Genomic DNA, 230,686 nt, shown 5'->3' with positions numbered 1-230,686 from the left:
GCTCGGCATAAATAGAAATCGCACCGCCTAACTTAGAGAACTCGCCCTGAACCGGTGTTTTGATAGGACTAAGACGCGCTGGGACTACGATAGGATTTTCAGGATCAGCAGGATTCGGAATTTCGTATGACGAATAAGTACCCGCAGTCCAGTACTGTGAGTTCGCCAGATTGCCAGGTGCAACGAATTCTGCAGTGTCTTGATGCATGCCCGCGGTATAGATGGTGGCACCGATACCGTTTTGAAAACCCAGCTCCACATTGCGCCCGGCCGCCACATCAATCCGTCCCGTGCCAGTGCGTACCAGGGCAACCGGCGTATCGGTAGCGGTACCGCTAGTACGGGCAAAGTTAATTTTGAAGTCGCCTAGCGCATCGCTAGCGATCACCGCCAGTGGGTTTGCCGCATTCAAATCAGCGCCAGCACTGAGGCGATAACTCCAGGATGCCTTATTATCCAGCACCCAGTCTGGCATACCGATTTTCTCACGCGTTTTAGTATCGGCAAGGGCTAAGGTGTTTGGTTTAACGAAGCCATCACTAATCGAGCCATTGATCAACAAATCACCACTAGCCCGCAAATTCAATATCCCGGGCTCAGCGTTAAAACGCCATGCGTTCAAATTCCAGCCTCTGTCTTCAGGATTCAGCGTTTGTGCTTTGAGTGTCACTGGCGCCTTAGTCAGCTTGCCCTTGCCCGGGTCCTTCAACACGACGGTGGCAGCGTCATACACGACCTGGCCCTTACTGTCCTTGGGCGCTAAGGGATTGATCTCATTCACAGAGACCGTCAGGTCGCCAGGTGAGCGCACTTCGATTCCGGCTCTTAGTTGTAAATCAGCGCGCTGCAGCCGGCTCACTACCGCATTATTCTCAGTGAAATTTTTCGCATCTAGATACATGAGGCCAGCCGGTGTGCCTATCATGCCCGCTGGTGTGGCAGTGGCGATCGCGATTTTTGGTCGGTTCGCTTTACTGTAATCGGTGACATAGCTAATCGCACCTATGGTCGAGGTCGCCGCTTGCAAATTGCTATACGTGCCATCCCCATTAGCCGCATCGGGCGCTTCGCTGATCTTGCTAGTGGTATAGGTTTTGTAGGCCTCAATCACGCTTGCGCCACTACCGACTATTTTGGCGTCGAGCTGGCTAATCGCGACATCCTGCCCGAAGCCATTGCCCACTTTGGGCGCACGGAAAGTGACTGAACCTGCGCCACCGAGTCCCAGACCAGAGACATTAATTACCGATCCCTGCTCCAGACTCATGCTGCTGCCGGTATAGACATCGCCAGGCATCTTGCCATCGGCGCTAGCAGTGCCAAGCACAACTCGGCCACCATCGCCGAGTGAGCCAGCGCCGCTGCTGGCAGCTACATTGGCATAGGCCAGCAATTGCGCGCTACTGCCCAAGCTGAGCTTGCCCGAATTGCCTGTGGCCAGTGCTTGCGATGCGTACAATTCTATGCTGCCGCCCTTGGCACCGGAGGCATCTATCGTGCCAGCTATCCGTATATTCCCGTTGTCAGTTGCAATCAGAGTTTGATGCGCGTTGATAGTTACGCCAGCGGCCAAATCAACATCATCATGCCTTACTCTAAAGCTGCGTGACTCGGTGAATCCTGCCGTATTTAACTTCTCATTGAGTGCCGCAAACTGCGTCGCGTCACCTAGGCTATCCACATCCATCTGCAAGCTGCCTTGGTTGGGCAAGATACCGTCCACGCCTTTCAATGCTGTCGCTTTCAGGCTGCCCTCCAAGATCGCCTTAGCATTATTATTCGCGTTGTTAGCCTTAATCGCCAAGCTACCGGCGGCGGCACCGACCGCCGACAGATCCAGCGTTGCGTTCGCGCCTAGCAGTACATTGCCGCTGCCGCCATCGAGCGTGATTTTGCCGCCTGGTGCATAGGCGCTGGTCGTTCCAAACACGATTGCGACACCCGCGGCAGAGAGCTCGCCGCCAGTGATATTGATGCCGTTTTTTGCCAGCATATTGAGCTGGCCGCCAGACGCCAAAATCCGTGCATCAGAATTGATACTATCGCCCTTAAATTGCAGGCGACCGCCCAGTAAAGGCGCATTTGCAGCCGGCTCAGCACCCGCCAATTTGCTTAAGCTCAGGGTGCGGCCTGCCTCTATGCTAGCGTCACCCGTTGCGGTTGCAAGAATACGGCCTTCATTTGCCAAGGCGCCATCGGTCTGGCCGTTAGCCAGGATACGACCTGCCGCCAGTGTCAAATCTTTCTCTGCCTTGAAACCGCCCACAGCGGTAGCGCGCGCCTCGCGGCTGGCATTCAAACTGGTCGTCTCGTAAGCCTTAACGCTAAAAACACCCTGGCCAAACTCTATATCTCTGGCCTGAACGCTAAGTTGGCCGCTGCTGTTTTCTGGCGCAACTGTACTCAGACTGAAGTTGCTACCACCTTCGAAACGCACAGTCTGCGCCAACAAGTTGACCTGGCGTTGATCATAGCCTTGTATCCCGGACGACTTGAGTGTCAACTTTTTCATGGCAGCATTACCAAGATTGACCACGCCGTAAATATCTATGGTCGAATAGCTATTTAGCTCCAGAGCCGAAAGTTGGCTTAAACTGGCTAGCCCTGCCTCATCAAAACGTAGACCATCGGCCAGCGCAGGAATATTCTGACCAAGACTGACCCGTGAGCTACCCAGACCTAAGGCTGCCCCGTTCGCCAAAGCTAACTTACCATCGAGTTTGCTGTCCTTGGTCGCATCCAGATAAACCGAACCACTGGCTGCAACTGTCGCGCCCTTGGCGATCTCCAGCACTCCGGTATTGCGCGCAGCAGCCTCGCGCTGTATCGACACTGCTGCAGCACCGCTGACACGCAGCAAGGCACCGTCAGTGCCATTTAACTGATTCGCCTGTATGAATAAATTGCGCGGAGCATGGGCTAAACTTCCTTCACCTTTGATCGCAGAGCCAACATCAAGGAACACCTTATCTTGCGCTGCCAAAATAATTTCTGGGCCTATCAAAGCCTGCGCCAGGGTATTTTGCAGACTGACTTTTTTAGCGCCTACGCTGAGGTGACTACCGTCTTTAAACGACTCGTCGCGCAAGCCACCTATGAGCAAACTGCCAGCACCGAGCGCGTTTAAGTCACTCGCCACCAATTTAAGCGCGGTACCGGTATCTTGGCTGCTATCTGCCACCACCGTAATTTCAGGCGCAGAGATATCCACACTGCCGCGCTGTCCACCGTTAGCAGCACCCAGGCGAATTTGTCCATCAAGTATTAATTTTTGGGTGGCATCAAAGGCCACCCTGCCGGCGTCGCCGGGCAGCATGGGCAAATTAAGCGCTGTCGCTAAGGCCTGATCTTTAAAGTAGCTGCTGGCATTGTAATCACGGAATTCTGATTTACTGCGTATCACCTCGCCTGAGCTGACTATCCAGCCCGAAGTACGCATATCGCTTACGCCTAAGACAGTTCTAGTACCAGCGACCGTGAGTGATTTATCCAGATTAATGCTATTGCTGCTGGACTGCATATCGCGACTATTCGGTGCTAGCGAGATACTCATGCCGCCCGGTAGTAAAGCATAATGTGCAGGTAGTAAAGTGTAAGTACCCGCCTTTAAACCGGCGATACCCGAGAGCGTAACGCTATCGCCTGGCAGTAAGCCGCCATCTTGCCCATATTGAAAATCCCGCGGGGCGACGCTGGCCGTAAAATTAGGATTAATCGCAAATACTGTGGTCTGGCTATTTACAAGATTATTTTTCAGGACGTCCTTACTACCATTCGGTCCTGGCGTAAACTCATAGGCATACAGTTCACCGCCGCCAGACAAATCTAAGCTGGCTCCCTTTTGTAAATTAATATTGGGCGCGCTCGATTTAATCGATTTCTCTGGTAGCGCCTGCTCTATCAGGTGTCCAGTCGTACCGGGATTAAGTTTGTATGAAATTGCATTGCCGCTGCCGAAGTCATACACCCATTCGCGACCATTCTCTACGCGCCCGAACGGGATCAAGCCACTAGCGGCAACCGAGCTAACGCTGGTACTGGTATAAGTAAGATCCTGGCTGGCCTCCAGATTAATTTTACCTAAGGGTGCCATTAACTGACCAGCCTGTATCACAGTGACTGCCTTAGCACTCACTTCACCCGCTGCCGACAGCACTGCCGAAGCTAGATTACCATTGCTTTCAAACTGCACCAGACTACGCTCGCCCTCGGCGTTTAAACTAAATTTACTCAAGGTCGTCGGATAAACTTGCGCGGATTTTAAACGCAACTCGCCTGTTAATTTTAATTCGCCTTTGGCGCTGACTGCCGCCAAATCAGGTGTTAGCGAGCCTGGTCGGGTGTTGGAATCAGTTCCAGTCACACCGACCAAGCGTATATCTTCTTTGGCATTCAATTGCGCATTATTAAACCCCTGTAAGCTGCTTTTCCCTATCAAATCTAAGGTGCTGGAGTTGACCGTCAGACTCACATTTCCGGTTTTGCTCAGGCCATCACGCTGATAACGGTAGTCTGCATTCCCCAGTTGTACATAGGCAGAATTAAGTTCAACACTGGCAGGCTTGCTGCTGCTCTCTACAACCTTGTTGTTAGAGATTTTTGCGCTGAAAACCGGTGCATCGAGTATCAATGCGGCGCGGGCCTCGAGCTTAAGCGCACTATCCTGGAGATTGAAGGCCAACTCATCCTGGCTCTTCAGGCTGATACGATCAAATCCGGCCTGCTCAAATGCACTAAGCGCCAGGCGTCCTTGTGGCTCGCCCTCTGGCATGAATAGCGCTTGCCCTGGCTGCAGTCCAGGCGCTATAAAACCCAGGCTATCGCCATTGCTCAAGCTGAGCGTCAGCGCTCCGTTACGGGGCGTAGTTAAAGCTTCACTTTTGGTTCTATCCAAGACTATGTTCAGCGCCCCGCCTTGTGCACCGGTTCCACCAGCCTTGGCTCGCATAGCACCGGCAAACAACAGGCCTTCATCGGCAGCGATTGCAATACTGCCGCCGGCGCTGGCCAGCTCTTGCGCTGCACTGATAGTGTAGCCTTGTTTAAAACTGACAGCTGCTGATTTAGCGCCACTGACATCAAATTGCGCACCTGCTTCGGCCACCACGTAATTTGGCGAAGTCACAGAAATACGCCCGCCTGCCAACATCTCACCGCTGCTAATGCCCTTGATATCGGTGTACAGCAAAGCGCTACTGCCTTTCGCAGAAATATCGGCTTTACTACCGAACCAGATACTGCGGGTATTATTGTAGACTGGCGAGTTTTCAGGAGTAAGCGCAAAAATAATATTACCGGCAGGCGCGGAGATTTTTCCGTCTACCGTCAATTGGCTGGATGCGGAAAATTTAAGCTCTGCACCGGGGTCAGCGACTAAACTAGCATTCGTCCCTATGAGTAAATTACGCCCGGCAGCCAATGTGACATTCGTCGCCACCCGAGAACCTAAAGGGCCACTCAAATCCAGCAGTGCTGGCGTCGCGACCGCACTCATAGCGCCGTTGGCGATCGCTTTATACGAGTTGAGATCGGCAAAGCGCCAGTTCAGGGCTTGCGGAGTGATCTGCGTACCAGGGTTTAGCTGCAAGTCTTGCAGGGCACCGATGGTATAACTAGAAAAACCACCTTGCTGAAAAAAGTTCTCAGATAAATGCAGAGTATCTTGTTTGCCTAGCTCTGTCGCGATGCCAGGCGTTCCACCTATGCTGATCCCATCGCCGCGCAGACTGAGCGCCGCACCTTTAGCGAAACTAAAGCCGGTAAGCGACAAGTTATTTCCCAAGTGCAAAAAACTACTGTAGCCCGTGAACAGGCTAGTCAGGCCAATACTACCGCCATCGGCTTTTTTCAACTTACCCTGTGCATCCAACCAGGCACCAGCCGAGACATCCAACCGCACACCGTCAGCTATCTCGATTCTTGGACTAGAGAAACTGATTTTTCCACCCTGAATGACGACATCGGCAATCGGGTTGCCCATCGCATCGCGTACTGGCTTAGCGGTTTTACTGTCATTAATCCATTGACCAGCCAGATCAAAAGCCAGACCCGGAGCGAGGCTGAGCTTGCTGATAGATTTAGCGATGACGCTGCCGCCAGGCATGCTGATGCCGGATTTAAAATCCAAATTGCCGTAAGCGCCCAGGTCCACTTCACCGCCGGCTGCCAGCACAAGCGGCGCAGAGACTTCCAGATCACCAGCAGTAATTGCCGTCACACGACTAAATCCCGCTTGCTGCAAGCTGGCACTATTGAGCACAAGACGCTTGGCGAGCAGCGCATGCTGAGGATTATTGTCGCTATCGAAAGCCTCGTCTTTTAATCGCAAACCCGCATCGCCTGCCTCACTAAAAACGATCTGAGCCTGATAGCCTGCGATTTTCTTGACATCATCAGGTCCCGCCTTTTCGCTCAATTGGCTGCTGCTTGCACCTTCCACGCTAGCACGGGCATAGTCATACAAGCTGCCGCCCAGGCTAAACTTGCTTCCAAGCGCACGGTTCTTCGCACCCACTTCACGCTGGTACAGCCCCTGTATGGTCTCGCCTTTAAACTCGCCTTGCAATACCATTACTGGTGCCGAAAGTTGCACCGTACCGCCATCCTTACCGACCGTATAGCCTTTCTCAAAATTTCTGCGGCTATTCGGAAAATTGATCAGGCCACCATACAATTTATTCGCACTGGCCGTACTTAGCTCAAACAAGGTGCCATCGGCGGTCAACTTTGTGGTGTTGACATAACCATCCAGATACGACACAGCGCCGCCCGAGACGTTCATCAGGCTGCCGCTACGTTGAATGATCTCGCCATCCGAGATGACGGTAATGCGGCCGCCAGCGGCGGTACGCTCCCCCACCGTGCCCTCGATCTTGGCGATGGCTTTACTGATGTCGGCAATATTGGTGCTCTTACGTATATCGAAGCGAAATTTTTTACCGCGCAAAGTAGACTGGCGCATCAGCACATTATCAGCCAGCTCAGACAATAACTGCACTTCCAGCACATTGTTTTCCATCGCCAGTTTGGTGTCCTTACCGCCGGACACATCGATCAAACTCCCTGCCGCAAAATCGATATGGCTATGGTTTCTTTCGGCATAGGGTTTGCTAGCATCATACAAAGGCAGGTCATGCACACTAGGGTCTTGCTTAGCTCGGATCACGACCTCAGCAGCAGGTGCGACGATCTTGGCATTTTCTTGTAAGGAAATATTTTGACCAAATAAATCGATTCTGGACTTTTTGAAGGCTGGATCATCGGGCCCCGCCGGAGCGGTCAATTTATCATCGTAGATCGCGATCTGGGTCAGACTGTTTTTACCCAGAGTCAGAATCCCGCCCACAGTGCTAACTGCGGGGGTATCTTCACCTTGTTTAGAAGCCCCGGCGCGGGCACGTAAGTAGACCGAGCCATTCAAATTAATCGAGGTGGTGGCCGAGACGCTTCCCATTTGATTGACGGCAAAACCTAGCATACTGGCGTTGCCACGCTCTACAGAAATACTACCCTGGGTACCATTCGTGGCAGCACCATTGCTGGCGACTCCGCCAATCGCCGGCAAATTACTATTATTCACCTCAACGATCAACCCGCGCATACCAGGTTCAGTGGGCGCAGCCAAATACACCTTGCCACCCGCTGCCAACACCACTTGTCCGTCCGGCGCCAACAACATGCCGTTGTTCGTCACATTTGGGGCCAGCAGCATAATCTTGCCTCCGCTGGCGGCGCTTAATTTGGCGCGCTGAGCCGCATCGCCTTCGACTTCTACCGCACCGGGCATCGCACCAGCCAAGCCGGTCACGGGGTCCTTATAATTAGGATCGGCGGCAAAAATCGCTTCCAGGTTAGGCGCGAGCAAACCGCTCAAAAAACGTTTATCGTCTATCTTTAAACTGCTAGCCAACAGGCTAGCGACGTTCACAGTCGCGCTCTTGCCAAAGATAATCCCGTTAGGATTGTAGATGTACACATGGCCCTTAGCATTGAGCATGCCTTCAATCACCGTAGGGCTAATCCCGCCTTCTATTTTATTCAATAACACCGCAGTAGCCGACGGTTGCAACACCTCTAATTTGGCATCAGCGCTGATATCAAAGCTACTCCATGCCAAAATACCCGCCGGATCTTTTTGGGTGATGGTGGCGGTATTGCCGCTCACACGATATGGATCAAAGGCACCCGCCACCACCAAGGGTGAACGCACGCTAGCGCTACCGATGGCCAGCGGCTGCGACGCAGCACCAGTTGGCAAAGTGCCGGCCGGCAAAGCCACCCGCGGCAGGCGCGGCGGCACTTGAGCCCAACTATTCGAGCAAACCAGCACACCCGCCGTCATTAACACCGAGACGCTGGCAACCAGGGGCAAACGACGATAGCGGGTGCTAGACATGATTTTTTCCTTAAAGGCAGTCAAGGTAGTGCTGCTTTGCTTATTGGGAAGCTTATTGGGCAGCTTGGTGGACAGCGTGGTGAATAGTTTGCTAGGTGATTTCTTGATTAGCGTGCGCGGTCTAGGGCAAGACGCGTTGATTAAAGTAGTCATCAATACTCCCAGAGCAAACGTGCATGCAGGCGATTACTGCCCGCCTTGGTAACATCCGCATCGTTTAAGGCATGCGCCCAATCTAGCTCCAGCGCAAAGCCACGCGGCGCCAGCAAACGCAGGCCCATGCCCACGCCACGCAATTGTTTAATGCTGCTCTGCGGTGGCAAGACATCAAGGGTGCGCAAACGCACAGCATCAAAAAAACTCAGACCAGTCAAACTCCATACTGAGGTTTCGCCTGCTGGTTTATACGATGGGGTACGCAATTCAAACGACAGTCTGAGCGCCTCATCACCAGCTAACTCGCCCTCCAGATAGCCACGTACATTGTCGGCACCACCACCGGTGTATTGCTCATTACTCACCAAGGGGCCAGAGGCAAACTGCACTTCGGCCTTGCTGGACAGCGACCAGCCGCCAAATTTCTCCACATGCAATACGCCACTACGCAGGGCGATGTAATTGGCTGACGCACCGGCGCGCTTGGCAGAAAATTCTTGATCGGTGTTGCCGAACACCCCACGTAAGCCCACCGTGGCGGTGGCATCTAAAGTGGTGGGATGATTATCACTGAGCCAGCTACCAGTATAGGTGGCGACCAGGGGCATATAGGTAATCGGGGTAGTGACTGCTCCCGCGCCATGCACCGCCACCGACTGTTTGACGTTTTTATAATCGGTACCGGCCGCCAAGGTATAGGCGTAATCATTTAAGCTTTTAGAGGGCAAGGCGTAACGCAGCCCTAAGATATCTGAATTACCCAGCACACCCAGCCCAGGTGCGTTTGCCAGCGTGGTCAGGGTACTGCGCGAATGCACCCAATACGCAGTGAGCGCAGCACCATCGTCACTGACAGGCGCAACATAGGTGCTTGCCAGTACCCGCACTTCATCCGGTTTTTGCGGCGAAGTCTGCGCTGTCACACCCAGACTATGCGCACGTTGCCACAGATTATCGTAACGCAGCGAAGCAGCCAGACGCATCGCGCTGGTATTCGGTGATTGGCGATTACTTAAATCGAGATTGCCATGCAAAGGTAATTGATCCTCTACATCTAATTGCACCTCGACCGTGCCAGGTGCTTTACCGGCCCGCAGCACTGGTGTGGCTTTTAAATCGGCGCTACGATTCACCGCAGCTAACTCTAGCTGCATCTGCGTAAAATTCGGTACATTGCCTTCTGCCAATTCTGGCACGGCCGCCTTAATCCCTGTCAGCGTATGATATTCAGAGCCCTTAACACGCAGGCGTTCCACGGTAGCCTCGAGCACAAGTAGCTCAACCACACCGGTATCGACATTCTGCTCAGGGATAGACACTAGGACCGTCAAATAACCAGCATCGTGATAGGCGCGCTCCAAGGATGCGCGGGCAGACTCAACTTCCGCCAAGGTTTTTTGCTCGCCCATATACGGCAGCACCGCACGTTCTACTTGCTGATCCGTGAGGCGGCTATTGCCATCTATCTTGTATTCAAAAATATTGAAAATTGGCAGATTATCTGCACTTTTCACCAGCGCCGCAGCAGGCTTTTCTTGCGCCTGAACCGGCAGCATGGCAAGCGCCAGCAGCGTACAAAAAAAAGTAGATTTCACAGCACGCGAGGAGCCAACATATTGCTTGCAAAAGGGGATTTTTGAATTGATTTTCATGGCAAAAGAATTATCTGTTTTCATTATTACTAGCTGATGACGCACACTCCGAAACAACAACAGTTTCAGTCCCAACAGAGCGGAATGTTGTTGTGAGCGTAGATCGCCTGCTTAGCGAGGCCAGATAGGATTGATGATGTCATCGTAAAAGAAAAAAAGAGTTTCTACGCACATCGGAATGACGCAAAAAACGGGTTCAAAAGCTAGCTTAATTCAGCTCAAATCTCTGCTCAAATTCCAGCTTAAAATTCAACTTAAAATTCGGGCAAATCAAAAAGCGATCACTCTCAAAAGAGCGATCGCTTTTTTAATACCGGAAAGCCACTAGGGCTTTTCCAATATCGCTACATCCTAGATAAATATTAGTTCACCAATGGACCGCAGTTATTACCCAAACGACTCACGCGTGATGCTTGGCCGCCGACTGAGTAAGTAGTACCGTCGAGGTAAGCGATACCAGGCAGATCATGCTTGGTAGAATCTTTCAAACCATTGACAACCGCTTTTGCCAGCGCTTGTTGCTGTGCGGTTGCTGTAGTACGATACATCGCCGTCATTTCAACCTGGAACTGATAATTGCCGGAAGCCATGGCATTTCGTACTTTTGGATCGGCAACACCGGCAGCGCTAAAGTTAGGGCTGACGCCATCGATCTTGACAAATTTAAAGTCAGAAAGTATGGCAGTAGGAACGTTTTCCAACGACATCACGCCGAGGGCATAACCATTAGTAGTCGTACCGGTCAAGGCGGCTTTTACGTCGCCAGTAGCAGATTTTTCCAAAATATCAAAAACACCTGCATTCGAATCACCCGCCCCCAACAAAGTCAAAGCACCTTTATAGCCAAATGCGCCACAAACATTATTCGCGAAAAAAATATTAGAAGCAGCTTGGGTACCTGAGCTATCGACACGACGCACCAAGGTCAAAGGAGTGTTATCGCCCGTGTTTTGCAGTAAACCGGCAGCATCTTTAATCGCACCATCCAGCGTCACCAAACTAGCATAGTCAGCACGGCGTATCGATGGCTGGCAAGCAGCGGCAACGCCAGCGCACAGACCTTGGGATGTTTGCAAAGCGGCGTACAGTGCTGGATTAACGGCGATACCAAAACCTTCCATCGCGGTCGTCACCACGGTTAGGCCTGAGATCTCGATATTGCCTGGACCTGTAGGCAAGACACCGATCACCGCTTCACCAGGATAGACATCCGACAAAGCCATATCGGCTTCAGTAGGCGCAGCCACGGTACATGCATAAGCCAGGCCAGAACCTGTGCAACCCGCACCCAAAGTAACGATATTTGCTTCTGCTTCAGCTTTAGCATCAGACAAAACTTGTGCTACACCGGCGTTAGAACCATTCGTCTTATTGTAAGCAACGAATAGACGCTTAGCCGCACCACCGGTCAAGGCTGGCTTAGACATACCATACCAACCCTGAGTCTTTTGACCCGCAGCCTGGCTGATTTTTACCACTTCACCAGGAGTTTGAAAAAGATCCAGGACAACTACTTGCACGGCTTTTTCTTGCGCTGAGGCACCGGCGATGTAGAAAGTCACTTCAGGAGCTTGAGTGACAGGATTTAAGCTGGCAGCGATGGCAGTAACTGAACACAGGGCAGCACAAGCGGCAGCGATAAGTTTAAATTTCATGATCATTTCCATCTATTAAAATTAAAAAGAAGAGTAAATTAGGCGAACAATTCGGGCACAAGCTAAGACAAATACGACAAGGCAAACACCTCGCCACAGACGACACCATCAAGACTAAGAACTCGCCCTATACAGCAGATACAGCCGATACAGGCGAGTTCTTTTGCATCAAATTACTTGTTTAAGTGACGACGACGTGCAACACCGGCGACCAGCATCAAGCCAGCCAACATCATGGCGTAGCTGCTAGGCTCAGGGATAGCCGCTACTGCGACTGTGTATTTCAGGTTATTGCCATCAAAGCTGAATTTCGAAACGCCATTGACGTTCGCATAGCTAGTGTCTGTTACTGTAGTACCCAACGCTAAACGATGGAATACTGAATCAGTACCCACAAAATTATCAGTTTTAAACTTTAACTTCGCGCCGCCGTCATGAGCGACACCATTAACGATATTCTGCGAGTTTGTACCTTGGATATCAGTAAAGTAACCATCGGATAACGATGTGCCAGAGTTTGTATTTTGAGTATTCACGGCAGCTATCCAAGTTTTAAAAAATCCTGCAACAGAACTTTGAGCGGAAGAGGACGTTTGAGCAGCAGAACTATCGCCATCACGCATCGTCGTCAAAAAACCCTTACCGCCATTATTTGCAGCGACACTATTACCTGCGAAGACACCCCAAGTCGAATGACCTAGATTGCCAGAGACTGAAGCCAGGTAAGCATTCCATGATGCTGTGTGGCTACTGATACCAAAAGTTTGATCAGCAGTTGCGGAAGCAGGCAAGAATGATGCATAAGTTTTACCTAAATCTTGGACATAAGAAGATTTAGTAACGTCATCAAACACGTAGAACAACAATGCACTACCAGTCGCAGCATCAACATTAGGAACAGCAGCGAAAGCAGAGCCAGTAGCGCCGATCAGGGCAACTGCAGCAACCAGGGTTTTTAATTGAAATTTCATTTTAAGACTCCAAGAATGAGTAAGGATGTTTCGATAGATTTAAAAAACTTCTTAATTTGCGCTAGCACCAGGCTAGCAATTTCAAGTGAAACTCGGGTCCTGTATAACTGCTGTTTGAGATCAGACTCCCTACCGCAAGACTCTGATCTCAAACCACTGGCTACCGGGTCCTAACAACTCTTCACAAGTGCAGCCAGTGTAGAGCCCTAGTTTGGCAATCTTCACCATAGCAAGCAGCTAATACATGCGCCGTTCAGCTTAGTTCCATAAGCCGTATGGACTATCAAAACCGGGTTTAACTGTCTTAATTAAAAATTATGTTTCCTTGTGGAATTTAATAGAAAAAATAGCTAGATTTTTTTATTCAAATTGACTAAAAATTGCAGACATAAAAATCAGTGATGGCAGCTAGGCCTAGTTTTGACCTCCGAACTTTGCTCGTTTTATGGGTCCAGCACTGCCTACGCTTAAGGCGTCGCAGATAAATTGCTGCCCTAGCTTAGGCCGCATTCTCTTTGGCTTTGCTGCGCCCCCGTCCACCACATGTTTAGAAAAAAATAGGCACCGGCCGCTCGCGCAATGCCCATGCGCCTGTCCAAGGCATATGCCCGCTAGCCCGCATGGGATATACGTATGCGGCTATGCAGGCAAAAAATATTCAGTTATTTATGCAGATATTTATGCAGGTATCAAGGCATCGCGGCGCAGCTCGCTAACTAACTTCAACTGTCATCCCACTGTAATAAAGACAACATAGACTGTGTCGTTCTGCGCTGTCGCCAATGCGAGCGACCGCCAGGTAAAGCCCCCCCAACCACGCAGCCTGCTTAGATGAGAGCGACTTATGTTTGAACCTGCTTTTTTACAGCGAGCCCTGCCTTTCGCGGCATATCTGCTGTTTATTTTTATCGCCGATATCTTGCTGCGAGCTGGCTGGACAGCGGATCAATTACGCTGGCTATATCCAGTCAAAATTGGCGTGGTAGCGCTACTTTTATTCAGCTTTCGGCGTGCTTATCTGGAGCTACATCGCACTAGCGATTGGCGCTTAAAACGCCACACGCTAGTGAGCCAGATCAACCAAGCCTCGCATCAGCCGCACTATCTGCTGGCCATCATCACGGGTGCGGCGGTTTTTGTGGCTTGGATCAACTTGAGTGCAGATTGGATGAAGCTGGGGGATTCGGCTGGTTTTGATCCGCGCATCGCCGGCCAACTAGACTGGCGTCTGGTACTGCCGCGTTTAGTTGGCGCCGCTCTGATCGTGCCCATCATGGAAGAATTGTTTTGGCGCTCCTTGCTGCTGCGCTGGATCACACAACAAGATTTTTTAACGCTCAAACCGGCCTTTATTGGTCTCAACGCCTTCGTCATTACCGCCCTGCTGTTCGCCTTTGAACATCATTTGTGGCTGGCCGGTTTGGTCGCCGGTATCAGCTATAACTGGCTGTATATGCGTAGCGGTAGTTTATGGACGGTGGTCATTGCACATGCGGTAACCAATGGCTTACTTGGGGTCTGGGTGATTTACAGCGGCAATTGGCATTATTGGTAGGGCTGATTGCTGCCAGCACCGAGCGAGCGTAAGCCGCATTAGCAGAGAGGAAGTCATGATCAAGAACCACAGCGAACTACCGATGGTGTCATTTTTTGAACGCCTGTTAGACCCCTTTATCATCACCATTGCCCTATATCTGATCACGATCCTGATGCATGAGACATTTAGTGGTTTGTATCTGGTGTTGACGATTATCGCCTTTTTTATTTCGTCTTTTGTGTACGAACAAGTCGATCCGGCGCGCAGTTGGCGTAGCGGCGGACTGCTCGCTTACGGGCGTGATATTTTTACCGGCTGGCTCAGCATCGTGGCAATCCTGGCATTTATTGGCTATGCCTCGGGTTTATCACGGCAATTCTCTGCAATAGTTCTGTTGCTGTGGTTTGTACTGACACCGTTTGCACTCCTTGCCAGCCATCTGAGCTTACGCAAAATCACACAAAATTTACGCAAAGAGGGAGAAATACTATCGGTGGTGATTGTCGGTGCCAGCGAAGCCGGGCTCAAATTGAGCGCACGTCTGCGCGACAACGGCAATCTGAATATGCGATTGTCCGGCTATTTTGAAGATAGAACTGAGCCGCGCAGTCAGCTAGAAATACCAGCAGCTTTATTGGGCAAAATGAACGATGTAGCAGCCTATGTACGCGAACATCAGATCAAGGTTTTATTCATCAGCCTGCCTATGTCGGCGCAAACACGCATCCATAAATTACTCGATGATTTACAAGACACCACGGCATCCATCTATTTTTTACCCGATGTGTATACCTTCGATCTGATGCAGGCACGCTTTGACAGCATAGGCGGGGTACCGGTAGTGGCCATCTGTGAATCGCCCTTTATCGGTCTCAATAGTTTGATCAAACGCGCCAGCGACATCGTGCTCGCTAGTCTCATACAAATACTCTTGACGCCACTGATGCTGGTGATTGCGCTGGCAATTAAGCTGACTTCACCTGGCCCGGTGATTTTTAAGCAGCGCCGTTATGGACTGTATGGCGAGCAAATCATCGTGTATAAATTTCGCTCTATGACGGCTAACGATGATGGCCCGAATGTGGTGCAGGCTAAAAAAAATGATTTACGCGTGACCCGCATAGGCAAGTTTTTACGCAGCAGTTCGCTCGATGAACTACCTCAGTTTATCAATGTTTTGCAAGGTCGCATGAGCATAGTCGGGCCACGCCCACATGCGGTCGCCCACAATGAAATGTATCGCAAACTGATCAAGGGTTACATGCTGCGCCACAAGGTGCGCCCCGGGATTACCGGTTGGGCGCAAGTGAATGGCCTGCGCGGAGAAACCGACACCTTGGACAAGATGAAGGCCAGGATAGAGTTTGATCTCGACTACGTCCGTAAATGGTCTCTATCACTGGACTTGTGGATCATCGTGCGCACCATCAGTGTGGTGCTGAAACGACAAAATGCGCATTGAACTCGCCCTGCTAGTTACCAGGCACAGCGAAACCGCAATAGTTACTCCGGAATCTGTAAGCAGCTGTAAATCGTCATGAGCAGGTCATAAATTTTAAGCATCATCTTGGCAATTAGCTAAGCTAACATCAGAGCGCGCAGATTCAAACAAGCCATTGCAACACAACAAAAGCACCTGCTGGTGCACGTTTTTTAACAAAGGACAGGCTACATGCAAGTAAGTATTTTAGTGGTGGAAGATGAGCCTGCGATACAAGAATTGATAGCGGTCAATCTCAGCCTTTCTGGCTATCAGGTGATGCGCGCCGATGACGCCGAAATTGCTGTCAGTCTGCTACGCGATCACTTACCTGACATGCTGCTGGTGGACTGGATGCTACCGGGCCAATCGGGGATCAATCTGATACGCAGTTTGCGTGCACAGGCGCGCACCCGCGATCTGCCAATTATTATGCTGACCGCACGCGGCGAACAACAAGACAAAATACTCGGGCTAGAGAGTGGCGCTGACGACTATATGACCAAGCCCTTTAGCCCACGTGAGATGATCGCCCGTATCCAGGCCTTATTGCGTAGACGCGCACCGCACGCCAGCTCAGAAATTATAGAAATCGCCGGGATGCGGCTCGATCCTGTGACCCAAAGAGTGATCGTCGGGGCCCGTCAACTGCCCTTGGGCCCTACCGAATTTAGGCTCTTGCAATATCTGATGAATTTCCCGGAACGGGTACACAGCCGTTCGAATTTACTCGATCAAGTATGGGGAAATAGTGTTTTTGTGGAAGAGCGCACGGTTGACACCCATGTCGGTCGCTTACGCTCGATACTGGAGGCGACCGGTCATCATCTGATGATAGAAACGGTCAGAGGCAGTGGCTATCGTTTAGTACAGCCACAACTCAAGCAGCTATCGACCAGCATTTAGGCACTCGCGAGCAAAAAAACTTTAAAGAAATTACGTAAAAAAATCCGATTTTTAGCAACATTTATTCATCCCTCGTGGCGCTACGCGGATTGCTTAGCGCCACGCTCGCCCACGCGATGTAGAACGACACAATCAAAGGACTGAGGCAAAATTACGCCAGCCAGGCACACAAGAAAGCTGGCGCAATTTTGCTGCTATCCCGAACTAGAAAAAGACCTATGGACGATCTGGTGGTACTGAGTCTGAGAGAACAGGAATACTTGCTGCGCACCATAGAGTCGGCATTGCAGGTGCGCAGGCGACGCCAGTTTTTTCTATGGACGCAGGGACAGTTTCAAAGCTTATTGCCGCATGAGATCATGGTCTGCATACAATTTGGCGGCGATGGCGAGGTGGTGCACATAGAGTGCATGCATAGCGTCATTTTGGATGAACAATCCAAAGAGCAATTATGCAATCCGCACGATGGCTTTGCTTTGCGACTAGCGCGCCACTGTCGCAATGAAGAACGCCTGCCCCTATTGATAGAGCAAGGCGAGCGTAGCGACAGCCATCCACTGAGCCGCCTGCGTGCGGAAATGGAGATACGAAAACTCGGCATCAGTGTCGTCCACAGTACCGAAAACTTACCTGGCGGCGCCTCGTTTTTCGCCTTATTTGGGCTACCCGATGCGGCGGACAGCAGGCATAGCTTCTTCCTAGAATTATTGCTGCCCTACTTACATATATCCCTACTCCGTCTAGTCGCAAACGCCGCAGAACCACTTTCGAATCCGGGCTCAGGTTCCAGCCTGGCACGCCCGGTCACAGCAAGAGAAATCGACATTTTGCGTTGGGTAAAACAAGGCAAGAGCAATTTTGAGATTGGCATCATCCTGGGCATTAGCGCGCTCACGGTCAAAAATCATCTACAAAAAATCTACAAGAAACTGAATGTACAAAACCGCACACAAGCGGTGTCGCGTTGCATGGATTTGCGCTTGCTGGGCTAATTCAGCGTAAAACCTAGCGAACACAGCAGACCAACAGCAGACTAACAGCTAACCCAATTGTATTGACTCGCTGCAAGCTAGCGCGTATTTTTATAGAACGTTTAGGATTTACGAAAAAATTGTTCCAGCTAGGCGTACCGCCGCAGACTTACGCTAGTACGGCAAGGCGGATACAAGGACGCTGGGGCATTTTTTTCGTCAGTCCTAACTCATATTAATACGGAGACTTTCTATGTCCGCATCCTTGAGTGATGACGAGATTGAGGATAGATTTTTCTTGCTTGGAAGAATGGAAATTCTCAATGCTTTGAATGATTTAATCCATAGGCGAGAAGCGGTTGCCGTGTATTTTAATGGCGGCAAAGACTTTATTTTGACGCTCTTGCTGGAAGCTAGATCCGACGCTCTGATTTTTGATTTGGGGGGAGATCCGAGAACCAATAAAATGCTAGCGCAGGCGACCGCCTGTGTTTTCATCGCCGCGCCTGATGGGATACGCGTGCAATTTTCTGGCATACAGCCGCAGCGCATTAGCTGGGGTGATACCGATGCTTTTTGGGTGCCGCTACCGAACCAAGTTATTCGCCTGCAAAGGCGCGAGTGCTATAGAAATGTGCTGCCGGTGCTGACCGCACTCAAGGTCAAATTGAGCAATGAATATGGGGTCAGTTTATGCGATTGGGTCTTGCATGATTTAAGCGTCAGCGGCTTTGGCGCGACGGTGATAGGCGCACCGCATTTCGCCAATGATGAGACCGTGGCGCACGTGGTGATCGCGCTCTCAGACAAAACCAGATTAGACTGCTCGGGCATGATACGGCACATCTCGCAAATCGATCGCAATGGCAAGGGTCGCTATCGGGTAGGGGTGAAATTTATAGATTTACCGCACGTGGTGGAAGTGGCGATACAGCGTTACATCATTAAGATAGAGTACGAAAGACGCAAGCTGTTGATGAAATAAGTGTAGTAGTAAACGCTGCGCAATCAGCGTGGCAAGATGAATACAATTTCAAGCTTACTGCCGGCGCGATTTTTAATCGATTCCATAAGCAAACTTCTAAATATGCATACGCATACCCGGCGCGGCCTGCAGCCCTATATTGGCCTGCAAGGCGCATGCAATATGCGCGCACGGTTTTAGAAATACCTTATTTACTTCATCTTTGTCAGCACTCGTAACAATGTAGCTGCGCCCTGCTCTATCTCAGCTTCCGTCACCGAGGAAAAACCCAGTAGCAGGCCGGCAGAAAAATTGGCAGCCGCTGCTAGCTCGGGCGACATCGCGTAATGCGACAAGCCGCGCAATTCCATACCGGCAGCCAAACCTGCCTGCACCACCGCTTGTTCATCACGTTGACGTTTAAAATGCACCGCCAGATCCAGGCCGCCATCGCTGGCACCGCAGACTAATTCATCTTTCAAGCTAGTGTCTAAGGCGTGCAGCAAGGCCGCTTGCCTTTGCGCATACAACTTGCGGGTGCGTTTGATATGCCGGCCAAAATGCCCTTGCGCCATAAAATCTGCCAGCACCATTTGCGGCACGATCGCCGTGTGTTTATCGATGGTGGTTTTGGCCTGCAGCATAGGCGCAACTAAGGTCTCGGGCAGCACCATATAGCCTAGCCGCAAACCGGGAAACAGCACCTTGGAGAGGGTGCCTACATAAATCACATTGCCACTCTGATCCAGACTTTGCAGCGAAGCTAAGGGCGCCCCGCTATAGCGGTATTCGCTATCATAATCATCCTCGATCACCCAGGCGCGCCGCTGTTTGGCCCAAGCCAGCAAGGCCAGCCGCCTTTGCAGACTCATGGTCATCCCCAAAGGCAGTTGATGCGAAGGCGTGACATACGCCAATTTGGCATGCGGATAATGGCTGGCGGCGTAGCCGACATCGAGTCCTTCTGCATCGACTGGCACATGGCAGATTTCGGCCTGCGCCGCCAGCAAAGGCGCGATCGCGCCGCGATAGCCGGGCGACTCTATCCATGCAGCATCACCCGGATCGAGTAAGACGGTGGGCAGTAAATACAGGGCTTGCTGCGAACCTGAAGTGATGATGATTTGCCCGGCATGGCAATTGACCCCACGCGCCGCTTTCAGATACACCGCCAATAATTCGCGTAGCGGCAGATAACCAGCCGGATCGCTATAGCCTAGCTGGTCTTCGTGATGGCGCCAGCGGCGCGCTTCCAGTCTGGCCCAGGTGTCAAACGGGAAGGCATCCAAGCCTGGCATGCTGACCCGAAATACGCGGGTTTTATCCTGATGGATACGCGACTGACCTCGCGTATCGGCATAGCGCAAGCCACGCTGCGACAGGCCTGGAGCATCCGCGCCAGAGCTGGATACACCCAAAGTGCCTGGCAACTTAGGCACCGCGCCTGCTGGCAATTGATGATGGACGTAAGTGCCCTTACCTACTTCGCCAAGTAAATAACCTTCGGCCAGTAATAAGTCGTAGGCATTCAAGACGGTTTGGCGCGATACCCCCAGCGCCAGTGAAAAATCACGGGTAGGCGGCAACTGCATGCCGGGCTGCAGCGTGCCTGCCAGAATAGCCTGCTTGATCGCCCCATACAGTTGGCGAAATAAGGCGGTCTTGGCAGCGGGATCTAATTGCACAGACTGGATAAATAAAGACATCATGAGGCTAGCTCTATCTCTAAGAGTGGAATGGATCAACAATCGGAATCAACAATTGCCATCAACAAGCGGCGCGACAAAATATCACCATTGGTATTTTAAAATTATACTTTATTGGTACTTTTAAATAGCCATTATCAAGTTTAAGATAAGCGCAATCGAAAAGATCATATTTTCAATTTCTCAGTAAGGAATAGCTATGCATCAATATCAAGCGCAAATTCACTGGCAGCGTGGCGAGCAAAATTTTGCCGACAACTTATATAGTCGTGCCCACGACTGGCAGTTTGATGGCGGCTTGACGGTGCCAGCCTCGTCCTCGCCTTTATCGGTGCCCTTGCCTATGTCGGTGGCGGCCAATGTCGATCCGGAAGAAGCGCTGGTCGCTGCGGCCTCCAGTTGCCATATGCTGGTGTTTTTATGGCTGGCCTGCAAACAAGGTTTTACTGTTGATAGTTATACAGATAAGGCCGTCGGTACTATGGCCAAAAACGAGTTTGGCAAGCTCGCCATTACCCGCATCAGCCTGCGACCTGAAATCGCATTTTCCGGAGTCAGACTTCCTACTGCTGAGGAACTGGCTAACTTGCATCATCAAGCCCATGAGGAATGCTATATCGCCAATTCCTTGCGCGCTGAAATCGTAGTCGAGGCGGCCTGATGTATATCCCTGCCCATTATTCTGAAAAGCGCCTGGAGGTACTGCATCAATTGATGCAAGAGCACCCGCTGGGCACCCTGATAACAGTGGAGGCTAGCGGACTCAATGCCAATCACTTACCGTTTGAACTGTTAGCAGCAACGCCAGAAGCGCCGTTTGGCACGCTCAGGGCGCATATCTCGCGCGCCAATCCGCTTTGGAAAAATCTACAGGCGGAGAGTGAGGCCATGCTGATTTTTCAGGGCCCTAGTGCCTACATCACGCCCAACTGGTATGAAGAAAAACGCATCAGCGGCGAAGAAGTGCCTACCTATAATTATGCGGTGGTGCATGCGCATGGAAAGCTAGAGCTGATCCACGATGCGCAATGGCTGCTAAACCATTTGCATGCCTTAAGCGACATCCATGAGGCTAGCCAGCCCTTGCCATGGAAGGTCGACGATGCACCGCCAGCTTTCATAGACAAACTGGTCCGGGGCTTAGTTGGTATCGAGATCCCGATTAAGCGTCTGGAAGGAAAATGGAAAGTCAGCCAAAAGCAGTCGGCGCAGGATAAAGTAAATATGGCAGCCGGTCTGCGCGCCACCGGTGGCGACGACGCGGTGGCAATGGCCGCCTTAGTCGAGCAATCGGGGGCTGCTTAAGCTAGACCCTTGCCTGCTGAGAAGCCGCAGCCAGAAGCGCTACACCCTGGCCTGTATCAGCTTGGCGACCGCAGCACAGTGCTCGACCTGATCGGCGATATTCGGTGGTACCGCGATATCACCGGTCAGCACCGCCTTGATCCAGGCGGCAGTGCTGGCCGCATCGATTTCTTGCGGCGTGTCTGGCAGATCGCCCGAGACACTTTGATGGGTATGCACCAGCGTCGTGCATTCGCCTTCATGAAACCAGTCTATCTGTTGCGCTCTGGCGGTATTGGCGACCGTCTCGCCCTCGGTGCCGCGCATCAGGAAGGCATCGCCACGCTCACGCGGTGCCACCTGGCTAAAATAATGCTGCAGCATGACCAGGTACTCGGGATGGGTGTAAGAAGTTAAACGCAGCGCGGCATCGGTGAACGGCTGCAAAATTTTGACCAGGGTATGGGTAGAACTGCGCACCCCTAAAATTTTTCGCATGGCTAAAATGCGCGTCATTTTTGGCGACAAGACATCGATAGCCATGAAGGCCGGCAATTGTTGCGCCATCTGCGCCTCGGCCTCTTGCTTAGATTGTGCCAGAGGATGCTCTAGTGCCTGAAAAATCTCAGCCGTGCTAACCCGTCCGGCATCCTGCAATACCCCATGCACTAACACCGGCACGCCTTTGCGTGCCAGCAGCAGCGCCAGCAAAGGTGTCAGATTGGCTTTTTTACGTGCACCATTGTATGTAGGGATAATCACCGGGGCATACAGGCTAGCAGCTGGGGCCGTCAATAAGCTGGTCGAGGCTTCTGCTGCGGCTAAAAAACCAGCAATTTCAGCCACCGATTCACCCTTGATACGCATAGACAAGAGTATCGCCCCCATCTCCAGATCAGAGACCCTTTGATCGAGCATGGCGCCATATAATAATTGCGCATCCTCTTGCGACATACTGCGCGCGCCATCCTTGCCGCGCCCGATTTCCTTAATGAAGCGGGCGGCAGCGAATGGCTCTTTGATTTCTTCAGTGTGATGTGTTTTCATAACGCTAGCTTACACCGTGCGCCCAGATCTAGCCAAGCGCTTAAGGCTTGAGTCTGATCAAACTTGATTAATGCAAGGCAAAGCAAATTAAACTGACCACCCCGCCAAGACGCATAGTCCATGCGGGTATACAAGCAATATGCCTTGGAGAACCGCATGGAATATGCGCCTTGGCGATGGCACTCAAATAAAAACCTAGAGCGCTTGCGCTGTTTTTTTCAACGGCGCAGCAGCGCTAAAAATCAGAACTCTTCCCACTCCTGGTCCGTCGCGCGTTTTTTTTCAGAACTTGCGATTAGCTTAGGCTTAACCGGGCGCGCAGCGTTTGGTTTGGCCGCACTTTGTTGATACGCTTTTTGCGGGGCTTTTTGTGGAAGTTTTTTCGGCAAGGGTTTTGCTGAAGCGATAGCCGTAGGCGCAACTGAGCTATTAATTTTAAATTGCCCCACTACCTGCAATAGACTCTCGGCTTGTTCACTCATGCTCTGCGCTGCGGCGGCTGCTTGCTCCACCAGCGCTGCATTTTGCTGGGTCATCTCATCCATTTGTGTAATCGCCAAATTCACTTGTTCTATGCCCGAACTTTGCTCCTGACTCGCCGAGCTGATTTCGCTCATGATGTCGGCGACGTGCTGTACGCTAGTGACTATTTCCTGCATAGTCTTACCAGCAGAATCGACCAAGCTGCTACCGTAATCGACCTTACTTACAGAATCATCGATCAATGCCTTAATCTCTTTAGCTGCACCAGCACTACGCTGTGCCAGATTACGCACTTCAGTGGCAACCACCGCAAAGCCACGCCCTTGCTCACCCGCTCTGGCCGCTTCCACTGCGGCGTTTAGAGCCAGAATATTGGTTTGAAACGCGATGCCATCGATGACTCCGATAATGTCGACGATCTTACTAGAACTGGTCTTAATCTCAGACATGGTGCCGACCACCTGTCCAACAATCGCCCCGCCCTTAAGCGCAACACTACTGGCTGACACCACCAATTGATTGGCCTGACGTGCATTGTCGGCGTTCTGTCGCACGGTCGAGGTGAGCTCTTCCATAGAACTGGCCGTCTCCTCCAAAGAACTGGCTTGCGATTCGGTGCGACTGGAGAGATCGGCATTCCCACTAGCGATTTCCCGGGACGCCACGTTGATGGTTTCGGTACCGATTCTGACCTCACTAATCACACTGCTCAGTCCCTTACTTATGCCATTCATAGCATGTATCAGTTGACCGATTTCATCAACGCGATCCGATTCTAAATTTGCGGTCATGTCGCCAGTGGCCATGCGCTCGGCAACCCCCACCACCTGGGCCAAAGGCTGGCTGATACTACGCTTAATCACGCTAGCGAGTATCCCGATAAACGCCAGCAATAAGACTAAGGCGATGACGCCAAATTTAATCAGTATTTCTTTCGATGCTTGATTCATTTCATCGATATAGGTGCCGCCAGCAATCACCCAATCAAAGCCATTCACATATTTAAAAACAACGAGTTTGTCACGCGCAGTGGTTTCGTTAAGTTCCTTATTGAGCCAAGGATATTCGATGACGCCATTCTTTTTTTCCAAAATTTCTTTAATGAATTCACGCCCCGAAGCATCTTTCGCATCGATGATATTGCTAGCTTCTTTGGCTGGATGCACCATCAACATACCCTGGTCTTTGCCAGCCTTCGCATTGAGCGCAAAAAAGTATCCGGTCTCACCAATCTTGATTGATTTAATTTTGTCTTTTAATTCTTTAAGAGAATCAACTACATCAATCCCCGTAAATAGAACCGCGATCAGCTGTCCTTCTTTATTTTTGACCGGTTTATACATGGTCATGAAATTTTTACCGAACAAGCTCGCCATGCCAACATACTCTTCGCCCTTGATGAGTTGTGCATACGCGGCACCATTCTTATCCAAGGCAGTACCTATGGCGCGCTCACCATTTTCTTTTTTTACGGAAGTGGTGACCCGTATAAAGTCATCGCCTTGTTTGAGAAAAATAGTCGCAAGCGCATTACTGCTGACGCTAAATTTATCGACGATTGTGGTGTTGAGATTGAGCACGGTCTCGCCGTTTTTCAGGCTATCCAGCATCTTCCCGGCGACCTCGATTTGATTCGCGCTATCGACCGAGAACTCGGGCGCAAATTGCATCTCAAACAGATGGTTGGCACGCATCGCGTCTTGACGTACCGTCTTATCGAAAATTTCCAGCATATTGCCGACGGTATCAACTAAATGGGTAAATTCCACCAGTGATCGTTTTTTCATGACGCTATAGGTCGCATTGCCTATGCCCGCCACAAAACCAAAAAATGTGAGAAAAATCAAGACAAAGGCGATGCCAGACAATTTACCGCCCAGGCCCCAGCTGCGAAAATTAAGCTTAGTCTTCATCATAGAACGTTCTTTCATTGCAAAAATATTGTTTTAAATCACAGCAAATAATTTCAGATGCCCGTGAACAGCGCGCACTTTAAAAGATTAAATTCTCAATTGCAACTTATTTCATCGCTTGTTTTTAGTCTCTTTCCTTCTTACTCACATTACTCTTTGACCCTACTCTGTTAGCTTGTTTTTTTTGCTTACTCTTTTAATTTGCTTTTTTAATTTGCTTATTTAGCTTGCAAATTCTCTACGTCGGACTTAGCTTAGCCTGAGTAACTCTGTCCTGCCCCATGTCTTCAACTCTTATGAGTTGACTTCGCAATAGAAGCAGCGGCAATCCTTACGAGTTCAGAAATTCCTTAGCCGAATTCCAAAAATGCTACAATCATTCCCATACGGAAAATACTGGCATCGCCCCTCATTGTGACTCTCGCCTCGCCTCAGATCAGCCTGTTACGGCATACATCCCGATTCGCATTATCAGCACTGCTGTCGATTCTTGTTTGCACGCACACTTACGCCGTGAGCCTGACCTACCCACGGGCGGAATCGGATAGCGATAGTCGTTATCAATACGATTGGGAAGTGTTGCGCACGGCCTTAGAAAAAACCAGCGCGCGCTACGGTGCTTTCGAGATCAAACAGTCGCAACACCAAATGCCGCCGGCCCGCGTCAGCTTTGAAATGCTACGTCCGAATAGCGAAATCAATTTATTTGTGCGCGCCACCAATGCAGAACTAGAAACCAGCTTTCTACCGATACGCATACCGGTCGACCGCGGCTTACTCGGCTACCGAATTTTTTTGATACGCCCGGCCGACCAGGAGAAATTCGCATCGGTAAAAAGTCTGGATGATTTACGCAAATTCAGCGTAGGCCAAGGACGCGGCTGGGCTGATGTCGCGATACTCACGGCGGCGCAATTTAACGTGGTCGAAGGCAGTAGTTATGACGGTTTATTCCCTATGTTGAAACTGCGGCGTTTCGATTTTTTATCGCGCTCTTTAGATGAAGCCTGGCGTGAATACGATGAGCGCCACCTAGAACATAATTTCACGGTCGAACCGACGCTGCTCTTATATTACCCCTTGCCACGCTATTTCTTTGTGCGACGCGATGCCGATGGTGAGCGCATCGCCAAGCGTATCGAAGCCGGTATGGAAATCATGATTAAAGATGGCTCTCTGATTGCTCTGTTTAATCAATATAAGTCCGATCTCATCAAACGCGCTGGTCTGGCACAACGCCGCATCTTGCGCATTCCCAACCCTAAGCTCAGCGCGCAAACGCCCTTGAACCGATCCGAACTTTGGTATGATCCGGTCAAAGGGAAATAAGGCCTACCTGATTCCCGTAAAACGCAGGGAACCCAGTCTATATTTTAAGTTTGGCAGCCTTTAACTTTCTTCCTCAGTCAGCACACCTTGATCCTATCACCCTCTCAATTTCGCCGCGCCGGTGGGTTTTTACTACTCATCCTCAGCGCAGTAGCTATCGTTTATTTCATATTTTCAGATCAAGCAAAGCACCCCGATATTGCGCCTCTCCACGCGAACTCAGCTAATGCTACCGTCTTGGCTTGGCCAGCCACGCTAGTGCGTTTGGCTGGTGCCGCTAGCGCAGGAAACATAAACGGCAGCTCTGACTTGGCCCGCTTCAGCGATCCCTACGGCATCGTCTACGATCAAGCAGGAAATCTGTATGTGGCGGATGGCGGCGACAATAATCGCATCAGGAAAATTACGCCGGCTGGCATAGTCAGCACCCTAGCGGGATCTAGCGAAGCCTATGCTGACGGTCAGGGTGAGGCTGCAGCATTCCACACACCCTCGGGTTTGGCGATCGATGCTGCAGGTAATTTATATGTGGCAGACACTGGCAATCATCGTATCCGCAAGATCAGCGCGCTAGGTGTGGTCACTACCGTCGCAGGCAATGGCCAGGCCGGGTATCGCGATGGTGCCGCCAGCCAGGCCCAATTTAACGGGCCGGTCGGGGTGGCAGTCGACGCTAGCGGCAAGGTGTATGTAGCAGATACTTATAACGACAAAATCCGTGTCATCAATGTAGATGGTGAAGTCACTACTTTGGCTGGCGGTGATCGCCCCGGCTACCGGGACGGCATAGCACTAGAGGCGCTATTTGACACCCCCAGCGCGCTGGTAGTCAGCGCCAGCGCTGAAGTCTTTGTCAGCGATACCCGCAACAATGCGATCCGTAAAATCAGCGCGCTGGGTCAGGTTACGACGCTGGCACGCAGCTTGCCCGAGGACAGCGACGCCCTGATGAAACGTCCACTAGGTCTGGCGCTGACGCACGATGGTGTGCTGTATGTAGGAGAAGCCTCGAATGGCCGTCTGCTGCAGATAGACGCGAGCGGCAAACTACATGGCTTAAGCGGCATAGACATCGATATTCAGAGCGGCGACGCATTTAGTGCGCGCCTGCAGCGCCCGGTCGCGATCGCTATCAAGGCCGACGGCACGCTGGCGGTGAGTGATGCGGCGCAATTTCAAGTTCTCAGCGTCCAACACAAACTAGCGGAATCAGAACAAGTTGCCGCAGTCCAGCCTGCACCTGCCACGACCAAGCTCGCCACCTCCAAGCTCGCCAGCGCGTCGACGCTCAGCCAATCGCCCAGCTTCCCCTGGCCGCTCAAACCACAACATCAAGCCCATGAAATCGTCGGCACTATCGGTGAAGTGCGTGGCAATTACAAGGGTGAGAGCCGTGACCATTTTCATAGCGGTGTCGATATCCAGGCCGCCATGGGAGCGCCAGTGTTGGCCGTTGCCAGTGAAAAAGTCAGTACGGTGTTGCCAGCCTGGGGCTACGGCAGTATCAATGAAGGAATGCGCATCGCAAATATGTCCTACATCCACATGCGCGTCGGACGCCAACAAGACGATAGTCCTATCGACCCTAGCCGCTTTATCGTGACTAGGGGTGAACCGATACCGGACGACAAGGACAAGCTGGCAGCCAATGATCAAATCCGGATTAAGCGCGGCACCCGTTTTCAAACTGGTGAAGTGTTAGGCACAGTCAATCGCATGTATCACGTGCATCTCAGTTATAGTCAAGCAGGTGCGGCACTCAATCCACTGACTCTGGGTTTGAGCGGCTTTAAAGATGAAGTAGCTCCGCACATAGAGCAGATACAATTACTCAGTCAAACTGGCCAGATCCTGAAAAAAAATAAGGGCGACACGCGGCTGCGGGTAGCGCGCAGCTTAGATAAGCTCAGCATCATCGTCGATGCTTACGATCAGGCCGATGGTAATGCAGCGCGCCGCCGTCTGGGCCTTTACAAACTCGGTTATCAAATTTTGCACGCCGATGGCAGTCCACTGCCAGGCTTTGAGCAGCCCCAGATCAAGCTCGAATTTAACCGTCTGCCGCCAGATGAAGAGAGCGTCAAAATTGCCTACGCCAGCGACAGTGGCATCACCGTACATGGCAACGCCAGTACCCGTTTCTTGTACAAGGTCACCAACATCGTCAGAGATGGCCACGCCAGCACGGCTTACTGGTCTATCAAAGATCTGCCTTTAGGTGATTACATCTTACGTATTCTGGCCGCAGACTACGCCGGCAATCAGGCCATGGCCGGACGCGATTTGGCGATAAGGCTAGAGTGAATAGAGTGAGACTGCGCAAAGATGCATGGACACGCTGCCTAGTGCGATTTCGCATATACTCTGCATTGGTTTTTTACACTAGTTTAAGCGCCGAGATTTTGAAACCAGGACCAAATCAATCACCGTTTCAGTGATTTTTAAGCCGCCGCGCTTTTACCATACACATCAAGCCTCACCCATCCCCCCTTGGAGCTTCCATGTACACACTATTCATCGCAAATAAAAATTATTCCTCCTGGTCCTTGCGTCCTTGGGCGCTGATGCGCGAACTCGGGATTCCTTTCGAAGAAAAAATCGCACCGTTTGGTAGTGACTCTAACTGGGATGAATTCAGAAGCTTTAATCCGGCCGGTAAAGTACCCTGCCTACACGCCAGCAAAGCCGTCGATGTGGTTTGGGATTCACTGGCCATCATAGAATATCTGGCAGAAAGACATGCTGGCGTCTGGCCAACCGATGGCAAGGCACGCACCTGGGCGCGCTGTGCGGCGGCCGAGATGCATAGCGGTTTTACTGCAATCCGCCAAACTTGCCCTATGCATGTAGGTTTCCGGATACAGATGCCTGCCACTAGCGCCGCGTTTAATCACGACATCGCCAGACTCAATGAACTTTGGAACCAAGGTTTGGATCAATTCGGTGGCCCGTTTTTAGCCGGTGCCAAATTCACTGCGATCGATGCCTTCTTCGCTCCGGTGGTATTTCGGGCGCAAAGCTATGGGCTGGCATTAAACGAAAAATCCGCTGCTTACGCCCAGCATCTATTGCAAACCAACGCCATGCAACAATGGCAGAGCGAGGCATTAACAGAATCCTGGCGCGAACCCGGCCACGAGCAAGCCGCCCTAGCAGCCGGCAACTTGCTGGCAGATCTGCGCGCTTAGATTTGCTACTTAATTTTGGTATCTATTCAGCCTGCTACTAAAATTATTAAAAAAAAGCGAAAACCTCTCAAAGGAGACACAGAGACACAGAGAAAACGGAGAACTTCCTTGCTTTCCTCTGTGAATCTCTGTGTCTCTGTGTCTCTGTGTTGAGTGGTTATGACTTTCTTCATAGCGGGCTGAACAGTAACTAATTTTGAGTACTAGCCCAACACGCATAGCCCATGCGGCTTTGCGGCTAGGCAGGCTGGACAAGCGCATAGAATATGCGCCTTGGCGGGCATGCAAAAAAAATAATGGCACGCGTACCTCAGTCAGGCTTCAGTTTGAGTTTTGGCTGAACGAATCAAACACCCGCACTGAGCCCAGCAAAGCGGCGTTTTCCTGAATAAATTTTTGATGCAAAGCATGACTTTGATATGTTTTTTCGTCTTCTATGCTATCGAAAAACAATAGCAAAGACAGGTCGTAATTCCTATCGACCACAGGATCATGGCCTGGCGCTGCTGGTAAAGAAATATGCATGCCGCGTACCACCTCGATCTGCGCCAGTGCATGCAGCGCAGCCAGCAATTGGGCGCGATCTTCCGACGAATCGGGACGCTTCAAGCAGAACAAAACATGGTGGGAAAATGCGGCGATATGCCCAAGCATAAAAATCCTTAGTGTGAATGGTATGAGTAGTCTGAGTTAGCAATGATGCGCTAACCGGCCCAGCGCTCGGGTTCTAATCAGGCTAGGTTCACCACGCACTCACCACGCATAGTCCATGCGCTCTGCAGCCGAGCATGCCCGCTAAACCGCATGGAATATGCGCGCTGGCCTGCCCACTAAAAATATCGGGGCTCGACCATCGGTTTAAGGCTAGTCTTTAGGGCGCGCTAAAGTGTGCCAGCATTTGTGCCAGATAAGCAGCGCACCCTGGCTCACCTTCGGCGGGTGCCCAACTGGCTTTCTCGGCATCGGCCACCGCCACATACGGTCCGGCCTTAGATTCAAAAAACACCGAAGCGGGTTCCAGTGCGACCATACTATGAAATACCCCGGTCGGTATCGTCACACCAAGATTGCCCTGCCCAGCCGTCATCAGGATTTTCTCGCACACCTTGCCATCGATATCAAAAATGAGTATGCCAAAACTACCGCTCAGGGCAATCATGGTTTCATCTTTCTCGGCATCAAGGTGGCAATGCGGTTGAATATAGGTGCCAGGCTCTAGCGCATTGAGCAATCTATGGCTGCGCGATTCATTACTGGCGTGCAGATTGAGGTTTTTACGCAGGCGCGGACTGGCCGCTGCCACTTGCGAGAGCTCACTCAGGGTTTCCTGGTTAATGATGTTGATCATGCTGCGTTCACTTTAAAATTAGAGTCGCTGTTAGAGTCACTATTAGAGTCACTATTACTTGCTGTCGCCTTCAAATACGGGCTCAGGTCTACACTGTCGATTTGTTCCGGACGCATGAACTTCTGCGCATAGACGAGGTACACGCCAGAACTTAAAAACAGTTCAAATAATTCGCCGTCGATGTGCTGATCTTTCTTCATAAAACCCATAATCTTGATCGCCTCGGATAATAATTTACCCTTTTTATAAGGTCTATCTACCGCGGTAAGCGCTTCAAAAATATCCGCGATCGCCATCATACGCGCCAATGGGCTCATCTCATCTTTTTTAAGCCTCTTAGGGTAACCGCTGCCATCCATTTTTTCATGGTGACCGCCGGCGATTTCGGGCACCAGACGCAAATGCCTAGGGAAAGGCAGCTTCTCCAACATGATGATCGTCTGTACGATATGTTCGTTAATTTTGTAACGTTCTTCTTCGCTCAGAGTGCCACGCGCGACCGACAGGTTATAGAGTTCACCACGGTTATACAGCAGCTCAGGAACTTTCATTTGAAATCCCCACTCATTGTCCGCCGCCATTTGATCGCGCGCCGAGCGCTGATGCAAATGCTCAGACTTATCCGCCAACAGTTTTTCGAGCACTGGCAAATCAATTTCAGAGCGCCCCTCGGGGGTAGATTTCCGCGCTTTTTCTTCGTGCGAAATACCCAGATTATCATCCAGCGTGCGCAGCCATGTACGCTGCGCAATCTGCTGAAGTCGCGCTATTTTTTCCGGAGCCATAAATTCTCCGCCCTCGTTGCAATGTGCCACAAACGCGAAATCTTCATCAAGCTCGGCAAGCGCGGCAGCCAGCTGGGGTGCCAGCGTGGCGGCATCCGCACCGTCTAATTGCGCTTGCAGGCTGGCCAACTGCGCATCTCGCTTGAGCACTTCAAAGCGCATTCTCACTTCATGAATACGGTCATACAGGGTCTCCAGTTTGGTGGCTTTGTCGACCACAAATTCGGGCGTGGTGATTTTGCCGCAATCGTGCAGCCAGCACGCGATACGCAAGGCTTCGCGCTCATCCTCGTTGAGATTAAAGTCCGCATACGGACCATTTTCGATATCACAGGCAGCCTCAGCCAACATCGTTGTGAGAACCGGGACTCGTTGACAATGACCACCGGTGTAGGCACTCTTAGCATCAATCGCCCCGGCTAATAATTCTATGAAAGCATTCATCAAGGTCTTTTGCTCCTCCACCAGACGCTGGGTGTTGAGTGCAATGGCAGCCGTGGTCGATAGGGCGCGGGCAAACGCCAGCAACTCGACACTGAGCGTCTGCCCACTCGGCAGCAACAGCGCCAACACGCCCAATAACTCACCATTTTTATTTTTCAAAGGCAGGTTCACCAGTGTCGCAGCGGCGCAAGCATGGTACCCCACTGCGCTTAAAAATCCGAAATGCCGGCTCACCTGTTCCGCACTCAGTGTCTGCAACTCTTGCTGCTGGTCTAGCATCTGTACGATGGGATGTAAATGCTCTGCCGCTCTATCCAAAGCGGACAAGCTGACGATAGGGCCGGATTGCTGCTTATCCCATTGCATGTGCACCAAATCAAGTTGCCGCTCGCTAGGGTCGGCCAGAAAAATCATCCCTCCCTGCGCCTGAGTAAGCGTACGCATGTCCGACACGATGCGCAGCAGTAAGCGTTGAAAATTAGTTTCAGCAGCCAGTGCTTGTGATAAGTCTAAAAAATGCTCTATGGTTGTCTTCATTTTATCCATAGAGCTCGCCAGTTCGACAATTTCGGTGATGCGTGCGCTCACCTTAATCGCCTGGCTGAAATCAAAACGGGCGATCCGCAAGGCTTCCTGATTAAGCTGCACCAGCGGTCGTGATGCCATACGCGCCAGCAGCATCGCCAGCGCCACGCCCAAGACCAATAAGGTGGCATTGATCAGCAGGCTTTGATTGCGTACTGCAATCGCCGGCGCCAGTAATTCAGCATGCGGCGCAGCAGCCCAAAATTGTAATTCCTCACCTCCCGGCACAGAAATAGTTCTGATCATGCCCTCCCAGATATCACCAGCGGCTTCGAAGCTAAACACACTTCCTTTGCGTTGCGCATATTGGTCACGCAGCACGCCCATCACCCGACCATCAAATTGCGACAAATTCGGTAAAATTAATTTTCCGTCTACAACATGACTCAGGTCTGGCAAACCTTTATTACTCGCCATGACCTCTTGTTGCGCGCTCAAAAGCAGAAAACGAGAATCTGGTGTTCCCTTATGCTCCATTAAACGCGAGGCGATGGTCTCTAAACGCACATCGGCACCGACCACGGCTAGTCGATTCCCCGTTTCCTGAGAAATGGAGACACCCACTTTACCCGTTGAAAAAAATACGTAAGGTTGACCGCTCTTCACTCCAGCACTCGCTTTTGCGCTTTGATACCAGGACCTTTGACGCGGATCAAAAAAGTAATCGTCTTTGCTCACCCGCTCCAGCAACTGTAAATTTTGATCGAAAAACAGATAAGTCCCACGGCTTTCACGCTGAGCCATTTCAATACTCTGCGCCACCCAGGCAGTATCTGGCGGCGCCTGAAAATGTGTTTGCAGTGCGGCCTCATTGCGCCAAGGTCTAAGCTGAAAAAAATCGCCATTTTCGTAGCCGACATAAATCGATGCCAAGCTCGCTTGCGACCGCAAGGCAGTCACAAGATAAGGCAGACTATCGAGCCTTTCTTTCAGCGTAGTGGCGCGCATCAAGCGCTGTTCCGCCAATAATTCTATGCTTCTTGCGGCATTTGAATAAATCTCGTTGACTTGGCTGGAGGCACTTCTATTAATGCTCTCGAAGCTTTCGCGCGCCTGTATGAGTAGCAAGCGTTCGGTTGCCGATTGAAAATACCAGGTGCTAATAAGCGCAAAAAAGACCATCAACCCGACGAAAAAATAGGCCAGATGCCAATGAAAGGCAATATTTCTTGGAGCTTTTTTGATAGTCATAGTCACTTTCATTCAACGCATCTAGATGAGAAAATAACAAGCATTGTAGAATGAAAAATATGAAAATATTCATACTTCGCAAACTTATATTGCATCAGTGATCTATCTGAGACCTGGGCGCCGAATCCGTTTTCAGGAATAATCTGAATATTTTCTGGGGTCGCCACGTACCTGCTCAATCGGGTACTTGAGCGCATTCAGAGCAATTTTCTCTTGTGCTGCTGTCAGTAAATCGACCTCAAGACGATCAGCCAACATCACCAGGTAATTGAGGACATCGGCCATTTCGTGGCGGATGGCCGTGCGCGTTGTGGCATTCAACTCATCCGCACTACCGCTTTGCAGCCATTGAAAGGGCTCCAATAGTTCAGCCGCTTCTACGCTCAAGGCGCAGGCCAGATTCTTGGGAGTATGGAATTGTGCCCAGTTGCGCTCGGCAACAAAAACGCGCAACTGATCGCGAATATCGTTGAGCTTAAGTACGCCCTGCTGCTCAGCTGCAATTGTTTGCGCTGATGTTTGGCCTGATAAGGCCAACTGGTCTGTCATGCGATACTCCAGCTTCATGAGAAGCCTACATTTTACGGGATATGGGATTCGATTTTGTATTTAAACCCTTAGCCGCAGGCAGCTTTTTAACCCCAGTCGGCACTAATTCACTTCTGTAATTGACTATCGCGCCTAGCTCAGGGATACTTGCATTGAGAGCTACAAATTTTACCGCAGTCCACAGTTCCACTAAAGCTGTAAGCGCTAGGCTAAATTTCTAAGTCGCATCGCCTTTGTTTCATACTTGACGGAATCGATCGATGAAACTGCTCTCCCCGTATCTTTACTGCCTACTGCTAAGCTGCCTAGGGCAAAATTGCCTGGCGCAGAACGCTGCGCCTATCCTGCTGGCGACCCACGATCAAGCCCCGTACGGCAGCTATTTAGCCAATCAGCGCTTCGATGGTATCGCCGTAAAAGTCGTCTCCTGTGTATTAACCCGCATGAAGCAGGCGTTTGTGATCAAAGTTTACCCCTGGGAGCGGGCTCAGGTAATGGCTGAAAAAGCCCAGGTGGATGGTTTTTTCCCTGCCACTCTCAAACCTGAACGGCTGCTATGGGCCGAGGCAACCGCGGTCATTGCCGAACAAAAATGGGTCTGGTATTTGCCGGCGAATACTCAACTCGATCCCACCTCTGCCGACTTTAAGGCCAAGGCCAAGGTCGGCGCACATTTTGGCTCGAATCGTTTAAAATTTTTGCAGGAACAGGGCTATCAAGTGGTACTGACACCGCAGACCGATGAGTTACTACTGAAAGCCTTCCTGCTGGGGCGCGCAGATGCAATCCTGGCTGGCAATCTGGCAATAGCTGCCGCCATGCAACAATCCAAGATCCCAGTCGATACGCTAAAAACCTTCATCCACAAAGATCAGCCCCTGCATGCGTATTTTGGTCGGCGTTTTTTAGAAACACACCCGGATTTCATATCGCAGTTTAATGCGCAACTAAGCACTTGTCGCTAACCCTCACCTATGCGCTGGCCTTCTTTCAATCTCAGACAGACCTTAATCGTCGGCACCGTCATCGGGATGTTGCTGCCGGCCTTGCTCTTGATGTTTTTTCAGTTAAATCACAAATTTGAAAAAGATGTGGATCTGCGCATTCGTGCTCCTATGAGCCAATATGCCAATGTGCTCTCGCGCGGCCTGGGCGCGAGTATCTGGAACATGGATAACAAGGTAGCGCAAGATTTGATCGATGCCGTCATGCGTAATCCCGATGTTGTCAGCATCACCGTCAGCAATGAATACGGCGATGTTTTTGCCAGCAAACACAACAGTGCTATCACTGACAAGGCCATGTTACGTGAGACCCGCGAGATTTTTTACAACGACGCTAGAGTAGGCCAATTGGTACTGGAATTGACCACAGCGCGCATAGAACGCGAATTATGGAGTGAACTATTTAGCCTGGCCGCCTCACTGGCCGCACAAGTATTATTTTCTATCGGGTTTATCTGGTTTTTATTTGAACGTCGCATGGTCCAGCCTTTGCTCGCCTTGCAAGCGGCCGCACTGCGCCTGGCGCGTGGCGATCTCAAGCAGGCGCTGCACTGGAATCGTTTAGACGAAATCGGCTCTCTGGCCTCGGGCTTAGAGAGCATGCGTAGCGATCTGGCCAAACTAATTGCCGAAGGCGAGCAAAAAACCGCCAGCCTACAAAACGAATTACTTGAACGAAAACGGGTAGAGCAAGCGCTTGGCCTCAGTCAAGAAAAATTCAGCGCCATCTTCGATGCCTCCCCGGTGGCGATGTCAGTGTCACGCTACAACGGTGAGCACGAAATACTAGAGGTGAATAATGCCTGGTGCCAGTTATTTCAAAGAGAGCGACACCATGTAATAGAGAAAAGCGGCTCGCAAATTGGGGTTTGGGCCGAAGCAAATGACAGACAGCGATTCATAGAGACACTGATACGCGATGATGCGGTGACTGGTTTTTCTGCCTGGCTGAAAACCTCGGAACTCGCCTTAAATATTTTGTGCGAAATTTCGGGAAAAGTAATCCGTTTAGGCGAGCAAAAAATGTTGATACTGGCTTTTGAAGATATCACCAGCAAGCATCAGTATGAAAGTAATATTTTAGCGCTCAATAGCAGCTTAGAGCAGCGCGTATCCGAAAGAACGCAAGAACTCAGCAAGACCCTGGAACGCCTGACTGTCACCCAAAGCGAACTGGCCAGAGCCGAAAAAATGTCCGCCTTAGGTTCTTTGGTGGCGGGCATCTCGCATGAGCTCAACACCCCGATAGGCAATAGCTTAACCGTGGCCAGCACCTTGCAAGACCACACCAAAAATATCACTGCAGAAATGGCTGGCAAAGGGCTCACTCGTAGCCGTCTCGACGCCTACATCAAAGAAAACCGCGATGGCACCGCCATTTTAACCCGCAGCCTGCATCATGCCGCCGAACTGATCACCAGCTTTAAACAAGTCGCGGTGGATCAAACCAGCGAGCATAGGCGCAGCTTCAATCTGGATGCCACCATCGCCGAAATTCTATTAACTTTAGGACCTAGCTTACGTAAAACTAGTCACACTGTGGAAACCGATATCCCTAACGATATCGTTATGGAGAGCTACCCTGGACCTTTAGGGCAAGTCATCAATAATCTGATACGCAATGCCTTGATCCATGCGTTTGAGGGCAGGCAAAATGGCCTCATTAGCATCAGCGCCAAGCGACAGGAGTTAGACCAGATAGAGTTACGCGTCTGCGATAATGGTGTGGGCATCGCCGCAGAAAATTTAGCCCGGGTGTTCGACCCTTTCTTCACCACAAAACTCGGTCAAGGCGGCAGCGGCCTAGGCTTGAATATTGTGTACAACCTGGTCACCACAGCGCTGCACGGCAGTATCAGTTTAGACAGTGAACTTGGGCATGGCTGTTGTTTTAGCCTTAGTATTCCGCGCGTCGCGCCGAATACGGCAAGCCAATCGAATGAATCTTCGCTTTAACAGCCATGCTAAACACTTAGTCTTGCTCACTTAATCTCGCTCACTTAATTTCGCTCACTTAATTTCGAGCACCTAATTTCGGACGCGATAAGCGAAAAAACAGCATGAACCTCACTCAATCTTTATGCGTTGCACGCCACCGGAAGTGCGTTTTTTCGGCAAATTGAGTGTCAAGACACCGTTATCGTATTTAGCAAAAACTTCGCTTTGCTCTATGTCTACCGGAAGTTGAAAACTGCGCGAGACCTCGCCAAAATAGCGTTCACTACGTAAGATTTTTTGATCTTTATTGCTACTATCCTGTTGTTTTATTTCAGCGCGTAGGGTCACTACGTTGCCATCGAGTGAGACATGAATATCGTCCTTACTTACCCCTGGTACCTCGGCATGCACGGTATATTCGCGCTCAGTTTCTTTCACATCTAGTTTGATCTGCGAAGGTGTTGGCAATGGATCTCCATGCAAAGGCCGAACATAAAACCCAGGTGCAACATCTCGAAAAAAATCATCGAAAATATTGCCGCGATTAATCAATGACGTCATTTTTTCCTCCTTGAAAAATTTAGAAATCTCCAAAACTTTCATCAACGGGTGTGCAAACTCGGGTTCGCTTGCGCTATAAATATAGGAATAAGAGCATATCGATGCAAGCAATTTAGATAACACCTTTGATTTGCATCAAAGTCCAATTAATCCGACAAAGCAAAGTAAAATCCTAACTAGATTTAAGACAAAAAAGCCATTTTTTAAACCCAAGTTCAGATTTTTCTTGCCTTCACAAATCCACTCCCCCATGTCCCGCTCACAACGCCTGCTCGACCTGATACAAATTTTGCGCCGTCACCGCTACCCGATTGCCGGAGCATTGCTAGCGGCTGAACTCAAAATCAGCCTGCGTACCTTGTATCGAGACATCGTCAGCTTACAAGAACAAGGCGCCCACATCGAGGGCGAGGCGGGCTTGGGTTATGTTCTGCGTTCTGGCTATATGTTGCCGCCTCTGATGTTTTCCGAAGAAGAGCTTGAAGCCCTGGTATTGGGCTCACGCTGGGTTGCCAAACGCGGTGATAGCCGGCTCGCCGCTGCCGCCAGGAATGCACTGGCAAAAATCAGCGCGGTGGTGCCCACTGAGTTACGCGATGCATCGGATCAATCAGCGCTACTGGTCGGACCGGGCACAACGATTGCGCCAGACCATCCTGAGCTGCCACTAATACGCAAGGCCATCCGCAGCGAACACAAATTAGTTCTCACCTATCGGGACCTAAAAGGGCGGAAGTCACAACGCACCATCTGGCCCTTCGCGCTGGGTTTTTTTGATCATGCGCGTGTCGTGGTGGCATGGTGCGAGCTGCGTGCCGGCTTTCGGCACTTTCGCACCGATAGGATTGTTGCAGTAGAAATACTCGAACAGCGCTATCCGCGTCGACGCCAAGTGATGCTCAAAGAGTGGCGCGAGCGGGAAGGAATTGCGGCGCAATGAAAGCGGTATTTCCGTATCCCTGCATTTTTTTAGATTGCCCGGTTTGACTACTGACAGAATCTGACAGTAGGGCCCTTTAGGATGCTGTTGAGCGCGGCGATTTCCGCCTGTGCCAGCCAGCAACGAGGAGCCCTACCATGCTTGACCCTAATTACATCCTTTGCTACGTCAATAGTCCCGAAGTGAGCGCTGCCTTCTATGCAGGTATACTGGGACATGATCCAGTCGAGGCCTCACCCGGCTTCGCCCTGTTTGTCTTGCAATCTGGCGTCAAGCTGGGCTTATGGGCCAGGGACGATGTCACGCCTGCAGCCAGTGCCCAACCCGGTTGCGCTGAACTTGCCTTTGCGGTGGCCGATCACGCTGCCGTAGAACATATGCATACCGATTGGCAGTCACGCGGCTTGCGCATCGCGCAGGCACCATGCGCTCTCGACTTCGGCTATACCTTTGTGGCACTCGATCCGGACGGCCATAGATTGCGCGTGTTTGCGCCCTCAGCAGCATGAGCGCCGTCAGCCTGCGTCGCAACTGGATCGCAGTCGCTTCGGCTGAGCATGTCGCACGTGGTCGTGCCGAGGGCTATATGCAGGTCTGCCATGGCAAGGCGGCGCCCTTGCGCCGTCTTAGTCCCGGTGACCGGGTGGTGTATTACTCGCCCACGGAGGTGTTCGGCAGTAAGCTCAAGTTGCAAGCCTTTACGGCGCTGGGCATTGTGGCGGAACGTGAAACCTATCAGTTTCAGGCACCCGCGGATAGCGCTAGCGGCTTTTGCCCGCACCGGCGCGATGTCAATTGGTTAGAGGCGCAAGCGAGCGCTATCCTACCCTTGCTCGATCAGATGGAATTTTCTGCGGGCAAGAGCAATTGGGGCTATCAATTCAGGTTTGGGATTTTTGCCATCAGCGAGCATGATATGCAATTAATCGCGCAAAGTATGCAAGCCGAGCTGTCTGCCGAGTTGTGTGCCGAGCTGCCTGACCGAGCGACACCGCACTATCACTCTGGGCTCGCTGCCCCTTCGCAAGCGGGCAGCATTCAGCTCAGCCTGGTTTAAATTAGCCGCGATTGCAGTCTCCGCTCTGGGGGCTAAGACCCTTGCAAGCCGCCCACTGACACCTGGCGTCAACGATACTGCATCGTTGACGCCTTTCTGTTTTGCCGAGATGCGTGAAAATATTTTACGCAATTTAGCAAACTAGGGACGCTAAGCCAGTAGTGACAAAGATGCTGCATTGCAAAAGAAACTATTTTCATTTTCACAATCTCAGTTTACAATGTCAGATGTTGCATTGCATCATTTTCGCCTATTCTGTACCACCAAACTTCTAAGGAGAGCTTTATGTCTACGATTCCGGAACAAGTTTCCGCAGCCGCCCAAACCCAATTGGCGACTCAACTCGCTGTCATCAACACGCTTTCGCATACGGCGTTTGGCGGCATACAGAAATTGATCGCGCTCAATTTCAGTCTGATTCAGCAGTCTATGGAGAGCTCAGTAGCGACTACCCAAAAATTAATGGCGGCCAAAGACCCGCAAGAGGTGTTGGCTGTTAGCAGCGCACAAGCACAGCCACGTATAGAAAAAATCCTGGCCTATGGTCGTGAACTGGCCAGCATCAGCAATGCAGCCCGTAGTGATTTTTTACAAGCAGTGGGCAGCGTCAGCGCAGACCAGCCAGCAGCTACTGTCAAAGTAAGCAGCGCGCCAGTCGCGAGCAAAACCAAGGCGGACAGCATAGCAGCGCCAGCAGTTGCAGCAACAACTAAGCCAGCTAAAGCGCCAAAAGCACCAGCTAAGCTAGCAGTGAAGGCAGAAGTAAAGGTGGCGGTTAAACCAGCAACTAAGCCCGCAACTAAGCCTGTCGTCAGCGCAAAAAAGCCTGGCGCTAAGCCTGCCTTAAGCAGTAATACCCAATTACCACTGTTGACAGAAAGCGTTGCTAAACCTGCCGCGGCCAAGCCCGCTGTAGCCAAGACGGCTGCTGCAAAAACTGCCGTAGCAAAAGCCAAACCTGCAACAGCTCCAGCACCAGTTGCCGCTGCGCCAGCAATCAAAGCGAGTACGCCTAAAGCCAAACCTGCCGCCAGCAAACCGGCTGCCCCGATTCAAGCTGCCACAACTGCCAGCGCTCCTGCCGCAGTGAAAGTAGAAGTAAAGCCCGCATTAAAGACAGAAGTGAAGGCCGAAGTAAAGCCGACATTGAAAGCAGAAGTGAAGGCGGAACCCGCAGCACAGCCTGAATTAGCTAAAACCGCCAGCGTCGCTACTGTTGTGCCTACTCGAGCAGTCACAACGACAGCTGCCGCAGAACCTGTGGTCAGCAAACCAGCCATCACTGGCTTGCCAACTAAAGCAGCCGCTAAACCTGGCTTCCCTGCGGTGGGCGGACGCCCTGCTTTTAAAGAAAAATCGAGCAAGGCCACAGGCGCAAAAATGCGTGTACGCCAATAAATCCTGAGTGCTTAGCAGACCGCTAAGCCCAGCATACTAAGACCCGCAGCGGCGCTTGATGCACATCAAGCGCCGCTTTCATTTGCCCAGCGTGAACTAGCGGCCTGGCAAAAACTTGATCAGCATTAAGGCAAACAAAATAGTGCCTGCTTAGAATGCGCTATCCCTTTTACGAAAGCCTCTATGTCTATTCAAACCACTCCTAATGTGTATCAATTTGATGTGCGCGGCGTCTCCAAGCGCTTGCGCCATGCCGCCATTTTCGGCGCGCTCGAATCCATGGATCAAGGCGATATCATGCGCTTTGTCAACGATCACGATCCCCTGCCCTTGCTGAGCCAAATTCAACAACGCTACGACGGTCAGGTGCAACACAACTACATACAAAATGGCCCGGATGCGGTGATTATCGATTTCAGCATCCATCCCAAACAGCAGGCACAGGATGCGACTCCAGCAGCAGCAGCTGCAGCAGAAGCACCGGCAGCTAAAAGCGGCGGCGGTTGCGGTGGTGGTGGTGGTGGTGGCGGCGGTTGTGGTTGCCAGGGCGGCTAAACCAGAGAAGTGCTATTTTCAGGGGGGAGAAAAACATATACTCCCCCTATTTATTTATAAAACCTAGGCTTTTGCCCAATAAACACGTGGGCAAGAAAAAATACCCCCGCCAGTATATAAAGCCTACACCACCACCATCGCAGACTTGCTGCAGCCCACTAGCTAAGCCAGAAAAGCCAGGCGCAAGCATTAAGGCTTAGTAGGCCAGGATCCCGCTACTAGAAAAAATCGTGTAACTCAAAGGCAGCCATAGACCTGCGCCGACAAATTGCAGGGACAGGGTATCGTACTGTCCACCCGTAATCGAGCCGGCCACACCGGGCGTGGTTTGCACCCCGACTGAAGTGTAAATTTGACCGTTACTCTCCACGGCAGCGAGCTGATTACCATTCGCCGAGGATGCAATCCCGCGCCAAAAACGATTGCTGTCACGTGCCGCCCAAGTGAGTCCAAAGTCGTTAGAAGTATAAATTTTATTTGCAAATACCGCGGCGGCCAGCTTACTGCCGTCGCTAGAGGAAGCGATGGCATACCAGTTGCGATTGCTATCACGGGCGATCCAGTTCACACCGGCATCGGTAGAAGTATAAATCTGGCCGCCATATACTCCTGCCACCAACTTACTGCCGTCACCCGATGAGGCGATAGAACGCCAATTGCGATTGCTATCACGTGCAGTCCAGTTCACGCCACTATCGCTGGATGTGTAAATTTGGCCATTTGTGACGACCGCAGCGAGCTTACTACCGTCGCTGGAACAGGCAATCGAGATCCAAGCACGATTGCTGTCGCGGGCGGTCCAGTTTACGCCAGAATCGCTGGATGTATAAATTTGGCCGCTATCTACCACTGCCACCAACTTAACCCCATCACTGGAAGAGCAAATGGCGCGCCAAGACCGACTGCTATCACGGGCGACCCAGTTCACACCGGAATCGCTGGATGTGTAGATTTGACCAAGATTGACTAGCGCTGCTAACTTACTGCCATCGCTGGAAGAGGTAATAGCATCCCAACTGCGATTAGTTTCGCGTGCGACCCAACTCACTCCGGAGTCGGTGGAGGTGTAAATTTGTCCATTCTGAACGAATGCCGCCAGTTTGCCGCCATCACCGGACGAAGTAATCCCATCCCAATCGCGCACACTGTCGCGGGCGGTCCAGCTCAAGCCAGCGGGGGCATTACTGCCTGCGATGCCCTTGCTTAAAATTGATTGCCCGGCATTCTGGGCGATCCGCCAGCCCCCCGCCCCCACGCCACTGAGCTGCAGTAAATCACCGATTTGTGGTGCGTTAGGCAAAGTGACGGTCACTTGACTGGCGTTGTTCGCCAGATAACCGGTATTTGACTGCCCCGCCACGCTGGTCGCGCTGACATCAACCCAGCTCACGCCCGGCCCTGGCGCGCCATTGCAGGTATACGCAGTCGTCGTAATTTCGCCAGCGTCCAGCACGCCGTTGCCATTCGTATCCGGCCCAGACGTGATTTTATTCCCAGCATAGGTGCAATTAGCACCCGCCGTTTCAGTCACAATCGCCATCAAACTACTGATGCCGTTCGTTCCATTGGTGCCGTTGCTGCCGTTGGCTCCGGCAATACCTTGACAAAGATACTGGCTGGAAGTGATTTCTGCTACGTCTAAAATACTGTTGCCATTTGCATCCACGCCCACACTGATTTTGTATCCACTGTTGGCACAATTGCTGCCGGCGGCCTCGGCGACCATACTCACCAGACTTGCCAAACCAGCACTGCCTGCCGCCCCCGCTACGCCAGCCAAGCCATTGCACACATATTGGGTGCTACTGACTTCTGCGGCATCGAGCTGCTTATTGGTATTGGCATCCAAACCAGCATCAATTCGCACACCGCCAACTGCGCAATGCGATCCCGGGGCCTCAGAGCTGCTTAAGCTTAAGGCGCTAAGGCCATTACTACCATTAGTGCCATTACTACCGTTAGTGCCATTTGTGCCGCTAATGCCATCCACGCCGTTCGAACCAGCACCGCAGGCCGTGACAGCAAGGCTAAGCACAAGCGCGCTGAGATGGAAAAGTCGAGTGACACTAACTGGCGGAAGAATTTGATAGGAAATCATGGCGTATCCCTGTTCTAGCTGCAAAAGTAAAAGGCAGGAAAAATCAAGATAGCGGCGCGAAAAATCTCGCGATGAACAGCGTTTAGCGGGTCTGATCCTGCACCAACAAATTCACGCGACTACTTTAGCATAAGCATGTCTAAGGCAACAAACTCAGGGTCGCGATACGCAACACAGACGCTAAGTAATTTAAAAAGTGCTCAAAAAATGGAGGCATCCGCCTGCGCTGCTGGTCGATTGCCAGTCTCTTCAAAACCAGCATGAGGGACTACGTTGCCAGCGCCTGAGGCATATTTTTTTGAGGGCAAACGAGAAAAAATCTGACAAGTGGAAATCTGTATTCTGGAACTTTAAAATAGATACTCCCCCTAATTTCTCATCAAATCCACGCATTCGCGCAATAAACACGCGGGCGAGTAAAATATACTACCGCCAGTATCTATCAGTCAGGCCGACAAAAGATGAAGCATCGCAGCCTGGACAGTTGACGGCTAGCGGCACCAGCTGCCAAAAGTGGTGGTGGCGGTTGCCAGGGCAGCTAAACCAGAAAAGTGCTAATTTTAGGGGGAGGAAAACATATACTCCCCCTAATTTTTTATCAAACCTATGCATTTGCGCAATAAACACGTGCGCGAGTAAAAAATACCCCCGGCAGTATAGTTAAGCGCCAGTCGCAAGCTTATCCTCTGCGCCGCGCTACCCGAGCGCAGATCTAGCCTCTGTCCAATCTCATAGCGCGAATAAAACGTCGCTGCGGATGATGTATTTGACGCCGCTCAGTATCGGTACTGAGCTGTGGATGCAATGCATGGGATGGCTGCCATGTGGAAAGCACAAAACGCTGCCAGCGGGTGTCCGCACATCCACTTCTAGCACAGGGTCGCCACGCTGGGCCGGCATTAACGGCTGCTCGGCATTGACTAAAAATCGGGTAGCCCCACCCTCGAAATCCTCGCTTAAAAAAATCAAAAACGTCATTTGACTATACCGGTCGGGATAGGCATTAGCATGCAATTCCCGATTGATGACGCGACTACCCGGCCAGGCACCATCCGAATGCGGTTTAAAATAATCCCCGACCTGGTAACGGTAAAATCGAAACCTGGCATTGATACCAAGCGCGAGCTTGCCATCAAAAATGCCTGTTTTATCTTGCATCAGCGCGCAGACTCTTTGCCAAATTACGCCATCAGTAGCCTCATCGACCACCCAACTAAGACTGTCGTTATGCCGGATATGACGCGGTAGCGAGACTGCCGCATCGGCTAAATAACCCAGGCCCTCACTCACGTCTATCAAGCGTTGGCACTCATCGAGCGACAACACATTGAGTAACTGAAAGGCGCCAGGCACCTGTGCTAAATCTTGCCGTATCACCTGGGCGCCGCCGGCCTCGGATAATTGCGCAGGGTTGACTCGTGTGCTGGCCCAAGTAGGCAAGGCGGGGTGCTCGGCGCCGGCTTCATAGGCGGCGACGAAAAAATCTTCTTGTTTAAATTCTGTGCGCATAAATGTCTATAAATCTCTATAAATGTCTGTATCTATCCTCGTGATGCCGGCGCGGTGATGCGTGGTGAGGCGTGGTGAGGCGTGGTGAAGTTTACTGAGCCGATCGCGCCGAGCTCTCCCGAACCAATATGGCAATTACTGGCTGAGCACGCGTACCTGAGCGAATTGGCGATGTCCGGCCGCTGAGCCATGAAAACCATAGCCACTATGTTTTGCGCCTACCCACGGTGCGCCGCCAGCGCCGCCGACGCCTTGATTAATACCTACCATTCCCGCTTCCAATTGTTGCGCCACCTCAGGTGCGCCTGCGCCCCCGAATACCACGGCACCCAAGCCATAGTCGCTCTCATTGGCACGCTGTATCGCCTCTTGGATATGCTGAAAGTGACTGATCGCCACCACTGGTCCAAAAGTTTCTTCCTGCTCTAATTGCATCTCGCGCGTTAAACCAGTCACAACGGTAGGCTGTATATACGGCAAAACATAGTCGTCACTGCCGAGTAAAAACTGTGCGCCTTTGGCTCTGGCGTCTTGCAGTTGCTGCAGCACATGCTGATGCTGACGTGGATTGACCACAGGACCAATGTTCACCCCAGGCTGATCCCATGGTCCGACCCGATATTGGCGCGCATAGGCCAGCACGCGTTCTTCAAATTGTCTGGCAATACCAGCATCGACATAGATGCGTTCAGTAGAGGTGCACATTTGCCCTGCATTTTCAAACGAACTGGCAACCGCAAAACGCGCCGCAGCATCAACATCGGCATCCGCCATAACGATCATAGGATCATTGCCACCCAACTCCATGACCAGGCGTTTGAGGCCCGCAGCGGCATTGGCCATGATGTGTTTGCCAGCGGCCATAGAACCAGTAAACGCGATCATATTAATGTCCGCCTGCACCAAAGCCTGGCCTATTTTTTCATCGCCGTGAGCAATTTGCAGCAGACCGGCAGGCAATACCGTATTGAGCGCATCCACAAACTTCTGCGCCACTAAGGGGGTTTCTTCGGACGGCTTTAAGATCACACTATTGCCCGCCATCAGGGCAGGAATGAGTAAATTATTCGCCATCGCCAGAGGATAATTCCAAGGTGAAATCAGCGCCACCACACCTAGCGGGCGATACTGTATCTGGGTGTCTGGCCCGATCAACTCTGAAGCCAGCGCCGCGCCAACCTCAGCCGTTAAATAGGCGGCACTGTGGATAGTGCCACCGACTTCATAGCCTGCGCGACGCAAGTCTTTGCCCATTTCGCGGCTAATCAGTTTGGCCAAATCGTCTTGCAAGGGAATCAGACACTGATACGCCAGGCGCAGTTGCTGTTGACGCTGCGCAAGCGTGAGAACCGCCCAGGCAGTTTGCGCCAGACGTGCCTGCCTGAGCAACTCAGGAAGCTGCGCCGCCTCAGTCAGTGCAACATCGCCGATAGCGCTGCGAGTAAGGGGATCGTAAGAGATTAGACGTGACATGATGTAATTTCTAAAAACAGCAGCTCGACTGGCTCATTTTGCAATGCGTCAGTAAGGCTCTGAAAATATAGTGTATTGAAAAAGGGAACTTCTAAAAAGCGAGGCGCAAGCCCTATGCGGCCTGCAGGCCGAAATCACGCCAGAAGGCGCGTGCAGTATGCGCAAACGCTTTGGGGATGTAGATACACTGAGCCAGCACTGGCTCAGTGTATTACCAGGGAATTAAGCCAGTAAGGCCATCAGAGCATGCGCGGCTGGCTCGGACGATGCCGGATTTTGCCCGGTAATGAGCATGCCGTCGGTGACCACGTAAGGCTGCCAGTCGGCCGCTTTTGAGTAGACGCCACCATTGGCCGCCAACATATCTTCCACCAAAAATGGCACCACGTCAGTCAGACCAACGGCCGCTTCTTCGGTATTGGTAAAACCTGTGACGCGTTTGCCTTCGACCACAGACTTGCCGTCTGCCGATTTTGGATGACGCAATACCGCTGGTGCATGGCATACCGCTGCCACTGGTTTACCGGCCGCCAGCATGCTCTCGATCAAAGCAATCGACGCGGCATCTTCTGCCAGATCCCACAGCGGGCCGTGGCCACCCGGGTAAAACACCGCATCGAAATCGGCAGCGGCGACAGCGCTCAGCTTCTGGGTGTTGGCCAATACCGCGATGGCGGCAGCGTCTGCCTTAAAGCGTACAGTTGCCGCAGTTTGCGCGCTAGGATCGTCGCTTTTCGGGTCTAGCGGTGGCTGGCCGCCTAAAGGTGAAGCCAGAGTAATCGTCACGCCTGCGTCTTTAAAAACGTAATACGGAGCGGCGAATTCTTCTAACCAGAAACCGGTTTTTTCAGCTGTGTTGCCGAGTTTATCGTGCGAGGTAAGTACCATTAATAGGTTCATGTTATATCCTTGAATAAAAAAAGTGTGAGGTCGATGTGAGGTCGATGTGAGCTAAGTTTTAACGAGCTCAGGCCGCTTGCATACTAGGGTAATCGGTGTAACCCTTAGCGCCCGGGGTGTAAAACGTTGTCTGATCCGGAGCATTGAGTGCCACGCCAGCTTTAACACGAGCAGGTAAATCTGGATTGGCCAAAAAGCCGGTACCGAAGGCGACCGCATCAAGTTTGTTATCACGTATCGCAGCCTCGGCTTCTGCACTGCTATAGCCCATATTTCCTATCAGTACACCCTTGTAATGCGCGCGCGCGATAGGCATGACGTCACCATTTTGCTGTTGGAAAAAATCAGCGCGCATCAAATGCAGATAGGCCAGTTTGTAATCATTTAAACGTGTGCTTAAAAATTCTATCCATGCCAGCGGATCGCTGTCTATCATGCTGTTGTAGCTGTTCAAAGGCGACAGACGCAGACCGACCCGCTCAGATCCTATGGCCGCACTGACTGCTGTCAAAATTTCGAATAAAAAGCGTGCGCGGTTTTCGATAGAGCCGCCGTAGTTGTCGGTACGCTGATTTGAGCCATCACGCAAAAATTGATCAATCAGATAGCCGTTGGCAGCGTGTACTTCTACCCCATCAAAGCCAGCCTCGATCGCGCTTTTGGCAGCCGCCGCAAAGGCCGCGACCAACTCAGGGATTTCTTCGCTAGTTAAGGCGCGTGGCACAGCTTGCTCCACTTTACCTATCAGTGTCTGGACCTCGCCGCTAATGGCGATGGCGCTAGGAGCCACGCTTTCCACACCGTGATTATTCGCTGGATGGGCGGCGCGCCCAGCGTGCCAGATTTGCATCACGATTTGCCCGCCTTTGGCATGCACCGCGTCGGTAACTTGTCTCCATGCCGCCACATGCTCAGGCGTGTAAATGCCTGGTTCGGTGACAAAGGCCGAGGTATTCGGGGCAATCATGGTGCATTCAGTGATGATCAGACCGGCACTGGCGCGCTGCGCATAATACTCGGCCATTAATTCATTGGGCATATGTGCCAGATCAGCGCGGGCGCGCGTCAACGGCGCCATCAGCATGCGGTTAGCTAAGGTGAATGCGCCAGCTTTTAAAGGTGTAAATAACATGGTGGTTCCTCGTGTAATTTCGGTGATTTGGATAATTTAAAAAGTAATCTTTGCGGCTTAATCAACACTTAAACAGGCTCAAGCCTTAAGCTCATCGTCGCTGGCGATCTGGACGATGAGCTTGCCAAAGTTTTTGCCCTCTAACAGTCCGATAAACGCCTGCGGTGCTTGCTCCAGACCGGCTACGATGTCTTCGCGGAATTTGATTTGGCCGGCTTGCAACCAACTACTCATCTGCGCAAAAAACTCCGGGTAACGATGTCCGTAATCGTCAAAAATAATAAAACCTTGCATCTTGATGCGCTTGGTCAGTATCGTGCGGGCCAGCAAACCCAAGCGATCCGGGCCTTCCGGCAAAGCGGTGTCGTTGTAATTGGCGATCAGGCCGCACACAGGGATGCGCGCTGCCGCATTCAGCAAAGGCAAAACGGCATCAAACACGGCGCCACCGACGTTTTCAAAATACACGTCTATGCCTTTAGGGCAAGCCGCAGCCAATTGCTGCTTGAAGTCTGCACTGCGATGATCGATACAGACATCAAAACCGAGCTCTTCCACCACCGAGCGGCACTTGTCGGCACCACCGGCAATACCGACTATATAGCAGCCCTTGAGTTTGGCAATCTGCCCCACTATCGAGCCGACCGCACCACTAGCGGCAGCCACCACCACGGTTTCGCCGGCTTTAGGTAAGCCGATATCGAGCAAACCCATGTAGGCAGTAAAGCCCGGCATGCCCAGTGCGCCTAGTGCCAGCGAAGGACGTGCCATGGAGCCAAGCTTGCTCAAGCCTACGCCATCAGAGATCGCATAGTCTTGCCAGCCGCTATAGGCCAGTACCAGCTCACCCTCGGCATAATCGGGATGCTGCGAGCTCACCACGCGCGACACGGTCGCACCCAGCATCACTTCACCTAGCGCTACCGGCGCAGCGTAAGACTTGGCGTCGCTCATACGACCACGCATGTAGGGATCAAGCGACAGATACAGGCTACGTAATAACACCTGGCCTGCGACCGGGCTGGCGACGGCACTCTGTTTTAATTCAAAGTTAGCGGCAGTGGGAGCACCGACTGGGCGTGAGTGCAAGGTAATCTGGCGATTGAGAGTTTGATTGGACATGTTAGTAACCTAAAAATATAATTATGTGAACTTAAAAAGACTGCGGCTATTTTTAAAGCGCCTGCTGCAAAATCACGCGAGTGCGCTCTAGCGTCACATCCTGATGTTCGCCTAAGGCGGTCATGCCATGCGCCTCTAACTGCGCCAGAATGGCAAGGATAGACTCTTCCCCTAGCTGGTATTCGGACAGGCGGGTCTTGATTCCTAAACTCTCAAAAAATTCACGGGTACGCACAATGGCGGCATCGATGCGCTGCTCTTCGCTGCCGTCGGTGATGTGCCAGACGCGCTCCGCGTATTGCAGCAATTTGGCGCGTTTCTGTTCACGCTGCACATTGAGTACGGATGGCAACACCAGTGCCAGCGTGCGCGCATGATCAATGCCATACAGGGCGGTAATCTCGTGCCCTATCATATGGGTAGCCCAGTCTTGTGGCACACCGGCACCGATCAAGCCGTTCAATGCCAGGGTCGCCACCCACATCAGATTGGCACGATTGTCGTAGTCTGGCTCCATAGACATCGCTTGCGGCGCGATCTCTATCAGACTCTGCAACAAGCCTTCGGCAAAGCGGTCTTGCGGTAAAGCCTGCACCGGGAAAGTCAGATACTGCTCTATCGTATGCACGAAGGCATCGGCTATCCCGTTAGCAATCTGGGTTTTCGGCAAGGTATAAGTTTTGCTCGGATCGAGGATAGAAAACTGCGGAAACACCAGGCGATTCATGAAGGAAAATTTCTCGTGGGTAGACTTGCGCATGATGACGCCGCCGCTGTTCATTTCCGAACCGGTCGCCGGCAAGGTCAGCACAGTTCCGAAAGGCAGTGCGCTCTTCACATTGCGTCCGCGCTTTTGCATGATCTCCCAAGGCTCGCCGTCAAAACCGACCGCAGCTGCGACAAATTTAGTGCCATCGATTACCGAACCACCACCGACGGCCAGCAAGAAGTCGAGCTTTTCGCGCCGCACCAGCTCGACCGCCTGCATCATGGTTTCGTAACTGGGATTAGGCTCTATGCCGGCAAACTCCATAACCACACGCGTGCCCAGAGCCGCTTTGACTTCATCCAAAGTACCGGTAGTCTTGGCGCTGTTGCCACCGTACAGTATCAATACTTTTGCAGTGGCAGGCACCAGATCAGCCAGTTTAGCGATGGTATTGGCACCAAAAACAATCTTGGTCGGATTGTAGAATTCAAAATTTCGCATAGGTTTCTCTTTCTTTTTCAATTTTACTAAGACTCAAATTAGACTGGTCGTCTAGCTCTACGGCAAAAAATTAAGCGAACTTTTCGGGTTCGCCCTCCTTAAACACTAGCGCCCATCACATTACAAACTACTTCGCTAAATTCAATAAACTCAGGGTTGCCAGCATGGCGCCATCCATGGCGCTGCGGTCGCGTCGCATCTTGCTCAACAAGGTCGCGCCCAACCACATTTCATACAAGGTCTGCGCCGTATGATGGGCGTCGATTTTGCCACTCAGCGAACCGTCCGCCATGGCGGCATCAATACAAACCGCCAGCCTATCGATAATCTGATCGGTACCCTGATGCAAGGCCAGGCGCATGGCTTCCGACAAATCAGAGACCTCACCGCCTAACTTCACCGCCAGGCACTTACCCTGCATGTCGCAACTGGCTTGTGATTCTAACCAACCGCGCCAATAGCTCATCAAACGCTCGGCAGCCGGTAGCGCCTGATTATTCAGTAACTTATCGAGGTACTCGAGATAGTCAGAAAAATAGCTTTCTAACAGCGCCTCACCAAATAATTCTTTGGATTTGAAGTAATGATAGAAAGAGCCCTTAGGCACCGCGGCAGCACTCAAGACCTCATTGAGACCAACCACAGAAAATCCTTTGCCCAGAATAATGGGCTTGGCGGTATCGAGTATGTGCTGTCTGACATTGGTGCGTGGAGTATTCATGGAGCGAACTATAAATCAAATTAGACCAGTCGTCTATGATTATTTTAGTCTCATTTTCACCCACGTCGTGACATTAAATCCCCGTTTATCAAAAAATAAACCATTTTATTTAACGCAAGGTGTAAGTTTCAGAATGCTGACGCGACTCAATCCTGTAGCAATAAGCAAGCAACACAGTCAGCGCCCCGCTACGGGCTTTTTCTTAACATTTAATTTTATTTAATTGGAGTCACACATGAAATCTACTTCCCTGAGCAAGTCCCTGAAAAACATCATTTCCGCTTCTGTCGTTGCTGCTGCAGCGATGGCGGCAGCGCCTGCCATGGCAACTTGCGCCGCCGCCGGCTGCTCGGCAAAAGTTGCTGGCTGTTCTGCTAAAAAAGGCTGTTGCGCGGCCAAAAAAGCTTGCTGTGGCGCGAAGAAAGGCTGCTGTGCGGCGAAAAAATCTTGTTCCGCCAAAAAGTCTAGTGCTAAAAAGGGTTGCTGTGCTGCGAAAAAAGCTTGTTGCGCCGCCAAAAAAGGCTGCTGCGCAGCGAAGAAGTAATCTTCTCTTAGCCTTGCTGGCGCTACCAGTGCGCCAGCAAAATTCGCCTTGCCCTTCCACCTAAACCGTTTTGCATTATGCGACTGCCCTTAGTCTTAACATCTGCGCCCGATTGGAGCACGCTGAGCGCCGCGCAGCTCAAACTGTGCTACCGCGCCGCCACCCGACTGGTGAACAGCATGCAGGATCTGGCCGAGCGAGATTGTCAGGTGGTTCAGGCTATCATCGCCAAACAAGACTTTATCGAGTGGCAGCATTATCCCGAGAATGATGTGCGCGACAATCAGCACGCCTCGCAGTATTTCTATCATGCTCATCCGGGGCTGCAACGGCCATTTGCCGAACATGGACATTTCCATTTATTTGTCCACGCAGAAGAGTTGGGCATGCGCCGCGCCAATCCGCGCTACTCAGCTGCCCCGGCCCATCTGTTGGCGGTATCGATGAATGCCCTAGGCGTACCTAGTGGTTTTTTTCTGGTGAACCGCTGGGTCACCAAGGGCCCATGGCTCAATTACGCCGACTGCGTGGCTGGCCTTGAGCAGTTTCAAATTAAAACCAGACAGAGCAATCCACAACTCAAGCGGATTAATCAGTTTTTACAAGCGCTCATCACTCTGTATCGCGCCCCGATACTGGCACTCTTGCAGCAACGTGATCAGATCATGCAAAACCTTTGCTCAACCCGCGATAGGCGCAGTGTTTTTGCCGATCAGAGCATAGAAGTCCTGTGCTATCACCCGATTAGCCTGATGGACGATATCGCAGCACTTGAACTAGCCCTTGAGCAAAGCAGTTAAAAAGATGAACGCGCCTTGGTAAGTTATACCTCAAGCGCCCGACCAAACAACACCCCACTTTTTTAGGAGCACAGCATGAAATTTTCTCTCGCCAAACGCAGCACCTTGATCAAAGCGTTCAGCACTGTATTGCTGGTCATAGCAGGCGGCAGCGCTTTTGCCGTCGCCCCGATATTTTCAACGGAAGAAGGCGCGATCCGCGGCTACGACCCGGTTGCCTACTTCAAGCAAAACAAACCCGTCAAAGGTCGCAAGGATTTAAGCACAACCTGGCAAGGTGCGCAATGGCACTTCAGCAGCCAGGCCAACCTGGATGCCTTCAAAGCCGACCCCGAGAAATATGCACCGCAATACGGCGGCTACTGCGCCTACGGTGTGGCGCAAGGCTATACGCCAGAAATCGATCCGTCGGCTTACAAGGTATTAAACGGCAAGCTGTATCTTAATCTGAGCCCGGTCGTGCTGAAAAAATGGAAGAAAGATATTCCCGGCTACGTCAAAGATGCCGACAAGAATTGGCCCGAGCTCAAGGCTGGCACTTACGTCGAAAAGTAGTGGCGAATAATCCAGTTTCGAATTGACTTGCGCAGTATCCATGCGCCTTGCAGACCAATATCCGGCTGCAAGCCGCATGGATACTGCGCAATCGTTTTTGAAAATTGAATAATGCTGGCTAAAACGTTACTGTTCAGCCGACTATGGTGAAAGTCAAAACCACTCACCGCAGAGACGCTGAGACGCTGAGACGCTGAGAACGGCAAAGTAGTTCTCCGTTTTTCCTCGGCGTCTCGGCGTCTCAGCGTTGAGAGGTCTTAGTTTTTTTGTCGTGCTCCTAGTAGGCTGAACAGTTACGCTAAAACACAGGTAAATTAGCGCTGTTCCCATTCATCGCGCAGCAAAGCATACATCTTGAGATCGGAATGCTTGCCCCGGCTAAACGCAGCACCGCGGGCGATTCCCTCCATCTTAAAACCGCATTTGATCGCCACCTTTTCTGAGGCGATATTATCGACATTCATATGGATGTTGAGACGGTTAATCAGCAAGGTATTGAACAGATAATCGCTCAGCAATTGCACCGCCTCACTCATGATGCCCTTGCCGCGTGACGCTGGTGCAAACATGCCATAGCCTATTTCCCTAGAATTAAAATATGGCACAGTCTTAAAGTGAAATACACGACCGATGATGCTACCGGCGTCATCGATCATTACAAAGATCTCCATCGTTTCTTTGGAGCGTGATTGCTCCTCGAATCGCTGTTCTACCATGCCGGGCAACATCACTTCCAAAGGAAGATAATCGCCTTTGCTATCTGGATGGTTAATTAATTCTGTGTACCGTGGCAGTTCGTCTTTTTTGAGATGGCGCAGATGAAAACAACTTCCCTTGATCATACGAAGTTCCTAGTAAAAATTGGTCGAAATGAAATTATCACTGTAACATCAAAATAATATTATGAGGAGAATCGGCCGATTTCTTTTATACTCCCGCATCTTGCGGAAAAATCGCGAAAAACCTAGGGCAGCAAGCAGGTGAGCACTCAGCTCGGTTGGCAGCGGCACCACACTGGCATTATTTTATAAGGATTTATCATGACAACACCATCCATACTCACCTGGTCTGAGGCAGACTCTGGCGCACTCACAGAGGCAGCGATACGCGCCCACCATCAGCCAGAAGAAAACTTCAAGCTGTATGTCAATGCCTATGAAGCGGCACAACAGTTCGCCGTCAAAGCCGGTCACGAGTTCTTTTTGTATGTAGTGACAGGTGCTTGCAAGACCAGCGTAGACGGTCACGAATTGCGTCTGGCTGCCGGTCAATTCGTCAGTCTGGCTGCTGGCTCTTATGCTTTCGAGGCCTTGGGCACTGAAGCTTTGCAATTGGTAAAAGTATTTGCGCGTGCCTAAGTAGTAAGGCTGTACCAGATGCAAAAAAAATACCGGCCTGGCGCCGGTATTTTTATTTGAAGACGAAAACTTGCGCGATTATTTAAAACACGCCGCATAACATACGCGCACCGCCACCACCCAATTTGGCAGGATGATCGTCGTGATTATCGCCACCGGCATGCAACATCAGAGAATGACCGCGCACATCCGCCACCTTCAGGCGCGGCGCCAATACCGGATAAATCGCAGCACCCTCGGCATTCACATACAAGGCCGGCAAATCGCCCTTATGTCCCTTGTCGGTATATGGCCCCAGATGTTTACCGGTTTTTTCAGGATCCCAATGCCCGCCTGCGGCAGCACCAGTGACCACTTTACCATCGACTTCGGCAGGTCCACATTGCGCTTTGTCGTGAATATGAAAGCCATGCAAACCGGCAGGAATTCCGCTCAGTTGTGGCGTCAGCAATAAACCATAAGGCGTATCTTCGTACTGCACCGTACCAGCCGATTTCACCACACCTTTATCGTCAATCAGATTGAGCGTCAGACTCTCGGCGCACACACTAACAGAGGCTAGCGACAAAACTAAAGCGAGGGAAAATTTCATTACGATCTCCTGTGATCCTGACAAGACCTGTTATCTCGGAAGATGCCGAGGGCAGCAAGTTCGCCACAAATATAAAAAATACAATTAGACACCGAGTGAGGTCCTGCTGTAAAGGCAAATTCCAGAGAATTTTAGTATTAAAACCATACTATCGTGCTGGCGCTGTATCAGCCTGCATCATTCCTTAATCCCTTCGACGTTAAAGTACAAAGTGATCTCGTCGCTTACGAAGGGGGCGTAACTGCCCATCTTGAAATCGCTACGCAAAATTTTTGTATTGCCATTCGCGCCGCATGCTTGCTTCATGTAAAGAAACATAAATCGACAGGCAAAATGCGTCACTTCTATCGTTACATTTTTGCTGATATCTTTGATCGTCAGCACGCCTTCGATCTGGCGCAGCTGTTCTTGATCGAAAATGAGTTTGCTGGAGTTAAACGAAATTTTAGGGTAACGCTCTGCATCAAAAAAACTATCAGAGCGCATCGCCGTGTTGAACAGTTCTGAGCCGGTACTGACCGAATTGCTCTCTATCGTGAACCCGATAGCACCACTCTTACCGGGCAGGTCCAACTCGACAAAACCAGCATTTTTATCAAAACGCCCGCGCTGCAAAGACAAGCCCCAGTGTGAATACTCAAAACTGCTGTAACTATGTTCAGGGTCAATTTTATAGCGCTCGCCAGCAGAGACTGGCGAGACACACCACAACAGAACAATCAATAAGCTAGAAAATAGCCGCATAGCGCACTCTTAGATTAAAGTAATAGACCAGAGAGCTAAGCTACACCGGCAAGTTTAAGGCTTTACAAATTTCAAAGTCATCCTATCACTTTCACCTATCGCCAGATAGGCCGCCTTATCTTTGTCCTTATTCGCCAACACCGGCGGCAAGGCCCAGACGCCGTTTTCATGCTCAGCCGTATCTTTAGGGTTGGCATTGACTTCCGATTTTGCGGCCAATTTCAAACCCACACTTTCAGCCAGTTTAATCACATAGGCCTCGTGCACATAGCCTTCGCTACTTGCGCCACCGGCAGCTTTTGTGGCCGGGAGTCGATGTTCAACCACGCCAAACACCCCACCCGGTTTTAAGGTCTCGAACACGCTTTGAAATAAAGCCTTCATACTTGGTTCGCCATTGCCCACCCAATTATGGATATTGCGGAAAGTGAGCACCATGTCGGCACTGTTTTTCGGTGCATAGCTAAGCTTACTTGGCGGCTCGAAAATACCTAATTCGACTTTATCGAAGACGGCAGGACTGGCATCAAGTTTTTGTTTAAAGCGCAGACTATTTTTACTCGCATAGTCACTACTCGATGCCGGATCAAAATTGGCAGCGATCAGCTTGCCATCCTTACGCAGATACGGTGCCAGAATTTCTGTGTACCAACCTCCGCCGGGGGACAACTCAACCACCGTCATACCTGGTTTAATACCGAAAAAACTCAGGGTTTCATAAGGGTGACGTGCCACATCACGACTGACATTGGCCGGGCTGCGTTGCGCGCCTGCAATTGCCGCCTTGAGTCCATCATCGGCCACGGCGAGCTGGCTAAAACCTGCGGCAATGGCAATCGCTACGAATATTTGTTTCATTTTTTCTCCGATTTTTTTAAATTTACGCCGAAAAAAGGCGACTCGACTTCGACCAGCTAGTACAACAAAAGTTCACCCGGAAAGCCCGCTACACTTGCATGAAAATACACGCCCCGCAGATTAACACGGAATCGCGATTTGTAAATTTCCCATTCTGAGCTAAGCCTTAGCGTAAAATCTGCGCATAGTCGCAACTCCTCTACATCGCCGCACACTGCCGCACTCAGATACAATCAAACACACTCATGCAAAAAATTAGTCACAGCCTGCCCAGCCTTTTTTCCGATCCAGCACGCCAAACCGAATTGGTACGCATGATGCGTTTAGAGGCTTTGCAGGCTAAGCATAAAGGACGCCCCTTTGTGTTTGATGAAGGTAATTTGCGCTATATGTATTTCAACCTGAAATCGGTACAAAGCGCGATGAAAATCAATGCGCCAGATGAGCTTGTTTGCGGCTACACCCGTGGCATGATGGCTTTTTTAATGGCAAACCCAGCACCGCAGCATATTTTAATGATAGGTTTAGGTGGTGGCTCGCTGCTTAAATTTTGTTATCGCCATCTACCAGATTGCCGCATCACGGTTCTGGAAATCGATGCCGATGTAATTGCCTTGCGCGATCAATTCATGGTACCGGCAGACGACGCCCGCTTACAAATTATCCACGCAGATGCGATTGAATATCTGGCAAACATTAACGCTAACAATAACGCTAACGTAAGCCAGTTCGACGTGATACTGCTCGATGGTTTCAGCATAGAAGGCTTAGTGCAGGAACTAAACAGCACTAGCTTTTACGCGTCCTGCTATGCTGCCCTAAGCGCACAGGGTTGCCTGGTAGTGAATATGTGGGGCAAGCGCAAGTTCTTGCTACCGGCCCTAACAGCTCTACGTACTCAGTTTGAGCAAAACGTCTGGTGGTGCCGCTCCCTGGATAGTTATAACCTGTTGGTATTTTGTTTTAAAAGCGACACGACTGGCTTCACTAGCGAGATGGCTGCCAAGGCACAGCAACTAGATCAGGCGTTACCGCTGCAATTAGAAAAACTCAATGCGGGTATGCATACTTTGCGCATACAAATAGAGGCACAAGATCAATCCGATGTCTGGATTACAGAAGAATACGAAGCCCGGGAGATGATAGCCTTAAGCCGCAATCTGGCCGCCATCATGGTGACCGATGCTAGCTTGCCGCGTAACGACGTCGAGTGGAGTCTGGCGCATCAATAAAGCTACGTGTATAGGCTGGATGGATAGACTAACTGTAGACATGTCTGTGCTTTTTAATTAGCATAGGCGAAACCCCTCTCTAACTTTAGATACTATGACACTCAACGAAATCGCCGCAGCCTATGTCAAACTGGTACTCGCAGTTGGTCAACATGACAGCTCCTACGTAGACGCGTATTACGGCCCGCCTGAGTGGCAAAGCGAGATTAAGAAAACAGCGCTGCCGGATCTGATCTCGCATGCAGATCAGTTGATACACGATTTACAGGCTACGCTGGCAGACGAAGATCAGCAACTAAGACAAGAATTTCTCGGTTTGCAATTAGGCGCAGTTCGCGCCTACCTCCAGCAACTCAACGGTACACAACGCTCGTTTGACGATGAGTCTGTGGCACTCTACGATGCCAAATCACCGACTTTGAACGAAGCCGATTTTGATCTGATTCTGGCTGAACTTCATCAATTATTACCAGGTAGCGGAGATTTAAATACCCGTTTAAGCCACTACAACCGCGAATTTGAAATCCCCGTCGACAAACTCGATCTGGTGTTTAGCGCCGCCATCAAGGAATCACGCACGCGCACCAAAAAATATATCAATTTGCCTGAGCAAGAAGATTTTGAGATTGAATACGTCAAAGATCAAGTCTGGAGCGCCTACAACTGGTACAAAGGAAATAGCTATAGTCTGATACAGGTAAATACCGATTTCCCCATGTTTATCAGTCGCGCCATAGATCTAGCCAGTCATGAGGGCTATCCCGGTCACCATGTATTTAACCTGTTGCTAGAGCAGCAGATGGTGAATGCCAAGGGCTGGATGGAGCATTGCGTTTATCCACTCTACTCTCCTATGTCTTTGCTGGCCGAAGGTAGTGCCAATTACGGTATAGAAGTGGCGTTTCCACCGGACGAGAGACTGGTTTTTGAAAAAGAAGTCTTGTTTCCGCTGGCAGGAATTAATCCTGAGCATGCGCAACTGTATTATCAAATCCAGGCGGTGCTGCAAAAACTTTCCTACGCGGGCAATATGGTCGCGCAACGTTATCTGGATGGTGAAATTGAACGCCCCGCTGCCATCGCCTTGCTCATGAAATACGCGCTCTCGGACCAGCAGAGATCGACCCAAAGAATCGCTTTCATAGAAAAGCACCGTTCTTATGTGATTAATTACAATCTCGGTCAGGATATGGTGCAAGACTATATACAGCAGCGCGCAGCTGCGAACGATCAGGCTAGCCGCTGGCAGGTATTTGCTGATTTACTCTCTCATCCAAAAACCGCCTCTATGATGGCGAAATAAGGAGTATTCTTAGCGTTTAGGCAGGTGCATTTTAACTTTTCGAAGAAGTCGCTGTAGAGACATAATTTTATGCCTTTAGTCAGATCGCAAGGAGACTTCCATCTTGAAACGTATTGCTCCCCTGATTTTTAGTCTCTGCTTTAGCCTCATCGGGACTCCGGCGCGCGCCGACACTGTCATCAAACTGTGCTATGAAGATAGTTCAGTTTATCCTTGGATCACAGGCGAAAACAAGGGCTTGGTAATTTCGGAATTACACATGGTTGAGAGAGATCTCAACATCACTTTCGAATTCTTACGTCTGCCATGGAAGCGCTGCCTGCAAGAGGTGCGACTAGGTAATATACAGGCCGCGATCGCCGCCAGTTTCAACAAGGAGAGAGCCAGTTGGGGCAGTTACCCGCTCAATCCAGATGCATCCTTAAATCAAGATTTGCGACTACATACCGATAGCTTCTATTTTTATAGGCGCATCGACAGCCCTATCCGATGGGCCAACAATACCTTGCAAAATCTGGGGACTCAGGTGATCGGTGCGCAACTAGGCTATAGCGTGGCCAAGTACTTAGAAGATAGTGCTTACCCTATCAAGTACCTGCCAAATAGCGAGGATTTATTCAAGCTCTTAGAAAAAGGCTTGCTACAGATAGCCCTATTGCAAAATCATGAAGCAATGAAAGTCATGCGCAACAACCCGGCACTAGAAAAAACTGTCGTAAAAGAAAGCGAGGCGGTCAAAGTTGCTGACCAATATCTACTCTTCAACACCGCCTACTATCTAAAAGAGGAGAAACTGGTCACTAGCATATGGCAAGCCATCGCCAGAGCCAGGAAAAGTAAAAAATATCAGGAAGAAGAGTCACTGATGCTCAATGAAGAACTCAAGGCAAAACCCTAAAGCCCAAAAGCCCAAGAACAGCGCTGCTGTGCTTAAGCCAAAACCTGCATCACCGCAGCGAGTTCTTGCCCGGTTTCCATCATCAGTTTTTCAGTCTTCTCCGCATCGAGCTGTAGATTTCTAAGCGACATGGGGATCTTATCCCAGTCCAGATTAGCAATCGACTGTGCCACAAAATGCGCATCTAAAAAATCAGCCGCCGACACAATATCGGTCAAATTGGCTTTTCCGGTAAATGGATGATCGTTTAATTTGTGATCCATGACAGCCGCACGTATATCCTCAGACATTTCCCAACTATCCAGAATCGCGGCGCCGATATCGGCATGCCATTGATCGACCAAATCCCATAAAGTACTCTCAGAACTAAACAAGTCCTGATACAAACAGGCGCGGTTCAAAATATAAAATTTACCGACATCGTGCAATAAGCCTGCGATCATGGCTTTGTCTGGACTCTGCTTAGTCAGGTTACGGGCGATTACAAAAGACAAGGCCGCTACCCGCATACTTCTGACCCACAGGCCTTCCATGCGTTCGGCACTCTGGCCGCTCGCCTGATGATCCTTGAGTTGCTTCATGCCGACAGAAATAGCCACATTGCGCACCACCCCAAAACCCAGCATCACCGTGGCAGCACGTAATTCTTCGACTTTTTTACCGGTGCGATTAAACATCGCAGAATTGGCCAGTTTTAAGACCTGTGCCGACAACACCGGCTCGGAGCTGACGATGCGCGCCACCTGCTCAGTCGAAATATCTGGTGTATCAAGCGCACGCCGTATCTTCATCGTGGTCTTTAAAGACGTAGGAAACACCAAGTTCTTGGACGACAACTCGGCCGTCAAGCCCTTGATAAATTCGAATTCTGATTCTTTGGCGTTCATGTTTTTACGGTCTAATTGGATTTGATCAGGCGAAAAAATATTCCAGTAGGTCTGAGTGCCAGAGACAGTAGCCAGACTGTATTTAGCCCTACTCAGCGCCCCAAGCAAACTGAGTCGCTTTGCCTAAGTTTGAAAATCAATAGGCTGGAACATCTAAACTTTCCTCATTATCCCACGCAAGCAGCAGCATGTTCAATTTACATTGCTGCGCCAGTCAATTAGCGAGATTGCTTTTGCAAAGCATGTCCGGTTTAGCAATGGATAGCACTGGAAAATGTGCGGATATTTTGAAGAGAAAATAAAAATTCTTAAATTAAATGCGAATCATTCTTATTTATGTTGTAAAATTATTTGCATAACATTACTTTTCCATTTTTTTTGAGGACAGTTTCATGAGCAAAACCTATACCCAATGCAGCCAACAACTGATCGCCACCAGCGGTCTTGGTCATATCACCACCTGCACAGACTGCGGACATGTTCATCTCAATTTAAACGCGGTAACACTACGATTTGATCTTGATGCCTTTCGTGATTTAGTCGATATGCTGGGGTTTGCTCAGCATAAACTCGATACCGATAACGCTGCCCATCAGGCATTGGCACGCTCCATCATCAGCAAAGCCCTCAGACATTGACGGAGTCGCTATGTGCGAAAAAAACCCGCGTACTGATACCACTCAAGAGCAGCAGCAAGCTGTTCAGCATGCACCACAGCGTGAGCACTCCTCAGAGGCACATGCGGGTTCGCGTCGGCGCCGCATTTGGGAATTGCCTTACCACGCACTCTGCCCTGTCATTGGTGTTTGCATACCGATTGCGGTTTTACGTCGCTTGATCGGCAAAGCACTTGGCGGGGCAGCAATCGCAGACGACTATGAAATTCATTGTGGTGCCATCGCAGAATGTAAGCAGCGCAGCGCGATCACTGATTGTCTGCAACAAGAATTGGACAGACGTTATGCAATTGCGCTGCGCCGTGTCGCCAAGATCAAGAACAGTGTCGACTTACAACAATGCTGGACTCTAGCCCAACATGGCAACGATGTGGCAGGTGCCTTATGGGCTTGTTTAACACATGCCCGTTGCGATCACGATTTGGAAGAGCGGATCTTGAGCGAAATTCATATGTTGCAGCATCAAATTGGCAGCGCCGAGCGCATCAGCGCCCAGCGTTTTCTCCAAATGCAAGCCGAGTTAGAAGCGCTAGGAAAATCACTGCTCAGCCAACGAGAGCGCAGCAGCAAAATCATCGCGGCCAAAAGCGCCAGCATAGAACTTCTGCAGACCGATCAATGGCAAATGCGTGCCACTTTGATAGGGAAAAATACACTGATCGCCAGCCTGCAGGATCAGTATAAAGAGCTACAACAGGGCATGCCAGATCTGCGGGCACGACAAGAGCAGGCCCACTATATAGAGCTGCAAATGGCGCGTAACCACGAACTCGAGCGCCACATTGTCAGCTTACAAGAACAACTGCGGCAACAAGCAAGGCTGCCAGTGAGCAACGATAGAGCAGAAAAGTCAGCGACGCTAGAGATCGATGAACCAGTTAAACTGCAACATCAATCGATTTTATGTGTGGGAGGTCGTCCGCATATCGTGCCCATGTACCGTCAATTGATAGAAGGTAGCGGCGCTAATTTCCTGCACCATGATGGCGGCGATGAAGACAATGCCGCGCTCTTGAGCACGAGTCTGGTCGCTGCTGATTTAGTCATTTGCCAGACTGGCTGTGTCAGCCATGCCGCCTATTGGCGTGTCAAGGATCATTGCAAGCGCACCGGGAAACTATGTGTCTTTGTCGATAAACCTAGCGTCAGCAGCATGGCGCGCTGCCTCAAACAACTGCAGATCGACAGTCAAGCTGAAATGGCCGCAACGCTCGCTAGCAAGGAGCGCTGAAGTGCTGATGCGCAAAACCCAGTATTTCCCCTCGCACAAAAATTCAAAATACAGCTAGCCCAGCGCGCATATTCCATGCGCCTTTCCAGCCACCCTGGCTGAAGAGCCGCATGGAATATGCGTCACTGGCTAGGTGATTTTTGATTTTCATCTGTATTTGCATTGTTTCACTCGCACCGGACTGAGAAGTAAAATATGCCAAGAATAGTCGGTGAAAAAAAATAGGCAATACTTTCTTACGTGCAAGCGCTATATTCTGCTACTCTTTTATTCTAGGTAATACGCAAGTTTGAATTCTCGATTAATCGGCACAATCTGGCAGGAACTCACAATGTATGACGAAGATGACTTTTTCGCTGTAAGCAAATTTCTCAAGCTCGGTGTCAAAATTAATGTGAAGAACCCTATGGGGCAGCACCCGTCCTTTAGCACCAGCTTCCCGACGCCGAAAGGCGAGACGGTCACCATAGAGGCTGAAAATTTATACGATGTTGAGCGCAAGATGCGCGCCTTGCTCGCCAATGCGGTGCCGGTCAAGACTAAATTAGTCCCGTTTAACTATCTGGGGACCAATTTCCAGGGCGTGCTATTTTGCACCAAGGGCATGAATGAATTTATCGTGCAAGAAACCCGCGATATGTTTGGCATGGAATCAAAAAAAATCGTGCGCAAGGCCGATCTTTTTATACAGTTGCTGAGCTAAATTATCGCATACTTAAAACTGGCAAACCGTCAGCGCCCTCAGAATTTTGTCTGACTAGCCTAAGTGCCTGGAAGTATCATACGGGAAAATAATGCGCGCCCGCAGGCCGCCATCCTTGTGATTCTCCAGCACTAATTGGCCGCCCTGAGCATGTACGATGCTTTGTGCGATCCCTAAGCCTAGGCCCATACCATTACTGTTCTGATCCCTGCCATGCTCCAGCCTGACGTAGGGTTCAAATAAGTTGAGCAAGGCGTCTTCTGGCACACCGGGGCCATGATCCCGGATCTCGATTTCTATTTCCGTTTCATTTTTCGTGACGCTAATTTCGGCTTTTTTCCCGTAGTGCAAGGCATTATCGAGTAAATTGCCGATCGCCCGTTTTAAGGCTAAAGGCTTAGCCGTCAAGCTTAATCCCGATTCTTCGAACAAGACCTCGTGGCCCGCCAACTGAGCACCCCGCACCAGTCTGGCGATAAAGGCATCGAGGCGAATTTCGGTAGGGTTTTCATGAATATCGCTATCTTTCACGCATTGCAAAGCGCCCTTGACCATCATGTCGAGATCATCCAGATCATCGTGAAATTCAGCCCGCAAGGCATCATCATCGAGTAATTCTGCGCGTAATTTCAAGCGCATGATGGGAGTGCGCAAATCGTGAGAAATCGATACAAATAAGCGCTCCCTGTCTTCGATATAGCGCTGTATCCGTTCCCGCATGGCGCTAAAGGCGCGCGCAGTTTTGACGAATTCTTTACTGCCAGTTTCGGGCAAAGCTGGCATGTGTTCGCCATTTCCAAATGCTGCAGCAGCCTCTGACAGTGCTGCCAATGGCCGGGTAGTCCAGCGCACCACCAGGATAGAAAGTAATAAGACCGCGGCCAGCGACAAGGCCTGTAGCAAAACCCGATCAGGCGCGAGCGGATTGCCACTCTCTAAAAAGTAAGGATTGGGCATCAGGGCGGCCAGGTACAACCAATGTTCCGCATCCATCTTGGCCTGTATCACCAATATCGGTGCGGGGTTGGGCTTAGTCAGCAAAATGTGTCTGACCCAATTTTCTGGCATATCCGCAATCTGCGTTCCATCATCCATAGCAACCAGATTATCCGGCCAGGCAAAGCCGATTTGAAATTGTGAGACCGCCGGTAAATCCTCTTTGATCGTGCTATCAATTTGCCGCACCGCGATGTCGGCCAACGCTTGATGACTAAATTCAGGGAGCGCAATCGCCGCACTATTGATGTGGATAAAAAACCGGGTTCCGCCCATTTCGCGAAATTGCTGAATGATTAGAGGGCGATAATTTTGCGGCAAGCTCAGTACAAACCTGACCGCGGCCGAGGCACTATGCGCTAAATGCTGGGCCGCAGTTTTCGCCTCTGCTTCAGATTCAGCACGTAATTGGGTGGCCCAGATAAAATTGCCAAGTAATTGGGTCAACATCACGCCGACCACCATCACTACCGAGAGGCGACCTAATAAAGACGATGGCAGTACTTTCGCAAGAGCGCGGCTGAGCGCCGGTCTGGCCTTGAAATCAAGCATGCGAACTACTCACCTCAGCCGAAAACACATAACCGGCACCACGTACCGTTTTGATCAGCAGTGGCTGTTTTCCGGCATCGTTCAGACGCAGACGCATACGGCTAATCTGCACATCCAGCGAGCGATCCAGCGGACCGGCATCGCGCCCACGGGTTTGTTCGCACAAGACGGTACGATCGAGTATCTCACCCGGATGCTCGACAAAATATTTCAGTAACTGAAAATCCAAACCTGTCAGAGCGACTATTTCACCGTTCGCATCGGTCACGGAGCGTTCTATGGTATCGAGGGTAAAGCCAACAAAGCGATAATAGCGGGGTGCCGCGGCACTCTCGCCACCAAAACGTCGGTGTATCGCTTTGATACGTGCCAGTAACTCGCGCGGGCTATATGGCTTGGCGATATAGTCGTCAGCGCCCAATTCCAGTCCTACCACCCTATCGGTCTCATCCGAGCTGGCGGTCAACATAAAAATCGGCAAATTTGAGCGTCTTCTGACTTCTTTACAAAGCGCAAAACCATCGGTATCGGGCAACATCACATCGAGTATCACCAAAGACAATTCATCCACATAGCGTTGAAATTCAGATAAAAAAGTTTCGCCGTTATGCGCCAGCAGCACCTCATACTGGTTTTTTTCCAGATAGGCTTTCAGCAGCGTACGGGTTTTTTGATCGTCGTCGACGATAAGTATCTTACGCATCATTTCTATTTCTTCCTTGCTATGGGACGGGTCACGGGGCGAGTCACGGTGCGGGCGATGGTGGCCAGACGACGTTGGGTTTCTAAGGTGCTCACTTTATCATCCAAAAAATATTGGTGGATCTCAGCAATCATGGCGTCCTTAGTAATTTCATCAGTGGCCATACGATGTGCCAGACTCGGCACTTGCGCCGCCACACCGCTGGCAAACAGCTTCCATGAGGCGCGCGCGCAGCTATCCATTTTCGCCATATCCGGGTTGCGCAGAACCGGCACCGAACCTTTAATCTGATTATATTCAGCCTGCACTGCATTCGACATGACCACCTTCGCTAGTTTTTCTTGCGCCGTGCGCGCCGATTTTGGGGTCGCCAGCATGGCAAACGTATCGATGTCGTACAAATGAAAATTCGCCGTCGCGGGCACTGCTGCACAGCCAAAGCTATCTTCACCAAACTGCCCCCAGAGATTAAGCTCGGCTTTGGCCCAATCGCCCATCACCATCATGGCCGCCTCGCCATCGGCCAGCTGGCGACTAACCTCTATCCAGGTGCGCTCCTGTAATGGCTTCGCCATCCATTTTTTCAAATCGCGTAAGTGTTGCAAGGCCCGCGTCAAACGCATATCGGCAAATGCGCCTGGCTTTCTAAGCACAAACAAATCGCGGTAAAATTCGGTACCACCTTCGGCCAATACCAGCGTTTCAAATAAACTGACGACCTGCCAAGGCTCACTGCTTTGCGCCAAAGCAGCAATCCCCAGGTTTTGTAATTTTAGTGCCAGCCGTTCAAATTCTAACCAGGTCTGCGGCACGGCCAAGCCATGCTGCTTAAACAGCTTGCGGTTGTAAAACAGGGTGTTGATTCTATGTATGCCTAAGGGCGCAGCGACAAAATGTCCGTGCGGCTGAACCAGCGTCAACACGGTAGGTAACAGTGCTAGCTCCCATTTAGCGCCAGCTGCTACCGTATCAACGTCGAGCAACAAACCCAGGCTATCCCACTCGCTGATCAGGACGCCATTTAATTGCGCCACTTCGGGGGCATTGCCAGCCAATATGCGACTACGCAAGACGATACTTGCGCCCACGCCAGAACCGCTAGGCACCACGGCATCGCGCCAACTGACCGACTCATCGCCCAATTTTTCCTGCAAAAATTCGACCGCCTTACGTTCGCTCGCCGATTTCCACCAATGCAAGACCTGCAGACTTTCAGCATGTGCAGCGCAAGAAAAAAGCAGCATCGTCAGGCATATGCAGAAACCCAAGCTAAAGCCTGAGGCGTGCACAGGCAACACCGCCTGGTGGCGATTTGTCTCCGTATTTTTTTGATTCAGCAAACTATTTTTTATCGCGATGGGCACTCTAAGGGACCTCCTGATTGCGAAGCAGACTATACCGCAAGTGGCTAGCAATGCGTAAGTAAGCTTGCGTCCAGATTTGCAAGGAAGTGTGAGCATTTATTACTTTTTGTTGCAGAGACAAATACCGCAGTTTCAAGGAACGGCTTTGTATCCGTCTATGAAGCCAGTCTGAGGATGCCGCAAAAATGCACTTTGCATTGTAAAGAAATGTAAGCAGATATTCTTTTCAACAATGAGGGATATTCATAATAAACAAGCACTTAACAAGAATTTCGCACACTATTTTCCGAAACTGGAATCACAAATTCTTGAGTGCTATCTTCTGTTCGCTGTGACACAAAACGGAAAAAAAATCCGGTCACACTTGTAAAAAAGCAGAGTGAAGACGGAAGACGGTGGACCCCACAGTATCAGCATTGCAGCAAAGCTTGTAGTAAAGCTTGCGGTACAGCTTACCGATGAGAGCCAAAGGCAGCCGACCACCTGCGATATTCGCCCTTATCAAAATCAATAATCAGGAGACAAAATGAAGCGTAGTGCACTCAATATTTCACTCAAGACCCTACCGGCAGCACTGGGGATTGCATTTGGTTTAGCCGTAAGCTGTGGCCTTGCGCAGGCTGGCGACACCGACACTGAAGGCTTCCACGGCTACCTGCGCGCCGGGGTAGGATCTAGCTCTACCCATGGCCCGCAAAGCTGCTACGACCTCGGTGGCAACACCATGAAATACCGCCTCGGTAATGAGTGCGATAGTTTCACCGAATTTGGTTACACCAAAGAGATGGTCAAGACCGACAACGGCGTTAGCTTTGTCGGAACGGTGTGGGTCGATGCTTACAAAGGTAGCTCAGATTTTGGCGATGCCAAAACTGGTTTATCCAAAGCCTATGTAGAAGCCAAGAATCTCGATTTTCTCAATGGCGGTATTGCCTGGATCGGTAAGCGTCACTACTTGCGTCCCGACATCCATATGCTCGATCTGCAATACATCAATATGAACGGCACTGGCGGCGGTCTCGATAAAATAGGCGCTGGCCCGGGGAAATTTAGTTACGCAGTGTTCAAAGACAACGACACCAACGAAATCAATCCGACCACAGGCAAAGTGGTTACTACCAACGCCGCCTTGCGTCAAAACTTTATCTACGAAGGTTTGCCGGTCAATCCGGGCGGTACTTTTGACATTGCAACGAGCATCATCAGCGCGCAAGGCGAAAACAAACACAATGGTTGGCAAGTCTCGGCCTTCCATCGTCAAGCCAATGTTTTTGGCGGTGGTAACACAGTCGGCGTTCAGTATGGCGTAGGTCCTGGTACCGGGGTCGGTGGTCCTTGCTGCGATCGCATGGGCCCATCGGGTAGCACGCTGCTGGGATCTGACGTAACACGCATGCGTATCTTCGATAGCCTGTGGATACAGCCGACGACCGAGTTCAGCATGGAATTTGCAGCGCTGCTGCAAACCGATAAATCGGATGCCAAAGGTTCCAGCACTTGGACTAGCCTCGGTGTGCGCCCTGTGTATGCGATCAATACCAACTTCAAGCTGCAACTTGAAATTGGCACAAGCAAAGTCACGTCGGCTACCGGCGGTGAAGATATGCGTCTGACCAAAATCACCTTCGCACCGACCATCAGCGCCGGCAAGGGCTACTGGTCGCGCCCTGAACTACGTGCCTTCGTCACTTACGCCAAATGGAATGACGCAGCTACTGCCGCCGTCAACGCCAGCAATAACTCTGGACCTGTGTACGGCAGCAATACCAGCGGCACCTCTATCGGCATACAACTAGAAACTTGGTTTTAAGCGAAACTTTAGTTCACTTATTAATCAACTTAATCCACTTAATCCACGTAATCCACTGATCTAGGCCTCTGTGTCAGCCATAGTGCTGACACAGAACGCACTATTTTTGGCGCAACAACAAAATTATTCTACCTATCCTGGAGAAGACAAAATGAAAATCAAATTAAGCGTACAAGTAACCCTGGCAGCCCTCGCCACTATCGCAGTAGCGCTACCTGTCGTCAGCGCGCAAGCGGCCGAAGTAGAAGTTCTGCATTACTGGACCTCAGGCGGTGAAGCCAAGTCCGTTGCAGAATTAAAAAAAATGATGGAAGCCAAGGGCATCAACTGGAAAGATTTCGCAGTGGCAGGCGGTGGCGGTGAAAACGCCATGACGGCCTTAAAAGCACGCGTAATTGCCGGTAGTGCACCAACTGCGGCACAGATCAAGGGCCCATCTATTCAGGAATGGGGCAAGGAAGGCGTGCTGGCTAACATCGACGCGGCAGCTACCGAAGGCAAATGGGAAGCGAACTTACCTAAAGTCGTCTCCAATGTGATGAAGTATCAAGGCCATTACGTTGCAGCACCGGTCAACGTCCACCGTGTTAACTGGTTGTGGATCAATCCGGAAGTTCTGGCAAAAGCCGGTGCCAAAGCGCCGACTAATTTTGTTGAATTTTTTGATGCTGCCGACAAGATCAAAAAAGCCGGCATGATCGCGGTAGCGCATGGCGGCCAGCCTTGGCAAGACGCCACCGTATTTGAATCGGTCGCATTGGGCGTCGGTGGTGCAGATTTTTACAAAAAAGCCATCGTACAACTCGACCCTGCCAGCTTAACTGGCCCAACCATGATCAAGACCTTTGAAACCCTGGCCAAGATCAAGACTTACATCGACAAAGACGCTGCCGGACGCGATTGGAATCTGGCCACCGCCATGATCATCAACGGCAAGGCCGGTATGCAATTCATGGGCGACTGGGCTAAAGGCGAATTTACCGCCGCTGGCAAACAGCCAGGCAAAGACTATTTGTGCATGCCAGCACCTGGCACCGACAAGGCTTTTACCTTCAACATCGATTCTATGACAATGTTTAAAGTAAAAAGCGCCGAAGAGCAAAAATCTCAGTTAGTTTTGGCCGGTGCCATCATGAGCCCTGAATTTCAAGAGGTGTTTAACCTCAACAAGGGCTCGATTCCGGCACGCGCCGGTGTCTCGCGCGCCAAGTTTGACAGCTGCGCCATCAAGTCTATGGACGACATGGATGCCACTAGCAAGAACGGCGGATTGGTACCGAGCTTTGCGCATGGCATGGCAATCGACTCCGCCAAAGCGGGTGCCTTCCAGGATGTCATCGCTAAATTCATGAACTCATCCATGACGCCACAAGCCGCAGTATTGGCCTTGGCGAAAGCGGCAAAAGCCAAGTAATTGGCAAGTAATAGCAAATAAGTTGAGCGCCACGGCCGCAACGGTGGCCGTGGCGCTCACAGTCTCACTCTGTGGCAGCAGCAAGGCCGCAGCGTGAGATCTGATGACCGGTTTCTGGAGATTTACGATGTCTGCATTACGCACTACCAACGAGGCCAACACGGCCAGCAAGGTGATTAAACCTTCTGGCACAAAGCCACCCTCGCGCACCAACGCCGCCACCGGCAAAAGCACGTCGTCGCAATTTGCCGCACTGGCTGACATCTGGCTACCGCGCCTGGTGTTATCCCCAACGATTATTGCTTCACTGATTTTTGTCTACGGCTTCATCGCCCTGACCGCCTATCTGTCATTGACCGAGTCGCGCATGATGCCGAACTACGAGTTCGCCGGTTTCTCCCAATACGCCGCCTTATTTGAAATCGACCGCTGGTGGGTCGCCGCAGCCAACCTGGGTATTTTCGGCGGACTATTTATCCTGTTTTGCCTGATCACCGGCCTGCTGATGGCAGTGTTACTGGATCAAAAAATCCGTGCCGAAGGCGCATTGCGCGCCATCTATCTGTACCCGATGGCGCTGTCCTTCATCGTCACCGGCGCCGCCTGGAAATGGATACTCAACCCCGGCTTGGGCTTAGAAAAACTCATGCACGACTGGGGCTACAAAAATTTTAGTTTCGACTGGCTGGTGGACTCGGATATGGCGATCTACACCGTCGTCATCGCCGGTGTCTGGCAATCATCAGGTTTTGTCATGGCCTTATTCTTAGCTGGTTTGCGCGGTGTCGATGACAGCATCATCAAGGCCGCTATGGTCGATGGTGCCAGCTTACCGACCATTTATCGCCGCATCGTCATCCCTTCGCTGCGTCCGGTATTTTTTAGCGTACTGCTGGTACTGGCGCATATCGCGATTAAGAGTTTCGATCTGGTGATGGCCTTGACTGCCGGCGGCCCCGGCACCTCGTCCGACGTCCCCGCCATTTTTATGTATCAATTTTCATTCACCCGCGGCCAGTTAGGTCTGGGAGCCGCATCGGCCATGATGATGCTGGCCACCGTGTTAGCCGTGCTGGTACCCCTGATGTATATGGAAACCAAAGGAGCCGCTCATGGCCGCTAATCAAACATCACCCACTAGCCCGCAATTTAGTACCGGCCTCAGCCTTGGACGCGTGCTGATCTACGTCTTACTCATCCTATGTGCCTTGTATTATCTGGCCCCCTTGTATGTGATGCTGACCACCTCGGTCAAATCTTTAGATGAAATCCGCAGCGGTAATTTGCTCAGTATCCCGCTCAACCCCAGCACCTATGCCTGGTCCAAGGCCTGGGGTACGGCGTGTACCGGCGTCACCTGCGAAGGCCTTGCACCCTACTTCTGGAACTCGGTGAAGATGGCAGTACCAGCCGTCATCATCTCTAGCCTGATAGGCTCGGTCAACGGCTATGTACTGGCGCACTGGAAGTTTCGCGGTTCGCACATCGTGTTTACGGCCTTGATGGTCGGCTGTTTCATTCCGTTTCAGGTCGTGATATTGCCGATGGCAAGAGTGCTGGGCATGCTCAATTTAGCCAATACCACTTCAGGTCTGATCCTGGTGCACATCATCTACGGCATGGCATTTACCACCCTGTTTTTCCGTAACTATTATGTCTCGGTACCGGAAGAACTGGTGAATGCGGCGCGCATCGATGGCGCAGGTTTTTTCATGATTTACCGCCGGATTATTTTCCCATTGTCCTTACCTATCTTTATGGTTTGCTTTATCTGGCAATTTACCCAGATCTGGAACGACTTCCTGTTCGGCGTGGTGTTTGGCGGCTCGGATGCACAACCGGTCACCGTGGCACTCAATAACCTGGTCAACACCTCGACTGGCGTCACCGAATACAACGTGAATATGGCCTCTGCGATTATCGCCGCGCTGCCGACGCTGGGGCTGTATCTGGTGGCTGGTAAATATTTTGTACGAGGTCTGACCGCCGGTGCAGTCAAAGGCTAAGGCTGAGCTAGCTTCAAGCCCCGAAAAAATTTAGACACCCAGGGCAGCAAAGGCCCGGGCAAGGCAGAACATTCAAGGAAATCAAATGGCAAGCTTATCAATTCGCAATGTGCGCAAGGTGTATCCAAATGGCGCAGAAATCCTCAAGGGCATCGATCTGGAAATCGAAGATGGCCAGTTTCTAATTCTGGTGGGCGGTTCCGGTTGCGGCAAATCGACCTTACTCAATATGATCGCCGGTCTGGAAACTGTCTCGGAAGGCCAAATCCTGATCGGCAACCAGTGCGTCAACAATATCCCACCCAAATCGCGCGACATCGCGATGGTGTTCCAGTCTTACGCGCTGTATCCGACCATGACGGTGAGAGAGAATATCTCTTTCGGCCTGGGTATCAGAAAAGTCCCTAAAGACGAACAAGAGCAAATCGTCAGCCGCGTCGCCGAGACTCTACAAATGACGCATCTGCTCGATAGAAAACCGGCACAACTGTCGGGCGGACAGCGCCAGCGGGTAGCCATGGGGCGCGCCATCGCCCGTGACCCTGCTCTGTTTTTATTTGACGAGCCGCTATCAAATCTCGATGCCAAGCTGCGCGTAGAAATGCGCGCCGAGATCAAACTCATGCACCAACGTCTGGGCACCACCATCGTCTACGTAACGCACGATCAGATCGAGGCCATGACCCTGGGCGACAAGATCGCCGTCATGAAAGACGGCGTGGTACAGCAATTTGGCAGCCCGCAAGAGATTTATGACGCACCGAATAATCTGTTTGTGGCAGGCTTCATAGGCTCGCCATCGATGAATTTTCTGCGCGGAAAATTGATTGCCCACGGTGGCGGCCTAGCCTTTACTTTACTGCACGGCGAACGCACCACTCTGCTGCCGCTGCCAGCAGACGCCAGCGACTTATCCAAACTCAGCGCCTGGCAAGATAAAGAAATTATTCTAGGCATACGCCCCGAGCACGTCACCGACGCCCTCAGCGCGCGCCGCGCCGAAACCCCGGACGGCTACCACCCTAGCGAAGTCGATTGCATGATAGAACTGACCGAACCAACCGGCCCCGACACCATCGCCTTCACCTGGATCAACGGCATACGCGCCACCTGCCGCACCCATCCACGGGCAGAAGCCGCACCGGGCCAGCGCATGAATTTGGCGTTTGATCTGTCCAAAGCGGTATTGTTTGACCCTGAGACTGAATTGCGCATAGGCTAAAAACTTATCAGAAATTTGCGACGGCAAACTTGAGTGAGATTTAAAAACCCGACTAGCTACGATAGCCAAAGACGGCCAGCTTAAATCTTTGGCTAGGGTTTGAAATTTCAAATACGGGCAAGGCCACTGCGCATATTCCATGCGCTTCTTCAAGCACATTGGCCTGCAGGGCGCATGGAATATGCGCGTTGGCGGCATGCTGTTTTTGGTTTGCTGTGGCCTGGTCTTGTTTATATTTCTGTCGTTGGTGTGGGATTGCTGGCCGGTGGTAGACCGGCCAGCAATCGCACAACAACCACAGAAGTAAAAACACCACCCGGCAAACGCGCAACTCGCAACCCGCAACCCGCAAGCATACCCAATGACAGTGTCGGCATTAAATAGCTTACGGCATAGCGACGGTTGTGCGATTACGCTTTGCTAATCGCACCTACGCGCTGAAGTAAAAACACCACCAGGCCAACGCGCCACTGCTGCGCATCCTATCCCCCCCTACAAAAAATTTTCACATCCCATCAAAATAATTGAATCCAAACTCAAACGCCCGCCGTATATCACTTGGCAAACTCTGCAAACAATGCCAACTTATAGGAAACATCATGCGTTCATTTAGCTCTGCTCTCGTTTTATCCGCCCTCGCTCTCACCGCTACAGTCTCATTTGCCGATGTCATGGTGGGCGGCCAAAGCGCGTAGGTTGGGCTAAAGCTGTATCAGCCCAACGTCTTTTTTAGTGCATGAATAGCTGTTGGGCTTTGTAGCCCAACCTACCGAGTTAAACCGCCGTCTTAGCGGCCACGCTGGAGATTGTAAGCGATACGCTTTCTGTATTACTAGTAATTTGACATGTAACTGTGTCACCTCGAGTAAGCCATCAAGCCGGTTAGCCGCAATCTGTACATAGAGCGTAAATCGTCACAGGCGTATTGCGCCGCATGAAATTTCAAATACAGGCAACGCCACTGCGCATATTCCATGCGCTTCTTCAAGCATACTGGCCTGCAAGGCGCATGGAATATGCGCGTTGGCGGCATGCTGTTTTTGATTTGCTGTGGCTTGGTCTTGTTTATATTTCTGTCGTAGCTGTGCGATTGCTGGCCGGTGGTAGACCGGCAGCTACTCCCTTTTCTTGCTTCGCCAAGAAACGGAAGCAAAAGAAGGCGACGCAAAGTCGCTGCCCTGCGGGTACCCGCCTGTGCAGGTCAAAAAATGGGAAACGAAGCAAACTCGCTACGCTCAAACAGCTTCATTTCTAATCCATTTTCTGCCCAGCACAAGCGGCAGCGCCACATGCGGAAGGCGAAGGTCAACACATCCGTAGTGCGACTGCAGCCTCTCCGTAATCCCGCGTAGGTACGATTAGCGCAGCGTAATCGTACGCATGCTGTGCTTAATCGAGTTCTATTTGCCGCCAACCCCGCCCTGCCACTGCCCATATTCCATGCGCTTCTTCAAGCACATTGGCCTGCGAGCCGCATGGGATATGCGTGATGGCCGGGTCGGTTTTATATGCACTACGGCGCAATGACCTGCGTGCGATTACGCTACGCTAATCGCACCTACCGTGCTGCTTTTGACTTGGCTTTTGACTCTGCTTTTGACTAGAATTCGCATGTGGCGCTGCCAATTGTGCGGGGCGGAAAATGGATCAGAAGTGAAGCTGTCTGAGCGCAGCGAGTTTGCTTCATTTCCCATTTTACGACCTGCACAATTGGGTATCCCGCAGGGACAGCGACTTTGCGTCGCCTTTTTTGGGCCACCTTTTTTGGCGAAGCAAAAAAGGTGGCTAGCCGCCGGTCTACCACCGGCCTGCAATCTTACAACTACGACAAAAATTAAAACAAGGCCAGGCAAACGCGCAAGCATACACAATGACAGTGTCGCCATTAAATAGCTTACGGCATAGCGACGGGTGTGCGATTACGCTTTGCTAATCGCACCTACGCGCTGAAGTAAAAACACCATCAAGTAAACACGCCACTGCTGCGCATCCTATCCCCCCTTCAAGAAATTTTCACATCCCATCAAAATAATTGAATCCAAACTCAAACGCCCGCCGTATATCACTTGGCAAACTCTGCAAACAATGCCAACTTATAGGAAACATCATGCGTTCATTTAGCTCTGCTCTCGTTTTATCCGCCCTCGCTCTCACCGCCACAGTCTCATTTGCCGATGTCATGGTGGGTGGCCAAAGTATGCTGCCAGGTAAAGACATCATCGATAACGCCGTCAATTCGGCCGATCACACCACGCTGGTGGCCGCTGTCAAAGCCGCCGATCTGGTCAATACGCTCAAAGGCAAAGGCCCATTTACTGTGTTTGCGCCTACCAATGCCGCCTTCCAAAAACTACCGCCCGGCACAGTCGAAACCCTGCTCAAGCCTGAGAATAAACCTAGTTTGAGCAAGGTCTTGACCTATCACGTGGTGGCAGGCAAATATGATTTCATGACGATGGCGCAAGAAATCAAACAGCACAAAGGCGTGGCCGAATTAGACACCGTTAGCGGCGGCAAGGTCAAGCTGATGATGAACGGCAAGCACAACATCAGCATCATGGATGAGAGCGGCCACACTGCCAATATCAGCACTTACGATGTGGTGCAATCGAATGGTGTCATCAATGTCATCGATACGGTCTTACTGCCAAAATAAGCTCAATTAATTTGATACGCTAAAGTCTGGTGCGCATCGCAATGCGCAATGCGCACCAGACTTTACTCAGTCAATCACTGAAACCAAACACTTTAACAATATACGCCCCATGAGCGATGGCTAAAGGTAAAATGCCAACGATGCAAATGAGCTTGCGGCGCGCAGTATTTTGCCACCATCCAGAGAGAGCTAATCATGTCGAGCAATGCAAATAATCAGACCCTAGACCCAGGCCAGATGCACATCTGGCTGATGGCCGTAGCGCGCCAGGATAGCCAGGCGTTTCGCGCCCTGTATGAAGCGAGTTCACCGAAATTATTTGGCTTCGTGCTGCGCATTTTGCAAAAGCGCGAACTGGCCGAAGAAGTCTTGCAAGAGAGCTTTGTCAGCATCTGGAACAATGCCAGCAGCTATCAATCCAGTCTGGCGGCACCGATGACCTGGATGACCACGATAGTGCGCAATCGTGCCTTTGATTTATTACGCAAACTCAATAACGGCCAGCACTACGAGCTGGAAATCGACGCAGAGTATTTTGATCCCGAGATCATGAGCGCGCTAGAAAGCGCGGACGCCAGCCCGCTGCAAGCCTTAGAACTGAGCCAGGACGCCAAAGCCCTGGCCAATTGCATGTCGCGTCTTGAAGGCTTACACAGGCAGGCCATGGCACTGGCCTTTTATCACGATTTATCTCACAGCGAAGTGGCCGAGCAAATGCAATTACCGATGGGCACAGTCAAAACCTGGATACGCCGTGGGCTAGATAGGCTGCGCACTTGCTTAGTCAAAAGGGAGCTGGCATGAACTTCAAAGATAAGCCCCTGCTGCAGCAAAAACTAGCAGCCGAATATGTCTTAGGCACGCTGCGCGGCGCTGCCAGACGCCGCTTTGAAAGCTGGATGCAGCAAGACGCCGCCTTGCATCAAGTGGTCAGAGAATGGCAAGCGAATCTGATGCCGATGGCAGAATTTTCTAGCGCCACAGCAGCGCCAGCCAGCGTCTGGCAAGCACTGACGCAACGCCTAAAACTACAGCCAGACCGCTGGGCCTATTGGCGCAATCTACGCGAAGACTTAAGCTTTTGGCGCGGCCTGGGCATGGTCTCGACCACCACCGCGCTGGTGCTGGTCTCGGCCTTGCTGAGCAAACAAACCGAGCTCAATCTGCCAAGCAATAATTATGTTGCCACCCTAAGCGATGAAAAATCGCAAGCCGTAGCGGTAATCTCTAGCGACAGCAAGAAGCGCCAATTACTGGTGCGCTTCGTCACTGCACAAGCGATCCCCGCCGATAAGAGTTTGGAATTATGGGCAGTGGCCAAAGACGGCAAGGTCAAATCGCTGGGCTTAGTCGCCAACACACTGGTCGCCAGCAAAGCACCGAGCCGCAATCCCGATGGCAGCGTGAATAACACCATCAGCCTAGCCTTGCCAGACAAGCTAACTCCAGAAAACATACCTTTACTGGCTATAAGCCTAGAACCAAAAGGGGGCTCCGGCAACCCGGAAAAACCTAGCGGCCCGATTATCTTCAAAGGAAGTTGGCTGCGCTTGGGCTAAGGTGGGGGGGAGGGTCTCACTCCGTTGTGGGGTGAGATTGGGTGGGCTTTAGGTATTTTATCGTTTGAATTCACCTGCTTTGGGCAGCTTTATCGCGCAGCGTCCAATGGGATGATTGATTAGATGAAACCCGCCAGTTTGGCAACAAGGCCAACTGCAGTAGAAATGATGCCGATTAGAGAAATTATCCAGTGCTGCTTGATATATGTGACAACCGATTCAACCGAGAGGCCGTATATGTCTTTCCACTTTGCATTAGTTTTCAAGCTTCCATCAGAGAGGCGCTCGAATATGTTGGCCATGATGTCAGCTTTTCTCAGGGTTGATTGATGTAGCTTCACGAATTCCTTGCTTATGAATGCTTCAGCCTCTGCCTTACCAACGAGAAAATCTCGAGCGGTCATCTTGTTAAGATTGATTAAGTTCTCGAACCTTGGGTGGCTAATGTATTTAACCCCAAATACATCTATCAATGCGCGAGCGAGATCAAACTTTCGCTCTTCGGGTATTTCTACAGGAATTCCTCCGAGCACCTTGAATCTATGTTCAATTGCTGGGAATCCGTAATTAATGTCTCGCATATTCCAATGAATCCACGTGCAATGTTTTGTTTTGGCAACATGCGCGTAGAACTCAGCGAGCATTTCCTTTTCCAACGTATCGTAGTTTGACTCTATATTTGAAAAGTCCACTTTCTGCTGCTCTGCGATTTTGTGAATCGAAAACGAGTCGGTTTGACCGGACGCGAAATTTCGAACGGCAATGGAAGTAACTCGAGGCGTTTTACCATCAGTTTTGTCGTAGAAAGATTCACACGAATAGTGAATTATTACGCAGGCGTCACTCCTCTGGTCCAGATCTGCGATACGCTTAATAGCTGAATTTCTTTTTTTGATTCTTCTCAGCGGAGTCATATTGCTTGTTTCTTCTAACGAATAGCGTTTATCCGCCGCATCGGAACGCAAAAATAAAATCCGCGAGCTGCTTGCGGCGGATGAACTTTGTTGGCCTAAACCGCCTCAGCGGCGGCCACGCTGGAGATTGTAAGCGATACGCTTTCTGCATTGCTAGTAATTTGACATGTAATTGTGCTTCATCAATCAAGCCTAGGGTGCGCCATGCGCACCATTTAATGCACCGCTTGCCGAATTTACCTGCTGTTGGTCTCGCGCCAGCGGTGCGCATGGCGCACCCTACCGGTGTGAACACATCCTGCCGATACGCAGCAATCAATACATAAGCCAGTAAGGCGTATAGGAGTTCATCGCTTGCGCCGCATGCAATTTCAAATGCAGGCACGGCCACTGCGCATATTCCATGCGCTTCTTCAAGCATACTGGCCTGCAAGGCGCATGGGATATGCGTGATGGCGGCATGCTGTTTTTGGTTTTCTGTGACCTGGTCTTGTTTGTACTTCTGTCGTTGTTGTGCGATTGCTGGCCGGTGGTAGACCGGCGGCTACTCCCTTTTCTTGCTTCGCCAAGAAATGGAAGCAAAAGAAGGCGACGCAAAGTCGCTGCCCTGCGGGTTCCCGCCTGTGCAGGTCAAAAAATGGGAAATGAAGCAAACTCGCCTGCGGCTCAGACAGCTTCATTTCTAATCCATTTTCTGCCATGCACAAGCGGCAGCGCCACATGCGGAAGGCGAAGGTCAACACATCCGTAGTGCGACGTCCTCTTCTCCGTAAGTCCACGTAGGTACGATTAGTGCAGCGTAATCGTACGCATGCTGTGCCGTATCGAATTTTGCTTGCAGCTACCCCGCCCTGCCAGTGCGCATATTCCATGCGCTTCTTCAAGCACATAGGTCTGTAGGCCGCATAGAATATGCGTGATGGCCGGGTCGGTTTTAAATGCACTACGGCGCAATGACCTGCGTGCGATTACGCTACGCTAATCGCACCTACCGGGCTGCTTTTGACGTGGCTTTTGAATTGGCTTTTGACTTTGCTTTTGAATCGAATTCGCATGTGGCGCTGCCAATTGTGCGGGGCGGAAAATGGATTAGAAGTGAAGCTTGTCTGAGCGCAGCGAGTTTGCTTCATTTCCCATTTTACGACCTGCACAATTGGGTATCCCGCAGGGACAGCGACTTTGAACTGACCCCATAAAGTTGGACATCAATCCAAACTATTGGGGTATTTCATGAGTAAGTACACAAAGCAATTCAAAGTATCCGTTGTTGAACACTATTTAACGGGGGCGGCTGGTTTAAAAGATGTCGCAAAATGCTACGATCTGGCACATTCAGTGTTGGCCAGATGGGTTGCCATGTATCGTTTGCGTGGCGCAGACGGTCTAGATAAAAAGTACAGTCATTACGACGCGCAGTTTAAGCTCTCTGTCTTGCAACACATGTGGAAGCATCAGCTCTCTTACACTCAAACGGAGCTCTTGTTCGATATTCGTGGTCCAGGTCGTCTTCGCATCTGGGAACAGCATTATGATAGCGGCGGCATTGAGGCCCTTACTCCACGCAAATCTGCACCACCCAAGATCATGACAACGGACGCTACTAAAAAACCACCCGCATCCATTGACGTAGAAGACCAGCGAACCCATGAAGATTTACTGGCCGAGGTAAAGTACCTGCGCATGGAGAACGCCTACCTAAAAAAGTTGAAAGCCTTAGTTCAGCAACAAGCGCAAACAGCATCGATCAAAAAGCGCAAATAGTGCAAGAGCTAAGGCAACAATACCCCATCGCAGGCCTGCTCACGTTGGCAGGTCTGGCACGCAGCACATTTTATTATCAGCAGAAAGCGCGGCTGGTGGACGATAAGTATGCGGATTTAAAGCAGAGTATCCGCACGCTTTACGAGCGCCACTAGGGACGTTATGGCTATCGCCGCATCACTGCGGCACTTCAGCAATTGGGCACGTCTGTGAATCACAAAACCATACAGCGGCTGATGCAGGAATTGGGCTTAAAGTCACTGGTCAGAATCAAAAAATACCGCTCCTACAAGGGCGATGTGGGACGTGCTGCACCGAATATTTTGCAGCGCCAATTCGATGCACAGGAGGCAAATCAAAAATGGGTAACGGACGTCACTGAGTTCAAGGTAGCCGGAGAAAAACTATATCTCTCACCGGTGATGGATTTGTATAACGGAGAAATTATTGCCTTTGAGACGTCAAAGCGACCTGTCTTTGAGATGGTCAGCAAGATGCTCAAGAAGGCATTGGCTAGGCTGAAAGTTAAAGATAAATTGATACTCCATTCGGATCAGGGCTGGCAATATCGCATGCCCGCCTACCAACGCCTGCTTGAACAAAATCAGGTGGAGCAAAGCATGTCGCGAAAGGGAAATTGTTTAGATAACGCAGCGATGGAGAGTTTCTTCGCGGTGCTAAAAACAGAGTATTTTCATTTAAATAAATTTACGACTGTAGAGGAACTTCAGGATGGTTTGGTAGATTACATTCAGTACTATAATCACGATCGTATTAAGTTGAAACTAAACGGCTTGAGTCCAGTCCAATACCGAACTCAAGTCTCTATGGCATAAGCAATTTCCCTGTCCAACTTTATGGGGTCAGTTCACTTTGCGTCGCCTTTTTTGGCATACCTTTTTTGGCGAAGCGGTGTGTGTCAAGCTAGTTGTCGCTTTAATGTTTAAAATTAAGCTGCTTTCATATAATCTTTCTCTTGCATCTGAGCTCGTTCAGGATTCAAGTAGACAGTACTGCCTAATGTCCAATCTCTCGTTTCTCCAGACCAGCGTCGAGGATTTTTTTTACGGGCTAGTTGATAGACCTGTGCACGCTGCTGAAGTAACACACTTGCTTGCCCACGATGGCGCTGATCTGGAGTGACGTATTTCAAGCCGCTATGGCAATGTTCTTCGTTATACCATTTGACGAATTCATGTACCCAGAGACGCGCTTCTTCCAAGGTGTCGAATGGCCGTTCTGGCCACTGCGGGCAATACTTCGCAGTACGAAATAATGCTTCGGCGTAGGCGTTATCGTTGCTGACACGTGGTCGGCTAAAAGACGGAACCACACCAAGATCGTACATGGCGGAGAGCATGTTCGCCCCTTTCATAGCCGTGCCATTGTCGGAATGCAGCACCAGTGGTTTGCCGGCTATTTGTTCACGCAAACAACCGCGCCACAACAAGTGACTGGCATGTTCTGACGATTCGTTTTCATGCACTTCATTGACCACCAGCTTACGGCTGTAGATGTCTTTCATCATGTACCAATAAAAGAATCTGCCCTTGACCGTGCTTGGTAGCCAGGTGATATCCCAGCACCACACTTGGTTAGGTCCATCTGCTTGATGCGTTGTCAATGGCCGTTTCTGCGGGCTCTTACTTCGCCCCCTTCGCTGTCCTTGATTAGCTGCTTTCATGACGCGGTAAAATGTCGATTCCGATGCCAGATAAATTCCTTTGTCGGCCAACTTGGGAACAATCTGATGCGGCGTCATGCTGGCGTATTCGGCGCAGTTAGCTGCTGCCAACAATGCCTCACGTTCTGCTTGATTGAGCTTATTTGCAGGACACTGATGCATGGTATCAGGCCGCCGATCTTGTGGTGAATGCCGCCACCGCTGTAGGGTGCGCACACTCAACCCCAGCATGTCGCAAGCAAGGTCTTGGCGCGCGCCAGCGGCAACCGCTTCATTAATCAATGTCAGGGCTTCAAGGCGATCTGGGGCTTTGATCATTCGTCCTTTTCCTTCCCCCAGATCGCCTCGGCTTTTTTTCTTAAAACAAGCAGCGCCGCCGACTCTGCCAACTCAGCATCTTTCTTTTTTAAGGCGCGTTCCAGTTCGCCAATGCGTTTTGTCTGTGAGGCATCTGGTTTAGTCTGCACCAATTGTCCATTGGCCTGCTCGCAGGCTAAACGCCATTGCGTCACTTGTTCTGGATAGACGCCTTTGGTTCTGCAATACACCGATAGCTCTACTTCACTTAGTGCTGCAGCCTCTAGCACGATGCGAAATTTGTCCGTGCTGGACCAGCGATCACTTTGTTTACCATCTCCAGGCACAATTCTTCCTTCCTCACGCGCCACGTTCTGCCAAACACGTAGCGTCACTGTAGTAATTCCCGTGGCCTTTGCTAATTCCACCACTGCTCGGTTTAACGGGGGCATCATTTGTTGAACCGCCCATTCCCTTTGTTCTGCTGTATATCGAATACGTTTCATCTTACCCTGACTTCCGCCCTCCATCTTTTTATCATATTAAGTGAGGCGACATCTATCCTGACATGGAGGGGAAGCAAAAAAGGTATGTAGTTGCCGGTCTACCACCGGCCAGCAATCGCACAACGACGACAGAAGTAAAAACAAGACTAGGCAACAGCAAACAAAAACACCGCCTCGAAGACGCGCATCCAAAATTGGCAGGCATGGAACCCAATTCTGGATGCCAGATCAAGTCTGGCATGACAGAGGCTGAACATTTATCAGCAACCACAAAACAAAAAAACACCCTACGCGACCACGCCATGCCTGCGACTACGCCTAGCGAATCGCCTTTAGCGGCCGTGCAATCGCAAGCGGTGCAATACGCCTGTGGCTATTGGCACCCTACTTTTTGCGGTTTAGCGGCTTCGGCCGAGCGCTTCGGCTGCGCTGGTATCAGTGGCTAACAGCCAGCTTATGATTAACTGATCACTAGTTTCTGACTAGCTTATACAAAAATATCTGCTATAAATAAGCAGCATGGGTTTTTTCGCAATCGCCATGCCCCCCAATAGCACGCCTGCCCTCTGTAAGTCTTAGTAATAGTCTTAGTAAAAGTCTGAATAAAAGTCTGAATAAGTTTGCTGCGATTTTCTCTTTAAAAACTATTTTCAATTTATTTTAAGAAATTTGAATCCGTTTTTAGCTGTCCTGCGTATATCACTCTGAGCAGACAATTTTTTGTCTAGATCCCCCGATAACAACACATCATGAAGACGGAGCAAAGCATGCAAAATAGCAAAAAAAGTGCGCAATTTATTTTACTGGCAGGCTTAAGCGCCCTATGCCAGATAGCCAGCGCGCAAGTGTCGGCTATGCCCGACATGGGTAAATTGACCGCCACCGGCGGCGTCAGCCAGGTTGAAGGTGCGGGTGGTGGCGGCCTGACGCCCTGGGCTTTGATTACCGGCTACGGCAGTCGCGACAGTTATGGTGGCAATGCCCATTACACCCAAATCAATACCCAAGACTACACTTTGAAGACTTACGGGGTGGCAGTCGGCATCATGGATACGGTCGAGTTTTCTTTAGCCAAGCAAGAGTTCAGCGGCAGTCTGGCGCCTTTGGATAGTCTCAAGCTCAAGCAAGATATTTTAGGCGTCAAAGTACGGGTGGCTGGCGAGGCGGTGTATGACCAGACTGGCTGGTTGCCGCAGATCGCGGTCGGCGCACTGATCAAGCGCGATGATGCGGTCGGCGGCTTGGGTGCCTTGGGCGTGACCAGCGTCAAGCAACTCGGTGCGAAGAGTGAGAACGGGGTTGATTACTATGTCTCGGCCACCAAACTGTATCTGGCGCAGAGCCTGTTACTCAATGCCACAGTGCGCCTAAGCAAGGCGAATCAAATGGGTCTGCTCGGTTTTGGCGGCGATAAAAATGATAAATACGAGCCGCTACTAGAAGCCTCGGCTGCCTATCTGATTAACCGCAAACTAGTGCTCGGTGCCGAATACCGTATGAAGCCACGCAATCTAGGGGTCGATAACGAGAAGGATAATTACGACGTCTTTTTGGCGTATTTCCCGACCAAAAATCTCTCGGTCACCGCCGCTTATGTGAATCTGGGCGACATCACGATCTTTAACCCAACCAAGCAGCGTGGTTGGTATTTATCGCTGCAGACTGGCTTCTAATTTAGTGCAGTCCTGCCCAGTCCCACAGTCCCTTACGCCCCCACCCTATTCTGAGAGCACAACATGCACACATTTTTTAACACGACAATTCGCCAACTCCTCTGCGCCCTGGCGCTCATCGCTGGCAGCGCAGTCAGCGCCCAGGCTCAAACTACTAGCGAAAACACCCTGTATCTGGGGCTGGGCGAAAAAGCGGGTATCGATAAAATCGTCGCCGATTTTATCCCGCTGATTTTGGCCGACCAACGCATCAATCAATTTTTTTCTAAGCTAGACAAAGCGCAATTTGCCGCCCTGCTGGCCGATCAGTTCTGCGAATTGGCTGGTGGCCCTTGCAAGTATCAGGGCCGCGATATGTACACCACCCATGACGGCATGGGCATTAGCAACGCCCACTTCAACGCGCTGGCAGAAGACTTGCAAATCGCTATGGAGAAAAATAATATTGCCTCGTCAGTGTCGAATAAGCTGGTCGCCAAACTGGCGCCTATGCAGCGGCCTATTGTCAGTAAATAAGCCAGCGATGAAAACCCCCTCGCCCGCTGGCGGGAGAGGGCCGGGGTGAGGGTGATTGAGCAACGCTTGCCTTCAAATAGCGGATACGCTTAACACTACGAAAAATCGAATATTGCGCTTAATTTGAACTACCCTCATCCCAACCCTTCTCCCGCGAACGGGAGAAGGGCTTTATATAGCGGGCTGAACTTAGCATTAGCAAAGCGATAATCGAGTACGAAAACGCGCTTTGCCTTACACTGGAGGATTCTGATTACTCTTTTCATCATGGCCTTCTCTCTCGACAATCTTCTCGTCATCGGCATCTCTTCGCGCGCCCTGTTTGATCTGGAAACGGAAGAGGCAATCTTCCAAAATCAGGGGCTGGATGCCTACCGCCAGCATCAGCTAGAGAACGAAAATGCGGTGCTTAAACCTGGTGCTGGTTACTCACTGGTGAAGGCTCTGCTCAAACTCAATAGCCTCACACCCGGGCATAGACTGGTGGAAGTGGTGATCATGTCGCGCAACTCGTCCGAGACTTCTCTGCGTATTTTCAACTCGATAGAACACTACGGCCTAGACATCAGCCGCGCCGCCTTGTCGGGTGGTGCGCCGCTGACGCCGTATCTGCAAGCCTTTAACATCAGCCTGTTTTTGTCCTTGCATGAAGATGATGTACAGGCCGCGATTAATTCTGGGGTGGCCTCTGCCCTGCTGTATCAATTACCTGAGAACGCCGCCGATCTGGAACAAATCCGCATCGCCTTCGATGGCGACGCAGTGATTTTTTCGGATGAGTCTGAGCGCATCTACCAGGAACAAGGGATAGAAGCATTTGAAGCCCACGAGCGCGCCAATGCCAAGCAACCGCTACCGGCCGGGCCTTTCGCACGTTTATTGGTGGCGCTCTCTTACCTGCAAAATAATTTCAAGACACCGGATGGCCGCGCTTTTCCGCTACGCACTGCCTTAGTCACAGCGCGCTCTTCACCGGCACACGAGCGCGTGATCCGCACGCTGCGCGCCTGGAACATCGCCATCGACGAAACCTTCTTCATGGGCGGCGTGAATAAATCAGCGGTGCTGGCGGCGTTTCAGCCGCATATGTTTTTTGATGACCAGCACGGCCACTGCATCAAAGCCGCCAGCGTAGTACCGACCGGACGCGTGCCGATCAAGCAAGAACGCAGCCAGTAAAAACACATACTCCCCTAAAAATTTACCAAATACGGGCGTTTGCGCACATAGTTATTGCGCAGTCTAAATTTACTCTGGGGGAGTATGCTGAAATTATAGTGATGCTCAGGCCATAAAAAAATCCAGATGCTGTTGCCAGCATCTGGATTTTTATTTGGCTACAACTAGCTGCAGCCCTGTCTTCTACAAACAGCTCAACGCTGTGCCAAGACATCCACCACGCACAAGGCGGTCATGTTGACGATGCGGCGTACTGTGGCCGATGGCGTCAGGATATGCACGGGCTTGGCGCAACCTAGCAAGATAGGGCCGATCGCGATGCCGTTACCGGCCGTGGTTTTCAGCAAGTTATAGGCGATATTGGCGGCGTCGATATTTGGCATCACCAGCAAATTAGCGTCGCCATGCAAGGTCGAAGCTGGCATCATTTTTTTGCGGAAAGCGGTATCGAGTGCGGTGTCACCATGCATCTCGCCATCAATTTCCAGATCCGGTGCATCGCGCTGAACTATCGCTAAAGCTGCCCGCATTTTCTGGGCTGATTCGCTATTGCTAGAGCCAAAATTCGAATGCGAAAGCAAGGCCGCTTTTGGCTGCAAACCAAAGCGACGCATTTCTTCCGCCGCCAAAATGGTGATCTCGGCGATTTGCTCGGCGTTCGGGTTTTCATTAATGTGGGTATCAACGATCACCAGCTGGCGGTCCGGCAAAACCAGCGCATTCATGGCGGCGTAGACATTCACGCCTTCACGCTTGCCCAAAACTTGATTGACGTAATTGAGATGCAAGCCGGAAGTACCGAAAGTGCCGCAAATCATACCGTCGGCATCGCCCTTATGGATCATCATGGAACCGATCAGGGTATGACGACGGCGCATCTCTAGCTTGGCGTAAGGTTCAGAAACACCCTTGCGGCAAGTCATCTTATGGTAGGTTTCCCAGTAGTCGCGATAGCGCGGATCGAACTCAGGATTGATCACCTCAAAGTCGACACCAGCTTTCAGGCGCAGGCCGAACTTCTCTATGCGCTGCTCTAAAATATGCGGACGACCTACCAGGATAGGACAAGCTAACTTTTCATCGACAATCACCTGCACCGCACGCAAGACGCGCTCTTCTTCGCCTTCGGCATAGACGATGCGCTTGCGCTCATTCGGCGCTTTTTTAGCGATCTGGAACAGCGGCTTCATGAAAGTACCGCTGTGATACACGAAGGTTTGTAATTTATCGATATATGCTTGCATGTCCTTGATCGGGCGCGCCGCCACACCGGATTCTTCGGCTGCCTTGGCTACCGCTGGTGCGATCTTGATCAAGAGACGCGGATCAAACGGCATAGGGATCAGGTATTCAGGGCCGAAAGACAGATTACTAATGCCATAGGCAGAAGCGACGATATCGGATTGCTCGGCTTGCGCCAGATCGGCAATCGCCCGCACTACTGCAATTTCCATCTCACGCGTGATGGTGGTGGCACCACAATCTAAGGCGCCACGGAAGATGTAAGGGAAGCACAGTACGTTATTCACCTGATTCGGGTAATCCGAACGGCCAGTAGCCATCACGGCGTCGTCACGTACCGCTTTGACTTCTTCCGGCAAAATTTCTGGGGTTGGATTAGCCAGCGCCAGGATCAAAGGCCGGGCTGCCATGCGCGCCACCATCTCTGGTTTTAACACGCCACCAGCCGACAGACCGAGGAAAATATCGGCACCGTCGATAATCTCTTTTAAGCTACGCGCCGTGGTGTCTTGCGCAAAACGTGCCTTGTCCGGATCCATCAACTCGACGCGGCCGGTGTAGACCATGCCAGCCAGATCGGTGACAAAAATATTTTTGATAGGAAAGCCCAGATCGACCAGCAGATCAAGACAGGCCAGCGCCGCAGCGCCAGCACCCGAGACCACTAATTTACAGTGATTGATGTCTTTGCCGACCACCTTCAGGCCATTGAGAATCGCGGCACCGACGATGATCGCGGTGCCATGCTGATCATCATGAAACACGGGAATCTTCATCTTGTCGCGCAATTGGCGCTCGATATAAAAACACTCAGGTGCTTTGATGTCTTCCAGATTGATACCGCCGAAGGTCGGTTCCAGCGCGGCGATGATGTTGACCAGTTTATCCGGATCTAGCTCATTAATCTCGATATCAAAGACATCGATACCGGCGAATTTTTTAAACAAGACGCCCTTACCTTCCATCACAGGCTTAGAAGCGAGCGGGCCGATATTGCCCAGACCCAAGACCGCGGTGCCATTGGTGATGACGCCGACTAAATTGCCGCGCGCGGTGTACTTAAAGGCATTGGCTGGATCGGCGACGATTTCTTCGCAAGGCGAGGCCACACCAGGGGAATAAGCAAGCGCCAGATCACGTTGATTCGTCAATTGTTTGGTAGGAGTGACGCTAATTTTGCCCGGAGTAGGAAACTCGTGATACTCAAGCGCGGCCTGGCGTAACTGTTGACGTAAAAGTTCTTTTTGATCTGACGATGAATCCATGCTGGTCGATTCCTTCTTGTGAGCTTACTAAAAACTTGGGACTTACGCAAAACCGCTCCAGCGTCCTTGTATCCGCCTTGCCGTACTCAAGTACTGTCATCGGCGGTACGCCTAGCTGGAACAATTTTGCGTAAGTCCTAAAACGGAGTATTGGGCTGTGATTCTAGCAGACCGAAGCTTTCAACTAGATACGTATTTGTACGAAGTTAATATTTTTTTTTGCATAAGCTAAGAGTGTTTTTCAGTGTAGGGGCATCGCGTTTCCGCTCTAGCATCCGGCTTGATATAGTCAACGACTATCAATTAAATTAAATCAATTGTTTTTACAAATAACGCAGTGAAGCCTAAGATGGAACCCAATCAGCAAGCAAGCCACTTTTAATTTAGCCAGTTTAAGATCACCACCAGGAGAGCAATATGAGTCACACAGCCACCCCATCCGTCACCATCCAAAACCTCGAAGCCGCCTTTGCCGGCGAATCCATGGCGCATATCAAATACCGCTACTTCGCCAAACTGGCACGCGCTGCCGGTGCCGAAGACATCGCGCTGGCGTTTGAAGCCACTGCCGATCAAGAAGTCATGCACGCCTTTGGTCACCTTGATTTACTGTACCCAAAAGCCCAGATGACGCCGCAGCGCGCGCTAGAGATCGCGATAGAAGGCGAGACCTATGAATACACCGAGATGTATCCGAAGTTCCGCCACCTCGCAATCGAAGAAGGCCAGCACGCTGCCGTGGCCGAATACGACGAGCAGATCGCCGAATCAAAAGAGCACGCAGAAAACTTTCAGCGCACCTTAGAGATCGCGGCCAAACGTTTCGCCGCGCTGGCAAAAGTAGAAGAGCGCCATGCTAATCACTATCGCGGTGTGTTAGCGGCGAATCCAGCTTAATTTGTCGGCTTAGTTGAATTAATCCAAAAAATTTAAATACTCTAGGAATTTACATCATGAAAACTTATCAATGCGTCGTTTGCGGTTTCATCTATGAAGAAGCACTGGGCTTGCCAGAAGAAGGCATCGCTGCCGGTACCCGCTGGGTAGATATCCCGGAAGACTGGGAATGCCCGGATTGCGGCGTGACCAAAGCTGACTTCGATATGGTGGAAATCTAAATGCATAACACCATCATCATCGGTAGCGGCATGGCCGCCTACAGCGTAGCGCGCGAATTACGCAAGCTCGACCAAGTGCGGCCCCTCTTGATCATCAGCAGCGATGATGGTGGTTTTTACTCCAAACCCATGCTGTCCAACGCTTTTGCGCAAAACAAACAGGCAGCGCAACTGGTCAGCCAGAGCGCCGCGCAAATGGCAGAACAACTCAAGGCCACCATCTTGCCGCACACAGTAGTCACGCAGATTACGCCGGCGACAAAAACCATCCACACCAGCGCTGGCGATTTTGAGTACGACAAGCTGGTGATCGCAGTTGGTGCCCAGCCCATCCGTTTGCCGATCGCTGGCGACGCTGCCGGGCAGGTGTTATCGGTGAATAATGTCGGCGATTACGCCGCACTGCGCCAGCGCATCAGCGCGCATGGCGAGGCCTGCCGCATCACCATACTCGGTGCCGGTTTAATCGGCTGCGAGTTTGCCGACGATCTGGCGGGGGCTGGGCATCTGGTCACTCTGGTCGATCCTAACGCTTTGCCATTGGCGGCACTGGCACCCAAGCCGATTTCTATCGCCCTGCAATGCGCACTGGAGCAACGCGGAGTACAGATGCAACTCGGCAGCACCGCCGCCAGCATAGATATTTCCAAAAACGGCCGCGCCAACAGCAGCCCGGTGTTGCAAGTCAAGCTGAGTAACGGCAGCACATTTGAAACGGATTTGGTCTTGTCGGCAGTAGGTTTGCGCGCCGATCTGCGTCTGGCACAGGCCGCGGGCATAGACACCGAGCGCGGCATTTTAGTCGACACCACCGGCATGAGCAGCGCACCCGACGTGTATGCGCTGGGCGACTGCGCCCAATACACCAATCCAGAAGACGGCAGCCGCCCGGTATTGCCCTACATCGCGCCTATCATGACGGCCGCGCGCGCCATCGCCCGCAGCTTAACCGGCGACGTCACACAGATAGAACTTAAGCCTGCACCGGTGATCGTCAAAACCCCGAGTTACTCTATCGCCCTGATCGCCCCCGCCCCGCAACTGGCAGCGCTAGGCCAGTGGCAATGCGAACAAAACGAGGGCATCACCATCTGCCGTTTTTACGACGACCAGCAACGCATGACAGGCTTTGCGGTCGCCCCGCAAGACGCCAAACAGCGCACCGTCTTACTGGCAGAAATGAGTGCAGCAAAAGCAGCCAAGCTGGCTGCCTGAACCGCCTTAGCAATGCACTCAGCGCCTGCCTCGCACATTATTTGCGGTGCAGGCTGTGTGTGCAAAATTCCCGCAAGCACCTAGCCCAAGGCGCATAGCCCATGCGGGTTTGCGGCCAGTATGCCTGGAAAGGCGCATGGGATATGCGCGCTGGCAGGGGTGTTTATGAGATTTGATACGGCGCAATAGATAAAGCCCATTGCCCTACTGTTACGCGTTACCGCCCTGTGTTGAAAAATGCGCCTGGCCGGATATTTGCGGGACTCCCTCGTCGATGCGCTAGAATTACATGTCAAATTACTAGCAATACCGCAAACGCATCGTTTACAATCTCCAACGAGGCCGCCACGCAGGCGGCTCGCCCCCACAAGTTTTATCCGCCGCAAGCAGCTCGCGGATTTTATTTTTGCGTTCCGATGCGGCGGATAAACGCTATTCCTTAGGCCGCAGCCATGATTGCACAAAAGCCCTTCCACGACTTGATGTCAATACATCGTCAATTGAGTGCGATGTTAGCCGTGGCGATCGCGCTCCTATTCGGCCCCCTTGCCTATGCCGATGAGCTGGTCAGTCTCACGACTCGCCCGGGGGTGACCCAGACAATATTGCTTTGGGAGCCCCATCAATCGAACCCGGAAACCGTCATTTTGCTAATTCCAGGCGGACCTGGCAACATCGGCTTGGGCTTGAAGGACGGCCGCGTCGAAGCGCAGGCCCCGTATCTCTTCTCGGACCAGCGAAAAGCACTGATGCAAGACGGGTTCGCAGTTGCGGTCATAAACGCGCCCTCAGATCAGACGAATATGAGCCAGGAATATCGAGCCTCGTCAAATCATGCAGTTGATTTAAAGGCCGTCATGCGCGAGATCCTGCGTCGCTTTCCGAAAGCGCGCCTTGTGCTCATGGCGCATAGCCGGGGCACGGTGTCAGCCGGGTACATTTTGCAAAATATGCCTGATCAGGTCAGTGCGGCCGTGCTCTTTTCTGGACTGCACCAAGCTTCCCCGCCGAATACGCCGACCGCATTGGCTGGCCCCGGCCTCTCGAAGATAAACTGGGCCTCGCAAAAGGTTCCGGTACTACTCGTCCATCACATCAAGGACGCCTGCTGGGTCGCCCCCTTCGCCGCCGCTGCGGCCACGCATATTCCGATGATTGCAGTGAACGGCGCTGCCAATAAGGATGATGAATCGCCATGTGGGCCGGACACGAACCATTGGTTCACTGGAATAGAAAGCGCAGTAGGCCAAGAGGCCATCAATTGGCTATCCGGGAAACCATGGAAGCGTTCCCTACCGTGACGGGCATGCGGCCGAACCCGATGCTTAAGCGAAGCTGCGTAAACAGCCGGGCAGTCCGCTTGACTCTACATTAAAGTGTAAAAATGGCGATGAAACGGATACTAAAATTTGGCTACACATTGGCACTAGGTGGTTTCGCTGCAGCCACTTTTGGCATGATTAATGCAAAATGGCCATTTCTATTTTTAAGCATTTACTTCGCACTCTGTTGGGTGACTTGGTTTGTTTGCGCCATTCGGCAAGAAGGTAGAAACATCGCTCAACTATTGGGACTGTGGATGTTGATCGATGTCGGTATATTGATTCAATTGGCGGCATTTGATCGTGCATATGGGCACGGATCACTTAGTGGGATTGAATTTTTATATTTATTCTCGTTTGCGCCGGTTTTGTTTCCGTCAGGTTTTATCCTTGCAGTTTTTGATGGTGGCATCTCTAATAAATATTATTTCTGGCAGTATTTCGGAACAACATTAAGTTACGTCCTCCCAGATTGGGTTACCGGTACCCTTGTCGCAATTATGCAATCAGTTATTGTCGTTTGCGGAATAGATATCTTGCGCAGAGGGTGTCGCCCTTTAACATTACATTCGAGAGTGAAGCCGTGAAAATATTTTCTCTACATATAAGTTGTGCTTTGCGGCGCACCTCAATTCAGCGTTAAAGCACAAAATTTCATCCTATGGCGAATCGTCGTTTTCGAAATCTAGAGCAGAAATTGCATTCAGAGTTATTGAGTTCATTTCCAACCATCAAAGAAGTCATCACCGACGAAAAAGTTGAAGGATATAGACATGTCGCCATAACAGTTTACGACCATTGGTTATCAGAAAAAGAGGCTTTCGAAGAATTCAAGGAAATGTCAGCCGAAAAGCAAAAAATAAATGATGACAAACTACATTCATTTATATGCGGTCTCACGTCCAATTACGAGTCGTACCTTGCAAAATTCATTGGCCGCAATAAAAAGAGAAAAGTTAGTTTCCGAGCGTTTAATTCTGAGGTGGCAAAAAATAGAACATTAAAGCCCTTGTCTTATCTCGCAAGTAATGTTCGTCGTTTTATAATTATCATCCCTTCTTTAGAGCTTATTTACATGGAGGGTTGGGATTTTACGCATCACGTATATTTGAAGAACGATGCTTTGATTGGCGCTTTGAAAATGGAAGCGATGAAGAGTAATGTTTATGTGCTTTAACATCACGCTCAACTCGGAAACTGCCCAAATAGGCGCTTCTACGTTCAGCACTCTATCAATTATTAGCTCTTCGGTTTGTGTGCGTCATGCGCAGTCCCGTTTAGCTCGACGTTAGGCATCAAAATGATCACATCCGCGTCCGTCTCGACACCCCAGACGCCAGCAACTGGCTTGGCATTCGTTGCCGCTTGCGGTGCTGGCATACTTTGGGGCACTGGTGCTTTGGTTGTTAGCCTGCTCGTTGAGAGGCACGGCTTCACGCCTGAAAATATCTCGTTCTGGAGGTTCGTGGTTGGCGCGGTCGTACTATTGGCTGCTTTCGGACGAAGAATCTCGTGGGACCGACTGCAGCCGTTGATCGGAACCGTCATCATGGCGGGAGTTGCCATGGCGGGCTACGTGCTATTGTGGTTTCTGGGCATAGAACAAATGGGCGCAGCTGTCCCTACATTGATTGCCCTCTGCCTTCCGCCAGTAATCGTCACCGCAATAGCCGTCGTTCGGGGAGAAGAAAGAGCAGATCCCCAACTTCTAGTGGCACTCATAGGGGCGATCCTCGGAACTGTGTTCATAGTCGCCCAGCATGGGCCGAAACCGGCCAGCGCTGCGACAAATGGAGTCCTACTCGGTGTCGTGTTTTCTGTCGGTTCTGCCCTGCTTTACGCCGGCTTCTCTATGATCAGCGGACGAATATCGATTGCGCTCGGCGCCGGCCCTGCCACCGCGTCCATAACAGTTGTTGCTGCTGCCGCAATGGGTCTGTTTGGCTTGTATCGCCCGCTTTCGTGGCCGTCCGAGGTCCCGCCACAAGCTTGGTTTCTTTACCTGGGCGTTGTGACCGCGGCGCTTGCACTGCTTGCTTTCAGTTGGGGCGCGGCACGCTTAAAGCCCACGGCACTGACCGTCGCGACGCTACTTGAACCGCTGACCGCTGTGGTTTTATCTACCGTCCTGCTAGGCCAGCATCTCAGCGCCATTCAGTGGCTAGGAGGAACACTGCTCTTACTCAGCATCTGGGTGCTAGCTAAACGTACCGCAGCAAAGACGACATCGCACTAGCAGCGCAGGTCTTGCATAGAAGTATTCCATGCTCTAACATCAATGTGCTATGTCTAGTCCATTACCGATGGGACTGGCAGCGTTGCGGCTGTGTTCTTTATTCATTTGTGGGTGTCCATCGGCTAACTCAAGCTTAGCGCGCACAACTACTTCCGGAGGTTTCCGTGCCTATATCTGATGTAGATAGACTCTTCACCGGTTCCATTCCGCAGCTATACGACCAGTACATGGTTCCTTTAATCTTCGAGCCGTATGCGCTTGACCTCGCTGCGCGTGTGGCAAAGCTGCTGCCGACATGCTTGCTAGAGATCGCAGCTGGAACAGGTGTCGTAACACGGCAACTGGCAGACGTTCTGGCACCTGAAGTCCGGATCGTCGCCACCGATCTGAATCAGGCCATGCTTGATCGCGCTGCCTTAATCGGCACTAGCCGCGCTGTCGAGTGGCGCCAAGCAGACGCGATGCAGTTGCCCTTTTTAAACGAAAGTTTTGATGTCGTCGTATGCCAGTTCGGCGCTATGTTCTTTCCTGACAAGCCAAAAGCGTACGCCGAGGCCAGACGGGTACTCAGGAAGGGCGGCACCTTCATCTTCAACGTGTGGGACGCGATCGAGCAAAATGAGTTCGCAGAGACTGTCACGTTCGCACTGCAGCAGATGTTCCCCGACGATCCACCGCGCTTCATGCTGCGTACGCCGCATGGTTACAGCGACACAACGGTGATCGCAAGGCAGCTGAGCGAAGGCGGATTTACGCGTCAAGCTGTAATCACTACACTGGCAGCAAGGAGTCGCGCCGCATCACCCGACATCCCTGCTATCGCTTACTGCCAGGGTACCTTGCTCAGAAGCGAAATCGAGGCTAGAAACGCGTCACGACTGCTTGAGGCGACCAACGCGGCCCTAGCGGAAATCGGCAAACGGTTCGGGCATGGCGCCGTCGAGGGCAAGATTCAAGCCCATATCGTCATCGTCCAACGATAGCTGGCGCAGGGTCCCCCAAATCTGGCGTTCTAGGGACTGGGTTAGGGTTAAGGTTAAGGTTAAGGATTGAAAATCTCGATTTCAATTCGTAGGACGCTGCGATTGGGATCGAAGGCATTTAGGCGGTAACGGCGACCAGCAAACGCGCGGCAGACGTATTGCCATAATTGTTTTCATCTAGCTGCCCTGCCAGCGCGCATATTCCATGCGCCTTGCAGGCCAGTGTGCTTGGCAAGGCGCATGGAATATGCGCGTTAGCGCGGTGCCCATTTTAAAATAGTCGCAAAACCTAACTGTTCAGCCAGCTATACAAAGCCCTTCTCCCGCGAGCGGGAGAAGGGTTGGGATGAGGGTGGTCCAAATTAAGCGCAATATTCGATTTCTCGTAGTGTTAAGCGTATCAGCTATTTGAAGGCAAGCGTTACTCAATCACCCTCCCTTGCAGGGCGCATATCCGCTTACGAGCGAATATTGCTACACAGGTGGATGGCATGCCATCCAAATTCCCTGTTCCGCCCCCGGCCCTCTCCCGCCAGCGGGCGAGGGAGTTTTCAACGCTGGCTGCACAGTTACCGCAGAACCGGTGAGACCAAGTCACTGGTCATCAGGCAGCGTGCTTTAGCACACCCTATCCGTCACCCGTCCATCGCCAATTGTCTGAAACGGCAAGCTAAGGGAAGATCCCAACTTCTACCAATTTCTACTTACGCGAGGTTCATGATGAATACTGAAAAACAAACAGGGCAACTGATAGGTGCACTCTTATTGATCGCTATGCTGTTGGGGCTTGGGAACAACTTCGCCCTCAACACGCCTATTTTCTCAGGCGCGGGTTGGTTACAGAATGGCGCACAAATGCCTTTATTATTTACCGCTGGCGCGCTACTCGGTCTATTAACTAGCGCCTTGATGTTGGCGGTCGCTATCCTCGCCTGGCCGATATTGCGCCTATCTTCACCGTCGCTGGCACTGGCTTATTTAATCTTGAGTGGGATCGTTGTTGCCACCACGGCGATGGAGCAGGCCAATTTTCTGGCGATGCGCTCACTGAGCCTGCAGTTCGCCAAACATCCGGGACTAGATCCTGCAATGTTTGAGCTACTGCGTAGTATGGTTGGCGCTAGCCGCCAGTGGATACACTATATCGACAAACTGATCGGTGGCAGCGCTATCTTCGTGATGTGTCTGGCCTTATACCGTTCTAATTTGGTACCGCGCATCATCGCTGTTTGCGGCATGTTGGCAGCGCCTATCCAAATGTGCGGCATTAGCATGGCCTTGTTCATGCAAGACATGCCTAGCCTGATGCTGGCACCTATCGCCTTGAGCTTATTCGCCTTAAGCCTGAGCCTGCTCTACCGGGGCTTTGCCGTTCCTGGGTATCAGGCACGATACGCCCGCACTTAGTTTTAATTAAAGTCCCCGACTAGCGCAGCGCCCATGCGCTAGTCCAGCCAGTCTGGTCTGCTAGCTGCGTGAGCTATGCACGCTGGCAGAGCTAGCGTTACAAAGTTTCCGCACCCTACCTCAAGCTCAAGCCCAGGCTTGGTGGCCTCCAGTTCGCTAGCCTTGTTTCTAACAGGCAAGCGCATCGCTCAAAAAAGCCTCAGTTTCCGTTATTAGAATTTAAACTCTAAATTTAGCAAGAGTGATGCTGACTAAGGCTTGTGGATAAATGCGCCATTTTTTTCTGAGTTATTTTTGCTGCAACGCAAATTGACAGTAGTCGCGCTTAGTTTCAATACTGGCTGCCAATCAGATTCTAAATGCCCATCACAAAAACCTCGCTGAAGACGCATTTCCTGATTGCTGTAGCTATCAATTCGCAAGCACTAAAGTCTTAGAACAAAAATATAAACCTTCCTAGATGTAAAAAACAACAGGAGACAAAGATGAAGATGAGATTTCGTACTGCTATCCGCACGCTGTTACCAATTACCTTACTGGCATTAGGCGCAGAAGCGGCCGCCAGCACCCTGAACCAAAACGTCTCGTGGACCATAGACCGGGCTGGCACCACCAGCAAATACCGCGTGGTGGCCTACGGTGATTCTATCTACGCTGGCTACAATGGCTCCACCGTCAACGCAGCCAAGTACGCGGCACCGACCGTCGATGCTGAATACATGTCGGCATTATGGAACGCCGATATCGAGAGCGTGCGCCGTACCAAATCCGGCGCGATCGCCTCGGATGTGTACAACAATAAAATCGTGGCCGAGCGCTCTTACATGCAAGCGAGCAATACCCGCGTGGTCACTTTCGAGATGTGTGGCAATGATGGCTTGCAAGCGCGTACCGCCTTCAAGGGCCAGACTGGCACTTGCGATTACAGTGTGCTCACTTCGGCAGAGAATAATTGCCGTGCCAATGTAGCTGCAGCGATGGACTACATCAATGCCAATGCCTATTCTGGTGTCAAACTTAAGGTGGTCTCTAACCTGCATTATCCTGGTTATGCGGCCGACAATACGCAAAGTTCCTGCAAGGATGCCGGCACTGGCGCTACGGTCAAGATGCAAGATAAATTCTTGCCTTCGATCGCCAGAATTAACTTCCTGATGTGTGACTTTGCGCGCCAAAAAGGCTTCGCGTGCGCAGATAATTTTGCCCAGTACATGGGGGCTGATTACGATAGCAATGGCGACGGCCAGATCGATTCCGAAGCGCTGCGCTACGTACTCGGTGAGAGCGAAGCGAGCTACGTGACCCGGATTACGTCGACGCTGCGCTCTACCATCCGTGACGCCAACACGCACTTTGTATCCTCAGGCAGCAGCTATGATTACATCCAGTCTGATGATACTCACCCGACTTACACAGGCAGCACCGTCACCGCTGGCTTGTTTGGCGGCAGCACCGGTACTGGCGCACCACGCTACAGCTCGTTCGTCAGTGGCAAAAATCCGATCTGGAATCAGTACGGCCACGAGCGCATGGGGTGGGCTATTTCGACTTTCAATCCAGCGGCACCTTAATCACCAAGGGAAAGCAAGCTCTTGGATACACCAGCTAGTTCTAAGCCCGCCGCAACCGAGAAAAATGGACACGCGGCGGGCAAGGTCTGGAGCCCTAACGCGGGCTACCTGATGATCGCCCTCCTGCTCGCTGCCGGCGGGCTGAGTTTTTTATTCTATCTATTGATGTCAAGCTCGATACCAGAAGATGCGGCTAACGCAAGTAGCGCTGGTAGCACTAATAGCACAAGTAGCGCTGCCAGTTTGCCAGCGCCAGTTGAGTCGCGGCTATCCACAAATAGCAAGCAACCTGCAAGCCCCCTACCCCAGATTGCAGCACCCGCATTGGAAGGCGACGCCGACCCTACGCGTGACTTGAAATATTATGTGGCACGCGGTGAAAAACCAACCATGCCCGAGGTAATCGCCCGCCTACATGAGGCCGGTGTGCATACCGGCCTAGGGGCATTCTCGCCACCGGGTACCCGCCCACCACTAGTTGGGCTGGCGGTACCCGAAGACTTTGTACTGCCCAAAGGCTATGTGCGACATCATCAAGCCACCGACGACGGCCAGCGCATAGAAGCGATCTTGATGTTCGCACCGGATTATCAATTGTTCGACGCTGCCAACAAACCGATTCCACTACCAAAAGACCGTGTGGTGCCGCCCGAACTGGCACCGCCCGGGCTGCCAAATCGACGCATCGTGCTGCCTGCGCCGGTCGAAGCCAACAAATAATATTTGCATGATTTCCCGTTACTGTTCAGCCCGCTATGAAGCAAGTCAAAACCACTCAACACAGAGACACAGAGACACAGAGATTCACAGAGGAAAGCAAGGCAGTTCTCCGTTTTTTCTCTGTGTCTCTGTGCCTCCTGTGAAAGGTTTAAAGGTTTATAGGTTTAAAGGTTTATAGGTTTTAATAATTTTAGTAGCAGGCTGAATAGTTACGATTTCCCCCATAATTTTTCCCGCGACTTTTCCCACATCCCTCGATGACACTTCTCAGTAATTCTAAAATACGACGATCCACCATCGCCTTGGTGGGCATACTTGCCAGCGCACTCTTGGCGGCGCTGTACGTGCGCGGTGGTGCCGCTTATCTACTCGGCTTTGTGATGTTAGTGCCGTGGTTGCGCACGCTCGATGCGCGCTCTAGCATCTGGACCTCGCTGTTGAGCGGCTATGCCATGTCGCTGGCCTACACGGCGGCCGCTTTCGCCTGGTTTGGTAGTGCCATCGGTAGCTATACCCAAGTCGGAGCGGGCACCGGCCTGGCGCTACTGCTATTAGCCGCACCGCTGTTTCAACCACAATTTTTGGTGTTCGCCCTGGTGCGCCATGTCGCCTCGTATCGCTACGGCGTCAGGCTACGCACACTGGCCGCCGCGGCCGCGTGGCTTGCCACTGAGTATCTAGTCCCGCGCTTGCTGGGCGACACCCTGGGCTACGGGCTGTATCCATCGCCACTTATGCGGCAAGCTGCGGATCTCGGCGGCACTGCTGGTCTGACTTTTTTACTGTTGCTGGCCAACGAGGGCGTAGCTTTAGCGCTCGCGCGCCGCACTTTGGGCTGGCGCGTGTTTGCCAAACCACTGGCAATGTCAGCACTAGTGCCAGCTCTGCTGACAGCTTACGGCATGACGGTGCTGACGCTAGTGCCAGCACTCTCGCCCCAGCCGACAGTTAGCGAGAAGCCACTGCGCATGGGCCTAATTCAGGCCAATCTGACTGACTACGAAGGCCTGCGTCAGGCCAAGGGCGCGCATGCCGTAGTGCGCGAGGTGCTCGACACCCATTTTGCGATGAGCTACGACGCCGTGGTGCGCCAGGGCGCGGACGCAGTGCTTTGGTCAGAAACCGCCTACCCGACCACCTTCGGCCATCCCAAGAGCGAGGCCGGTGCCGAGTTTGATCAAGAGATACTCGCGACCATCAAGGCCGCTGGCGTGCCTTTCGTGTTTGGCACTTACGATAGCGATACCCAGGGCGAATACAATGCGGCCGCCTTTGTGCAGCCAGATCACGGTCTGCTAGGTTTTTATCGCAAGACTCGCTTATTTCCGCTCACCGAATATGTGCCGGCCTGGCTAGAGAGCGAAAACTTGCGACGCCTACTACCGTGGACTGGCAACTGGCGCGCTGGCAATGGCGCCAGAGTGTTTCCGCTGCGGCTAACGGATGGCCGCGATATCCCGGTTCTGCCTTTGATATGTCTTGACGATGTTGACACCGGGCTCGCTATTCACGGTGCGCGCCTCGGTGCGCGCGCCATACTTACCATGTCTAACGATTCCTGGTTCAGCTCCCAGCCACTAGGCGCACAACTGCATCAGGCAGCAGCGGCGTTTCGCAGTATAGAAACCAGACTACCGCAGTTTCGCGTCACCAGCAATGGCTACAGCGCAGTCATCGATGCCTATGGCAATGCCTTGGCCGGCAGCCGCATGGGCGAACGCAGCCTGGTGATCGCGGCCTTGCCGGTAACTACGCCAGCGCGCACATTGATGGTGTGGTGGGGTGACTGGGTCGGGTTGGTCGCGAGCGTGTTCTTGCTGATGCTGGCAGCTCAGCCAATACTGGCGCTGATACCTGGCTGGCGCTTGGGCGATGCGGCCGCAGAACAGCCGCTGCGCTTGCCAGTCAGGGTGGCGCTGTTGCCGCCCGCCGCCCGCTACGCTGCAGCTTTGTTACGCGCCTTTGCACGCGCCAGCTTGCTGTGGATGTGCGCTGCGATGTTATTTAACGAAGCCCTGCGCACCAATACGCTGGCGCAAATACGCACTTTCGGTGCCCTGTTTCTTGCTCCTGAAGCGGCTAGCTGGAGCCTGCTACTGGCCTATTCGGCGCGCGCCTCGCTAGAAAATGGCAGCCTGGTGCTCAGCCGTGGTGCCCAGCGTTTCGAACTGGCGATCAGTGAAATCAGCGCACTGGTGGTTTGGCGTCTGCCACTGCCCTGTCCCGGCGCCAGCTTGCGCCTGGTCTCGGGTCAGCGCTGGCGCTACGCTCTGGCACTGGCCAATCCGCCTGCGCTGGCACGCGCACTGGCGGCGGCCGGTGGCCCGCCACTATTACCCTGCCCGCCTTCCCCCTTGAGCAGCTATGCGCAAGCACGCTTGGCAATGCAGCGCTGGCGACTAGATCATCCGCTCGTAAAATTTGCCCTACTGCCGCTGGCTTTGGCGATTCCGGCCTTCCATTTACATCAGCATATTGCCTACGGCAGTGCGTTCGGCGAGTACTATAGCTTTGGTTTGAAGGCTTACCTGATCGCCTTCGCGCTATGGTGGAGCGCCTGGTCTATCGGTGTAGTACTGAGTGCGACGCTACTGCGTGCCAGCATAGAAATCGGTACCCTAATCACGGCCTTACTAAGCCCCGGAAAAACCATCGCGATGCGGCGCTGGCTAGAACGCATCGCCCATGTAATGCTGTATCTCGGTCTACCAAGCTGGCTACTTTTCAACGTCTACGCTGCATAATTTAGCCCCCTGCCAGCACGCATATCCCATGCGGGCTGCAGGCCAGGGTGGCCGGAAAGGCGCATGGAATATGCGCGCTGGCGGCATCTTGTTAGTCGCGATTTTTCTGCTGATTGTTTTATTTCTGAGCGCCAGCAAACGCCGTTGCTGAGTAAGTGGCATAGACGAAAAAGTGTAAGGCGCTATGGCGTAGCCTTACACTGCTAAATCAGAGAGAAAAATCTCGTACCAGCGCGGCTAGCGCCGGTTTGCCCGGACTTTGTTTGCCCCCTTTTACTGTCGCACTTTTACATTACTTTTGAGGATATTCTCTTGAAAACGCACTTCAATTTCAGCGCTTTGAGGCATAGCCTAACCCCGCCACAACTAGCCCAACTAGCACAAATAGCACGCTTGACACAACTAGCGCTGCTTGCGCTGTTGCTGAGTGCTTGCGCTAAGGATAATGGTCCCGAGCTTATATTTCACAATGGCATAGTGTTGACGGTCAATAGCAAGGATGAGGTGGTCGATGCTATCGCGATACGCCAGGGCGTAATCGTGGCCTTAGGTAGGAGTGCCGACTTGCTCAAACTCAAAACTGAGCGCACCGAACTACATGATTTGCAGGGCCATACGCTCATGCCTGGCTTCGTCGCCGCGCACGAACACCCCACGCTCAGCGCCATCTTCAACGCGGCGGTCGACCTCAGTGGCTTCAGTCACCAAAACAATGCGCAGGTCTGGCAAGCACTGCGCTTGGCAGTCAAGAATACGCCCAAGGGTGAATGGATCTATGGCGCTGGACTAGACCCGATTTTGGTGCCTGATTTACAGATGCCTATGCGCCAGGCGCTCGATTTAATCGCGCCGGATCATCCGGTGGTGTTGGCCGCACAGTCGCTGCATTCGTTCTGGGCCAATAGCAAAGCCTTTGAGGCTGCCGGTATCAACCGCGAGACCGCTGATCCGGGTGCCGGCGCCTACTACCAAAGAGACCTGCATGGTGAGCTGAGCGGCTTCATTGCGGAAGGCCGCGCGGCCGCGCCCTTACTCAAGGAACTCAAATCACCGTGGAAGCTATTTAATCGCTACAGTCAAGTACTTGATGGCCTAGTGGCCCGCGGCTATACCTCGATGGCCTCGCTCGGTTATAACGTACCACCGTTGATGGCGCGACTCGCCTCTTCGAAAAATTTCCAACCGCGCATACGCCAATTTTTTTATCTGGTGGAAGACGAACTCAAGTATTTACCCGATGCGCCGGCAGCAGCGCAACAAGATCCTTACTTCCGCGTATTAGGCGTCAAATTGTGGCACGATGGCTCACCGTATACGGGCAGCATGTACACTAGCGCAGCGTATCTGGACACCCCGTTGGCGCAGGCACTCAACATAGCGCCGAATAGTCATGGTGCGGCGATGATAGAAACCACAGAACTGCAGGCCAAGTTGGAAAAATACTCGCGCTCAGGCTGGCAACTTGCCATTCACAGTCAAGGCGATGCTTCCAACCGTGAAGTTGCCGCTGCCATCGCATTAAACCAGGCAAAACCGGTGGCTGATCTACCACTGCGAATAGAACATTCAGTTTTATTACCTATCGATTTGATGCCGCGCCTGGCCGAACTCAGGGTCACTCCGAGTTTCCACATCAATCATATTTTGTATTATGGCGACGCGCTCAGCGCATCACTGATAGGTCCGCAGATGGCGCAACAAGTCCTGCCGGTAAAACGCGCCTTTGAACTGGACATGCACCCGACGCTGCATGCCGATAGTCCTATGTTTCCCCCGAATGCGTATAGCCTGATGAAGACTGCGATCACACGTAAAACCAGCAGCGGTGCGCACCTCAATCTGGAGCAAGCCATCACAATCGAGCAGGCACTGCGTGCCATGACCATCAATGGCGCTTACCAATTGGGGGTAGCGGATAAAACCGGTAGCCTAGAAGTAGGCAAGTGGGCCGACCTACAAATTATCAAGCAAAATCCCTACCGCACGCCGACAGATGCGCTTGATCGCATCGAGCTATTGAGCGTTTATTTGGCTGGTCGCAAACAATTCTAAAGTGCGCTTCAGTGACATGCTCTTTGCGTCGCTTAGAAAATAAAGCTAGTCTGGTCTGAGGCGACACTCTCTAACGCACTGCCAGGCGCTTTCAGCGCCGGCTGACTGTGCATCAGCTCGGCCGGATAGAGTTGCAAAAAACCGCTGGCTAGTTGCGGATCTTTGCATGCCAGCCACGCATCGTAGTTCTGATCGGGCAAGATCACCAATGAGCGTTTTTCCTCGCCAAGTTTATGGAAGCGCTGCATCAATGGATGCTGATCGGCATTGATGGTAATTTGAGTAAACGAATAACTCAGCTGGTCCTGCTCTCGCCATTCTTTATACAGCCCAGCCACGGCAAAATCACTCGCATCTTTCAGCCCAATCTGCCAGCGCTCTGCTCTACCGCTTTCATAACTAGGCTCGAAAAAGTGCTGCATAGGCACTAGGCAAAGCTGGCCTCCTCGCCAGGCTTGAGAATAGCTGCGCAACTGAGCCAAAGTCTCGGCACGCGCATTCATGGTGCTAAAGCGCTTCACTCCTGGCGCCAGGCGCGCCTTAGGTAGCATGCTATAACTGGCTAAGACGGCCTGGCGTTGCCCGCATGCGTCGTGACGGATGATAGGCGCCGGATAATCTTGCCAGATTTCGTTTTTCCATTCCGCGTCGGGCGCCGCAGCGCCAAATTTCTCTTCAAACAAATCTTTTCGGCTGGGAGTGTAATTGACACACATAATGGGCTAGGTAAAATGCTATCGATTTATTTTTTTATGCAGAATCAGAAACTAAGTAAGACTTTTATATCCCCTAACCGCCCCTCAAGCATTTGCATCGAGCGATATTTCTGGTGCCCTTAGCGGCAACACCAGCACGATACGTGTACCGTGGCCTAGTTCACTCTCTAGCCGTATCGTGCCGCCCAGGATGCCCGTAGTGATGTTGTAGACGATATGCATACCCAAGCCTGATCCGCCCTGCCCGAGTTTGGTCGTAAAAAAGGGATCGAACACGCGTTTTTGATCGAGTTCAGCGATGCCTACGCCGTTGTCTGAAAACACCAACCCGACATGATCAGGATCTTGCATTTGTGTGCTTAAGCGCATTTCACCTTGCTCGCGCCCCTCAAAGGCATGTGCCAGCGCATTACTCAAAAAATTAGTGAGTATCTGTCCTAAAGGTCCTGGGAAACTATCCATAGTAATGCCAGCACTAAGCACCAGCACCAGGCCAAACGGGCCTTTTTTATACATGGGCGACAAAGTCGCTACGATTTCTTCCAGCAGCGTTTTAAGATCGAAGGTGCGACGCTGATTACTGGCTTGATCAACCGCCACCTGTTTAAAGCTGCCGATCAGATCGCGTGCGGCACCCAGCGAACGCATCAGAATATCAGTCCCGGTAAGCGCACTTTGCACATACTGCTGTAGTGCCGACTTACGCAAACTGCCCTCGTCCATAGCACTGAGTAAGGCGCGCGCATTATCCTGCAAAGTGCTGGCGACGGTAACCCCATTGCCGATAGGCGTATTGAGTTCATGCGCAATACCGGCCACCAGTTTTCCCAAGGCCACCATTTTTTCTGAACGTATCAATTCATCCTGGGCGTATTTGAGTGACTCCATCGCATTGGCCAACTCTAGATTAGCGTGCTCTAGCCTTAAGGTACGTTGTATGACGCGTTCTTCTAATTGTAGTGTCATATCGCGGATTTCTTGCTCTACCTGATACTGTCGCGTGACGTCTTGTATGCAGAAAAGAAACAGGTCCTCGCCCTTCATGACAAAGCTTCTGACCGAGATCAGGCAGATCAAAATCTCACCGGCTTTAGTGCGGATATGCGCTTCGAAACGGTCTAGCATGCCGTCTTCCCGCATTTTTAGCATGAGGCGTTCACGCTCTTGCAGATCGTACCAAAAATTCATTTCCAAAGCTGTGCGCCCGACCGCCTCCTCGCGAGTATAGCCAAATTGCGTAACCCAACTATCGTTGAGTTCAACCAAGCAGGAATCCTGCATTCTGATCAGGCCAAGGGGAATCGGTGAAAGCTGCACGATATTTGAATATTTTCTCTCGCTCTCACGCAGTAAAGTTTCCGCCTTGATCTTGGCATTTTCAGTGGCGATTTCTTGATCGATGTTTTGTACCGACAGCAGCAGATAGGCCCCTTCGCCAGCCTCGAATTTAGAACCAGAAACCCGACACTGGAAGATATGTCCCTGCTTGTGGCGGAAGGCGATGATCATATTATGCACTTCGCCAAACTGCGCGATTTGCTCTATCATTTTTGTTCTTTGCTCGGGCATACCCCAGATTTTTAATTCGCTGGAATTGCGGCCCAAGGCCTCTTCGCGGGTAAAGCCGGACAAAGGTTCCCAGTTACGATTGACATCGATATAGTGACCGTCACTCATGCGCGTAATGGTCAGGGTCGCCGGTACCAATTGGAATACGCGGGCGAGTATCGCCTCGCGTTCACGCAGATCTCTCTCGGCCTTGCGAGCGCTAGTGATATCGCGCATAGTTATCAAGAGAAACTCAACCTGCTCAGGATTTTGTTTTGAGAATATCGGCTCGGTATTAAATAGCAAATATTTAATTGGTGCCGCTGACACGCTGATCCCCAATCGCAGTTCGCGCTGCGCCTCGGCGCTGCTAAAACTACGCCAGAGCCCAGCGTCTTCATACCTGACAGCTTGGCCGTCTTCACAGAAAAATTGGGTGAGCTGCGTATCGTACAACTGCGGCAATTGGCTGCTATCTAAGCCGAGTATGCTTAAAGCGGCGGGATTGGCAAAAACAATTTGTTGTGTGTGACTGGCGACCAGTATGCCGTTGTCCATCAGTTGCAAGAGTCCGCGTAATTGCTCAGGCTCGCTGAGTAGAGGCAGCTTTGACGCAGCGGCATGCCGGTAGCAATACGCGATCAGCAGCAGTATCAAAAAAAGAGCACCGCCCAGTATCAGACTTAAAGGCAAGTAAAAAGTCATGTGACTCTCAAAGTGAGTGTGAATTCAGCGCCGCTGGCTAGAGCACTTTGTAACTTTGCTTGAAGCCTTGCTCTTAAGTATTGTAGTATATTAATTAGGTCTTGGCGTTTTGCAACATTTACCCAAGCGTAATTTTTATCATTAATTAACAATTTGACCTCGTCAGTTCTTGATTATCGAGATAGCTTCACATAAGATGAAAATCAAGAGTAAAACATTTATACAAACGGGAGAGCACTGATGAAGCAAGCAAGCTACAGTAACACGCCCAGTTTGTCCGGACCTATCCATGTCCAGCGATTTGCGCATACGCACAGGCATTTTGGAGCTAGCAAGTCAGCACAATTTCAGTATCAAGCGGACAGCGACATTTCTAATTGCGGAACTATCGACAACGATGACGATACTATCGATTTTCTGGATGAAGAAAGCGAACAAGATACTCAAGTCAAACTGCAAGAGCCATGGAAAATCCTGATTGCAGATGATGATAGCAGTGTGCATGATACGACTTTACTGGCCTTGGCTGGGGTGCGTATTCATGACCGTCCCTTAGAATTCTCGCATGCCTATTCTGCCAAAGAAGCGCATCAGGTTTTACTCAGCAATCCGGATGTGGCACTGATCTTACTCGACGTCGTCATGGAAACCGTCGATGCAGGTTTAAAATTAGTCGGAGTGATACGCAATGAATTGGCGCGCGACGATCTGCGTATCATTTTACGCACCGGCCAACCAGGCTATGCGCCAGAACAACATGTCAACAGCGAGTTTGCCATCGATGGCTACACGACAAAATCTAAACTGACTCGTTCTGTTTTGATTTCTGTACTCAACGACACCCTGACCGGCTCCAGCTCGAATCCGGGCTTAGCAAATTAAGCAAAAATACGACGGTTTTTACATGTAAAAAAGGGATGGCGAACACGCCATCCCTTTTTTTTCATCTCTATGCCAATTGCGCTGACGCAAATTGCGACTTACTCGGCATCCGCTTGATTCGCTGGTGCGGCCAAATCGAAGGCGGCTAAGTCCATACAATTTTGATGTATGCGCATCAGTTGTGGCACGCTCGACAAATCACATTTAAATCTTTGTGCATTGTAAATCTGTGGCACCAGACAACAATCGGCCAGCGTCGGCGTATCGCCATAACAAAATTTTCCGCTACGCGGATCGGCTGCAATTTTCTCCTCCAAAGCACGCAATCCCGTCATGCACCAATGCTGATACCAGGTGTTTTTTTGCTCCTCACTCATCCCCAAAGTTCCGGTCAAATATTTCAATACCCGTAAATTACTCAGAGGATGAACATCGCAAGCAATCGCCAGCGCCAGCGCTCGCACATGCGCCCTATCGAGCAAATTTTTCGGCAGTAAAGGCGATGCTGGGTACTTCTCTTCCAGATATTCTATGATGGCCAGCGACTGACTAAGCGCCATCTCATTGCCCTCGTGCTCATCCACCAAAGCAGGCACCAGGGCCTCGGGATTGAGCGCGCGAAAACTGGCGGACAATTGCTCGCCGCCGTTTTTCACCAAATGCACAGCCACGCTATCGTAGGCCAGACCTTTGAGATTTAAGGCGATACGAACCCGATACGAGGCCGAACTTCTGAAATAACCGTAGAGCTTCATGTTAGCGACTCCTGCACATTTTTATGGATAGTCCGGCTTAAACAACAGCACTTACAACACCGCACTGGCAGCCAGAATTTCTTCCAGGCGCTGAGCGTTTGCTGTCGATGTCAATACCGGCAAACTCAAGAGGCGATAACTAAGCGTGCTGGCAGCATCTGCTCCTGAACCGCGCTTGAGAGAGTTTTGCAAGACCTCAACCTGCATTTGCAAACGCTCACGTGCCAATTCTACCGGGCTATCGATACCGAACAGTATTTCTAACTGAAGTAAGCCGGCTTCAAATTCACTCGCGTTATTTTGCAAGTGAGCGGCATAGACAGCGTCAACTTTATTCAATGCTACCGTGGCATTTTGAAAGCGCGTCTGCAAAATAGTATTCAACTTTGCCGATGACTTGCCGCCAGCACCAGCCGCTTGCAGGGCATCCCAGGCACTTTGCAAGCTGCTCAACTCACTAGCAGCGCGTGCCTCCGGTGCTAAGGCCAACAATTGCTCGGCCTGCTGGCATAGCGATAATTTTTTCACGCTGAGCTGATGGCTTAGCTGTTTTTGCTGATCCAACACTGTCTGGCTATGTTGTTTCAGACTGGCCAGAGCCTGCTGATAGCGCTGCTCCAAAGCCTCTTCTTCCGCTCTGGGCACCTGACCGGCGCTTCTCCAGCTTGCCGCGCTTTGCTGCAATAATTGCTGGATATTCGTTTCCTTGCCATCTAGCTTGGCGCTGGCCTGTTCCAACTCTGCACATATTGCCAGTTTGCTGGCTAAATTTTCTCTGCGTTGCGCATCGGCCTCGCCCGAAGCTTGCTTACGCTGGGCGAATATACCATCGCAAGCAGCACGATATTTATCCCACAGCACTTGCTCATCCTTGCGTCGCAAAGGCACGGCAGCAGCCTGCGCCTGCCAGCGTTGTTGCAGGGCTTTCAACTGATCGGTCGTGCTGCGCTGCATAGGATCGAGCGCCAATACTTCGGCAATCAGTCCTTCTCGGGCAATCATTTCTTGGGCTCTACGTTGATCCAGGGCTTGCTGCACGCTGTGTACACAGCCATCAAATGCTGCATCCAGACGGCTCTTATGTTTGCGATCGACGTGACCGAGCTTCTTCCAATCCTGTTGCGACTGCATACAAAAATTCGCCATTTTTTTCCAGTCAGGCGTGCCCTGCAGGAGTTCCGCAGCGCTAGTCTGGAGTGCAGTCAATGCCGCCTCGGCCAGATCCAGATTGGCTTTGCGTTGCTCAGCCTGTTGCTGAAAATGCAGAGCGGCAGGCGCATAGGCCAGATGGCAAGCGGCATCAAAACGTTCCCACAGTTCTTTGCTGGCGGCACCACTGGTGGCTTCCATTTCTTTCCAGCGCTCGCGCAGGGCTGCAACTTTTTTGGCTAACTCGTTAGGGCCCAATTCTAAGGCCGGCATTTCATCAAGCGTCTTGATTAGCTCATCTCTGGAGACATCACCGCCCCACTTGGCCCAGCCTTGCAGATACACCAGCTCGCTGCGGGCCTCGAACAATTGATCTTTTTGCTCAGCCGTGAGACCAGCATGTTTGGCATCGACGCCACGCAGTTCTCTATCCAGCTTGCGTGCGGCTTGTATGCTGCCTTGCGCCAAAGCTTCAGTCAAAGCCTCGATTGCGGCCACTACCTGAGCCTTACTTAAAGTAGATACAGGCTTATCCTTATAATCCTTATTATCCTTATTATCCTTAAGTTCGCGCTTTTCGCGTCCCGCCGCTTTGCTCTCGGTCTGAGCCACTTGCTGAGCGGCTTCTGTCGGTGCAATTTCACCTGCCGTAGCAGGCGATCCGGCATCCGCCTCAGTCTCCGCTGTTGCCGCGCTTGGCTCGGCGACAACGCGCGTTTGCTGAAATTTTTCTTGTCTTTGCTGCTCACGTTGTTGCGCTAGTTGTAGCGTTTGCTGGCGTGATTTCCATACCTGCTGCAAGGCTTGCAGTTTGCTCACCGCATCAGCCAAAATATTTTTAGGCAAGGACGCTGCCTCGCTCTGCAACTGACATTGATCCAATTCTTGCTGCCATGCTGCCAGGCGCACTTCCTCAGCCGAACTATCAGGAACGGCATCAACCTCATCGACTTCCGCTTTGCCCTGCCCAGCCTGATTAAGTTGCGCCAAAAGATCCAGAACACGACGCTGCAGCGCTGTTTGTGCGAGTAATTTTGCCTCGATCTGCTGGCGCAAAGAGGTAAATTGGGCGAGCAAATGAGCGGGAAATTGCACTGCCGCCTGGCGTTTATCCAAATCGCTCACTTGGTTGGCGATCACGTGTGGCAGCTGTGCCAAATGACTTGCTTCTTCTATGCATAACTGCGCCAATTGCTCTTGCTTGGCAGCTTGTGCAATCACGTCGAGGCGACTCTGCATCAGCTTGGCGACTCGCTTATCAGTCTTGAGCATGGCGGCCCTGACTTGTTCCAGACCTGCCTGAGTATGCACATGCTGCGCTGCCTGCAAACGTCCGTCGGCGAAATCACAAGCGAGCAAGAGTTCTATCGCCGCGGCTTCATTGCCATCGAGATTCGTCATCTTGGCCAAGCTCGCGGCACGTGCTTGCTCCAACTGGTGTTTTTTTGTTTCTGCTTGTTGCTGAGCGACGATAGCGTTGGCGCTTTGTGCTGCGATTTTTGCGGCTGGCTCATTTTTAAGGCTGCGAGGACGACGAAACAGTAACTTAGCGAGGAAATCGAACATAGCGAATGGGTATAGGTAGGAGAGAAAACAAGCATCATAACAAGACTTGCACTCTATAGCAGCATGAAAGATGCCAGATTGCACGGATACTTGCGTAGCTCGTAGCAAAGCACGCAAACGCAACAGCATAAATCAAAAAAAATAGCCTGGTCGCTAGCCTCGCTACAGGATCTAGGGATTTTAAAAAGAGATACGGCTATCGCGCATATTCCATGCGCTTCTTCAGGCTGCCTGTCTTGGAAGCCGCATGGAATATGCGCGCTGGCGGCATGCCTAAAAAATTTACAGCGGCTAAGTTACTGTCCAGCCCGCTATGAAGAAAGTCAAAACCACTCAACACAGAGGCACAGAGACACAGAGATTCGCAGAGGAAAGCAAGGCAGTTCTCCGTTTTTCTCTGTGTCTCTGTGTCTCCTTTGAGAGGTTTTCGTTTTTTTAAATAATTTTAGTAGCAGGCTCAATAGATACGCGGCTACACCGTAATGCGCCAGCCGCGCAGCTTAAACAGCCACATCAAGAGGGCAAACACGGCAGTAAAGGCGGTGGCAAATGCCAAGGAAGCGAACTCAGCGCTCACAGCGGCGGCCAAAGGAGTGGCAAACAGCGTGCGATACAGTGGCTCAGCCCAGCCTGTGGCAGCCAATACGCAGGTTGCCACCCACGATCCGGCATACGCTGCGATGGCGTTGATCCCAAAGCTGCGTCCCAGGGCTGGCATGCCACGGATATCGATCAGCTGATGTGCCAGCGCCATACACAAGTAGGCAAAGCCGGCCGTCCACAAGACAAAAGACGGCGTCCACAATTGCTTATTCAGAGGTATCAGATAGCCGCTCAGATATCCGGCCAACAGAGCTAACAGCCCGGCCTGCCATAAATACTGCGTCTGTCCATTGCGCAGCCAGCGACCGGCCTGCAAGCCAAGGAGCACAGTGGCGATACTCGGCAAGGTAGACAATAGCCCCTCTGGTTCGTGCGCCAAGCCAGTCAACGGATTAAAACTGTAAGCCAATTTCCCTAGCAGCAGGCTATCAATTTTATCCACCAGATTCAGATCTGGCTGCAGCGCGCCGCTAGCCAACAAGAGCACGCCATAGCCAATTAAAATAGCGGCAATAATCAGCCATTGGATCTTTATGCTGCGCACGTGAATCGCAATCAAGCCGACGACGGCAAAACAAATACCGATTCTTTGCAACACACCCATCAAACGGAAATTGCGCCCATCGATCAGCCAGTAAGCGATCACATGCAAGGCCAGGCCCAGCGCGAAAATACGCACGCCGCGCCAGACCACGCTACGGCTCAAGTGGGTCGGATCGCTAGCGCGCTCCAGTTGAGGCGCCAGCGCCAGATGCAAAGAAACGCCGACGATTAAGAGGAAAAACGGAAAGATAAAATCGGCTGGCGTGCAACCATTCCACGCCGCATGCTCCAGCCAGGCATACACATGATCCCAGTCGCCTGCATTGTTTACCAATAACATCGCTGCCACGGTCAAGCCGCGCAGTGCATCGATGGAAGTAAGTCTTAGCGGATTTTTCATGCATTACCTTGTAGGTGACATTAAAAAATAGTTAGGCGCAATACCAATTCTGCTTAAACGCATTATTTCCACTCAAATAATAGCGATGACAAGGATAGAAATATCAATACCACTTATAAAAAATGAAGTAAATTTGAAATATAAAACTTAGACTAAGCAGGCGACGAAAAATACATACGATCCAGAATTGTTGGACATTTTAAGCGATTTAGCCCTGAAAAATGATGACTCAAGGTCTAGCTAGCAGGTATTTCTATAATTTACTGGCATTTAAGTGGCATTAATAAGACAAAACCAGTTGACCAACAATATGCAGGCTAGTATGTTGTAGCTTGCGCGCTATGGACTAGGCTTAGGCGACTCAGCAAAATAGATTAACAGTAAAGACTATCCGCCAGATAGCGAACCAGAACCATTAAAGAGACCTTCATGACAACTGAAAATACCGCCCCACGCCACCCTATGCGCTGGGTCCCTACGCTATACCTTGCCGAAGGTTTGCCGTTTTACGCGGTCGCACTGGTAGCGAGCTTGATGTACAAAAGCATGGGCGTTGCCAATGACGAGATCGCCTACTGGACGGGCTTAATCACGTTTGCCTGGGTGTTTAAATCTTTGTGGAGTCCGTTTCTGGAAGCGGCCAGCAGTAAAAAATTCTTGGTGGTGATGTTTCAGTTAATCGGCGGCGTTTGCCTGGGCTTAGTCGCATTATCGCTGCAACTGCCCATGTATTTTGCCATCAGCATCGCCTTGCTTGGTTTGGTCGCGATTGCTGCCGCCACCCATGATATTGCGGCAGATGGCCTGTATATCGCTAGTCTGAGCAATAAGCAACAAGCTGCCTATGCCGGTTGGCAGGGCGCATTCTTTAATGCAGGTAAATTTATCTCGCTGGGTGGGCTGGTGGTATTGGCCGGACATCTGGAAAAAAGTATGCCGCCAGCACAAGCCTGGGCCGTCATCTTCGGTATCTTGGGCAGCATGATGATCGCCTTGGCGCTCTATCATAGCTGGGCCTTGCCTGGCACTAAAAACACCAATACCGATGCCTCCATGCGCAGTGTGTTTCTCACTTTAAAAGATGTGATCATCACCTTCTTCCAAAAGCCCGGGATCTGGCTGGCGATACTCTTCATCTTACTATTCCGTGTCGGTGAAGGACAAATCCAAACTATAGGTCCGCTATTTTTACGTGAAGCAAAAAACCTCGGCGGCTTGGGCCTGAGCACCGCCGAAGTGGGCATCGTCTACGGTACCGCTGGCACCATCGCCTTTCTGGGCGGCAGTATTCTGGGTGGCTATTTTGCCTCCTGGCTAGGCTTAAAACGCGCACTTCCGTGGTTGATTTTAGCCATGAATGTGCCCAATCTGGTGTTCTTCTTCCTCAGTACCAGCTTGCCGGAGAACCTCGCCATCGTCGCCACCGCGCTGAGCTTCGAGATGTTTGGTTATGGTTTCGGTTTTGTCGGCCTGATTTTATTCATGATGCAGGTCATCGCTGTCGGCAAATACCAGACTGCCCACTATGCGCTAGCCACCGGTGTCATGCAACTTGGCCTGGTCGTGCCGAAGATGGTCAGCGGATCGATACAGATGTCTTTGGGCTATAAGAATTTTTTCATCTGGGTGTTGATTTCCGCTATCCCGGTACTCTTGATGTCGCGCTTACTGGTAATAAAAACACCGGTAAAAACTGCGCCAGCTGTGAGCGGCAATACCGCCGAAGCCTGATCAGGAATTAGCAAACGCCTGGGATAACTCCCAGCCTACCCACTGCCTAAACCTGATAGCGAATTTGCTGTAGGCTGGGATGCAATCCCAGCTATCATTACAGCATGCGTACTTACAAACGCGCCCGAATACCCGGAGCCACTTACTTTTTTACAGTGAACTTGGCTGAACGTCATGGCGAAGCTTTGCTGACGCAGCATATCCATGTTTTGCGTGCAGCATTTCAAGACGTCATGCAAAAACACCCTTTTACGCTAGTCGCAATCGTGGTGCTGCCAGAACATCTGCATTGCATTTGGCGGCTACCGCCCGAGGATAGCGACTTCCCTATGCGCTGGCGCTTAATTAAAGCCGACTTTTCGCGCGCTCTGGCACAAACTGAACCTATTTCGGCCAGCCGCGTGCGCAAAGGAGAGCGCGGCATCTGGCAACGTCGTTATTGGGAGCATGTGCTCCGTGACGAGCTAGATTTACAACGCCACCTTGATTACATTCACTATAATCCGGTCAAACATGGCTACGTAGAGCGCGCTAGCGAGTGGCCGCATTCTTCATTTCAACGCTATGTGGAGCGCGGCTATTACCCTGAAAACTGGGCTGCAGCCTTGGATGTGATTGATCTGAAATTGGATGAGTGAAAATTTATTGCTGACGAGAGATCAGCATGCTGCTGGGATATATCCCAGCCTACCCTCTCTGATAGGGAATTCACCATTCGCTGTAGGCTGGGATGCAATCCCAGCCAAATCGCCTCAGAGTCGTGGGCAAGCCTTGCCGCTGGCATCAAACAAATGGCAGCGGCCTGCCGGCAATTGCACTTGTATGCTTGCGCCCGCCTTGACGCTGGCCGATTCCATAGGCAACTTAATCGCCACCACGCTGGGCTCGTTTTCCAGATTGGCGTAGACGATGGCTGCGTCGCCCAGATATTCGACAAAATTCACCGTGAGCTTGAGGCTGTTCGCTGCGTCATTTTTGTCAGAGTTGCCACTGGCTAACGTCAGATGCTCGGCGCGGCAGCCCAGCGTTACCTGCTCGGCTATCGCTAAAGATTGACCGTCTATTTCCACCACAAGCTCGCTGCCATCGGCTAGCTGCACAGTCACATCCTGCTGGCGAATCTGCACTACCCTGGCCTTCAGCAAATTCATTTTTGGGGCACCTAAAAAACCGGCCACAAACAAATTCGCGGGCGCCTCATACAGTGCTAGAGGCGCGCCGACTTGCTCGATACGGCCGCCATTAAACACCGCAATGCGCTGCCCCAACGTCATGGCCTCAACCTGATCATGGGTGACATAGATCATGGTGGTTTTTAATTCTTGATGCAGACGGCTCAGCTCTATGCGCATTTGCACGCGCAAACTGGCGTCCAGATTCGAGAGCGGTTCATCAAACAAAAATAGCTGCGGCTTACGCACGATGGCGCGCCCTATGGCAACCCTTTGACGCTGGCCACCCGACAGATCCTTAGGCTTACGTTGCAATAAATGGCTAATCTGTAAAATCGTCGCGGCTTGCTGCACCGCTTGCTCAATTTCACTGCTCTTGAGTTTGGCCATTTTCAGGCTAAACGCCATATTTTCGTACACCGACATATGCGGATACAGTGCATACGACTGGAACACCATGGCCAAGCCACGCTTGGCAGGCGCAATATCGTTGGCCAGTTGCTCGCCGATATACAACTGACCAGAACTAATTTGCTCTAGACCCGCAATCATGCGCAGCAGCGTCGACTTGCCACAACCAGAGGGTCCCACAAAGACCATGAATTCACCGTCATGGATTGCCAAGTCTATGCCGTGTATGACCTTGTTGCCATCAGCATATTCTTTGCAGATATTACTAAGCTTTACCGCTGACATGCAGGCTCCTTGATAAGGATGGCTATCTTATGAGTAAAAAGTCGTCACCGGCATCTTGCCGTTGGCACTCACTTCACCGGCAAACCAGGCGGCGGCGGCCTGCAACGCGGGCGTGGCCGAACCATAAGTAATCAGGGCTGGCGCGGCGATATCCAGAGTCTGAAATGGATTCCATAACACCAGATGCAGATCCGGCTTCCAGGTATTGCAGGCATGTGCGCTGTAACGCAGACGGATGGTAGAGGCCAGTATCACGAAGCGGCCGTCATCGGGCAAACTAGCCCAGTCAAATTGACTATCATCGCTAAACGTAGTCACCGCGACGTCGTACACCGTGGTCAGCATGGCAGCGACTTTTTCGGCGCGCACACCAGCTTCAGAAACGCCATCACTAACTACATCGGCACTGATCACCAGCCGCACTTTACTGCCAGCTGTTGGTGCCTCGGCTGCCAGATGGGTAGTCAGGCCGCGTTGCCATGCGGTTTGCATCAAGGCGGCATCGACCGCCTCGGTCTCTGTTGCATACACGGTTTGCTGACATGGATAGTCTTGCGCCAGTTTCGCCATGCGCGCCAGTCTTTGCTGCAGTTCTGCGGCTTCGATTTGCCCCTCTTCGATCGCTGCGGTCAATGCCGCCAGGGTCTCTAACTGCGTCTCGGTATTACCTAGTGCCATCACCATATCGGCACCCGCCACCAGCGCCCTTACTGCGGCATTGCCGACCCCGTAACGACCGGCAATCGCATGCATATCCATACCGTCGGTGATGACCACGCCCTGATAATTCCATTCTTCACGCAGAATACCGGTGAGGATTTTTTTCGACATGGTGGCAGGATTTTCGGCATCCAATTGCGGATACACGATATGCGCCGTCATCATGGCAGGCGCATAGCCCTGGCTGCGTGCTGCCGCCATCTGAAATGGTGCCAATTCCAGCACATCGAGTTCGGCGCGCGATTTATCAACCGTCGGCAAATCACGGTGTGAATCGACATTGGTATCGCCATGTCCTGGAAAATGCTTGACGCAACAAGCCACACCTTCCGACAAACTACCGTCCATCCAGGCAAACGCCAGCGCCGCTGCACGTTGCGGATCTGAGCCAAATGAGCGCTCGGAAATGACAGGATTATCAACGTTATTGTTTAAATCGAGCACAGGCGCGAAGTTCCAGTTAAAGCCCAGAGACTTGACCGCACGCGCCACCGCCGCCCCGACTTCGCGGCACAGCGCCACACTATCGCTGGCACCAAGCGACATCGCTGCCGGAGGTTGCGGCACCCAGGTAGCGCGCACCACCGCGCCACCTTCCTGATCGATGGCGATCAGGGATTCTGGCCCCATTACGGCACGCAGATCCGCAGTGAATTTGCGTAGTTGCTCAGCGTTGAGCATGTTTTGCCGAAATAGGCAGACCGCACGGATATGATGTTCGCGCAAAAAGTTCGCCATCTCGGTGCTCAGCTCGGTACCTGGCATACGTATCATGATCAACTGACCGGCGATTTGTTTTGCATTCATGGCGACATCCTTAATAAGGTTCATAGTATTGATCGTATTGGTTTGTATCATTTCACTGCGCCATCCATGCCGCGCATAAAAAATCTTTGGGTAAATAGAAAGGCCAGCAGGATAGGTGCGACCGTCAAGATAGTGCCGGCGGCAATCACGCGGGTGCTGCTGCCGTAAGTGCCGCGCAGATAAAGTATGCCCGCCGACAAGGGGAAGTCTTCCGGCTTGCTGATCACCAGCGACGGCCAGATATAGTCATTCCATGCCTCCACCGCCGTTAAGATAGCGACCGTGGCCAGCCAGGGGCGTATCAAAGGCAAGACGATGTTCCAGAAGATGCGCAGCTCGTTGGCACCGTCGACGCGGGCAGCATCGATCAGGTCTTGCGGCACTTCATCGAAAGCTTGTTTAAGTAAAAGTATAGAGACCGCCGTGACCAGATTAGGCAAGATCACACCTGTATAGGTATTCACCAGACCGATCTTGGTCATGGTGATGAAGTTGACCAAAAAATTGACTTCTGATGGCAAGATCATGGTCGCCAAGATCACGCCAAACACCAGCTTACTGCCGGTAAAACGCATGCGCGATAAAGGATAGGCCGCCAGCGCACACAGCAGTAGTTTCCAGCACACGGTAGAGACGGTAATGAATAAGGAATTTTTATAGAAAGCGAGCATAGGGATGACCCGAAACACTTCTATAAAATTATCCAAAGATACTGCTTGCGGCAAAAAGCTAGGTGGAAACGCGAAAATATTCCCCTGAGTCGAGACCGCCACCACCAAAGTCCACCAGAACGGGAACACGCACAAGGCAGCCAAGCCCAGCAAAATAGCGTATTGAAAAAGCGTGCGCGGCAGGCGGTGGTAAGAGAATTTTTTCATGCTCATGGTTAAGGTCAAGGTCAAGGATATTCGCTTATCGATGGCGCGGTTTTAAGTAACGCAGACACAGCAAGGCTATCCCTATGCAGCCTAGCGAGACGACGAAACTAGCGGCCAGACCGCGTGGCAATTTTAGATGTTTTAGTCCTTGTTCATAGGCGTAATACAGCGCGGTAAAGGTTGAATTCATAGGCCCGCCTTGGGTCAGAACATCGACTTCCTGATACGCCTTCAAGGCTGCCAGTACTGACATGATGGTGCAGACCATGATGGTCGGAAACAGCATGGGCACGGTGATTTTCCAGAAGCGCTGCCACAGATTGGCGCCATCCAAAATTGCCGCCTCCTGCATCTCGGCCGGGATAGATTGCAAGGCAGCCAGATACATCACCATATACCAACCCAGACCGCGCCATAAAGAGACGAACATGATGGCGAACAAGGCAATCGCATCATCCGACAGCCAGCCTAACGGCGTGTTAATCAGGTGTAGTTGCAGCAGTATGTAATTGAGTGTGCCCAGCTCATGAAACATGAAGCCCCACATAATGCCCACCACCGACACCGTAGTGACTACCGGCACATAGTAGGCGGCACGAAAAAATTTAATCCCCGGCAATTGGGTATTCACCAAGACTGCCAGACTGATCGCACCTAACTGTATGCAAGGCACGATGAGTAAAAACAGCACAGAATTTTTCAGGCCGGTGAGAAACATATCGTTATTAAAAATATAGCGATAATTATCCAGCCCTACCCAATGGGTAGGACGCACCAGACTAAAATCGGTCATGGTCAGGTAAGCGCCGAACAACACTGGCCAAAACGAGAACAAGACCAGCAAGAGCAAGGCTGGCGCTAAAAACAGATAGGCCAGCAAGCCATGGCGACGACCAAAATTGATGACTTGATTCATCGCGCTACCTTTGCCAATTTACGATTCCAGATCGCGGCCGCTTCATCCAGCGCTTGCTGTATATCGGCCTTGCCAGTGACACCGGCTTCGACCGCCTTCACCAAAAAACGCCGCAATTCATCGTAATCTTCTATGCCAGCCACATACAGACTACGCGAATTATTCATGGATCTGGCGGCGACTGCTTGCGCTTTTTCGGCGGCAGCAGCTTGTAAGGGCAAGCCTAGAAAATACGGGTGTGCCAATGCCTTAATTGTGCTGGGCATGACGTTGGCGTTTTTAGCGAACTCCAGCTGATTTTCATCATTGGTTAAAAATTGCGCGAACTTGGCCACTGCGGGTAAAGACTGCTTAGCGACGCCCTTAGGCACGGCAAAGTGAAACATCCAGCCGCCGTCGGCGATACCGGTCGGGCCTATCGGTGCCGCAAAAATATCGGTGGCTGCATATATTTCTTTCGAGTCGGCCTGGATGCGGCGTAAAGCGGTCGGCGCACTGACCATCATCCCGAGTCGCCCACCCAGATAGGCATCTACCACCGCAGGGAAATTATCTTCGGCAAACAGTTTGTCTTTCAAAAAACCGTTCGCCGCATAGGTCGCCGCTAGTTTCTTGACCAGCGCTACATGCGCCGGCGAATTAAAAATCGCCTTGCCGTGTTTGATTAAATCCAGACCTTGCTGCATCATGAAACCATCGATCTTGCCCAGCGCCGGGGCATAACCAGCCTTGCCGGTTTTGGCGGCGATTTGCCTGGCATAGGCCAGTAACTCGTCCATGCTGCGCGGTGCCGCACTGATGCCGGCAGCCGCCAAAATATTTTTATTGTAGGCGATTACATTGACGTTGCTGTAATGTGGAAAACCGTAGATATGTCCATTGAAAGTCAAATCAGCCAGCGCACCCTTGGTGTAAATCGGCGGCTGATTCATTAGCGCCTCGACTGGTTCGAGCAAACCATCACGCGCCAACTCTTCGGCCCAGGGCACGCTCAGATTAACCAGCGCTGGCGGGGTGCCGGCGGCAATCGCGGTGATCAGTTTGAGTTGCAAAATATCCCAGGGGAAATCCACCCAATCGATTTTAACGCCCGGGTTTTGACTCTCGTATTTTATTACCAGGGACTGAAAATACGGAATGAACTTAGGCTTGAGGCTCATGGTCCAGAATTCGATTTTCTCGCTCGCCATGGCCTCACTCAGGTTCAGCATAGACAGCGTCGCCGCCAGAAAAACACAGCACACAGCACGAAAAAATGAAAACTTATTCAGCGACTTATTCAGCAACTTACTCAGCATTATGGTCTATCCGGTGGGCACAGCTGCCCGCCTAGACTGGGGTACTTTGCCAGTGTTTAGCGAGCACTCAAATGGACAGCCAAGCGCGCCGTCTTATTCTCAATATGCATATACTCCCCCGAATATATTTTTAAACTACTCACTTGCCCACGTATTACTTGGGCTTTAAAAATATACTAAGAGGGAGTATCTTGAATTAACTTAACAATGCTTAATGCGTCTTGGTCACTTTATTCAAATGACGTGGCGTATCCGGATTCATGCCGCGGGCGATAGACAAGTGCGCTGCCATCACGTAAAAGGCTTGTATCGCAGCGATAGGATCGAGATCCGGCGTGGCCGTGGTTGGCAGAGTCAGATTGCGCTCGGCCACATCACTAGGCGCTGCCAGCAAGACCTTGGCACCGCGGCCCCGCATCTCTTCGGCCAGACTAATCAAGCCAGCTTGGGTCGCACCACGGGTCGCGAAAATCAGCAAAGGATAACCGTCGTCTATCAGCGCCATAGGGCCGTGTTTGATTTCGGCACCGCTGAAAGCTTCAGCCTGTATCGCTGAAGTTTCTTTAAACTTCAAGGCCGATTCCAAGGCAACTGGAAAGCTGATACCACGACCGACGACCATAATGCGCGAAGCGGGTGCTAACACATCTAATGCATTCGACCAATCGAGTTTAGTAGCTGCATCGAGGGCTTCAGGCAATTGCTCGATCGCGTTCAGAAACTCTGCATCGTTTTGCCAGTTGCCCGCCAAACGCGCAGCGGCCACTAATGAAGTAATGAAGCTCTTAGTCGCAGCCACCGACAACTCAGGACCTGCGTGCAAAGGCATGGTCCATTCAGCCAACTGCCCCAGCGGTGAAGCCGCATCATTGACCAGCGCCACCGTGGTAGCACCACCTTCGCGGAAATAACGGATAGGCTCGACCACATCCGGACTCTGGCCCGATTGCGAAATCGCGATCGCCAACGCATTTTTGGCATGCAAAGGCGCTTTATTCAAGGTCACCAAAGACATAGGCAAAGAAGCGACGATGCGCCCCAGACGCGCCATGATCAGATAGGCCGCATAGTTGCAGGCATGATCCGAACTACCACGTGCCACGGTCAATACCGAACTAGGCGGATTATCACGCAGATGTTGACCAAGGGCGAGATAACGCTCTTTGTCCTGAGTTAATTGGTGGGCGACAAACTCAGCGGAAGAACAGGCTTCCTTAAGCATTTTCGAGGTCAATTTTTTCTCCTTCTATATAAACGGCAATCAGTTTGAGTGCACGGTCCAGCACTACCATATCGGCATAGGTATTGGCTTGCAGGCGACCGCGCTCGCTCATGCCTAAAAAATCGGCGGCATAGGTCGAGACCCGTTTCGAGGCATCAGCAATATCGAGGCCTATGCTGACCAAATTGCGCAAAGCCTGATCCATGGTCAAAGTGCTGCCCGCCAGCGTGCCGTCGGCCAGGCGCACGCCGCCCAGACACTTATGCACCACCTGACGACCCAGCATGTACTCACCATCCGGCATACCGGATGCAGCGGTCGAGTCAGTCACGCAATACAGCTTAGGAATAGCCCGCATCGCAACCTTGATGGCACCTGGATGCACGTGCAATAAATCCGGAATAATTTCAGAAAATTCGGCATGCGCCAAGGCTGCACCGACCATGCCGGGGGCGCGGTGATCAAGGCGCGACATGGCGTTATATAAATGGGTAAAACTGCTGGCGCCATTGGCCAGGGCCGCCACACCGTCGTCGTAAGTTCCGAGCGTATGGCCGAGCTGCACGCGCATGCCCATGGCCGTCAACTCACGCACCAGATCGAGGTGACCATTGACTTCCGGCGCCACGGTAATGAGGCGTATCGGCGCAATCGCATGCAGTTTTTTCACCTGCTCTAGCGAACCAGACAAGGCAAAATCTGGTTGTGCACCGAGCTTACCGGGATTGATGTAAGGACCTTCCAGATGCACGCCTAAGACCCGTGCAGAACCGGCGCTACGCTGCTTGCATACCGTGCCTAGCGCTAGTAATGCCGCTTCCAGATCTGGCATCGGCGCCGTCATGGTGGTGGCCAGCATACTGGTAGTGCCATGTTGCGCCAGCTTGCGCGCTATCGTCGTGATCGCAGTGCCGGCATCCATGGTGTCTTTGCCGCCCGCGCCATGCACATGCAGATCGACAAAACCAGGCAAGATGTAATGCTCTTGATTTAGTGAAGGATCAGTGGCGCTACCGTGTATCGCCAGCACTCTTTCAGAAAAATCGATACTGCCTTGTACCCAACCAGAGCTGGTCAGGATGTTCCCTTGCAATTGCTGGCATTGCTGGCCTTGCTGTAATGGTCCTGCTGCGCTCATCGAAACAACTCCGCGACAAAGTCATAATAATCACTGCGGCAATACGAATGTGTCAGTTCGATCGCAGTGCCGTTAGGCAGATAACCTACACGGGTAATAAACAGCATGGCAGCACCTTGTTTGATGCCGGCCAGTTTGGCTTGTTCGGGGGTGGCATTGACCGCACGGATATGCTGCAAGGCGCGGCTAGGCGCGAATTGATTCGACTCCAGATAGCCGTACAAGCTATCCGTAACTAATTTAGGGTTAGGCAAATACAGCGCCGGTATGGTGGTACTTTCTATCGCCATCACCACATTATCGGCAGTACGCAAACGCTTCAGACGCGACACCACGGTGTGTGGCGACAAACCCAGCGACAAAATCTCTTCCGGTGCCGCCACACCGGTCTCGCGCGACAGCCATTGCGAGCCAGGCACAAAACCACGCTGGCGTAATTCTTCACTAAAGTTAGTCAGGCGCGACAAAGGCTGTTCTAATTTGGGAGTGATGTAAGTACCAGAACCGTGTTTGCGATTAAGCAAACCGCGCTCGCACAACATATCGATGGCTTTACGCGCAGTAACCCGGGAAATATCCAGCGACTCCGACAATAAACGCTCAGACGGTAAAGCCTCATCCGGCTGCCAGCGGCCACTATGTATGCCGGTCGCCAGCTTGTTCGCCAATTGCAAATACAAGGGCGTGGAGCTTTCGCTATCCGGCTTAAAATCTATGATATGTGCCTGCATGTTCACGCTTCCGAAAGACGGTTCATAAACTGATTTTTGACTAAAATCAGCGCTCCTGTTGCAGAATCTGCTTGCGGCCTGATCACGCGTGCCTGCAAACTTGCCGGCAAATAGGCGTGCATAGGCTCGGCCAAGCCGCCGCACAAAGCGATCGGCATCAGCCCACTTGGATCAAGTGCCAGCGCCATTTTTTCGACTTCCAGGCCAGCAGCCAACATGATCTCGGTGGCCTTGGCAACTTTGCCTGCCTGCGCGATCAAGACCGGTGCCAACTGGGCAAACTTGGTTTGATTGGCTAGACCCAGCCAATTGAAAACAGCATCTTTTTGACTCAGCTCTGGCGCACTATCGAGCGCACAAAAAGCGATCAAGGCCTTTGACAATGCATCCGGAGCACTACGACCATCCAACACATGCTGCACATGATTGATGGCACGCAAACCCAACCAGGCACCGCTGGCCTCATCACTAGATGGAAAGCCCCAGCCGCCAACTTCACGACGACTGCCATCAGCCTGCATCACCTCACCTACACTGCCGGTGCCTAGCGCGATCACCACACCAGGCTGACCTTGATGCGCACCGAGTAAGGTAGTGCCGGCATCGGTTTCTATCGCCAAGCCAGCCAGACCAGGATTTTTTGCGGTAAAATCTGCCGCCCACTGCGTATTGTTAACCCCTGCCAAGCCGCAGCCTAGCGCGATTTGATCCAGAGGCGGAGTGCTGATACCGGCTTGAGCAAAGGCATCTTCTATCGCGGCCAAGATGGATAACCAAGCCAGCTCAGCACCGTGCGCCAGACCAGAAGGACCAGCGCTGCCGCGCCCCAACTCTACTCCCTGCGCATTGGCTAAGAGAGTACGGGTGCCGGTTCCGCCGCCATCGACGCCTATCAGGTATTGAGCTTGTTTATTCACTGCTGTCCATTCAAAGATCACGGTCAAGGCTGCTTGAGTAGGATGAAAAATACGATTAAGCCACTGTAGAGCTTCACTATAGTGGTTGTCAATAGGTATTTAAGTGGTATCTAAAGAAAATCGGCGTTTTTGCACAGTTTTCTGCCACTCCTCATACAGCTATTGCGCCCTGTTTATTTCAAGAACTGCTCATTGCCGACCATACCGATTTTAGTCACGCCCAAACGCTGTGCCGATGCCATGACGGCAGCGACTGCTTTGTAGGCCGCCAATTTATCAGGACGGATATGCACTTCAGCCTGATCTGGCATCGCTGCGATGACTTGCAACTTGGTTTCCAATTCAGCGTGCGGTACTGCCGTGCCATTCCATAAGACCGTGCCATCGAAATCAATATCAATATTGATCACCGGTGGTGGTTCTGTCGGCTTGGACGGTGTATTGACCGGCATGTTGAGATTAATCGCGTGATTCTGGGGTGGAATGGTGATGATCAACATAATGATCAACACCAGCATGACGTCAATCAAAGGCGTCATGTTCATTTCCATCATCACTTCTGGTTCGCTAGAATTACTAGCGCTAGGAGCCATACTCATGGGATTTCCTTTAGTGTGGATTTGGGCAAAATTGTTCCCGCTAGGCGCACCGACGCAGACAGTACCAATGTACGGCCAGGAGGCGCAACAACGCGGGGGCTATTTTGCATAAGTCCGATTAGTCTTTGGCCGGAGGTTCAATGATGAATCCGACCTTAGCAATCCCGGCACGCTGTACTGTGAGGATGGTTTTGCCGACAAATTCGTAACGAGTATCCTGGTCACCGCGCACATGTACTTCTGGTTGCGGTACTTGCACTGATACTTTTTTCATTTTCTCGAACAACTCGTCGGTTCCCGCCAAGGCTTTACGTCCGCCGTTCCAGAACATATCGCCATCTTTGTTGATGGTGAGCGTGATGTTTTCTGGTTTGGTCACGTAAATCGTGTTGGTATCGACCGGCAATTTAACCTTGACGGAGTCGAGTACGACTGGTGAGGTGATCAGGAAGATGATCAGCAGTACCAACATAATATCCACCAGCGGGGTGGTATTAATGGTGCTGTTGACTTCGTCTTCGCCGTCGCCATCATTTCCCATTGACATTGACATAATGGTTTCTCTTTGATGATTTCTGACTTATTTCCAAGTGCTTGCTAGCGCACTGCGGCGCTTGCAAGCAAGGGAAATCTAAGGATCTGTGTGAGCTAGTGGCTGTGTTTAGAGCTATTAGCGCTGGAAATAGCCACTAACAGCAACTAATTAAGCGACTTTTTTCGCTGTATTGGCAGCTGCTTTGCTCATCACGCCAGACAAGACCACGGAGTGCAAGTCGGCGCCGAAGGCACGTACTTCTTCCATGCAGCTCTTGTTGCGACGTACCACGAAGTTGTAACCCAGAACCGCAGGAACCGCCACACCCAGACCGATCGCAGTCATGATCAGCGCTTCGCCGACTGGACCTGCAACTTTATCGATAGAGGCTTGACCGGATGAGCCGATTTGGATCAGCGCATGGTAAATACCCAAAACAGTACCGAACAGACCGACGAACGGTGCTGTAGAACCAACGGTTGCCAGGAAGGCCAAGCCATCTTGCAAACGGCTCTGTACTTTATCGACAGAACGCTGGATAGACATCGTCACCCATGAGTTCAAATCGATTTGCTCTAACAATGCGCCTTCGTGATGCTGCGTTGAGCTCACTGCGGCTTCTGCGATGAAACGGAATGGGCTGCCTTCTTTCAAGCTGGAGATACCGGCATTGACGCTGGCAGCTTTCCAAAATTTACGTGCGTCTTTGGCTTGGCCAGAGAGTTTGACTTGATCGATGATCTTGGTGATCAGGATGTACCAGCTCCCCATGGACATGATGGCCATGATCAGCAAAGTACCTTGAGCTACGATGTCGCCGCCTTTTAACAGGGCAGCCATACCGAAGGCGCTTTCTACTTCTTTGGTGGCGAGCTTAGGCGTTTCTGCCGCAAGTTCTGCAACCGTGGCGGTGGCGGCCTCTGTCGCTGCTGGGGCTTGTGCAGTTGCCACAGCGGGTGCCGCATCAGCAGCAAATGCAGAATTTGCCACTACCGGAGCCATTAAGATGAAGGCCGCAGCCAGGAATGTGCCGAGAGTCTTAGTGCTAGTTTTCATTTGGATACTTCCTTATACAATTTTAAAAATTTAATTTATTCTTCAACGACTACTTAAGCCTTAGCGAGCAAGGTCGCGCATATCAAAATCTTGCTGCACTAGCCTGATATCCTGCCTTATTCAAGACTCCATACGTAGTTCACTTTTGTCCAAATCTGTTGTGGTTTGCCATCGACAGTACCTGGTTTGTGTTTGCAGGCACCCGCTAACAAATGGGTACGTACTGCATTATCTAGCCCACGGAAACCACTAGACTTTTCTATCTTGACGTCAGAAACAGAGCCATCGACACCAACCAAGACTGCCAGTAAAACCGTACCCGTTTCTTCGTTACGCAAAGAGGCACGTGGATACTCAGGTTTGCAACCGGCTTGCTTAAAATCGATCACAGGTGCCACTGTCGCAGGCGCAACGGACTTCGCTTCTGCCACTGGTTGCTGTACGCTCGTTGGCTTGGCGTTCGAATCTGGTTTGACATTCGATACCGCGGCAATCGCATTAGTTGGCACCACTTGCTGCTGCACCTGTACTTCTGGTGGCGGCACAAACGGTGGCGGCGGCGCGGCCAATTTTGGCGGCGGCGGTGGTGGCGTATCAGGTGGCGGCGGCGGTGGCTTGACCTCTTCTACTATTTTGGTCTCTAGCGGCTTTTGCATCACAGCTTTGATTTTTGCTGCGCCGCCATTGATCAAACCCCAGACCAAGACCACGTGAAATAATATAACAAGTCCTATACCGGTAAATTTCTTACCCGGTTCGGCCTCGCGTCCTGAAAAATCCATATAACCACTCCTGCACTTACTAATGCGTATTCATCTACAACACGAAAGTCCCTAAGTAACCTCAGAACGCTTTCCCTAAAATATTTCTTTTACAGCACAAACAGAACAACAAAAAAAAAACTCAAAAAACTCAAAAAAACAAAAGTACCAAAAAATTAAACATGGCGCACCCAAGGGCGCGCCATGTTTAATTTAGATCACTAACAAATCAATACTTCAAACGAACACCAGCATAAACTGTCATACCATTTTTGTAGACACCAGCGATTTGAGTCTGATCAGTCACGTAAGTGGTCAACAATGGATCGTTCAAGTTTTGCGCTTCCAAAGTAAATTGGATGTTCTTGTTGAACGTGTAGTTAAACGAGGCATTCAATGAACCATTTCCGTCTTGGAAGTAGTCCTTACCACCACGATTACCTAGCTTATAAGTATCACGGAAGCTGTAGCTAATGCGTGCGCCAAAACTATCGTTTTCAAAGAATGCGCCCAGATTGTAGGAATTTTTCGAAGTTCCGTACAAAGTACAATCTTCTGCCGCTTTACCGTTGCAAGTACTCGTTGCAATCTTATCTGTTTGTTTGCCATCGGCATAAGTGTAGTTAGCATTCAAACCGAAGCCACCACCCAAAGCCTGCTCATACGCCAGATTCAAACCTACCAATGAACCTTGCGTATTTACTGGAGATGAGATGTCGTAAATAGCGATCGCGCCGCCATTTGCAGCATCCGCGTATGGCAACTTACTATTACCGTAAGCAATCACACCATCCAATTTACTTGCAAACAGATTCGCAGCAAACAAAGCCTTAGGCGCAAAATACCACTCAACACCGAAATCCACGTTATTGCTACGGATAGGTGTCAGGTAAGGATTACTACCCACGCCATTGTGCTGCAGATCACGCAGATCATTACCAGCCAATTGGCCAAACTCTGGACGGGACATGCTGCGATTCAAGGCAAAACGACCGACCACATTTTTAGCAACATCTGCACGCAAATTCAAACTAGGTAAGACATCATTAAAACTTTGTTCGTAGCTAGGCAAACCACCTGGCAAGAAGGCCTTGATATTCATCTTGGTTTGCACCAAGCGCACACCAACATTACCACTCACTTTGTCAGTTGGCTGCAGATTTGCCATCACATACGCTGCGCTAGTATCTTCCTTGATATTGAACTCTTGCTGAGTTGCATGCGTAGTAAATGTCGCATACTTATCAACCCAAGAAGCAACGAAATCATTACTGATCTTAAATGGACGGAAACCTGGCGTAGGATTAACTGGCAAATTACCGTACCAATTCGCGTCGTAGTTACCTACCGCGCTGTCAGGAATAATCTTTTCATCCTTTCCCGCGTCCGCCAAAGTCATGCCCAACTTTGTCAAATCACGTTCATGCTTAGCAAAACGCATACCAAACTTGATCGAAGGAATCGCTTCCGAACTCAATTTCAGCTCGCCATCTGCCTGTGCATACGTTTCTTTATCGGTAGATTCAGTGTAGCTACCCCATCCACCGATACCACCACCGGCACGTGTGAATTTCGCGCCACCCGGCACATCCAAAATAAAGATACCTTCTGGACTAACTGTGTAACCAGCGCCCTGATCCCAACCACTCAGAACTTCGAAACCAACGTCTTTAGTCTTGCCTGAACCTTTAGTCGTACCGACTTTACCTGTCAGTGTCAGGTCGCTATTCACAGTCCATTTTGCATCGAGGTTAACGAACTGAGAATCAGTTTTAGCATCTGGACGAGCTGCGACGTCTTCTACGACTGACCATGCACCAGCACTGTTCGCACCGAAAGCATCTTTACCGTAAAACACGGAATTGATCGTATTGCCCTTCAATACAGCTGGCTTAGTTGGTTTAACAGATACGCCATTCCAACCTGGACCATTGACTGGATTGATCACGTCAGCCATGTAATTTGTGTTGTAGTTCTTAGCGTCGACTGTTGCATAAAAACCAGACAGATCAAAGCTCAGATTATTTGCAGCTTTCCACTGAGCAGCAAGGTAGCCGCCTTCACGCTTACGTGTTTGTTCAAACAGAGTCGCACCACTTAACAAACTGATCGCTTTGCCAGCCAAGGCTGGATCTGCGTAATTCGCACCAGTCTTATCCCACCAAACGCCTTCAGAACCAGCACGTTGCAATTTGCGTGTTTGCGAGAAAACTTGCCCCAAAACACCGAAAGTATTGTCATCGTTTTTCCAGCTAACCAGAGCGGACAAAGCAGGATCAGTAGATTTTGCAGCCGACGAATAAGCAGCTTCAGCAGAAGCTGAGACTGTCATTTTTTCTTTAAAGTCCAGAGGTCTACGGGTCAGAATATCAACCGTACCAGCAGCACCACCCTCAACCAGATCAGCCTGGGAAGATTTATGAACAACCACGCTACCAACCAGATCAGATGGCAACAAGGTGAAAGAAACGCTACGACCACCAGCAGCAATATTTGGACCGTACCAGTCACCTGAAGAGACTGTATGACCATTCAAAGTAGTCAAAGTCATTTGTGAAGACAAGCTACGCATTTGCACGTGCTCATTCTCACCAAAAGAACCCTCAGCAGAACCGGCACTCGTGGTAGTCACACCAGAAACGCGCGACAAAGAGTCGGCAACGTTTTTATCCGGCATTTTACCGATATCTTCTGCCGTAATGACTTCAACAAAAGATTCGCTATTTTTCTTTTGATTCAAAGATTGCTGCAACGATCCGCGAATACCGGTAACAACCACTTCTTGCTGCACTGGCGCTGCCTGTTGCGCATGTGCTGACATGGCGACGCTCATTACCAAGACCGCTACTGCGGATGCGATTGGTGTCAAATTAGGTGTCAAATTACTTTTCATTTACTCCCCCAAGATTTTTTAAATAAAACTATTTGTTGCCCGGAAAAATGCGGCTATTTAAGCAGCACCCTGCAAAGCGTTTAGCTACCACTCCCTAAATCAGCCCAAAGTCGAATATCAGCAAAAAAATACCACTAAAATGCCAGATTACTTAAGTGACTAGTCAAAGCATGCTGCACTTGCACTACCACTTTCGAAATTATTCAACCCTGCAACCATCGCGATACTCAGCTCCAGTAAGACTGGATGACTTTTTTTGTCACCTTATTACTCTTAGATTTCAACATCAGCAGTATTAAAAAACCACCTCAAAATCTTTGAACTGAGCTAACTTTAGAGGCCTCAAAAGTGGCTGTCAAGCGGTATTCATGTGGTATTATTACATTTCGTATTGGTATTGACATTGAGCACTACAATATATAGCTAAGTATCTGAATTAATTCATTATTCCTAAAAAATTAAACGTGTTTTTATACAACTGGCCTTAATACATTTTGTCACTACATTGTCGTTTTTTCGGCAAAAATTAAATAAAATGACATCAATACCAAATTTAAAAGTGGATACTTATTGGTATTAATTTGAATAATTTAAACACAACGCCAAATCGTCAAGGACGTGGCGTATCAGCGTTGCTAACGCCACTAAAAATTCACATTTAAAGCTAGCTTACGGTTTGCCATTCCACGCCAGAGTGACAACACCAGCACCGAGCAAGGTGAGCGCGCGTACAAAATAAATATGTGCCAACTGAACATTGGTATTGAGGTGATTCGACAAATCGCGGATGACGCGCAAGATACCAGCACCATTCAGGCACAGAATTTTCACATCTGATTAAGCAAAATCAAAAAAACGTTTAATTAGTAGAAAAATCAACTTAATCCCTTGTGCCATGCCCGCCACTTCACTTACACTAAGTCTCCATTCTCGCGAAAAGTATTGGCTCTATGCCCGCTCATTATTTAGCGAAACTTTCTTCCCCAAAAAGAACCGCACAATCCAACCTACATCTTGGTGTCACTTTAGCTGGCATAGCCGGTGCTCTCAATGCAGGTGGTTTTTTGGCGGTCGGACAGTACACTTCGCATATGACGGGCATGCTATCGACTGCGGCTGACGATTTAATATTGGGGAAATTTCTTCCGGCATTTGCCGCTTTGTTTATGCTACTGGCGTTTACCTGGGGAGCCGCCTGCACCGCATTGATGGTGAACTACGCCAAGCGTAATCAAATGCGACACATCTACACGCCGGTGTTATTGCTCGAAGCTGTGTTGCTGTTGGTGTTTGGACTGGTCGGCGCCAATCTTCAGCAACATGCGGTCATCACCGTCTCATTTACAGCGGTATTGCTGTGCTATGTGATGGGTTTGCAAAACGCCTTGATCACTAAAATTTCGAATGCAGAAATACGCACTACCCACGTCACCGGTCTAGTTACCGACTTGGGCATAGAACTGGGCAAGATGATTTACTGGAACCGCGATACCACGCAAGCACACACCAATGAAGTGTTGGCCAACCGGCGAAAATTGCACCTGCATGGCATGCTAATCCTGGCGTTTTTTGTCGGTGGAATTTTAGGCGCAGCGGGCTTCAAGTATCTAGGGTTCATCTCCACCCTACCGCTGGCCGCTTGCCTCAGCGTCCTGGCGCTAGCGCCACGGATTCAAGACTAATTCATTTTTTTGCAGGCATAGGCTTAACACGCATATTCCATGCGGCTTAGCGAGCATATGCCTTTTTAGTTTTATTTAAGGATAGGATAGCTCAGCAGCGCTATTCTGGCCGCACTTCTTTCTTCAATGCCGCCATCGCGATTTTATCGACCAGATTAGGCAGCAGCAATTTTAGCCAGCGCCCTAACTTGCCTTTAGTCGACATCACCACTTCACGTTTGCCTTGCTGCATACCAGCCAGTATCAGGCTAGCACACTGCTCTACCGACATAGCATGATCTTCCTTCAGACCGCTGCTGCCAGCTGCCTGGCCAGCGGCATTGTAACCACGATAGCGAATCTGGGTTGCGACTACGCCGGGGTAAGCGACTGTCACGCTCACGCCAGACTCTTTGAGTTCGGCGCGTAAGCTTTCAAAAAATCCGCCCATGGCAAATTTACTCGCGCTATACGCGGTGCGTCCCGGCACACCGATTAATCCGGCCAATGATGAGACGGCAACGATCTTGCCCTTGCTGGCCTTCAGATGCGGCAAGGCGGCATGGGTACACCACAGGCTGCCCCAAAAATTAATCCGCATCAGCTCTTCATACCAGCTCAGATCATCCACCTCAGCAAACAGTGCTTGCGCCGAGCGACCGGCATTATTGATCAGAGCGTCTAGCCTGCCGAATTTTTCTATCGTGCCAGCGACCAGCGCGCGGCACTCGGCCTGCTGCGACACATCGGTTTTTAGCACTAGTGTCTGGGCTCCGCTGGCGCGACATTTGGCCGCCACCTGCTGCAATAAGAGCTCGTTACGCGCCGCCAATACCAAAGCCAGTTGAGCCCCGTATTGCCTAGCCAGTTGGCGCGCCATTTCAGCACCTATGCCATCGGAGCTGCCGGTGATGATGATCACTTGCATACTGCATTCCTGATAGTTTGTATCGAAAGTCTGAGATCGTTCATCAATACCTCGTCATAATTTATAGCTTTGATCGCTACGCTCGAGTTTGCGTATCAGCGATGGCCAGACAAAAGCGCCGCCCATGCCGCCAGTCTGCACCCGCATCGCCTCCGCCACGCCCTGCACGATCTGCGGATTAATCTGCGTCAATTCGCCGCCGGCTTGTGCGCTGATCTGGATCTGACAAGCCGCCTCAAAGGTGTACATGGAGAGGAAGGCATCGGCAATGCTCTTACCTGCCACCAGCAGGCCGTGATTGCGCAACATCAAAAAGTTGGCACGTCCCATATCGGCTTGCAAGCGCGGCTTTTCGTCCTCGCGAAACGCGACACCTTCATAGTCATGGTAAGCCAATGAAGCCAGCACAAAAGTCGATTGCTGTGAGATAGCCAGCACACCGCATTTTTGCGCACTCACCGCCACCCCGGCTCGGGTATGTGTATGCAAAACACATTGCACATCCTCGCGCGCCTCATGCACCGCGCTGTGGATCACAAATCCAGCAGGATTCACCGGAAAAGGCGAGGCGATCATCTTGTTACACTGCTGATCGACTTTCACCAGAGACGACGCGGTGATCTCATCAAACATTAAACCGTAAGGATTGATCAGGAAATGGTGCTCAGGTCCAGGCACACGGGCACTGATATGGGTGAACACCAGGTCACTCCAGCCATACGCTGCGACCAGGCGATAACAGGCCGCCAGATCAACCCGTAAAGCCCACTCTTGCTCGCTGACCAGATGTTTTACACTAGGGATTTCCATGCTTGTCTCCTCTATGGGGTGCTAGGGATTTTTGGTTTTTTACGGACTAAGCAAGGCGGCATATAGGAACCACACCAGCTTGTCACTTGATTATTCAACTATACCGCTGATTCGGCTAGCCTAGATGATTTCTAGCGGCCTGTAGGCATAGCTACAACACTAGCTTTGTATCGATAGCTTATAGACCAGCGTGGCGCTTGCCTGCTAGCCTAAGCAGGCTGGAGTAGCGCCAATTCATAGCGTTTGCGGGGCGGCAGGCCGGAGAGTGTTACAGGAAGCGGCTCAGCGGACAAGCCGGCCGGAGAAGCCCGTTGCTATTGCGCAATCAGGCAGGCAAAATAAAAAGTGCAGCACTAATGCGCTGCACTTTCTACTTCTACTTCTACTTCAATTTCTGTGGGTCTTACTCTAATTTAGCAGCGTGTTCACGGGTCGCATGAAACACCACATCAGGCCAGCGTTCTTGCGTCAAGCGTAGATTCACGCCTGAACTGGCCAGATAAGCCAGATTACCTGCGGCATCGTGCGCCAGATTGTGCCCTGCGCTTGAGCGCTCAAAATCGGCCATAATCTTCTTGTCTTCACAAGTAACCCAGCGCGCGCTGCTGATGCTGGTACCTTCAAACACGGCATCCACGCCGTATTCATTTTTGAGGCGGCTGGCTACCACTTCAAACTGCAATACACCGACCGCGCCCAACACCAGATCGCCACTATTGACGGGTTTAAATACTTGCACCGCGCCCTCTTCACCCAATTGCTGCAAACCTTTTTGCAATTGCTTGGTTTTCATAGGATTAAGAATGCGGGCTGTACGGAAAAAATCCGGAGCAAAGTAAGGGATACCGGTAAATTGCAAGAACTCACCTTCAGAAAAACTGTCGCCGATCTGCATATTGCCGTGATTCGGCAAACCGATGATATCGCCAGCGTAAGCTTCTTCGACTTGCTCGCGGCTCGATGCCATGAAGGCCACCACCGATGAGACCTTAATCTCACGGTTCAGGCGCAAATGCTTGAGCTTCATGCCGCGCTCAAAATGACCGGAACACACGCGCAAAAATGCAATGCGATCGCGATGCGCCGGATCCATATTTGCTTGTATCTTGAAGACGAAACCCGAGAATGGCACTTCAGTCGGCAAAACCGAGCGCACGGTAGCATCGCGCTCACAAGGTGCTGGTGCCCAATCGAGCAGCGCATTGAGAATTTCGCGCACACCAAAGTTATTAATCGCCGACCCAAAGAACACCGGCGTTTGCGTACCCGCCAGGAAGGCATTGAGATCAAACGGGTGCGAAGCGCCCTGTACCAGTTCGATTTCCATCTTTAGCTGTTCAATTTCCAGAGGAAAAAGTTCGGCCAGACGCGGGTTATTGATACCCTTGAGTACTTCAAACTGCTGATCGGCACGTTCACTACCGGCCGCAAACAGCATGATCTCGTCTTTCAGGATGTGATACACACCGCGGAAAGTTTTGCCCATGCCAATAGGCCAGGTCACCGGCGCACACTGTATCTTGAGTACCGATTCCAGTTCATCGAGCAACTCCAAAGGATCGCGCGTCTCGCGGTCCATCTTGTTGACGAAGGTAATAATCGGCGTATTGCGCATTCGACAAACGTTGAGCAATTTAATGGTTTGTTCTTCCACACCCTTGGCCGCATCGATCACCATCAAAGCAGAATCGACGGCGGTCAGAACGCGGTAGGTATCTTCAGAAAAATCCTGGTGACCCGGGGTATCAAGCAGATTGACCACGTGATCGCGGTACTCAAACTGCATCACCGAGCTGGCGACAGAAATGCCGCGCTGTTTCTCGATTTCCATCCAGTCGGAGGTGGCGTGACGCCCACTCTTACGTGCCTTCACGGTACCGGCCAATTGTATCGCGCCAGAAAACATCAAAAGCTTTTCGGTCAGCGTGGTTTTACCAGCATCCGGATGCGAAATAATCCCGAAAGTACGACGACGCGCAACTTCACGCTTGATAAGATCGCTGCTCACTGACTTAGGGACCAGTTGCGCTTCCGACTGATCTAGAGTCTCGGCCGCAATCTCATCGCTAGGCTGCTCTGAGGACGGTACTGTATGTTCGGTTGATGCATTCATTTCGGGCGAGCCAGGAAAATTTGAGAAAAGTCGTCTAGTCTAACGGCTATTGCGCATTTAGTCGAATTTAGCGCAGGAACTTAAGAAAAAAATCCAGCCGCTAATCTGCTACGAAATCGGACTGAGATCGCCTCCTCACGCCAACGCACTGTTTTATTCAGTCGCTGACTATATAAAGTTCTTTTCATATATATACTCCTTAATAGCAGAAAAGCGCATAAAACATAGTTGCAAGGTATTTAAAATTTACTCATACTGCTGGCAATAGCACGAAGACAAGCACTTCTTAATCTTGGGAGTCAATATTGGCGAAGTAATAAAATTTACATGTTTAAAAATTTATCGCTATAATGCGTTATTTTTTTATGACCTTTTAATGCCTAGCTACTCTCTAACAATCGCACTCTCAGACATAACTGCTGCTGTACGGCGCTACCCTTTAGTGGGCATGCTGGGATGGCAAGACGTTCGTCAACGCTACAGACGGTCAGCCTTAGGACCGTTCTGGTTGACCATCAGCATGGCTATCATGATCGGAACAATGGGCGTTGTGTTTGGTCAGATCTTCAAAGCCCCACTAACAGAATTTTTGCCATTTCTTGCTGCAGGGACAATTCTCTGGAGCTTTATATCCGCGATCGTTAGTGAGGGATGTACTGGTTTTATTGCAGCTGAAGGAATTGTAAAGCAACTTCCGATCCCTTTGTTTGTGCACATATTGCGTATGATTTGGCGTAATGTTTTGATTCTTGGTCATAACATAGTGATTTTTCCTCTTGTGCTTCTCGCTGTTGGAAAACCAGTGGGTTTAGTTGCACTCATTAGCATTCCAGGATTTATTTTATTGCTTATAAATTTGACTTGGGTAGCACTTATTCTTAGCGTTATATGTGCAAGGTACCGCGACCTCCCACAGATTATAGGAAGTGTTATTCAAGTAGTTTTTTATCTGACGCCTATCATGTGGATGCCGCATCTTCTCCCTGATCGAGCGGGGCTTTACTTACTAGATTTAAATCCTGTGTTTCACTTACTTGAAATCGTGCGCTCCCCTTTGCTTGGGCAATTTCCAACATGGACGAATTGGGTGGTATCGCTGGCACTAGCATTGTTTGGATGGGTTATTGCATTAACCATTTATGGTCACTACAAACGCCGTATTGCTTACTGGCTATAAAAGAAGAAACCTATGGCTACTATCGAATTTAACAATGTTTGCGTTGATTTTCCAATTTATAACGCAAACGGCAGATCATTAAAAAAGCGCCTGATCCAGGTCGCGACAGGCGGCCAGTTAGGAGCAGATCAAACAGGGCGTGTTGTTGTCCGAGCGCTTGAGGGACTGACATTTACTTTAAAAGATGGTGATCGAGTAGGTCTTCTCGGTCACAATGGAGCAGGGAAAAGTACGCTACTGCGTTTGCTAAGTGGCGTTTATGAACCCTCGTCCGGGTCTTCTCGTATTATTGGTGAGATTGGCTCTCTGATAGACATTTCGCTAGGAATAGACCCTGAGGCTAATGGCAGAGAGAACATTTTCCTTCGTGGTGGCCTGCTTGGAATGAAGAAGTCTGACATAAGCAAACAAATCAATGACATCATCGAGTTTTCTGAACTGGGTGACTTTATTGACATGCCTCTGCGAACCTATTCAACGGGGATGCATCTGCGTCTCGCATTTGCAGTGTCTACAATCGTTCGCCCAGAAATTCTTTTGATGGATGAATGGCTATCTGTAGGAGATGAGGGGTTTAGGCACAAGGCTGAAGCTCGCATGTCTGAATTAGTTCAATCAACAAATATTCTAGTAATAGCGAGCCATTCACGGGAATTGGTTATGAACACATGCAATCGTGCGATATGGTTAGAGCACGGGAAGGTCCGCATGGATGGGACCTCACAAGAGGTTTGCGCTGCATATTTCACCTAATACCGCACGCTCGATGGTATAGCCTCTTCATAAGGTCTAGTCTCTGGAAATTCATCAGGTGTCGTGTTCGTCAACTAAGGGAGGTAGGCACTAGATCTCTGATGAAATTCCAATTAACGACGGACTATAATAGCAATAACGTCAAAGATTCAGACAATGTTGGAACTCGATACGTTCAAGATCGATTACCACTCCAGCCTCGGCATATGCACGCACCTCGAAATGGGTAATATCGTGAGTGACAGTAAAGTTGGCCTTTAGATCGACGCCAGACATTTCAAATTCGGCTATGATGTTCTTGTGTTCCTCAACAACAACCATGCGCACAGCGCCCCTAATGCGACCATGTAGCCGGATGTCCCAACTCCCTTGGCGCAGATACCAATCAGGTCCGAAGAAGACCACTCCTGCCTGTTCTGCCGTGTAGGTTGTCATTAAGCCATCAGTCGAACCGGTGCCGGACAGTTGTCCGGGATAGACAGAGAAACCAGTGCGTAAAAGCCTGTCGATTGCGTCGAATGGTGCGGCAAGAACATCTCCAATCCAAGTCTGATAGCTGGCTATATCCAGAGGGACGAGTAAGGCATGGGGGCCGACTCCGTAAAGAGCTAGACCGTGTTCGCGCATCAATCTGCCGATCTCGTCTGTTTCCGTGTTGGATGAGTCCAATTTTTCGAACAGCACTTTGACATTAGGTGATCGTTGCAGCACCTCATGCATACCCCGCAACACACTCAACTCGTGGCCCTCAACGTCGATCTTAATTAAATCGACGACCACATCTTGGGGCAGAAGTGAGTCCAAGCGATGTGCATGTACAGAAAGGCATCGCCCCTGTTCGTCTGCGTTGCGAGTGGATGAGCCTTTCCCAAGATGATCATCTGGGTAAAAAAGGTCGAGCGCCCCCTCTTGATCGGAGACCGCGCATTGAAAGATCTGCACCACGGCTTCGAGGCTGTTTAGCTGAACACTGCGTTCGATTAAGTTGGTCAGTGTAGGATGAGGCTCGACAGCGAACACCTTGCCACTTCGTTTGAGGCGATTGCCGATAGCGATGGAGAAATAACCAATATTGGCACCAATGTCGAGAAATACAGTATTGCTAGTAATGAAGCTATACAAGACACTGAGATTTTCTGGCTCCCAAATCCCGCCATTGACAATGGGTGAGGGGCAGCCTAAGTCACCTGTATTAACAAATATGGGGCTCTCATCCTTTAGGTAGGTCAGGACTGCGCCCTGTCCGGCATAGGTAGCAGTGCGGTGCTTGATGAATTCAACCTCACGACGAATCTCCTCAAGAATAGCGTGGGTTGAACGTGCCTCCTCAAAAGCAACACGGGTTGCGCGCGCCTCCTCAAGAGCGGAACGGGTTGCGCGTGCTTCCTCAAGAGCGGAACGGCTTGACCGTGAAAGGGCGCTTACCGCACTCGCAACTCCGAGAGTCTTCCAATTTTGGCTGTCGCTTGCTTCGGCAAGCATCGCCAACTCATGATCCATCAAAATTTGCTTCTTTGCAATGTCGCGAACGTCATTGTTGAGCTTGCCAATTTCGTGGCGCAAATCATCGGTGGCTTCTATCATCAATAACCGCAATCTGAACGCAATTCGGCGCGTGATTGGCTTGGTTAGTTGATAGACAGCTCTCAACGTTTTAAACAGAACTCGTTTGACTAGAAATTTCACACTTCCAGGAACTGATGCAATGACTCCACATGACTCTTGCGGCCTCTCGGCAACGTGTTCATTCATCGTGACTTCCGCTAAGTAAGCATCAGACACATTGACATCAACAAGACCACCCACTGCCGCAGACTTATTTGACAGTTGGCACGCATTGCCGCGTGGCAGCACCTGCAGGAAGCGGGTCAGTAGGGCCACTTCATCAAAGCGGGTTTTATAAATCGCTCCGGTACTCACAGTTACCCGATCGATCGCTTCTTGATTCAAAAGGACGATTCGGCTGGTGAGATCATTGGTATTGAAGCGCCAAGCCTCCACAACCGCTTTTTCATTGTCGGCTACATGCGTGGAGCGGGCCGGAATCAGCCATCCAGTTTTGCCTTCAAGCACAATCTCATTGTGGGGAGGGGAATCCAGAGACAAGACCGGCGTGCTACGGCAGAGAGATTCATAAAACCCAAGTCCCAATCCCTCATGGGAGGATACTTGAATACTTACATCGTGCTCTTCATAAAGATCGAGTATCTCGTCTCGTGATAAGCAACGGTCAATAATTGTTATGCCAGAAGGCAACTCGTCTGAATAATAGGTCGATACTGGATCCATTGAAGTTACTGTCAGCTCGATATCATCCCGCAACGTTAGAGCTTGAGAAAATGCCTCGATTACTTGATTCGTGTTCTTACGGATTTTAGGATTGTGGCCAGCAACATGCAAAAAACGAATTTTTGGCCGCTGAGCCAGGCGGAGGCGTTTCGCTTCCACCCTCGTCAAGGTCAAAGGCAGGCCGAATCCATGACCCAAAAATACGCCATTATTCACACCCGACTCGTTCAGCACCTTTTCTGCCGATCTAGTGCAATAGAGTGTTGATGTCAGCCTGTTGTGATTCGAAATTTCTTCCCTGATGACAATCTCGATCATCGGGATGCTACAAATCATCAGCTTGGTAACTTGTACTTGAGTATCGAATAGCCGCTCCCAATTTGTGTTCCAGCAGATCTCTGGGACTATCAATGTGTGGATATTATTGATCAAGATGAACTGGGTCAGTTCGTGGACTGTAACCGCTTCTCGATGATTAAACGAATAATAGATAGAATCGGCGTTGGCTGGAACACTCCAGTCATCGGGATTGGTTTGCCTAACAAGTGCGTTTCCGATCGCTGTATATGGCTGAAAGGAAAAGATATGAACTTTATAGCCAACGCTTCGGAGCAATTTCGTATGTGTATGGGCGAGATTGCCTAGTCCCTGATCACCCCAGACAGTAAAGACTCCAATATTGCGAGTCGCTGAATTGTCGATCAAGCGCATGGCAGACTGAATGAACCCGTGAAAATCACTGCCGAACATTGATTGCAATCGTGCTCGCTGCATCTCGCCAATATTTCTTAACCGATCTACATCGTAATAGAGATCTCGGATTGCAGTAATCCATTCAGCGGAATCTTCTGGCAAGTAAACCCCTGTATCGCCGAACATCGAAGGCAAGAAACCATTGGCAGTACAAAGTACGGGGATTCCATTCATAGCAGCTTCAAAAGCTACACGACAGAAAGTTTCATCTACCAGAGTAGGGACAATAACTAACCTAGCTTTCTGATAAAACTCACGGACATTACCGTATGACATCAACGTGCAAAGATCATGTCGGGCAACTTCCTCAGTAAGTCGATTTGAAAAATCTGAATGTTCTGGCTCCCCCTGAATCCCCATAAAAGGAATTTTATCTCCGAGAGCTTTGACACTGTCCAGAAAAATGTTACCCCCCTTCAGAGTGCATACGTTGATTTGTAGTACATAGGTTCCAAAGTCGCCACGTTTCACAAGGAACTGAGCGTTATCAGAAATGGGATGAACGATGTTAAGCGCTTCTGAGCCACCAAGACGTGCATACACATCTTGCATGAATTCTGAAGCGACATATTTCCAGACCAACGCAGATTGCTGCGCGGGGGAGGGGCGGAGTCTGTGTTCGGTTAGATTCTCAATAATGTGACGATTACCGGTTTGCCCCAACTCAATCAAGCCACTCCAAAAGTGATACCCGATCATTGTTGTACACCGACTTTGCTCTGCGATTTCCATTGCGGCATCATTAGTCCCGCCTTGTGCGTGAATCAGGTCAGGACAATAGATGTCTATCGCACGCTGCATATCATCTCTACACATTCCCCCTGCATAACGAACATCAATGTAATAAGGTGTATAAGTCAATGAATCCTGAGTGTACCAGCCTGTTTTTGGATCAAGAAAACTGACCCAGACACATTTGACCGCAAACTCACTAAGTATCCGGCAAGTCTGATGCATGAAGCTTTCACCACCACCCATGGGATAACCAAGATGTGTGGGAATGAGATAAACTGGAACCACTTTTTCCAGTGTCTTTAGTAACCGGATCAGTTCATCTGGAGCATACCGCTCATGAAGCTCGAATAGGTAATCTTGAGCGGTCCAAGCCAACCGCAACAAAACATTAAAGATTTCGTTTGGCAGAACCAACCTAACTGAGTCATTCCGATCCGCAGATCGGACGATACCTCGGGCTGAAAACTCAGCAACACGACCGCCTCTTGCGACACTGATGATATCGTAGATTGCCTGCGGATTAATCAGTGGCTGATTCAGGGATAACGCGTTAGCCTCGTACAGCTTCAACGCGTGAAACAGAGTTTTTTCGGGACAGTTCGCAGCGATATAAGGTAAGACGATCGTCTGGATCATCTCTAGTCGTTGCCCAACGATATCGTAATCGACAATCCACTGATGCGTCACTGCAGCATCGCCGCCCAGTCCAACATTGATGGAAACTTCCAAGAACTCACTGTCGTCGCGGGGTATCTCCAAGTTAGCGAGAAGCGAAAATACTGCGTCCCTTTGATCTACTTGGGAGAGAAGTTTGATACTAGAGATCGCACCCTCACGGTCACTCTGCAGCGCGGCAAGAATATCTACATCGAAAGAGGCCAAACGCTCCGAAAACTCTCGAATCACGTCCTGATTTAAATTAGAAATATTTTCATTTTGCGCCAACGATTTTACCATGCCGATCAATGTATTAACATCTTGAAACTGAGGCATATTTTCTTTGTCATTCATACTGGAAAACCCCCGGTTTTTTTACGCTCCGACATCGAAAGAGCAAATGAAATGAAAATTATTGAAGATCCGATAGACCAGTAAACGTAACGAAAATCCGGAGCAACGCCACCCAGTATTAGTGGTCCAGAATAAGCTAATCCAGAAAGTGAAATAAGGAGTAAAAAAATATCATTTTTCTCAAATTTCTTGCTACACCTTACAAAACAATATGCAACCATAAATAGATTAAGCAAAACCCAAAAGCCATTCGTAAAAAAAATAGAAACACCTGGCGCAGATGCTGCTCCCTTGATATATGACTCCATAGTATTAAAGAAAATAGATCGCTTAAAGCCAAAATCCTTATTTATCTTTGTCGGTTCTGAATTGAATACAAGCCAAGCTGGATCAAAGAATGAAGTGAAATGATAAAGCCGATGTTTTAGATATAGTGTTGGATATTTTGCGATGGCTGATATCCAATAGCCACGCAATTGCTTCCAATCACCGTTCATATTCAATTCATCTATTAACTGAGGGCAGGAAGCCCATACCTTATCCCATCCTTTGTTTTCGTAGCACGTCTTAATGTTTTCCACATTGAAAGACTCCGACTTCGGCAAAAGATACTCTTTTGACCGAATAGATACTCCAACCAGGTCGTAAACAAATAGTGAGGAGCTAGCATATTTTTTTTCTGGTTTTGCGAAATGATCAATAGTAAAAAACATTCCGGCGAATATTACAGAAAATAAAATCATAGCGTTGAGCGCTATGAATACAAATCTTGGAAAACCTTTAACCGTCCCATTTTTCGTGTAAGTCAGGCACAAAACAGACAATACCATCCCTGAAAGAATTGCGTTATGCCGAGCCAAAGCCCCCGTAGCAAAAATAAAAACCAAAAAAACAGCCGCTCGCCTCTTTAGAAGTACTCCATTAAAGTGGCTGCGCACAATAATTGAAAGACCAAATAAAAAAAACACAAAAACAAATACGTCCTTCCAAATTGTTCCTACAAAATTTATAGAAAACGGGCAGAATGCAAAGGCTAAAAGAAGAGCCGCGGCCTGTTTTGATCTTCCCCCCATAGATTTCGCGATTAAGGCAAAAGACCCCCAATATAGCGCACCGAACAAAAATAGCATCCCAAGCGGCCCATCAACAATATTAAGTAATGCGCTCCAAACAAGAGCCATTATTGGTGGATGCCAATCCGAAAAAGAAAGGCTAGATGCCTGCAAGAATTGAAAATCAGAATCTGGTGTCATCAAGCCAGGATAATTAGAAGCGCTTGTTATAGCGAACCCAAGCATGCATATCGCATATACAACTAGGGGGAATTTATCAAAGCCTATCAAGGAAAATTTTCCATTACTACTATCTTTTAACATCCAATATTTCTCCACATTTATATTTATTACCATTCATTTAAATCGAAACCTCAAAATTAGGTATGTAAATTTTGATGTTGCCCCAATAATCAAAGTACCCACAACAAAGCTGGAGGTTTATTGCAAAAAAAGAAAATTAAGAATAACAAAACGTTGTTTTTCCAAATTTCTTTACGCTCCTTACAAAACAATATGCCACCATAACTAGATTAAGCAAAACCCAAAAGCCACTCTATTGCGTCCAATCACCGTACACATTTAACTCATCTATAAACTTAGGCAGGAAATCTATACTCAAGTGCCCCCTTCCTAGAGACAAATATTCACCTATTTTAAGATAATGTCTTTTCTGCTACGGCCACACGGCTCTGCCGAGGTTTTTGTTTTGCTTCTGCTTTTGACGTCGTTACTATTTTTGATTCCGCCTTTGCAATTGCGGAGTCGCATGTAGAGCTTAGCGCAACAGCCAATTCCGCAATTGGACCGCAAATCATCCAAGATCTTTGCGCCACAGCCGCCGCCAACGCTGAACCGATGCACTATGTTCGGTGCAAGATAGTCCAGCGCTTGGCGATTTGGCTCATTATTAAAGTGGTGCGTCAAACCCAACATCAAATCTTGCATATGTTTGTGATTTCTTAAAGACACATCTTCGCATTTCAAGCTTCGCCACATTCTTTCGACAAAGATGTTATCCATTGCCCGTGCGAGCTGGGAAAATTTGATAAAAGTCGTCTAGTCTAAATGCTATTGGGCATTTAGTCGAATTTAGCGCAGGAACTTAAGAAAAAAATCCAGGTCTATGCTTGCGCAGAGTGAGCCTATTTACAAGTAGGGCTTAGGCAAAACCGCCCCAGCGTCGGTGTATTCGCCTTGCCGTATAGCGTAATGTCCTCGGCGCTAGGCCTAACTGGAACAATTTTGCGTAAGTCTTAAAAATAATAAAATTGAAATTGCCTGCAAGCCAACTAATCAAACTACGATGCCTAGTTTCAGATTAGAATTGTCTTTTAAGACTTATACCGGCCTTGCCTGCCACGATAGGAAAATCATGAAACGACATCTGTTAAGCCTCGCATTTACCTTCTGCTGCATGCCACTCACTAGTTTTGCCTGGGGGCCGGATGGCCATCATAGCGTGGGGGCGATCGCCGATACGCTACTGGTTGGAAGCAAGGCAGGCCAAAAAGTCACGGAAGTCCTGCAGCAAAGTAGCTTAGAGCAGGTTGCGGTATGGGCCGATTGCGTCAAAGGCATCAATCCTGAAAAAGATTTTGCTTACACCTCAACCGGAAGATATCCGGAATGTGCGCCGTTTGAGACCAAGGAAGGGATAGACGCCATGAGCAGTTATGTGCGTCGAAACAATAGCAATTGTAATCCGGCTGAAGGTGAAGAAAGCTGCCACAAACAATATCACTACACCGACGTTGCAATCCAACACGCTCACTACAAGTCTGGCTATGTCGGCACCAATGAGCACGACATCGTCCATGCGATAGGCGCTGCGGTGGCTTTCCTGCAAGGTAAGCCAGCGGTTCAACCATTTCAATTTCAAGATGAGCGCGAAGCCTTAAGTGTATTGACGCACTTGGTCGGCGATCTGCATCAACCCTTGCATGTGGGTTCGGTGTTTCTTAGCAATCAAGGAAAACTTATTAATCCGGATGCTGCCCACACTCACTACGACAAGGGTAGCAATACCGTAGGCGGCAACGCCCTGCAATGCCCTTGCGGCAATCTTCACAGCATGTGGGACGAACTGCCGCAAGCCTATAAACATGGGCGTATGAATGAAGTACTCAAACTCAAGGCGAGCAAGCTAGACAAAACCGCAGGCACAATAGAAAATTGGCCGAGTCTTTGGGCCGATCAAACGATCGCAGATGCCAAGACAGCGTTTTCCGGCATGCAGTTTAGTAAGAGCACCGCAACCCAACGCGGCAACAATTGGTCGATCGCCTTACCCTTAGAATACGAAAAAACCATGCTTAAAATTAAAGAAGAGGCCTTAATCAAAGCCGGCGCGCATTTAGCGCAACTGCTGCAAAGTATCTGGCCAGAATAATTCCTGGCGTATTTAATTAGAAGTAGGACTTACGCAAAATTGCTCCAGCTAGGCGGACCGCTGAAGACTTACGCTAGTGCCGAGAGGCGAGTGCAACAACGCTGGGGCGGTTTTGCGTAAGTATTAAGAAGTAAAGCACAACAAGTACGACCTATTTATCGGTAAAGGAAACACCATGTCTTTCTCCCCTATTGCTTTCCTAAAAAAATCCTTTGCTTTCGTTTGGAAGGCCCTCGATGTCGGGCGCAGATTTATTCTCAATATGCTGTTTTTAGCCATATTGGTGGCGCTCGCCATAGGCTTTTTTTCCGGAGCAGGCAAAAAATTAGAAGAAAAAACTGCGCTAGTATTAGATTTAAAAGGGCAACTGGTAGAGCAAAATTCTGGTGGATTACGCGACTCTTTGATGGCGGAGGCCAAAGGCGACACAAAAAAAACCACGCAATTGCGCGACGTTTTAACGGTGCTCAATGCGGCTGCTAAAGACTCTAAAATCGGCAGCGTGGTATTGCTACTCGATGAAATGCAAGGCGCCGGCCTGCCTATGCTGCGCGAAGTTGCAGCCGCACTAGAAAATTTCAAAGCCAGCGGTAAAAAAGTAGTCGCCTGGGGCGCCAACTACGATCAACGCCAATATTTTTTAGCTGCGCATGCCAATGAAGTGTACGTGCACCCCATGGGCACGGTAATGCTCAATGGCTTTGGCCGTTATCGCAATTATTATCGCGATGCACTCGACAAGGTCGGAGTCACCATCAATTTGATGAAGGTCGGTACCTACAAGAGTTTTGCCGAACCGTATATCGCCAACGCGCCCTCGGCTGCTGCTGCCGAAGCGGAAGCCTATTTATATAACGCCATGTGGAAAACGTATACCGATGGCGTAGAAAAAGCTCGCAAATTACCCGCCGGAGCCATCATGGCAGGCATCGATGATTTGCCGAATTTACTCAATGCAGCAGGCGGCGACATCGCCAAACTGGCACTCAATAGCAAGCTAGTGGATGGTTTAAAAACCCGCGATGAATTGCGTCAGATCATGCTGCAAAAAGGTGTGAAAGACGAACATAGTAAGAGTTTTAGGCAAATTAATTTCGACGAATATCTGTCCAAACAAAAACCAGCACTGTTCGGCGATGCCGTAGGCGTGGTAGTGGCTGCAGGCGAAATCAGTGATGGCATGGCGCCTGCTGGTTCTATCGGTGGCTTATCCACAGCCAATCTGATACGCAAAGCACGCGAAGACGATCAGATCAAAGCGATCGTATTAAGGGTTGATTCACCGGGCGGCAGCGCTTTTGGATCAGAATTAATACGCCGAGAACTCGAACTCACGCGCAAGGCCGGCAAACCGGTCGTGGTCTCTATGGGTAATGTGGCGGCCTCCGGTGGTTACTGGATCTCTATGGCCTCAGATGAAGTGATTGCCGATGCCGCCACAGTGACCGGATCTATTGGCGTGTTCGCGATTTTCCCGACGGCCGATAAAGTCATAGAAAAAATCGGCGTGCATACCGGTGGCACCACCACCACCTGGTTAGGCGACGCCTTCAATCCCCTGCGCCCTATGAATCCACGCTTTGGCGAAGTGATACAAGCCGGCATCAATCACATCTACTTCGACTTCACCAGCAAAGCCGCAGCGGCCCGCCACACCACTCAGGCCAAGATAGACGAAGTCGCCCAGGGGCGGGTCTGGACTGGTGAGCAAGCCAAGCAGCGCGGCTTGATTGATACCGTAGGTAGTTATAACGATGCACTCGCTTCGGCCGCCAAACGCGCCAAACTTGGCAGCGATTATCGGGTCAGTTACATAGAACGCGAGCCCTCCAAATTTGATCGTGTCTTTAATTTATTAGGCGCGAGCGTAGGTGCCAGCTTGAGTCAGGTACTCAATGATCAATTCAAACTGGCGGTAGTACCGTCTGGGGTGCCGCTGCAAGCCGCAGCTGAAATGGCAAAAGAATTGAGCTGGTTAGCCGATATGCAAAATAGCACCAAGGGCTATATGGCAATGACCCATTGTCTGTGCGGCGAACCTTAACATGAGGCGGCTTTTATTGAGACTCCAAATTGAGAATGCTCATTGAGAACGCTCATTGATAGTTCGCAAGACCTGCATTGAACGCAAGCATTGACAACATAAATCCGGATAACATCCATGCATTTTGAACAGTACTTTGGCAGACAATTAAAGTTAGCAGTACCTTACATCGCACTGTGCAGTCTAGTCACTAGCTCTGCCTGTGCGCAGGTTCCAGCGACCGGAACGCCAGTCACGCCACCTGCCAATGCGCTAGCAAGTCCGACAGCAACTACGCCACAGCAGGTGGCAGTGGCGCAAATGCCCAGCGCATTGCGTCCGTTTAAAGAACTGATCAAGGATGCCAAAGAGCACAAGGGATTTTTTACCCTGTATCAAAAAGATGAAAAAGTATGGATAGAAATCCGGCCCGGGCAATTCGATCAGCCTTTTTTCTTTTCCTACAATATCCCCAGCAGCCTGGGTGAACGCGGTCTGTACGGCAGTCAGATGGGCAATAGCTATCAGGCGGTGTTTAAGCGCATAGGCAATCAAGTGCAATTGATTGCCAAGAATACTGATTTTTATGCCGCTCCAGGTACGCCGCAGGCACAAGCGGTGGCTCAGGCATTTTCTGACAGTTTGCTCGGCAATGCGAGCGTACTCAGTTTGCCGCATGCAGAATCAAAAGCGATCTTGATCGATGCCAGCACCTTGCTGTTTGCCGATATTCCTAGCTATTCAACAAAGTTAGAGAACGCCTACCGCCTGACCTATGCCTACGACAGAAGCAATAGCAGCTTTAGCAAAATCTATGCAGAAGAGAAGTTATCGGGCTTACTGGTCAATTCACATTTCTTTACGCCACGTATCGCTGCTGCGCCTTTACTTCCTAGCCCAGTCGCAATACCAACGCCGCCACTAACCACACCCGATCCGCGCAGTTTTTTTGTCGGCTTCTATTACAGCTTTTCCGCCCTGCCCGCCACGCCTATGCGGCCCCGTCTCGCGGACGATAGACTAGGCCATTTTGTCAGCACCAGTCACGATTTTAGCGATGATCTGACACCTAGTACGGCACGCTATTTCATCAATCGCTGGCGTCTGGAAAAAACCGAAGCCGAACCCGGTATCGCCTTATCCGAACCAAAACAGCCTATCGTGTATTGGCTGGATCAAAACATCCCGGAGAAATATCGCGCAACGATCAGCGCTGGTGTATTGGAGTGGAATAAGGCATTTGAGAAAATTGGTTTTAAAAACGCTATCGTCGTCAAACAACAAAGCGACAAAGATCAATTCGATACCATGGATGCCAACCACGCCTCGATACGCTGGTTTGTTGGCAGCGATGTCGGCTTTGCCATCGGCCCCACCAAAGTAGATAAGCGTAGCGGTGAAATTTTAGATGCCGATATCGCCGTATCTGATATTTTTTCTCGTGGGATACGGCGCGCAGTGGCGGAAGATATGCACACAACTGCGCTTGGCTCTGCACAGACGAATCATCTCGATTGTAATTTTACCCAGCTAGCATCAATCGAAATGGGCTTTGCGCTCGATCTGTTAGAGGCACGCGGCGCCATCGACATGGCGGGGCCAAAAGCCGAAGAATTGGCACAGGCTTACCTCAAACATGTGGTCATGCACGAGCTTGGCCACAGCTTGGGGCTACGCCACAACTTCCGCTCGTCGACCATCTACAGCATGAAGCAGCTACAAGACCCTGTATTTACCAAGCAGCATGGGATGGCGGGCTCGGTGATGGATTACCTACCATTTAATCTTTCAGCCAAAGGCGAAGTTCAGGGCGAATACCTGATGTCGTCCTTAGGCCCCTACGACTATTGGGCCATTTCCTACGCCTACCAAGAGTTCACAGCCGAACAAGAAAGCGCAGAACTGGCAAAGATTGCAGCGCGCTCAACTGAACCGGCCTTATCCTTTGCGACGGATGAAGATGCAGTTCCAGGTTTGCTATCCGACCCGGACGTAAACAGCTTTGATTTGGGCTCTGACCCATTGGCCTATTTTCAAAAACGCCTATTATTGTCGCGTGAATTATGGGATAGATTGCAAGATAAAATAAAAAATCAGCAATTGAAAACCGGCGATAGTTACGAGGCCCTCAGGCGCAGTTTCGAATATGGATTTTCTCAATTCTCTCGCAGCTTGCCTCTTGCGACCAAGTACATAGGTGGCACCAGTTTTCTGCGTGATCATGCCGGCACAGCACGCGCTACCTTTACCCCGGTCGCAGTAGAACAGCAACGCCTGGCTTTAAAGATCATTGCCGACAGCCTGTTTACGTCCAAGAGTTTTGTGTTCGCGCCCGAGTTCCTGAGTCGCTTAGGGGTAGATCATTTCCAGGCGAATAATCGAAATGATGTCTCGATTTTTGCCCGCGTCAGCGCTCTGCAAACTAGCGTGCTGGATCAATTGATGTCGGATCTGGTGGCCGTGCGCTTGCTCAACTCGGCCGAAAGAGTCAAAGACGCCAACAAAACGCTAGGGCTTAATGAGCTGTACAGCACGCTGCAAACAGCGATCTGGAGTGAGTTAACCAGTGCCAGTGAGATCAGTGCAGCACGCCGCAATTTACAAAGAGAACATCTGAAACGGATCGCCAATACTTTGATCAGACCTGCGGCTAGCACACCGGCCGATGCACGCAGCCTGCAACGCGCGCAAGCCACGCAATTGTTGACGGCATTGCGTAAGGCCATGCAAAAATCTTACACACCGGAAACCCGCGCCCATCTTTCTGAAAGTGCCGCCAGCTTAAGCGAAGTATTGAAAGCCTCTTTGATACGCAGTGGTGTGTAAAGCTGATACCCGAGCGCGCTTAAAACTAAATAGCCGCAAATGAAAATGAGGCCTGCACTATCGAGGCGAATAAAAAATCTCAAAACGCCGCTCAGCTTTTGAGATTTTTTTCGTCAATAGTTAAGGCAGTCCATGCCTATACGCTTCAATATGGGTTTAATTAAGTAACTAACTATTCGGCTCCAGTGTCTCGTAAAGTCTGACCAAATCGCAATACACCGCATACTCAAAACCCTGGCGTTTGCCGCCTCTATCATCGCGCAATAACTGTGCTAACCATAGCGCACCATCGCTTTGCGCTAGCCTTTGATGTATGCGCTTTTCTAATTCTGGGTAGTCGTTCAAACCTTTTTGCACATAAGCAGATTGGCGCAGCTCCCAACTCGGTACTTGTCCATTAAATTGGGCGCTAAACTTAAGGCCTAGATCCTGGTATTCGGCCTGCATACCACAACGGACATACGCATCCATCAGCAACAGCCAGCTAGCCGGGTTGGCATCTTCAGCAATAATCGGCGAGAGTATTGCAATGGTCTCACCCGGCATCCCCAGATCGGCCCAAAATTGCGCTTGTTGCAGCGTTGAAGTCTGCTCCACAACTATCCCAGCGCCTATGGTACTAGGTTCAAAATCGAACAAATCATCGTCTTTGTATCCCGCTGGCGAGTTGCTAGTCCGCTTGAGCGGCATGACCGCTAGCCTTGCGCTGTGCTGCGAACTGCCGCTAGCATCGCGGCTTAAGCGTCCAGAGTCGCCCAGCATTGCATCGGACACTTTCGGCATGATAATGCTGCGCTCCCAATCAGCTGCGGGCCGCGCGTTCTCGCGTGGCATCGGTGCTCTGCGCAACCACAATAGGAAGATACTGATGAAACAAAACACGGCCATCAGCCATGAATAGTCTTCTAAAAAATAGCTGAACATAATATTTACCTCCCGCAATAATTGCTTTGCTAATTGTCAGTGTGCCGCTAAGACTCAACTCTGAGAGCGATAATTAGCGTTTGATAACAGGAGTATTCGCAATTAGCGTGCCAGCTCAATTGCAAGAAGATACAGGCGTGAGTTGCGGGAAATGTGTAAAAAAATCCGACCAGACCAACTTATTTACACGTAAAAAAAATAAAACTTCGATGTTCGCTTACACGTAAAACAAGCGATTTACTGAAGACTTACCTAAAACGCTGCTAGCTAGGCGAGTTCGGAAGATGGCGCTTCCATACGGCGAGAGGAGCGCACCAGTCCATCGCTTTCTAGTCCGATTTTGCCTGCTGCCGAATTATCCCTTACGGGCGCCCACATTATTCCACTCAACGAAATAATGTATTACCGATTACAGAGATTCTTATGTTGAACGACTTGCTTCATAGTTCTACCTACGCCACAGCGTCGTCTGAAAAAAATACCCTTAATCAACATTAGCCACTTACCACTTACGAATAGGAAATATCATGAGCCGCATCAACCTCGTCACCACCGCCACTGCCACCCCAGAACAACAAGAATTGCTTTCTGCAATACAAGCAAAACTGGGCATGGTGCCTAACTTTTTAAAAGTCTTTGCCAACTCCCCTTCGGCTCTGCGCGCCTTCTTAGGCTTGCATAGCATCGCTAGCGAAGGCAGCCTCGATGCCCAGACGCGCGAACGTATTGCGCTCACTGTTGCGCAGAAAAATTCTTGCGAATACTGTGTTTCCGCCCATACTGCAATTGGACGCGGCACTGGTTTAGATAATGCCGAAATGGAAGCGAATCGCGCTGGCTCGAGTAAGGATGCCAAGGCAGCGGTCGCCGTCAAATTCGCCCAGTCTTTAGTCGAGCATCAAGGTGAAGTCACTACCGCAGAATTATTGGAAATGCGCGCAGTCGGTTATTCTGAGTCCGATATCGTCGAAGTCATTACCCACGTAGGCATGACGCTGTTGACCACCATTTTGGGTAAGGCTTCTCGTTTAGAAATCGACTTCCCAAAAGTTAGTCTGTAATTTTGAAGATCTAGCTGGTGCGCGCCGATACAGCCGGCACCAGCTAAGCCAGCCAGCGTTTTGCCACTTTTATTTTGGAGTTCACCATGTCACGTGCCTTTGCCGATATCAGTTTCACCCCCAGCGTTAAAGCCGCACAGAGCCGGTACGGCAGTCGCGAGGCGAACCGTGGTTTTGAACTAGTGGAAGAAAAACGTGATTTTCTAGAACAACGCGATGCCGACTTCATCATGGCACGCGACAGTTTCTATCAAGCCACTATTTCAGAAAATGGCTGGCCGTATGTACAGCACCGCGGCGGCCCGGTTGGTTTTCTCAAGGCGCTCGATGAAAAAACCCTGGGCTATGCCGATTTTTCCGGCAATGCTCAATACCTCAGTGTAGGCAATCTCAACGCCACCAGTCGCATCTCGATTATCCTGATGGACTACCCAAACCGGCGTCGCCTTAAAATCTGGGGCACCGCCAAAATCGTCCACGAACACGAGCAGCCTGAACTGATCGCTCAATTAGAAATGGGTCATTACCGCGCCCGTATCGAGCGCGCCGTCATCATCACGGTAGAGGCGATAGAGTGGAACTGCCCCCAACACATTACCCAGCGTTTCAGCGCGCAACAAGTACAGGAGCAAGTGGAGCAACAGATGGCAGCAGTGCTGGAGCAAAACCGCCTGCTCAAACAAGAGTTGGCCGAACTTTATCAACAGACACCCGCAGCCAGCCCCGCCGCGAAAGTTCAGAGTCTGGGCAATGGACCTTTAGAGTTATGCATCACCGGAGTGCGCCAGCTAACGCCACGGGTGCGCGCCTTTGAATTGCGCCGTCCCGATGGCAGTGCTTTGCCCAAGGTAGAAGCCGGTGCCCATTTGCGGGTGCCCGTCGTGCTGGCCGACGGCCAGAGCGCCACCCGCCAATACTCCATCAGTTCTAACCCTGCCCGCCGCGACATCTACGAGATCGCCGTCTTGCGCGAAGCCGACGGGCGTGGCGGCTCAATCGCGGTGCATGATTTGTTTGAGTTAGGCATGCGCCTGCATTGCGATCAGCCACGCAATGACTTTGCGCTGCATACCAGCACCGCGCCTAGTATCTTGATCGCGGGCGGCATAGGCATCACGCCGATCAAGGCAATGGCACAACAGTTAAAAGCGCAAGCACGTACTGTGAGTCTGCATTATGCCGGGCGCAGCATCAACCAGATGGCGTATCGCGATCGTCTGCAGCGCGAACTGGGGCAAAACATGCACGCCTACCCTGGCGATCAAGGAATACGCTTAGACTTGGATAATCTGATGCAAGAGGCCCCTGCTGACGCGCTGTTTTACGTCTGCGGCCCTGAGAACTTAATCGCGGCGGTACTGGCAAGCGCCAAGGCGGCCGGCATAGATCAACAACGGCTACGCTATGAACGCTTTGTCGCGCTGCACTCGGCACAAGACCAGGAAATCCGGGTAGAACTCAGACGCAGCAAAAAAGTGATCATGGTCAAGCATGATCAAAGCGTACTCGATGCAGTCCGTGCGGCCGGCGTGCCAGCCTTTGCCGAATGCGAGGTCGGCAATTGCGGCACTTGCACGGTCAAGGTGCTGGGCGGCGAGCCAGAACACCGCGATACCGTACTCAGCGACCAAGAGAAAAAGCATGCTATGTGCATCTGTGTCTCACGCGCCAAGTCACAAGAATTAGTATTAGATTTATAGACGTCCCCACCACACCACATGGAGCCAATATGAGCAAAGAAAATCCGCCACGTCCGCCGTTCCCGCCATTTACCCGCGAAACGGCAATGCAAAAAGTACGTCTGGCCGAAGATGGCTGGAACACCCGCGACCCGGCCAAGGTGGCACTGGCCTACACGGTCGACAGTATCTGGCGCAACCGCGCCGAGTTCCCACGCGGGCATGATCAAATTGTCGAATTTCTGACCCGCAAATGGGCCCAGGAAACTGAGTACCGCCTGATCAAGGAGCTCTGGGCCTACGAGGGCAATCGCATCGCGGTGCGCTTTGCTTACGAGTCGAAAGATCTGGACGGTAACTGGACGCGCTCTTACGGCAACGAGAATTGGGAGTTCGACGAAAACGGCTTGATGCAAAAACGATTCGCCAGCATCAACGATCTGCCTATCTCCGAAGCCGACCGCAAATTCCATTGGCCGCAAGGACGCCGGCCGGACGATCATCCGGGTTTGAGTGAGTTAGGTTTGTAAAAGGGACTTATTAAAATCAAGTGCGCAGTATCCATGCGCCTTACAGGCCAATATGCTCTGGAAAGGCGCATGGATATTGCGCAAAGCGTTTGAAAATCCTAAAGACGTATTTCTGGAGCGTCTAGCATCGCTGCACCTCCCCTCCCCCGCAATACCGACACCGCGCGCGGCTTGCCACTTCACAGTTTTTTTTCGAAGATTTTAGCTTGGTCTTTTTGCGTACCTGGCAATGATGTGCAAAGCGTTTCCTGCGATATTTCCTCGCTAAAATACGCTACACTCTCTACTCAAAAAAACAATTCCCCGCTGAGCTCTGTGGCCCAGCTTAGACCTTAAGGAAACCGCTATGTCTCTCCCACAAAAAATAGTCTGGCAATTTAGCGTTGCAAGCTGGTCAGAAACCGCTTTCCACGAAATGCCAGAGGCAGGCAAACTAAGTCGCGCCAGTATCGCCAACACTTTCAGCGGCGCATTAGACGGGCTGGGCACTTTAGAATATTTATTTGTCTACCCGATTACGCCAGCTGATGATGTGCTGTTTAGCGGCTATGAGCGCATCGTCGGCCAAGTCGGTACGCTGCAAGGCAGCTTTGTCCTCAAACACGAGGGCATCTACTCGCCCACAACAGGCGTGAGCGGAAGTCTGACTATCGTCGCCAACAGCGGCACTGGTGATTTTTCCGGCATCCGGGGTCAGGGTAATATCATCGCCAAGGCCGGAGAACATGGCGGCAGCTATACGCTGCAAATAGAAAATCAAGTTTGACGCGAGAGCCTGACACTATGAGCAAAACCTTTACGCCCGCCGCACTGATACAACATCAGCTCGATATGTATAACGCCAAAGACGTCGATGGCTGGCTGGCTTGCTACGCCGTCGATGCGCAGCAATACACGCTGCACGGCGACCTACTGGCGAGCGGCCACGCCGACATGCGCGCGCGCATCAGCAGCCGTTTCACCGAGCCCGACTTGCACGCCAGACTGCTGAACCGCAGCGTGATGGGCAATATCATCGTCGATCTGGAACTGATCACACGCAATTTCCCCGAAGGCAAAGGCAGTATAGAAATGCTGTGTATTTATGAAGTGCTCGACGGCTTGATACACAAAGCCAGCTTTGCTTTGGGCGAAAAGTGTATTGCCGCTAAGTGAAATCTGAAATTAAAAAATGAATGCGCAATCCCCATGCGCCCTGCAGCACGAAATAGGCTGGTAAGGTGCATGGAATATGCGCCTTCCTTTTAAAATCAGATACTTTTGCGTCTTGCAGACCTATCTCTGCAATATCTATAGTTAAATTTTAGTGACTATTCAGCCGCTATGATGACGATGCCAAATCCCCTCGCTATCGTCATACCGGACTTGATCCGGTATCCATAATTCACCTTTAGGTGTGTCAAACTGGATGCCGGATCAAGTCCGGCATGACGGTTAAGGAAGGTTTCGTACTCAAAAAATGATCGTTTCATAGCGAATGAACAGCCACACATTTTAAACAACAATCACCGGTTCATTACACAACTCATTCGGATTCGCCGCACCCGCTGCGATAGGAAAATGCTGGGTCAGCAATTGCCCCAGTTGCGTGATGGCGCTCTTGATGCCTTGCTGCACTTGGCCGGCGGCCAGATCTTGCTGTAGTTGCTGACAGATGGCATCCCATTGTGCTTGCGGGACTTTACCGGCGATGCCGCGGTCGGCAACGATCTCCAGCGTATTTTCTGCCAACAGCAGATACAAGAGGATGCCGGTATTGCCTTCAGTATCCCAGACCCGCAGATCCGAGAACCAGCTTAGCGCGCGCTGACGCGTACTGCATTTTTGCATGATCAGACGCAGCGGCAACTTGGCTTCGACCACTAAGCGGATCTCGCCGCGGTGACCGCATTCGGCTGCCTGGATCAGTGCGCCAAGCTCGGCCTTGCGCGCTGCATCGAAATGAGAGCGATAGGCATGCGGTTTAAGATGCTGAAAATAACGCGCGCAGCGATTTCCAAATGCGGTGTTGGCTGCCGTGCTGGTTTTAGTACTCGTTGTCGTGTGCTTGTGCGTCATTACCATTTTCCCGAGGCGCCACCGCCACCAAAACCACCACCGCCGCCACCAAATCCGCCGCCTCCACCACCACCGCCGCCTCGCATTTGTATCAACAGACTAAGAATTTCCAGGAAGATGCGGCTAGAAACTATCGTCAGCAAGATCGCCATACCGCCACCGAAGGCCAGCGCCAGCCAGATCGGCGTGCCGGTCGCTAAGGCGGCCGCTGCAGCGGCTGCAGTGACCCCGCCACGCCCCACCCAGTTGCCAGCGACCTGACTCAGGATGAAGCCACCCAACAGCATCAAGCCCAAAGTGAGCGGATGAAAACCTAGTATTCTAAATTCTTCTATTCCAGCCTCAGCGCCATAATTGGCACTGGCTTTCGGTGCAGGCAAAGCTTCGCCCTGGATGACGCTGCTGATTTTTTCTACCCCGACTTGGATACCGCCAGCAAAATCGCCCTTGCTAAAAGCCGGAACAATGAATTCACGGATGATGCGAAACGCCGTGACATCGGGTAAAGCACCTTCCAACCCGCGCCCTACTTCTATCCGCACGGTTCTGTCGTTTTTAGCCACCAGCAAGAGCACGCCGTCATCTACGCCTTTGCGCCCCAGCTTCCAGACGTCGACCACGCGTATGCCAAATTGCTCTATGCTCTCATCGCCAGTGCTCGGCACAATCAGCACCGCTAGTTGGCTGCCCTTGGCTTGCTCCAGACTAGCCAATTGCGCAGTGAGTGCGCCGATTTGTTCGCTATTTAAGGTCTGCGTCAGATCGGTGACGCGCTGACTCAGCGGCGGCACCGCGATGATGTCGGCCTGCGCGCTGGCACTCACGGCGCAGCCCACCAGCACCACCAGCAGCGCCAGCAAGGGAGCTAAAAAACCAGCAAACACGCGCAGACGCATTATTTTTTCTCGGTATTAAAGTCAACTTTCGGTGCCGCAGAAATCGCTTTTTCATTCTCTACGCTAAAGTTAGGCTTAACGTTGAGACCGAACATTTTGGCCGTCAAGTTAGTCGGAAAAGAGCGTGCCGTGGTATTAAAGCTTTGCACTTCCTTGATGTAGCGATTGCGCGAGACCGTGATGCGGTTTTCTGTGCCTTCTAACTGCGCCGACAGATCACGGAAATTTTCATTCGCTTTCAGATCTGGATATTTCTCCGCCACCACCATCAAGCGCGACAGCGCCGATGTCATGCCGGCTTGCGCTTCCTGAAATTTTTTCAAAGCCACTTCGTCTTTCGCTAACTCGGGTGTGATCTGCATGCTGCCGACCTTGGCGCGCGCTTCGGTCACGCCCAACAAAACTTCTTCTTCATGCTTGGCATAGCCCTTGACCACATTCACCAGATTGGGCACCAGATCGGCGCGGCGCTGGTATTGATTCAAAACCTCGGACCAGGCCGCATTGACCGCCTCATCTTGCGATTGCAAAGAGTTGTAGCCGCAGCCAGACAAAGTAGCGGCGAGGATGGCGATACTGAGTAGTTTTTTCATGAGAGGACTCCAAAAAATGAAAGTGCTTAAATCGAAAAAATAATTATAAAAAATAAATACGGAAAAATAATTTAGTGGAAGATTAAGACTGCAAGAGTTCAGCCGAAATTTTGATGACAACTTTTTTAATCTGCATAGGCAAGCCCGCTGCGCGGCAAGGCCGGTGCAATTCACCTGGGAAGAATATCGCATACATACCAGGCCGCATCAGCAGCCGCGTCTCGCCGGCTTGTTGCGCGACAAAGGCGATATCACGTTCGACCAAATGATCGGTGATCCTCGCCAAACTGCGATCGGCGGGCGCATAACCGATAGCCTCTTCGCCCTCCAACAGACATTGAATATCCAGATAGCGCGCATGAAACTCAGGCAGGCCGGTGTCCCAGGCTTGCGTCACAGGATCTTGCACCAGCGCGAACATATTCTCGCCATCTATAGGATATTTGCCGGCCACCATCTGACTAAAATCGGTAGCGCGTAAATACGCTAGGCCCTGTTCCAACACCGCAGGCAGCGTCAGTGTGGTGTGCTGTAAATCACCAAGTAGCATTTAAAATCCCAAAAAAAATGTGAGGCCTTGTGACAGCTTAGCGCTGACTAATTTCCAGTATCGCTCAGCAAAGTCTCAGGCAGATGACATTAAACAATTATAAGCAAAATAACATGAATGGGATATTGGGGGCTGTATTCTTTTTTCAATAGGGTTTGAGTGAAGGGCTTTGGCTAAGCATAAGACAGCGCTCTACGCCATAGGTCATCGCGAGGGAAAGATAACGCAAACATTAGAAATTTAAAAACCACCCGCGCCAACGCGCATATTCCACGCGGGCTACAGGCACGATGCTCTGTAAACCCGCATGGAATATGCGTGTTAGAGCATGCCTTGTTTAATGCCGTGTCTGATCCCCACTTTTAATCGCCAAGATCGATCACGCTGGCCAATCCCAATCCGGCCGCTTGCTCGTAATGGCTGTAGACGATGGCGCGCTGCGTTTGCCCGGAAAAACTTTTTAGGATGTGTAGCACGGCGCGTATCGAAGTTTGATCCAGGGCGGCGTAAGGATCGTCGAGCAAAGTGAGCGCCGCACCGGAGGCGAACGCGGCGGCCAGCCAGACTTTGCGCTTGATGCCGGTCGACAGCATGTACAGGGTCTTGCCCATATGCGGGCTCAAGCCCAGCTGCACGATCAGCTCGGCCAGATAGGCGCTATCAAACTGAGGATAGCGCGCCGCCACGTTGGCAAAATAGGCGTCAGGACTGCATTGATCGTGCGCCGCGGCTAGCGCCTGAGGATCACCATAAAACAGCTGTTGCCGATACAGTTCAGGCTGCTGCTCCAGCGCTATGCCCTTGAGAATAAGTTGCCCGCGCTGCGCTGGCAATTGGCCCGCCAGCAGACGCAGCAGACTACTTTTACCGACACCATCGCCGCCACGTATCAGGCTCACGCCGGCCGCGATACTGGCGGAAAAATCCTTGAAAAGCGGACGCTCTGGATAAGCAAACTCTAACTCGGTCAGCTGCAAAATGATGGGGGTGGAATGCTCGATGACGCAGCCTCTGGAGGTTGATGATAGCGCCGCCATTGTAGAAACAGGCCAAGCGCTTTGTCAAAGCCTTTAGCCGAAAGTGGAGACTATAAAAACACGATATCCCAGGATCGGAGTAGGCAATGTTATCGAACACCGCCTATTTAAAATTACACCAAAGACACACTTCTTTTAACAATGAGCCGCCACCAGATTTATTAAATAAGGCACAATAGTACTATCGATTTATTGGCAGAATAGCTCTTACGGGTAGACGCACCCTGCTCAAGAATAGTACCGGAGCCGGTCTTGATAACATTGATCGACTCTTACTCCATTCTTACTCCAATTACAAAGGCCCTCCTATGAATATCTTGCAAAGAAACAACGTTCGTATATCTGGCAATGGCTCTCAAGCGATCATTTTTGCCCATGGTTATGGATGCGATCAGGTTATGTGGCGTAAAGTCAGCCCTGCCTTCGACGAAAATTTCAAAGTCATCCTTTTCGATTATGTCGGCGCTGGCCAATCAGATCTGGATGCCTACGATCCCGATAGATATTCTTCACTAAGCGGATATGCGCAAGACATTATTGAATTATGCGATGCACTAGATCTACACCACGTGATTCTCGTTGGCCATTCGGTGAGCAGCATGATCTGTCTGCTGGCCGCCTCAAAAATGCCGCAGCGCATAGAACGATTAGTCATGATTTGCCCTTCGCCACGCTATTTAAATGATCCGCCAAACTATGTTGGCGGTTTTGAGCCTGCAGATATCGAAGGTTTATTAGACATAATTTCGCGCAATCAACCCGGCTGGGCTAATTATCTGGCTGGCGTGGTGGCGAAAAATCCAGATCAACCCGCGTTGGCTCAGGAACTGGAGGCCAGCTTTTGCGCAATGGATCCACCGATTGCCAAACGCTTTGCCGAGGCGACTTTTCTGGCCGACAATCGCGCAGATTTAGACAATTTTGATAAGCCCTGCTTGCTACTTCAGTGCCAGCATGATTCAGTTGCGCCGCTAGAAGTCGGCGAATATCTCAGCAAGCATTTATCCCAAAGTACTTTAGTGCAGATGAAGGCAACAGGTCACTGCCCTCACATGAGCCATCCCGAAGAAACCACTGAGCTGATCAAACAGTTCTTAGAAAATTCTAACTGAAGCTTTATTTTTCATGAGCATATCTACATTCAATGTCGACGATGCCCCCTGCGGGTTTTTTTCTTTCGACAGCAGCTTGCGATTGGTCGCGGTTAATCGCACGCTGGCAGTAATGCTAGGTACGCCTCAGGAGAATTTACCCGGTAAGCCTCTTGATCAACTGCTGTCATCGGCCAACAAATTAATGTTTCACATGCAAGTAATGGCGATGCTGCATATTCATGGCCATGTCGAAGAAATTGCCATTAACTTAGAGGCTGAAAACGGGCAACAAATACCGGTACTGTTAAATGCAATCACACGTCATCAAGCTGATGCGGCAATCACCGAGTGTGTAGTCATCCGGGTAAATGAACGTCAACGTCTTGAAGATGAGCTTTTTCGAATCAGGAAGGCAACCGAGCAAGTTCCTGGCGCACTTTATCAATTTCTTTTATGCGCCGATGGCAGCTCTCGTTTTCCTTATGCCAGCGAGGGCATCCGTAACATTTATGAGTTAAGCCCGCTGCAAGTTCAAAGAAATTCTGACTTGGCGTTTAAGCGAGTGCATCCGGATGACCTCGATGCGATCTCCCAAGGAATCGCAGAATCGGCAAAAAACCTTACGGTATGGCATCAACAATACCGTGTAATTTTACCGAAGCGTGGCATGCTTTGGCTTGAGGGCCAGGCCACGCCAGAATCGCGCTCGGATGGCAGTACCTTATGGCATGGTTACATCAAAGATATCAGCGAACGTAAGTCTCTGGAAATTGCTTTAGCCAATGAATACGAGCGAACACGGGTCACGCTCAGTTCTATTGGTGATGCCGTTATCACGACCGATGAATTTGAAAAAATACAGTATCTGAACCCGATTGCAGAACAATTAACGGGCTGGCGACTGAACGATGCCATAGGTCTACCGGTCACCACTGTTTTCAATATTATTAATCAACACAGCCGTCTCGCTGCAAAAAATCCGATTGCTCACTGTCTTCAAGAACGCGCTATTGTAGGGCTCGCGCGCGACACCGTATTAATCAGTAGAAACGGTAACGAATACGCAGTGGAAGATTCTGCGGCCCCCATTTTTACTTCTGGCAATGTCATCACAGGGGTTGTGATGGTTTTTAGAGACGTCACCGGGCAACGCATCTTAAGACAAGAGGTGGAACGGCGAGCGACCCACGACCATCTCACCGGATTAGCCAACCGTGCCGAATTTGATCGTTTGCTGTTGGAGCTGTTTGATTCATCGATCTCCACAGGTACTAGCCATGCCTTGTGTTGTATTGACCTTGACCAGTTTAAGATCGTCAACGATAGCTGTGGCCACGCCGCGGGTGATGCGCTGTTGAGAGAAGTATCAGAGCTGCTGTTGAAAAGTGTGCGGGCAAAGGACACGGTAGCGCGTCTGGGAGGCGATGAGTTTGCCCTCTTATTGGAAGACTGCGACGTAAACATTGCTCAAAGGATTGCGCAAACGGTATGCGATAAGGTCGCACAAATACGATTTCAGCAAGATGGTAAATTTTTTCGGGTTGGTGCCAGCATCGGTGTCGCCCCCTTGGATAGTCGCTGGGAGACTGCGCAAGCAGCACAGCAGGCTGCCGATGGGGCATGTTTTGCGGCCAAGGATGAAGGTCGGGGACGCGTCCATATTTACGAAGATATGGATAAGGCGGTCCTGGCTCAACACGATCAAATGCAGTGGGCAACACGCCTGCAACAAGGCATCGATGAAAATAGATTTGAACTCTTTGCGCAGCCGATCATACGATTGGATGCCGATGCCGGAAAAGAATTGCATTTTGAGGTATTGCTTCGCTTGAGGGAGAACGACGGCAAACTTGTGTCACCCGCTGCGTTTATCCCGGCGGCGGAGCGCTATGGTTTGGTAGCACAGGTCGACCGCTGGGTAGTGACTCATGTTTTTGAATGGATGAACGCCCATCAAAATGATATTTCTGAAATAGAGACTATTGCAATCAATTTGTCGGGGAAAACAGTAGGCGATCGTGACTTCCATCATTTCGTCGCAGCTGCGCTTGAGCAAAGCCATGTACCTGCGAATAAAATCTCGTTTGAAATCACAGAAACGGCCGCGATCGGAAATATCGACATTGCATTAGAATTTTTTAAACTGTTGCACCAGCGCGGCGCTCACAGCTCACTTGATGATTTTGGCAGTGGCATGTCTTCCATGGCCTATCTCAAACATTTGCCTGTGGATTATTTAAAGATAGACGGGCAATTTGTCAAAGACATGGCGACCGATGCAGTCGATTGTGCCATGGTACGTAGCATCAATGAAATCGCTCACCTGACGGGTAAGCTCACTATTGCCGAATTTGTCGAAAATATCGAAACGCTCAATTTGCTTCGTACATTTGGGATCAATTTTGCACAGGGTTATCATGTCGCCAAACCCATGCCAATTAATGAAATTTTGGTCTGGCACCGTCAGCAAAGCTTTTGTTCCCGACAAACTAGCGAAGCCAGCCACGCATAGCCCATGCGCCTTAGCGGGGCGATGCCGCCAGCAGGCGCATGGCGCTTGCGTGGGCGGCCATACGCTTTCTAAAAAATTACAACACTTTCAGAAACTCTGTCAGATCGACGACCTCTTGCGGCGTAAAACCTATGCCAAAACGCTTATCGTAAAACTTCACCAGCGCCGTCAGATCATTGACCGAGCCATTGTGAAAATACGGCGAGCGGGCCTCAAGAGCTCTCAGGCTAGGCACCTTGACGCGCCCTATGTCCTTCCATTTACCGGTCTGCATCGCGCTACCCGGATCAGAGGTCTGCACCACTTCGCCAGTGGCGATATTTTTTAGCGTGTACAAGGGCAGATCGGGAGTACGCAAGCGGGCGTCGGAGGTGCCGGTGTTAAACAAGCGCGGCACCGAACTGCTGCCAACATTCGGCGTGTTGTGGCAACTGGTACAAGTGCCTCGCTGCAAAGGACGCCGTAACTCATCATTAAAACCGCCGACCCCGCTGATATTAAATGGCTTGTTATTGAAAATCGCCTCTCCACGCGCAATTGAAGCGCGTGCCAGATCGGTGCTGCTTACTGGCGGCGGAGCCGGTGGTCTTGGCCGCCCCGGGATCGCTGGCGGTGGTGGCGGACGCACATCCAGACCACGCCAGGCACCGAACAAGGAAAAGGCAGCGCGATTGAAAGCGGCACCGGTTTGATAATCGCCCTCTTGTACATCATTGATGCCAAAGTAAAAATTGTTTTGCGCCAAAGCCAGTGGCCCGCCCTTGCCGCCTGCGGCATCGAGGCTACCGGCAACTTTGCTGCTGATCTGCGCGGTGAATAAGGTTTTTTCAAAATCAACGATGGCGCGTTGTTCGGCTGCAGTCAAGCCTTGTGCGGCCTGAGCATGCCCGGTCACTGCGCTATTCGATTGATGCAGCAAGTCGACATCAACCGGAGCAAAGCACTTGGCTGGACGGCTACCGATAATGCAGAGTTTGGATTGTGCATCGATCAAGGTTTCACGCGCATCCCACATCACGGTGTTTTGAAATTTCAGGTTGGTGGTCGGCAAAGGCCGGCGAAATAGCGACAATTCTTTGGCACTGGCGTATCCATACGGGTCTTCCACTTTGACCAGGGTAAATTCAGCCGCGGCAGGCATCGCCAAGCCGACCCGTATCAAGCCCTTGGATAGCAACAAATTATAGGCAGCACGTTTTTGCTCCAGGCTGGTGATAGTGGCGTTCGGTGAGTTGGCACCATCATTGAGCTTGAAAATGGGGTCGTTGCCATTGCTTTGCGTGAATCTCGCCTGCAATGCGGCAGGCGAGACGCTCCAGCCCTGGCTCTCCTGATGGCAACTGGCGCAAGCGCGGCCATTGCCAAAGGGCTTAAAAAATGGATTATTCGTGTCTATGCTACCAGTGCTGCTAAAGGTCAAAGCAGCACCTTCTTCGTTGGGCTGCGCAACGGGCGCAGCAGCATAGGCTGGCAGCGCCGTTGCGCCCGCCACTGCGAGTAAGCGCAGTAGCGCTGGCAGCGCTAATGTGCGCCGGTTTGGTAAGCTAGTCTTCATTTTAGGTCTCCTTCAATCTGGCCCATAGTGCGTATCTTCAAGCGCGTTTTTTGCCTCGATGAAACTAAAGCAGACCTCAGAATAAATCCCGAATGTGGAGAAAAAATGGAGGACCGCCTATTTCCACAAATTTGTCCTACTATTTTTTTTGGTGTTTCATGCACGCCGGTCACCGCAAGCGCAGCGAAATCTGTATAGAGAAATCCATTATTGCTCCATAATTGAAACGCATAATGTGGGCATCATTGACGCGTACCGATGCAAGAACCCCAAACATGGCAAGCCCGCAAAGACAAAAACCGAGCACAGACATGCAGCCTATTGGTGCCAATTGCCACGATCTCGCTTTGCCCCTGACTCTTGACAGGAGGACAGCTTGCGTCTGACCATTGCCCGCAAAATCGCCCTTGCCATCGTCGCCATTGTGATACTCAGTGTCGGCACCATGGCGTGGATCACCAGCCAGAATTTAAAAAGCGGCTTCATCGGCTACCTGAATCAACTCGAAGCTGAGCACCTGCAGGAAGTGAGTCTGCTGTTTGCCGAGGATTACCGTCGCTATGGCAATCTCGACAGGTTTGCCGATAATCGCCGGGCCATGCGCGATGTGCTCGATGCCGCACGCGCACGCTTACCCGACCAGCAGAGCAACGCCGATGCCAGCGCGGGGGTAAGCGATGCTTTAGACCAGCGCCCGCCACGGCGACCGCCGCCGCCAGGTCGCGCACGATCTGAACGGCCTGAGCGACCTGAGCGCCCCGACCGACCTGACCGACCTGACCGACCTGACCATCCTGATCGTCCCGATCGCCAAGATCGCCCACCGCGCGAAGAATTTCCTCCCGGCCGCCCGCCGGCACCTGACCCTATGGGTTTCGGGCCGCGTTTGTCGCTGATCGATCAAGATGGCCGCGTACTGATAGGCCCGCGCGACACGCCGCCCGGCCGGGTCCAAGCCGTCGTCGTCGATGGCCGCAACGTCGCTAGTTTGAGCCTGGCTCCCTTGCGCCAGCTCGCGCACACCAGCGCCAGCGGTTTCCTGCTGTCGCAGATGCGTCAGATACTCTGGCTGGCCGGTGCTCTGATCTTGCTCTCGGTCTTACTCTCGGTCTGGCTGGCGCGCCATCTGCTAAAGCCGGTTGCATCGCTGCGTAGCGTGACCAGACGCATCTCGCAAGGACAACTGGAAGCGCGCGCCGAAATCGTCAATCAAGATGAACTGGGGGAACTGGCAAGCCATGTCAATGCGATGGCACAAACCCTGCAGCAAAACGAAGCGCAACGCAGCAAAATGCTGGCCAACGTCTCGCACGAGCTGCGCACGCCGCTGACCGTGATACGCGGCGAGATTGAAGCGCTGATCGATGGGATTCGCCCGACCAGTGCGGACGCTTTGAAATCACTGCATGAAGAAGTGCTGCATTTGGGCAAACTGGTCGACGATATTCATCAGGTCAATCTGGCGCATGCCGGTGAGCTGGCGTTTCAGTTGCAAAGAATCGATTTGTGCGCGCTCATGAGCGAAGCGCTGCAACGTTACCGCCCACGGATACAGGCTGCCAGCCTGACGCTGAGCAGCCAGATTCCGTCAGAGCCGCTGTACGTCAAGGCCGATGCTGGCCGCCTCACGCAAGTGCTCAGCAATTTATTAGAAAACAGCTTGCGTTACACCGATGCCGGTGGCCAGCTGCAATGCAGCCTAAGCCGCAACGGCCCGCTGATAGAGCTGACGCTAGAGGACAGCGCACCCGGCGTGCCCGATGGCAGCCATACCCGGCTATTCGAGCGCCTGTATCGCGCCGACCAGGACCGTAGCCGCCAGCGCGGTGGCAGCGGTCTGGGCCTGTCGATTTGCAAGGCGCTGGTAGAATCGAATCACGGAAAAATTGCCGCCCTGCCTTCCAGTCTAGGCGGGATAAAAATTGTAATTCGCCTGCCGGCAGTGCCATAATCAGAGGCGAGTCGCCGAAGACCGTACTTGGCACTGCAAGGCGGATACAAGAACGCTGGGGCGATTTTGCGAAAGTCATAGACAAGTGAGTAAGCACATGGACAACTCCAGCACTAAACCTAGCCGCATCCTAATCGTCGAAGACGATCCCAAGATCGCCGCCTTGCTGGCCGATTATTTTGTCGCCAGCGGCTATCTGGTCGAGTGTCTGGCCGACGGCATCAGCGCCTTGGCGCAGATACGCCAAGACGCGCCTGATCTGCTCTTGCTCGACCTGATGTTACCCGGGCTAGATGGTCTGGAACTGTGCAAACAGGTCAGGACATTTAGCCAGTTGCCCATCATCATGCTGACCGCTAAAGTCGATGAGATTGACCGTTTACTGGGACTGGAATCGGGCGCCGACGACTATGTCTGCAAACCCTTTAGCCCGCGTGAAGTGGTGGCGCGCGCCAAGGTCCATCTGCGCCGCCATAGCGCCGACGCCGGTAGGCAGAATACTCCGGCAGCAATGGCAGCAAACTCGCCCGCTACGCCGCGCTTTGTGGTTGACCATGCGCAGATGCGTATCCTGATCGACGCCACCGCCCTGCCGTTAACCCCAGTCGAGTTCCGTCTGCTGGGCGAGCTGATCAGCCATCCGGATCGCGTCTACTCACGCCAGCAACTACTCGATTTCGCACACGAAGATCAGCGCGACATCAATGACCGCACCATAGATTCGCACATCAAGAACATCCGCAAGAAAATCCTGAGTCGCTTGCCCGACAGTGATTACCTGCAATCGGTCTACGGCGTCGGCTACCGCTTCGAATTACCTTTTTGAGCGTCTTGGCTTAATCCCAAAAAGGCATGCCGCCAGTGCGCAATATCCATGTGGCTTCCCAGCCCGCCTGCCCGCTAAGCCGCATGGATACTGCGTATCCGGCCAGCTGCCATTTAAAAACCTTTAAAAGCGGCTCAACGAATTCACAGTGCGCGCTTTCTGGCCTCATCCTCATACAATTCGCGCTTGGATAATTTGCCTACCGGTGTCTTGGGTAACTGCTCGCGGATTTCCATTGCTTGCGGCATTTCATGTTTGCCTATGCGCTGAGTTAAAAATTCTTTCAGCTGCTCCAGATTAAAAGTGGCTGCGCCGTCTTTGAGTTTAATGAAGGCTTTCGGCGATTGGCCGCGATAGCTATCGGGGATGCCGATCACGCTCACTTCCGCCACTGCAGGGTGGGCGTAAATCGCCTCTTCTATGGTGCGTGGATAAACGTTATAGCCGCTGCATAAGAGCATGTCTTTGGTGCGGTCGACGATGTAGATGTAGCCATCTTCATCCATATAGCCAACGTCACCGGTGCGGAAAAATCCATCGGCGGTAAACGCCTCAGCATTGGCCTCGGGCTTATTCCAGTAACCCGACATAATATTGGGCCCGGCCACGCACATCTCGCCGCGCTCGCCTTGTGCCATCGTCATACGTGGATCATCGACACTGATAAATTTAAAACGTATGCCAGGTGTAGGCAAACCGCAAGAGCCAGCTCTGCGCGCACCTGTCAGCGGGGTAAAAGTGCCGGTGGGCGAGGTCTCGGTCATGCCCCATCCTTCCAGCAAACTGCAGCCGGTCAGAGTTTGAAATTGCTGCAAGACTTCGGCCGGCAGCGGCGCACCGCCAGAATTACAAAACTTCAAAGCGCTTAAATCAAACTCTTTGATCGCCGGATAATGAATGATGGCGCTGTACATGGTCGGTACTCCGGGGAATACCGTGATTTTTTTATGCGCCAGATCTTTGACTACCGCCTCCACATCAAAGCGCGTATGCAAGACGATCTCGGCACCCAGCCGCAAGCCAAACAACATATCCACGGTCAGCGCATAGATATGAAATAGCGGCAATACGGCTAGCACCCGCTCCTGACCTTCCACCAGCACCCGCGGCTTTAAATTAAGGGTCTCCATGATCTGGCTGCAGGCCGCAGTCAGATTGGCATGCGTCAGCATCGCGCCCTTGGGCAAGCCGGTGGTGCCACCGGTGTACTGCAACACAGCCAGGGTCTGTGTCGGATCGCTCTCAGCAATCGCTGTAAATTGCCCGTCGTTGTCGCATAACTGGCTAAAACTCAGATGCTGTGCATCTGCCGGGATGGCGCACAATTGCCCGGCCTGCGCTAGTTTAGCGCGCACCGCCTCGGGGGCAGGCGACATCTCGGCAACACTGCCGACGATGATTTTTTTCAGACGCGTGTGCCCTAACATTGCGGCCATTTGCGGATACAGCATGTTCATGTCCAGCGTCACCAGAAGATCGGTCTGGCTATCGCCAATTTTGTGCTCCAGCACTTTAGCCGCATCCAGGGGCGAATAATTGACCACGGTGCCACCGGCCCTGAGTATGCCGAAAAAGCAAATCACATAATGCGGCGTATTGGGTAAAAACAGACCTACATGCACCCCGGGTTTGACGCCTAGCAGCTGGAAACCTTTCGCAGCCTGATTCACCATGACCTGCAATTGTTGATAGCTGATTTGCCGCCCCATGAACTCCAGCGCTGGGCGCTGCGCCCATTTTTTTACTGCATCATCTAATAATTGCGGCAGCATCGTCTCTGTAAGTGCTGCATCCCAACGTACACCTTCGGGATAAGATTTGATCCAGGAATATTCTGTCATGTCTGTCTCACTTTTTTATTTGATGGTGGGCGCACTTCTGCCGGTATGGCCTTGCATGGGCATTAAAAAAGGCAGGCTGAAATGAATTTCAGTCTGCCTTTTTTGCCGATAATTAGCGTGTTTGCGTTTTATATTTTTTCAGCTCCATCTTGCCAATCTGATTGCGATGCACTTCGTCCGGACCATCGGCCAGGCGCAAGGTGCGCGCCTGTGCATAGGCATACGCCAGACCAAAATCGTTAGAGACGCCGGCTCCTCCATGCGCCTGTATCGCCCAGTCGATCACGGTACAGGCCATAGTCGGTGCCGCTACCTTGATCATGGCGATCTCTTTGGCGGCAGCTTTATTGCCTACCGTGTCCATCATCTGTGCGGCATTCAATACCAGGAAACGTGCCTGGTCTATCAAGATGCGCGAATTAGCGATACGCTCCAGCGTGACGCCCTGCTCGGCCACCGGTTTGCCAAACGCGACCCGGTTGAGCGAGCGCTTGCACATATCTTCCAGCGCTTTTTCAGCCAGGCCGATCAGGCGCATGCAGTGATGGATGCGCCCAGGGCCCAGACGTCCCTGAGCGATTTCAAAACCACGGCCCTCGCCGAGTAAAATATTCGATGCCGGCACCCTTACATTCTCAAACAGCACTTCACCATGTCCATGCGGCGCGTCGTCGTAACCGAACACCGGCAAGTGACGCAAAATCGTCACGCCCTTAGTATCACGTGGTACCACGATCATCGATTGTTGCTGATGGCGATTGGCATTCTGCGGATCGCTCTTGCCCATGAAAATAAACACTTTGCAGCGTGGATCATTAGCGCCGGAAGACCACCATTTGCGGCCGTTGACGATATATTCGTCGCCATCGCGCACTATCGAGGCTTCGATATTGGTAGCATCGGAGGAGGCAACCTCGGGTTCGGTCATGGCAAAGCAAGAGCGTATCTCGCCATTTAATAAGGGCTTGAGCCATAGGTCTTGTAACGCTGGCGTGGCGTAGCGGGCAAACACTTCCATATTCCCGGTATCTGGGGCGGAGCAATTAAATACTTCGGCCGACCACAGCGAACGCCCCATGATTTCACAGAGTGGTGCGTATTCCAGATTAGTCAAACCAGCGCCGAGTTTGGACTCGGGTAAGAACAAATTCCACAGATCAGCGGCGCGCGCTTTGGCCTTGAGTTCTTCGACGATCTTGGTCGGTATCCAGGCATTACCGGTCTTGCGATTGGCTTCGATCTCGCCAAAGAACACCGCTTCATTCGGATAGATATGTTCATCCATGAAAGCCATCAAACGGGCGCGTAGTGCTTGTACTTTAGGGCTGTACTGGAAATCCATGTGGTGCTCCTTGTCTCAGTAAAAAATTAAAAACCCAGGGGACTTATGCTAAACGTAGGAAATAAGTTCGGAACGATTGAGTTGTTCCAGGTGCGAAAAATTATTCAAATAAGCCAAAGCCAGTTTGGCCGGCTGTTCTGCTGACAGGGCTGGCTGCAGATGGAAGCGGGTCACGCCACTATTCACCAAAGACCAATTGAGCTCGGCAAAACGCGCATCCGGAAAACCCAAAACGTGCTGGCACAGCGCAGAAATAGTGCCGCCCGAAGTGAAGATGAGGATATTTCTGGCGGGGTCGACATGCATCATCTGTCGCTGCAAGGCATCCACACAGCGCTGCCGAAAACTAGCCCAGGTCTCGGCGTAGTCGTGATCAAAGTGACCCGACATCCAGCGCGCGATCGCCTGCGCAAAAATTTCTTGAAAAGCGCTTTTGCCATCCGGCGTATTCATTAGAAATTTCTTTACTTCAGCCGGATCGTCGAAGGCTGGCACATGCCTGGCCAGCACTTCGTGGTGATTGTATTCATTGAAGCCAAAATCGCTATGCCAATCCTCGCTGTTCAACTGCGTCTCTGGCATGCCCGTCAACTGCGCGATGCAGGCACGGGCAGTTTGCAGATGGCGCTGCATTTTTCCGCTGACAATCCGGGTAGAACTTAAATCGCGTGCCGCCCACCAGCGCCCTAGTATCTGCGCTTGTTCAAGCCCGAGATCGGACAACTGATCATAATTTTGACTTCCGAAAGAAGCTTGACCATGCCGGATCAAGTAAATTTGCGCCATCTTTGCCACTCCTGAAATGCATTAATGAGGCAAGTGTAAAGCGCAGGCTATAATTGATCAAATGAATAGTTATTATCAACTTCCATTAGTTCTATGCATATATCCAAAGTCGATCTAAATCTATTCACGGTGTTTGATGCCATTTACAGTGAAGGCAGCGTCACCCGTGCCAGCCAGAAGCTGCATCTTACCCAGCCAGCCATCAGTCATGCACTGGCGCGCCTGCGCTTGGTCTTTGACGATGCCCTGTTCATCAGGCAAGGTCATGCCATGGTGTCCACGCCGCTGGCGCGCAATATCATAGAACCTGTCAGGCTGGCCCTGCGCGGCTTAGAAGTGACGCTGAGCGACGCCGGGAAATTTGATGCCCTGTCGGCCACTAATCAATTTAATCTGGCGCTGCGTGATGTACTGGAATCTACCGTGCTGCCGCCGCTACTGCACAACATCTGCGGGCAAGCACCGCTGGTAAATCTAGCCGCGATCCAGGTTGAAAGACGTGAATTGCTCAATGAATTGGCAGCCGGCACGCTCGATCTGGCGATCGACATGTTGCTGCCACTGCCAAATGAGATACGCCGCCAAAAGATGAAGCAGGACGATACGGTAGTACTGGTGCGCAGTGGCCATCCCCTAATTCAGGGCAAGCTGGATTTGGATACCTACCTGAACGCCGAACACGTACTGGCCAGTTCGCGTCGAAAAGGCATGGGATTAGAAGATTTTGAGTTAAGTCGGCTCGGTTTGCAGCGTCGCATACGCCTACGCTGCCAGCATTATTATGCCGCGTGCAGAGTGATTAGCCAGACCGATATGCTGTTGACCATGCCGGAAGGCTATGCCCGTATCGCCAATGAACAATTTGGCAATCAGATTTTGCCCTTACCGCTACCTATGCCGTCTTGGGATGTGTATATGTATTGGCATCAGAATGTAGAGAATGACCCGGCCAACCGCTGGCTACGTCAGCAAGTCTCGCAAGCTTTTTTATGCAGTCTTTAATTATTTTGCAGCAGATTTATCGGCAGCATCTGGCAACAGACAGGCTTCGATGATTTGCAGGTCGTTGTCTTTCGCGAAACTCAAGACAAAATGATAGGCCAAAGGCTCGATCTCTCGGATCGCCTCATCCACCACCACAGAGCGTACTCCGTTGAGCAAGATGGGGCGCACATAAGGGGAATACAACAAGTGGGCGTTGCGACCGGCATCCGGGCGAAAACATGACATGGCACCGCACAGACGTTCGGCCCAATCGCTGGGACGAAATTGTTTGCCATCACTGGTAAGACCGTGAATGAAAAACTCGCGCTTAGCGATGGAAACATTTTTGATGGAATCGGCCATGTGATCGGCGTGCTCTCACTTCGGGAAAAGACTAACTTGGCAAGCATTATGGTCGATAAACCTTGCACCAAGCTTTCAAACAACATGAGTATTATATCTTATAGAAGACTCGACACAAAACTCGATCTCAGATATACCAGCGTTGGGTCTTGATCACTTAATTTAAACACAAAACTGTTTAAGCTATAAGCAACAAAAATAAGTAAAAAGCCTTTTGAAAATGATCAAAATTCTATATCCATCGCATTTTAAATCTCATTTTTGAGGTTTTTTGTACGATTCTAAGCCTGAAATTGTTGTCGGTTTTCAGCAAAAAAACTTCCTACTTTAGCCAATAAAAACCACAACCTCTACCCTGTTTGATCGGCAATCCACCCTAGGCACTATAGCTGATATTCAACTTTAGTAAAGGGAGTGGCTATTCTGGCATCGTCGCGACGCTATTTTGCCGGAGCTTTTTCTGCAGTAATTCGATCACTTTATCGGCCGCATCGCGCATAAGTTGCGCCACCAGTGCCTGCTGTTCGACGCCAAATGCTGTCAATACGTAATCAGCCACAGTCTGACCCGCCGCCCCCTTACCGACCCCAATTTTGACACGCCTGAATTGATCATCCTGAAACGCCTGCAGTATCGATCGCACGCCCTTATGGCCGCCGTCGCTACCGCGTAAGCGGATACGCGTGACCCCCAAGGGTAAATCAAGATCATCATGCAACAAGATACATTGCGCAGGCTGAAAACCCAGTTCATTTGAGAGCTTGAATAGTTGCGGGCCTATTAAATTCATAGGACAAGCTAGTTTCAATAAACAAACTGGTGCACCGTTTAATTCACCCAACATAAAACTGGCTAAGTCCGCGCCATCGGCGCCGCTTTGCCATTCTGGCACCGGCCCAGCTTGCGCGCCTGCTTGCAACTCTAGTGCCAAAACATCAAGCGCGCAGTAACCGACATTATGCGGCGTATCGCGCAGACTTAAATCGGGATTTCCCAAACCTAGCACTATCGTGGTGGCAGCGCTGATCCTTATGCGGTCTAAGCTGAAGTTGGCCGAATTGCGCCCTGTTTTTGTCTCTGCTTCAAACTCCGAATTGGTCTTGGTATTCAGCATTTTCTTAGGCTGTGCTTGTACCGATTGGTAGAGCGCTGGACACTCTAGGCAAAACTGATTCAGATGACAGTCTGAGCGCCAACATTGCACAACTGAAGTCCGTGCAAGTAGCAAGCGTTGCAAATGATCGGCGTTGGCCGAACCCTTCAACAACACCAGGTCGCCTGCTTTTAAATAAGCCGCCAGAAAATTGGAAGCGTCTTGTATCACGGGGAACGCGAACAATTGATCCTCAGACGATTTTTTTGCGCGTAAAGCAGCCGAGGCATTCGGGCCAACAAACAGCACGCAATCGGCGCTGGCCAAGGCGAGTCTGGCGGTTTCTACATACCGTAGACCGCTATGCCCTACATAATCTGAGATAGTGCCTATCACGATGATCTTGCGGGCTGCTTTAGCCTCTCGTATAAAATCACAGGCTGGAGCGATGCTGGCAAATGGCGCCTTCCAATCATCCCGAATGAAGCTGATGTCATTGACGAGCACCGCTTGCATGCGCCCTTCGAACGGAGCGACTTGGGCGATTGCCGCCACCGCCGTCGCCAGAGGCACACCCAAGGCAAGCCCCGTGGCGAGCGCTGCCAATACTGAGGGCGCCCAATGCTCGCCGCACAATTGCGTATGCACCATCGCACTTTCACCTGCCCAACTGACTTTAAGCGAGAGTCGCGCCGGCCAGACCGAGAGTATTTGTTCGGCTCTCAGGTTGGCGCTAGCAGCGAGGCCAAAACTCACCACCCGCCCCGCACAAAACTCAGCCATTTGCATCACCAAAGCATCATCGGCATTCAAGACCGCGATCCCTTGCGGACCTAGTGCGCGTATCAACTTACTCTTCTCTAAAGCGATCGCCTCGCGGGTTTTGAATGCGGAAATATGGTCAAAACCGATATTCGTCACGACACCCACCGTAGGCTGCACCAAGGATAAGGGCAGATCCATTTCACGCGGTCTATGCCCAGAAATTTCAACCACACAAAAAGCATCACGGCGACTAGTTCCCAAGATAGTCAGCGGGGTATATTCAGAAGTATTGAGCGTCCCTTTGGTCTGATTACCGTCGGAAAAATGAGCACTCAGGATGCCTGCGATCAAGTCCTTGGTAGTGGTTTTTCCGGCGCTACCGGTAATGCCGATAAAAATGGTGTTTTTAAGCTGCTTGCGATGCCAACGCGTCAGACTGTGCAAGCCATACTCATACACCGATCGCGCGCGCCAGCCCAGCGCCTGTTGCACCCGCTTTAGGCTAGTCAGGAGTAGCGTTTTAGCTGAGCTGGCAAGAACTTGCGGCATGCGCATCCCCGTTTTTTGTTTTAGATTGAGCCGCATTCAGATTGCGTATCAACTCTAGCACCCGCTGTACGGCTACTGCCTGTGCTGTCAGTATTTGCGCTTGTTGCGCTGGCGAAAACGGTGTCAGTACGTAATCGGCCAGCGGCATATTTTGATCGCGCTGTCCTACTCCAATTTTCACTCTTAAAAAATGATCGTCCTGAAAACTCTGCAAGATAGAGCGCACGCCGCGATGACCGCCGTCACCACCGCGTAGCTTAGCCTTCACTTCGGCAAAAGGCAGCGCCAAATCATCGTGCACGATGATGCTATGCGCAACGCTGAAATCACTGCCGGTGCTCCAAGCGCGCAGTAAGGGACCTACTTCATTCATAGGACAAGCAAGTTTGATCAAGCGCACCGGTCGGCCTAGTAGCTCACCATTCGCAATCAGGGTCTGGGCGTATCCGACTTGCCATTCCCAGCCATGCTGCTGCGCCATCAACTCTAACGTGCGATATCCGACATTGTGTGGCGTATCAGCCAAATGCGGCTGCGGATTTCCTAAACCTATGACGCTGACTGTCTGCATATCAGTCTTGTAGCGAAGCGGCTGCACATGCTTGGAAACACTGTCATTGACGGCGACAGGCTTGCTCTCAAAAGCGGCCTTTGGCCCCGACGCCACATGCAAATATTGACAGCTTAAACATGAGCGCATCAACCCGCAATCAGCGCGCCAGCATTGCAAATCACCTTGCAAGGCGATCAGCAGTCTTTGCAGGTGATCGGCTTTATGCGAGCCCTTCAGTAATACCAGATCCCCCGCTTTTAAGTAGCAGCTCAAAAAACTCGCAGCATCACGTATAGAGGGGAACGCAAACAAGGCGTCGTCGACACTACGCTTGGCGCGCAAGGCGGCCGAGGCGCGCGGACCGATAAACAGTACGCAAGCGGCAATCGCCAAGGCGGCTTTGGCAATGTCCACATAGCGCTTGCTAGAATCGCCGGTGTAATCAGAAATCGTGCCTATCACAATAATCTTGCGGTGCGCAATTGCGGCATGCATGAATTCAAAAGCCGGCGCGACAGTAGAAAGTGGCGCCTTCCAATCATCGCGGATGAAATCTATGCCCTTGATCTGTAGCGGTGCCATCCGTCCCTCGAAGGGCTCGGTCGCCGCCAATGCCTGAGTCGCGAGCGGCAGCGGCACGCCGAGCGCAATGCCAGTAGCGAGTGCGGCTAACACGGTGGGAGCCCAATGGCTACCGCACAGCTGGGTGTTAACCTGCACGCTTTGCTCCTCCCACCGAACATTCAGCGTCAGTCGTGCTGGCCAGACTGAGCTGATGGCCTCAGCTCTGAGCATGGCATGCTCACTCAGGCCAAAACTCAGTACGCGTCCAGAAAATTGGCTGCGCATGGCCCAGACCAAAGGGTCATCGGCGTTTAAGATGGCCACGCCATCGGCTGGCAAGGCACGGATTAATCTGGCCTTCTCGTCCGCAATGGCCTGGCGGCTTTGGTATAGCGTCAGATGATCAGAGCCAATATTTGTGACTACCCCAAGCTGAGGCTTAATCAGGGCCAGTGGTAAATCCAGCCCACCTGGTCCGGCATGAGCAGAGATCTCCATGACACAATAGGCATCGCGCTTTCGGGTCGCCAACAAGACCTTCACCATGTCCTCAGGAAAATTCAAAGAGTCGGGATTTTTTGTGCCCTGCAGTAGATGGGCCTGCAAAATACTGGCGATTAAATCTTTGGTGGTGGTCTTGCCGGCACTACCAGTGACGCCGATAAACACAGTATTGCGCAGTCTGCGCCTATGCCAGTAAGTAAGCTGATAGGAACTGAGGCGATACAGATGTTGCCAACGCCAAGCCAAGACCTCTTTTAGCCAGACTAAGGGTCTAAAAACCGCCTTGATCGTCTTCGACATTCCTGTTCCCAGCATTCAGCACCTTTAGCTTTTAATTGCAGAAATTCATCTCAAAGGCATCATCATTTACAGCAGCCCTACATTTTATGCGGATGAAAGCAGGAGCAAAAATGTTGCTGCGCGCCGTACCTGGATAGTGATTGCAGTCAAAGTATCCTAGAATCACAAAGTTCTCGCAATACCATCCCCAAAACAATTGCGCTTGACATGTGCTTAGCCAGTACTCTCAGCAAAAATAAAAATCGGCAGCCCAACACGGAATACCCATGCGCTCGCTGGCGGCATAGTGCTTGAAACCCGCATGGATATTGGGCAAGCGTCGTATGCCATTTTTAATTTATCAGTCCATCTCAAAAAATTAGGTAGGCGCAAACGCTTACCGTGCCGCGCACTTAATTTCTTCTAAAACTGGCTAAGGCCTGCCCTAGTTTGCGGACATCATGATTCTCTAGTATCACGTTGTGGGCAGTAATCACACGCCTGTATGGCCATTGAAGAATGCGTTCAGCACTAAGGCGGGCGGCAAAATGATCGTGGATACTCATTTGCACGGTATTTGGCACCGCCATTTGCTTACGTACCCCATTCAAACTGGCGTAACATCGCGCCAGAAAAGGTAGCTCGCCACGCCACCATTGGCAGAGATCCGACAAAATCAAGGTAGCGGAGGCACGATGAAACCAAACCATCTCGTTCATGGAGGGAATGCCATTAAACAAAAAGCACTCTAATTCAGGCCACCAGGCCGGATTGCTGGTACTAGGAATTTCCTGCAAACCAGCGATGTCCTCGCGTTTTTGCATCAAACCAGGCGCACCGAAGACTGCCGCCTCAGGAAAAAGAGCGGCACATTCTGCTACAAATCGATGATGTTTTTTACTTGGTGCCAGGATGAAACTAACCACGCCCAATTGTCTGAGATGCTCTTCTACCGCGCTGCTAATCGGCACAGGAGAATGCAGACAAAGTCGGCCATCATTTAAACGCACCACCGTCATGCGGGAAGAGTACGGCACACCTCTTAAGCTAAAGTGATGTTCGAGATGCCAGAGATTGTCGGTGATTTCTTTCAGCATATAAAGTAATTGTTATATTTGCTATTAACTCAAATATAAGCTGACAGTGAAGTTTTAACAATGTTTATTCGCGAAAACAGATAAAAGAAATTTTAAGGCGCTCAAAAGCAGCCGTTCGAGCTTAGTTAAAGTCAAAACAGTGGGTATCTGAGGGAGGGGAAGGTATTGCTAAGTCGACCAACAGCCGAAGGCTTTGCTAGCTTTAGCACCCGCTAGTGCTGAGGCTAAGGCTCAGGCTAATCAAGCGCTATTTGCTTAATGCGAAAAAGGCGAGTTAATACCCGCCCTCTTACTAAGTTTAGATTTACATCACAGCCATGCGAAAAAACACCAGCAAGAGCAAGAGCAACATCCACAACAACAAAGCACGCCAGACTAGACCGACTACGCTTTGCAAAGAACGCGGGGTCGCCTCGACACCCGGTTGGCTTTCCAAATCCAGACTATCCACATCGACTGCACTGGCATCCGCAGACAAACGCAAAGCCTTGGTTTCTGGCTCTCCTAAACGCACCCCGAGTGCACCACCGCCAGCCGCCAAAATAATACCTATCAATTCATTCGGCCAGCGATCGGCGTAGTTGCGCCATGAATACACCGCATCTTCAAAATTCCCGACCACCGCGAAAGCCACCGCAGTTAAGCGCGCCGGAATCCAGTCGATATAGAAAAATATCTTATTCGCATACGCTCCGAAGGCTTCGTTTTGCATGTGTTCAGGCTCATTCCATTCTCTGGACAAGAATTCAGCGACTCGATACATCACCGCACAGGCGGGGCCTACCGGCATCAGGAACCAAAAAAATACGCCAAAAACATTGCGGTGCGAGCCCACCAGAGCGCGCTCTACCGTCAAGCGAGAAATTTCCGACACTTCCATACCGGTGGTATCGATATTGGTCCACTCTGCCAAAAACACGCGAGCTGCGGCCTCATCACCAGCACTCAAGGCCTGCTGTATTGAAGTGAAATAATGGCTATAACGCCGAAATCCCAGCGTCATGTAGACAATCAGAACATTCCAAACCAATGCCGCAATCGGATTGAGTTGCACGCAGACCCAATAGATTAAGGCAGTTGGCACTGTTAGTAGCGCCACCAATATCCACCAGCCCATGCGACCATCCGATTCTTTACCGGCATTGCACCAGCCCTCTATTTTTGCGGCCAAATTTTGGATCAACAAATACACCGGATTATCCACCCGCAAAGGTTTCAATTGTTCAATCAGCAGAGCGCAAAGTATAGAAATAAAAGTCATGATGTTGTCGTGTTCAATCGTTGCCAGCTTGAAATGGTTTTGTATCTGCGGCAAGTGTAAACTGATTTGCCAAGATTATGAAGCCTGTTCGTCAAGTGTTTCTAGGATACTGCTGCGACTGCGAGCAATTAGCTGCGCAGCAGATGAAAAAGATTACGTAACATGCCAGCCGTCGCACCCCAGATGAAGTGCTGCTGATACGGCATCGCATAAAAAATTCGCCTATCTTTTTCGTTTAAGACCAGCAGCCGGCGTTGATGGTTCTGTCCATCCATTAAGAATGATAGCGGTACTTCGAAAATCGAAGCCACCTCTAAGGGATCGGCCACTAATTCAAACGGTGGCTGTAGTAAGGACACCACAGGCGTAATCTCGTAGCCGGTAGCGGTACGATATTGTGGCAATACCCCAAGCACATCGACATGCCGTCTATCTAAGCCAATTTCTTCTTGTGTCTCGCGCAAAGCGGTTTCTATTGCCGAATGGTCGGACTCTTCATAGCGTCCACCTGGAAAGCTAATCTGCCCCGCATGGTTTTGCAAATGCGCGGCTCTATGCGTCAACAGCAAGGTCAAGCCCTGTTCCCGCATGACTAAGGGAATCAGAACCGAGGCTGGTTTAAAGCGAGTGACGCCAGACAGCAAATATTCATCGGTGACCTCTGGTACCCACGTTGGCGCAGCCGCGAAGCGTTGTCGCAGTGCCTGCGCAGTCAGCCGCGAGGCTGGCACTGCGGTTTCACCAGCGACCGAAATGACAGGCAGTTGCTCCGGATTAAATGCCAGCTTCACGCGTTCACCTTCTTTTGATTACTTAAAATAAAAAAGGGACGCCATTGGCATCCCTTTTTCCAACATACCAAGCAAATACTACTATGCTTTTGGCGCTGCTGTTTTGCGGGTTGGCAATTTCTCTTTGATACGAGCAGATTTGCCTGAACGTTCACGCAAGTAGTACAACTTAGCGCGACGAACGTCACCGCGACGCTTAACTTCAATCGAAGCGATCAACGGAGAATACAATTGGAATGTACGCTCAACGCCTTCGCCAGATGAAACTTTACGAACGATGAAGTTTGAATTCAAACCACGGTTACGACGAGAAATCACAACGCCTTCGTAAGCCTGGGTACGCTTGCGTGTACCTTCAACTACGTTAACGCCAACGATAACTGTGTCGCCAGGTGCGAAATCAGGGATGCTTTTGTTGAGGCGAGCAATTTCTTCTGCCTCTAATATTTGGATTAAATCCATTTTTATTACTCCGAATACCATCTTGCTGACGCCAATACGAGCTAGCTCAGTAGAGGATGGGGTTTAACATGCGAACCAAGGTTCGCTCTTTTACAGCAAAGCCTAAGCTTTGATGCTTACTACAAACTACTTAAAAACTTTTCATCTGCCTTGCTAAGCAAGCCAGCAGCGCGTGCCTGAAGTATCAGGTCCGGACGCTTTTGCTGGCTAGTCTGAAGAGAGCGTTGTCGCCGCCATTTTTCAATTTCAGCATGATTTCCCCCCATCAATACAGCAGGTACACTCAAGTCTTCAAAAATTTCTGGACGAGTGTAATGCGGACAGTCCAAAAGACCATTCACAAAACTATCCTGTATCGCGGAGTCTTCATCATGCAAAACACCAGGTAACTGACGTATCACTGAATCCATCAAAGCCATTGCAGGCAACTCACCACCAGATAGAACGAAATCGCCTAAGCTGATTTCTTCATCGACATAGTGATCAAGCAAACGTTGATCTACTGCTTCGTAACGTCCGCACAGTAAAACCAAACCCGATTGTCGCGACAAATCCATTACTCGATGATGCGTCAGAGCGCCACCCTGCGGCGAAAGATAGATGACGCGCGGCGGGGTTTTACCCAACTGCGCCTGCCTTTCTTTTGCCGCAAAAATAGCTGATTGCAAGGGCTTACCTAACATCACCATACCAGGACCACCGCCATACGGCCTGTCATCCACGGTACGATGTTTGTCGGTCGTGTAATCGCGTGGATTCCACAAGGCCAACTCACATTTTTTTTGCTCGAACGCACGTCGCGTTACGCCAGACTGAGTCAGGGCAGTGAACATTTCGGGGAACAGTGTTACGACATCAAATTGCATAGCATGCTGATTTCATAAAACTTGGCCCTTGAAGCCATTCACTAATAATCCAAACCCCAGTCTACCGTTACCTTACGTGCGACCTGATCCACATCCTTGACGAAATTATCGACAAAGGGAATCAGACGCTCGTGCTTAGCCAGTTCACTTTCGGGAACATCGGCTTGCGCGACACGTAAAATAGGATGTGCACCGTTGTCCATCAAGTCTCTCACCACGCCCAGACTTTCGTCTTGTAGGTTTTCGACCGACAAACCAATCAGATCCAGCCAGTAAAACTCACCTTCCGGCAAGACCGGAAAATGACTACGGGAAATCTTGACCGTCGTACCTTTTAAGGCTTCAGCGGCATTTCTATCTGCGACACCACTCAATCTTGCGACCACATCCTCGCCGTGAATTTTACATTCCAAGCGTTGAATATCGCGCAATTGAGGTTGCTGCGGACTTTCTAACCACCAAGTCTTAGCAGATAACACTGCGTCTGCGGTAGATGAATAAGGTCTAACTTTTACCCACCCTTGAAGACCAAATGCCCCCGAGATATAGCCAACTAAGACTAAATCTTCAGGAGCACTTGCACTCACCACAGCGCCAGCTAATCCTCCAGCCAACATCACAGACAAGCGATTAAGCCGCTGCTTTGTTAGACTGAGCAACCAAACGAGCTACAGCTGGCGACAATTGTGCGCCTACGCCTTGCCAGTATGCCAGGCGATCAGCTGCGACACGTACTGTCTCAGCATTGCCAGTTGCTACCGGATTGTAAAAACCGATACGTTCAATAAAACGACCATCACGACGATTACGGGAATCAGTTGCAACGATATTGTAAAAAGGGCGCTTTTTTGCACCACCACGAGCCAAACGAATAACGACCATAATATTTCCAAAAAATGTCTAAAGACGGAAAAAGCCGTAAATTATAACGCGCCCCGCTCAATATCTGCAAGAACTATCATCAAGCATCAACTGAGATGGTGGTTAAACTCCCAAAATACCCACACATACAAGCCTACAGCATAGAAAACTAAGCTCTCAAAAAAACAAAATTTTTTAAAAAATACGCATCCCCTAGGAAAAAGAGCCTAAAAATATCGCTATAAACATATATTTACGTCCAATATCTGCATAAAACTTCTGCATATCCTATAAAATTCTTCACTAGCGCCCCGCCTAAATCTTGGCCAGCAATTCACTTCGAATATTTCAATGCAAAAAAAACATAAAAACAAGGCAATTACCTCATTTTTAGCATCCACACTTGGCAGCGTGGGCGTACATCGTTTTTACCTCAGCGGCACTAAGGATAAATGGGCTTGGCTACATCTTGCGAGTTTGCCGCTAGCACTCATTTTGAGCCAGCACTACTTCAATTTACCACTACTGGCAACCATGAGCGCTTTTGTGCTGTCGTTTTTGGCCAGTTTACTTGAAGCCTTAGTAATAGGCTTGATGCCTGATGAAAAATGGGATGCAAAATACAATCCGGAGTCGGGTCAGCAAAGCGACACCACTTGGCCGCTAGCAGTTAGCCTTGTATTGACCATGGGAATAGGCGCGATGGCACTAATCGCCGTTCTGGCGCGTAGTTTCGACCTTTTATACACTGGAGGAGCTTACGGCTGAGTTTGCCTCAGCATTTAGGCTTATCTGATAAAAAAATGGCACAAGGAAAAACTTTCCTTGTGCCATTTTTCATTAAGCTAGCTGTATTTTTTAATCAGAACTGATCTTCACTCATCGCCAATACGCCAGCGCTGCCATCGACAATAGAAGAACGCAGACCATGCGCAGCGGACAACAAATGATCCGCGAAGAAACGTGCAGTGGCGATTTTAGCCTTATAAAAACTAGCATCGCCATCATCCGCTTGCAGCTTTGCCTCTGCGATTAAGGCTGCGCGCGCCATCTGCCAACCACCTAAGACCAATCCAGCCAGCTTCAGGTAAGGCACGCTACCAGCAAATACCGCCTTAATATCGGTTTTGAAATTGGTCACAACGAAATCAACCACGTCTTCCAGCGCCACAGAACCCACTTCCAACTGACGTCCAATAGCCTGCAAATCAGGCGATGCGCTATTCGCCAACTCAGTCTCAGTAGCACGCACTTGGGCAATCAAAGCTTTTGCAGTGGCACCAGCATCACGCGCAGTCTTACGACCAACCAGGTCATTAGCCTGAATTGCAGTAGTACCTTCGTAGATTGTGAGGATTTTCGCATCGCGATAATGCTGAGCCGCACCGGTTTCTTCAATGAAGCCCATGCCACCATGCACTTGCACGCCAGTAGAGGTAACGTCCAGCGACATCTCAGTTGACCAACCTTTGACGATAGGCACCAAATACTCGTACGAAGCCTGACTGAGCTTACGCGTCGCATCATCGGCATGATGGTGAGCTGTATCACTCAATGAGGCCGCGACATAGGCCAAAGCACGTGCACCCTCAACCTGAGCGCGCATAGACATCAACATACGACGTACGTCAGGGTGATGAATAATCGTTACCGGACCAGCAGATCCCGCCAAATCACGTGACTGCACGCGATCCTTAGCATAACCAACTGCCTTTTGATAGGCGCGCTCGGCAACGCCTATACCTTGCATACCGACGCCAAAACGGGCAGCGTTCATCATGATGAACATGTACTCGAGACCACGATTTTCCTGACCGACCAAAGTACCGATCGCACCTCCATTATCACCAAACTGCAAGACAGCAGTAGGACTAGCCTTAATGCCTAGCTTATGCTCAATAGAGACGCAGTGAACATCATTGCGCGAACCCAATGAACCATCAGCATTGACCAAAAACTTCGGCACTATAAACAGGGAGATACCTTTCACACCCTCCGGCGCATCCGGAGTACGAGCCAGAACCAGATGAACAATATTGTCCGTCATGTCATGCTCGCCGTAAGTGATGAAAATTTTCGTGCCGAACACCTTATATGTACCATCACCCTCTGGGACGGCGCGACTACGCACCATCGCCAGATCAGAGCCCGCCTGCGGCTCGGTTAGATTCATACTGCCGGTCCATTGACCAGAAATCAGTTTTTCCAGATAAATCTCTTTTTGCGCGTCACTACCAGCTGTCAGCAAGGCCTCGATCGCGCCATCACTCAATAAAGGACACAAAGCAAAGGAGATATTTGCCGAGTTCAGCATTTCTATACAAGGTGTTGCCACCAGCTTAGGCAAGCCCTGACCGCCAAACTCCGCAGGATGCTGCACACCCTGCCACCCAGCTTCAGCAAACATCTTAAAGGCTTCTTTAAAGCCCTTGGTCGTGAATACCTGGCCATCCTTCCAGTAACTTGGTGCCTGATCGCCAACCCAATTTAGTGGAGCAACCACTTCACCGGTAAATTTGGCATTCTCTTCCAGCACGGCCTCTACCGTCTCTGGCGTAGCATCCTCACAGCCTGGCAAGGCATTCACTGCACTCAAACCAGCCAGCTCATTAATCACAAACAACATGTCTTTTAAAGGGGCGACGTAACTCATACTAAACTCCAAAAAATAAAGGACAGGATAATCAGGATCCGGTCGGAACTGCAAAATTACTCTGCCAGTTACACGACAAACCTGCCTATCCTGTCCTATTTACATCTTAAGTGTCACAGAGTAGATGAAGATATCCACCCCGCATTCTAATTAACCCAGCTCAGCAATCAGTTGTGGCACGATTTCAAACAGATCGCCAACGATGCCGTAGTCAGCAACCGAGAAAATCGGCGCTTCAGGATCTTTATTTATCGCAACGATCGTTTTCGAGTCTTTCATACCGGCCAAATGCTGAATCGCGCCTGAGATACCAACGGCGATATACAAAGCTGGGGCGACGATTTTACCTGTCTGCCCAACTTGCCAATCGTTCGGCACATAGCCAGCATCAACTGCGGCACGGGATGCCCCCATTGCAGCACCGAGCTTATCAGCCAAAGGCTCAAGCAATTTAAACGCCTCGCCAGAGCCCATACCACGACCACCAGAAACGATGACTTTGGCTGCCGTCAATTCAGGGCGATCCGATTTTGCAACTTCGCGTGAAACGAACGTCGATTTACCGACATCCGCAACTGCGGCAATGCTTTCCACCGCAGCAGAACCACCAATCGCAGCAGCATCAAAACCAGTGCTACGAACAGTAATTACTTTGGTTGCATCGCTAGACTGAACGGTGGCGATCGCATTGCCAGCGTAGATAGGACGCTCGAAGGTATCTGGAGAATCTACTTTAGTGATTTCCGAGATTTGTGAAACATCAAGCTTGGCAGCAACCCGCGGCAAAATGTTCTTACCGTAAGCAGTAGCTGGGGCCAGAATATGACTGTAAGCGGAAGCAATCGCCAAAACTTGTTCAGCAATATTTTCTGCCAGACCATCGGCAAAATACGCAGCTTCTGCCAGCAAAACCTTGCTGACGCCTGCGATTTGCGATGCCGCTTGTGCAGCCGCGGCCGCATTGTGGCCTGCTACCATTACATGAACATCACCACCGCATTGAGTTGCAGCTGTAATGGTATTAAAAGTGCTGCCTTTGAGGCTAGCGTTGTCGTGTTCAGCGATGACGAGTGTAGTCATGATGTTTTCCACTTAGTCGGCAGAAAATTTAGATCTTCTGCCGGGATTATTCTTAAGATTTTAAAAAGTCTAAACCGCAATAATTAAGCGATAACTTTGGCTTCGTTGCGCAACTTAGCAACCAAGGTTGCGACGTCAGGCACTTTAATACCAGCCGAGCGCTTAGCAGGCTCAACCACTTTCAAAGTTTTAACGCGGGAAGTTACATCGACGCCCAAGTCCGCAGGCTTAACGTTATCCAATTGCTTTTTCTTCGCCTTCATGATGTTAGGCAAAGTCACATAACGTGGCTCATTCAAACGCAAATCGGTAGTAATAATTGCTGGCAGCGTCAAACTTAAAGTTTCTAAACCACCGTCAACTTCACGGGTAACGATCGCCTTACCGTCTGCAATGCTCACTTTGGATGCGAAAGTGGCTTGTGGCCAACCCAACAAAGCAGCCAACATCTGACCGGTTTGATTGCAATCATCATCAATTGCTTGCTTTCCAAGAATAATCAATTGAGGCTGCTCTTTATCGGCTAATGCCTTGAGCAATTTCGCTACGGCCAATGGCTGCAACTCAACATCAGTTTCGACCAGAATGCCGCGATCAGCACCAATGGCCATTGCAGTACGCAAAGTTTCCTGGCATTGTGCAACGCCACATGAAACTGCAACCACCTCAGTAACCACACCAGCTTCTTTCAGGCGCATGGATTCTTCGATAGCGATTTCATCGAAAGGATTCATCGACATTTTAACGTTGGCGATATCAACACCTGAGCCATCGGATTTCACGCGGACTTTGACGTTATAGTCGACCACACGTTTGACTGGAACCAAGACTTTCATAGTTAGGCCTTTATTGAGCTATTATTTAAACAGAAATGATGAGTGTGCTACAGATATTGCTAAAACTACTAATTGACGTAAACGTAAACTCAATCAATTATAAAACGAAATTGGACTCTAGTCGCACAATTTAGCACGATCGTTCGTTTAGTGCTATATTGATAGTAGAGTACGCTGCCTAATACTCGATTAAAGCATCTTTCAAGAGAAAGAATTTCTTCAACTCATAAAAAAAAGCCCTACAAGTATCCTTGAGGGCTTCTTTATTGAGACTAAGACTACATTGCAGCAGAATTTGGCTCAACTTAATTTACGACTAATAACAATATTTTATTTACGTTTAATAAAATATTCATATTCTTTGCTATTTTCCAAGTGCGATAGCAGCTCATTCCCAGTTTGTTTTGAGAACGCTTTAAAATCTCGAACCGAACCAGGATCTGTGGCAACCACGCGCAGTACTTCGCCAGTGATCATATCAGCCAGTGCCTTCTTCGTTTTTAAAATTGGAAGAGGACAATTTAGACCGCGTGCGTCCAACTCTTTATTGAATTGCATGATTTTTCCAGTGGTAAGAAAAATAGGATAAAACAAACTCGGGTAACAACTTGTAACCAATTCTACCGGAAAAAATCACTTGCATGGTGCATCGCAACAAATTTAAAGTGCAGCCATGGGAGATTAACAACGGTTACACGCACTTTTTGCACTTAAATAGTGAACTAGAGCAATTTCTTCAATTAATTACTTCCCCATGCTGCATACACTGGTTGCAAGCCGCACGACCGCATCCAATCCGCAACTGCATGCCCAGTACCCGCATCCCATGGACGCAAGTTTTCAGGCGCAATCAGGCGATATTCCAACAATTCTTCTGACAACTGAATTTCGCCCGAAGCTCTTACATGATAGGCGATGATGAGCTCATTTTTGCGCATGAACTCATAGACACCGATCAAGGAAATATGCTCGGCGTCAAGATTGGTTTCTTCTTTTAATTCGCGCGCTATACCCTGTTCAGGCGTCTCATCACGTTCCATGAAACCGGTGATTAAAGCGAAGGTTTTTTCTGACCACGCAGCGTTGCGGGCCAGTAAAATTTTGCCATCGATTTCGACCAAGGCGGCCAATACTGGCAAGGGATTATCCCAATGCGTCCAATGTCCTTCTGGACAAGCCAACCTCAGCCGTCCTGCCTCTTGCTCATCCTGACGTTGTATTAATGCGACAGCGCACACAGGACAAAACTTAAATTCGGCCGCAAGCCCCGTCACAAACCACTCTCCGGCACCACCGGTGGATGCGGATGAAAGCGCGCCATCGCATATGCATCGACATACACGCCATTACGCAGGGCATAACCGCGATGCTTACCCTCAATCTCAAAGCCAAACTTACCATACAAATGAACCGCGGCAGCGTTATCACAAAACACCGTCAATTCCAGGCGTGACAGATTGAGCCAATTGTCGGCCAGGCTCAATAATTCGACCAGCAAGGCAGATCCGACACCACGTCCAGTAAAAGAATCTGCTACACCCATGCCTATGCTGGCAGCGTGGCGCCGCCGTATTTTTTTTTCCACATGCAAACCACCAGTGCCAACGATCACACCGTCATACATGGCGATCAAAACAAGATCATTCGCGTCAACTTGCCGCAGACGCTCTTGCCACATCTCCACACTGGGATAGGGCAATTGCAAAGTCCCGGCATAGGTATTGCTGCTCGCATACACTCTCTGTATTTGAGCAGCATCGGACAGTTCAGCACGACGAATAAAGATCATAGGCGCTCGCTAAAAAATATTACAACCTTTGGGTCAGCCAATCTGCAACATCGCCTAGGGCTTTTGACAAATTAGTCGGATCAGTACCGCCCGCTTGTGCCATATCTGGACGACCGCCACCTTTACCACCCACTTGCTGAGCGACAAAATTAACCAGGTCACCGGCTTTTACCTTGGAAGTACAATCAGCACTCACACCAGCCACCAGACTTACCTTGCCGTCTTGTACCGATGCCAGCACGATCACGGAGCTCTTCAACTGGTCTTTCAAACGAAGCACGGTGTCGCGTAATGCAGTACCGTCAACATCGTCCAGGCTCGCCGCCAATACTTTAACGCCTTTAATATCCAGCGCACGTGCCACCAAAGCGTCACCCTGATTGGCGGCCAGCTTCGATTTCAAGGCTGCCACTTCTTTTTCCAGCGATTTCATGCTTTCCAGCGACTGCAAAATCCGCGTTGTCAGATCTTCAGGCTGAGCCTTGAGTGCCGCAGCGGCTTCACTCACGCGGCTATCGAGGTCTTGCATCAAGCCCAAAGCAACTTCACCGGTTACCGCTTCAACGCGACGGATGCCGGCAGCGATACCGCCTTCGGCCACGATCTTAAACAGACCGATGTCACCGGTGCGAGACACGTGGGTACCACCGCACAACTCGCGTGAGCTACCAATATCGAGAACCCGCACTTCGTCGCCGTATTTCTCGCCAAACAAGGCCATCGCACCGTGTTTGACAGCGTCATCGAACGACATGACTTGAGCTTGCGCTGGCGCATTCGCCAAAATTTCGCGATTCACGATTAATTCAACCTGACGTATCTCATCCTTCGTCATAGGCGCGTTATGACTAAAGTCAAAACGGGTTTTTTCTACGTCAACCAGAGAACCTTTTTGTGCCACATGGGCACCCAACACTTCACGTAAAGCCTTGTGCATCAAATGGGTTGCCGAGTGATTACGCACAGTTTGCGCGCGCACTGCGCTTGCCACTTGCGCGGTAATACTTTGGCCAACTGCGATCACACCCAGACTCAAGACACCATGATGACCAAAAACATCGGCTTGAATTTTTTGCGTATCGCTCACCTCAAACGAGACATGATCACTGGTTTGCAAGACGCCAGAATCACCGCATTGACCACCAGATTCAGCATAAAACGGCGTCACATCGAGCACCACGATGGCTTGCTGGCCTGCATGGATCTGCTGCACGGCTGTACCATCGACGTACAAGGCGATGACTTTACTTTCGTGATTGAGTTGCTCGTAACCGATAAACTTGGTCTTGTCGCCGTTATATTCAATTGCCGCTGCCATCTTGAACTTACCCGCCGCACGTGCGGTTTGCTTCTGATGCGCCATCGCCGCATCAAAGCCCGCTTCGTCCAATACCACATTACGTTCACGGCAAATATCTGCAGTCAGATCCAGTGGAAAACCATAGGTGTCGTACAAAGAAAATGCCGTATTGCCGTCGAGATTTTTACTGTCTTTGGCCAAGGCCGCTTCCAGTATTTTCATACCGTGTTCCAGCGTTTCACCGAAGCGTTCTTCTTCTTGCTTCAAGACCTGCGCCACGCGCTCACCAGCCTCGGCCAGCTCAGGGTAGGCAGTGCCCATTTCCTGTACCAGATCAGCGACCAGTTTGTAGAAAAACGGCTTGGTCTGACCCAATTTATGGCCATGGCGCAAAGCGCGGCGGGTAATGCGGCGCAGTACATAGCCACGGCCTTCATTACCAGGAATAATACCGTCAACGATCAGGAAACTGGCGCAACGGATATGATCGGCGATCACTTTAAGCGAGTTATTGCCCAGATCAGCGCAAGCGGTTTCACGCGCAGCACCCTTAATCAGGCTTTGGAAAATATCGATTTCATAGTTGGAGTGCACATGCTGCAAGACTGCCGCTATCCGCTCCAGACCCATGCCAGTATCGACGCAAGGCTTAGGCAAAGGATGCAGGACACCCTGCTCATCCTTATTGAACTGCATGAACACAAGGTTCCAAATTTCGATGAAACGGTCACCGTTTTCGTCTGGAGAACCCGGCGGACCACCCCAGATATCGGCACCGTGATCGTAAAAAATTTCGCTACACGGACCGCAAGGGCCAGTATCAGCCATCTGCCAGAAATTGTCTGATGCGTAACGCGCGCCTTTATTATCGCCGATACGGATAATGCGCTCTACCGGCACGCCGATTTCGTTTTGCCAGATCGCATAGGCTTCGTCATCTTCCTGATACACGGTGACGGTCAGTTTATCTTTCGGCAAACCGTAGACAACAGTCAGCAATTCCCAAGCGAAATGGATGGCGTCACGTTTAAAGTAATCGCCAAACGAGAAATTACCCAACATTTCAAAGAAGGTGTGGTGACGTGCGGTGTAGCCAACGTTTTCCAGATCATTATGTTTGCCGCCGGCGCGCACGCAGCGCTGCGAGGTGGTTGCCCGGCTGTAGGCACGGTTATCCTGGCCCAAAAACACGTCTTTAAACTGCACCATACCTGAGTTGGTGAACAATAACGTAGGGTCATTGCCTGGAATCAGACTGGACGAGCGGACGATGTGATGTCCCTTGGATTCAAAAAATTTAAGAAATTTATCGCGGATTTCTGACGAGTTCATAAGTGTTTTTTAGGGCAAAAGCCGTGCAAATAGTGGATTTAGCTGCTGATTATACGTGATAACTTCCTGCATTTTGCTGCCACAAAAGCAAAACCCGCCGGACATCGTATGTCTGGCGGGTTTTGCTAGTGATTGCAAGCTAGAGTATTTACTTTTATCTAGATTTGAGCAAGCAAAGTGATACAAGTAAATTAATGCGCTGCGCCTGTGGTTTTTGCATTGTGTTTTTTATCATGAATTTTTTTACTGGCATTGTCTTCTTCATGCTGCAGGTGTTGTCGCTCGTGCTTAGTCACTTTGCCATCCGCCTTGGCCGCTTGCTTATCGGCCTCGATCTTGGCTTCACGTTTTTCCAAATTGCTGGTTTCTTTGGCTGTCAAGGCACCCGAGTTGACGCCTTCAGCAATACGTTTCTGTTGATTTTCCTGACGTTGATCAACTTTAGGAGTGGCCGTGGTTTGGGCAAAAACAGGAATCGCCAACAAAGTAGCGAGAAGGACGGACACGATTTTGACTGATTTCATGATAATGGCTTTCTATGCTGTATGAGTTAGATGAAGTCAACATGGCGACGATACGCTGTTTTATTCAATGAGCGTTGGCCCATGCCAGCTTAACGCGGGCGGATGCAAGCTAGTTGACCGCTCACCTCAGTTTCTAAGTAACAAACTGTAAAAAATATCTTTGGTTTTTTTAATCAAGCGACTAAAAATCAGCGGGGATTAGATTGATCTTGTCAGTGCAAAAAGCATCGACGCCCCAGTTGCGGATTTCCAGCGCCCGCTCCGGTGTATTCACCGTATAACACAGCAAACCATAGCCGGCCTGCTTAATCTGCTGCGCCAAAGCCGGGCTCAGGTGCTTGTGATTACAGTGCAAGGCCACTGCGGCTAGCTGCTGCAAACGACTCAGCCAGTCTGCGGGGATTTCATCGAACAAAAGACCGCGTGCGATCTCAGGCGCTTGTTTTTGGGCACTGGCCAAAGCCTCAAAAGAAAACGAAGAAAACAGCGGCGCAGGCGCGCCCTCCACATGCAAGGCTTGCGTCAGTTGCGCCACCACACGACCAGTCTCTTGCTCAAAACCGGGTACAGGTTTGATCTCGACATTCATCCAGATATCATGCTGCTGGCAGAACCGCACGACCTGCTCATAACTGGGTACTTTTTCGCCGATGAAGGACTCCGAATACCAACTCCCGGCATCCATTTCCAGCAAACGGGCAGCACTGGTGGTCGCCACCCCGCCCTCGCCCCTGACGGTGCGGCCAAATAGCGGGTCGTGCATCAACACTGGTACGCCATCCATGCTCAGCATCACGTCAAACTCCACCGCCCGATAGCCAAAATCGAGCCCGCACTGCATGGCGGCGATGGTGTTTTCGGGTGCCAGCGTGCCGCCGCCACGATGGGCAATCACTTTGGGATAGGGCCACATAAGAACTCCAGCGATGAGTAATTCAGAGCTAACAGGATATAGCCAGAAGCCGATAAAGGACAAGCCCAGACTATATTTAGCTGCGCGGCAGCCTGGGCACGACTAGCCGCAACCCTACACAAAATAAAAAGTGGGCAGGCCCACGACGCATATCTCATGCGGCTTACAGGCAAGTCTGGCTTGAAACCCGCATGGAATATGCGCGACAGGCATGCCCACTTAAAAAAAACCAAATAAACCTAATGAAACCACTACAGCACGTCTGCACGACTTAGTGCCGGCTTGCTTTTACTCGCTTGCTTTTACTCGTTGGCTTTTACTCTTTACTCAGCAGCGCATTTTGTGCATCCAGCCAGACTTTCAGAGGTGCAAAGTAGTCGAGAATCGCGGTAGCGTCCATCTGCTCTTCGCCGGTGACGGCCTTGAGCGCCTCATTCCAAGGGCGGCTCGCGCCCATGCTCAGCATGGCTTGATATTTCTCACCTGCCTTTTTGTTTTCGAAGATAGAGCAGCGATTTAAAGGGCCGACATAACCGGCCTCACGACACAGGGCGCGATGCAATTGGAACTGCAAAATATGCGCAATAAAATATTGGGCATAGGCTGAATTGGCCGGCACATGATACTTGGCACCGGCATCAAAGCCATTCACTTCCAGCGGAGCCGGACGCTTTACGCCCTGATATTTCTCACGCAATTCCCACCAGACTTTATCATAGTCTTGCGGTTTGGCTTCCCCCGAATAGACTTTCCAGCGCCACTGATCAACCAGATAACCGAAAGGCAAGAACGCCACTTTTTCCAGCGCGCGATTGAGTAAGACGCCGATATCTTGTGAGGCATCCGGTACTTCATTGAGTAAGCCCAGCTTATTCAGGTAAGCCGGTGTTACCGACAAAGCCACGGTGTCACCGATCGCTTCATGGAAACCGCCATTGGCGCCGCCCTTAAACAAAAACGGCTGCTTGCGATACGCCAGATCGTAGTAGATATGACCCAACTCATGATGGATAGTCAGGAAATCTTCGGTGGTCGGCGTGATGCACATTTTGATACGCACATCGGTCAGATTATCCAGATCCCAAGCCGATGCATGACACACCACTTCGCGGTCGCGCGGCTTGGTCAGCATGGATTTTTCCCAGAAACTGGCGGGCAATTTTTCCATTCCCAGGGAGGTATAAAAACCCTCGCCGAGTTGCGTCATCGCCTTAGCATCGATGTTTTTTGCTTTCAGCACTGCACCTACATCGAGCGAGGCATTCTGCCCTTGCGGCTTGACCAGCGGGTACAGATTTTCCCAGGACTGGCTCCACATATTGCCAAACAGATGCGCCGGGATTGCGCCCTCTTTTGGTACCACGTCTTTACCGTATGTCTGGCGCAGCTTTAAGCGCACATACATATGCAGCGAGTCATACAAAGGCTTGACCTGCAACCACAAACGTTCGGATTCGGCGGCGAAAGCCGCTGGCGGCATATCGTACTGAGCGCGCCACATGGACCCAGTATCGGCAAAGCCCATTTCTTTAGCGCCCTTATTGGATAAGGTCACGAATTGGGCATAGCTGTCTTTATACTTGAGCGATTGCTGATGCCAGCCCACCCAAACATCTTTCAGCACAGCCGGATCGCGGCTGGTTGCCATGATGGCTTCCATCTGTCCCAGATCCAGGCAAGAGCTGGCGTCGCCAGGTGTGCGGCAGTATTTGGCTTTGCCGTAGTCACCCGACATGGCGCTCGCCAGGCGCGTATATTCTTCGCGGTCTTTGGCGTCACTAATACTCAGACTCAATTGCAGCAACATCAATTTGCGTTTGCTGTCGGCCGATAAAGGCAGACCGTTGTAACGACGCGATGCCAGGGCGATCTCACCGGCGGCGGCTAAAGCGAGTTCGCCCGCTTGCGCCGCAATGGCCTCGGTATCATCGGTAATATGGGTCTGATTAACCCAGTCGGCGCGCTGCGCTGAGTTATTCAGTTTTTCCAGACGCAGTTCCGCGTCCTTTAAAAATGCCTCAGCTTCAGCTACCGTGGGTGCCGCCTGCTTGCTCGGCTTGGCCGATTTCATCGTATTAGCGGTGGCGGCCGAGGCACTTAGCGGATACAGGCTCGCCATTGCCAGCGCCAGTACCAGAGGGGCAATGCTATTTGTTTTTATCATCAGGTTCTCTCATTATTCTCAGCAACTATGCTCAGCAACAGCGCCCAACACCTAAGCGCGAATGTGAACAAATTACGGAGTTGGTCTCAAAAAATATTTTGAGGAAATATACCAGCTTAGCCAGCTTTAAATTGGCTTCGCCGCGACATTTAAATAAACTACGGCAGAGACCACTTCGCGCCACTTTTTTACTTACTCAAGGCGGCGAATTGCCGTTTTATCGCTTGCCTGTTTGATTCAGGCGTCACCTGGCGCATGCTGTGGCTATCGCTTAAATTGCCCGCATTTAGCAGTAAATGAAAAACCAAGCTATACCGGAATACATAAAAACCCCTTATGATGCCTAACATCGTGCCAGCCATCAAAGAATGCACCTTGCCACAGTTTGGCGTCAGATCATTCACAAACAGAAAACTGATTACCCCATGACGACTTCCTTGCTGCCATTTGCCTCAGCACAAAAAATCAGTGCACCTAAGCAGATGTTTTACAGTGTCCTTTTCAATAGCGCGATCGCCTTGTTTGTCACCTACGGTCTTAGCAATGGCGAGGGCCTGCAAACCAATTGGGTGTTCTCGATGTTGATAGGTGTCAGCATAGGCGCGCTGATCAATGGCATGCGCCGTTTGATCTGGAAAGATGCCAAACCTAATCGTCTGGGTTTTTTGATGGTCTGCTGTATCGCCGCCCCTCTGGGCTTTTATTTTGGCTACAGCTTGGGGATGCTGATTTACGGCTTTCCCTTGGAAAAACTCTTTCGACACCTGGCCGGTGGCGAACATAAGTTAGTTATCATGTCCATCATCATCAGTTTGTTTTTTGGAATTTTATTCCTGAGCCAGACTGCACTGTCTGAACGTAAGCTCAAAGCCGAGCAAGAGAAAGCGCAGTTGGCCGACATACAAAAACAAGCCATGCAAGCCAAACTACAGCTGTTGCAGGCACAGATAGAGCCGCACATGCTATTTAATACGCTAGCCAATTTACAGGGTTTGATTGCGCTGGACACCGAGCGCGCCCAATACATGCTGGAGCAGTTAATCCACTATTTACGTGCCAGCCTAAGCTCGTCGCGCGCGGAAAAAACCACGCTCAAACAAGAGTTCGCGTTGATGCATGCGTATCTGGAATTACTCGCTATCCGTATGGGCAAGCGTCTGACTTATCAACTCGATTTACCTGCTGAACTAGAAGCGAGCGAGGTCGCCCCCATGCTGCTGCAACCGCTGGTAGAAAACGCCATCAAACACGGGGTAGAACCAAAGATGGAAGGCGGCCACATCCATGTCAGCGCCGCCATGCGAGATGGCATACTGCAATTGCAAGTTGCCGATACCGGCTTGGGTCTGCCCGACGATTACGATGACAGCCGCCCGCCGCATCCGCAAACACAGCACGATGTACAGCATGAGCACGTAGGCAATGCCAATGTGCGTGATCGCTTGCTGGCATTGTACGGCACGGGAGCGACGCTCACTTTGAGCCGCAATCAACCCCAGGGTACGCTTGCCCTACTGAATATTCCTTACTCATCCTGACCCTTGACTCTCAATCCAGGCTTATACCATGACTAAAATACGCGCACTGATCGCCGAAGACGAACCGATACTGGCACTTACCCTAGCCAATATGCTGACTAAGCTGTGGCCGGAACTCGATATTTGTGCTTCGGTAGAAAATGGCGTAGCCGCCTTGCAAGAAACCCTGGCGCTACAACCCGACGTGCTGTTTTTAGACATCAAAATGCCGGGAAAAACCGGTTTAGAAGTGGCGCAAGAACTGGCCGAAGAATGGCTGGAAAATCGCCCCTTCCCCTTGATCGTCTACGTCACCGCTTACGACGAATTTGCCCTGCAAGCCTTTGAACATGCGGCCGCGGATTATGTACTCAAACCCATCAATGCCGAACGTTTAGGTAAGAGCATCAAACGCTTACAGGCAAAACTGGGGGATCAGCAGGAGCGCCCGAATGAGTTAGAAAGTATGCTCGCGCAACTGAGGCATTTGCTACCGGCGGCGGCTAGCGCCAACGCAAGTGCCGGTAGTCCAGCGCCAGCCAACGGCGAGCGACTGACCCTGATACGCGCTGCGATTGGCAACCAGATACGCATGATTCCGATCGCCGATGTCCTGTATTTTGAAGCCACCGACAAATACATTAACGTCGTCACTGCCGAGCATTCTTCACTGATACGCATGAGTCTCAGAGAATTATTGCCTCAGCTTGATAGCAGTATTTTCTGGCAAATCCATCGCGGCAGCATCGTCAACAGCAATTACATACTTAGCGCAATGCGCGATGAAGCCGGCAAACTGACACTGAAATTACGCGGCAGTGCCGACAAACTACCCGTCAGCCGGGTGTATGCACATTTGTTTAAGCAAATGTAGCCTAGCCATCCAAAAACCGGAAAGCCGCTATGATGACGGCTCTTTTTAATTTATACCATTATGGACAGCTTGATTATGCACGCGAATATCACCTGGCAATGCCTGCGCTTTTCTGAACTGAGTACCACTCAGCTGTACGCCATACTCAAAGCCAGATCCGAAGTCTTTGTGGTCGAGCAAAACTGCGTGTATCTGGATATGGATGGGGTCGATCCGCTCTGCCAGCATTTGGTGGCGTGGACGCCGGCACAAGAAGTCGCAGCCTATTTACGTCTGGTGCCACCGGGGATTAAATTTGCCGAAGCCTCACTGGGTCGCGTGATTAGCAGCCCGGCGCTGCGCGGCACCGGCATAGGTAAGCAATTGCTAAGCAAAGCCTTGGAGCAACTCGCGCTAAGCTATCCCGACCAGCCAGTGCGCATAGGCGCGCAACAATATCTGGAAAAATTTTATCAGTCGTTTGGCTTCGTCACAGCCTCCGCCATGTTTCTCGAAGATGAGATTCCGCACATAGAGATGCTCAGAACTTCCGACACTCAGCCGGCTTAAATTTGCACACCCTTGGCCATCAAGACTGCGGCCAAGATGATGCCCAACACCCCAAACAATTCCAGCGCCAAAATACGCAACAGGTTTTGCCTCTGTCCAGCACTCAATGGAGGCAAAGCGCCAGCCTTTAGACTAGCGCCCCATTTTAGAAAAACAATCGTCGGGTAGAGTGAGATCAGACCGACCAAGGCAAATAGGCCCATTTTCAAAAGAAAAGGCGCGCTATGCAAATAGTAGTCTGGCGCCTTCTCAAAATACATCACACGCAAAGCGCCCATCAAGACTATCAAACCAGCACAAGCTCCATAGAGCGCATCGAAAGCGCGGATTTTTTTTGCGACCTCCTGACTAAAGCTCAATTGCAGCAAGGCCAATTCAGCGACTAAGGCGCTCACTAGACCAAAGGCTGCCAGGTGATGCAAAAAAGCGATAAAAATATGCATAGCCACTCCTATTTATTATTGAACAATTAGGACTTACGCAAAATTGCACCAACGCTGGGGCGGTTTTGCGTAAATCCTAAACACTGGCAAGTATGGAATTAGCTGAGTCTAAGCGCAATCAAGATGCGCCTAAGCGCCAACATTGCGGCGCCAAGCGTCGTTTTTTCGGTGCGACAATTAGCGATTCAAAATTTCTTATAGCAAAGAGGCGCACAAGGGCAGGCTGAGCGCCTGCAAAATTGTGCCTTTATCGCTTTGTATAAAGGCCGCCAATGCCAGATTTTTGCGCACAGCATTACCCGGCAAGGGGATCTGACGAGCGAAGCTATCGCTGTTGAGAGGCGTCAGCGCGATCGCTTCGCCCCACTCACGCACCACGTAATCGTGCAGCAAAGTCGCGCCACGATTTTCGCCTGCGGTAATTTTATTCAGCAAAGAATGTTCGACCAGGGCAAAGTGCAGCTTGCCTGATTGCGCGCTTTTTCCTTGCAGGCGCAAGCTCAGAGTATGTTCGCTGAGCTTATCGATACGGATAGTTATATGGGCCTGCGCAGGCTGGCTATTGATGCGCTTCACCGCATCTGGCACACCGTCGCGCCAATTACGCAATTCTTTGGCACCTATAAATACTTCGGGGGTGTAGACATTACGCGAGCCAGCTAACTCGGCCAGAGCTCTTTGACGTTGGCTAAACTGGGCTTTGGCATAGACATCTTTCCAGCCTATGTAATCCCAATAATCCACATGCAGAGCCAGGGCTAAGACCTGATCAGGACTAAATTTTCCGGATTTATACAGAGTACTGACAAATTTATCCGCGGCCGGACAGCTGTCACAACCCTCGGAGGTGTACAACTCGAATAAGGCGACGGTGTGCGCTGGGCTGGTTTTACTACATTCTTGCGCCAGCACGGGTGCAGTTGCCATTGAAATTGCGGCGAGTAGCGCGGTAGAGAATCTCGGTTTCATCACAACTCCTTAGACTAGGTATGTTACTTAGTCTAAGGAGCGCTAATTTTCTTACAGAATTGGATTTAAGCAAAAAAACTGCATTAAGCCCGCCATACCAAGCTATCTTGCACGCTATTGGGCAGCCACAGACGCAGACGACTGCTGATTTTGTGTTCGTGCTGACTCCACAACATACCCAGGCCTATCAAACCAAAGCCTATTAAAGTCAGCACCGCGACGAAGGCAAAACTATCTTTAAACACACTCCAGGATAATTCTCCCAGCACCATCGCCACCCCGAGGCCGCCAAACACCGCAAACACACGCCGTGACAACATGGCTGCGATCAGTATCAGCAAGAGATTCACCGCCAGATAAAACAGCTTGCCGCTGAGCGCGCCATTTCCTAGTGAACTCAAGGCGCCCCAAAACGTCATGAGGCCGAATAGGTATAACCAGAATGCGTAATCTTTTTCTGAGCGTGTGCGCAGATCAACCACCAGCGCCGTCAACAGCATCGCCCCGCCAAACACCAGACTGATTTTTTTACGCAGCAGCCAGCCAGCGTCGCTCAACAAACTGGCATCGGCTTGCGCCAAAATCGCTGGCACGATATCCATGCCCATGTAAAACAAGGTGAATGCAATCGGCATGACCAAAAAACTATAGCGAAAGCGCCACAGCATCAGCGCACCGACCAGCAAAGTGGCTAACTCCATAATCAACCAGCGCCAGTCTATCCAGCGATGGAAATCACGATAATGTTCGGCATTGACTGCGTCCGCCCAAAAACCCAAGACGTGCTGCAAGGCAAACACTGCCAGCGGCACTAGGGCTATCGCCAGCGTGGCAAAAATACCGGCAGCAGTCGCCTGTCCTCGTTGTCCCATCCAGGTTGCCATGGCGATGGCAAATAACAGGTAAATCAGGCTCATATCCAATAGCACTGGCATGCCCCATTTTTCTACTGCCAGCGTGCTGAACAAGCTGCAGGCGCTAATGGCCAGCATGCCGCCCGAATACATCAGCACGGTCGTGCCATTAAAACGCGTACGCTTAGATTTTTTTTCGCGCTCCTCTAAAAAATGGATCAGAGGATCGATTTGCCCGTAGTGCAATAGGCCCAGATCAGCGGCATCCATCAATGTCTGTCGTTTGCAATGCTTACCCATGATTGTCTCCTGGATTTATTTTTAATTATCCGCGGCAAAAGCGAAAATTACGATAAAAATTGCATACACAATTAAATCTTATTTGTGCCGCGTAAAGTCGATTAGAAACCTTTTTTTACAGTTAGTGTGAGCTAGTCCGCGAGTATCAAACACCGATACCTGCCGTGCTAAAAATTACGCCGCGTAACTAAAAAACATGATCGCCAGTATCTTTGAAATGTCGATAAGCAACTATGACAAAACTCAAAAAAACCTCTTAAATTTCAATTGTCTTGCACGTCAACACCGCCAGCGCCCCGCGCTACGGTAAAATGCTTGTCATCACATTACTTTTTGAATGCCTTAGCAATGAGCAACGACCATAAAGATCCAAAAGCAGCAGCGGCTGCCGCCCCCGCAGTGTCCAATTTCCTGCGCGCCATCATAGACAAAGACATCGCCGATGCAACCTACGCCCGCGCTGGCATGCCTAGTGTCATCACGCGCTTCCCGCCTGAGCCAAATGGCTATTTACATATTGGCCACGCCAAATCGATCTGCCTGAACTTTGGCCTGGCACGCGATTACGCCGGCCGCTGCCATTTGCGCTTTGACGATACCAATCCCGAAAAAGAAGATCAGGAATACGTCGACACCATCATGGACAGCGTCAAATGGCTGGGCTTTGATTGGGAAGGAGCAACTGGTAATCACCTGTACTTTGCCAGTGATTATTTTGATAAATTCTACGCAATTGCCGAATATTTAATCACCGCTGAGCACGCTTATGTCGATAGCCAAAGCGCCGAAGACATGGCCGCCAACCGTGGCGATTTTTCCAAGCCAGGCGTCAATTCACCGTTCCGCGAGCGCGCTGCCAGCGAATCGCTGGATCTGCTGCGCCGCATGAAGGCTGGCGAATTCCAAGGCGGCGAACACATCGTTCGCGCCAAGATAGACATGACTTCGCCCAACATGAACCTGCGTGATCCGGCCATCTACCGCATCCGCCATGCGCATCATCACCGCACGGGTGACGCCTGGTGCATCTACCCTATGTACGATTTCGCCCATCCACTGGAAGACGCGATAGAGAACATCACGCACTCTATCTGTACCTTAGAGTTTCAGGATCACCGCCCGTTTTACGACTGGGTGATAGAGCGCGCTGCCGAAGGCGGTTTCTTCCAGCAACCAGTGCCGCATCAATACGAATTCGCCCGTCTAAACTTAACCTACGTTGTCACCAGCAAACGCAAACTGCGCCAATTGGTAGAAGAAGGCATCGTCAGCGGCTGGGATGATCCACGCATGCCTACCATCGTCGGGATACGCCGCCGTGGCTATACGCCAGAATCTATCCAAGCTTTCTGCGAACGCATAGGCGTAACCCGCTCCGACGGCTGGATCGATTACAGCACGCTAGAAGGCTGCCTGCGCGAAGACCTCGACCCCAAAGCGCCGCGCGCCACTGCCGTGCTGCGCCCACTAAAACTGATCATCGATAATTTCCCTGAAGGCGAAACTGTAGAATGCAGCTCGCCAGTGCACCCGCACCATCCAGAGCGCGGCTTGCGCCTGTTCCCTATCAGCAAAGAGCTTTGGATAGAAGCGGACGACTTTATGGAAGAGCCAAGCAAAGGCTACTTCCGCCTCTACCCTGGTAACAAAGTACGCCTGCGTTACGGCTATGTGGTCGAGTGCACAGGCTGCGACAAAGATGAAAACGGCAACATCATCGCGGTGCATTGCAATTATTTTGCCGACAGCAAATCCGGTACCGAAGGCAGCGCCAATTACAAAGTCAAAGGCAATATCCACTGGGTCAGCGTAGCGACCGCACTGGAAGCCGAAGTACGCCTGTACGACCGCCTGTTCACCGATGCCAACCCAGATGCCGGCGGCAAAGACTTCATGGCCCTACTCAATCCAAACGCCCTCGAAGTAGTGAAGGCCTATCTGGAACCAGGCATGTCAGCCGCACTGCCAGACGAGCGCTTCCAGTTTGAACGGCATGGGTATTTTGTCGCGGATCGCGTTGATTCTGTTGCTGGTAAGCCGGTGTTTAATCGGGTTACTACTTTGAAGGATTCTTGGGGGAAGTAAGCGCCGTTTGAACTTGGAATTACAGCGATAGCCTGGGCTGAGAAGTTCAGGCTATTTTTATTATTGACGAATCAATGTAGTGTTACTTAGGATTTAAAAATGGAAGATGGTCTATTGGGTTTAACAAGGAAAGACGTTGAAAATGCTTTTGAATCAATAACAACATTTTCAGTTACGACAAAAGACGTCGAACAAAAAATATTTGCTGAACTAATAGTCGATGGACTCAAAGCGTTCTACACCAATATTAGCGTAGCTAATATCAATGACACGTATTTTCTGGCAAATCACGGACTTCCCTTTACTCAAGCCATACAACGCGTAAAAACTTCAAATGACTTAGATAAAGATTCGCTTTTTTGGTTAGGTTTTTATCTTTATGCTCTATTCCAAGAAAGAGCATTTCTTGAAGGCACTCATTCTGACTACATCGTACGATTAAGAAACTACTTTGAAAAAAACTATTTAGCTTTTGATGATTCAACAAAATGTCGAATAGATTATTTAAAATTTAATATTTCAAGCCACATCCTTGAACGAAAATCAATAGAACTACTTAATCAGCAGTCGATTTTTTTCAATGAAGAAAAAACCAAAATCGCGGAATTTACAAAACAAATATCCGATTGGAAAACCAATATAGAAGCATCCGAAAAGCGAGCGAATGATTTAGAGCTTAATTTAAAAAATTCCGTAGAGAAACTCAATTTTGTCGGTCTATCCAAAGCCTTTTCAAATTTAATTACTGAAAAAAACGCAGAAAAAACATCGCAAATCTTCTGGATGGTTGTACTTGGATCGATTTTATTGCTTTTACCATTTTCACCAATTATCTACGGATTTTTTACTGAAAAATCTAGGATTTTGACATTGGAGACACTACCCAATGCGATCCCTTTCGCTGTTTTTGAATTGGTGGCTTTATATTTTTTTAGAATTTTTTTACACAATTTTTACTCCGTAAAAGCTCAGTTACTTCAACTAAAGCTAAGACATGGAATATGCGCATTCATACAAGGTTACGCAGAGTTCGCTGACAAATCGAGAAAGAGCAATGACGACAAACTATTTGAAAAATTCGAGGCATTAATCTTTAGTGGAATATCGCCAGATCCTCAAAACGTTCCGAGTCAGTTTGATGGAATTGAACAAATTTCCAAATTATTTAAAGAGATCAAAGGAAAAGCGTAACGCACTCCGTAGGGTGCGCCATGCGCACCGTTCAAACCCAAACTCGCCAATTATTTTTTGCTGCTGTCCTTGAACCATCGGTGCGCATGGCGCACCCTACATTTCAAACGCCTTGCGCAATCGCGGCGCGGCTTGCAGGCCGAAATGCTGCCACGAGGCGCGTGGATATTGGGTTTGTGTTTTGTAAAACAACCGTCAACGCAGCATGCGTTACCGTAGGGTGCGCCATGCGCACCATTCACACCCAAAATCGCCAATTAATGCTACTGTTGTCCTTGAACAATCGGTGCGCATGGCGCACCCTACTGCCCCCTGCATTTAAAACCCTTTGCGCAATAGCGGCGCGGCTTGCGGGCCGAAATGCTGCCACGAGGCGCTTGGGCATTGCGCTTTTAATTTTGTAACGGTACTGCGTGTGCGCCGTGGAATGCGTTCCCGTAGCATGCGTAGCATGCGTTCCCGTAGGGTGCGCCATGCGCACCATTCACACCCAAAATCGCCAATTAATTTCTGCTGTTGTCCTTGAACCATCGGTGCGCACGGCGCACCCTATCTTGTTCTTTAACCATTGACGAGACCTGGCGTTCAGGGCAGGCTGTAATTTTGCATATTCATTTCTCGTCTATGTCCAACTATCGTCGCTCGAATATTGCTGGTGGTACGTATTTTTTCACATTGAATAGCTTTCGCCGTCAGCCGATTCTGACACTAGCCCCATTACGTCACGCATTGCGTCTGGCGATACAAAATATTCGCCTCTCCCATCCTTTCGAAATCGATGCCTGGGTACTACTGCCAGATCACTTACATTGTATTTGGACTTTGCCCGAAGGCGATTCTGGCTTTTCCATGCGCTGGTCTCTGATCAAACGCATGGTCACACAAACATGTGCGAATGATTTTTCCGTTGCCGACTTATCGCCATCTCGCATACAAAGAAAAGAATCGGCCATCTGGCAACGACGATTTTGGGAGCATCAAATCCGCGACGATGAAGATTTCGAACGCCATGTAGATTACATACACTGGAATCCGGTCAAACATGGTCTGGTTCAACACGCTCTCGATTGGCCATATTCGACTTTCCATCGCTATGTAGAGACAGGGAAGTTAACGCCCAATTGGGGAGTGGGGATGGAAACCGATGGCAATTTTGGGGAATAACCGTTTGACGTTTAAGAGCGCGCTAAGGGCATTGGTGCGCATGGCGCACCCTACTATTCGATAATCCCTACATTTCAAACCCGTTGCGCAATACCGATGCGCCCTGCAGGCCTAAATGCCGCCACAAGCCGCATGGAATATACGCGATCGATTTGGGATTATTAGAAATAGCTAGGCGTACTAGCTTATTGCGGCTTGGCTTTACTCGCGCTGACTGACAGGCTTTGCGCCTCTTTGAGTTTATCGGCGTTTAAGCCGTTGGCGATCAGGTCGCGCTCTTGGGCGGCGCTGCGGTTGTGCAAGGCGGCCGAGCGATTGAGCCAGATGTAGGCTAGTACCGTGTCTTTAGGAACTGCCACGCCATCGCGATACAGGCGCCCCAGTTCTAACATGCCTTCCGGATTGCCCTTGTTGGCCGCGGCTTGCATCCACTCCAGCGCTTGCACGTAGCTTTGCAATACCCCCACGCCGTTTTTGGCTAAGCGCCCTAGCGCTACCATGGCGCTGCTATTGCCGTTACTGGCTGCTTTACGCAACCACAGCACGCCCATCGCGGTGTCCTCGGGATTGCCTTCCATGTTTTGCAATAAGGATTGGCCGAGTTCAAACTGCGCCTGGGCATCGCCTTTTTCGGCGGCCTTCATGCGCGCCGAATTATTTTCAGCGTTATTGAGGAAGGCGGCGCTGCTTTGTGAAGACAAGCTACTTGAGCTATTGCCTATGATGACGAACATCAATATCAAGAGCCCGACCAGCAAACTGGCCGCTAGCAAGATGCGCGTGATGATCAGGCTTTTTTGCGATAAATGACTAAAATCAGTGCTGCCGATAAAGCGCTTTGAGCAATCCAGACAACGGTAAGGCGCGCTTTTGGGATGGGTGTTTTTTTCGGTCTGCGACAGCCATTTAGAGCGACGGATATTCGCGCTATGGCAGTGCAGGCATAGCACTTTGCTTCTATGCAAAGATGAATTTTTAAATCCTAACATTATCCCTAATGCCATCTCGGTAGACCTTCACTGTGCTGATCCAAATATCCATTCGGCTTTGACGTCATGCAAGCATGGCTGACGACCGGCGCCGCCAAATCGCAGCAAACAAATATCAATATACCATTGAAATTCGCAAGAACCGCATCTGTGCAAAGGAGCGAGCTAAATTTGATGGAAATAGCAACACTCAGACCCAGAATAGCAGCTAAAACGGGATTTCAGGACGGCGATTTGTAAGCAAGTGCAAAGCAGATTGTGGCGATCCCGGTTTGCGCTTAGCATGCAGCGATATTGCGTTGATGTTGCGTTGATGTTGAAGTGATCGCAATCTATGTTGCGCACCTTTCAGTTGAGGTTTTGTATGTCTTTTTGTCGCCTATCCCATTCGAATACTTACTGTGCCGCTGTGAGCTTAGCAGTGCTGGCGACGCTCAGCGCTTGCGGCGGCGGCAGCGCTAGTCCGGGCGCGCCCGTCACATCTGCTGTGACGCCACCCGCAGTGACTATGCCCCCCGTTTTGCCACCGATCGTGGCAAGCAATGCCGTGTATGGCGATCTGCGTAAAGCCGATCTGGGCGTCGGTGCCAATCTGAACGGTGCCCTGCCTTTTCCCGCAGATAATGCCTGGAATACCGATATTTCGGCAGCCGCGCTAGACCCCAACTCAGATGCCTTGATTGCCAGCATAGGCCTCACTGCTGGCGTGCATCCTGACTTTGGTGCTGGTCTGTATGCCGGTGCACCTATCGGCATCCCGTATGTGGTGGTGGCCGCCAGCCAGCCCAAAGTGGCTGTGCTATTTACCGATTACGCCAGCGAAAGTGATCCCGGCCCTTACCCTATCCCAGCCAATGCGCCGATAGAGGGGCAATTGGCCGGTGCTGCGCTGTCTGGCGGCGACCGCCATGTGCTGGTGATAGAGCGCGATACTAGCCGTCTGTATGAAGTGGGCAACGCCTACCCGCAAGCTGACGCCAGCTGGAAAGCCAGTGGCGGCGCCTTGTTTGACCTGACATCCAATACCGTCAGACCAGGCGGCCAGCCAGGCTGGACTAGCGCCGATGCAGCCGGTCTGCCTATCTTCCCGGGTTTGGTGCGTTACGAAGAAGCTGCCAGCGGCGCGATCCGCCATGCGCTGCGTTTTACCGTTAGTAAAACCCGTAAAGCCTATGTGCCACCGGCCACCCACTGGGCCTCCGCCAACACTAGCCTTACGCTACCGCCAATGGGGATGCGGGTGCGCCTGAAAGCCAGTTTTGTGATACCCGCCAGCTTTAGCAATGAGAGTAAAGCTATCCTGCAAGCGATGAAAAGCTACGGCATGCTGGTGGCCGATAATGGCTCGAATTGGTATGTCAGCGGCGCCCCCGATGCGCGCTGGAATAACGACAAACTGCTGTCTGAATTAGGCAGCGTCAAGGGCAATCAATTTGAAGTAGTCAAGATGACGGGTCTGGTCGCACCTTAAAGCGAGCACGGCTATTTATGCGCCAGGCGATGGATCAGCACGTGCTCACACAATTTAAAGCTCAGGTAGCACAGCATCGCCAGCGCACACTTCAGACAGATCTCTAAAAATTGCTGCAGGCCGCCGTCCAGCAAGGCCTGCCAACCATAGGATGAAATATATTCGGCGTTGGCAATAAGCACTCTGGCCAGATCCAGCGACAAACTAGCAAAAGCCAAAAAACTCAGGGTCAGTAAGACAAAAGCCCAGACCCTATGCGCGGCTAGCCAGACGTACAGTTTGCTTTGAGTTGTCATGCTCTGCCCTCAGAATGTGAAAGTCTGGCGAATGATGTACGCGCATGGCGCTAGCTTAGCTCAAGTGATGAAGTAAATACCAACTTCGTTCGCGCTATAAGTGAAAAATCGCGACTTTCAAAAGCTTAGGCGCAATCCCTATGCGGCTTGCAGCCCGATTTGGCTTGCCAAGCCGCATGGATACTGCGCAAAGCTTTTCCCATCATGATTAAATTAATGGATGCCGATGATCTGGGCCGGCGGCGACAAGCTGGCACGCATCAATTGAGATAAATGTCGCGCTTGATTTGCTGCAACTGCTGCTCGTACCTAAAGTTCCAGCGCCTCAGGTCTTCGAACTCATCGTAACTACGTCGCAAAAATTCGCGCAGCTCACGCTTTTCTTGCTCGCGGCGTCTATCGATGTTGGCGCTTTCTGCATTGATGACGCGGTTCTTATCCTCCAGATCGCGCTGTATCTCGCGCTCTAGTCTGGCTAAACGATGTTCGGCATCGTGGCGCCTGTCCGCCAAACGATTCAGTTCATCGTTGCGATAGCTTTGCTGGCGCAACACGTACTCATATTCCTGGCCACTGGCCAAGGCGCGTCTGACCCGATTTTGCTGAGCCCCAGCACAGACTTCAAAGGCCATATTTTGATTGCGGCGACCAAAATCAAAGGCATTATCGACGCTGCAATAACGCGCGTTTTGCTCAGTCCAGGCTTGTCGATACACCTCGCGGGTTTGCGCGATAACAAACACATTATTGCGTCTGGCATTGGCCATTCTATCTTCCAGCAGATTCGGTCTGCCATAACCGTCTTCTTTACCGGCGTCTTGCCAATACTGGATCAGGCGCTGCTCCCAACTCTGCTGGTATTCTTGCTCAGAAAATTTCAAACCGCGCTGTTTGGCATCGGCGCGGCGGGTATTCACATCGCGCCCCTGAGTCGCATCTTCCCAGCCCAGGCGTTTCCAATATTCGATAATTTCCAGGTTCCAGGCGCTACGGTAGGCGCTCTCATTCACTTGCACCCCCAGGTTCTGGGCGCTGGTGGCATGCTGTTTAAATTCGGCATCAGGTCTGCCATCGTGGGCATCCAGATAACCAAGACGGGTCCAATAGGCTTGATTACCAGTCTGCCAGCCTTCCAGATAACTGAGGCGATTAAAGCCTATCGCCTGACCCTCGGCAGCACGCGCGGTCTCGCCAGAAGCGGCGCGTCCGGCTGCGCCATCCTGATCGCCTAGCCCGCGCCAGTAATCGGCATTACCGCTGATCCAACCTTGCTTGTAAGCGAGTTGGTGTAAGGGCGTATTATTTTTTTTGGTCTGTTCAGAGGCCGCCTGATCTGCAAAACTAGACATAGGCTTGGCAGCTAAACCATCTTGCGTGCCTAAGCGTTTCCAGTATTGAAAATTACCCTGCTCCCAGCCGGCCGAATAACTGGCGGCAGAATCGGCCTTGATTTTGCCCTCATCGACATTCGCGCAGAACTTCTTGCGCTCTTCAAAGCGCTGATCCAAACCCTGATCGCCGTCTTTATTGCCTATCACGCCCCAGTCACCCGCCTTGCAGTCATTCACCTGGATTCGGGTACTTTGGCAAGCGGTCAGGCTAGTTGCGGTAAAAATCGTCAGCGCAGAAAAAACCAAGGGCTGACAATACGATCTGAAAAACGATGACATACACGATGACATGGACGATGAAGATGACATACACGACCTTTATTCGAAAATTACTAACTCAACGCGGAGAGCGCCAATTTTGTTGACGATGGCGCGCATTATCTCACCAGAATCGTGTATTTTGCATCAACAGCAACCTCCGTCCCCAATCCGCATCGCACCGTAGCACCCAAAACCTGACACAATACGGCTGAACTTAGATTCGTATCATTGCACTCGCAGACCACCTACTTCACCTCGCACTGGCTTATGACTACTTCTGACGCCCCCAAAAGCAGCATCTCCACCTTAAAAGGCTTAATCCCTTTTCTGCTTCCATATAAACGCCAATTTTTCCTGGCCGGGATTGCACTGGTGGTGGCGGCTTGCGCCACGCTGGCGATCCCTTACGCGTTCCGCCAGATGATAGACCTGGGTTTTGGTGGCGGTGACCGCAATATCCAGCATGTCGATCTGACTTTTCTTGCCCTGTTCGGGGTTGCCGTGATATTAGGCATCGCCACCGCCGCACGCTTTTACATGGTGTCCTGGTTAGGCGAGCGCGTCACTGCCGATATCCGCAATGCGGTGTACTCGCATGTCGTCACGCAAAGCCCGGAGTTTTTCGAAACCACCCGCACCGGCGAAGTGCTGTCGCGCCTGACCACCGACACTACCTTGATACAGGCGGTAGTGGGCACTAGCATTTCTATGGCTTTGCGCAATATGCTGCTGTTTATCGGCGGCCTGGTGATGCTGTTCGTGACCAGCCCTAAGCTCTCCTCCATCATCATCGTCTTGCTGACCGCCGTGGTGTTACCCATCGTGTATTTTGGCCGGCGGGTACGCAAACTCTCGCGCGATTCGCAAGACCGTATCGCCGACGCCTCGGCCATGGCTGGCGAGATTCTTAACGCCATGCCTACGGTACAGGCTTTCACGCATGAGAAGCTAGAAGCCTATCGTTTTTCCAGCTCGGTAGAAAACGCTTTTGGTACCGCCATGCGCCGTATCCGCGCCCGTTCAATGCTGACCGTGCTGGTGATCTTACTGGTATTTGGCACCATCGTGTTCGTATTGTGGCTAGGCGCGCATGAAGTCATACAAGGCAAAATGAGTGGCGGCGAACTTGGCCAATTCATCTTATATGCCTCGATTGTTGCCGGTGCCATCGGTGCCCTCTCTGAAGTCATGGGCGAAGCGCAACGCGCCGCCGGTGCTACCGAACGTTTATTAGAGTTGATGGCGGTATGCTCAACGATACAATCGCCAAAGCAACCTCTCGCCTTACCACAACGCACCGCCAGCGGTGCCAGCCTGACTTTGAACGACATAGGCTTCTTTTATCCATCACGCCCCGATACTGCCGCCCTGGCCCACCTCAGCTTACAGATCGCGCCGGGCGAAACGGTGGCGGTGGTTGGCTCATCCGGTGCCGGCAAGACCACCTTATTCCAATTGCTATTGCGCTTTTACGACCCGCAGAAAGGCAAAATAGAATTAGATGGCGTCAATATCCGGAATCTCGATTTGCAGGTACTGCGCGACAGCATAGGCATAGTCCCGCAAGACACCATCATCTTCTCGGCCGACGCCATGGAAAACATTCGTTACGGCAGAGCAGACGCCAGCGATGCCGAGGTCATCGCCGCTGCCAAAATGGCCGCCGCCCATGAGTTTATAGAACGCCTGCCAGAAGGCTACCACTCCTTCCTGGGCGAGCGTGGTGTGCGCCTGTCTGGCGGCCAGCGCCAGCGCATCGCAATCGCCCGCGCCATGCTCAAAAACCCACCCCTGCTGTTACTGGACGAAGCCACCAGCGCCTTAGATGCAGAATCCGAACGCCTGGTACAAGGCGCACTAGAAGCCGCCATGCAAGGGCGCACCACCTTGATCATCGCGCACCGTCTGGCCACCGTGCAAAGAGCCGACCGCATCATCGTGATGGAGCACGGCCACATCGTAGAAACCGGCACCCACGCCAGTCTGGTAGCCCAAGGCGGCATCTACGCCAACCTCGCTTCGCTGCAATTTAATCAATTTCAGGATTAAACACATATCAAAAAGCCATGGCACAATGACGGCTCTGTGCGTATTTCACACAGGCTTAGTCACTCAATCCAAACAGGAGAACAGCATGATAGGTTATGTCACTTTAGGCACTAATCAGTTTGAGCGTGCCGCTAGCTTTTACGATAGTTTGCTCGCGGAGATTGGTGCCACACGGTTTATGGAGTCCGATCAATTCATCGCCTGGGCCGCCAGCCCTAATCAGCCATCGATAGGTATCATCAAACCCCACGATGGCAAGGCTGCGACCGTAGGCAATGGCATGATGGTAGCCATGATTGTAGATACGCCCGCCAAAGTAAATGCGCTCTACCAAAAAGCCCTGAAACTAGGTGGCACCGATGAAGGTGCCCCTGGCCCGCGTGGCGACAGTGGTTTTTACGCAGCCTACTTCCGTGATCTCGATGGAAATAAACTCAATGCCTTTTGTATGAAAAGCTAAACACCCTGCCTGAGTAATTAAGTGATGCGCGCTGGAAGAGATCGCATGAAATCCTAAGCAGCGCCCGGTCATCGCCCTGATTTACGCATTTTGATATTGACAGGCATCGATCCCGATGGCATAATCTCAGGCTTCTTGGTGATATAGCTCAGTTGGTTAGAGCACAGCACTCATAATGCTGGGGTCGGTGGTTCAAGTCCACCTATCACCACCAGAATTCCGTTTAGGGCAACCAAAGACGTATGAAAAACCCGCTACTAGTTTAGGCTACGGCGGGTTTTTTGTCGCTTCAATCTTTTTATGGCTCACATGAAAGTATCCGCATGATCTGGGACTATCCGCAGCCTTACATACTAGAACTAAGTCCTGAGCACAGCGATATAGACGGGCTCAATCACACCAATAATGCCGTGTACGTGCGCTGGTGCGAGGCGATTGCGTGGGCGCATTCAGAAACACTGGGTCTGTCGTTGGCAGACTATCTGCGCTTAGATAGGGCAATGGCGATACGCCACGCAGCCTACGATTATTTATTGCCTACGGTATTGGGAGAGAAACTACGGCTGGCCACCTGCTTAGTCGCTAGTGACGGCAAACTTTCTATGCAGCGGCGCTTTCAGCTCATTCGGGATAGCGATCAGAGCACCGTCATGCGTGGGCACTGGGATCTGGTGTGCATAGAAGTGAGTAGCGGAAAAGCGCGGCGCATGCCTGCTGAGTTTTGTCAGGCGTATTTGCCGGCGATGCTAACGCCGCAGCCTGAATCAGCGCAACTATCAAAATAGGACAAGGCGCCCATGCCAGCGTAATGTCGTTCAGTTAAGCTCCAATCCGTCTAGGTGTCATCCCTGCGTAGGCAGGGATCCAGTGTCTTTAGGCTTTTACGCCACTAGATTCCCGCATTCGCGGGAATGACGATACATAGGACAAGGTTTAAAGAACGGCATTACCCATGCCAGCGCGCATATCCCATGCCGCCTACCGCCTGGCATGCCCGCAAACCCGCATGGATAGTGCGCCTTGAGCCTATTTAAATAATGGAATTAAGCAGGCCTCAGGCAAGCGAAAAAGCCAGCAGGCGCTGGCTTTTTCTTAACGTGGCTTAATGTTGCTCGACGTGGCTTAACGTAGCTTAACTATTGCGTGAGAACTTGCTGGCGAGTTGATTGAGCTTTTCGGTATGCTGTTGTGCCGCTGCTTCAGCTACTTTGGCAAGCCGTGCGGCTTCTTCGGCGGCGCGTTCTGCCTTGCGTTGCTCGGCGACTTTTTTAGCGCGCTCGCGCAATACGGTAGTGGCATGGGTGCGATGGACGTCGGTGACTTCTTCTGCCGCAACACCTTGCAAATCGAAACGATGCGTGGCTTTTTCCATGATCTTCAGATAGCGCAAAGAATTCGTGTGTATGCCCAAAGTGGCGCGCAAAAGTTTGCGGCTTAATTCTGGATACAGAGCGATCAATTGCTTATCTATCCCTATCGTCAGCGGCATGTATTCACGAAAAGCGACAAACTTTTCCTGCAATTCTTTTAACAATGCACGGGGAGTTTGAAATGGGCTGACAGGTGTAGAAGTAGGCGTGTTCATCGAGGCTAATGGCTTATTTAATGTACTAAGATCGGCAGAATATCACGGAGTCTCAAAGCTAGCGCTATTTTTGCGGGCTGATTTGCGCATTTTGACGGTTTTTCATGTCTATTTTACATTTACTTACTTCTCTCTGGCAATTCTGCTGCATTCTCTACAGCACTGGCCCAAACATGGCCACGGTATTATTTAATAGCCTATGCCCTAACGACCAGCGCGCCACTTGCTCGGCCGTCACGGCGACCGACTCCAGTAAGTAGCTCTGTTGCCGTTGCCGCACTTGCGCGCTCAATAGCGGATCGTAAAACAGGATATTGTTTTCATAATTGAGCTCGAAACTGCGCCTATCCATATTCGCCGAACCGATCAAAGTGATGTCGCCGTCTATCGTTAGGGTTTTACTGTGCAGCAAGCCCGCTTGAAACTCAAAAATCTTCACGCCTGCGGCCAGCAGTTCGGCGTAATAGCTGCGACTCGCCGCTGCTACGATTTTAGAATCATTGCGTGCCGGGAAAATAATGCTGGTAGCTACCCCTCGACGGGCGCTGGTACAAAGCGCTGCCAGCATCGATTCGTCAGGCACAAAATATGGTGTGGTGATAAATAATTCGCGACGCGCCGCATACATCAAAGTCTCGAACACTTCCGGCATGGCGGAATAACGTATGGTAGGCCCGGTGCCTATCACTTGCGCGCTGAAACCAGGCTGAGCAAGCTGGCCAACCTGGGCTGCTTGCGTCGCTTGGCTTGTCGCAGGTAAGCGCAATAAATCGCTAATATCTTCATGCACCTGCCCCATCCAGTCACTGACAAACAAGTGTTGATTTTGGCGCGCAATTGGCCCTTCAAAGCGCAACATAATATCGACCCAGGGCGCGTATTTGGCTTTGATCAAAAATTCGGGATCAGCGCAATTTTGGCTGCCGCAATAGGTGATGTGATCATCGATCACGACGATTTTTCTATGATTACGTAAATCGATGCGGCCTAGTAAGGGGCGCAGTAGCGGATTACCGATAGGTAGCGCGGTGGCCACCTCCACCCCTGCGATGCGCATCGCCTGCCAATGGGGCGAAGCTATCATGCTGCGTGAGCCCAGGCCATCGACCATGACACGACACGCCACCTGGCGCGCCACCGCCCGTCTTAGCGCCGCCACCACTTTGAGTCCGCTGGTGTCTGGCAACCAGATATAAAAAATGATGTGCACATGTCTCTGAGCGGCGTCGATATCGGCCACGATGGCGGCAATACTGGCATGCGTATCGGCTAATAGGCTTGCACGGTTACCACCCACCACATCGAAACCATTCACACTATGCCCAAGCCGAAACAAGTGTTGATAGACTTGCGGCAGCTGGCTGATCGCCTTCTGGTCTGGGTCATGCAAGCTACTGGCGAGCGGCAGCAAGGCGCGCACCTTACGCATACGTGCCACGCGACGCCGTCCGATATTGGTCTCGCCCAGTAACAGATAGGCCAGAATGCCGCCTATAGGCAACACGATGATCACCACCACCCAGGCAATCCGCGAGGCTGGTTCTCTATGTGGCCGCAAAATTGCGCGCACGATCAAGCCCAAATGGATCATGAAAAATAGTGCGGTCCACAGCACACTAAGCAATTTCTGATCAAACATACGGATATCCACCAGCGACCGCTATCAATGGCGCAAAGTCTGGTTTGCCAAGCCTCAGAACGTGCGGCAACATCGCCTACTCTTGCGGCAATTCATGGATGACTAAGCCGGCATGCGGCGGCAAAGGCACCAACCAGGCCTTGTGCTGCAAGGCGCGCTTGCAATCATGGATACCATCCTGCCAGCGCGCAGTAATGGTCTCGCGACTAAAATCGATGTCCTTAAAATAGTGGTCTTGCTTACTCGCCTTCATGATCAGATTGACGACATTCACGGTGTGATCGCAGCCCAATGCCAATAACATTTGGGTAGTCTCTTGCTGCCGTTCGGCGCTCGGTATTTTGTCGGCCAATAAGCGTATGGCTTTTTGTAAATTCGCGATCTGCTGATAGTTCTCCAACAGTTCTTTGGAGCGGCTGGCGTATTGTATGCTCTTGTAACGAGCCAAGCCCTCGGCAATCGAGGTCGGACGTATCTCGGTCGGGTCCCATAGATCGACCATGAAACACAGGGCATCTTTCTGCCTGACTTCGGCTAAAAATACCGACAAGGGCGAATTAGAATATACACCGCCATCCCAATAGGCCTTATCGTCTATTTGTATAGGAGGAAATCCCGGTGGTAGCGCGCCACTGGCCATGATGTGCTCAGCCAGTATCACTTGTTTTTTACTATCGAACACCACCGATTGCCCGCTATCGATATCCACCGCACAGATACTCAAGCGCATCGCGCCGCGATTGAGATACGCAAAATCGACATATTTTTCTAGAGTGAACTTGAGCGCCGAGGTATCGTAAAAGCCCATTTCATTCAGCGGCACTTTGGCGTTGATGTCGGCGCTGGCACCCAGACGCGGCTTGAAAAAACCATGTACGCCCTTCATCAAGATGCCCATGGTATTCATGGAGTGCGCCAGGTTCGCCAAAGGCGGTAGCGACAACCACCATGCGGTCAGCGGATCGGGCTGGCTAGGGGTCAGACTATCCCAGAATGCCTTGATCTGAGCGACGCGGGTGTGCGGCGGGTTGCCGGCGATCAGCGCCGCATTAATCGCCCCTATCGAGGTGCCGATAACCCAGTCGACCTCGGTATGCTGCTCACTTAAGTGTTGATACACGCCAGCCTGATACGCCCCTAAGGCACCACCACCTTGCAGAATAAGCACGGTACTTTGCATAGACTCACCTTGTTGCGCGCAGGACGCAGTATGAAATTTAATCGAGCTTAGAAATAACTTCTTTACAACTTCGATTATAGATCATTCAGACCTGCTTCTAATGGTAGCAGACCGCAAAATATGTAAGCTGAGATCGATGCGTGTCAGCGCCAGGACTGACAGCTTTGGGTGGGGAAACGGCAAATTTATGGTTTTTAAACAGGGCATGCCCTGTCACGCATATTCTACGCGGCCTGCAGGCCAGGCCGGCTGGAAACCCGCATGGAATATGCGCAGTGGCTTGGCTACTTTTCAATTCGCCTTAGAACGAAGGCGCAATTAGATAGAACCAGCAGCCGCGCTGATCTTATTATGCATAGTCACCAATTGCGCATTTTGGTCTTCGAAAGCCATCGCCATTTTTTGCTGCTGGCTCAGGCGGGTAGCGCTGATCAGTATCGTTTGTGGCTGGGTATTTTCAGTATCAAAAGCAATTTTCTCTTCAACTGTCATACGCTGGTGATGGATGTTCACGGTCTGAATTTTTACCAGCGGAGTGTGAATTTCAAAGGCGGCGACAGTGCCGATCACGCCTGCCAACAGCAATGTCAGCATAGCCGCTTTAGTATTGATAGTTGTATTCATGATCTAGCTCCTGAGTGGTTGATTGCTACTTAACTGATACTTAATAACTCCTGCGATGTATGAACTGTAGCTAAGCACCCAAAGCAGCACCAGCGCAATGCGATGAAATGCAAAAATGCGGGTATCAGTGGAGGAAAAAGCAGCTTGGACAGATTCAAAATCACCCGCATTTTTTAGAATACAGAGGGCTTAACAGCGTGCTGACTAGCTGTTTCAGACGCCTACTTGCGAGAATTAAGCCGCTCGCTTTGTCTATAAAAATGTACCGCGCCTTGACCTCTGTCTGTTTCGGCCCATAACAAACGCGAGCCGCCACATGCAAACCCAGCGAGCACCAGTTTTCGCGGTGCCGCCACCTAGCACCAACTTGCAGCGCTGGCGCAGGATGAAGCTGGCAAAAAAAGGTGTGGCAAGCGTGGTGATCGGCTATTTTGGTGTCTTGCGTCCGAATGGGGCGATCGGTTTATTCGCCCTGAGCCTGTTATTGCTGGCGGTGTGGGCTGGCATGTATTTGTATGTCTAGGATTAATCCAAATCCTAAGCATGCATAAAAAAACGCTGCCTCCGTTTCCGCAAGCAGCGATTTTTTTATATGCGCCTCAGTGCGCGCTTGCCAAAACGCTTAGCGTGGTGAAGGCTGGGTTTTACGCATTGCGTCGCTGATGACACCTTCTGCCAATTTATGATGGCTCTTGAGTAAATCAACTTCGTCACCAAGAATATACGCAGCTTCTTCCAGCAAGACATCTTTAGCATCTTTTCTGGCTTTTTCTGCCGCCAATTCTGAGGCCAGACTACGTTCGTTGGCTTGTAAGCCATCGTCTTGTGTGGCGGCTTTATCGGCTACTTTTGCATCTGCTTTGTCGTCTTTTTGATCGCCGTTTTTGCCGCTCGCAACTTTATCTTTCAAGCGCAATTTTTCCCGGTCTTTGACTTTTTGCTCTTGGGTGTCGCGCTCTTTACGTCTTTCCACTTCGTTCAGAGAAATCGTTTTTTTATCACGCAAGAGCTTGTACTCATTGACGTCTTCCAGTATGAATTGAAACTCTTTGTCATTAGCGACCCGCATCTCGTGGCGCACTTGCAATAAGGGCAGCAAGTCTTTTAAATCACCCACAGTTTGATACTCGGCCGGCTTAATTTGCACCCAAGGCAGCGCATTGTCGTAGCTGGATTCACCAAAACTTTCGGGATCAGAAAAACTAGGGAAGCTGATATCGGGCGTCACACCACGCAATTGTGTGGTGCCACCATTGATACGGAAAAATTGCGCGATGGTCATCTTCAGTTCGCCGAACTTCGGTTTATCGCTGTGCGCAACCTGATCCAGATTCACCATGGTTTGTACCGTGCCTTTGCCGAAGCTAGATTCACCGATGACCAAGCCACGGCCATAATCCTGGATCGCTGCGGCAAAAATTTCAGATGCCGAAGCTGAGCCGCGATTAATCATCACGCCCATAGGTCCATCCCACACCACTTTCGCGGTTTTCTCGCTCTCGACTTGAATATTCCCTTGCGAATTGCGCTGCTGCACCACAGGGCCCTTGCCGATAAACAGACTAGTCAATTCGACCGCCTCATTTAAAGATCCACCGCCGTTATTGCGTAAATCGATGAGTACGCTATCGACTTTTTCAGTTTTCAATTCAGCTAACAGACGCGCTACGTCACGCGTTGCGCTTTTAAACTCTTTATCGCCTTTGCGTCTCGCATCAAAGTCTTGATAAAAAGTCGGCAAGGCAATTACGCCTATACGCCGCATGCCTGCATTTGCTGCATCGGCGCTCTTAACTTCAATGATGGATTTTTTCGCCGATTGCTGTTCCAGTGTGATTTTATTGCGCACCAGACTGATCAATTTATGCTTACCATCCGGACCTGCATCGGCAGGTAAAATATCGAGTAAGACCACGGTATCCTTAGCGCCGCGGATCAAGGCCACCACATCATCCAAGCGCCAGCCCATCACGTCGACCGGGGTACTCTTGAGCCCTTGCCCAACGCCGACAATGCGGTCGCCTGGCTGTAATTTTCCAGACAGCGCAGCCGGACCACCAGGAGAGAGTTCTCTGATCGTCGTCATCTCATCGCGCTCTTGCAACACTGCTCCGATGCCGACTAAGGACAACTTCATAGAGATCTCGAAATCTTCCGATGCCTTAGGGCCGAGGTAATTAGTATGCGGTTCTATTGCGGTGGCATAGGCGTTCATGAAGAGTTGAAACACGTCTTCACTCTTGAGTTTTTGCATACGCGTCAAAGTGTAGTCGTAGCGCTTCTCTAAGGTTGCGCGTATCGCCTTCTCTTCTTTGCCGGCCAGCTTCAGGCGCAACCAATCATTTTTAACACGCTGCAACCACAAGTCTTGCATCGCCGCTTCGGTTTGCGGCCATTCTGCTTTGTCGCGGGCGTAGAAATAATTTTCGTTTTTATCGAAATTAAAATCTTGTTTGAGCAAACCACGCGCATAGATCATGCGCTCTTTCATCCTTTGCTCATACAAATTGAACATGGCGAAAGGGGTACTCAGATCTTGCGTGTTAATCGCGTCATCCATTTTTGTGCGCGCAAAAGCAAATTTATCCACATCGGCTTGTACGAAAAATAGCTTTTCTGGATCTAGCGCCTTCAAATAGCGATCAAAAATCTTCTCCGACATGGCGTCGTTCAGCGGCATGGTCTTGTAGTGAAAGCGCGTGAGGAACTGTGCGGTCATGGCGGCAGCCTGGGCTTGCTGTTGCAAAGGCTTTAAATCTGCGCCAGCAGTTACTTCAGGTGAACTCGCGGGAGAAGCAGCGTAAGCGGTCGCGGCAAATGCCATGGACATCCACAGCAAGGTTTTTTTCATACTGTTCATGCTAATCTCCGAAAATCATAAGCAAATAAGCGGGCAAAAAGCCACTCTTGAATCGCAAAAATAGTTACGTAAGCTTAACACCGGAGACTGCTGGCGTCAGCAGCTTAAGCGTGGCAATGCGCGGTTTCTATCAGCAAAAGAGTGGTTTTAGTGCTGAGTATGACCCCAGAGCCGGAGATTTAGTTCGCACCGGCCTGATTTAATCGCAATTTAATCGCAATTTAATCGCAACTTAATCGCAACTTAATCGCAACTAAGCCAGGCTGGCAGACTGAGATTAGACTAAATTATATAAAAATAACAAGCCGCAGGAGGCGATAGCCGCACCTATCAACTTAGCCAGTTTTCGACTCAATCTCTGCTTCAGACTGCCACTTACACTCAGACTTGCCAGTAAGCCTAGCAAGTGCAATAACAAAGTGCAGCTCAAAAAGCCCAGGGCGTAGGCAATCCCAGAAGCGGCGCTAGCTAAGTCAGTGCCATGTGCGTAGCCATGCAACAAGGCAAACAGCGCAATCAATGCCGCACTGGCAAGTGCCGGCAGCCGGATCGCAAAGGCGATCAAGCCGCCTAAGACCAACACCGAGAGTGCTATTCCGGTTTCTATACTCGCATCGATTCCAGCGGCTCCAGCTGCTCCAGCCGCCCTAGTTAGTTGCAGGCTAATGACGGCACCAAGCAGCATCATCAAAGGAAACACCAGGGGTAGTAGCCATCTGCTGGTACGGGTATTTTGCGCGGCCCAGACGCCGACCGCCAGCATCGCCAATAAATGATCAAGGCCAGTCAGTGGATGTAAAAAACCACTGCTAAACCCCGCCACACTAAGCGCCAGATGACTGGCATCGGCATGCGCCAGTGCCAAAGACGGGATCAGCAGTAAGGCCGCAATGATCGCCAAGCCACCGTTTTTTTTCGTGATTTTCGTGATGCAAGCATGCATATCTAACTCCTATTTCAATATTAAAAATTTGCTCAGTTCTGTTGTAACAAGCCCTGTTTCTGTATGAATTCAAACACCGTTTCCAAGCCATCACCGGTACGCAGATTGGTGAAGACAAATGGTCGCTCACCGCGCATGCGTTTGGCATCGACTGCCATCACATCAAGATTGGCACCAACATGCGGGGCCAGATCGGTCTTGTTGATGATCAGCAAATCAGAGCGGGTAATCCCTGGCCCGCCCTTGCGTGGAATTTTTTCGCCGCCGGCAACGTCAATCACGTAGATAGTCAGGTCAGATAATTCCGGGCTGAAAGTGGCGGCCAGATTGTCGCCACCCGATTCGATCAAGATCAGATCGAGATCAGGAAAATCGGCGCTCATGCGGGCGATCGCTTCTAGATTGATCGAGGCGTCTTCGCGGATTGCGGTATGCGGGCAGCCGCCAGTTTCCACGCCCATCAAGCGCTCCGCCGGCAAGGCATCGGCACGCAGCAAGATCTCCATATCCTCCTTGGTGTAGATGTCGTTGGTAATTACCGCCATCTCGTAATGGTCGCGCATGCGCTTGCACAGCATTTCGCATAAGGCAGTCTTGCCCGAACCAACCGGGCCGCCTATGCCTACCCGTAAAGGGTTGGGGGTTTGTGTGTCATTTGATTTGAGTGAATTCATCATATTTATCTTTAAAATTATTTGGACCTAATTTGGACCCAATTAGGATCTATACAGCCGGCTGTATTGCACTTCATGCTGCATCGATAGCAGCGACAAGCCCGGTGCCCAGTTGGATAAATCTTCATCTGCCAGTAACTGAGAAGTACGCGCCGCCTGCTCCAGTTCGCCACGTAAGGACAGCAACAGGCGCTGCCCGGCGACTTGACCTAGCGGCACCGATTTAACGCAAACTAGTACCTGATTTTCCGCCCAGGAAAACAAACTGCCCAACAACAGCGCCTCGGGCGCGATCGCCAAAGCATCGGCGGCGCAGGCGAGCGCAGTGGGCAAAGGGATTTCGTCCAGACTGTGAAGTAGTGCCAACGATGCGCTGTCGGCGATCTTCAGGTCGGCCACTAGCTTGCCCAGCGAGTAGCCCATCTGTATGGTCTCGGCACGAAACTCGGCGGTGTCGCGGGCCGCGATAAAGCAGGCCGTCCAATGGCTGACCGCTGCGCCATCGCGTGCCGCAAAGGCATGCTGCAAGCGCCACAAGATAGGCGCTTCAAATTGCGCTACTACCTGATGCAAATGCTCGATAATCCAAAACCGCGCACTGGCCTCGTTACTGACCGTGCCGTTTTCTATACCCGCTTCCAAACCTTGCGAATAGCTATACGCACCGATAGGCAGTGAGGGGCTGGCCAGTTGTAGCAGATGGAGTAAGGCGGACGATTGCATGGCGTACTTTCAATCAGCTGAGAGATCAATTTTCAGATCCGTTTTTAGATCAGTTTTGGCATCAGACGGCCTGTGGATGCGCTGGCGTAGGGGAATCGGTGCCAGAGGATTATGCGGATGCGCGTCGTCGCCACCGTGATGATGGCCACCGCCGTAAGCCCCTGCCTCAGGTTCGAAACTGGCACGCTCTTCCATCACCGTCGCGCCCAGACCTAGTAGCATTTCCCTAAGTACGCTGTCCTGACGTATCCGTAAAAAACCGTCACCAAGCTGGGCCTGGGTGTGCCGGTTACCCAGATGAAAGGCGCAGCGCAACAAGCCAAAGGCGTCGCCGCATTCGACCCGGTAGGTGGGCTCTTGCGCTGCCACTATTTGCACGATGCGGCCATCGTTGCCCAGCATCAGATCGCCATCGCGCATCACCGATCCGCGCAAGGTGAATACGCCGACTTCTTCGCCGTTACTCATGGTGGCGCGCAGACGACTTTTTTCGCGTAATTCGTAAGGCAAAATCAATTGCGCCGCAATGATGTCGGCCTTCTCTACTTTGGTTTGTATGATAAGCATAATAGGTATTAGAATAAAAAATAACGTTGGGCCATCGGTAAGACCTTGGCCGGCTCACACACCAGCAATTCGCCATCGGCGCGTACTTCATAGGTTTCTGGATCAACCTGCATCTTCGGCGTAGCCGCGTTATGGATCATGTCGGTCTTGCGCAGATTGCGGGTGTTTTTAACCGCGATCACGGTTTTACTCAACTGTAGTTGCTGTGCGATGCCGGCATCAAACGCCGCTTGCGAGACGAAGGTAAATGATTTTTTCAGACCACCAGCGTATGCGCCAAACATCATGCGGGTGTGTACCGGTTGCGGCGTGGGTATCGAGGCATTCGGGTCGCCCATCTGCGCCGCCGCAATCATGCCGCCTTTGAGTATCATGCTCGGCTTTACGCCAAAGAAGGCCGGTTTCCACAACACGATATCGGCAATCTTGCCTACTTCCAGCGAGCCCACTACATGCGAAATGCCATGGGTAATTGCCGGGTTGATGGTGTACTTGGCGATATAGCGCTTGGCGCGGAAATTATCATGGCGCGCATTGTCTTGCGCCAATGCGCCCCGCTGGGTTTTCATCTTATGCGCGGTCTGCCAGGTGCGCATGATGACTTCGCCAACCCGCCCCATGGCTTGCGAATCGGATGACATCATAGAAATAGCGCCGATGTCATGGAGAATATCTTCAGCAGCGATGGTCTCGCGTCGTATGCGCGATTCGGCAAACGCCACGTCTTCGGCAATCGCCGGGTCCAGGTGATGGCAGACCATCAGCATATCGAGATGTTCGTCTAGCGTATTCACCGTGTACGGTCGGGTAGGATTGGTCGAGGACGGCAGCACATTGGCCTCGCCGACGGCAGCGATGATATCGGGCGCGTGGCCGCCACCGGCACCTTCGGTATGGAAGGTGTGGATGGTGCGGTTCTTGAAAGCGGCCAGGGTATGCTCAAGAAAGCCCCCTTCGTTCAAAGTATCACTATGGATCGCCACCTGCACATCGTAACGCTCGGCGACCGCCAGGCAATTGTCTATCGCGGCAGGCGTGCTACCCCAGTCCTCATGTAGTTTAAGGCCTATGGCACCCGCCTTGATTTGCTCTTCCAGTGGCTCTGGCAGGCTGACGTTGCCCTTGCCAAGAAACCCCAGATTCATCGGAAAAGCATCGGCCGCCATCAGCATAGAATGGATATGCCATGGCCCCGGCGTACAGGTGGTGGCGGCCGTGCCCACTGCTGGCCCAGTACCACCGCCCAGCATGGTAGTCACGCCGCTCATCAAGGCTTCCTCAATCTGCTGCGGACAGATGAAATGGATATGACTATCGACACCACCGGCGGTGACGATCATGCCTTCGCCGGCAATGATCTCAGTCGCGCCGCCGATTGCCATCGTGACGCCGGATTGGATATCAGGATTACCGGCCTTGCCTATCGCCGCAATCAGACCATTCTTGAGGCCGATATCGGCTTTGACTATGCCCCAGTGATCCAGGATCACGGCATTAGTGATGACGGTATCCATCACATCGGCATGCACGCGCTGCGACTGGCCCATGCCGTCGCGTATCACTTTACCGCCACCGAATTTCACTTCTTCGCCGTAAATCGCATAGTCTTTTTCGATCTCGATAAACAAGTCGGTATCGGCCAGACGAATCCGGTCGCCCGTAGTGGGGCCGAACATTTCGGCATAGGCTTGCCTTGAGATTTTTGTCATTTGGTTTGCTCCAGCGTTTGCTCCACCGTTTGCTCTGCGAGTTTGCCCATCACCAAGCCATTGAAACCGTAGACGATACGATCGCCCCCCAGCGCCACCAACTGTATGGTCCTGATCTGGCCCGGCTCGAAGCGCACCGCAGTGCCTGCCGTGATATTTAAGCGCATGCCGTAAGCAAGTTGACGCTCAAATTGCAGAAACGGATTAGTCTCAAAAAAATGAAAGTGCGAGCCGACCTGGATCGGCCGGTCGCCACTATTGGCCACTTTCAGCGTGATAGTGTCACGGCCGACATTGAGTTCAATGTCGCCCGCCTGTATCAGCATTTCACCTGGAATCATGCTGTTCTCCACATCTCAAAATATTAAGGAATCGGGTGATGCACGGTGACCAGCTTGGTGCCATCAGGGAAAGTCGCCTCCACCTGTATGTCCGGGATCATCTCGGCGATGCCATCCATGACGTCGGCACGTGTGAGAATTTTGGCGCCATCCGACATCAGTTCAGCCACCGTCTTGCCGTCACGCGCGCCTTCCATGATGGCAGCAGAAATCAGCGCGATCGCTTCCGGATAATTCAGTTTGAGGCCACGCGCCATGCGCCGCTCTGCCAGCAAACCGGCGGTAAAAATGAGTAACTTATCTTTTTCTCTTGGAGTCAGTTCCATCGCATCCTCTATTGCAAAACTCTACCAATAAACAAAACCAATTTAAAAAAAGCACAGCCCGCTTGCGCATATTCCATGCGGGTTTCCAGCCTGCATGGCCTGCAGACCGCATGGGATATGCGCGCTGGGCCTGCCTGTTTTTTATTTCTTCAGGTATTCCAAATTCTTAATGCGACCGCCTCACGCCCTATGATTTCCGGGCGCAAATAACGCCAGGCCATGAGCATCAGCGCCCGCGCCATTTCGCTGGCATTGCCCAGATAGCGCACCACGATCACCGCCTTGAGCTGGGTTACGCCGAAGCTTCCTGCTCCAGCCAGCAAGGCACTAGCCTCTTCACGCAAGGCAGCTATCACAGCAGCCGGCACCGTCTTGCCGGCTGCTAGCAAAGTGGCGCAGACCGTATTGCCACCCAAACCCAGCAAGCCCGTCATGGCCAGACTGCCGCCAGTGACTGCGCCTTGCTCAAACCAGATCAATTTACCTTCGCGGCGTATCGTGCTGTGCTGAGATATTTTCCCGGAATGAAAACTTTCACCCGAGGCGGTGCGGCCAAAGCACAAAATATCGCAGCCGATAAAACTGGCGTCCTTCGCCAAGTTGATGGTTTGCGATAGCTGTACGTGGGCGGCATCAAAAAATATCGTCTCTTGCGGCAGCCATTCCACGCTGGCTGCTTGCTGCACCGTCATTTGTACGCTCTGCTTAGAAATTTTTCCGTTGGCCTTGTACCACTTAGCTGCCCCTGGCGTGGCCAGCAAGGCGTGCGCATTCGCTTGCACGCTCATTGCGATTTCCAACTGATCGCCACCGACTACGCCACCCGGTGGATGGACAATAATCGCATGGCAAATTTGTCCGCCCTCTGGATACAGCGCTTTTTGCACGCGCAAAGGGCCGACATGCGAACGCTCGGTGAGGCGGGTGGTGCCGCCATCATCGCTAAAACCCAAACGCAGCTTGGCCTGCCACGGCGCGATGGCTATAGCTGCAATTATTTGCTCGTCCAGCAAGGCAAGATCGCTAGACATATGGCTATACCGCCAGGTGACGTTTTACGTCTGCGCCGTCCATCGCCGCTTGCGTGCCAGACGCCACCACTTCCCCACGCGACAGCACCACAAACTTATCGGCCAGTTCGCGGGCGAAATCAAAATATTGTTCGCACAGGATAATGCCCATGTCACCGCGTTCGCGCAGCAGGCGTATCACCCGGGCTATATCCTTGATGATGGACGGTTGTATGCCCTCGGTAGGCTCATCAAAAATGATCAGCTTGGGCTCGGCCAGCAAGGCCCGAGCGATCGCCAGTTGTTGCTGCTGACCGCCGGACAAGTCGCCGCCGCGCCGCTGCAGCATTTCTTTCAGCACCGGAAACAATTCATAGATGTCGCCCTTGATATGCGATGCTTGCCGGGCTGATTTGGTCGCCATCCCCATCAACAGATTTTCTTCTACCGTCAGGCGGGCAAAAATCTCACGCCCCTGCGGTACGTAGGCAATGCCTAATCTGGCGCGTTCATGCGGCCTTAATTTGCTGATGTCACGGCCCTCCAACTTCACCGATCCACTACTGAGCGGCAGCACGCCCATCATGCATTTGAGCAGCGTGGTTTTGCCGACCCCATTGCGTCCCAGCAAAGTGAGGCACTCGCCTTTTTTAACCGTCAGCGAAATCCCGCGCAAGGTATGCGAGGAGCCGTAATATTGATTCAGTTGTTCCACTTCTAACATTTAGCGCCCCAAATACACTTCGATGACACGTTCGTCGTTTTGCACTTGCTGCATTGTCCCCTCGGACAATACAGAGCCTTCATGCAGCACCGAGACCTTGCCTTGCCGCGCGATTTCGGTGACAAAACCCATGTCGTGCTCCACCACCATGATCGAATGCTTGCCGCGCAATTCGTTGAGCAGTTCGGCGGTGCGGGCGGTTTCGGCGTCCGACATACCGGCCACCGGCTCATCGAGCAAAATTAATTCTGGCTCCTGCATCAAGAGCATGCCTATCTCCAGCCATTGCTTCTGCCCGTGCGAGAGCAAACCGGCCGCGCGCGCCTCTTGCCCGTTCAGGCGTATCAGCTTCAAGATTTCTTCTATTTTGCCGCCCTGCTCAGAAGTGAGTCTGAAGAACAGGCTGGGCTTGACGCGCTTATCCATCTTCATCGCCAGTTCCAGATTTTCAAACACGCTATGCTGCTCAAACACGGTGGGGCGTTGAAACTTGCGGCCGATACCGGCATGCGCAATCTGCACCTCGTTCATCTTGGCCAGATCAATAGTCTGACCAAAAAATGCGCTGCCAGAACTCGCTTTGGTCTTGCCGGTAATGACATCCATCATGGTGGTCTTACCCGCACCGTTCGGGCCTATGATGCAACGCAATTCACCGACCGAGATATCCAGCGTGAGTTTATTCAAGGCCTTGAAGCCATCGAAGGACACGGTAATATCGTCCAGATACAGAATAGCCCCATGCGTGGTATCGACCCCGGCACTCTTGACGCGGCCATAATTGACGCCGTAATCAGCGCGGCTACCCGGCTCTTCACTCAGATAGGTTTCGCCAGATTTGAGTACTTTGCTCATAGCGCCTCCGGTGTTTGTTTAAGTTTTTTGAATTTTTTCATTTTTTTCAGCAAACCTAAGATGCCCTCTTGCATGAACAGGGTCACCAGAATAAACAGCAGGCCTAGCGCAAACAGCCATAAATCCGGGAAGGCGGCGGTAAACCAACTCTTTAGACCATTGACGGTAAACGCGCCGACGATGGGGCCGAGCAAAGTACCGCGGCCACCGACCGCAGCCCAGATCACCATCTCAATAGAATTGGCGGGCGACATTTCAGACGGATTGATGATGCCCACTTGCGGCGCATACAGCGCACCGGCGATGCCGCACAAGACCGCAGATAAAGTCCAGACAAACAGCTTAAACCACAAGGGGTCGTAACCGATAAACATCAGGCGCGATTCGGAATCACGCACCGCCTGCAAGACACGCCCCAGTTTAGAGTTGACGATACTGCGGCACAAAATCAGGGCAGCTAACAATGTGCTGAGGGTAATCAGATACAGAACCGCCTTGGTGCCTGGCGCTGTCACGCTATACCCAAGTATCCGCTTGAAATCAGTAAACCCGTTGTTAC

At 51.0% G+C, this 230,686-nt stretch carries 195 protein-coding genes, 1 tRNA gene and 3 pseudogenes (2 of these 199 only partly in view); 88 read left to right on the top strand and 111 right to left on the bottom strand.

Annotated elements, in window-relative coordinates; translation table 11 throughout:
* From EJN92_RS16085 to EJN92_RS16070, 4 genes are all read right to left on the bottom strand, one after another.
* Positions 1 to 8,548, bottom strand: the 5' portion of a protein-coding gene (locus EJN92_RS16085) for a filamentous haemagglutinin family protein (RefSeq protein ID WP_126128751.1). 2,519 nt of this gene lie to the left of the window's left edge; 8,548 of the gene's 11,067 nt are visible here — the first part of the coding sequence; its start codon is at positions 8,546 to 8,548; its stop codon lies off the left edge, out of view.
* Positions 8,548 to 10,146 carry a ShlB/FhaC/HecB family hemolysin secretion/activation protein gene (locus EJN92_RS16080; RefSeq protein WP_170174914.1) on the bottom strand — a complete coding sequence of 533 codons (1,599 nt, stop codon included), beginning with the start codon at positions 10,144 to 10,146 and terminating at the stop codon, positions 8,548 to 8,550. Before EJN92_RS16080 ends, EJN92_RS16085 begins: the two co-directional genes overlap by 1 nt.
* 419 nt (positions 10,147 to 10,565) lie before the next feature.
* The gene (locus tag EJN92_RS16075; protein WP_126128749.1) at positions 10,566 to 11,858 is read right to left on the bottom strand and encodes a hypothetical protein; all 1,293 of its coding nucleotides are present in this window, start codon (positions 11,856 to 11,858) and stop codon (positions 10,566 to 10,568) included.
* 173 nt (positions 11,859 to 12,031) lie between these two features.
* Complete coding sequence (locus tag EJN92_RS16070; protein WP_126128748.1) at positions 12,032 to 12,829, bottom strand: PEP-CTERM sorting domain-containing protein; 798 nt, start codon at positions 12,827 to 12,829, stop codon at positions 12,032 to 12,034.
* A gap of 844 nt (positions 12,830 to 13,673) precedes the next feature.
* Between EJN92_RS16070 and EJN92_RS16065 the strand changes: the two genes are divergently transcribed.
* The 5 genes from EJN92_RS16065 (at position 13,674) to EJN92_RS16045 (ending at position 18,708) form a co-directional block, all read left to right on the top strand.
* Positions 13,674 to 14,384: a CAAX prenyl protease-related protein gene (locus tag EJN92_RS16065; RefSeq protein WP_126128747.1), complete on the top strand. Its 711-nt coding sequence runs from the start codon at positions 13,674 to 13,676 to the stop codon at positions 14,382 to 14,384.
* 55 nt (positions 14,385 to 14,439) lie between these two features.
* The gene (locus tag EJN92_RS16060) at positions 14,440 to 15,828 is read left to right on the top strand and encodes an undecaprenyl-phosphate glucose phosphotransferase (protein ID WP_126128746.1); all 1,389 of its coding nucleotides are present in this window, start codon (positions 14,440 to 14,442) and stop codon (positions 15,826 to 15,828) included.
* Between the two features lie 210 nt (positions 15,829 to 16,038).
* On the top strand, positions 16,039 to 16,752 hold the full coding sequence (gene phoB, locus EJN92_RS16055) for a phosphate regulon transcriptional regulator PhoB (protein WP_126128745.1): 714 nt from the start codon (positions 16,039 to 16,041) through the stop codon (positions 16,750 to 16,752).
* 218 nt (positions 16,753 to 16,970) lie between these two features.
* A complete protein-coding gene (epsA, locus tag EJN92_RS16050; RefSeq protein WP_126128744.1) occupies positions 16,971 to 17,744 on the top strand; it encodes an XrtB/PEP-CTERM-associated transcriptional regulator EpsA in 774 nt (257 codons plus the stop codon).
* A 232-nt stretch (positions 17,745 to 17,976) separates the two neighbouring features.
* The gene (locus tag EJN92_RS16045) at positions 17,977 to 18,708 is read left to right on the top strand and encodes a flagellar brake protein (RefSeq protein WP_126128743.1); all 732 of its coding nucleotides are present in this window, start codon (positions 17,977 to 17,979) and stop codon (positions 18,706 to 18,708) included.
* 191 nt (positions 18,709 to 18,899) lie between these two features.
* On the opposite strand, the gene pdxR is transcribed toward EJN92_RS16045, so the two are convergent.
* On the bottom strand, positions 18,900 to 20,396 hold the full coding sequence (pdxR, locus tag EJN92_RS16040) for a MocR-like pyridoxine biosynthesis transcription factor PdxR (protein WP_126128742.1): 1,497 nt from the start codon (positions 20,394 to 20,396) through the stop codon (positions 18,900 to 18,902).
* Between the two features lie 196 nt (positions 20,397 to 20,592).
* Here pdxR and EJN92_RS16035 point away from each other — a divergent pair, with 196 nt between their 5' ends.
* Together EJN92_RS16035 and EJN92_RS16030 are read left to right on the top strand one after the other, a co-directional pair.
* Positions 20,593 to 21,054, top strand: coding sequence for an OsmC family protein (locus tag EJN92_RS16035; protein ID WP_126128741.1), 462 nt, complete (start codon positions 20,593 to 20,595; stop codon positions 21,052 to 21,054).
* The gene (locus EJN92_RS16030) at positions 21,054 to 21,698 is read left to right on the top strand and encodes an FMN-binding negative transcriptional regulator (RefSeq protein WP_126128740.1); all 645 of its coding nucleotides are present in this window, start codon (positions 21,054 to 21,056) and stop codon (positions 21,696 to 21,698) included. Before EJN92_RS16035 ends, EJN92_RS16030 begins: the two co-directional genes overlap by 1 nt.
* A gap of 39 nt (positions 21,699 to 21,737) precedes the next feature.
* Here EJN92_RS16030 and ybiB read toward each other — a convergent pair whose 3' ends face one another.
* Together ybiB and EJN92_RS22090 are read right to left on the bottom strand one after the other, a co-directional pair.
* Positions 21,738 to 22,724, bottom strand: a complete 987-nt coding sequence (gene ybiB, locus EJN92_RS16025; protein ID WP_126128739.1) for a DNA-binding protein YbiB — start codon at positions 22,722 to 22,724, stop codon at positions 21,738 to 21,740.
* Between the two features lie 242 nt (positions 22,725 to 22,966).
* Positions 22,967 to 25,138, bottom strand: a complete 2,172-nt coding sequence (locus EJN92_RS22090; protein WP_322348663.1) for a methyl-accepting chemotaxis protein — start codon at positions 25,136 to 25,138, stop codon at positions 22,967 to 22,969.
* Positions 25,139 to 25,633: 495 nt separating this feature from the next.
* Between EJN92_RS22090 and EJN92_RS16015 the strand changes: the two genes are divergently transcribed.
* The 3 genes from EJN92_RS16015 to EJN92_RS16005 all read left to right on the top strand — a co-directional run bounded on the left by EJN92_RS16015 (position 25,634) and on the right by EJN92_RS16005 (position 29,637).
* Positions 25,634 to 26,449, top strand: coding sequence for a hypothetical protein (locus tag EJN92_RS16015; RefSeq protein ID WP_227869578.1), 816 nt, complete (start codon positions 25,634 to 25,636; stop codon positions 26,447 to 26,449).
* A 237-nt stretch (positions 26,450 to 26,686) separates the two neighbouring features.
* Positions 26,687 to 28,753 carry a gluconolaconase gene (locus EJN92_RS16010; RefSeq protein WP_170174913.1) on the top strand — a complete coding sequence of 689 codons (2,067 nt, stop codon included), beginning with the start codon at positions 26,687 to 26,689 and terminating at the stop codon, positions 28,751 to 28,753.
* Between the two features lie 197 nt (positions 28,754 to 28,950).
* Positions 28,951 to 29,637: a glutathione S-transferase family protein gene (locus EJN92_RS16005; RefSeq protein ID WP_126128737.1), complete on the top strand. Its 687-nt coding sequence runs from the start codon at positions 28,951 to 28,953 to the stop codon at positions 29,635 to 29,637.
* A gap of 321 nt (positions 29,638 to 29,958) precedes the next feature.
* Here EJN92_RS16005 and EJN92_RS16000 read toward each other — a convergent pair whose 3' ends face one another.
* From EJN92_RS16000 to EJN92_RS15985, 4 genes are all read right to left on the bottom strand, one after another.
* A complete protein-coding gene (locus EJN92_RS16000) occupies positions 29,959 to 30,291 on the bottom strand; it encodes a Dabb family protein (RefSeq protein WP_126128736.1) in 333 nt (110 codons plus the stop codon).
* A 217-nt stretch (positions 30,292 to 30,508) separates the two neighbouring features.
* A complete protein-coding gene (locus EJN92_RS15995; protein ID WP_194074944.1) occupies positions 30,509 to 30,985 on the bottom strand; it encodes a WbuC family cupin fold metalloprotein in 477 nt (158 codons plus the stop codon).
* Positions 30,982 to 33,990 (bottom strand): HD domain-containing phosphohydrolase, encoded by a 3,009-nt coding sequence (locus EJN92_RS15990; RefSeq protein WP_170174912.1) that lies wholly within the window; start codon positions 33,988 to 33,990, stop codon positions 30,982 to 30,984. Before EJN92_RS15990 ends, EJN92_RS15995 begins: the two co-directional genes overlap by 4 nt.
* Before the next feature lie 132 nt (positions 33,991 to 34,122).
* Positions 34,123 to 34,539 carry a nucleotide pyrophosphohydrolase gene (locus EJN92_RS15985; protein WP_126128734.1) on the bottom strand — a complete coding sequence of 139 codons (417 nt, stop codon included), beginning with the start codon at positions 34,537 to 34,539 and terminating at the stop codon, positions 34,123 to 34,125.
* 260 nt (positions 34,540 to 34,799) lie between these two features.
* Here EJN92_RS15985 and EJN92_RS15980 point away from each other — a divergent pair, with 260 nt between their 5' ends.
* Both EJN92_RS15980 and EJN92_RS15975 read left to right on the top strand, forming a co-directional pair.
* Positions 34,800 to 35,504 carry a substrate-binding periplasmic protein gene (locus EJN92_RS15980; RefSeq protein WP_126128733.1) on the top strand — a complete coding sequence of 235 codons (705 nt, stop codon included), beginning with the start codon at positions 34,800 to 34,802 and terminating at the stop codon, positions 35,502 to 35,504.
* A 9-nt stretch (positions 35,505 to 35,513) separates the two neighbouring features.
* Positions 35,514 to 37,499, top strand: coding sequence for an ATP-binding protein (locus EJN92_RS15975; RefSeq protein ID WP_126128732.1), 1,986 nt, complete (start codon positions 35,514 to 35,516; stop codon positions 37,497 to 37,499).
* 111 nt (positions 37,500 to 37,610) lie between these two features.
* Here the strand turns inward: EJN92_RS15975 and EJN92_RS15970 are convergent, their stop codons facing one another.
* A complete protein-coding gene (locus tag EJN92_RS15970) occupies positions 37,611 to 38,042 on the bottom strand; it encodes an Hsp20/alpha crystallin family protein (RefSeq protein WP_126128731.1) in 432 nt (143 codons plus the stop codon).
* 250 nt (positions 38,043 to 38,292) lie between these two features.
* Here EJN92_RS15970 and EJN92_RS15965 point away from each other — a divergent pair, with 250 nt between their 5' ends.
* From EJN92_RS15965 to EJN92_RS21885, 5 genes and pseudogenes are all read left to right on the top strand, one after another.
* Positions 38,293 to 38,982, top strand: coding sequence for a helix-turn-helix transcriptional regulator (locus tag EJN92_RS15965; protein WP_126128730.1), 690 nt, complete (start codon positions 38,293 to 38,295; stop codon positions 38,980 to 38,982).
* Between the two features lie 137 nt (positions 38,983 to 39,119).
* The gene (locus EJN92_RS15960) at positions 39,120 to 39,491 is read left to right on the top strand and encodes a VOC family protein (RefSeq protein ID WP_126128729.1); all 372 of its coding nucleotides are present in this window, start codon (positions 39,120 to 39,122) and stop codon (positions 39,489 to 39,491) included.
* Entirely contained in the window at positions 39,488 to 40,039 is a 552-nt protein-coding gene (locus EJN92_RS15955) for an EVE domain-containing protein (RefSeq protein ID WP_322348662.1), read from the top strand. Before EJN92_RS15960 ends, EJN92_RS15955 begins: the two co-directional genes overlap by 4 nt.
* A 285-nt stretch (positions 40,040 to 40,324) precedes the next feature.
* Positions 40,325 to 41,437 carry a phasin family protein gene (locus tag EJN92_RS15950; protein WP_126128728.1) on the top strand — a complete coding sequence of 371 codons (1,113 nt, stop codon included), beginning with the start codon at positions 40,325 to 40,327 and terminating at the stop codon, positions 41,435 to 41,437.
* Between the two features lie 183 nt (positions 41,438 to 41,620).
* Positions 41,621 to 41,860 (top strand): annotated as a pseudogene (locus EJN92_RS21885) (DUF2249 domain-containing protein); the annotation flags it as partial.
* A 328-nt stretch (positions 41,861 to 42,188) separates the two neighbouring features.
* Here the strand turns inward: EJN92_RS21885 and EJN92_RS15940 are convergent.
* From EJN92_RS15940 to EJN92_RS15900, 9 genes are all read right to left on the bottom strand, one after another.
* The gene (locus EJN92_RS15940) at positions 42,189 to 44,090 is read right to left on the bottom strand and encodes a DUF7151 family protein (protein ID WP_126128726.1); all 1,902 of its coding nucleotides are present in this window, start codon (positions 44,088 to 44,090) and stop codon (positions 42,189 to 42,191) included.
* Positions 44,091 to 44,819: 729 nt separating this feature from the next.
* Positions 44,820 to 45,599, bottom strand: coding sequence for a prolyl hydroxylase family protein (locus EJN92_RS15935; protein ID WP_126128725.1), 780 nt, complete (start codon positions 45,597 to 45,599; stop codon positions 44,820 to 44,822).
* Positions 45,600 to 45,734: 135 nt separating this feature from the next.
* A complete protein-coding gene (locus tag EJN92_RS15930) occupies positions 45,735 to 47,072 on the bottom strand; it encodes an aldehyde dehydrogenase family protein (protein ID WP_126128724.1) in 1,338 nt (445 codons plus the stop codon).
* 222 nt (positions 47,073 to 47,294) lie between these two features.
* A complete protein-coding gene (locus EJN92_RS15925; RefSeq protein ID WP_126128723.1) occupies positions 47,295 to 47,972 on the bottom strand; it encodes a type 1 glutamine amidotransferase domain-containing protein in 678 nt (225 codons plus the stop codon).
* A gap of 67 nt (positions 47,973 to 48,039) precedes the next feature.
* Complete coding sequence (locus EJN92_RS15920) at positions 48,040 to 49,104, bottom strand: alkene reductase (protein WP_126128722.1); 1,065 nt, start codon at positions 49,102 to 49,104, stop codon at positions 48,040 to 48,042.
* Between the two features lie 78 nt (positions 49,105 to 49,182).
* Positions 49,183 to 50,226 (bottom strand): NADP-dependent oxidoreductase, encoded by a 1,044-nt coding sequence (locus EJN92_RS15915; protein ID WP_126128721.1) that lies wholly within the window; start codon positions 50,224 to 50,226, stop codon positions 49,183 to 49,185.
* A 52-nt stretch (positions 50,227 to 50,278) separates the two neighbouring features.
* Complete coding sequence (locus EJN92_RS15910; RefSeq protein WP_126128720.1) at positions 50,279 to 51,436, bottom strand: iron-containing alcohol dehydrogenase; 1,158 nt, start codon at positions 51,434 to 51,436, stop codon at positions 50,279 to 50,281.
* Positions 51,437 to 51,563: 127 nt separating this feature from the next.
* Entirely contained in the window at positions 51,564 to 52,157 is a 594-nt protein-coding gene (locus EJN92_RS15905) for a TetR/AcrR family transcriptional regulator (protein WP_126128719.1), read from the bottom strand.
* Positions 52,158 to 52,376: 219 nt separating this feature from the next.
* Positions 52,377 to 52,673 (bottom strand): hypothetical protein, encoded by a 297-nt coding sequence (locus tag EJN92_RS15900; RefSeq protein ID WP_126128718.1) that lies wholly within the window; start codon positions 52,671 to 52,673, stop codon positions 52,377 to 52,379.
* 105 nt (positions 52,674 to 52,778) lie between these two features.
* Here EJN92_RS15900 and EJN92_RS15895 point away from each other — a divergent pair, with 105 nt between their 5' ends.
* Together EJN92_RS15895 and EJN92_RS15890 are read left to right on the top strand one after the other, a co-directional pair.
* Positions 52,779 to 53,501 (top strand): DUF6969 family protein, encoded by a 723-nt coding sequence (locus EJN92_RS15895; protein ID WP_126128717.1) that lies wholly within the window; start codon positions 52,779 to 52,781, stop codon positions 53,499 to 53,501.
* Between the two features lie 75 nt (positions 53,502 to 53,576).
* The gene (locus tag EJN92_RS15890) at positions 53,577 to 54,056 is read left to right on the top strand and encodes a YHS domain-containing (seleno)protein (RefSeq protein ID WP_126128716.1); all 480 of its coding nucleotides are present in this window, start codon (positions 53,577 to 53,579) and stop codon (positions 54,054 to 54,056) included.
* Positions 54,057 to 54,370: 314 nt separating this feature from the next.
* Here the strand turns inward: EJN92_RS15890 and EJN92_RS15885 are convergent, their stop codons facing one another.
* On the bottom strand, positions 54,371 to 54,898 hold the full coding sequence (locus tag EJN92_RS15885; protein ID WP_126128715.1) for a GNAT family N-acetyltransferase: 528 nt from the start codon (positions 54,896 to 54,898) through the stop codon (positions 54,371 to 54,373).
* Positions 54,899 to 55,096: 198 nt separating this feature from the next.
* Here EJN92_RS15885 and EJN92_RS15880 point away from each other — a divergent pair, with 198 nt between their 5' ends.
* Entirely contained in the window at positions 55,097 to 55,414 is a 318-nt protein-coding gene (locus EJN92_RS15880; RefSeq protein ID WP_126128714.1) for a cupin domain-containing protein, read from the top strand.
* An 82-nt stretch (positions 55,415 to 55,496) separates the two neighbouring features.
* On the opposite strand, the gene sodC is transcribed toward EJN92_RS15880, so the two are convergent.
* The 3 genes from sodC to EJN92_RS15865 form a co-directional block, all read right to left on the bottom strand.
* A complete protein-coding gene (gene sodC, locus EJN92_RS15875; RefSeq protein WP_126128713.1) occupies positions 55,497 to 56,006 on the bottom strand; it encodes a superoxide dismutase family protein in 510 nt (169 codons plus the stop codon).
* Between the two features lie 177 nt (positions 56,007 to 56,183).
* Positions 56,184 to 56,750 carry a YceI family protein gene (locus tag EJN92_RS15870; RefSeq protein WP_126128712.1) on the bottom strand — a complete coding sequence of 189 codons (567 nt, stop codon included), beginning with the start codon at positions 56,748 to 56,750 and terminating at the stop codon, positions 56,184 to 56,186.
* Between the two features lie 54 nt (positions 56,751 to 56,804).
* Positions 56,805 to 57,608: a class I SAM-dependent methyltransferase gene (locus EJN92_RS15865; protein ID WP_126128711.1), complete on the bottom strand. Its 804-nt coding sequence runs from the start codon at positions 57,606 to 57,608 to the stop codon at positions 56,805 to 56,807.
* 245 nt (positions 57,609 to 57,853) lie between these two features.
* On the opposite strand from EJN92_RS15865, the gene EJN92_RS15860 reads away from it, so the two are divergent.
* The 3 genes from EJN92_RS15860 to EJN92_RS15850 all read left to right on the top strand — a co-directional run bounded on the left by EJN92_RS15860 (position 57,854) and on the right by EJN92_RS15850 (position 61,041).
* Positions 57,854 to 58,840 (top strand): spermine/spermidine synthase domain-containing protein, encoded by a 987-nt coding sequence (locus tag EJN92_RS15860; RefSeq protein WP_227869577.1) that lies wholly within the window; start codon positions 57,854 to 57,856, stop codon positions 58,838 to 58,840.
* A 94-nt stretch (positions 58,841 to 58,934) separates the two neighbouring features.
* Positions 58,935 to 60,143 carry a hypothetical protein gene (locus EJN92_RS15855; protein WP_126128710.1) on the top strand — a complete coding sequence of 403 codons (1,209 nt, stop codon included), beginning with the start codon at positions 58,935 to 58,937 and terminating at the stop codon, positions 60,141 to 60,143.
* 103 nt (positions 60,144 to 60,246) lie between these two features.
* On the top strand, positions 60,247 to 61,041 hold the full coding sequence (locus tag EJN92_RS15850; protein ID WP_126128709.1) for a type 2 periplasmic-binding domain-containing protein: 795 nt from the start codon (positions 60,247 to 60,249) through the stop codon (positions 61,039 to 61,041).
* Between the two features lie 32 nt (positions 61,042 to 61,073).
* On the opposite strand, the gene EJN92_RS15845 is transcribed toward EJN92_RS15850, so the two are convergent.
* Positions 61,074 to 61,928, bottom strand: coding sequence for an HDOD domain-containing protein (locus EJN92_RS15845; protein WP_126128708.1), 855 nt, complete (start codon positions 61,926 to 61,928; stop codon positions 61,074 to 61,076).
* A 392-nt stretch (positions 61,929 to 62,320) separates the two neighbouring features.
* Between EJN92_RS15845 and EJN92_RS15840 the strand changes: the two genes are divergently transcribed.
* The 3 genes from EJN92_RS15840 (at position 62,321) to EJN92_RS15830 (ending at position 64,539) form a co-directional block, all read left to right on the top strand.
* Positions 62,321 to 62,566: a hypothetical protein gene (locus tag EJN92_RS15840; protein WP_126128707.1), complete on the top strand. Its 246-nt coding sequence runs from the start codon at positions 62,321 to 62,323 to the stop codon at positions 62,564 to 62,566.
* Positions 62,567 to 62,576: 10 nt separating this feature from the next.
* On the top strand, positions 62,577 to 63,836 hold the full coding sequence (locus tag EJN92_RS15835) for a DUF2325 domain-containing protein (protein ID WP_126128706.1): 1,260 nt from the start codon (positions 62,577 to 62,579) through the stop codon (positions 63,834 to 63,836).
* A gap of 331 nt (positions 63,837 to 64,167) precedes the next feature.
* Positions 64,168 to 64,539, top strand: a complete 372-nt coding sequence (locus tag EJN92_RS15830) for a hypothetical protein (RefSeq protein WP_126128705.1) — start codon at positions 64,168 to 64,170, stop codon at positions 64,537 to 64,539.
* A 54-nt stretch (positions 64,540 to 64,593) separates the two neighbouring features.
* Here the strand turns inward: EJN92_RS15830 and EJN92_RS15825 are convergent, their stop codons facing one another.
* The 3 genes from EJN92_RS15825 to EJN92_RS15815 are packed head-to-tail and all read right to left on the bottom strand — an operon-like array spanning position 64,594 to position 68,034.
* A complete protein-coding gene (locus EJN92_RS15825; protein WP_126128704.1) occupies positions 64,594 to 66,087 on the bottom strand; it encodes an ATP-binding protein in 1,494 nt (497 codons plus the stop codon).
* Positions 66,080 to 66,793 carry a response regulator gene (locus tag EJN92_RS15820; RefSeq protein ID WP_194074943.1) on the bottom strand — a complete coding sequence of 238 codons (714 nt, stop codon included), beginning with the start codon at positions 66,791 to 66,793 and terminating at the stop codon, positions 66,080 to 66,082. Before EJN92_RS15820 ends, EJN92_RS15825 begins: the two co-directional genes overlap by 8 nt.
* 2 nt (positions 66,794 to 66,795) lie before the next feature.
* Positions 66,796 to 68,034, bottom strand: coding sequence for an ABC transporter substrate-binding protein (locus EJN92_RS15815; RefSeq protein ID WP_126129973.1), 1,239 nt, complete (start codon positions 68,032 to 68,034; stop codon positions 66,796 to 66,798).
* A gap of 646 nt (positions 68,035 to 68,680) precedes the next feature.
* Between EJN92_RS15815 and EJN92_RS15810 the strand changes: the two genes are divergently transcribed.
* The 10 genes from EJN92_RS15810 (at position 68,681) to EJN92_RS15765 (ending at position 78,821) form a co-directional block, all read left to right on the top strand.
* Entirely contained in the window at positions 68,681 to 69,964 is a 1,284-nt protein-coding gene (locus tag EJN92_RS15810) for a maltoporin (RefSeq protein WP_126128703.1), read from the top strand.
* Positions 69,965 to 70,115: 151 nt separating this feature from the next.
* The gene (locus EJN92_RS15805; protein ID WP_126128702.1) at positions 70,116 to 71,378 is read left to right on the top strand and encodes an ABC transporter substrate-binding protein; all 1,263 of its coding nucleotides are present in this window, start codon (positions 70,116 to 70,118) and stop codon (positions 71,376 to 71,378) included.
* Positions 71,379 to 71,505: 127 nt separating this feature from the next.
* Positions 71,506 to 72,501 (top strand): carbohydrate ABC transporter permease, encoded by a 996-nt coding sequence (locus EJN92_RS15800; RefSeq protein WP_126128701.1) that lies wholly within the window; start codon positions 71,506 to 71,508, stop codon positions 72,499 to 72,501.
* The gene (locus tag EJN92_RS15795; protein ID WP_126128700.1) at positions 72,491 to 73,384 is read left to right on the top strand and encodes a carbohydrate ABC transporter permease; all 894 of its coding nucleotides are present in this window, start codon (positions 72,491 to 72,493) and stop codon (positions 73,382 to 73,384) included. The genes EJN92_RS15800 and EJN92_RS15795 overlap by 11 nt, the downstream gene beginning before the upstream one ends.
* Before the next feature lie 85 nt (positions 73,385 to 73,469).
* The gene (locus EJN92_RS15790) at positions 73,470 to 74,606 is read left to right on the top strand and encodes an ABC transporter ATP-binding protein (protein ID WP_126128699.1); all 1,137 of its coding nucleotides are present in this window, start codon (positions 73,470 to 73,472) and stop codon (positions 74,604 to 74,606) included.
* Between the two features lie 174 nt (positions 74,607 to 74,780).
* A complete protein-coding gene (locus tag EJN92_RS15785; RefSeq protein ID WP_126128698.1) occupies positions 74,781 to 74,990 on the top strand; it encodes a hypothetical protein in 210 nt (69 codons plus the stop codon).
* A 550-nt stretch (positions 74,991 to 75,540) separates the two neighbouring features.
* Positions 75,541 to 75,861, top strand: coding sequence for a hypothetical protein (locus EJN92_RS15780; protein WP_126128697.1), 321 nt, complete (start codon positions 75,541 to 75,543; stop codon positions 75,859 to 75,861).
* Between the two features lie 852 nt (positions 75,862 to 76,713).
* The gene (locus EJN92_RS15775) at positions 76,714 to 77,262 is read left to right on the top strand and encodes a fasciclin domain-containing protein (RefSeq protein WP_126128696.1); all 549 of its coding nucleotides are present in this window, start codon (positions 76,714 to 76,716) and stop codon (positions 77,260 to 77,262) included.
* A gap of 195 nt (positions 77,263 to 77,457) precedes the next feature.
* Positions 77,458 to 78,066, top strand: a complete 609-nt coding sequence (locus tag EJN92_RS15770) for a sigma-70 family RNA polymerase sigma factor (protein ID WP_126128695.1) — start codon at positions 77,458 to 77,460, stop codon at positions 78,064 to 78,066.
* A complete protein-coding gene (locus EJN92_RS15765; protein ID WP_126128694.1) occupies positions 78,063 to 78,821 on the top strand; it encodes an anti-sigma factor in 759 nt (252 codons plus the stop codon). Before EJN92_RS15770 ends, EJN92_RS15765 begins: the two co-directional genes overlap by 4 nt.
* A gap of 119 nt (positions 78,822 to 78,940) precedes the next feature.
* Here the strand turns inward: EJN92_RS15765 and EJN92_RS15760 are convergent, their stop codons facing one another.
* A complete protein-coding gene (locus EJN92_RS15760; protein WP_227869576.1) occupies positions 78,941 to 79,786 on the bottom strand; it encodes a hypothetical protein in 846 nt (281 codons plus the stop codon).
* Positions 79,764 to 80,156, bottom strand: coding sequence for a hypothetical protein (locus EJN92_RS15755; protein ID WP_126128693.1), 393 nt, complete (start codon positions 80,154 to 80,156; stop codon positions 79,764 to 79,766). The genes EJN92_RS15760 and EJN92_RS15755 overlap by 23 nt, the downstream gene beginning before the upstream one ends.
* A gap of 517 nt (positions 80,157 to 80,673) precedes the next feature.
* Between EJN92_RS15755 and EJN92_RS15750 the strand changes: the two genes are divergently transcribed.
* Together EJN92_RS15750 and EJN92_RS15745 are read left to right on the top strand one after the other, a co-directional pair.
* Positions 80,674 to 80,931, top strand: a complete 258-nt coding sequence (locus EJN92_RS15750) for a hypothetical protein (RefSeq protein ID WP_126128692.1) — start codon at positions 80,674 to 80,676, stop codon at positions 80,929 to 80,931.
* Positions 80,932 to 80,965: 34 nt separating this feature from the next.
* Positions 80,966 to 82,332: pseudogene (locus EJN92_RS15745) on the top strand (IS3 family transposase).
* 113 nt (positions 82,333 to 82,445) lie between these two features.
* Here EJN92_RS15745 and EJN92_RS15740 read toward each other — a convergent pair.
* Positions 82,446 to 83,983: pseudogene (locus tag EJN92_RS15740) on the bottom strand (IS3 family transposase).
* A 62-nt stretch (positions 83,984 to 84,045) separates the two neighbouring features.
* Between EJN92_RS15740 and EJN92_RS15735 the strand changes: the two are divergent.
* The 4 genes from EJN92_RS15735 (at position 84,046) to EJN92_RS15720 (ending at position 87,351) form a co-directional block, all read left to right on the top strand.
* Entirely contained in the window at positions 84,046 to 84,429 is a 384-nt protein-coding gene (locus EJN92_RS15735) for a hypothetical protein (RefSeq protein WP_126128691.1), read from the top strand.
* A gap of 408 nt (positions 84,430 to 84,837) precedes the next feature.
* Positions 84,838 to 85,656 carry a DUF3034 family protein gene (locus tag EJN92_RS15730; RefSeq protein ID WP_227869840.1) on the top strand — a complete coding sequence of 273 codons (819 nt, stop codon included), beginning with the start codon at positions 84,838 to 84,840 and terminating at the stop codon, positions 85,654 to 85,656.
* 63 nt (positions 85,657 to 85,719) lie between these two features.
* Positions 85,720 to 86,172, top strand: a complete 453-nt coding sequence (locus tag EJN92_RS15725; protein ID WP_126128689.1) for a group I truncated hemoglobin — start codon at positions 85,720 to 85,722, stop codon at positions 86,170 to 86,172.
* A gap of 267 nt (positions 86,173 to 86,439) precedes the next feature.
* The gene (locus tag EJN92_RS15720) at positions 86,440 to 87,351 is read left to right on the top strand and encodes a 5'-nucleotidase (protein ID WP_126128688.1); all 912 of its coding nucleotides are present in this window, start codon (positions 86,440 to 86,442) and stop codon (positions 87,349 to 87,351) included.
* A gap of 194 nt (positions 87,352 to 87,545) precedes the next feature.
* Here EJN92_RS15720 and EJN92_RS15715 read toward each other — a convergent pair whose 3' ends face one another.
* On the bottom strand, positions 87,546 to 89,858 hold the full coding sequence (locus EJN92_RS15715) for an NADP-dependent malic enzyme (RefSeq protein ID WP_126128687.1): 2,313 nt from the start codon (positions 89,856 to 89,858) through the stop codon (positions 87,546 to 87,548).
* Positions 89,859 to 90,275: 417 nt separating this feature from the next.
* Between EJN92_RS15715 and EJN92_RS15710 the strand changes: the two genes are divergently transcribed.
* From EJN92_RS15710 to EJN92_RS15685, 6 genes are all read left to right on the top strand, one after another.
* A complete protein-coding gene (locus tag EJN92_RS15710) occupies positions 90,276 to 90,755 on the top strand; it encodes a rubrerythrin family protein (RefSeq protein WP_126128686.1) in 480 nt (159 codons plus the stop codon).
* Between the two features lie 56 nt (positions 90,756 to 90,811).
* Positions 90,812 to 90,976: a rubredoxin gene (locus EJN92_RS15705; protein ID WP_126128685.1), complete on the top strand. Its 165-nt coding sequence runs from the start codon at positions 90,812 to 90,814 to the stop codon at positions 90,974 to 90,976.
* Positions 90,977 to 92,191 (top strand): FAD-dependent oxidoreductase, encoded by a 1,215-nt coding sequence (locus EJN92_RS15700; RefSeq protein ID WP_126128684.1) that lies wholly within the window; start codon positions 90,977 to 90,979, stop codon positions 92,189 to 92,191.
* A gap of 452 nt (positions 92,192 to 92,643) precedes the next feature.
* Positions 92,644 to 93,492 carry an alpha/beta hydrolase gene (locus EJN92_RS15695; RefSeq protein WP_126128683.1) on the top strand — a complete coding sequence of 283 codons (849 nt, stop codon included), beginning with the start codon at positions 92,644 to 92,646 and terminating at the stop codon, positions 93,490 to 93,492.
* An 83-nt stretch (positions 93,493 to 93,575) separates the two neighbouring features.
* On the top strand, positions 93,576 to 94,100 hold the full coding sequence (locus EJN92_RS15690) for a hypothetical protein (RefSeq protein ID WP_126128682.1): 525 nt from the start codon (positions 93,576 to 93,578) through the stop codon (positions 94,098 to 94,100).
* Positions 94,101 to 94,174: 74 nt separating this feature from the next.
* Entirely contained in the window at positions 94,175 to 94,690 is a 516-nt protein-coding gene (locus EJN92_RS15685; RefSeq protein WP_126128681.1) for a hypothetical protein, read from the top strand.
* Positions 94,691 to 94,752: 62 nt separating this feature from the next.
* Here EJN92_RS15685 and EJN92_RS21880 read toward each other — a convergent pair whose 3' ends face one another.
* Positions 94,753 to 94,893 carry a hypothetical protein gene (locus EJN92_RS21880; protein ID WP_227869862.1) on the bottom strand — a complete coding sequence of 47 codons (141 nt, stop codon included), beginning with the start codon at positions 94,891 to 94,893 and terminating at the stop codon, positions 94,753 to 94,755.
* Between the two features lie 19 nt (positions 94,894 to 94,912).
* Here EJN92_RS21880 and EJN92_RS15680 point away from each other — a divergent pair, with 19 nt between their 5' ends.
* From EJN92_RS15680 to EJN92_RS15650, 7 genes are all read left to right on the top strand, one after another.
* Positions 94,913 to 95,749 (top strand): DMT family transporter, encoded by an 837-nt coding sequence (locus tag EJN92_RS15680; RefSeq protein WP_265415588.1) that lies wholly within the window; start codon positions 94,913 to 94,915, stop codon positions 95,747 to 95,749.
* Positions 95,750 to 95,976: 227 nt separating this feature from the next.
* On the top strand, positions 95,977 to 96,732 hold the full coding sequence (locus EJN92_RS15675; protein ID WP_126129971.1) for a class I SAM-dependent methyltransferase: 756 nt from the start codon (positions 95,977 to 95,979) through the stop codon (positions 96,730 to 96,732).
* Positions 96,733 to 97,452: 720 nt separating this feature from the next.
* The gene (locus EJN92_RS15670) at positions 97,453 to 98,139 is read left to right on the top strand and encodes a DUF4386 domain-containing protein (protein WP_170174911.1); all 687 of its coding nucleotides are present in this window, start codon (positions 97,453 to 97,455) and stop codon (positions 98,137 to 98,139) included.
* A gap of 485 nt (positions 98,140 to 98,624) precedes the next feature.
* On the top strand, positions 98,625 to 99,710 hold the full coding sequence (locus EJN92_RS15665; protein WP_126128678.1) for an SGNH/GDSL hydrolase family protein: 1,086 nt from the start codon (positions 98,625 to 98,627) through the stop codon (positions 99,708 to 99,710).
* Positions 99,711 to 99,731: 21 nt separating this feature from the next.
* Positions 99,732 to 100,430: a hypothetical protein gene (locus tag EJN92_RS15660; RefSeq protein ID WP_227869574.1), complete on the top strand. Its 699-nt coding sequence runs from the start codon at positions 99,732 to 99,734 to the stop codon at positions 100,428 to 100,430.
* A gap of 257 nt (positions 100,431 to 100,687) precedes the next feature.
* Positions 100,688 to 103,174 (top strand): apolipoprotein N-acyltransferase, encoded by a 2,487-nt coding sequence (gene lnt / locus EJN92_RS15655; RefSeq protein WP_126128677.1) that lies wholly within the window; start codon positions 100,688 to 100,690, stop codon positions 103,172 to 103,174.
* 312 nt (positions 103,175 to 103,486) lie between these two features.
* Positions 103,487 to 105,226, top strand: a complete 1,740-nt coding sequence (locus EJN92_RS15650) for an amidohydrolase (RefSeq protein ID WP_126128676.1) — start codon at positions 103,487 to 103,489, stop codon at positions 105,224 to 105,226.
* A 32-nt stretch (positions 105,227 to 105,258) separates the two neighbouring features.
* Here EJN92_RS15650 and EJN92_RS15645 read toward each other — a convergent pair whose 3' ends face one another.
* Both EJN92_RS15645 and EJN92_RS15640 read right to left on the bottom strand, forming a co-directional pair.
* Entirely contained in the window at positions 105,259 to 105,942 is a 684-nt protein-coding gene (locus EJN92_RS15645; protein WP_126128675.1) for an SOS response-associated peptidase, read from the bottom strand.
* A gap of 84 nt (positions 105,943 to 106,026) precedes the next feature.
* Positions 106,027 to 108,195 (bottom strand): PAS domain S-box protein, encoded by a 2,169-nt coding sequence (locus EJN92_RS15640; protein WP_126128674.1) that lies wholly within the window; start codon positions 108,193 to 108,195, stop codon positions 106,027 to 106,029.
* A gap of 240 nt (positions 108,196 to 108,435) precedes the next feature.
* On the opposite strand from EJN92_RS15640, the gene EJN92_RS15635 reads away from it, so the two are divergent.
* A complete protein-coding gene (locus EJN92_RS15635; RefSeq protein ID WP_126128673.1) occupies positions 108,436 to 109,077 on the top strand; it encodes a response regulator in 642 nt (213 codons plus the stop codon).
* Positions 109,078 to 109,175: 98 nt separating this feature from the next.
* Here EJN92_RS15635 and maiA read toward each other — a convergent pair whose 3' ends face one another.
* From maiA to EJN92_RS15620, 3 genes are all read right to left on the bottom strand, one after another.
* Entirely contained in the window at positions 109,176 to 109,832 is a 657-nt protein-coding gene (gene maiA / locus EJN92_RS15630; protein WP_126128672.1) for a maleylacetoacetate isomerase, read from the bottom strand.
* 51 nt (positions 109,833 to 109,883) lie between these two features.
* Positions 109,884 to 112,547, bottom strand: coding sequence for a DUF349 domain-containing protein (locus EJN92_RS15625; RefSeq protein ID WP_170174910.1), 2,664 nt, complete (start codon positions 112,545 to 112,547; stop codon positions 109,884 to 109,886).
* Positions 112,548 to 113,019: 472 nt separating this feature from the next.
* Positions 113,020 to 114,093, bottom strand: a complete 1,074-nt coding sequence (locus EJN92_RS15620) for an acyltransferase family protein (protein ID WP_126128670.1) — start codon at positions 114,091 to 114,093, stop codon at positions 113,020 to 113,022.
* A gap of 429 nt (positions 114,094 to 114,522) precedes the next feature.
* On the opposite strand from EJN92_RS15620, the gene EJN92_RS15615 reads away from it, so the two are divergent.
* Positions 114,523 to 115,824: an MFS transporter gene (locus EJN92_RS15615; protein WP_126128669.1), complete on the top strand. Its 1,302-nt coding sequence runs from the start codon at positions 114,523 to 114,525 to the stop codon at positions 115,822 to 115,824.
* 104 nt (positions 115,825 to 115,928) lie between these two features.
* Positions 115,929 to 116,462 (top strand): REP-associated tyrosine transposase, encoded by a 534-nt coding sequence (locus tag EJN92_RS15610; protein WP_126128668.1) that lies wholly within the window; start codon positions 115,929 to 115,931, stop codon positions 116,460 to 116,462.
* A 114-nt stretch (positions 116,463 to 116,576) separates the two neighbouring features.
* Here EJN92_RS15610 and EJN92_RS15605 read toward each other — a convergent pair whose 3' ends face one another.
* The 15 genes from EJN92_RS15605 to EJN92_RS21470 all read right to left on the bottom strand — a co-directional run bounded on the left by EJN92_RS15605 (position 116,577) and on the right by EJN92_RS21470 (position 132,994).
* Positions 116,577 to 117,692, bottom strand: a complete 1,116-nt coding sequence (locus EJN92_RS15605) for an ABC transporter ATP-binding protein (RefSeq protein WP_126128667.1) — start codon at positions 117,690 to 117,692, stop codon at positions 116,577 to 116,579.
* Between the two features lie 27 nt (positions 117,693 to 117,719).
* Positions 117,720 to 119,219, bottom strand: a complete 1,500-nt coding sequence (nagZ, locus tag EJN92_RS15600) for a beta-N-acetylhexosaminidase (protein ID WP_227869573.1) — start codon at positions 119,217 to 119,219, stop codon at positions 117,720 to 117,722.
* Positions 119,220 to 119,266: 47 nt separating this feature from the next.
* Positions 119,267 to 120,097, bottom strand: a complete 831-nt coding sequence (locus EJN92_RS15595) for a carbohydrate ABC transporter permease (protein ID WP_126129968.1) — start codon at positions 120,095 to 120,097, stop codon at positions 119,267 to 119,269.
* 34 nt (positions 120,098 to 120,131) lie between these two features.
* The gene (locus EJN92_RS15590; RefSeq protein ID WP_126128666.1) at positions 120,132 to 121,013 is read right to left on the bottom strand and encodes a carbohydrate ABC transporter permease; all 882 of its coding nucleotides are present in this window, start codon (positions 121,011 to 121,013) and stop codon (positions 120,132 to 120,134) included.
* The gene (locus EJN92_RS15585; protein WP_227869572.1) at positions 121,010 to 122,311 is read right to left on the bottom strand and encodes an ABC transporter substrate-binding protein; all 1,302 of its coding nucleotides are present in this window, start codon (positions 122,309 to 122,311) and stop codon (positions 121,010 to 121,012) included. Before EJN92_RS15585 ends, EJN92_RS15590 begins: the two co-directional genes overlap by 4 nt.
* Positions 122,312 to 122,522: 211 nt before the next feature.
* A complete protein-coding gene (locus EJN92_RS15580) occupies positions 122,523 to 123,533 on the bottom strand; it encodes an SIS domain-containing protein (protein WP_126129966.1) in 1,011 nt (336 codons plus the stop codon).
* Positions 123,526 to 124,671, bottom strand: a complete 1,146-nt coding sequence (gene nagA, locus EJN92_RS15575) for an N-acetylglucosamine-6-phosphate deacetylase (protein WP_126128665.1) — start codon at positions 124,669 to 124,671, stop codon at positions 123,526 to 123,528. Before nagA ends, EJN92_RS15580 begins: the two co-directional genes overlap by 8 nt.
* Positions 124,668 to 125,402 carry a GntR family transcriptional regulator gene (locus EJN92_RS15570; RefSeq protein ID WP_126128664.1) on the bottom strand — a complete coding sequence of 245 codons (735 nt, stop codon included), beginning with the start codon at positions 125,400 to 125,402 and terminating at the stop codon, positions 124,668 to 124,670. Before EJN92_RS15570 ends, nagA begins: the two co-directional genes overlap by 4 nt.
* 2 nt (positions 125,403 to 125,404) lie before the next feature.
* The gene (locus EJN92_RS15565) at positions 125,405 to 126,340 is read right to left on the bottom strand and encodes a glucosamine kinase nucleotide-binding domain-containing protein (protein WP_407701560.1); all 936 of its coding nucleotides are present in this window, start codon (positions 126,338 to 126,340) and stop codon (positions 125,405 to 125,407) included.
* 152 nt (positions 126,341 to 126,492) lie between these two features.
* Positions 126,493 to 126,918: an ExbD/TolR family protein gene (locus EJN92_RS15560; protein WP_126126555.1), complete on the bottom strand. Its 426-nt coding sequence runs from the start codon at positions 126,916 to 126,918 to the stop codon at positions 126,493 to 126,495.
* Positions 126,919 to 127,036: 118 nt separating this feature from the next.
* A complete protein-coding gene (locus EJN92_RS15555; RefSeq protein WP_126126556.1) occupies positions 127,037 to 127,471 on the bottom strand; it encodes an ExbD/TolR family protein in 435 nt (144 codons plus the stop codon).
* 150 nt (positions 127,472 to 127,621) lie between these two features.
* Entirely contained in the window at positions 127,622 to 128,509 is an 888-nt protein-coding gene (locus EJN92_RS15550) for a MotA/TolQ/ExbB proton channel family protein (RefSeq protein ID WP_194074942.1), read from the bottom strand.
* Positions 128,510 to 128,625: 116 nt separating this feature from the next.
* Positions 128,626 to 129,291, bottom strand: a complete 666-nt coding sequence (locus tag EJN92_RS15545; RefSeq protein WP_126126558.1) for an energy transducer TonB — start codon at positions 129,289 to 129,291, stop codon at positions 128,626 to 128,628.
* A gap of 208 nt (positions 129,292 to 129,499) precedes the next feature.
* Positions 129,500 to 132,163: a TonB-dependent receptor gene (locus tag EJN92_RS15540; RefSeq protein WP_126128663.1), complete on the bottom strand. Its 2,664-nt coding sequence runs from the start codon at positions 132,161 to 132,163 to the stop codon at positions 129,500 to 129,502.
* A 669-nt stretch (positions 132,164 to 132,832) separates the two neighbouring features.
* Positions 132,833 to 132,994, bottom strand: a complete 162-nt coding sequence (locus tag EJN92_RS21470; RefSeq protein ID WP_157984379.1) for a hypothetical protein — start codon at positions 132,992 to 132,994, stop codon at positions 132,833 to 132,835.
* A gap of 119 nt (positions 132,995 to 133,113) precedes the next feature.
* Here EJN92_RS21470 and EJN92_RS15535 point away from each other — a divergent pair, with 119 nt between their 5' ends.
* Positions 133,114 to 133,845, top strand: a complete 732-nt coding sequence (locus EJN92_RS15535) for a YoaK family protein (RefSeq protein ID WP_126128662.1) — start codon at positions 133,114 to 133,116, stop codon at positions 133,843 to 133,845.
* Between the two features lie 100 nt (positions 133,846 to 133,945).
* Here EJN92_RS15535 and EJN92_RS15530 read toward each other — a convergent pair whose 3' ends face one another.
* The 3 genes from EJN92_RS15530 to EJN92_RS15520 form a co-directional block, all read right to left on the bottom strand.
* Positions 133,946 to 134,752 (bottom strand): SDR family oxidoreductase, encoded by an 807-nt coding sequence (locus tag EJN92_RS15530; protein WP_126128661.1) that lies wholly within the window; start codon positions 134,750 to 134,752, stop codon positions 133,946 to 133,948.
* Positions 134,753 to 134,806: 54 nt separating this feature from the next.
* Positions 134,807 to 135,562 carry a class II aldolase/adducin family protein gene (locus tag EJN92_RS15525; RefSeq protein ID WP_126128660.1) on the bottom strand — a complete coding sequence of 252 codons (756 nt, stop codon included), beginning with the start codon at positions 135,560 to 135,562 and terminating at the stop codon, positions 134,807 to 134,809.
* Positions 135,563 to 135,965: 403 nt separating this feature from the next.
* Entirely contained in the window at positions 135,966 to 137,675 is a 1,710-nt protein-coding gene (locus tag EJN92_RS15520) for a peptide chain release factor 3 (RefSeq protein WP_126128659.1), read from the bottom strand.
* Positions 137,676 to 137,967: 292 nt separating this feature from the next.
* Here EJN92_RS15520 and EJN92_RS15515 point away from each other — a divergent pair, with 292 nt between their 5' ends.
* Together EJN92_RS15515 and EJN92_RS15510 are read left to right on the top strand one after the other, a co-directional pair.
* The gene (locus EJN92_RS15515; RefSeq protein WP_227869570.1) at positions 137,968 to 138,852 is read left to right on the top strand and encodes an ABC transporter permease; all 885 of its coding nucleotides are present in this window, start codon (positions 137,968 to 137,970) and stop codon (positions 138,850 to 138,852) included.
* 12 nt (positions 138,853 to 138,864) lie between these two features.
* Positions 138,865 to 139,605, top strand: a complete 741-nt coding sequence (locus tag EJN92_RS15510) for an ABC transporter ATP-binding protein (protein ID WP_126128658.1) — start codon at positions 138,865 to 138,867, stop codon at positions 139,603 to 139,605.
* A gap of 141 nt (positions 139,606 to 139,746) precedes the next feature.
* Here EJN92_RS15510 and EJN92_RS15505 read toward each other — a convergent pair whose 3' ends face one another.
* The gene (locus EJN92_RS15505; RefSeq protein ID WP_126128657.1) at positions 139,747 to 144,393 is read right to left on the bottom strand and encodes an FkbM family methyltransferase; all 4,647 of its coding nucleotides are present in this window, start codon (positions 144,391 to 144,393) and stop codon (positions 139,747 to 139,749) included.
* The gene (locus EJN92_RS15500) at positions 144,390 to 145,769 is read right to left on the bottom strand and encodes a hypothetical protein (RefSeq protein ID WP_126128656.1); all 1,380 of its coding nucleotides are present in this window, start codon (positions 145,767 to 145,769) and stop codon (positions 144,390 to 144,392) included. Before EJN92_RS15500 ends, EJN92_RS15505 begins: the two co-directional genes overlap by 4 nt.
* A gap of 1,051 nt (positions 145,770 to 146,820) precedes the next feature.
* Here EJN92_RS15500 and EJN92_RS15495 point away from each other — a divergent pair.
* The 3 genes from EJN92_RS15495 to EJN92_RS15485 all read left to right on the top strand — a co-directional run bounded on the left by EJN92_RS15495 (position 146,821) and on the right by EJN92_RS15485 (position 152,686).
* Positions 146,821 to 147,837 (top strand): S1/P1 nuclease, encoded by a 1,017-nt coding sequence (locus EJN92_RS15495; protein WP_157984378.1) that lies wholly within the window; start codon positions 146,821 to 146,823, stop codon positions 147,835 to 147,837.
* 175 nt (positions 147,838 to 148,012) lie between these two features.
* Entirely contained in the window at positions 148,013 to 149,881 is a 1,869-nt protein-coding gene (gene sppA / locus EJN92_RS15490) for a signal peptide peptidase SppA (RefSeq protein ID WP_126128654.1), read from the top strand.
* Between the two features lie 117 nt (positions 149,882 to 149,998).
* Entirely contained in the window at positions 149,999 to 152,686 is a 2,688-nt protein-coding gene (locus EJN92_RS15485; protein ID WP_126128653.1) for a zinc-dependent metalloprotease, read from the top strand.
* Positions 152,687 to 152,854: 168 nt separating this feature from the next.
* Here the strand turns inward: EJN92_RS15485 and EJN92_RS15480 are convergent, their stop codons facing one another.
* Positions 152,855 to 153,610 carry a hypothetical protein gene (locus EJN92_RS15480; protein WP_126128652.1) on the bottom strand — a complete coding sequence of 252 codons (756 nt, stop codon included), beginning with the start codon at positions 153,608 to 153,610 and terminating at the stop codon, positions 152,855 to 152,857.
* Between the two features lie 527 nt (positions 153,611 to 154,137).
* Here EJN92_RS15480 and EJN92_RS15475 point away from each other — a divergent pair.
* From EJN92_RS15475 to EJN92_RS15455, 5 genes are all read left to right on the top strand, one after another.
* Positions 154,138 to 154,671 (top strand): carboxymuconolactone decarboxylase family protein, encoded by a 534-nt coding sequence (locus tag EJN92_RS15475; protein ID WP_126128651.1) that lies wholly within the window; start codon positions 154,138 to 154,140, stop codon positions 154,669 to 154,671.
* Positions 154,672 to 154,757: 86 nt separating this feature from the next.
* Complete coding sequence (locus EJN92_RS15470) at positions 154,758 to 156,371, top strand: 2Fe-2S iron-sulfur cluster-binding protein (RefSeq protein ID WP_126128650.1); 1,614 nt, start codon at positions 154,758 to 154,760, stop codon at positions 156,369 to 156,371.
* 29 nt (positions 156,372 to 156,400) lie between these two features.
* Positions 156,401 to 156,880: a nuclear transport factor 2 family protein gene (locus tag EJN92_RS15465; protein ID WP_126128649.1), complete on the top strand. Its 480-nt coding sequence runs from the start codon at positions 156,401 to 156,403 to the stop codon at positions 156,878 to 156,880.
* 346 nt (positions 156,881 to 157,226) lie between these two features.
* Entirely contained in the window at positions 157,227 to 157,646 is a 420-nt protein-coding gene (locus EJN92_RS15460) for a DUF3224 domain-containing protein (RefSeq protein ID WP_126128648.1), read from the top strand.
* Between the two features lie 17 nt (positions 157,647 to 157,663).
* Positions 157,664 to 158,035, top strand: a complete 372-nt coding sequence (locus tag EJN92_RS15455) for a nuclear transport factor 2 family protein (protein ID WP_126128647.1) — start codon at positions 157,664 to 157,666, stop codon at positions 158,033 to 158,035.
* Positions 158,036 to 158,374: 339 nt separating this feature from the next.
* On the opposite strand, the gene EJN92_RS15450 is transcribed toward EJN92_RS15455, so the two are convergent.
* The 5 genes from EJN92_RS15450 to EJN92_RS15430 all read right to left on the bottom strand — a co-directional run bounded on the left by EJN92_RS15450 (position 158,375) and on the right by EJN92_RS15430 (position 162,014).
* Positions 158,375 to 158,938 (bottom strand): TPM domain-containing protein, encoded by a 564-nt coding sequence (locus EJN92_RS15450; protein WP_157984377.1) that lies wholly within the window; start codon positions 158,936 to 158,938, stop codon positions 158,375 to 158,377.
* The gene (locus EJN92_RS15445; RefSeq protein WP_126128645.1) at positions 158,938 to 159,834 is read right to left on the bottom strand and encodes a TPM domain-containing protein; all 897 of its coding nucleotides are present in this window, start codon (positions 159,832 to 159,834) and stop codon (positions 158,938 to 158,940) included. Before EJN92_RS15445 ends, EJN92_RS15450 begins: the two co-directional genes overlap by 1 nt.
* Positions 159,834 to 160,427 carry a LemA family protein gene (locus EJN92_RS15440; protein ID WP_126128644.1) on the bottom strand — a complete coding sequence of 198 codons (594 nt, stop codon included), beginning with the start codon at positions 160,425 to 160,427 and terminating at the stop codon, positions 159,834 to 159,836. The genes EJN92_RS15445 and EJN92_RS15440 overlap by 1 nt, the downstream gene beginning before the upstream one ends.
* 82 nt (positions 160,428 to 160,509) lie before the next feature.
* A complete protein-coding gene (locus EJN92_RS15435) occupies positions 160,510 to 160,977 on the bottom strand; it encodes a NanQ anomerase/TabA/YiaL family protein (protein WP_126128643.1) in 468 nt (155 codons plus the stop codon).
* A 362-nt stretch (positions 160,978 to 161,339) separates the two neighbouring features.
* Entirely contained in the window at positions 161,340 to 162,014 is a 675-nt protein-coding gene (locus EJN92_RS15430) for an ABC transporter ATP-binding protein (protein WP_126128642.1), read from the bottom strand.
* 308 nt (positions 162,015 to 162,322) lie between these two features.
* On the opposite strand from EJN92_RS15430, the gene EJN92_RS15425 reads away from it, so the two are divergent.
* Both EJN92_RS15425 and EJN92_RS15420 read left to right on the top strand, forming a co-directional pair.
* On the top strand, positions 162,323 to 163,126 hold the full coding sequence (locus tag EJN92_RS15425; protein WP_126128641.1) for an alpha/beta fold hydrolase: 804 nt from the start codon (positions 162,323 to 162,325) through the stop codon (positions 163,124 to 163,126).
* Between the two features lie 13 nt (positions 163,127 to 163,139).
* On the top strand, positions 163,140 to 165,620 hold the full coding sequence (locus tag EJN92_RS15420; RefSeq protein ID WP_126128640.1) for an EAL domain-containing protein: 2,481 nt from the start codon (positions 163,140 to 163,142) through the stop codon (positions 165,618 to 165,620).
* Between the two features lie 76 nt (positions 165,621 to 165,696).
* Here the strand turns inward: EJN92_RS15420 and EJN92_RS15415 are convergent, their stop codons facing one another.
* Entirely contained in the window at positions 165,697 to 167,175 is a 1,479-nt protein-coding gene (locus EJN92_RS15415; protein ID WP_126128639.1) for a cytochrome C, read from the bottom strand.
* Between the two features lie 376 nt (positions 167,176 to 167,551).
* Between EJN92_RS15415 and EJN92_RS15410 the strand changes: the two genes are divergently transcribed.
* Together EJN92_RS15410 and EJN92_RS15405 are read left to right on the top strand one after the other, a co-directional pair.
* Positions 167,552 to 169,126 (top strand): ATP-binding protein, encoded by a 1,575-nt coding sequence (locus EJN92_RS15410; RefSeq protein WP_126128638.1) that lies wholly within the window; start codon positions 167,552 to 167,554, stop codon positions 169,124 to 169,126.
* A 97-nt stretch (positions 169,127 to 169,223) separates the two neighbouring features.
* Positions 169,224 to 169,952: a response regulator gene (locus tag EJN92_RS15405; protein ID WP_126128637.1), complete on the top strand. Its 729-nt coding sequence runs from the start codon at positions 169,224 to 169,226 to the stop codon at positions 169,950 to 169,952.
* A gap of 143 nt (positions 169,953 to 170,095) precedes the next feature.
* Here the strand turns inward: EJN92_RS15405 and EJN92_RS15400 are convergent, their stop codons facing one another.
* The 3 genes from EJN92_RS15400 to EJN92_RS15390 all read right to left on the bottom strand — a co-directional run bounded on the left by EJN92_RS15400 (position 170,096) and on the right by EJN92_RS15390 (position 173,921).
* Positions 170,096 to 171,793, bottom strand: coding sequence for a long-chain-fatty-acid--CoA ligase (locus tag EJN92_RS15400; RefSeq protein WP_126128636.1), 1,698 nt, complete (start codon positions 171,791 to 171,793; stop codon positions 170,096 to 170,098).
* 112 nt (positions 171,794 to 171,905) lie between these two features.
* On the bottom strand, positions 171,906 to 173,135 hold the full coding sequence (locus tag EJN92_RS15395; protein ID WP_126128635.1) for an acyl-CoA dehydrogenase family protein: 1,230 nt from the start codon (positions 173,133 to 173,135) through the stop codon (positions 171,906 to 171,908).
* A 48-nt stretch (positions 173,136 to 173,183) separates the two neighbouring features.
* Entirely contained in the window at positions 173,184 to 173,921 is a 738-nt protein-coding gene (locus EJN92_RS15390; RefSeq protein ID WP_126128634.1) for a histidine phosphatase family protein, read from the bottom strand.
* Between the two features lie 93 nt (positions 173,922 to 174,014).
* Between EJN92_RS15390 and EJN92_RS15385 the strand changes: the two genes are divergently transcribed.
* The gene (locus tag EJN92_RS15385; protein WP_126128633.1) at positions 174,015 to 174,923 is read left to right on the top strand and encodes a LysR family transcriptional regulator; all 909 of its coding nucleotides are present in this window, start codon (positions 174,015 to 174,017) and stop codon (positions 174,921 to 174,923) included.
* On the opposite strand, the gene EJN92_RS15380 is transcribed toward EJN92_RS15385, so the two are convergent.
* The 10 genes from EJN92_RS15380 to rpsP all read right to left on the bottom strand — a co-directional run bounded on the left by EJN92_RS15380 (position 174,924) and on the right by rpsP (position 184,934).
* Positions 174,924 to 175,268 carry a DUF3579 domain-containing protein gene (locus EJN92_RS15380; RefSeq protein WP_126128632.1) on the bottom strand — a complete coding sequence of 115 codons (345 nt, stop codon included), beginning with the start codon at positions 175,266 to 175,268 and terminating at the stop codon, positions 174,924 to 174,926.
* Between the two features lie 418 nt (positions 175,269 to 175,686).
* Positions 175,687 to 177,675 carry an aminoacyl-tRNA hydrolase gene (gene pth / locus EJN92_RS15375; RefSeq protein ID WP_227869569.1) on the bottom strand — a complete coding sequence of 663 codons (1,989 nt, stop codon included), beginning with the start codon at positions 177,673 to 177,675 and terminating at the stop codon, positions 175,687 to 175,689.
* Positions 177,647 to 179,596, bottom strand: a complete 1,950-nt coding sequence (gene pth / locus EJN92_RS15370; RefSeq protein ID WP_170174909.1) for an aminoacyl-tRNA hydrolase — start codon at positions 179,594 to 179,596, stop codon at positions 177,647 to 177,649. The genes pth (EJN92_RS15375) and pth (EJN92_RS15370) overlap by 29 nt, the downstream gene beginning before the upstream one ends.
* 392 nt (positions 179,597 to 179,988) lie before the next feature.
* On the bottom strand, positions 179,989 to 180,672 hold the full coding sequence (locus tag EJN92_RS15365) for a DUF4336 domain-containing protein (RefSeq protein WP_126128629.1): 684 nt from the start codon (positions 180,670 to 180,672) through the stop codon (positions 179,989 to 179,991).
* Between the two features lie 304 nt (positions 180,673 to 180,976).
* Positions 180,977 to 181,933, bottom strand: coding sequence for a CobD/CbiB family protein (locus EJN92_RS15360; RefSeq protein WP_126128628.1), 957 nt, complete (start codon positions 181,931 to 181,933; stop codon positions 180,977 to 180,979).
* Positions 181,934 to 182,061: 128 nt separating this feature from the next.
* Positions 182,062 to 182,724, bottom strand: a complete 663-nt coding sequence (locus EJN92_RS15355) for a CoA pyrophosphatase (RefSeq protein ID WP_126128627.1) — start codon at positions 182,722 to 182,724, stop codon at positions 182,062 to 182,064.
* 81 nt (positions 182,725 to 182,805) lie between these two features.
* A complete protein-coding gene (gene rplS, locus EJN92_RS15350; protein ID WP_126128626.1) occupies positions 182,806 to 183,186 on the bottom strand; it encodes a 50S ribosomal protein L19 in 381 nt (126 codons plus the stop codon).
* Between the two features lie 119 nt (positions 183,187 to 183,305).
* A complete protein-coding gene (gene trmD, locus EJN92_RS15345; RefSeq protein ID WP_126128625.1) occupies positions 183,306 to 184,052 on the bottom strand; it encodes a tRNA (guanosine(37)-N1)-methyltransferase TrmD in 747 nt (248 codons plus the stop codon).
* 41 nt (positions 184,053 to 184,093) lie between these two features.
* Complete coding sequence (gene rimM / locus EJN92_RS15340) at positions 184,094 to 184,669, bottom strand: ribosome maturation factor RimM (protein ID WP_126129962.1); 576 nt, start codon at positions 184,667 to 184,669, stop codon at positions 184,094 to 184,096.
* A gap of 13 nt (positions 184,670 to 184,682) precedes the next feature.
* Entirely contained in the window at positions 184,683 to 184,934 is a 252-nt protein-coding gene (rpsP, locus tag EJN92_RS15335; RefSeq protein ID WP_126128624.1) for a 30S ribosomal protein S16, read from the bottom strand.
* Between the two features lie 330 nt (positions 184,935 to 185,264).
* Between rpsP and EJN92_RS15330 the strand changes: the two genes are divergently transcribed.
* Positions 185,265 to 185,681: an NINE protein gene (locus tag EJN92_RS15330; RefSeq protein ID WP_126128623.1), complete on the top strand. Its 417-nt coding sequence runs from the start codon at positions 185,265 to 185,267 to the stop codon at positions 185,679 to 185,681.
* A gap of 94 nt (positions 185,682 to 185,775) precedes the next feature.
* Here EJN92_RS15330 and EJN92_RS15325 read toward each other — a convergent pair whose 3' ends face one another.
* From EJN92_RS15325 to EJN92_RS15280, 10 genes are all read right to left on the bottom strand, one after another.
* Positions 185,776 to 187,566 carry an acyl-CoA dehydrogenase gene (locus EJN92_RS15325; protein ID WP_126128622.1) on the bottom strand — a complete coding sequence of 597 codons (1,791 nt, stop codon included), beginning with the start codon at positions 187,564 to 187,566 and terminating at the stop codon, positions 185,776 to 185,778.
* Between the two features lie 150 nt (positions 187,567 to 187,716).
* Complete coding sequence (locus tag EJN92_RS15320) at positions 187,717 to 188,646, bottom strand: electron transfer flavoprotein subunit alpha/FixB family protein (RefSeq protein ID WP_126128621.1); 930 nt, start codon at positions 188,644 to 188,646, stop codon at positions 187,717 to 187,719.
* Between the two features lie 83 nt (positions 188,647 to 188,729).
* The gene (locus EJN92_RS15315; RefSeq protein ID WP_126128620.1) at positions 188,730 to 189,482 is read right to left on the bottom strand and encodes an electron transfer flavoprotein subunit beta/FixA family protein; all 753 of its coding nucleotides are present in this window, start codon (positions 189,480 to 189,482) and stop codon (positions 188,730 to 188,732) included.
* Between the two features lie 330 nt (positions 189,483 to 189,812).
* Positions 189,813 to 190,040: a sulfurtransferase TusA family protein gene (locus EJN92_RS15310; protein ID WP_126128619.1), complete on the bottom strand. Its 228-nt coding sequence runs from the start codon at positions 190,038 to 190,040 to the stop codon at positions 189,813 to 189,815.
* Between the two features lie 182 nt (positions 190,041 to 190,222).
* Entirely contained in the window at positions 190,223 to 190,720 is a 498-nt protein-coding gene (locus EJN92_RS15305; protein ID WP_194074941.1) for an NUDIX domain-containing protein, read from the bottom strand.
* Positions 190,721 to 190,752: 32 nt separating this feature from the next.
* Entirely contained in the window at positions 190,753 to 191,271 is a 519-nt protein-coding gene (locus tag EJN92_RS15300) for a GNAT family N-acetyltransferase (protein ID WP_126128617.1), read from the bottom strand.
* A 19-nt stretch (positions 191,272 to 191,290) separates the two neighbouring features.
* Positions 191,291 to 193,903 (bottom strand): alanine--tRNA ligase, encoded by a 2,613-nt coding sequence (alaS, locus tag EJN92_RS15295; protein ID WP_126128616.1) that lies wholly within the window; start codon positions 193,901 to 193,903, stop codon positions 191,291 to 191,293.
* 191 nt (positions 193,904 to 194,094) lie between these two features.
* Positions 194,095 to 194,427 carry a hypothetical protein gene (locus tag EJN92_RS15290; RefSeq protein ID WP_126128615.1) on the bottom strand — a complete coding sequence of 111 codons (333 nt, stop codon included), beginning with the start codon at positions 194,425 to 194,427 and terminating at the stop codon, positions 194,095 to 194,097.
* 181 nt (positions 194,428 to 194,608) lie between these two features.
* The gene (ugpQ, locus tag EJN92_RS15285) at positions 194,609 to 195,340 is read right to left on the bottom strand and encodes a glycerophosphodiester phosphodiesterase (protein ID WP_126128614.1); all 732 of its coding nucleotides are present in this window, start codon (positions 195,338 to 195,340) and stop codon (positions 194,609 to 194,611) included.
* 316 nt (positions 195,341 to 195,656) lie between these two features.
* Positions 195,657 to 197,504 carry a M2 family metallopeptidase gene (locus EJN92_RS15280; protein WP_227869568.1) on the bottom strand — a complete coding sequence of 616 codons (1,848 nt, stop codon included), beginning with the start codon at positions 197,502 to 197,504 and terminating at the stop codon, positions 195,657 to 195,659.
* A gap of 425 nt (positions 197,505 to 197,929) precedes the next feature.
* Here EJN92_RS15280 and EJN92_RS15275 point away from each other — a divergent pair, with 425 nt between their 5' ends.
* From EJN92_RS15275 to EJN92_RS15265, 3 genes are read left to right on the top strand one after another with little or no spacing between them, the layout of a single operon-like run.
* A complete protein-coding gene (locus EJN92_RS15275; RefSeq protein ID WP_157984376.1) occupies positions 197,930 to 199,042 on the top strand; it encodes a sensor histidine kinase in 1,113 nt (370 codons plus the stop codon).
* A 28-nt stretch (positions 199,043 to 199,070) separates the two neighbouring features.
* Positions 199,071 to 199,895, top strand: coding sequence for a LytR/AlgR family response regulator transcription factor (locus EJN92_RS15270; RefSeq protein ID WP_126128611.1), 825 nt, complete (start codon positions 199,071 to 199,073; stop codon positions 199,893 to 199,895).
* Positions 199,896 to 199,955: 60 nt separating this feature from the next.
* Positions 199,956 to 200,444, top strand: coding sequence for a GNAT family N-acetyltransferase (locus EJN92_RS15265; protein WP_227869567.1), 489 nt, complete (start codon positions 199,956 to 199,958; stop codon positions 200,442 to 200,444).
* Here EJN92_RS15265 and EJN92_RS15260 read toward each other — a convergent pair.
* The 3 genes from EJN92_RS15260 to EJN92_RS15250 all read right to left on the bottom strand — a co-directional run bounded on the left by EJN92_RS15260 (position 200,441) and on the right by EJN92_RS15250 (position 203,010).
* Entirely contained in the window at positions 200,441 to 200,887 is a 447-nt protein-coding gene (locus tag EJN92_RS15260) for a DUF2214 family protein (protein WP_126128610.1), read from the bottom strand. The genes EJN92_RS15265 and EJN92_RS15260 overlap by 4 nt on opposite strands.
* A 195-nt stretch (positions 200,888 to 201,082) precedes the next feature.
* Complete coding sequence (locus tag EJN92_RS15255; protein WP_126128609.1) at positions 201,083 to 201,856, bottom strand: DUF1223 domain-containing protein; 774 nt, start codon at positions 201,854 to 201,856, stop codon at positions 201,083 to 201,085.
* Between the two features lie 83 nt (positions 201,857 to 201,939).
* Complete coding sequence (locus tag EJN92_RS15250) at positions 201,940 to 203,010, bottom strand: DUF2157 domain-containing protein (RefSeq protein WP_126128608.1); 1,071 nt, start codon at positions 203,008 to 203,010, stop codon at positions 201,940 to 201,942.
* Between the two features lie 348 nt (positions 203,011 to 203,358).
* On the opposite strand from EJN92_RS15250, the gene EJN92_RS15245 reads away from it, so the two are divergent.
* From EJN92_RS15245 to EJN92_RS15235, 3 genes are all read left to right on the top strand, one after another.
* Entirely contained in the window at positions 203,359 to 205,095 is a 1,737-nt protein-coding gene (locus tag EJN92_RS15245) for a glutamine--tRNA ligase/YqeY domain fusion protein (RefSeq protein ID WP_126128607.1), read from the top strand.
* A gap of 99 nt (positions 205,096 to 205,194) precedes the next feature.
* Positions 205,195 to 206,286, top strand: a complete 1,092-nt coding sequence (locus EJN92_RS15240; RefSeq protein WP_126128606.1) for a hypothetical protein — start codon at positions 205,195 to 205,197, stop codon at positions 206,284 to 206,286.
* Positions 206,287 to 206,910: 624 nt separating this feature from the next.
* Positions 206,911 to 207,450 (top strand): REP-associated tyrosine transposase, encoded by a 540-nt coding sequence (locus EJN92_RS15235; RefSeq protein WP_126128605.1) that lies wholly within the window; start codon positions 206,911 to 206,913, stop codon positions 207,448 to 207,450.
* 185 nt (positions 207,451 to 207,635) lie between these two features.
* Here EJN92_RS15235 and EJN92_RS15230 read toward each other — a convergent pair whose 3' ends face one another.
* Complete coding sequence (locus EJN92_RS15230) at positions 207,636 to 208,454, bottom strand: tetratricopeptide repeat protein (protein WP_126128604.1); 819 nt, start codon at positions 208,452 to 208,454, stop codon at positions 207,636 to 207,638.
* 349 nt (positions 208,455 to 208,803) lie between these two features.
* Here EJN92_RS15230 and EJN92_RS15225 point away from each other — a divergent pair, with 349 nt between their 5' ends.
* On the top strand, positions 208,804 to 209,910 hold the full coding sequence (locus EJN92_RS15225; RefSeq protein ID WP_126128603.1) for a hypothetical protein: 1,107 nt from the start codon (positions 208,804 to 208,806) through the stop codon (positions 209,908 to 209,910).
* Between the two features lie 11 nt (positions 209,911 to 209,921).
* Here EJN92_RS15225 and EJN92_RS15220 read toward each other — a convergent pair whose 3' ends face one another.
* Together EJN92_RS15220 and EJN92_RS15215 are read right to left on the bottom strand one after the other, a co-directional pair.
* Positions 209,922 to 210,206, bottom strand: a complete 285-nt coding sequence (locus EJN92_RS15220) for a hypothetical protein (RefSeq protein ID WP_126128602.1) — start codon at positions 210,204 to 210,206, stop codon at positions 209,922 to 209,924.
* Positions 210,207 to 210,466: 260 nt separating this feature from the next.
* Positions 210,467 to 211,876 carry a DUF2799 domain-containing protein gene (locus EJN92_RS15215; protein ID WP_157984375.1) on the bottom strand — a complete coding sequence of 470 codons (1,410 nt, stop codon included), beginning with the start codon at positions 211,874 to 211,876 and terminating at the stop codon, positions 210,467 to 210,469.
* 249 nt (positions 211,877 to 212,125) lie between these two features.
* On the opposite strand from EJN92_RS15215, the gene EJN92_RS15210 reads away from it, so the two are divergent.
* From EJN92_RS15210 to EJN92_RS15195, 4 genes are all read left to right on the top strand, one after another.
* Positions 212,126 to 213,907: an ABC transporter transmembrane domain-containing protein gene (locus EJN92_RS15210; protein WP_126128600.1), complete on the top strand. Its 1,782-nt coding sequence runs from the start codon at positions 212,126 to 212,128 to the stop codon at positions 213,905 to 213,907.
* Positions 213,908 to 213,992: 85 nt separating this feature from the next.
* On the top strand, positions 213,993 to 214,367 hold the full coding sequence (locus tag EJN92_RS15205) for a VOC family protein (RefSeq protein WP_126128599.1): 375 nt from the start codon (positions 213,993 to 213,995) through the stop codon (positions 214,365 to 214,367).
* A gap of 137 nt (positions 214,368 to 214,504) precedes the next feature.
* Positions 214,505 to 214,581: transfer RNA gene (locus tag EJN92_RS15200), tRNA-Met, on the top strand.
* 67 nt (positions 214,582 to 214,648) lie between these two features.
* Complete coding sequence (locus tag EJN92_RS15195; RefSeq protein ID WP_227869566.1) at positions 214,649 to 215,152, top strand: acyl-CoA thioesterase; 504 nt, start codon at positions 214,649 to 214,651, stop codon at positions 215,150 to 215,152.
* 347 nt (positions 215,153 to 215,499) lie between these two features.
* On the opposite strand, the gene EJN92_RS15190 is transcribed toward EJN92_RS15195, so the two are convergent.
* From EJN92_RS15190 to EJN92_RS15175, 4 genes are all read right to left on the bottom strand, one after another.
* A complete protein-coding gene (locus tag EJN92_RS15190; RefSeq protein WP_126128598.1) occupies positions 215,500 to 215,952 on the bottom strand; it encodes a ProQ/FINO family protein in 453 nt (150 codons plus the stop codon).
* 154 nt (positions 215,953 to 216,106) lie between these two features.
* Entirely contained in the window at positions 216,107 to 217,591 is a 1,485-nt protein-coding gene (cls, locus tag EJN92_RS15185; protein ID WP_126128597.1) for a cardiolipin synthase, read from the bottom strand.
* A gap of 76 nt (positions 217,592 to 217,667) precedes the next feature.
* Positions 217,668 to 218,771 carry a patatin-like phospholipase family protein gene (locus EJN92_RS15180; protein WP_126128596.1) on the bottom strand — a complete coding sequence of 368 codons (1,104 nt, stop codon included), beginning with the start codon at positions 218,769 to 218,771 and terminating at the stop codon, positions 217,668 to 217,670.
* 318 nt (positions 218,772 to 219,089) lie between these two features.
* On the bottom strand, positions 219,090 to 219,395 hold the full coding sequence (locus EJN92_RS15175; protein ID WP_126128595.1) for a hypothetical protein: 306 nt from the start codon (positions 219,393 to 219,395) through the stop codon (positions 219,090 to 219,092).
* A gap of 316 nt (positions 219,396 to 219,711) precedes the next feature.
* Between EJN92_RS15175 and EJN92_RS15170 the strand changes: the two genes are divergently transcribed.
* A complete protein-coding gene (locus tag EJN92_RS15170) occupies positions 219,712 to 219,918 on the top strand; it encodes a hypothetical protein (protein ID WP_126128594.1) in 207 nt (68 codons plus the stop codon).
* Positions 219,919 to 220,017: 99 nt separating this feature from the next.
* On the opposite strand, the gene EJN92_RS15165 is transcribed toward EJN92_RS15170, so the two are convergent.
* Positions 220,018 to 222,255 carry a carboxy terminal-processing peptidase gene (locus tag EJN92_RS15165; protein WP_322348661.1) on the bottom strand — a complete coding sequence of 746 codons (2,238 nt, stop codon included), beginning with the start codon at positions 222,253 to 222,255 and terminating at the stop codon, positions 220,018 to 220,020.
* A 47-nt stretch (positions 222,256 to 222,302) separates the two neighbouring features.
* Here EJN92_RS15165 and EJN92_RS21465 point away from each other — a divergent pair, with 47 nt between their 5' ends.
* The gene (locus tag EJN92_RS21465) at positions 222,303 to 222,458 is read left to right on the top strand and encodes a hypothetical protein (RefSeq protein ID WP_157984374.1); all 156 of its coding nucleotides are present in this window, start codon (positions 222,303 to 222,305) and stop codon (positions 222,456 to 222,458) included.
* 74 nt (positions 222,459 to 222,532) lie between these two features.
* Here EJN92_RS21465 and EJN92_RS15160 read toward each other — a convergent pair whose 3' ends face one another.
* The 11 genes from EJN92_RS15160 to urtC all read right to left on the bottom strand — a co-directional run.
* Positions 222,533 to 223,198: a HupE/UreJ family protein gene (locus EJN92_RS15160; protein ID WP_126128593.1), complete on the bottom strand. Its 666-nt coding sequence runs from the start codon at positions 223,196 to 223,198 to the stop codon at positions 222,533 to 222,535.
* A 32-nt stretch (positions 223,199 to 223,230) separates the two neighbouring features.
* Complete coding sequence (gene ureG / locus EJN92_RS15155; RefSeq protein WP_227869565.1) at positions 223,231 to 223,875, bottom strand: urease accessory protein UreG; 645 nt, start codon at positions 223,873 to 223,875, stop codon at positions 223,231 to 223,233.
* Positions 223,876 to 223,914: 39 nt separating this feature from the next.
* Entirely contained in the window at positions 223,915 to 224,595 is a 681-nt protein-coding gene (locus tag EJN92_RS15150) for an urease accessory protein UreF (protein WP_126128592.1), read from the bottom strand.
* A 9-nt stretch (positions 224,596 to 224,604) separates the two neighbouring features.
* Positions 224,605 to 225,162 (bottom strand): urease accessory protein UreE, encoded by a 558-nt coding sequence (gene ureE / locus EJN92_RS15145; protein WP_126128591.1) that lies wholly within the window; start codon positions 225,160 to 225,162, stop codon positions 224,605 to 224,607.
* 8 nt (positions 225,163 to 225,170) lie between these two features.
* Positions 225,171 to 226,871, bottom strand: a complete 1,701-nt coding sequence (gene ureC, locus EJN92_RS15140) for an urease subunit alpha (protein WP_126128590.1) — start codon at positions 226,869 to 226,871, stop codon at positions 225,171 to 225,173.
* Entirely contained in the window at positions 226,868 to 227,212 is a 345-nt protein-coding gene (locus tag EJN92_RS15135; protein ID WP_126128589.1) for an urease subunit beta, read from the bottom strand. The genes ureC and EJN92_RS15135 overlap by 4 nt, the downstream gene beginning before the upstream one ends.
* A 23-nt stretch (positions 227,213 to 227,235) precedes the next feature.
* Positions 227,236 to 227,538 (bottom strand): urease subunit gamma, encoded by a 303-nt coding sequence (gene ureA / locus EJN92_RS15130; RefSeq protein WP_126128588.1) that lies wholly within the window; start codon positions 227,536 to 227,538, stop codon positions 227,236 to 227,238.
* A gap of 149 nt (positions 227,539 to 227,687) precedes the next feature.
* Positions 227,688 to 228,569 carry an urease accessory protein UreD gene (locus tag EJN92_RS15125; RefSeq protein WP_126128587.1) on the bottom strand — a complete coding sequence of 294 codons (882 nt, stop codon included), beginning with the start codon at positions 228,567 to 228,569 and terminating at the stop codon, positions 227,688 to 227,690.
* Between the two features lie 4 nt (positions 228,570 to 228,573).
* On the bottom strand, positions 228,574 to 229,272 hold the full coding sequence (gene urtE, locus EJN92_RS15120) for an urea ABC transporter ATP-binding subunit UrtE (RefSeq protein WP_126128586.1): 699 nt from the start codon (positions 229,270 to 229,272) through the stop codon (positions 228,574 to 228,576).
* A complete protein-coding gene (urtD, locus tag EJN92_RS15115) occupies positions 229,273 to 230,127 on the bottom strand; it encodes an urea ABC transporter ATP-binding protein UrtD (protein ID WP_126128585.1) in 855 nt (284 codons plus the stop codon).
* Positions 230,124 to 230,686 carry the 3' portion of an urea ABC transporter permease subunit UrtC gene (gene urtC / locus EJN92_RS15110; RefSeq protein ID WP_407701523.1) on the bottom strand. Its footprint extends 571 nt past the window's final position, so the window shows 563 of its 1,134 coding nt (coding positions 572-1,134); the start codon falls outside the window, past its right edge; it ends in the stop codon at positions 230,124 to 230,126. Before urtC ends, urtD begins: the two co-directional genes overlap by 4 nt.

The organism is Undibacterium parvum, from assembly GCF_003955735.1.
GTDB lineage: Bacteria > Pseudomonadota > Gammaproteobacteria > Burkholderiales > Burkholderiaceae_D > Undibacterium > Undibacterium parvum.
Note: the sequence above shows the minus strand (reverse complement) of the source record. Positions and strands in the feature narration are given on the sequence as shown.

Excerpts from the sequence above, each read along its gene's own strand:
- EJN92_RS15825 (WP_126128704.1), bottom strand. The coding sequence starts at position 66,087 with ATGCTTGATTTCAAGGCCAGACCGGCGCTCAGCCGCGCTCTTGCGAAA.
- EJN92_RS15790 (WP_126128699.1), top strand. The coding sequence starts at position 73,470 with ATGGCAAGCTTATCAATTCGCAATGTGCGCAAGGTGTATCCAAATGGC.
- EJN92_RS15975 (WP_126128732.1), top strand. The coding sequence starts at position 35,514 with ATGCGCTGGCCTTCTTTCAATCTCAGACAGACCTTAATCGTCGGCACC.
- EJN92_RS15610 (WP_126128668.1), top strand. The coding sequence starts at position 115,929 with ATGCGTACTTACAAACGCGCCCGAATACCCGGAGCCACTTACTTTTTT.
- EJN92_RS15710 (WP_126128686.1), top strand. The coding sequence starts at position 90,276 with ATGAGTCACACAGCCACCCCATCCGTCACCATCCAAAACCTCGAAGCC.
- EJN92_RS15220 (WP_126128602.1), bottom strand. The coding sequence starts at position 210,206 with ATGACAACTCAAAGCAAACTGTACGTCTGGCTAGCCGCGCATAGGGTC.
- sppA (WP_126128654.1), top strand. The coding sequence starts at position 148,013 with ATGTCTTTCTCCCCTATTGCTTTCCTAAAAAAATCCTTTGCTTTCGTT.
- EJN92_RS15915 (WP_126128721.1), bottom strand. The coding sequence starts at position 50,226 with ATGTCCAATCAAACTCTCAATCGCCAGATTACCTTGCACTCACGCCCA.
- EJN92_RS15435 (WP_126128643.1), bottom strand. The coding sequence starts at position 160,977 with ATGCTACTTGGTGATTTACAGCACACCACACTGACGCTGCCTGCGGTG.
- EJN92_RS15855 (WP_126128710.1), top strand. The coding sequence starts at position 58,935 with ATGACACTCAACGAAATCGCCGCAGCCTATGTCAAACTGGTACTCGCA.
- EJN92_RS15420 (WP_126128640.1), top strand. The coding sequence starts at position 163,140 with ATGAGCATATCTACATTCAATGTCGACGATGCCCCCTGCGGGTTTTTT.
- EJN92_RS15890 (WP_126128716.1), top strand. The coding sequence starts at position 53,577 with ATGAAATTTTCTCTCGCCAAACGCAGCACCTTGATCAAAGCGTTCAGC.
- EJN92_RS15495 (WP_157984378.1), top strand. The coding sequence starts at position 146,821 with ATGAAACGACATCTGTTAAGCCTCGCATTTACCTTCTGCTGCATGCCA.
- EJN92_RS15425 (WP_126128641.1), top strand. The coding sequence starts at position 162,323 with ATGAATATCTTGCAAAGAAACAACGTTCGTATATCTGGCAATGGCTCT.
- EJN92_RS15960 (WP_126128729.1), top strand. The coding sequence starts at position 39,120 with ATGCTTGACCCTAATTACATCCTTTGCTACGTCAATAGTCCCGAAGTG.
- EJN92_RS15720 (WP_126128688.1), top strand. The coding sequence starts at position 86,440 with ATGGCCTTCTCTCTCGACAATCTTCTCGTCATCGGCATCTCTTCGCGC.
- EJN92_RS15950 (WP_126128728.1), top strand. The coding sequence starts at position 40,325 with ATGTCTACGATTCCGGAACAAGTTTCCGCAGCCGCCCAAACCCAATTG.
- EJN92_RS15725 (WP_126128689.1), top strand. The coding sequence starts at position 85,720 with ATGCACACATTTTTTAACACGACAATTCGCCAACTCCTCTGCGCCCTG.
- EJN92_RS15860 (WP_227869577.1), top strand. The coding sequence starts at position 57,854 with ATGCAAAAAATTAGTCACAGCCTGCCCAGCCTTTTTTCCGATCCAGCA.
- EJN92_RS15365 (WP_126128629.1), bottom strand. The coding sequence starts at position 180,672 with ATGCTGAAAGAAATCACCGACAATCTCTGGCATCTCGAACATCACTTT.
- EJN92_RS15310 (WP_126128619.1), bottom strand. The coding sequence starts at position 190,040 with ATGCAATTCAATAAAGAGTTGGACGCACGCGGTCTAAATTGTCCTCTT.
- ybiB (WP_126128739.1), bottom strand. The coding sequence starts at position 22,724 with ATGAAAACACATCACACTGAAGAAATCAAAGAGCCATTCGCTGCCGCC.
- EJN92_RS15330 (WP_126128623.1), top strand. The coding sequence starts at position 185,265 with ATGCAAAAAAAACATAAAAACAAGGCAATTACCTCATTTTTAGCATCC.
- EJN92_RS15215 (WP_157984375.1), bottom strand. The coding sequence starts at position 211,876 with ATGTCATCGTTTTTCAGATCGTATTGTCAGCCCTTGGTTTTTTCTGCG.
- urtD (WP_126128585.1), bottom strand. The coding sequence starts at position 230,127 with ATGAGCAAAGTACTCAAATCTGGCGAAACCTATCTGAGTGAAGAGCCG.
- EJN92_RS15870 (WP_126128712.1), bottom strand. The coding sequence starts at position 56,750 with ATGCGGCTATTTTCTAGCTTATTGATTGTTCTGTTGTGGTGTGTCTCG.
- EJN92_RS15645 (WP_126128675.1), bottom strand. The coding sequence starts at position 105,942 with ATGTGTGTCAATTACACTCCCAGCCGAAAAGATTTGTTTGAAGAGAAA.
- EJN92_RS15750 (WP_126128692.1), top strand. The coding sequence starts at position 80,674 with ATGCACTACGGCGCAATGACCTGCGTGCGATTACGCTACGCTAATCGC.
- EJN92_RS22090 (WP_322348663.1), bottom strand. The coding sequence starts at position 25,138 with ATGAAAGAACGTTCTATGATGAAGACTAAGCTTAATTTTCGCAGCTGG.
- EJN92_RS15430 (WP_126128642.1), bottom strand. The coding sequence starts at position 162,014 with ATGGCGGCGCTATCATCAACCTCCAGAGGCTGCGTCATCGAGCATTCC.
- EJN92_RS15635 (WP_126128673.1), top strand. The coding sequence starts at position 108,436 with ATGAAGCAAGCAAGCTACAGTAACACGCCCAGTTTGTCCGGACCTATC.
- EJN92_RS16060 (WP_126128746.1), top strand. The coding sequence starts at position 14,440 with ATGATCAAGAACCACAGCGAACTACCGATGGTGTCATTTTTTGAACGC.
- EJN92_RS15530 (WP_126128661.1), bottom strand. The coding sequence starts at position 134,752 with ATGCAAGTGATCATCATCACCGGCAGCTCCGATGGCATAGGTGCTGAA.
- EJN92_RS15510 (WP_126128658.1), top strand. The coding sequence starts at position 138,865 with ATGGCTACTATCGAATTTAACAATGTTTGCGTTGATTTTCCAATTTAT.
- EJN92_RS15570 (WP_126128664.1), bottom strand. The coding sequence starts at position 125,402 with ATGCAGGCACATATCATAGATTTTAAGCCGGATAGCGAAAGCTCCACG.
- cls (WP_126128597.1), bottom strand. The coding sequence starts at position 217,591 with ATGTTTGATCAGAAATTGCTTAGTGTGCTGTGGACCGCACTATTTTTC.
- EJN92_RS15845 (WP_126128708.1), bottom strand. The coding sequence starts at position 61,928 with ATGAACGCCAAAGAATCAGAATTCGAATTTATCAAGGGCTTGACGGCC.
- EJN92_RS15475 (WP_126128651.1), top strand. The coding sequence starts at position 154,138 with ATGAGCCGCATCAACCTCGTCACCACCGCCACTGCCACCCCAGAACAA.
- phoB (WP_126128745.1), top strand. The coding sequence starts at position 16,039 with ATGCAAGTAAGTATTTTAGTGGTGGAAGATGAGCCTGCGATACAAGAA.
- EJN92_RS15315 (WP_126128620.1), bottom strand. The coding sequence starts at position 189,482 with ATGAAAGTCTTGGTTCCAGTCAAACGTGTGGTCGACTATAACGTCAAA.
- ureE (WP_126128591.1), bottom strand. The coding sequence starts at position 225,162 with ATGCTTATCATACAAACCAAAGTAGAGAAGGCCGACATCATTGCGGCG.
- EJN92_RS15905 (WP_126128719.1), bottom strand. The coding sequence starts at position 52,157 with ATGAATACTCCACGCACCAATGTCAGACAGCACATACTCGATACCGCC.
- EJN92_RS15450 (WP_157984377.1), bottom strand. The coding sequence starts at position 158,938 with ATGACGCACAAGCACACGACAACGAGTACTAAAACCAGCACGGCAGCC.
- EJN92_RS15970 (WP_126128731.1), bottom strand. The coding sequence starts at position 38,042 with ATGACGTCATTGATTAATCGCGGCAATATTTTCGATGATTTTTTTCGA.
- EJN92_RS15250 (WP_126128608.1), bottom strand. The coding sequence starts at position 203,010 with ATGGGTAAGCATTGCAAACGACAGACATTGATGGATGCCGCTGATCTG.
- EJN92_RS15390 (WP_126128634.1), bottom strand. The coding sequence starts at position 173,921 with ATGGCGCAAATTTACTTGATCCGGCATGGTCAAGCTTCTTTCGGAAGT.
- EJN92_RS16000 (WP_126128736.1), bottom strand. The coding sequence starts at position 30,291 with ATGCTTGGGCATATCGCCGCATTTTCCCACCATGTTTTGTTCTGCTTG.
- EJN92_RS15990 (WP_170174912.1), bottom strand. The coding sequence starts at position 33,990 with ATGACTATCAAAAAAGCTCCAAGAAATATTGCCTTTCATTGGCATCTG.
- EJN92_RS15590 (WP_126128666.1), bottom strand. The coding sequence starts at position 121,013 with ATGAATCAAGTCATCAATTTTGGTCGTCGCCATGGCTTGCTGGCCTAT.
- EJN92_RS15230 (WP_126128604.1), bottom strand. The coding sequence starts at position 208,454 with ATGGCATTAGGGATAATGTTAGGATTTAAAAATTCATCTTTGCATAGA.
- EJN92_RS15995 (WP_194074944.1), bottom strand. The coding sequence starts at position 30,985 with ATGATCAACATCATTAACCAGGAAACCCTGAGTGAGCTCTCGCAAGTG.
- EJN92_RS15980 (WP_126128733.1), top strand. The coding sequence starts at position 34,800 with ATGAAACTGCTCTCCCCGTATCTTTACTGCCTACTGCTAAGCTGCCTA.
- EJN92_RS15480 (WP_126128652.1), bottom strand. The coding sequence starts at position 153,610 with ATGTTCAGCTATTTTTTAGAAGACTATTCATGGCTGATGGCCGTGTTT.
- EJN92_RS15805 (WP_126128702.1), top strand. The coding sequence starts at position 70,116 with ATGAAAATCAAATTAAGCGTACAAGTAACCCTGGCAGCCCTCGCCACT.
- EJN92_RS15580 (WP_126129966.1), bottom strand. The coding sequence starts at position 123,533 with ATGCTTAAGGAAGCCTGTTCTTCCGCTGAGTTTGTCGCCCACCAATTA.
- EJN92_RS15770 (WP_126128695.1), top strand. The coding sequence starts at position 77,458 with ATGTCGAGCAATGCAAATAATCAGACCCTAGACCCAGGCCAGATGCAC.
- EJN92_RS15735 (WP_126128691.1), top strand. The coding sequence starts at position 84,046 with ATGGAGGGGAAGCAAAAAAGGTATGTAGTTGCCGGTCTACCACCGGCC.
- EJN92_RS15440 (WP_126128644.1), bottom strand. The coding sequence starts at position 160,427 with ATGAAAAAACTACTCAGTATCGCCATCCTCGCCGCTACTTTGTCTGGC.
- EJN92_RS15555 (WP_126126556.1), bottom strand. The coding sequence starts at position 127,471 with ATGTCAATGTCAATGGGAAATGATGGCGACGGCGAAGACGAAGTCAAC.
- EJN92_RS15920 (WP_126128722.1), bottom strand. The coding sequence starts at position 49,104 with ATGTTATTTACACCTTTAAAAGCTGGCGCATTCACCTTAGCTAACCGC.
- EJN92_RS15150 (WP_126128592.1), bottom strand. The coding sequence starts at position 224,595 with ATGCAATCGTCCGCCTTACTCCATCTGCTACAACTGGCCAGCCCCTCA.
- EJN92_RS15690 (WP_126128682.1), top strand. The coding sequence starts at position 93,576 with ATGGCGATGAAACGGATACTAAAATTTGGCTACACATTGGCACTAGGT.
- EJN92_RS15540 (WP_126128663.1), bottom strand. The coding sequence starts at position 132,163 with ATGAAAAGTAATTTGACACCTAATTTGACACCAATCGCATCCGCAGTA.
- EJN92_RS15255 (WP_126128609.1), bottom strand. The coding sequence starts at position 201,856 with ATGAAACCGAGATTCTCTACCGCGCTACTCGCCGCAATTTCAATGGCA.
- alaS (WP_126128616.1), bottom strand. The coding sequence starts at position 193,903 with ATGAACTCGTCAGAAATCCGCGATAAATTTCTTAAATTTTTTGAATCC.
- ugpQ (WP_126128614.1), bottom strand. The coding sequence starts at position 195,340 with ATGTGGCCCTATCCCAAAGTGATTGCCCATCGTGGCGGCGGCACGCTG.
- EJN92_RS15275 (WP_157984376.1), top strand. The coding sequence starts at position 197,930 with ATGACGACTTCCTTGCTGCCATTTGCCTCAGCACAAAAAATCAGTGCA.
- EJN92_RS16070 (WP_126128748.1), bottom strand. The coding sequence starts at position 12,829 with ATGAAATTTCAATTAAAAACCCTGGTTGCTGCAGTTGCCCTGATCGGC.
- epsA (WP_126128744.1), top strand. The coding sequence starts at position 16,971 with ATGGACGATCTGGTGGTACTGAGTCTGAGAGAACAGGAATACTTGCTG.
- EJN92_RS15685 (WP_126128681.1), top strand. The coding sequence starts at position 94,175 with ATGGCGAATCGTCGTTTTCGAAATCTAGAGCAGAAATTGCATTCAGAG.
- EJN92_RS15445 (WP_126128645.1), bottom strand. The coding sequence starts at position 159,834 with ATGCGTCTGCGCGTGTTTGCTGGTTTTTTAGCTCCCTTGCTGGCGCTG.
- EJN92_RS15165 (WP_322348661.1), bottom strand. The coding sequence starts at position 222,255 with ATGAACAGTATGAAAAAAACCTTGCTGTGGATGTCCATGGCATTTGCC.
- EJN92_RS15415 (WP_126128639.1), bottom strand. The coding sequence starts at position 167,175 with ATGAAGACTAGCTTACCAAACCGGCGCACATTAGCGCTGCCAGCGCTA.
- EJN92_RS15955 (WP_322348662.1), top strand. The coding sequence starts at position 39,488 with ATGAGCGCCGTCAGCCTGCGTCGCAACTGGATCGCAGTCGCTTCGGCT.
- urtE (WP_126128586.1), bottom strand. The coding sequence starts at position 229,272 with ATGTTAGAAGTGGAACAACTGAATCAATATTACGGCTCCTCGCATACC.
- EJN92_RS15705 (WP_126128685.1), top strand. The coding sequence starts at position 90,812 with ATGAAAACTTATCAATGCGTCGTTTGCGGTTTCATCTATGAAGAAGCA.
- EJN92_RS15180 (WP_126128596.1), bottom strand. The coding sequence starts at position 218,771 with ATGCAAAGTACCGTGCTTATTCTGCAAGGTGGTGGTGCCTTAGGGGCG.
- EJN92_RS15605 (WP_126128667.1), bottom strand. The coding sequence starts at position 117,692 with ATGTCAGCGGTAAAGCTTAGTAATATCTGCAAAGAATATGCTGATGGC.
- EJN92_RS15640 (WP_126128674.1), bottom strand. The coding sequence starts at position 108,195 with ATGACTTTTTACTTGCCTTTAAGTCTGATACTGGGCGGTGCTCTTTTT.
- EJN92_RS15965 (WP_126128730.1), top strand. The coding sequence starts at position 38,293 with ATGTCCCGCTCACAACGCCTGCTCGACCTGATACAAATTTTGCGCCGT.
- rplS (WP_126128626.1), bottom strand. The coding sequence starts at position 183,186 with ATGGATTTAATCCAAATATTAGAGGCAGAAGAAATTGCTCGCCTCAAC.
- EJN92_RS15895 (WP_126128717.1), top strand. The coding sequence starts at position 52,779 with ATGCGACTGCCCTTAGTCTTAACATCTGCGCCCGATTGGAGCACGCTG.
- EJN92_RS15290 (WP_126128615.1), bottom strand. The coding sequence starts at position 194,427 with ATGAAATCAGTCAAAATCGTGTCCGTCCTTCTCGCTACTTTGTTGGCG.
- EJN92_RS16045 (WP_126128743.1), top strand. The coding sequence starts at position 17,977 with ATGTCCGCATCCTTGAGTGATGACGAGATTGAGGATAGATTTTTCTTG.
- EJN92_RS16030 (WP_126128740.1), top strand. The coding sequence starts at position 21,054 with ATGTATATCCCTGCCCATTATTCTGAAAAGCGCCTGGAGGTACTGCAT.
- EJN92_RS15320 (WP_126128621.1), bottom strand. The coding sequence starts at position 188,646 with ATGACTACACTCGTCATCGCTGAACACGACAACGCTAGCCTCAAAGGC.
- EJN92_RS15940 (WP_126128726.1), bottom strand. The coding sequence starts at position 44,090 with ATGATTTCCTATCAAATTCTTCCGCCAGTTAGTGTCACTCGACTTTTC.
- ureC (WP_126128590.1), bottom strand. The coding sequence starts at position 226,871 with ATGACAAAAATCTCAAGGCAAGCCTATGCCGAAATGTTCGGCCCCACT.
- EJN92_RS15360 (WP_126128628.1), bottom strand. The coding sequence starts at position 181,933 with ATGACTTTTATTTCTATACTTTGCGCTCTGCTGATTGAACAATTGAAA.
- EJN92_RS15730 (WP_227869840.1), top strand. The coding sequence starts at position 84,838 with ATGCCCGACATGGGTAAATTGACCGCCACCGGCGGCGTCAGCCAGGTT.
- EJN92_RS15775 (WP_126128696.1), top strand. The coding sequence starts at position 76,714 with ATGCGTTCATTTAGCTCTGCTCTCGTTTTATCCGCCCTCGCTCTCACC.
- EJN92_RS15800 (WP_126128701.1), top strand. The coding sequence starts at position 71,506 with ATGTCTGCATTACGCACTACCAACGAGGCCAACACGGCCAGCAAGGTG.
- EJN92_RS15135 (WP_126128589.1), bottom strand. The coding sequence starts at position 227,212 with ATGATTCCAGGTGAAATGCTGATACAGGCGGGCGACATTGAACTCAAT.
- EJN92_RS15160 (WP_126128593.1), bottom strand. The coding sequence starts at position 223,198 with ATGCATGCTTGCATCACGAAAATCACGAAAAAAAACGGTGGCTTGGCG.
- EJN92_RS15395 (WP_126128635.1), bottom strand. The coding sequence starts at position 173,135 with ATGGATTTCCAGTACAGCCCTAAAGTACAAGCACTACGCGCCCGTTTG.
- rimM (WP_126129962.1), bottom strand. The coding sequence starts at position 184,669 with ATGTTGGCTGGAGGATTAGCTGGCGCTGTGGTGAGTGCAAGTGCTCCT.
- EJN92_RS15125 (WP_126128587.1), bottom strand. The coding sequence starts at position 228,569 with ATGTCTAGCGATCTTGCCTTGCTGGACGAGCAAATAATTGCAGCTATA.
- EJN92_RS15755 (WP_126128693.1), bottom strand. The coding sequence starts at position 80,156 with ATGCTTGAAGAAGCGCATGGAATATGCGCAGTGGCCGTGCCTGCATTT.
- EJN92_RS15190 (WP_126128598.1), bottom strand. The coding sequence starts at position 215,952 with ATGAACACGCCTACTTCTACACCTGTCAGCCCATTTCAAACTCCCCGT.
- EJN92_RS15840 (WP_126128707.1), top strand. The coding sequence starts at position 62,321 with ATGAGCAAAACCTATACCCAATGCAGCCAACAACTGATCGCCACCAGC.
- EJN92_RS15820 (WP_194074943.1), bottom strand. The coding sequence starts at position 66,793 with ATGATGCGTAAGATACTTATCGTCGACGACGATCAAAAAACCCGTACG.
- EJN92_RS15785 (WP_126128698.1), top strand. The coding sequence starts at position 74,781 with ATGGAATATGCGCGTTGGCGGCATGCTGTTTTTGGTTTGCTGTGGCCT.
- EJN92_RS15665 (WP_126128678.1), top strand. The coding sequence starts at position 98,625 with ATGAAGATGAGATTTCGTACTGCTATCCGCACGCTGTTACCAATTACC.
- EJN92_RS15205 (WP_126128599.1), top strand. The coding sequence starts at position 213,993 with ATGATAGGTTATGTCACTTTAGGCACTAATCAGTTTGAGCGTGCCGCT.
- EJN92_RS15545 (WP_126126558.1), bottom strand. The coding sequence starts at position 129,291 with ATGGATTTTTCAGGACGCGAGGCCGAACCGGGTAAGAAATTTACCGGT.
- EJN92_RS15550 (WP_194074942.1), bottom strand. The coding sequence starts at position 128,509 with ATGAAAACTAGCACTAAGACTCTCGGCACATTCCTGGCTGCGGCCTTC.
- EJN92_RS15460 (WP_126128648.1), top strand. The coding sequence starts at position 157,227 with ATGTCTCTCCCACAAAAAATAGTCTGGCAATTTAGCGTTGCAAGCTGG.
- EJN92_RS15400 (WP_126128636.1), bottom strand. The coding sequence starts at position 171,793 with ATGACAGAATATTCCTGGATCAAATCTTATCCCGAAGGTGTACGTTGG.
- EJN92_RS15925 (WP_126128723.1), bottom strand. The coding sequence starts at position 47,972 with ATGAACCTATTAATGGTACTTACCTCGCACGATAAACTCGGCAACACA.
- sodC (WP_126128713.1), bottom strand. The coding sequence starts at position 56,006 with ATGAAATTTTCCCTCGCTTTAGTTTTGTCGCTAGCCTCTGTTAGTGTG.
- EJN92_RS15240 (WP_126128606.1), top strand. The coding sequence starts at position 205,195 with ATGGAAGATGGTCTATTGGGTTTAACAAGGAAAGACGTTGAAAATGCT.
- EJN92_RS21880 (WP_227869862.1), bottom strand. The coding sequence starts at position 94,893 with ATGCCAGCACCGCAAGCGGCAACGAATGCCAAGCCAGTTGCTGGCGTC.
- EJN92_RS15810 (WP_126128703.1), top strand. The coding sequence starts at position 68,681 with ATGAAGCGTAGTGCACTCAATATTTCACTCAAGACCCTACCGGCAGCA.
- EJN92_RS15675 (WP_126129971.1), top strand. The coding sequence starts at position 95,977 with ATGGTTCCTTTAATCTTCGAGCCGTATGCGCTTGACCTCGCTGCGCGT.
- pth (WP_170174909.1), bottom strand. The coding sequence starts at position 179,596 with ATGTCGAAGACGATCAAGGCGGTTTTTAGACCCTTAGTCTGGCTAAAA.
- EJN92_RS15170 (WP_126128594.1), top strand. The coding sequence starts at position 219,712 with ATGCAAACCCAGCGAGCACCAGTTTTCGCGGTGCCGCCACCTAGCACC.
- EJN92_RS15210 (WP_126128600.1), top strand. The coding sequence starts at position 212,126 with ATGACTACTTCTGACGCCCCCAAAAGCAGCATCTCCACCTTAAAAGGC.
- EJN92_RS15260 (WP_126128610.1), bottom strand. The coding sequence starts at position 200,887 with ATGCATATTTTTATCGCTTTTTTGCATCACCTGGCAGCCTTTGGTCTA.
- maiA (WP_126128672.1), bottom strand. The coding sequence starts at position 109,832 with ATGAAGCTCTACGGTTATTTCAGAAGTTCGGCCTCGTATCGGGTTCGT.
- EJN92_RS15300 (WP_126128617.1), bottom strand. The coding sequence starts at position 191,271 with ATGATCTTTATTCGTCGTGCTGAACTGTCCGATGCTGCTCAAATACAG.
- EJN92_RS15535 (WP_126128662.1), top strand. The coding sequence starts at position 133,114 with ATGCCCGCTCATTATTTAGCGAAACTTTCTTCCCCAAAAAGAACCGCA.
- nagZ (WP_227869573.1), bottom strand. The coding sequence starts at position 119,219 with ATGAATGCAAAACAAATCGCCGGTCAGTTGATCATGATACGTATGCCA.
- EJN92_RS15245 (WP_126128607.1), top strand. The coding sequence starts at position 203,359 with ATGAGCAACGACCATAAAGATCCAAAAGCAGCAGCGGCTGCCGCCCCC.
- EJN92_RS15910 (WP_126128720.1), bottom strand. The coding sequence starts at position 51,436 with ATGCGAAATTTTGAATTCTACAATCCGACCAAGATTGTTTTTGGTGCC.
- EJN92_RS15625 (WP_170174910.1), bottom strand. The coding sequence starts at position 112,547 with ATGTTCGATTTCCTCGCTAAGTTACTGTTTCGTCGTCCTCGCAGCCTT.
- EJN92_RS15325 (WP_126128622.1), bottom strand. The coding sequence starts at position 187,566 with ATGAGTTACGTCGCCCCTTTAAAAGACATGTTGTTTGTGATTAATGAG.
- EJN92_RS15280 (WP_227869568.1), bottom strand. The coding sequence starts at position 197,504 with ATGATAAAAACAAATAGCATTGCCCCTCTGGTACTGGCGCTGGCAATG.
- EJN92_RS15670 (WP_170174911.1), top strand. The coding sequence starts at position 97,453 with ATGAATACTGAAAAACAAACAGGGCAACTGATAGGTGCACTCTTATTG.
- EJN92_RS15470 (WP_126128650.1), top strand. The coding sequence starts at position 154,758 with ATGTCACGTGCCTTTGCCGATATCAGTTTCACCCCCAGCGTTAAAGCC.
- EJN92_RS15455 (WP_126128647.1), top strand. The coding sequence starts at position 157,664 with ATGAGCAAAACCTTTACGCCCGCCGCACTGATACAACATCAGCTCGAT.
- EJN92_RS16065 (WP_126128747.1), top strand. The coding sequence starts at position 13,674 with ATGTTTGAACCTGCTTTTTTACAGCGAGCCCTGCCTTTCGCGGCATAT.
- EJN92_RS15930 (WP_126128724.1), bottom strand. The coding sequence starts at position 47,072 with ATGTCACGTCTAATCTCTTACGATCCCCTTACTCGCAGCGCTATCGGC.
- EJN92_RS16005 (WP_126128737.1), top strand. The coding sequence starts at position 28,951 with ATGTACACACTATTCATCGCAAATAAAAATTATTCCTCCTGGTCCTTG.
- EJN92_RS15485 (WP_126128653.1), top strand. The coding sequence starts at position 149,999 with ATGCATTTTGAACAGTACTTTGGCAGACAATTAAAGTTAGCAGTACCT.
- EJN92_RS15700 (WP_126128684.1), top strand. The coding sequence starts at position 90,977 with ATGCATAACACCATCATCATCGGTAGCGGCATGGCCGCCTACAGCGTA.
- EJN92_RS15525 (WP_126128660.1), bottom strand. The coding sequence starts at position 135,562 with ATGGAAATCCCTAGTGTAAAACATCTGGTCAGCGAGCAAGAGTGGGCT.
- EJN92_RS16035 (WP_126128741.1), top strand. The coding sequence starts at position 20,593 with ATGCATCAATATCAAGCGCAAATTCACTGGCAGCGTGGCGAGCAAAAT.
- EJN92_RS15615 (WP_126128669.1), top strand. The coding sequence starts at position 114,523 with ATGACAACTGAAAATACCGCCCCACGCCACCCTATGCGCTGGGTCCCT.
- ureG (WP_227869565.1), bottom strand. The coding sequence starts at position 223,875 with ATGATGAATTCACTCAAATCAAATGACACACAAACCCCCAACCCTTTA.
- rpsP (WP_126128624.1), bottom strand. The coding sequence starts at position 184,934 with ATGGTCGTTATTCGTTTGGCTCGTGGTGGTGCAAAAAAGCGCCCTTTT.
- EJN92_RS15865 (WP_126128711.1), bottom strand. The coding sequence starts at position 57,608 with ATGAAACAAATATTCGTAGCGATTGCCATTGCCGCAGGTTTTAGCCAG.
- EJN92_RS15595 (WP_126129968.1), bottom strand. The coding sequence starts at position 120,097 with ATGAAAAAATTCTCTTACCACCGCCTGCCGCGCACGCTTTTTCAATAC.
- EJN92_RS15385 (WP_126128633.1), top strand. The coding sequence starts at position 174,015 with ATGCATATATCCAAAGTCGATCTAAATCTATTCACGGTGTTTGATGCC.
- EJN92_RS15795 (WP_126128700.1), top strand. The coding sequence starts at position 72,491 with ATGGCCGCTAATCAAACATCACCCACTAGCCCGCAATTTAGTACCGGC.
- pdxR (WP_126128742.1), bottom strand. The coding sequence starts at position 20,396 with ATGATGTCTTTATTTATCCAGTCTGTGCAATTAGATCCCGCTGCCAAG.
- pth (WP_227869569.1), bottom strand. The coding sequence starts at position 177,675 with ATGCCGCAAGTTCTTGCCAGCTCAGCTAAAACGCTACTCCTGACTAGC.
- EJN92_RS16075 (WP_126128749.1), bottom strand. The coding sequence starts at position 11,858 with ATGAAATTTAAACTTATCGCTGCCGCTTGTGCTGCCCTGTGTTCAGTT.
- EJN92_RS15235 (WP_126128605.1), top strand. The coding sequence starts at position 206,911 with ATGTCCAACTATCGTCGCTCGAATATTGCTGGTGGTACGTATTTTTTC.
- trmD (WP_126128625.1), bottom strand. The coding sequence starts at position 184,052 with ATGCAATTTGATGTCGTAACACTGTTCCCCGAAATGTTCACTGCCCTG.
- EJN92_RS15560 (WP_126126555.1), bottom strand. The coding sequence starts at position 126,918 with ATGAGTATGGCTCCTAGCGCTAGTAATTCTAGCGAACCAGAAGTGATG.
- EJN92_RS15500 (WP_126128656.1), bottom strand. The coding sequence starts at position 145,769 with ATGTTAAAAGATAGTAGTAATGGAAAATTTTCCTTGATAGGCTTTGAT.
- EJN92_RS15520 (WP_126128659.1), bottom strand. The coding sequence starts at position 137,675 with ATGAATGCATCAACCGAACATACAGTACCGTCCTCAGAGCAGCCTAGC.
- EJN92_RS15505 (WP_126128657.1), bottom strand. The coding sequence starts at position 144,393 with ATGAATGACAAAGAAAATATGCCTCAGTTTCAAGATGTTAATACATTG.
- EJN92_RS15835 (WP_126128706.1), top strand. The coding sequence starts at position 62,577 with ATGTGCGAAAAAAACCCGCGTACTGATACCACTCAAGAGCAGCAGCAA.
- EJN92_RS15695 (WP_126128683.1), top strand. The coding sequence starts at position 92,644 with ATGATTGCACAAAAGCCCTTCCACGACTTGATGTCAATACATCGTCAA.
- EJN92_RS15715 (WP_126128687.1), bottom strand. The coding sequence starts at position 89,858 with ATGGATTCATCGTCAGATCAAAAAGAACTTTTACGTCAACAGTTACGC.
- EJN92_RS15830 (WP_126128705.1), top strand. The coding sequence starts at position 64,168 with ATGTATGACGAAGATGACTTTTTCGCTGTAAGCAAATTTCTCAAGCTC.
- EJN92_RS15225 (WP_126128603.1), top strand. The coding sequence starts at position 208,804 with ATGTCTTTTTGTCGCCTATCCCATTCGAATACTTACTGTGCCGCTGTG.
- ureA (WP_126128588.1), bottom strand. The coding sequence starts at position 227,538 with ATGGAACTGACTCCAAGAGAAAAAGATAAGTTACTCATTTTTACCGCC.
- EJN92_RS15270 (WP_126128611.1), top strand. The coding sequence starts at position 199,071 with ATGACTAAAATACGCGCACTGATCGCCGAAGACGAACCGATACTGGCA.
- EJN92_RS15380 (WP_126128632.1), bottom strand. The coding sequence starts at position 175,268 with ATGGCCGATTCCATCAAAAATGTTTCCATCGCTAAGCGCGAGTTTTTC.
- EJN92_RS15815 (WP_126129973.1), bottom strand. The coding sequence starts at position 68,034 with ATGCTGCTTTTTTCTTGCGCTGCACATGCTGAAAGTCTGCAGGTCTTG.
- EJN92_RS15985 (WP_126128734.1), bottom strand. The coding sequence starts at position 34,539 with ATGACAGACCAGTTGGCCTTATCAGGCCAAACATCAGCGCAAACAATT.
- EJN92_RS15780 (WP_126128697.1), top strand. The coding sequence starts at position 75,541 with ATGAAATTTCAAATACAGGCAACGCCACTGCGCATATTCCATGCGCTT.
- EJN92_RS15405 (WP_126128637.1), top strand. The coding sequence starts at position 169,224 with ATGGACAACTCCAGCACTAAACCTAGCCGCATCCTAATCGTCGAAGAC.
- EJN92_RS15935 (WP_126128725.1), bottom strand. The coding sequence starts at position 45,599 with ATGCGCACAGAATTTAAACAAGAAGATTTTTTCGTCGCCGCCTATGAA.
- EJN92_RS15175 (WP_126128595.1), bottom strand. The coding sequence starts at position 219,395 with ATGAATACAACTATCAATACTAAAGCGGCTATGCTGACATTGCTGTTG.
- lnt (WP_126128677.1), top strand. The coding sequence starts at position 100,688 with ATGACACTTCTCAGTAATTCTAAAATACGACGATCCACCATCGCCTTG.
- EJN92_RS15885 (WP_126128715.1), bottom strand. The coding sequence starts at position 54,898 with ATGATCAAGGGAAGTTGTTTTCATCTGCGCCATCTCAAAAAAGACGAA.
- EJN92_RS15265 (WP_227869567.1), top strand. The coding sequence starts at position 199,956 with ATGGACAGCTTGATTATGCACGCGAATATCACCTGGCAATGCCTGCGC.
- EJN92_RS15585 (WP_227869572.1), bottom strand. The coding sequence starts at position 122,311 with ATGCTGAGTAAGTTGCTGAATAAGTCGCTGAATAAGTTTTCATTTTTT.
- EJN92_RS15880 (WP_126128714.1), top strand. The coding sequence starts at position 55,097 with ATGACAACACCATCCATACTCACCTGGTCTGAGGCAGACTCTGGCGCA.
- nagA (WP_126128665.1), bottom strand. The coding sequence starts at position 124,671 with ATGAGCGCAGCAGGACCATTACAGCAAGGCCAGCAATGCCAGCAATTG.
- EJN92_RS15620 (WP_126128670.1), bottom strand. The coding sequence starts at position 114,093 with ATGAAAAATCCGCTAAGACTTACTTCCATCGATGCACTGCGCGGCTTG.
- EJN92_RS15765 (WP_126128694.1), top strand. The coding sequence starts at position 78,063 with ATGAACTTCAAAGATAAGCCCCTGCTGCAGCAAAAACTAGCAGCCGAA.
- EJN92_RS15465 (WP_126128649.1), top strand. The coding sequence starts at position 156,401 with ATGAGCAAAGAAAATCCGCCACGTCCGCCGTTCCCGCCATTTACCCGC.